Below are 161,806 nucleotides of genomic sequence, written 5' to 3' on the forward strand. Positions count from 1 at the left end.
CTCATGGACACCGGGCCCGCCATGGCCGTCTGGGGCGAGATGGTCGAGGAACTGCGCCAGGCCTGCCAGCAGTCCGGCGCGTTCGCCTCGGTCCGCGTCCACCACCTGTACGCCGACGGCTCCGGCACCCCGCTCGTAGGCACGACCGCCGGTCCCGGCCGGCGCACCCGGCTGCGCCCCGCCGACGAACTGCACGACCCCAGCGGGCGCCGGCTCACCTTCGTCATCAGCGACTGCGTCGGCCCGCTCTGGCAGAACGGCACCGTGCAGCGCCTGCTGCAGGGCTGGCCGCGCACCGCACCGCTGGCCGTGGTCCAGCCGCTGCCGCCCCGCCTGTGGGGCCGTACCGCGCTGCCCGCCGAACCCGGGATGCTGGTCCGCACCGGGGAGACCGGCGGGCGCCTCGACTTCCTGCCCGAGGACGAGCCGTGGGAGGAGGTGCCGCCCGGCACCCGGCCGGTACCCGTGCTCCAGCCCACCCCGGAGGCGTTCGAGGCGTTCGCCCGGCTCCTCGGCGGCACCGGACCGACCCGCGAACACGCCTGGGCCGGCTTCGCCCACACCGGCACGGCACCCGGGGAACCGGCCGGCTTCCCTCCGCCGCGCGGCGACGACGACCTGCTGCGCGCCTTCCGGGCCGGTGCCTCGCCCGGCGCGCTCCGGCTGGCCGTCTACCTCGCCGCCGCACCCCTCACCCTGCCCGTGATGCAGCTGGTCCAGCGGGCCATGCTGCCCGACACCGGCCCCATGGAACTGGCCGAGGTGCTGCTCGGCGGACTGCTGCGGCAGCTGCCCGGCACCGAGGACCAGCCCTGCTTCGCCTACTCGCCCCGGATGCAGGACCTGCTGCTGTCCTCCCTCGACCAGGACACCGCGGGCCTCGTCCTCAAACACTGCTCGGCCTATGTGGAGCGGCACTTCGGCAAGGGCACCCGCAACTTCGCCGCACTGGCCGCGGCCCGGCTCGCCGACCACGACCCGGCCGCCGGCGCCGGGCGGCTCGCCGAGGACGGCGGGCCGCGGGACGGCGGCAGCGTGGAGGCCGAACTGTTCGCCCGCATCCCCGCGCGCGTGCTCCGGTTCTACCTGCCGGACCTGGTCACGCCCGACCCGCTGACCGAGGCGGAACGGCTGCTCGACCGGTGGCGGCAGCTGGCCGACCCGGAGATGCTGCGCCGGGCCCGGGACCGGGCCCGCGCCGCCACGGACGGCACCGGAGGCGTCCCCGACGCCGGTCTCGCGGCCCGGGCCCGGCTGGTCCTCGGCCGTGTGCTGCGCGCGGAGGCCGGCACGGCGGGCGCGCGTACGGAGGGGCGGCGGGCCGGGCTGCTGCGAGAGGCCGTGGCCGAACTCGCCGCCGCGTACGCGACGGCTCCCGCCGACAGCCGGGAGCGGGCCGAGGCGGCGCTGGAGCTGGCCTCCTGCCGCCGCGAGGTGTGGCGGCTGACGGCGGAGCCGGACCAGCTGACGCAAGCGCTCCGCGTCCTGGACGCCGGCACACCGCCCTGGCCCCGGATCACCGCCGTGGCCCGTGCCCGGCCGGGCGCCACCGCGGCGGACGGCGACGGCCACGAGGACACGGACCCGGAACCCGCGGCCCCGCGAGAGCCACCCGGCGAGGGCGCGGCACCGCGCGCCGGGGTGTCCGGGGAGCCGACCGGTGAGGGGACCGACATGGTCGCCGCGCCGTACGGCGGTGTGCGTCGGGAGCCGCCCGCCGACGGAACCGGCGAAGGCGCAGCACCGCGCGCCGGGGTGTCCGGGGAGCCGCCTGGCGTCGAGACCGATGTGGTCGCCGCATCGTACGGCGGTGTGCGTCGGGAGCCGCCCGCCGACGGGACCGGCGAGGGCGCGGCACCGCGCGCCGGGGTGTCCGGGGAGTCGGCCGGTGGGGGGGCCGTGTCGCGGGGTGGGGTGCCCTGGGAGGTGGGCGCCCATCGGGACCGGCTGCTGCTGCGCGGGCGGATCCTGCTCGATCTGCGGCATCCCGGAGCCGCCGTACCCGAACTGCGCGAGGCCTGCGCACTGCTGGCCCGGCAGCGGGCCTCCGACGCCGTACGCGGCCCCGCGCTGCTCGACCTCGCCCGGGCGCTGCGCGGGGCCGGCGCCGAGGACAGCGAGACCCGGCACGCGCTGCACGAGGCCCGGCGGGCGGCCGGCGACGACCCGGCCCTGCTGCTGCCGTCCCTGACCGCGCTCGCCGCCTTCCACGACACCGCCGGGGAGCCCGCGGAGGCCGACGCGGCCTACGAGCGGGCCGCGCTGCTCGCCCCCGCCGACGGCCCCCTGCGCGTCCAGCTCCTCACCGCCTGGGGCGAGTCGCTGCTGCGGCGCGCCTCCACGGGCGACGGCGCCGGTGTGGTGGACCGGGCCGAGCACGTGCTGCGCGAGGCGCTGAAGTCGCTGCCCGCCCGGTCCGCCCACCGCGGCCGGCTCCAGGGCCTGGTCGGCAGCGCGCTCGCCCAGCGCTTCCGCCACCTCGGTTTCCTGCCCGACCTGTTCGAGAGCCGGCATCTGCTCGGCCAGGCGGTCCGCGCGGCGACCGACGCCGCCGTACGGGCCGAGGTGTGGCTCCAGCTCGGCCGGGTGCGGCTGGAGGGCTGGTACCACGCGGGCGCTCCGGTGCTGATGGAGGCGCTGCAGGCGTACGAGAACGCCGAGCGGGAGGCGGCGGCGGCCCACGGCGGCGACCCCGGCTCGGTGACGGCCGCCCGCGCCCGGCACGGCTGCGGGACGGTGCTGGCCCTGATGGGGCGGCCCGGCGCGGCGGCCGGCGCGTTCCGGGCGGCCCGCGAACAGTGGCAGCGGCTCGTCGGGGCGCTGCGCCAGGTCGACTGGGCCGACGTCGAGCTGACCCGGCGGGCGGAGCGGGAAGCGCCGCCCGAGGACGCCCGGTCGCTGCCGGAGCGGGCCTGGCGGGAAACGGCCCCGCCCTGGTGGCCCTGGTCCCAGGACTGGGCCGACGCGGGCGAACTTGACCGGAGTTGAACCGCCCGGGGTTTCTGCTTCCGGCCTGTCGGGAAGAAGTGGGCAGCCACTGCGGCTGCGCGGGGCGGGCGTGGGGCAGGGAGGAGCCGAGGGTGGGGGAGCCAATGACACGGGGGGCCGGCCTCGGCGAGGACGCCGGAGAGGCCGTGTTCCCACCCGGCCTCACCGACGTCGACCTGCGGACACTGCGTGCCATGGACGATCCGGCGGTGCTCGCGGCGGTCGCCGGGGTGCTCGCCGACCCGGACGGGCTGCGCCGGGTCTGGTACACCACCGGCGGCGACGACGGGATCGCGCCGGCCGGACCCGGGCATGCGTTTTCGGCCGCTGTCGCACGGCAGTCCTTACGTGGCGAGGACACCGTGGCATGACCCCGGGAGCCGTCGGACCCGCGGGGGACGTACGGCCGGCCGCCCCGGCCGCCCCCGCCCCCGGTCCGGTCCCGCCCGGGATCCTCACCGCCCTGGCCCGCACCCGCCCGCTGCCCGCGGCCACCGCCGTCCTGAACGCCGCCCTGCACGCCCGGCGGATGCTGCTGCTGAAGTCCCTCCTGGTCCGGTTCGACGCCGTGCGCGGCGCCCTGCCCACGGCGGCCCGGCGGCGCTTCGAGGACGACTGGGCGCTGCTGGAGCGGGCCGAGCGGACCGACGCCCAGGCCGTGCGCGCGGTCCTCGACTATCCGGCCACCGGAGCCTGGCTGGCCGCGGCGCTGGCCACACCCGACGGCCCGGACTTCCAGGAGGCCCTCGCCGGCCTGGGCGCGGTGGCCGTGGCCGCCGCCCTGCGCGCCGGCTGCCGGTTCACCACCACCCGCCTGCTGCCGGCCGGTACCCTGCCGCTGCCCGGCATCGGGCTGCTCCGCTGCGCCGATGGCCGGGCCCGGCTGTCCGGCCGGGCCGGAGCCGTACGGATCACCGACAGCGCGGGCCGCACCCTGCTGCTGCCCGGCCCCTCCGCCGGCCCCGCCGCCCCGGCCGTCCCCGGCACCCGCCGGCCCGCCGACGGCGCCCTCGCCTGGTCGGCACTGCACACGCTGCCCGGCGGCACCGCCGTACTCGACGACGTGGACCCCCACCGGGTGCCCGCGGGCGGTATCGGACCGACGGCGCTGCCCGCGGCCGAGCGTCCCTTCTCCGACCCCGCCGCGTGGGCCGCCCGCTGGCGGGACGCGCACGCCCTGCTGGCCGCGACCCACCCCGCCCGCGCCGCCGAGACCACCGCGCTCGTCCGCGCCGTCGTCCCGCTCGTGCCGCCGGCGGACGGCGGACCACCGCTCAGCGCCACCGTGCGCACCGCGCCCGGCGCGGTCCTGGCCCAGCTGCCGGCGGACCGGCGAGAGCTGGCCGAGCTGCTGGTGCACGAGACGCACCACACCAAGCTGGCCGTGCTGGACGAACTGGTCCCGCTGTGGCGGCCCGGCGGCGGCCTGCACCGGGTCGGCTGGCGGCGGGACCCGCGCCCGGTCTCCGGCGTGCTCCAGGGCGCCTACGCGCACCTGGCGCTGCTGGACCTGTGGTGGCGGGCCCGCACCGGACCCGCATGGGTGTGGCGGCGGCGCGCCGCCGAGCGGTTCGAGACCTGCCGGGAGCAGGTCGCCGAAGCCTTGTCCGTGCTGGCCCGGTCGGATGAACTGACCCCGTACGGAAGGGAGTTCGTCCGGCACATGGGTCACCACCACGCGCACCTCGGGGTGACCGCCCGACCGTCCGGATGACGCTCCGTAGAGGGGTTATTGCGTTACGTTGTGCATGCGACTGCCCAGGAGGCCGGCAGCCGCGGCGGGAGCAGGGAGCGGCGATGGCGGAACAGCGGCGGCCGGGCGCGAACGGCGCGGTGACACCCGAGCATGTGCTCGTGGTCTTCCCGGGGTACTACCGCTCGTGGGCGGCGTGGATCGCGCAGTGCCTGGAACGGCACGGCCATCGGACCACACTGCAGCGCTGGGACCCGCCGCGCGAGGTGGCGCTGGAGGACTCGCTCGACGATCTGCTGCTGGCCAGCGGAAGGGTGCTGCTGGTCCTCAACGACTGGTTCTTCGAGCTGGGCCCGCGCCCGCCGGGCGAGTGGAACGACGCGCTGCGCGGCTTCGTCGCCGCACACGCCGACCGGTTCGCCGCGGTCAACCTCACCAACCGGCCGCTGCTGCCCGCGACGGCCGTCCTGGAACCGGCCAGCCTGTGGGCGCTGAGCGAGGAGGCCGCCGAGCAGCGGCTGCTGCGCCGGCTGGGCCTGGAGCCGCTCGCCCGCCCGCGCGCGCTGCCGGGCCGGATCCGCTTCCCGGACGAGCGCTGCGAGATCTGGGGCGAGGTGCCGCGCCGCAACCCGCGCTTCACCGGCCGCGACGACCTGCTGGGCGAACTGCACCAGCGGCTCGCCGACGCCGAGCGCGGGGCCGCCGCCTGCACGCTCGTCGGCATGTCCGGCATCGGCAAGACACAGCTGGCCGCCGAGTACGCCCACCGGTTCAGCACCGACTACGACCTGGTGTGGTGGGTCAACAGCGACGACCGCACCATCCAGCGCGACCGCCTCGGCGAACTCGCCGTCGAACTCGGCCTGCGCATCGGCAGCGAGCCCGGCGAACGCATCCGCGCGGTCCGAAACGCCCTGCGCCGCGGCGAGCCGTACGCGAACTGGCTGCTGGTCTTCGACGGCTGGGACGACATCGAGGCCGTGTCGACCCTGCTCCCGCAGGGCACCGGGCACGTCCTGATCACCTCCCGCAACCGCGGCTGGAGCGAGCACACCGACATGCTGGACATCCCCGCCTTCCTGCGCGCGGAGTCCACCGGCTACCTGATGCGCCGCGCCCCGCACATCAGCGCACACGAGGCCGACGAGGTGGCCGCCGAGTTCGGTGACGTGCCGCTGCCGCTGGTGCAGGCCGCCTCCTGGCTCGGCGAGTCCGGCATGGAGGTGGACGAGTACCTGCGGATGGTCCGCGAGCGGCGGCTGTCCACCGTGGACGAGCCCGTCACCGGCGAGGGCTTCCCGCAGTCCTCCCTCACCTCCTGGGCCATACTGCTCAACCGGCTGCGCCGCGCCCAGCCGCAGGCCATCGACGTGCTCGGCCTGTGCACCTCCTTCGCCCCCGGCCGCATCCCGCTCGGCCTCATCCGCGCCTACCCGCGCGCCGAGCTGCCCGAGGAACTGCGCTGGATGTCCACCGACCTGCCCGCCTGGACCCGGGCCCTGGACACCCTGGTGAACTACTCGGTGCTCACCCGCGAGACCCGCGGGCCGCTCGCCGCCGAGGCCGGCCCGCACCAGGAGTCGGTGCACATGCACCGGCTGGTGCACGACATCGTCTCCAAGCTGACCAGCGACACCAGCGGCGACCTGCACCGGCGGGCGGTGCGCACCCTGCTCGCCGAGGCCGACCCGGGCAACCCCGCCGACAGCCGCAACTGGCCGCGCTACGCCGAACTGCTGCCCCACCTGGGGCCCTCCGGCGCCCTGGAGAGCCGCCAGCCACGCGTGCAGGAGCTGGTCCTGAACTGTCTGCGCTACTGCACCCGCAGCGGCGAGTACAGCGGCGGCCTGGAACTCGCGCAGCAGGTGCGCGAGCAGTGGACCCGGTTCATGGACCCGATCGACCAGCCGATGCTCGACCTGGCCACCCAGGAGGGCAACATGCTGCGCAACAGCGGCCGGTTCCGCGAGCTGTACGAGCTGCACCGGGGCGTGCTCAAGCAGCTGCGGGCCGCGCCCCGGCGCAACGAGGTCGGCGAACTGCTCAGCAAGAGCGCCATCGCCTCCGGCCTGCGCTCCCTGGGCCGCTACCAGGAGGCGTACGACCTGCAGCGCGAGGTCCTCGACGGCAACGAGCGGCTCCTCGGCGCGGACGAGCCGCCCACCCTGGTCGCCCGGCACAACCTCGCCGTCACCCTGCGCATGCTGGGCCGGTACGCCGAGGCGCTCGACCTCGACCTGGAGACCCTGGCCCGCGGCGAGAGCGTGCTGCGCGCCCGGCACATCAACACCCTGCACTCCGGCAACGCGGTCACCCACAGCCTCCGGCTGCTCGGCCGCTACCGGGAGGCTCTGGCCCGGCAGGAACCGGTCGTGCGGCTCCATGTGCAGGTGCTCGGCCCACAGCACCCGCAGACCCTGGAAGCCCGCTCCCAGCTGGCCATGTGCCGGCGACGCGAGGGCGGGCACGGGCCGGACGTCGGCCCGGCCATGTCCAGCCTGCTGGACCAGCTGATCCAGCTGCACGGCCGTGAGCACTACCGCACCCTGGCGTTCCTCACCAACTACGGCAACTTCCTGCGCGAACACGGCGACCTCAGCCAGGCCCGCGACCTCATCGACGAGTCGGAGGCGGGCTACCGCTCGCTGCTCGGCCCCGCGCACCCGGTGGCCACCGGCATGCTCTCCAACACCGGGCTGGTGATGCAGGCCGCGGGCGAGCGGGCCGAGGCGCTGGCGATGTTCGAGTCCGCGCTCGCCGGTCTCACCGCGACGCTCGGCCCGGACCACCCCTGGGTGCTGGGCTGCGCCCTCAACGCGGCCGGCGCGCGGAACTTCAACGGCCGGATCGAGGACGCGGTGGAGCTGAGCCGGGACGCCCTGCGCCGGTCCCGGCACATGCTGGGGCACGAGCATCCGCTCACCCTGTCCTGCCAGGTGGCGCTCGCCGCGGACCTCAGGGCGGCGCACGAGCAGGAGGAGGCGGGCAAGCTGGAGGAGGACGCCCTGCTGTCCCTCACCCGCACCCTGGGCGCCCAGCACCCCCACACCCTCTCGGCCCGCCAACGGGTCCGTCCCTACTGGGACTTCGAGGCATACCTGGGCTAGGGCACCCCGAAGGGGCTGCCCTCAGGGGCGCGGGGAACTGCGCGACCAGCCCCCACGCACCCGCACCCGCGCACGCCGCCGAGCCACCCCACGGACAGCCGAAGGGCCCGGCACCGAGCGCAAACTCGGCACCGGGCCCTGCTGTTCGGCGAACCGCCGGAGGCCTACGCCTCGAAGACCTCACGCATCAGCTGCTCCTGCTCCGCCTGGTGACGCTTCGCGGAGCCCACCGCCGGGGACGAACCGTGCGGACGCGAGATGCGCCGCAGCCGCTCGCCGGCCGGGATGTCGGCGCCGACCGCCAGGTCCAGGTGGTCGATCAGGTTGAGCGCGATGAACGGCCAGGCACCCTGGTTCGCCGGCTCCTCCTGCGTCCACAGGTACTTCTCGGCGTTCGGGTACTTGTTGACCTCCGCCTGGAGCTCGTCACCCGGCAGCGGGTACAGACGCTCGATGCGGATGATCGCCGTGTCCGTGACACCGCGCTTCTGCCGCTCGGCCTCCAGGTCGTAGTAGACCTTGCCGGCGCAGAAGACGACCTTGCGGACCGCGGCCGGGTCGACCGTGCTGTCGCCGATGACCGGACGGAACTGCCCGCTCGTGAACTCCTCCGCCTTCGACGCCGCGGCCTTCAGGCGCAGCATCGACTTCGGGGTGAAGACGACCAGCGGCTTGTGGTGCGGGTTGTGCACCTGCCACCGCAGGAGGTGGAAGTAGTTCGACGGCGAGGTCGGCATCGCGACCGTCATGTTGTTCTGCGCGCACAGCTGGAGGAACCGCTCCGGGCGGGCCGAGGAGTGGTCCGGGCCCTGGCCCTCGTAGCCGTGCGGCAGCAGCAGGGTGACGCCGGAGGTCTGGCCCCACTTCTGCTCGGCCGAGGAGATGAACTCGTCCACGACCGTCTGGGCGCCGTTGACGAAGTCGCCGAACTGCGCCTCCCACATCACGAGCGCGTCCGGGCGGGCCAGCGAGTAGCCGTACTCGAAGCCCATCGCCGCGTACTCGGACAGCAGGGAGTTGTAGACGGTCAGCCGTGCCTGGTCCTCGGAGAGGTACTGCAGCGGGGTGTACTCCTCGCCGGTCTCCCGGTCGATCAGCACCGCGTGGCGCTGGCCGAAGGTGCCGCGCTGGGAGTCCTGGCCCGCCAGGCGGACCGGGGTGCCCTCCAGCAGCAGGGAGCCGACGGCGAGGGTCTCGCCCATGCCCCAGTCGATCGTGCCGTCCTCGACCATCGACGCACGGCGCTGCAGCTGCGGCTGCAGACGCGGGTGGACGGTGATGTGGTCGGGCACGTTGACCTGGGACTCGGCGATCCGCTTGACGACCTCGGCGGAGATCGCCGTCGGGACCGCGACCGGGAAGCCGTCCTGCGGGGCCTGGGCGTCACCGGCGGCCGGCTGCGAGGTGGCCTCGCGGACCTCGGTGAAGACCTTCTCCAGCTGGCCCTGGTAGTCCTGCAGGGCCTGCTCGGCCTCTTCCAGGGTGATGTCGCCGCGACCGATCAGGGACTCGGTGTAGAGCTTGCGCACCGAGCGCTTCTTGTCGATCAGGTCGTACATCAGCGGCTGGGTGAAGGCCGGGTTGTCCGACTCGTTGTGACCGCGGCGGCGGTAGCAGATGAGGTCGATCACCACGTCCTTGTTGAACGCCTGGCGGAACTCGAAGGCGAGCCGCGCGACGCGCACGACGGCCTCGGGGTCGTCGCCGTTCACATGGAAGATCGGGGCCTCGATCATGCGGGCCACGTCCGTCGCGTACATGGAGGAACGCGAGGACTCGGGGGCCGCGGTGAAGCCGACCTGGTTGTTGATGACGATGTGGACCGTGCCGCCGGTGCGGTAGCCGCGCAGCTGCGACATGTTCAGGGTCTCGGCCACCACGCCCTGGCCCGCGAAGGCCGCGTCGCCGTGGATCGCCACCGGCAGGACGGTGAAGTCCGTGCCGCCCTTGTTGATGATGTCCTGCTTGGCGCGGGCGACGCCCTCCAGGACCGGGTCGACCGCCTCCAGGTGGGAGGGGTTGGCGACCAGCGAGACCTTGATCTGCTCGCCGTCCAGGCCGGTGAAGGTGCCCTCGGCGCCCAGGTGGTACTTCACGTCGCCGGAGCCGTGCATCGACTTCGGGTCGAGGTTGCCCTCGAACTCGCGGAAGATCTGCGCGTACGACTTGCCGACGATGTTGGCGAGGACGTTCAGGCGGCCGCGGTGGGCCATGCCGATGACGACCTCGTCCAGGCGGGACTCGGCCGCGGAGTCGATCACCGCGTCGAGCAGCGGGATGACGGACTCGCCGCCCTCCAGCGAGAACCGCTTCTGACCGACGTACTTGGTCTGCAGGAAGGTCTCGAAGGCCTCCGCCGCGTTCAGCCGGCGCAGGATGCGCAGCTGCTCCTCGCGCTCCGGCTTGGAGTGCGGGCGCTCCACGCGGTCCTGGATCCACTTGCGCTGCTTGGGGTCCTGGATGTGCATGAACTCGATGCCGGTGGTGCGGCAGTACGAGTCGCGCAGCACGCCGAGGATGTCGCGCAGCTTCATCATCGACTTGCCGGCGAAGCCGCCGACGGCGAACTCGCGCTCCAGGTCCCACAGGGTGAGGCCGTGCTCGACGATGTCCAGGTCGGGGTGCTTGCGCTGGCGGTACTCCAGCGGGTCGGTGTCGGCCATGACGTGGCCGCGGACCCGGTAGGAGTGGATCAGCTCGAAGACGCGGGCGGCCTTGGTGACGTCGTCGTCGTGGCTGGCGTCGATGTCCCGGAGCCAGCGGACCGGCTCGTAGGGGATGCGCAGGGCCTCGAAGATGTCGTCGTAGAAGCCGTTCTCGCCCAGCAGCAGGTTCGCGACCTGGCGCAGGAACTCGCCGGAGGCGGCGCCCTGGATGACCCGGTGGTCGTAGGTCGACGTGAGCGTCATGACCTTGGAGACGCCGAGCTTGTTCAGGGTGTCCTGGCTGGTGCCCTGGAACTCCGCCGGGTAGTCCATGGAGCCGACGCCCATGATCACGGACTGGCCGGGCATCAGACGCGGCACGGAGTGGACGGTGCCGAGGCCGCCGGGGTTGGTCAGGGAGACCGTCACGCCGGTGAAGTCGTCCATCGTCAGCTTGTTGTCGCGGGCGCGACGGACGATGTCCTCGTAGGCCTGCCAGAACTCGAAGAAGTTCAGCGTCTCGGCCTTCTTGATGGCGGCCACGACGAGCTGGCGGTCACCGTTCGGCTTGACCAGGTCGATGGCCAGGCCGAGGTTGACGTGCGGCGGCTTGACGAGGGTCGGCTTGCCGTCCTTCTCGCCGAACGAGTGGTTCATCGACGGCATGGCCTTGATGGCCTGCACCATCGCGAAGCCGATCAGGTGCGTGAAGGAGATCTTCCCGCCCCGGGCGCGCTTCAGGTGGTTGTTGATGACGATCCGGTTGTCGAACAGCAGCTTCACCGGGACCGCGCGGACCGAGGTGGCGGTCGGCAGCTCCAGCGAGGCGTTCATGTTCTTCGCGACGGCCGCGGACGGACCACGCAGCGTCACGTACTCGGGACCCTCGGGGGCCTCCTTGGCGGGGGCGGCCTTCGCCTGGGCCTGAGCGGGCGCCTGTGCGGGCGTCGCCGGCTTGGCCGGGGCGGGGGCGGCCTTCGCCGCGGAAGCGGGGGCCGGAGCCGGCGCGGGAGCCGCGGCGGGCTTCGGGGCCGCGGGAGCCGGGGCGGCGGCCTGGGGGGCCGGGGCCGCGGGCTTGGCCTGCGGAGCCGCGGTGGTGGTCTCTGCGGCCCCCGCGGCCGCAGTACCCGCCGGAGCCGGGGTGGCAGGAGCACCTGGCTTGTAATCGGCGAAGAAGTCCCACCAGGCGCGGTCTACCGAATTCGGGTCCTGGAGGTACTGCTGATAGATCTCGTCGACGAGCCACTCGTTCGGACCGAACGCGGCAGCGGGGTTCTTCCCGGCTTGGTCGTCGGTGGAGATGCTCGAGTTACTGGGGGACTGTGGCGACACGGCGGCAACCGCCCTCTTCCGCTTCACAAGGTGATGGACAGCGGGAATAAAGGCTACGCCTCCAAGACCGTGAAGGTCAGGTCGGGCCCGTTCATCGTCGCGTAAGTCACATCAGAAATCTTGTTTCAGGGCTTGATATGGCGGGAAACAAGCGTGGTTCCGCGCGTGAGAGGGTGCGTCGGCCCGGGCCCGGCGCGTCCTCGTCCGAGGTGGCGCGCGGGCCTGCCCTGATCACACGTGTCCAGCTGCGCGGAACGGCAGCGACCGTCGTGGATCTTGTGCTTCCGGATCGGACTTTACGTCAACTTGGGACTGAAGTCAGTCCCGGGAGGGTGACGATGATCCGGCAGCCCCGCTCGGATTCGGCCACACCGATCCGGCCGCCGTGCAGATCCACCGCCCATCGGGCGATGGCCAGGCCCAGCCCGGTGCCGCCGTCGCTGCCGGGGCCGTGCGGCCGGGTCACCGCCCCCCGGTTGAACCGCTCGAACACCCGGTGCCACTCCGACCGGGGAATGCCGGGGCCCTCGTCCAGGACCTCCAGCTCCAGCGACTCCGGCTGCGGCCCGCGCCGCGCCCTCAGCGTCACCCGGCCGTGCGGCGGGCTGTGCTTGACCGCGTTGTCGATCAGGTTGGCGACGACCTGGTGGATGCGCTCGGGGTCCGCGTGCGCGGTCAGCTCCGGCGGCGAGACGTCGAGGTGCAGATGGACGTCCGTGCGGGTGTGGCTGCCCGAGCCGGAGGCGATGCCCGCGCGCGCCGAGGCGACCATGTTGGCCTCCTTGAGCACGCCCGAGAGGTACGGCCACACCTCGAACCGGCGCATCTTCAGCGGCACGACGCCGTTGTCCAGGCGGGACAGGTCCAGCAGGGTCTCCACCAGGCGGCCCAGCCGCTCGGTCTGCTTCAGGGCCGTCCGCATCGTCTCCTGGTCGGGCTCGGTGACCCCGTCGACGATGTTCTCCAGCACCGCGCGCAGTCCCGCGATCGGGGTGCGCAGCTCGTGCGAGACGTTCGCCACCAGCTCCTTGCGCTGGTTGTCCTGCGCCTCCAGCTCGTCCGCCATGACGTTGATCGTCTGGGCCAGGTCGCCCAGCTCGTCCCGGCGGTTCTCCTTCACCCGGCGCGTGTAGTCGCCCTGCGAGATCGACCGGGCCACCGTGTTCATCTCGTCCAGCGGCATGGTGAGCGAATGGGCCACGAACTGCGTGATCAACAGTGTGGCGATCATCGAGAAGACCGTGATGAAGCGGAGCTCCGTCTTGGTGTGCACCGCGACGATCGACAGGCCGGTGGTGATCAGCACCGCGACGACGACCAGCACACCGAGCTTGGTCTTGATCGAGAACGGGCGTACGCCGCCCCAGGGTTCCTCGCCGAGGGTCCCGGGGCTCCTCCGTGCGGCCTGGCGCCCGCCGCCGCTCATGGAGTGGGTGTCTCCAGCGCGTAGCCCACACCGTGGACGGTGCGGATCCGCTCGGCGCCGATCTTCCGGCGCAGCGCCTTGATGTGGCTGTCGACCGTGCGGGTGCCGGAGGCGTCCGCCCAGTCCCACACCTCCGCCAGCAGCTGCTCCCGGGAGAGCACCGCGCGCGGGGTGTTCGCCAGGCACACCAGCAGGTCGAACTCGGTCGGCGTCAGGTGGACGTCCTCGGACTTGACCCGCACCCGGCGCTGCGCGTGGTCGATCTCCAGCTCGCCGAGGCGCAGGATGCCGGACCGGGGCGTCGCGGCGGCGACGGCCGCCCGCTCCACCCGGCGCAGCAGCACGTGCACGCGTGCCGCCAGCTCCCGCATCGAGAACGGCTTGGTCATGTAGTCGTCGGCGCCGACACCGAGCCCGACCAGCATGTCGGTCTCGTCGTCGCGCGCGGTGAGCATCAGCACCGGCACCGGGCGCTGGGCCTGCACACGGCGGCAGACCTCCAGCCCGTCGAAGCCGGGCAGCATGATGTCGAGGATCAGCAGATCGGGCTGCCATGCCTCGGCCGTGTCGACCGCGGCCGGACCGTCGGCCGCGGTTTGCACCAGAAATCCCTCGGCGCGGAGCCGGGCCGCGATGGCGTCGACGATCGTGGGGTCGTCCTCGACGACCAGCACCCGGCGCTGTGCGCCGGGGGTGGTCGTCGTCGCGCCGCTCTGGGAGGTGTGTGTCTGCTCCATCGCCCGCCCCTGTTGTTGCTTTCCGGAATCCGTGGGGTGATCCCATGTCTGCGTTTGACGCTTGAATGATCCGCGTCAGGGCAGCACATTACGGGGACTCACCGCGCTGTCGCTATCCAGGTCGGACGCCGAGGTGGACGACGTCGGGAACGCCCCGGGCAACGGGGACCTCTTCGGTACGCACCTGTCGGAACCCGGCATTCCACAAGGTTCCTTCAAAATCCGGAGAGGGTTGCGCCGACCACACCGCGAGCACCCCGCCGGGCCTCAACACCCGCGCGCAGGCAGCGAGTCCGGCCGGTGCGTAGAGGCTGTCGTTGTCCGCCGTGACGGTCCAGCCGGGCCCGTTGTCGATGTCGAGGCACAGGGCGTCGAACGTGTCCGATGTCTCATTGACGTAAGCCACGAGATCCGCTTCCACGATCGCGGTGCGCGGATCGGCGAGCGCGCCGGCCGACACCTCGGCCAGCGGTCCGTCCCGGTGCCACCCGATGACGGCCGGCTCCCGTTCCACCACGGTGATCCGTCCCCACCGGGGATCGGCCGCGGCGTGCGCCAGCGAGAACCCCACGCCCAGCCCGCCGATCAGCAGCTCCGGCGCCGCGCGCCCGTCCAGCGTGTCCCGGGCGGCGTCGACCAGCAGTCTCTCCGAGCGCCCGTCGGAGGTGTCCATCAGGAAACACCCGTTGGCGATGATCTGCAGCAGCACTCCGTGCCTGCGAAGCACCACCTCGCCGTACGGGCCGTCGCGTCGGTCCAGGACCACGGGGGTGTCGTACGCGGCAGTCATGGACCCATCCTGCTTGAACACGGCCTGGCGTTCACGGGAATTACGCATGACACCCACGGACGAGTGGCCCGGGCCCGGGGCCGGACGCGGGTGAGGGGCGAGAGGTTGCTGTGAATCCGCTCTCGCGTGGCGTCGGTCATAGACAGCGGCACGCCGAACACGAAGGGTGGGGCGCGACGGAAGGAGCGCCTCACCGTGGAACGGATCACGCCGGGCCCTGCGACGGACGCGTCCCCGCCCGCGCCGGGCACGCACCTTCCGGACGGTCCGGACGGCACGGACACCGTGCCGGCGCCGGTGTTCGCCGGCCTGCTGGACGGCATGCCACGCCAGCGCGGCGGCACGGCACCCGCCCCCGCACCGGCCGAGAGCCCGTCCGCACGGGCCGCCGGTCCTTCCGCACCGCTCGACGTGAGCCCGTCCGCACCGGCCGCGACGCGTCCGTCCGCGCCGGGCCCGCGGCCCTGGCGGCTGCACCCCACTCCGGCCGCAACCCCGTTCACCTTCGCCTACGCGGCCGTCCTGGCCGTCACCTCCCTGTTCGCGTCCCTGGCCGACCCCGGCCTGATGCACACGCTCTACCAGGGGTCCAGCACGGACGTCGTCCACCTGGTGAGCGCTCCCGTGCCGGTGCTGCTGGGGAGCGCGCTCTGGATCGCGGGCGGGGTCCTCTCGCCGTACGCCGTGACGTTCCTGCTGGTGCTCACCGCGCTGGAGCGGCGGATAGGCGGAGCGCGGGCCGCCTGTGTCTTCCTGGCCGGCCATGTCCTCGCCACCCTCGCCACCGAGATCCCGGTGGGCCTGGCGGTCCTGTTCGGCCACCTGCCGGCGACCTCGCTGCACCGCCTCGACTACGGCATCAGCTTCGGCGTCGCCACCAGCGTCGGCGCGCTGGCGGGCCTGCTCCGCCCCTGGCTGCGCTGGCCCGTGCTGGTGCTGATGGGCGGGGCGCTGCTGAACGACCTCTTCGCCTTCCAGGACCCGATGACCAACTGGGGCCACCTCATCGCCCTGGGCCTCGGTATCGCCGGCTGGCCCCTGGTACGGCGCTGGCGGCGGCCGGCCTGAGAGCCGCGCGGCCGTGTCCGGCGCGGCTCAGCCGCCCGGCGTGACGAGACACGGCGCGGCCACCCGCGGTGAACGCGCCCCCGGCTCGTCCCTCTTGGACCCACGTGATCGCTCACAGCGAACACCCGTCGGGGAACAATCGGCGCAGCCAGAACATTGAGTCGGCATAGCTCAAGTTGACTGCCTAAGGGGAGATCATGGCTGCTGAGTCCACGGCGTTCACGCTCGTCCTGCCCGTGCTGCCGCTCGACGACGAGGTCGTGCTGCCCGGCATGGTGGTTCCGCTGGACCTGAGCGACGCCGAGGTGCGGGCCGCGGTGGAGGCCGCACAGGCCGCCGCCCGGTCGGCGCCCGGTAAGCCCAAGGTGCTGCTGGTGCCGCGGATCGACGGCACGTACGCCAGGACCGGCGTCCTCGGTACGGTCGAGCAGGTCGGCCGGCTGGCCGACGGCGACCCCGGCGCCCTGGTCCGCGGCCGCAGCCGGGTGCGCATCGGCGCCGGCACCACCGGCCCGGGCGCCGCGCTCTGGGTCGAGGGCGCCCGCGTCGAGGAGGACGTGCCGGAGCCGCTGCCGGGCCAGGTCACCGAACTGGTCAAGGAGTACAAGGCGCTCGCCACCACCTGGCTGAAGAAGCGCGGCGCCTGGCAGGTCGTGGACCGCGTCCAGGCCATCGACGACGTCTCCGCACTCGCCGACAACTCCGGCTACTCACCGTTCCTGACCACCGAGCAGAAGGTCGAACTGCTGGAGACCGCCGACCCGGTGGCCCGCCTGAAGCTCGCCACCCAGGCGCTGCGCGACCACCTCGCGGAGCAGGACGTGGCCGAGACCATCGCCAAGGACGTCCAGGAGGGTGTCGACAAGCAGCAGCGCGAGTTCCTGCTGCGCCGTCAGCTGGAGGCCGTCCGCAAGGAGTTGCGCGAACTGAACGGCGAGCGGGACGGCGAGGAGTCCGACGACTACCGCGCCCGCGTGGAGGCCGCCGACCTGCCCGAGAAGGTCCGCGAGGCCGCTCTCAAGGAGGTCGACAAGCTGGAGCGGTCCTCCGACCAGTCGCCCGAGGGCTCCTGGATCCGCACCTGGCTGGACACCGTCCTGGAGATGCCGTGGAACGAGCGGACGGACGACAGCGCTTCCGCGCACGACATCCAGGGCGCCAGGGCCGTCCTCGACGCCGAGCACGCCGGCCTGGACGACGTGAAGGAGCGCATCACCGAGTACCTGGCGGTGCGCAAGCGGCGCAGCGCCCGGGGGCTGGGCGTCATCGGCGGCCGGCGCGGCGGCGCGGTGCTCGCGCTCGTCGGACCGCCCGGTGTCGGCAAGACCAGCCTCGGCGAGTCCGTCGCGCACGCCATGGGCCGCAAGTTCGTCCGGGTCGCCCTCGGCGGCGTCCGGGACGAGGCCGAGATCCGCGGCCACCGGCGTACGTACGTCGGTGCCCTGCCCGGCCGGATCGTGCGCGCGATCAAGGAGGCCGGGTCCATGAACCCGGTCGTCCTCCTCGACGAGATCGACAAGGTGGGCTCCGACTTCCGCGGCGACCCGGCCGCGGCGCTGCTGGAGGTCCTGGACCCGGCACAGAACCACACCTTCCGGGACCACTACCTGGAGGTCGAACTCGACCTGTCGGACGTGGTCTTCCTCGCCACCGCCAACGTCCTGGAGGCCATCCCGGAGGCGCTCGCCGACCGCATGGAGATCGTCCGCCTGGACGGCTACACCGAGGACGAGAAGGTCGTGATCGCCCGCGACCACCTGCTGCCGCGCCAGCTGGAGCGGGCCGGTCTCGACACGGACGAGGTCACCCTCGCGGAGGACGCGCTGCGCAAGCTGGCCGGCGAGTACACCCGTGAGGCGGGCGTGCGGACCCTGGAGCGGTCCATCGCGCGGCTGCTGCGCAAGGTCGCCGCCCAGCACGAACTCGGGGAGCGGAAGCTGCCGTTCACCGTCCGGGACGAGGATCTGCGCGGTCTGATCGGCCGCCCGCACCACGTGCCCGAGTCCGCCCAGGACCCGGCCGAGCGCCGTACGGCCGTGCCCGGGGTGGCGACCGGACTCGCGGTCACCGGCGCCGGCGGTGACGTGCTCTTCGTGGAGGCGTCCCTGGCCGACCCGGAGACGGGCGCGGCGGGTCTGACCCTCACCGGCCAGCTCGGAGACGTGATGAAGGAGTCGGCGCAGATCGCGCTGAGCTTCCTGCGCAGCCACGGCGCCGAACTGGAACTGCCGGTGGCCGACCTGAAGGACCGGGGCGTGCACATCCACTTCCCGGCCGGCGCGGTGCCGAAGGACGGCCCGAGCGCGGGCATCACGATGACCACGGCCCTCGCCTCGCTGCTCTCCGGCCGCCTGGTCCGCACGGACGTCGCCATGACCGGCGAGGTCTCGCTGACCGGCCGGGTGCTGCCCATCGGCGGCGTGAAGCAGAAGCTGCTCGCCGCCCACCGCGCCGGGGTGACCACCGTGATCATCCCCAAGCGCAACGAGCCCGACCTGGACGACGTCCCGGCCGAGGTGCTGGACAAGCTCGACGTCCACGCCGTGACCGACGTCCGCCAGGTCCTGGAACTGGCGCTCGCACCCGCCGCGAGCGGTGCGACGCCGGAGGTCCCCGTGGCGGCGTGACGGACGCCGCGGGACGCGTGAGGGCCCGGGCCCCGAGAGGGAGCTCCGGGCCTTCGCCGTGCGGCGGCGCGCCACGGGGGCTTCGCCGGCCCCGGGCTCTTCGTCGTGCGGCTGCGGCTTCCTCGTCGTGGCGCTACAGCCTCTTCGTCGTGCGGCTGCGGCACGACGGGCCTTCGCGGCGGCCGCGGGACGCCCCGCGTGCGCCTGCGGGGGCCTTCTCCCTGAGCCCACGGCCGGGCAGCTCGGTAGAATTCAGGCGTGAGTTGGCCCCCCGAGAGCCCCTCCGGCCTGATCGGGGCCGAGATCGCGGGCTACCGGGTGGAGCGCGAACTCGGCCGCGGCGGCATGGCCGTCGTCTACTGCGCGAAGGACCTGCGCCTCGGCCGGACGGTCGCCCTCAAGCTGCTCGCCCCCGAGTACACGCGCAACGACGCCTTCCGCCGCCGTTTCGCCCAGGAGTCCCGGGTGGCCGCCGCCATCGACCACCCCCACATCGTGCCCGTCTTCGAGGCCGGCGAGGCCGACGGGATCCTGTACATCGCCATGCGCTTCGTCTCCGGCCTCGACCTGCGCGCCCTGCTCGACCGCGAGGGCCCGCTCCCGGTGCCGGCCGCGCTGCGCATCGCCGCCCAGCTCGCCTCCGCGCTCGACGCCGCCCACGCGCGCGGTCTGGTGCACCGGGACGTCAAACCCGGCAACGTGCTGGTCGCCAAGGGGATCGACAGCGACCACCCCGAGCACGTCTACCTCGCCGACTTCGGGCTGGCGAAGAAGTCCCTGTCGCTCACCGGGTTCACGTCGGCGGGCGAGTTCGTCGGCACGCTGGACTACGTGGCGCCCGAGCGGATCACCGGGCGCCCGGTGGACGGCAGGTCCGACCAGTACAGCCTCGCCTGCGTGGTCCACGAGACCCTCGCCGGCGCTCCGCCGTTCCGGTGCGCGGACCACCTGGAGCTGCTCTGGGCCCACCAGTACGCCCCGCCGCCCGCGCTGAGCGCGGAACGGCCGGGGATCCCGGGCGAGGCCGACGAGGCCCTGCGCCGGGCGCTGGCGAAGGTCGCCGACGACCGTTACGACACGTGCCTGGACTTCGTGGGGGCGCTGCGTGACGCCGTCGCCGCGGTCGGCCTGCGCCGCCGCACCTCGACGCTGGTCGACATGCGGGTGCGGGCCGGCCGCGCGGAGCCGGGCCCGGACCGGGACGCCGGCCGGTCCGAGGTGCCCGAGCCGCCGGCCTGGGCCGGGCCCGTCCTGCGCTCGCCCCGGTAGCGGGCGCGCACACCGGCCGCGCGGCGCTTTTAACCCGGCTTCACCGGAGCCGTCAAGTCCCGACATCTCGGAACGTGCCCCGTGCCCCGCTGACTGGGCTTACTGGATGTGCGGCCCCACCGGACAGGAAATGAGGCCGCGGGGTACGGCGGAAAGAATTCCGCTCTACCTGGTGCTTCGGGTCACCGGAGTGCTTCCAGTCCCCATTCAGGAAACAGGAGCAAGGCAATGAACCGTATCTTCAAGACTTCCGAGAACCGTCCCAAGCGCCGGGGTCTCTTCCTCGCGACAGCGGCCGCGTCCGCCGCGATCGCCGGCGGAATCCTCGTTCCGGCCGCCTCCGCGGTGGCGGCCCCCGCCGCACCGATCGCACACGTCACCGGCAACCACACGTCACACGAGAAGTTCCACGGAAAGTCCCATCACAAGTGCCATCACGATTGCCACAAGGGCGGCAATACCCAGGGTGGTACTCAGGGTGGCGGTAATGGGAACACCCAGGGTGGTACTCAGGGTGGCGGTAATGGGAACACCCAGGGTGGTACTCAGGGTGGCGGCAACGGGAACACCCAGGGTGGTACTCAGGGTGGCGGCAACGGGAATACCCAGGGTGGTACTCAGGGCGGCGGCAACGGGAATACCCAGGGTGGTACTCAGGGCGGCGGTAATGGGAACACCCAGGGTGGTACTCAGGGTGGCGGTAATGGGAACACCCAGGGTGGTACTCAGGGTGGCGGCAACGGGAACACCCAGGGCGGTACCCAGGGCTGATCGATGAAGGAGCGCGGTGCCCCGTGGAGGATTCCTCCGCGGGGCACCGGCACGTCAGCGCGCGGTCAGCGACTGCTCCGCCCACACCGTCTTGCCGATCCGGTCGTGCCGGGTGCCCCACCGCTCGGCGAGCTGCGCCACCAGCAGCAGACCCCGGCCGCCCTCGTCGAAGATCCGGGCCCGGCGCATGTGCGGAGTGGTGCCGCTGGAGTCGTAGACCTCGCAGGTCAGCGTGGTGCCCTGGTGGATCAGCCGGAGCCGGATGGGCGGGCGGCCGTAGCGGATGGCGTTGGTGACCAGCTCGCTGACCATCAGCTCGGTGGTGAACGCGGCGTCGTCCAGGCCCCACGCGGCCAGCTGCTCGTCGGCGAACCGGCGGGCCAGAGCCACCACGGTGAACTCGCTGTCCAGCTCCCAGCAGGCGACCCGGTCCTCGTGCAGCGCCCGGGTACGGGCCACCAGCAGGGCGATGTCGTCGTCGGGACGGTGACTGAGCAGCTCGGTGAGGACCCGGTCGCACACCGAGTCCAGCGACTTCGCGGGACGGCCGAGCGCGGCGAACATCTTGTCCAGCGCCTCGTCGATGTCGTGGTCGCGGGCCTCGAACAGCCCGTCCGTGTACAGCGCGAGCAACGTGCCCTCGGGCAGCTCCGTCTCGACCGCCTCGAAGGGCAGCCCGCCCAGACCCAGCGGCGGCCCCGCCGGCACGTCGAGGAAGCGGACGAGCCCGTCCGGGGTCACCACGGCGGGCGGCGGATGCCCGGCCCGGGCCACCGTGCACCGGCGCGAGACCGGGTCGTAGACGGCGTACAGGCAGGTCGTGCCGATGCCGCCGGCCGTCTCGGCGGCCGGGTCCGCGCTGCCCTCGTCGGCGGCCAGCCGCAGCACCAGGTCGTCCAGGTGGGTGAGGAGCTCGTCGGCGGGCAGATCGACGTCGGCCAGCGTGCGCACCGCCGTACGCAGCCGGCCCATGGTGGCCGAGGCACGGATGCCGTGGCCCACCACGTCCCCCACGACGAGCGCCACCCGCGCACCCGACAGCGGGATCACGTCGAACCAGTCGCCGCCCACGCCGGCCCGGCTCGCGGCCGGCAGATAGCGCGTCGCGATCTCCATGGCCGCCTGGTCGGGCAGCGTGTGCGGGAGCAGGCTCCGCTGCAGGGCCATGGTGGTGGTACGGGCCAGGGCGTGGGCCCGGGCCTGCTCGATGCCGGCGGCCGCCTTGGCGGTGAACTCCTCCGCGAGCCGCAGGTCCTCCGGCCCGAACGGTTCCCGCTCCGGCTGCCGGCCGAACAGGGCCACACCGAGCGTGCTGCCCTCGGCGAGCAGCGGCACCGTCAGCAGGGAGCGCGCCCCGGACGCGCGCAGCCACGCGGCGCCCGGGTCCAGGGCCGCCCACTCGGCGACGGCCGGGTCCGCGGTGTCGTACAGCAGGGGGCGCCCCACCGCCAGGCACCGGGCGGGCGGCGAGCCGGCCGGGCACACGATGACCTCGCCGACGCCGACGCCGACGCCGACGCCGACGCCGACGCCGACGCCGACGCCGACGCCGACGCCGACGCCGGTGCCGGAGGCGGGACCGTCGCCGTCCGGGACCGCGCGCAGGGCGGCCCGGCGCAGCACGACCCGGCCCGGCGGCGGTCCGGAGGCCTGTGTGCCCATGTGCGGGGAGTCCAGCAGATCGACCGCCATGACGTCGGCCAGCCGGGGGACCGTGACCTGGCCGAGTTCCTGGGCGGCGCGGGCCTGGTCCGCCGCCGTCCCGACGCGCGAGCCGGTCTCGCGCGAGGAGCCCGGCCGGCCGGAGTCCTGGGCCGGCTGCGGCACGGACAGGCAGACGGCCCGCACCCTGCCGTCGGCGTCCTTCAGCGGGGTGAGGACGGTGGGGCGGCCGAGCTCCGGGCCGAGCCGGCCCCGCACCTCCTGCGGCCGGCCGGACTCCAGCGCCCGCCGCATCGACCGGGCGGCCTCCTCGCTCCCGGCCCCCGGCACGATGTGGCCGAGGCGCAGCCCGCGCATCGCCGCCTCCGGCAGGGCGAGGGCGTGTTCGAGCCTGCGGTTGGCCCGCACCAGGCGCAGGTCCGCGTCGAAGATGGCCAGCGGAAAGGGGGACTGGAGGAAGGTCCACTCCTCCAGGGGTTCGCCCCGCGGCGGCTGCGCCCGGACCGTCACGGCGCTCACCACCAGCCAGTCGGCGGTTCCGGTGGCCGGGGCCCGGCGGTGGGCGAGCACGCCCAGTTCCACGCACCGCCCGTCCTGGTGGCGCAGCGGCACGGCGCCGTTCCAGCGGTTCCGGCCGGTCAGCGCCCGCCGGACCACGGTGACGTCGGCCGCGAGCAGCGCGGCGGCGGGCCGTCCGACGACGGCCGAGGAGTCGTAGCCGAGCAGTCGCCGCGCGCCGTCGCTCCAGCCGGTCAGGATGCCCCGCTCATCGATGGTGGCCGTGGCCGTGTACGTCGACTGTCGCTCCATCGCCGCTCATCTCGCCCTTGCTCGGCAGGCTCTCCTGACCAGCATGATCCCGGGCGGCGCGGAGCACCAACGCAGGGACGGCCCGGGAAACCGGGCCGTCGCGGCGTGGTCGCCGGCCCCCGGCCGGCCGTCACCTCAGCCGTTGGCCAGGGCCTGCACCCGGTCCAGGGCTCCGTTGAACTTGTCGTGGTCGCCGACGGTCGGGCCGGAGGAGGTGTACTGCCACATCGTGTGGAACGACCACCCGGCCGGCAGCGTCCCCGGCGAGGAGTCGTAGCGGGCGATCCACAGCGGGTCGTTCGCCGCGAAGCCCCCGTAGTTGCCGGTGCACTGGGTCCACCAGCTGGTGGCCGTGTAGATCACGGGGTACCGGCCGGTGCGGGCCTTGTAGGTGTTGATGAAGTCGGCGATCCAGCCGACCATCTGGCTCGCGGTCCTGCCGTAGCAGGCGGCGCCGTACGGGTTCCACTCGATGTCGAGGGCGCCCGGCAGGGTCTTGCCGTCCCGGGACCAGCCGCCGCCGTGGTCGACGAAGTAGTTGGCCTGGGTGGCGCCGCTGGTGGTGTCCGGGGTGGCGAAGTGGTACGAGCCGCGGATCATGCCCACGTTGTAGGAGCCGTTGTACTGCTGGGCGAAGTACGGGTTCGTGTAGTACGTGCCTTCCGTGGCCTTCGTGTACGCCCAGCGCACCCCGCTGCCCCACAGGGTCGACCAGGCGACGTTGCCCTGGTGGCCGGAGACGTCCACCCCTTCGGTCTGTGTGACGTCACCCGTATTGGGGGTGCCGTCCCGGCCGTCGTGGGCGAGGACGCCCATGCCCATGAAGGCGGAACCACGGCTGGGGGTGGTCGCGGCCCGGGCGGAGGTGAGGGACAGCGCGAGGGAGAGCGCCGCGAGCAGGGCCGTGACGAGGACGGCGAGGGGGCGCGGGCGGAAGGAACGGGGAGAGCCGGGTCTGAGCACGGTCATGGCGTGCCTCCGGGGAGTGGGGTGGGGGGAGTGCTCTGGGGAGGTGCTGTGGGGGATCGTGGCGCTGACCGCCGGCCCACTGGCGTGGGCATGCCACTACTGGCGTGGTAAAGAAGCTACGCACGTAGATGACGGCGTGGAAGGGGGTCCGGACGACGCCGTTGGTCTACGCCTGCGAAATACTTACGGAGCTGCGGCAATGACGACGTTTGACAGAAACTTTCAGTACGGCGAAACCGATCAGGGGTGCTGACGTGCACGAGGACGAGAACGGCGGCGCACACCACGCCACCGCCCAGGTGACGCCCAGTGGTGCAGACCAGGAATTCCTGGCACTGGAGCGCGAGTTGACCGTGCTGCTCCGGCGCGCCCGGGCCAACCAGGGCGAGATGGCCCGCGAGGTCCACCCCGACCTGGAGTCCTCCGCCTACGGCCTGCTCATCCGGCTGGACGAGCAGGGCGGCCAGCGGGCCACCGAACTCGCCGGCTACATCGGCGTCGGCAAGGCCACCATGTCGCGCCAGCTGCGCGCCCTGGAGGAGCTCGGCCTGATCGCCCGCGAACCCGACCCGGCCGACGGCCGTGCCTGGCTCGTCACCCTCACCGAGGAGGGCAGCCGCCGCGTCGGCACCGTCCGGGAGGCCCGCCGCGCCCGCTACGTCCGCCAGCTGTCCCACTGGGACCGCAGCGAGGTCTCCGAACTGGCCCGGCTGCTCCACGAGCTGAACGGCGTCATGGCGAAATAGCGGTCACAGCTCCACGTACACCACCGTCGCGTCGTCGTGCGTCTTGCTCCGCCCCAGGAACGCCCGCTGCTCCCGGTCCGCCGTCTCCAGCTCCCGCACCCGCTCGACCAGCGACCGGGCGCCCTCCTTGGCGACCAGGTCGAACAGGGCCGTCCAGTCGCCCTCACGGAACTTCTCCGTCCAGCGGGTCGCGCCGTCGGTCAGCGCGGCCAGCGCCCGGACCCCGTGCCGGGGCAGGGAGCCGGTGACCGCCCGGCCGGCCACGGCGGGGTCGGCGGCGGCCGTGAAGAAGCCGCCCTCCTTGTTGCGCAGGTTCGCGTCCACGAGGGCGTCGGTGGCGAGCGCGGAGCGGGGGAGCCGGTCGAGCCGGTCGTCCAGCACGGCGGTGACGGTCCCGCCCGGCCCCCGCAGCAGCAGCGCGGAGTCGGACAGCACCAGGTACTCGAACCTGGTCGCGTCCCAGCGGGTCAGGACCACGGTCGCCTGGGGAGTTCGCGGGTGAGAAAGGTCACAGGTCTCCGTATGGGCGCCGGCGGTGCGGCCGATCGCCCGCGAAAGAATCTCCGAGAGCGTCAGATCTCGCCCGGAAACGGTCAGTTCGGTCAGCGCGCCGCCCAGCCGTGCGGTGAACCAGGGGACGGAATGCAGGCAGCCCGTCCCGCCGTCGGGCGGAGTCACCCCGTCCAGGACGATCGCGCAACCTCCCTGTCCGGAGGCGGGTAGTCCGACACCGGCGAAGTCCTCGTTGGGGCGGGACGCGTCGCCGGGTTCCGAGACGAGATCTGTGCGCATCCGGCCAGTCTGCACGAGCCCTTCACAGCGTGCGCCAAAGGCTGGCAACGGCACCGTGAATTCTCACGACCCCGCAGGTCAGGCGCCTGGTTTGGGCAAGAATGGGGCACTCCGGGAAGGCGTGGTGGCGAATACTGTCAAAGCCTGCCGCGCGCGTCCAACCGGCCCGCCGCAGGGGGGCCGCGCACACGCCGGAGGAACTTGCCCGTCAACTCCCCTCCGATGTTCACTCCTTCGGGTGGCGGGTCAGGTGATGCGCGACCACTGCCCACCGGCGCTGGGAGGGTCGGGAACCATACGAAACGGGTGCACGCACCACTTGGCACCGAATTGACGGGGTGCCACCCGGGCCCCTGAGTAGACGAGTTCAGGAATGCGAGCACCGGTGCAGAAGAAGCGGCCTCGGCGCACAGGCAGGCAGACGGCCCCCGAGGGGACCGGCCCCCAGACCCCCGTGGGCACCGGCCGCCCCACCCATGTGCGCACCCGGCTGATCGTCGCCGTCGCCGTGGTGGCCGCCGCCGTCGCCGGAGCGGGCGCGCCCGCGCTGCTCACGGCCTCCGGGGACGTCAGCGACTCCCAGGACCTGGTGACGCTCGCCACTCGCACCCAGGGCGCGCTCACGCTGGCCCACTCGCTCGCCGACGAACGCGACGAGGTCACCTCCTACATCGCGGCCGGCCGCCCCAAGTCCAAGGCGCCCTCGGAAGACCGCAGCGCCCGCGTGGACCGGCAGGTCGAGGAGCTGCGCGCCGACACCGACACCCCGGCGGGCCTGCGGGCCGACCTCGACGGCATCGACGCCGTCCGCCGCTCCGCCCTCACCGGCAAGACCACGGCCCTCCAGGCCCACCAGGCCTACTCCGAGACGATCACCGCGCTGCACCGGCTCGCCGAGCAGCTGGCCGAGCAGATGCCCCCGCGGGCCGGCTCCGGCGCCTACGCCCTCGCCGAACTGGACTCCGCCGTCCAGCAGTCCGCCGCCGCCCGCGGCCTGCTGCTGGCCGCGCTGAACATCCCGACCCGCACCGAGACGGTGATCGACCCCGTCACCGGGCTCCCCACCACGGCGGCCACCACCAGCGACGCGGACCGCGAACGGCGCGACGCGCTCACCGCCGCCGCCCAGCAGGCCCGCCTGCGCGCCGACGGGGCCCTCGCCGGCTTCCGCGAGACCGCGCCCGAGAAGGCGGCGGACTCCTACGGCTCCACGGTCACCGGCCCGGAGGTCAACTCCGCGGAGAAGTACCTGGCCACGCTCACCGATGAGCCGACCCTCGCCGACAGCGAGCTGACCACCAGCACCAAGAAGCTGGACGCGGCCCTGTCCGCCCGCGTCGACCTGATGCGCGGCGCCGAGTCCGCGCTCTACGACCACCGCACCAAGGACCTCGAAAAGCTCCGGGACGACGACGTCACCGCCCTGGAGATCCGCGTCGCCGTCCTCGGCGCGCTGCTTCTGGCCGCGATCGGCATAGCCACCGCCATGGCCCGCACCCTCACCCGCCCCCTGTCGGTGCTGCGCCGCGGCTCGGCCCGGCTGGCGGAGTCGGAGGACCCGGCGACGCAGGAACCGATCACCTTCACCGGCCGCAACGACGAGTTCGCGCAGGTGGTCCGCTCGGTCAACGCCCTCCACGCGCACGCGGCCGCCCTGCACGAGCGCGTGGCCACCCTGGAGACCGACCGCAAGCACCTGGTCGGACAGCGCCAGAAGATGGCCGACGCCCGCGAGGAGCTCCGCGCCGAGCTGGCCGAGTCCGCCGCCCAGCTGCAGCGGCTGCGCACCAGCATCGGCTCCACCTTCGTCAACCTGGCCCTGCGCACCCTGGGCCTGGTCGAGCGCCAGCTGGCGGTGATCGAGGGGATGGAGGAGCGCGAGCACGACCCCGAGCGCCTCGCCACGCTCTTCAAGCTGGACCACTTCGCCACGGTCATGCGCCGCCACAGCGAGAACCTCCTCGTGCTGGCCGGCACCGAGCACGTCCAGCAGCACCCCGGGCCGGTGCCGCTGGTCGACGTGGTCCGGGCGGCCGTCAGCGAGATCGAACGCTACGAGCGCGTCCGCATCGCGGCGCTGCCCCCGCACGCCCACATCGCGGGCTTCGCCGCCGACGACCTCTCCCATCTGCTGGCCGAACTCATGGAGAACGCCACCTCGTTCTCGCCGCCCGACCTGCCGGTGGAGGTCTCCGGCTGGCTGCTGGAGTCGGGCGAGGTCATGCTGTCGGTCCAGGACGAGGGCATCGGCGTCGCGGAGGACCGGCTGGCCCGCCTCAACGCCCGCCTCACCGAATTCGACCCCGAGTCGCTCTACGACCAGGAGGGCGAGGAGGGCCTCGGCCTCGGCCTGTACGTCGTCGCGCGTCTCGCCCACCGCCACGGCGTCCGCGTCCAGCTGCGCGAGCAGAAGCAGGGCGGCGTCGCGGCGGTGGTGGTCCTGCCGGCGTCCCTCCTCACCGAGGCCGCGCCGACGGCACTCCCGCCCCGGACGGCCCCGGGCACCACCGGCACCTTCACCCTCCCCGGCGCCGACGCGGAGGCCAACTCCAACGTCCTGCACGCCCGCACCAAGTCCGCGGACCCCCTGGTGACCCTGGCGGAACAGGCCGTACACCACGCCTCCACCACCCCACCGCCCACCCCGCCCGAGGAACCTCCGACCCCGGAGCCCCGGGCAGCGGAAGCCCTGGAGACGGAGGAGCAGGCGGCCAAGACCCCGGCTACGGAAGCCCTGACGGCGAAGATCCCGGCCAGGGAAGACCTGTCGGCGGAGACCCCGGCTGAGGAGACGCGGGCCGTGGAGGCTCGCGACGCCACCCGCTCACCCGCCACCTCGGCCGAGGCCGTCCAGGACGCCTACGCTGACCGTCCGGCCCATGAACAGGCCGACGGCGCCGACGGGAACGTGGAGACGCGTCCCAAGGCACCGCTGGAGACCTACGCCGAGACGACGATGGAGCTGCTGCTCCCGGAGGCTCCGGAGCTCCTGGCGGAACCGCCGAGGCCGGCCGCACCGACGCTGCCGACGAGGCCGGCCGCACCGACGGCGCCGGCTGCGGCCCGCCCCCACGACCCGGCGGCCGCCGACGGCGGGAACGCCGCACAGGTGCCACCGGCAGCCGACCACGAGACCCGCACGGGTGGTGCGGGTGCGAACCCGGCCGCCGAAGGCGAAGCCGAGGCGTTCGCGTCGGCCGAGGCGGAGCCCACCGCACCGGCCGAACCCGAGGAGCGGCTCACCAGCAAGGGTCTCCCCAAGCGCACACCCAAGATCACCGCACCCACCGCCCCGCCCCGCCCACGCGCCGGCGGCGTCGACGCCGAGGCCCTGCGCCGCAGGCTCGGCGGCTTCCGCAGCGGCGCCCAGGCCGGCTACCGAGACGTGGAGGCGGAGATCGCCGAACAGACGGCCGGCCACCAGCGGCCGACCCGCTACGCACACGCCGAAGAAACCACGGGGGGCACAGCCGAGGAGGCAAGCAGTTGACCGCGCCCACTACCTACGGACTGAGCAGTGAAGCCCGCAACCTGCACTGGCTGCTGACCAACCTGGTCGAGGAAGTACCCGGCATCCAGTCCGTCGCCGTGGTCTCCTCGGACGGTCTGCTGCTGCTCTCGTCCGACCCCGGTCACACCGAACTGTCCCGCCAAGCCCGCCCGGCGAAGGGCCCCCGCGGTTCGTCCGCGGACCTCGCCACCATCGTCTCCGGCATCGGCAGCCTCACCGTCGGCGCCGCCAGGCTGATGGACTCCGGAGTGGTCAAGCACACGATGGTCGCGATGGACGAGGGCAGCCTGTTCGTGATGTCGATCAGCGACGGCTCGCTGCTCGGCGTGCACGGCTCCGCCGAGTGCGACATGAGTGTCGTGGCGTACCACATGGCGCTGTTCGTGGGCCGTGCCGGGCACGTCCTGACCCCCGAACTCCGCAGCGAGCTGCGCAAGTCCCTGGAGGCCGAGTCGACCGGAGGCGCCCGATGAGCGGCACGGCCAGGAATCGCCGGCTCCCGGTCCGCGGCGGTGACCGCAAACCGGCCCGCGTGCGCCCCTACTCGCTCACCGGCGGCCGTACCCGCTTCGGCCACGTCCTCCTCGTGGAGACCTTCGTGGCGGCGCTGGAGGCCCCGGAGGAGCGCAAGGAACTGACGAACGGGACCCTCACCCACCGGATCATGCCGGAGATGCGGGCCATCGTCGAACTGTGCCGCCGTATGCGCACGGTGGCAGAGATCGCCGCGCTGCTGAAGATGCCGCTCGGCGTGGTCCGCGTGCTCCTGAGCGATCTCGCGGACCAGGGAAAGATCCGTGTGTACGGCACCGGCACCGGTCACGGCACCGGTCGCCCGGACCGCGCTCTGCTGGAAAGGGTGCTGAGTGGACTCCGCCGTCTCTGACGCCACCGGCGTCGCCCCCCTCGTCGCCGGATTCGCCGGGCCCGACGAGGACCTGAAGTCCTGGCAGACGGACCGGACGCGCGCCCCCATCGCGACGAAGATCGTGGTGGCGGGCGGCTTCGGCGTCGGCAAGACCACCCTGGTCACCTCCGTCTCGGAGATCACGCCCCTGCAGACCGAGGCGCTGATGACCGAGGCCAGCGAGGACACCGACGACCTGTCCGCCACGCCGGGCAAGCTCACCACCACCGTGGCCATGGACTTCGGCCGCATCACGCTCGACGACGACCTGGTGCTCTACCTGTTCGGCACGCCGGGCCAGCAACGGTTCTGGTTCATGTGGGACGACCTGGTGCGCGGCGCGATCGGTGCCGTCGTCCTGGCCGACACCCGCCGCCTGAAGGACTGTTTCCCGGCCCTGGACTACTTCGAGAGCTGCGGGCTGCCGTACGTCGTCGCGGTCAACCACTTCGACGGCAGCGAGCGGTTCGACCCCGAGGACGTACGGGAGGCGCTGACGATACCCGCGCACGTCCCTGTCATGATCATGGACGCGCGGCGGCGGATCTCGGCCATCGAGACCCTCCTCGCCCTGGTGGCCCACGCGCTGGACGAAACCCCCGAGTAGTCCTGCCTCCCCGTAGTCCTCACCTCGTAGGAGACACCACCCGCATGCGGAAGATACTCGTCGTCGGAGCCGGCCAGTCCGGCCTCCAGCTCGCCCTCGGCCTGCAGTCGCACGGCTACGAGGTCACCCTGATGTCGAACCGGACCGCGGACGAGATCCGCTCCGGCCGGGTCATGTCGACGCAGTGCATGTTCCACACGGCACTGCAGCACGAGCGCGATCTCCAGCTGAACTTCTGGGAGTCCCAGGCCCCGAAGATCGAAGGACTCGGCGTCTCGGTCGCCGCCCCCGGCTCGCACGACCCGGGCCCCACCCAGCGGGCGATCGACTGGGTGGGCAGGCTCGACGGGTACGCGCAGTCGGTCGACCAGCGGGTGAAGATGGCCGGCTGGATGGAGACCTTCGCGCAGCGCGGCGGCCAGCTCGTCATCCACGGCGCGGCGGTCGGCGACCTGGACTACTTCTCCCGCACCTACGACCTCGTGCTGGTCGCGGCCGGCAAGGGCGAGCTGGTGTCGATGTTCACCCGCGACCCGGAGCGCTCCCCGTACAGCGAGCCGCAGCGCGCGCTGGCGGTGGCGTACGTCCACGGTCTCGGCCCGCGCCCCGAGCACCCGGAGTTCGACGCGGTCCGCTGCAACGTTGTCCCCGGTGTCGGCGAGCTGTTCGTCATGCCGACCCTGACCACCTCCGGCCGCGCCGACATCCTGTTCTGGGAGGGCATACCCGGCGGCCCGCTCGACGCCTTCAAGGGCGTCAAGGACCCGGCGGAGCACCTCTCCCTGACCCTGGAACTCATGGAGCGGTTCACGCCCTGGGAGTACGCGCGGGCCACGAAGGCGGAACTCACCGACGCCGGCGCCACGCTGGCCGGCCGGTACGCCCCGACCGTCCGCAACCCCGTCGGCCGGCTGCCCGGCGGCGGGCTGGTGCTGGGCGTGGCCGACGTGGTCGTCGCCAACGACCCGATCACCGGACAGGGCTCCAACTCGGCGTCCAAGTGCGCGGCGGCGTACCTCGCGTCCATCCTGGAGCGGGGCGACGAGCCGTTCGACGAGGAGTGGATGCGGCAGACGTTCGACCGCTACTGGGCCACCGCCCAGCACGTCACCAAGTGGACGAACGCCATGCTGGCGCCGCCGCCGGAGCACGTGCTCAACCTCCTCGGCGCGGCCGGCCAGCTCCCCCCGGTGGCGAACCGCTTCGCCAACGCCTTCGACGACCCGTCCGACTTCGAGGACTTCTTCTACGACCCGGAGAAGACGGGCGCCTACCTGGCCTCGGTCGCGGGCGCGTGACGACCCTCTGACCGGCACTCCGACGGCACGAGAGAAGAGGCCCGGACATCGTCCGGGCCTCTCACCCGGCCGTCTCGGCACCACCGTCGAACCATTCGGTCAGCGGGAATGCCCATGCTTGTGCAGTGCTGCACCGGCACGGAACCGCAGGCGCCCGCAGCGGTCCTTCTCCTCGTCGGACGCGTCCGCCGGACAGCAGCAGTGGCCGGACAGCCAGCGCAGGTCGTCCGGGTCCAGCCACAGGGGCACTCGGCCCTCGGCGGCTTCCTCCGACGGGTCGGTTTCCTTCATGGCCGGACCTTACCGAGCTCGTCTGAGAAGACGGGCGCCTACCCGGCCTCGGTGGCAGGGGGCTGAGCGGGGGTGTCGTCGGGGCGTACGGCGCCGAGGACCGGATAGGAGGCCAGGGGCGAGATCCGTACCCGCTCGCCCGGCCTCGGTGCCTGGACGACCTGGCCGTGGCCCACGTACATCGCCACGTGCGTGGCCTCGGGGAAGTAGACGACCAGGTCGCCCGGGCGCAGCTCCTTCAGCGGGACCCGCCTCAGCCGCTGCCACTGCTCCTGGCTGGTGCGCGGGATCGAGGTGCCCGCGTGGGACCACGCCCGTGACGTCAGGCCCGAGCAGTCGTACGCGTCGGGGCCCTGCGCGCCCCACTGGTACGGCTTGCCGAGCTGCTCCATGGCGTAGTCGACCGCGCGGTCGCCCCGCGGGGTGGCCGGGCGGTCGGTGGGGAGGGCGCCCGCGGTGGTGAGGCGCTGCTGGGCCGCCGCGACCCCCTGCTGTTCCAGCCGGGCCACGGCCGCGATCTGCTCCGGGGTGAGGGCGGCCAGCAGACGTTCCACGTCGTCGAGTCCGGCCCGGACGTCGTCGCGCTGCCGTTTCTGCCGGCCGGCGAGGCCGAGCTGGGTGTCGAGGGCCTTGCGGGCCGCGCGGGCCAGCACGTCCGTGCGCTTCTCCGCGGCGCTCAGCCGGGCCACCGTCCGGGCCCGTTCCCGGGCCAGCTCGCCGATGACGTGCCCCTCGTCGAGGGCGTGCTGCGGGTCGGGCGCGAGAAGGAGGCGGACGTAGGGGCCGAGGCCGCCGCTGTTCTGGTACTGCTGCCGGGCCAGCCGGCCGGCGTCGGTCCGGCCGGACCGCAGGGTGAGCCGGGCGCGGGCCAGTTCGCCGTCCAGGCGGGCCACCTCGGCGCGCTGCCGCTTCAGCTTCTCCGTCGTGGCGTTGTAGGTCTCGGTGGCCTGTTCGGTCTGGTGGTACAGCCGCTGAAGGCCGGTCAGCAACTGGGCCACGGACGGCTGCGGTGCGGGCGCGGCCGCGGCGGGGGCGGGCGCGAGGACGGCCTGGGCCGCCACCACGGCCGTACCGGCCAGGCGCAGAAGCATTCCTGACACGTCATCACCTCCGGCGCGGGGAGGGCGGGCTCTCCGCCTCCCGTCGGATCGTGATAATCAGACATGTCAGAGAAAAATGGCACCGAATCTACGCGATTCGGTGCAACGCTGTCACCCGTTCGCGTCGTCCGGCTTGCCGGACGGCGTGGCGCCTGGCTTCGACCAGGGCCAGCGGAGCTTGCCTCCGGACGTGTCGTCCGGGTCGTACTGGTACTTCCACCCCTGGATCAGCCCGAGCCGCTTGCTGTGCCCGCGCGGCACCCGGCGGTAGACCAGCACCGTGGGCGGACCGCCGTCCGGGGCGGGGACGGGGATGCGGTACGTCTTCGGGGGGTGCCCGGTGGGGCCGACCAGTACGGGCAGCACGCGCCCGTCCATGGGGCCGCCCTCGAAGGGGGTGTCCTGGCTCTTCACGGGTTCAGTCTCGGCCATCCCCGGCGAGCGTGCCGACGAGGGCCGCGGTCTGCGCGTCGCGGCCGGCGGTGACCGTGAGCACGGCCGTGAACTGCTCCACCAGCCAGTCCCGCAGCTCCTCCACCGGGGGCTGCTTGTCCTCGTCCAGCCAGATCAGGGACGCCGCCTCCACGGCCGTGATCCACATCCGCACGGTCATGCGCAGCCGGGGGCCGGGGTCGGCGATGCCGAGGTGCTGGTAGATGTGCTCGGCGGCGGACCGGCGCACCCCGTCCACGATGGCGGTGGTGCGGGAGGTCTCCACCACGCTGCCGCCCTGGAGCAGCGCGCTGAAGCCGGTGTCGTGCTCGTCGACGAAGCTCAGGTAGCGGTCCAGGGCGCGGGACAGCCGGGGCAGCAGCGGACCCTCGCGCGGTTCGGCGAAGCACTGCCGGAGTTCCTCGGCGGCCGACCGCAGCGCGGCCTCGTACAGCTGCTGCTTGCCGCCCGGGAAGTACCGGTACACCAGCGGGCGTGACACCCCGGCCGCCTCCGCCACGTCGTCGAGGGACACGTCCTCGGGGGCGCGGTGCGCGAAGAGGGACAGGGCGGCTTCCAGCAGCTGACTTCGCCGCTCCTCGACGCTGAGCCGACGGTATGCGGGGGTGGCCGACGGGGTCATGACCGCCAGCCTAATCGCCACCGGCCCACGACAGGGCCGTCGGCCGAGACCGGTCCCCCCGCACCGACGGCCCCCTCAACCACCGGCCGAGGGGGCGGGTGTCATGCCAGCAGGCCCGAGGAGCGCCACAGGCGTCGGCCGACGCCGCGCAGGACGCCGATGTCGTCCAAGAAGTCGGTCAAGCGCTTCGCGCCGCTCTGCATGACCTCGCGGCGGTGGCCGCTCGCCTTCACCTGTGCCATCGCCTCCCGCCGGTCCAGGCCGACATTGGTGTAGACCTCGGGGTTGATGAAGGCGATCGAGAACACCCGGGCGAACTCGCCCGAGGTGACCCGGGTGAACTCCTGGGACCACTTCGGCGCGGTCACCATCTGCCGGCGCAGTTCCTCACGGGCGTACCGGACATGCCGCGCCTCCTCCACCACATGGATCCGCGTGACGCCCCGGACGAGCGGCTGGACCCGCTCGTCGGGAAACGTCAGCCGCTGCATCCAGTCCAGGACCTCCTCGCCGAGCAGCGTGGCGGTGAACGACCCGGGGGTGGTGGAGATGGTCTTGAAGAGGCGGCCGAGGTTCTGGTGGGCCCGGCTCACCGGGTACCAGGGCGTGCCGCCCTGCGAGATCAGCCGGGCGAACATCTTGGAGTGCCGGCACTCGTCCTCGATCTCGGTGAGCGCGTACCGCACGTGCGCGCTCGTCGCCGCCTTGTCGTAGATGTGCCGGACGAGCAGCTGCATCAGGATGATCTCGAACCAGATGCCGAGCGAGGCCAGCGCCGCCGCCTCGTGCTGGGAGAGCAGGATGCGCTGTTCCTCGCTCATCCGCTTCCACATCGGGGTGCCGTACAGCGAGACCAGCTCCGGCGGCCAGAACCACTTGCCCTCCTCGAAGGGCGCGTCCCAGTCCAGCTCCTTGTCCGGGTCGAAGGAGTGCTTGGCGGAAGAGACGAGCAGCCGTTCGGCCACCTGTTCCCGGTCCTTGAGCAGGCCGAGCGCGTCGCGCAGCCCGTCCAGTGCGTCCGCTTCCGTCAGGGTCGTCATGGCTCCCTCACCTCGTTACCCGGGGGTAGTCGTCCAGTCTCTTATGAGACTGCCTGTCAGCAAGGCCGTCAATCCCTTGCGCACGACTTGTTGACTCGGCGTCTACGTGTGAGCCTGCCGGGTATGCCGACCCACGACCTCTACGCCAACGACCCGGGAGGCTCCCCCTGGGAGGTGCCCGCCACCGGCGCGGCCCGCTTCAGCTGGGAGTACGACGACGGACGCGACCGCCTGCTCGCCCTGTACCAGAAGGGCAAGGACAAGCAGTGGGACGGCCGGACCCGCATCGACTGGGACCTGGAGGTCGACCCGTACGACACCCTCGGCGCCCCGGACGAGATGATGTCCCTGTACGGCACCCCGTACTGGAACAAGCTCACCGACAAGGACAAGGGCGAACTGCGCCGGCACTACGCCTCCTGGCAGTTCAGCCAGTTCCTGCACGGCGAGCAGGGCGCCATGATCTGCGCGGCGCGCATCGTGGAGTCGGTGCCCGACCTGGACGCCAAGTTCTACTCCGCGACCCAGGTCATGGACGAGGCCCGGCACGCCGAGATCTACGGCCGCTTCCTGCACGAGAAGATAGGCCTCGTCTACCCGATCAACGACAACCTCCAGTCGTTGCTCGGCGACACCCTCCGCGACAGCCGCTGGGACATGCCCTACCTCGGCATGCAGGTGCTGATCGAGGGCCTGGCGCTGGCCGCGTTCGGCATGATCCGGGACACCACGGACAAGCCCCTGCCCAAGCAGATCCTCACCTACGTCATGCAGGACGAGGCCCGGCACGTGGCCTTCGGCCGGATGGCACTGCGCGACTACTACAAGCAGCTCACCGAAGCCGAACTGCGCGAGCGCGAGGAGTTCGTCATCGAGGGCTGCTACCTCATGCGCGACCGGCTGCGCGGGGTGGAGGTGCTGGAGAACTTCGGCATCCCGAAGGCCGACGCGGAGGCGTTCAGCGAGCGGTCCGAGTACCTCCGGCTGTTCAGGAAACTGCTGTTCAGCCGCATCGTCCCGTGCGTCAAGGACATCGGCCTGTGGGGCCGGCGCCTCCAGCAGGCCTATGCGGACATGGGCGTCTTCGAGATGGGCGACTCCAGCCTGGACCTGCTGATGGCGCAGGACGAGGAGCTGGCCGAGCGGCTGGACGCCGAGCGCTTCGCCGCCGAGGAGCGGGAACGGGCCGTCGAGGTGGAGGAGGCGATCGACTCCGGGGCGGCGGAGGGCTGACCGGCCCGGGGTGCGATGCCGGGACATTCACCCGGGTGCAGTAGCGTGCTGGCGTGTCCATGCCTCCGCCGCCGTATCCGAACCAGCCGCAGCCTCCGTACGGCCAGCAGCCGCCGCAGGCCCCCGGGCCGTACGGCTCGCCGTACCCCCAGCAGCAGCCGTACCCCGCACAGCAACACCCGCCGCAGGCGCCCTACCCGCCGCAGCCGTACCCCGGCTGGGGCGGACCGCCCATGGCCCCGGCGCCGAAGAAGCGGCGGATCGGTCTGGTGCTCGGGATCGTGGGCGGTGTCGTCGCGGCCGTCGTCGCGCTGCTCATCGTCGTCGGAGTGGTGGCCGAGAGCGGCTTCCCCGAGGCCGAGAACAAGCTCACCCTCCCGCAGAAGCTCGTCGACGGCCGCTTCGAACTCGCCCAGGACCTGACCTCCGCACAGGGCCGGAAGATCGAGGACGAGGCCGAGGGCGCCTGGGACGCCAAGGACGTGGTCGGCGTCGTCGGTCAGTACGCCGTCGGGGGTGACAACACCAAGGGCGTACTGGTGCTCTCGGGCATGTACGGCCGGTTCAAGAACACCGACACCGCCCGGCGCAACATGCTGAAGGGCGCCGCCGAGGCCGACGGCGTCACGCTCGCCGTGCCCCGCAAGGACTTCACCCAGGACGGTGAGCCCACGGTCAGCTGTGAGGTGCTCACCCAGAAGAGCGCCGGCGCCACCATGACCTACCCCGTGTGCGCCTGGACCGACGGCAACACGGGCGCCGCGATCGCCTCGATGACGTCCGAGACCGCCAAGCAGGACCCGTCCGAGGTGGATCTCGCCTTCTACGCGAAGCTCACCCGCCAGATCCGCTCCGAGACCCTCAAGCCGATCGACTGAGCCACCGCCAACCCTCACGGCCACCACCTCCGGCGCGGCACCGCCACCCTCACCTCCCGAGAACCGCCCGCATCACCTGCTTGGCGATCGGTGCCGCGTCCCCGCCGCCACTGATCTCGCCCCGGTCCGCCGAGGCGTCCTCCACCACGACGGCGACCGCCACCTGCGGCTCCGGCGCGCCCTCGGACTGCGCCCAGGAGACGAACCAGGCGTACGGCACACCGGAGTTGCCGAGGCCGTGCTGGGCCGTGCCGGTCTTGCCGCCGACCAGCGCGCCCGGGATGGCCGCGTTGGTGCCGGTACCGTCCTCGACCACGCCGGCCATCAGCTCCATCAGCCGGGCCGCGGTGGCCGGCCGCATCACCTGCCGCCCCGGCCGGGCCCCGCTGCCGGAGATCGTCTCGCCGCCGTGCCGGGTGGTCCGCTCCACCAGGTACGGCGGGCGCAGCCGGCCGCCGTCCGCGACCGCCGCCGAGACCATCGCCATCTGCAGCGGCGTGGCACGGGTGTTGTACTGCCCGATCGAGGACAGCGCCAGCTGCGCCCGGTCCACATGCGTGTCGAAGGTGCTGGGCGCCACCGAGAAGGGGATGCGCAGGTCCGTGTCGTTGAACCCGAACGCCTGGGCCGTGGCCGCCATGTCCCGCACCCCCACGTCCACGCCCAGCTTGGCGAAGACCGTGTTGCAGGACCACTCGAAGGCGTCCCGCACCGAGGCGTCCACGCAGCCGTCGCCCTCGTTGGTCAGCCGGGTGGTGGTGCCGGGCAGCCGGTAGGGGTCCGGGGAGCGGGTGCGCGCGTCCAGGTCGGTGACCACTCCCGCGTCCAGCGCCGCCGCCGCGGTGACCACCTTGAACGTCGAACCCGGCGGATAGGTCTGCCGCACCGCCCGGTTGAGCATCGGCTTCTCCGGGTCGTGGTTGAGCCGGGCCCAGGCCGACGCCACCGCCTCGTTGTTGCCGGACAGCTCCGCCGGGTCGTACGACGGGCTGGTCACCAGCGCCAGGATCCGGCCCGTGGCCGGCTCGACCGCGGCCACCGCGCCCTTGCGCCCGGCGAGCCCCCGGTAAGCGGCCTCCTGCGCCCGCCCGTTCAGGGTCGTCACGACGTCACCGCCGGGGCTCCGCCCGCGCGTCACGTCGTTCCACAGCGGCAGCGGAGCGAGCATCGGATCGGCGCCGGAGAGCACCCCGTCCTCGGCGTGCTCCAGGAACGAGGTGCCGTACGTCTGCGAGGAGAAGCCGGTGACCGGCGCGTACAGCGGCCCGTTCAGATAGGCGCGTTCGTGGCGCAACTGCTCGCCGGTGTCCACCGAGCCGGTGACCGGTCCGCCGTCCACCAGGATGTTCCCGCGGGGGTGCTGATAACGGGCGATGGTGGCACGGCGGTTGGCCGGGTTGTCGTCGTACTCGCGGGACTGCACGACCTGCACCCGCATGGCGTTGGCCAGCAGGGCCGCCAGCAGCAGGGCGCAGAACGCGCAGGCGTGCCGGATGTACCTCGTCATCGGCCGTCCGTCGTCGGGGAGTCCGCCGTACTCGGTCATGAGGCCTCCCGGCCGTCGTTCTGGCTGCGGGCGGAGTCGCTGACCCGGACCAGCAGCGCCACGATCGCCCAGTTGGTGACGACCGAGGAGCCGCCCTGGGCCAGGAACGGCATCGCCATGCCGGTCAGCGGGATCAGCCCCGTGACCCCGCCCGCGATCACGAACACCTGCAGCGCCACGATCGAGGCGAGCCCGACCGCGAGGAGCCGGCCGAACGGCTCGCGCTGCGCGAGGCCCGCCCGGTAGCCGCGCTCCACCAGCAGCGCGTACAGCAGCACGATGCCCGCCAGGCCCGCGAGACCCAGCTCCTCCCCGGCCGTCGCCAGGATGAAGTCCGACTTGGTGGCGAAACCGATCAGGATGGAATGGCCGAGCCCGAGCCCGGTGCCGAGCACCCCGCCGGCCGCGAACGCGAACAGGGACTGCGAGAGCTGGTTGGGGCCCTGCCCGGCCTCGATGGTGGCGAACGGGTGCAGCCAGTCTTCGATCCGGGCGCCCACATGCGGTTCGAGACGCCCGACGGCGACGGCGCCCAGCACGGCGAGCAGCAGCCCGACCGCGATCCAGCCGGTGCGCCCGGTGGCCACGTACAGCAGCACCACGAACAGCCCGAAGAACAGCAGCGAGGTCCCGAGGTCCCGCTCCAGCACGAGGACGCCCACGCTCACCAGCCAGATCGTCAGGATCGGCCCGAGCACCCGCCCGGTCGGGAACTGCATCCGCCACAGCCGGCGGCCGGTGTACGCGAGCGCGCTGCGGTTCGCGGCCAGATAGGCGGCGAAGAACACCGCGAGCAGCACCTTCGCGAACTCGCCGGGCTGGATGGAGAACCCGGCGATCCGGATCCAGATCCGGGCGCCGTTGACCGCCGGGAACAGGATCGGCAGCACCAGCAGGACGAGCGCCGCCACCACGCAGACGTACGAGTACCGCTGGAGCACCCGGTGATCGCGCAGCACCAGGACGACACCGATGAACAGGCCCACTCCGAGCGTGGACCACACCAGTTGGGTGGGGGCCGCCCGGTCGCCCGGTGTCTCCAGGTCCAGCCGGTAGATCAGCACCAGCCCCAGCCCGTTGAGCAGCACGCCGATGGGCAGCGGCAGCGGATCGGCGTACGGCGCCCGGATCCGCACCGCCACATGGGCGAACAGGGCGAGCACGCCGAGGCCGGCACCGTAACCGGCGGCGCCGGGCGGCACGGTTCCGGTCCGCGCCAGCCCCACCGCGCAGTAGCCGTACACGGACAGCAGGACGGCCAGCACGAGCAGGGACAGCTCGACGCCCCGGCGCCGGGGAGGGCGCGCGGCGCGTGCGGGAGCGGGGGCCGCCGCCGCGGTGGTTCCGGCCTTCGTCATGCCCGGAACCTACCCAAACGGGGCGTCTTGTGGCTGTTTTCACTCGGTCGCGTCAGCGCCAGCGTGGCGTGGGGCACGGGGGAACCGCCCGGGGCCCCGGCATCCGCTCGGCGTCACTCGGCCACCGGCAGCGTCAGTGTCGCCACCGCGCCCCCGTCCACCGCGTTGGTGAACGTAAGCCGCGCCCCCAGGACCTCCGCCTGTCCCAGCGCGATGGTCAGCCCGAGCCCGTGCCCCTTGGCGCCGCCCTCGGTGCGGAACCGCTGCGGCCCGTGCGCGACGAGGTACAGCGGATATCCGCCGCCGTGATCCCGCACCGTCACCACGGCACCGTCCACCGTCACGACCACCGGAGGCGCTCCGTGCTTGTGCGCATTGGCCACCAGGTTGCCCAGCACCCGCTCCAGCCGCCGCCGGTCGGTCTCCACCCGGGCGTCCTTCAGGATCCGCACGTCCGTCTCCGTGCCCGACGCCCGCACCACCCGCCCGGCCAGAGCGCCCAGCTCCTCCGTGTCGACCTCCAGCCTCTCCCGCCCGGTGTCCAGCCGGGAGATCTCCAGCAAATCCTCGGTGAGCGTGCGCAGCGCCGCCACCCGGTCCCGCACCAGCTCCGTCGGCCGGCCCGGCGGCAGCAGCTCGGCCGCCGCGTGCAGTCCGGTGAGCGGGGTGCGCAGCTCGTGCGCCACGTCCGCGGTGAACCGCTGCTCGCTCAGCAGCTTGCCCTGCAAGGAGGAGGCCATCGAGTCCAGCGCGGCGGCCACCGCGGCGACCTCGTCCTGCGGGCGGCTCGGATCCTTCGTCCGGGGATCGTTCACCCGGGCGTCCAGGTCGCCGGCGGTGATCCGGCGCGCCACCCGTGCCGTGCCGTGCAGCCGCCGGGTCACCCGGGTCACCGCGAACACCCCGACCAGCACGGTCGCCCCGATCGCCAGCGCCGACGACCACAGGATCGACTGGTCCAGACCCGCGATGGTGCGGGACTGCTGCGAGTAGTCGACCTCCACGGCGAGCGCCCGGTGCCCGGACACCGGTCCCGCCGCCCACATGGTCGGACGCCCCCGGTAGGTGGCGACCATCGTGCCGCGCTTCCCGTTCGCCGCCAGCTCCCGCAGCGGCGCGGGCAGCCCCCCGGGATCCACGCCGGCGCCCGGCAGCAGCGTGTCCCCGGCCTCGTACGCCTGCGTGGCGTCGGCGAGCCGGGACAGCGCCAGGTCGCGGGCCTGGCCGACGGTCTGGTTGGTCACCGAGACATGCACCAGGACACCGAGCAGCGCGGCGAGCGCACAGCTCATCACCGTGATGAACGCGGCGGCCTTGACGGCGAGCGCCCCTGCCCAGGGAGGCAGCGCGAGCCTCATCGCGCGCTCGGCGAGGACGAGGCGGAGGCGGAGGGGGAGGCCGAGGCGGAGGGGGAGGCTGAGCCGGAGGAAGGGGAGACGGAGGGCGGGGCGGCGGGGGAGGCCGACGGGGACGGCGTCTTGCTGGGCCGGCCGTCGCCGACGTGCAGATACTCGTCGCGGGAGAACACCATCGCGCGCTGCCCCGGGTCCCACAGCCAGGTCGTGCGGTACTCGTACCCGGAGATGTCGGCGGGCGAGCGTTCGATCAGCGCCCGCCCGGCCAGCTCCACCCCGATGATCGCGTCGTTGTCGGCCAGCACCTGCACCAGCCGGTGCCCCTCGACGGTGTAGACGCGTACCGCCATCTGGTTGGTCGGGTACAGCCGGAAGCCGAGCGTCAGATCCGCCCGGCCGTCTCCGGTGAGGTCCCGGTAGTACGGCTTCAGCAGCGGACAGCGGGCCCGGTTCCCGCCCGGCCGGCACTCCCTCATCCGTTCCTCGGTCGCGTGATACGCCCCCTTGGGCCCGTAGTCGTCGGGGTGAGCCTTCAGCTCCGCCTCGACGACGTCCACCGGATCCGCCTTCCGGATGTCGTCACCGGGGACCGTGATGCCCTTGACGGTCTCCCGGGTCGCCACGTCGTACGGGAAGGCCGGGCTGGACGCCGGCCGGAGATCCGGCCAGAGCTTGGCGGGGCTGACGGCGGTCGGGGTCGTCCCGGCACCCTGCAGCCCTCCCGTGTCCCCGCAGGCCGTCGCCGTCGCCGACAGCAGGGCGACGGCGGCCACGGCAAGGGCGGTACGCGCGGGACGACGGGCTGGCACGGTGCTCCTGGGCGTCGGTGTCGGTGGGGCCCCGTACACCTTAATTCGTCGGTTCGTACGGAAGTGTTCTTAGATTCCGACAGAAATCCGTTTTGTGTGTTCTGCGCACCGGGGCGCGGTGCTGGGAGAGAGGCTACTCGGCCAGTTCCTCCAGCAGCCGCACGGTCGTCAGTCCCGCCCGCAGGTACTCCACGAACAGCTTGTTGTGCAGCGCCCACGCCGAGCGCCGGGCCCGGATCAGCTGGATCGCCTGGTCGGCCGTGTCACCCCGCTGGACCAGGGCATGCGCGATGACCAGCCCCGACCGGTTGTACCCGTGGTAACAGCGCACGAGCATCCGGCGGCCGCCGTCCAGCGCCTCGTTCACCGCGCGCGCCAGCCGGATCACCCCGGCCAGTTGCGTCCCGTCCAGCGGGCCGTCCGGAATCGGCCACACATGGTGCTCCACGCCCGGATCGGGCCCGTACCCCGGCAGCCGCAGCAGGGACTGCACCACATCGAACTCATCACGTACGACGGCGAGCTCCAGCCGTCCGGAACGGCCCCGAAACTCGTGTCCGCCCATCCACAGGCCGGGCACGATCTCGCTCCACGGGCTCTCCGGAACCGGTACGTCGGGCTGCTTTCCGCGGGTCCGCAACGGCGCCTCCCCAACTCCCCCTCACCGGGCCGCCATCCACGGTAACCGGTCTTGCCCCGGGAGCACCCTGCCTGTTCCCATGGTCGAGGGGTGATGGCGCATGAGCGGACTGCGCGTGGTGCCGACCTTCCGGCACGGCCGGGAGCGGCTGTACGTCTGCCGCGAGGACGGCAGCGATGTCGCCTGGTACGACCGTGAGGCAGGCCGGGTCAACCTGCTCGGCGAGGACAGCAGGGACGAGGTGCTCCACGCCCTGAAACCCTTCCTCACCGGCCCGGTGACCGTGGGCCCGCCCCCCGTCCCCACCCCGGCGGAGCTCGCCCGGCTGACCCTGCACCCCGACGACGACCTGGCCCCCAACCGCCCCGGCGAGGCCCTGCTCGTCGCCCTCGACCGTGACCCCGGCCCCGCCCGCCGGCTGCGCCCCGACCCGCGCCGGCGCGCCCTGCTCGCCGAGCAGACGGCCGGCCAGGCCCTGGACCGGCTGGAAGGCGTGGGCTGGCGCACCCTGCACTCCGTCCCACTGTCCGGCGGCGACCGCATCCACCACCTGGTGATCGGCCCCGGCGGCATGTTCGCCGTCCACGCGCTGTACGCCCGCAAGGCCCGGGTCCTGATCGCCGACCCGATGCTCACCCTGGGCCGCCACGAGGCCGAGCCGCTGCTGCGCCGGCTGCGCGCCGACGCCGACCGCGCCTCCTACGCCCTGACCGCCGAGGTCCGCCCGCTGCTGGCCCTAGTGGAGCCGGCCGAGGTGACCCTGACGGCGCAGCCACGGGGAGTGCGTGTCCTGCGGGACACCGAGCTGGCGGGCCTGGCCCGGCTGGGCGGGGTGCTCAAGCCGGCCGACGTGGAGGCCCTGCACGGGATGGCACGGGACCGGAACACGTGGGGGAGGGTTTAGCGGGGCGGAAGGGTGTGGCGGGGCGGGAGGGTAACGGCGCGTCGGGGGTGTGCCCGCATGTCGGAGGGCGCGGGCGGCATCCGGGTCGGCCGGCTGTGGTGGGGGTCGGTTCGGGCGTTCCTCGGTCCGGCGATCTGGTGATGTGGTGGTTCGGCAGTCCGGTGATGCGGTGATCGGGTGATCCGGCAGTTTGGCGGTCCGGCGGTCCGGCGGTCCGGTGATCTGGCGGTCCGGCGGTCGGTGGTCCGGCAGTCCGGCGGTCCGGCGGTCCGGTCACGGCAACGGCGCGGCCGACCCCGGGTCCAGCAGCGGCGCCAGCAGATCCCCGTGGTCCTGCAGGCGCGGCGCCACGTCGTCGGCCCGGAACTCCAGGTGCCCCGGGCTGCGGCAGTCGGCGACCTCCTCCCACGTCACCGGCGCCGAGACCAGCGGGGCCCGACGGGCACGCAGCGTGTACGGGGTGGCCGTGGTCTTGCGGGCCGCGTTCTGGCTCCAGTCGACGAACACCTTCCCCGGCCTGAGGCTCTTGGTCATCCGGTGCACCACCAGCCGGGGCATCGCCCGCTCGGCCTCCACCGCCAGCGCCTTCGCGTACTCGGACGTCCGCTCGGAGGAACTCCCGCGCACCGCCGCCAGCAGGTGCAGCCCCTTCGACCCGGCGGTCTTCGGGTACGCCTCGATACCGTCCGCCGCGAGCCGCTCACGCAGCCACAGCGCGACCTCGCAGCAGTGCACGACGTTCGCGGGCGGCCCCGGATCGAGGTCGAAGACCAGCCGGTCCGCCTCCTCGGGGCTCCGCACCAGCCACTGGTGCGTGTGGAACTCGGTGACCAGGTTCGCCGCCCAGACCAGACTCGGCAGGTCCTGCACCACCACCATCCGGGCCGGACTGTCCGCCGAGGACCGCGGTACTTCGGCGGTCGTGACCCAGTCGGGCGTACCCGGCGGGACGTTCTTGGTGAAGAAATGCTGTCCGTCCGGGCCGTCCGGATAACGCAGGAAGGACACCGCCCGGTCACGCAGATGCGGCAGCAGGGCCGTGGCCGTGGTCGCGTAGTAGTGCAGCAGTTCCCCTTTGGTGAAGCCGCTCTCCGGATACAGCACCTTCTCCAGATTGCTGAGCGCCACCCGGCGCCCCTCCACCTCTGTGATAGGCGTCATAGGATGACAATCCCAGACGAACCTGACAATTCGGGAAAGGGAGGGTGCGGCACGTGCGATCGATATGGAACGGCGCCATCTCCTTCGGCCTCGTCAGCATCCCGATCAAACTGGTGAACGCCACCGAGAGCCACGCGATCTCCTTCCGCCAGATCCACACCGAGGACAACGGCCGCATCCGCTACCGCAAGGTATGCGAACTGGAGGAGCGCGAGGTCAGCCAGGCCGAGATCGGCAAGGCGTACGAGGACGCCGACGGCACGATCATCCCGATCACCGACGAGGACCTCTCCCACCTGCCCATTCCCACCGCCCGCACCATCGAGATCGTGGCCTTCGTGCCGGCCGACCGCATCGATCCGCTCCAGATGGGCGCGGCGTACTACCTCGCGGCGAGCGGAGCCCCCGCCGCCAAGCCGTACACCCTCCTGCGCGAGGCCCTCAAGCGCAGCAACAAGGTCGCCATCGCCAAGTACGCGCTGCGCGGCCGGGAGCGCCTCGGCATGCTGCGGGTGGTCGGCGAGGCCATCGCCATGCACGGCCTGCTGTGGCCGGACGAGGTGCGGGCCCCCGAGGGCCTGGCCCCCGACACCCACGTCACCATCCGCGACAAGGAACTCGACCTCGCGGACGCCCTGATGGACACCCTCGGCGAGGTCGATCTGGAGGACCTGCACGACGAGTACCGGGAGGCGCTGGAGGAGGTCATCGCGGCGAAGGCCTCGGGCGAGGCCCCGCCCGAGACGCCGGAGCCCGCCGCCGGCGGCAAGGTGCTGGACCTGATGGCCGCGCTGGAGAGCAGCGTACGGGCGGCCCGGGAGTCGCGCGGGGCCTCCGGTGAGGAGGCCGAGGTCAGACAGTTGCCCCAAGGGCGTTCCGCGCCGAAGGAGACGGGCGGCAAGAAGTCCACGTCCGCGTCCGCCAAGAAGACGGCGGCGGCGAAGAAGACGGCGCCTGCGCGCAAGTCGACGTCCAGGGCGGCGGAGGGGGCCAAGAAGACGACGGCCGCGAAGTCGACCGCGACGAGATCGACGGCGAAGAGCGCGACGGCGAGGAGTACGGCCACGAGGAGCGGGGCGGCGAAGAGCGCGGGGACGAAGGGTGCCGAGGCGAAGGGCGCCGAGGCGAAGAAGGCGGCGGCGAAGAAGACGGCGTCACGCAAGCGGTCGGCCTGAGAACGCCGCCCCGACCTCACCCGACCCCGGCCCATCTCCCCTCGGCCCACCCCGCCTGAACGCCGGCCCAGCCCGCGTCGGCCGGCGTCGGGGCTGGGTGGTGAATCGGAGCAGGGGCTGGTGCCGGGCGCTGACCTGGCGCGGTACTGGTGCCGGGGGCGCGTGGGCCCGCGCCTGCGCCGGACGGTCACCCGAGAGGCTGCGCCGGTTCCCGCCGGCTCAGCAGCACCAGCACACCCCCGGCCACGGCCATCCCCGCCAGCGCCGTACCGAAGACCGTCGCCCCCGCCGTCAGCCCTACCGCGTCGCTCACATAGCCCGCGGTGACCGGAAGGATCCCCGCGGGAAGGTAACCCCCCACGTTCAGCGCCGCGTTGGCCTCGGCGAGCCGCCCCGCCGGCACCGTCGAGTTCAGCAGTGACAGGCCGCCCAGCTGGCCCATGCCCTGCCCGGCCCCGGCCAGCAGCGCGGCGCCGGCCAGGGCGGGCACCGAGCCGGTGTGCACGGCGGTGACGAGCGCGAGCATGCCGAGGACGGTGGCGCCGGCGCCGGCGACCAGCACTGTGCGGCGCTGCAGCCCCCGCACAGCGAACTGCACGCCGGTCGCGCAGAGGAACATCGTGAACGCCAGCGCCCCGGAGACGATCCGGCTGTCCGTGCCCAGCAGACCGGAGAGCAGTGAGGGTCCGAGCGACAGCACGAAGGACGTGGCGGTGATGCCGGGGGCGAACACGGCGACACCGAGGGCGAGCTGCCGTCCGGCACCGCGCGGCACACCCGGCACCCGTATCCAGGCGCCGGTTCCGGCACCGGCCCGGGCGGGACGCCGTACCGGCATCCGGAGCACCACCGCGACGGCCGTGACCAGCAGAACCGCCTCCACCGCGAACACCGTGACCGTGGGCCCGGGCAGCGTCTCGGACAGCACGCCGGCGAGCAGCGGCCCCACGCCCGCGCCGAACACCATCGCGCAGGAGGCGAGCAGCGCCGCGAGCCGGCGTCGGGCCGGCCCCGCCACGTCCGTCACCGCGGCCATGCCGGCCGAGACCACGGCACCGACGGCGACACCGGTGCACAGCCGGGCGACGATCAGCGCGGCCACGCCGCCGGCGGTCGCGAAGACCAGACAGGCCACGAGGGCGAGCCCCAGCGCGGGCAGCAGCACGGGCTTGCGGCCGAGCCGGTCCGAGACGACGCCGGAGACCAGCAGGGAGACGAGCAGCCCCGCGATGTAGCAGGCGAAGACCACGGTCAGGGTGCCCCTGCTGAATCCCATCTCGCGCTGCCACAGGACATAGAGCGGGGTGGCGGCGTTGGACAGCACGAACACCGCCGTCACGGGCCAGGCGGCGAGCCAGACCCAGCGGACGGGCACCTCACCGCCTCCCACGCCGTGCGCCGACCCCACGGCGCGCACCTCGGCCGTCGTCTCCGTCATGACACAGTCCTCCCCGAGACATAAGTACGACTGGACTCGTACTTGTACGTGTGGAGTCGAACTTAGCACGTAGTACGATCAGACTCGTACAGGAATCGGGAGAGGGAGCCGCAGTTGCCCGCGCAGAAGAGCGAAGAGCCCCAGCGAACCGAAGCGAGCCTTGCGGAGGCCGGCACGGGAACCGGTACGGAAACGACCGCCGGACTCGCCCCGGAAGTCACGACAGGGGCCGGAGTCACCGGGGCGACCGGAGCGGCCGGAGTCACCGGGACGACCGGAGCGGCCGAAGTCACTGGACCGGCCGGAGTCACCGGGACGACCGGCGGACGAGCCGATATCAAGATGCTGCCGGAGCCACCCGGCCTGCCCGCCCCCCTCCCCGAGCCGGCCGTCTCCGAACTACGCCTGGAGACGGTGCTGGGCGCGCTCAGCGACCCACTGCGGCTGGGGATCGTCCGCAAGCTGCTCCTGGAGGCGGAGGCGTTCGACCACACCTGCGGCTGGTTCGGCCTGGACCGCCCCAAGTCCTCGCTGACCCATCACTTCAAGGCGCTGCGCGAGGCGGGCATCACCCGGCAGCGCCAGTACGGTCTGGAACGCCGCAGCCACGTCCGGGTGGCCGACCTGAACGCCCGCTTCCCTGGCCTGCTGGACCTGGTGGCCGCGTGGACCCCACCGACCACCGACTGACCGGCCACCCACCCGGCTCCAGCCCCTGAGAACCCGAAGAAACCGTCCCACGACCTACGCCGGGCCGCACCGGACGAGAACTGACCGACACATCCCACCCCCCGGAAGCCCACCGGACGAGCCCGATCCCGAACCCACTGCCCGCACTTGCCCCGCTACCCCCGCCCCCACCGGAGGCGCCCGCCCCACCACTCCGCTGCCGTCCCCCGCGGCTACATCCCACCCCCCCCCCACGATCCACTCCGAATGCGGGCGGAGGGGCGATCCCCGATCATCGCCCTCCTGGCCATCGTCCAGTCCTTCGACCCCGCCCTCGTCCCCATGGCCACGATCTGCCTCCTGCTGATGGCGGCGGGCCTCGGCACGGCCAGCGGCTCGGTGTTCGCCCCGGTCGCCCGGGTCACCCCCAGCCCCAGGTCGGCAGCGTCACAGGCATCGTCGGCGCGATGGGAAGCCTCGGCGGCTTCGTCCCGCCCCTGGTGATGGGAGCCGTCTACAGCGCCAAGTCCTCCTACTCCATCGGCTTCATGCTGCCCTCCGACCTGGCCCTGGCGGGCTGCGTGCCTCGCAGACAACCGGCTCACCCACCCCGGACAACGACGACACCGTCCGAGACCTGACTACTGATCCCACGGGGCCCGGAGTAGCCGCAGCAGTAACACCCCCGAACGCGCCGAACCACATGCCCACCAGCGCTCCACCGCCGCGGCCGCCCACGCCAACTGAGGATTGCCGCGCTCGGGTTGCAGGGCTGACGGACCTGCTGTTCGCCTCGTACCACCCGTACGGCGACGTGAGGTGCCCTCAGTCGGCCCATTCCTTCCGCGGCCGAACCTCCTACCCCCACACAGCAGTAGATCGAGGACGGACCCAAGGGCCGAGCCCTTCTCACTGCAGAAGGGCCGCGGGGCCGCCCATCTACCGCCGTGCCAAAGAGGCAGATGATCGTGGCGCACAGCGACGAGCTGAGGATGTCGACGTGATGCAGCACAGGAACAGATTTCACCCGAGTCGCCAAGCGCACCCGCGACAGCGCTCAGATCCCGCTGACGCGCCACGCTAGGTGCCTCGACGCAGGGCACGCTCCCGCCGGCCGCGGTCGCCCGGAAATCTGTCTGCGGAATGAGCTCACTGAGCGGGGAAGGTGAGCCGCAGAACGATCTCGCCGTCGTCGATGTCCCCGGTGGGCTCGAACCCGAACTTCTGGTAGAAGGGCCACGGTTCGCCGTCACCGGGATCGTAGCTGGTCAGCAACTCGGTGGCACCGTCCGCGCGCACCAGGGCGGCGATCTGCGTGAGCGTCTCCCGGCCGATCCCTCGCCGCTGGTGCCGCTTGTCGACGAGGAGGCGCCAGATGAAGTGGCGCCCTTGGTAAGGACCAGCCGGCGGCTTCCACGACAACATGACGAAACCGACTGGCTCGTCACCCAGGTACACGGCGCGGTACCAGGGATTGGTCTCCGGTTTCCGTGCCGCCTCCTTGAGCGACTTGGACACGGAGGCGACGAACCGCTTCTGTTCACGCCGGACACGGAGGGCACGGACGGCATCCCGGTTGTCGTCGGTGATCTCCCGCAACTGCACGCCTGGGGACCGCATGCCACACCCCTTCCAGCATCGGGCGGCCACACCACCCGAACCGATGCGAAGAACCACCGCCCTCCGGCAGCCGCAGGGAAGTCAGCCCGGCCGTCTTCGCAGCGTATTCGACGCAGCGCACCCGAAACGAAGCCTCAGCGTTTCCGCTGATGACGGGGTCTTTGCGCACCTCATGCAAGGTGCTCCGGCAGGATTCAAACCTGCGCGCGCCCTGCCCCGGGACCTGGGCCCGCACTGGCTGACCTGCTTCGAGGTGGCCTGCCTGGACGACGTGCTGGACCGTCTCGCCCGCCTGCTCCAGCGCCCCCGCTGACGTCCCGGCCTCTAGATGGTGGCCAGCCGTTGAAGGTGCCGGCCGGCATGCGTACGACCGCGGGTGCACCGGCTGGCCGACTCCATCGGCAGCGGCGGCATGGGCCGGGTGGTGCGGGACGCAGGGACGTACGCCGTGGCCTCAGGAGCCGGTCCGCTTCTCGATCCGCTCCAGGGCCTGCCCCAGGTATTGGGCGAAGCGCGGGTGGTTCTCGCTCATCGGGAAGTGGCCGATCTCCTTCATCTCGATGAACTCTGCTCCGCGGATGGCCTCTGCGGTCCGGCGCCCGTCCTCGGGGGTGGTGAGGTAGTCGTACTCGCCGGTCAGCATGATCACGGGACACCGGTCGCCGTCGATGTCGTCCAACCGGTCCCTCAGATCGTGGTCGACGGAGTAGAAGTACAGGTCGCCCTTGAACGCCTCCGATCCCTGGGTGTAGTAGAACCAGGTGGCCCAGCGGTCCTGCTCCGGGGACTGCGGTGCCATGAGGTCCCACACACCGCTGGCGCACACCTGGGCGGCATTGGCGTGGGGATGCTGCCACCAGTCGAGGTAGAAGCCGGGTGAGTAGTCCGCGCCCTCGACGGGGATCACTGCTTTGAACCGGTCCGGGTGCCGCAGGGCGAGTTGCAGGGCCACGTTCCCCCCGAACGACGACCCCATGAAGATCGGGTCCTGCAGTTCGAGGGCGTCGCAGAAGGCGACGATGAACGACGTGAAGTGGTCCGCGGTGAGCCGGTACTCCTCCTTCCACCACTCCTGGTTCGACGGCGGGTCCGACTTGCCGTGCCGGGGGAGGTCGTAGGCGATCACCCGGTAGCGGCCAGTGATCTCATCGTCCTCGAGGAGGCCCCGCCACTGGTGGTTGTGGCAGCCCGCGGTGTGCTGGCACACCAGAGGCGTGCCCTGCCCGTTCTCCAGGTAGAAGACTTTGTACTGCGCGTCCTCAACGTCGATGGTGACGTAGTGGCCGGTGACCGGGGAGATCCTGCCGCTGACCATGGGGAGCTCCTATGTCTCACGAGAGGATGGGGCGGGCTCGGCCTCGTCCGCCAGCCCGAGGGGGCCCGTGACGCGCAGCAGCTCCAGCTGCCGGGTCACGCAGCGCAGGTTCTGCATGAGCACGAGCAGGTCGCCCTCCAGGCGCATGCCCCGCCGGAACGTGGCCGCCCAGATGCCGTGGCACATCGGCGGGGGCGTCTCCTGGCAGAAACCCTGCCATGTCTCCGCGTCCGCGCGGATCGCGAAGTCGTAGGCCGCCAACGGCTCGGGGTCGGTGACCAGTTCCTCCACCTTTCCCTTGTGCATCCGCACGAGGAACCGGTGGGGGGCCATGTCCAGCAGGAAGCTGCACGAGTAGTACGTGCCGTGAGCCCGCAGTTCCGGGTCGTCGTCCGTGAGCCGGCGGAACTCCTCCGCCGCGTCGGTCGTCGTCGCTGATGTCATGTGCCACCTCGAGACGTGTCGCCGCTGCCGTACACCGGGGCACCGGCACGGTGACCGGCCGGTCGCCGGACGGCGCGGCCGGCGACCGCTTCCCGGCCTCGCTCCTTCCAGCCTGGGCGTCCTGTCGGCCACCTGCAATCCGGGTGCGCGCCCGCCCCGGAGCCGTCGCATGGCGCAGTGACGACGCCGGGAATCCTCTCCTCGGGGTGAGCGGGGTCCCGGCTCACTGCCGGGGAGGCGACGGGAACGCGTACTCGGCCCGGACGGTCCTGCCCGGTCCGTCCGGGCGCGCGTGCCAGGACCAGCGGGCCGCGAGGTGCGACACCAGGAGCAGCCCGCGGCCGGCCTCCTCGGCGCCGGCGACGCCCTCCGGAAACGCGGTTCGGTGGGGAAGGCGTTCGGTGTGCGGGTGTCGGTCACCTCGGCGCGCACGACCCGGCCGCCGGGCGCGGCGTGGAGGCGGAGGTGGAAGTCCCGGCCGGGGACGTGCCCGTGCTGCACGGCGTTCGCGGTGAGCTCCGCGACGATCAGCACGATCGCGTCGTGGGGACCGGTGCCGCACGGGATGCCCCACGCGTCTAGCCGGACGGCCGCCTGGCGGCGGGCGAGACGGGCTCCGCGGGGCGTGGAGGTGAAGCACATCGCGAAGGAACGGTCCGGCTCCGGGGCGAGGGTGAGCGCGGCGCTCAACGGTGTGTCGGCCATGGCGGCCCGGCCGCCGCTCCATACGCCTGACTAGGTGTGCCGGAGGTGTGTCGCGCACACTGAGAGACAACGAGAGAGAGCAGGATCCAGTGAGACTGGTTCCCGCTCTCTCATGTCGGCATTCGTCCTGGTCAGGGCCTGATTCAGGCTGGCTGACCGGCGAGTGCCCCCGGCAGGATTCGAACCTGCGCACACGGCTCCGGAGCACAATCAGAGTTGAGCTTGCAAATGGCCTCCGACCAGCAGGTTCCTTGATCGCGGGAACCGTGCGGTGCCCTCCTGTATCGCAGATAGTGCGTATAGCCGGGAAGGGGGTTTGTAGTGGGGTCGCGGCGCCCCCTCGTGAAGGCAGAGCAGATCAGAAGTCGCCTCCGGCTCCTACGCCCATTGAGAGGTCGGCTTTGCCGACGGGCTGTACCACCTACGGGGGTGGTACAGCCGTCTGTGACCGGACAGCCCGGACACTGGCACTAAGCCTTGGCCTAAGCAGCTCGTGGGCTGGCACCATCAGGGTTCTCTTGGAACCACTTGCGAGGAGCCCCTGATGGCCTTCCAGTTCGACGGCTACATGCTGAGCATCAAGCCCGCCCGGCAAGTGCTGACGCTCATACCGGGCTGGGGTGTGCACCGCCTCACGTTTTTCTTCGAGGCTGGCGGGACGGGCGACATCCCCGAGTGGCAGGCGCACCAGCTGTCGGGTGAGCTTTGGGTGAACGACATGGGGAACGCCGGGTGGCTGGGCCCGCTGGTGCAGCGGTGGCCGATGGAAGCGCACCCCGAGGGCCGGAACATCAGCTTCGACGTTGTGTTGACCGATGCGCAGATATCGGGCCTGGAGAAGGCCCGAAGGGGCCGGGAGTTGGAGCTGCGTGTGGACCTGACCGCAGTGCAACTCGGCGCCGTCGCAGGCTGGCCTGCCCGCACGGATCAGCTGACCGTCCCGATCTCGCACGAGGAGTGGGCGAAGACTCTTGCCCAACTCGACGTGGGTGCGTTCGTTGACGTACTGGTTCCAATTACAGAGGTGGAGGGCAGGGTCACTGCCGCGCGGCGTCTACGGGAGGCCAAGAATCTGATCGGCGCGGGCAGATTCGAGGAGGCCGTTGGCAAGGCCCGGCTGGCGTTGGACGCTGTGCGGGAGGCCTGCGACACCGTGAACGTGGTGAGGAACCTGCCTTCTGCGCAGCAGCGGTCCCAGGAACAGAGGTGGGGGGTGCTGATTCAGAGCGCCTACCAGCTGTTCAGCGGGGCACAGCACGACGATTCGGGGACCACGGAGCACTTCACGTGGACTCGGGCGGACGCGATAGCGGCAGTGGCGACGGCGGCCGGGCTGCTGGCCCGTCTGGAAGACCTACCGTAGCGGGGCCGGCCCCGCGTGCTGCTTCTCCACGCGGGCGCCTCTACTTATCGTGGCGCGAGGGCATCCTCAGGGCGTCTGTTGCTGCCCCTGCCGGCCGATGAGTCGCAGATGGTTGGGCGTCACTGCACAGCTGACGGCAAAGTCGAACGCCGCGTCCGGGAAGACGGCGGGGCGGCCTGCTGGCACCCTCAGAGGCACCGTGCGTTTGGCCGCTGGTGCCGACTCGACGAGCGTAGCTGCCAACCCGTGGAGTCAACTTCTCCCCATCAGGCCGCAAATCCTGCGAACATGTAACCCGCTCTGAGGGGAGATCAGATGGTGGATCCGGCGGTCATCGGTGCGGTGGGGCGGGTAGCGGCGGCAGCGGTGCAGAGGTCGTCTGCCCCGGTTCGCGCTGAGGGCATGACTGCTAAGGAATGGGCCGAAGAGATAGACGAGAGGGGCGGTCTGCTCCTCGGCGGCCTGGCCCTCGCCGCCACGTCCTACGCCGGCGCCCCGTGGATCGTCGCGGTATGCGCCGCGGCGGGTGCCTTCATTGGTCTCCTGCCGCATGAATCCGAGCACCGACGTGACGTGTGGCGGGATTGGCTCCGTCATCGCGAGCGCGTGGCGCGTCTGCGTATCACCGCCGCACAAGCCCGGCCCCGCCCCACGAGGGCGCGGGATCATCAACACGAACGGTCCAGCCGACCGCTCTAGATGCCTGACAGCTGTCCCCCGACGGGTGACGTGCCGGGCGCAGTCAGAGGGGATGATGCCGCTGACGCCGACGGGTCAGCGGCCCGTCTTCTCTCCGATCCACCGTTCAAGCACTGCCCGCTCCACCTGAATAGACATCGTCGAATTCACGGAACCGACTCCCGGATGCGTTCCTCGATCGCAGGGTCGTCCGCGATTGGCTTCGGTAGCTGGGTTCTTTCATCGAGCAACGCCTTCGTTACCTGCGCAAGGGTCAATCCGCCGGCTGTGCGGAGATCCACTTCGTACAGAGCGGTGATGCTGAGGTTTGCCTCGAGGAGGTAGGCACGATCGAAGATCGCCCCATGAAACTCAGCCAGGGTGAGGTTGGCCTTACAAAGATAGGCCCGGGTGAAGTTCGCCTTGTCAACGATCTCGCCTCCCGGGCGCAGATACGCAGCCACCCTGGTTAGATTCGCATCCTCGAATTGAGCCCCGGTACAGTCCGCTCCGAGGAGACGGGCTCCGGTGAGATTCGCCTTGTTGAGTCTGGCGCCAGTCAGGTTCGCGCGCGTGAGGTTGGCCCCGGCGAGGATCACACCGTCGAGGTAGGCGTTAGTGAGAGTTGAGGCCGCCAGCTGAGTGTCGGTGAGATCCGCATCGTTGCAGACGATGCCAGAAAGGTCGGCCCCGGTCAGATCAGCGCCTTGGAGATGCAGACCGCTGAGGTCGATCCTCGATGGTTGGTCGACATAGCGGCGGGAGCTAGGGCGGGTCAATGCCGTGAGCGCCGCTTGGACATCCTCATCGGGACGGTTGGGGAGTGGTGCTACCACGGGGTACGGGCCGCGATCTCGGACTGGACTGCTCGCTCGGCCGGGCGCGCGATCACGGATGAAGGCGCCGAGCACTCGGGCGGCGTGCATGGCCTGCTCCGGCGCGTCATGGAGGATTTGCTCCAGGGCGAGGACGCCGCCGATACGAACGTACAGATGCTCTGAGCCGAGTCGCTCCAGAGCCTTGGTGAACCGGTCTGTGACCTGTCCTCGGTGGTTCAAGCGGTAAGTGCGGGCGGTGTACAGCAACGCAATGCCAGCACCTACGGCAGCCACCGTCTGGACTGCCGCCGTCCGGAACCCGGTGATGAGGGCGGCGGCGGCTGGGTTGATGTCGCTGCGTGGAAGGTACTTGCCGTCGAACCACCAAGGTCCTCGCCAGATGATCAGGGGAAGGCCTACGACTACTGCAAGGCATAGGACGGGCAGGAGGGCCCGGGTTGCCCACAGAGGTGCTCCACGAAGCGTCTCTCGCATGCGCATGGTTCATCACAACGTGGGGTTCGGCCGCAGTCGCGATGGCACGCGGTCCGCTCAACCACGAAGACCCGTGCAGGCTACGTCGAACAGGCACACCACGCGCGTTTTGCCCGACCCCAATCCTGGCGTCTCCGCCAAGGCGCCGATAGGAACCCACATCGGCGTGCGAGGGGACCACCTGGGCGCAGGCCGCCGCGGTCGCCAGCGCCACCGAGCCGGAGGCCTTCGGCGAGCGCATACGCCGCAAGGCCAAGCGGCTTGCCGACGAACATCGGCGGCGTACTGGCTGCGTTAATTCATTTTCGCGCCGTCTGGAAACTCCAGTCTGACTTCGCGATCTTACTGCGGACTGACTGAGAACGGGTACGGCCACGGCGTGATCACCGATTGGGGGGTGGACAAACGAAGATCGTGAGGTGGCCTGCCGGCGGGAGATGTTCGACCAGGCCATGGCCTGCTAATGCGACTTGCGGCGGGCGTCCCATGCCACGTAAGCGACATGCAACTCCTCGAAGACGCGGACTGCTTCGTCCTGGGAGGCGGGGATTAGACGCACATCGGGGTCACCCCCAGCAGCGCTAGTGCGGATTTGTTCCGTCGACACCCGAGACCCTTCTGATCGGGTGGTCTCGGCCGTGGCGAACACATGCCAGGTGCCGTAACCGTTCTCCTCGTCGTTCAAATCGTCGAACTCCGTGCCCTCCCACATGCGACCCTCGAAGCTCCTGACGTACCGGCCGATGTCGTAACCGAGGTGGTAATAGGTACCGGCCTTGAGCTGCGCAGCATCCGTGATGGGCTTTCCGGTTTTGCTCCAGAGTCGCTCCAGCGCCCGTGCGTCGCCATCGGCGGCGGCCTCACGGAGCTGCTCAACGCTTGGGCGGCTGGCTTCTGCGCGCTGGCGTGCCGCCTCTCTGCCCTCTGGAGTGGCGTGGGGGAAGGTGACCGGCAAGCCGAGCTCGTTCTCGATGCGCCCAAGTTCCTCTTGCACAAGGACCGTGATCATCAAGTCGTTCGCGGGAACCCCAGGATCGAACCGCCACGTGAACCGCGGGCCGTGGGGCCCCTTGGCGACCTGATAGGTGACGCCGCGCCCGTCCTTCAGAAGGTCGACGTGGCGGCTGAAGCCGATCAGATGACGCGGAATTGCTGATTTGGCTCCCCGTGAAGCGCCTCCCTCACGCCATTCCTTGGTCTCTTTGAGTGCGAAAGCCGGGAGGGCGAAGAAGGTAAAGAAAGCGGTGATCAGCCCCAAGAATGACGTCGTCGGGAGGAATGGGATCGGGGCGAAGAATAGGATGCCCCAGAAAGTCCACGCACTTATGAGGATCAGTGTGGTGCGGGCGAATTTCTTCACGTTCGCCTTTCTTTGCTGTGCAGCGGGCACATGCGGGGTGGCCTAGACCTCGCACCGGTCCGGCGTGGGTGTATCAAGAGACGCAGTTTCACGGTTCGAGCACGACCCCTGCAAGTCCTTCACAGGGCTGCACTCCCGCGCGTGGACGCCGTCGCCGGACGGCTGCCCGCCACTACGACTGGGGCTGGATCCACATCGGCACGTACGAACACCGCCACATGGCGCCGCCCACCTCTTCCATGAGGGCGTTCGGCACGCGACGTCGTCGGGGGCGCCCTACGTGCGAGGAGCGCGTGAGCGTGTCGGAGGTGTGTCGCGTGTATCGCAGATAGTGCGTGAACACTGAGAGATAACGAGAAAGAGCGGGAGTCAGTGAGACTGACTCCCGCTCTCTCGAGTCGGCATTCGCGCTGGTCAGAGCTTGATTTTTGCTGGCTGACTGGCGAGTGCCCCCGGCAGGATTCGAACCTGCGCACACGGCTCCGGAGGCCGTTGCTCTATCCCCTGAGCTACGGGGGCGTGTCGGGCGCTGAGCTTCTCGCTCGCGGCGACGGGTAGAACACTAGCAGGTCCGGCGGGGTGATCAGGAACGTGTTTCGCGGCTGGGGGGATGAGTGGGTTCCCGGTGCGGGATGAGCGGGACCCCGGTGCGGGGTGGGTGGGTCGCCAGCAAGGGGGGCGGCGGGTCGCCGGGGCGGGGGTGGTGGGTCGCCTGTACGGGGTGGAAGTGGGGAAAACCCGGACGCGGTGGCCGGTCCGGACCTACTCTCGAGTTGTGCCAGGCGCTTCGGGTCGGGTGCTTGTTGTGGACGACAACAAGGTCATCCGGCAGCTGATCAGGGTCAACCTCGAGCTGGAAGGGCTGGAGGTCGTGACCGCGGCCGATGGTGCCGAGTGTCTGGACGTGGTGCACCAGGTGCGCCCGGACGTCGTGACGCTCGATGTCGTCATGCCCCGGCTGGACGGGCTGCGCACCGCCGCCCGGCTTCGGGCCGACCCCCGTACCCGCCACCTGCCCCTCGCCATCATCAGCGCGTGTACGCAGTACGAGGTCGAGACCGGCCTCGATGTCGGCGTGGACGCCTTTCTCGCCAAGCCCTTCGAACCCGCCGAGCTCGTACGGCTCGTGACCCACCTCATCGAGCGGAAGAACGGGCATGGGCGGTCCGGGGTGTCAGGGGGAGACCGGCCACGGGGAGAGAGCCGTGGTGGAGAAGGGCATGGCGGAGAAGGGCCTGACGGGGACGGGCGTGGGGGAGACGGTGGCGGAGAAGGTCGGGGTGGGGGTGAGGGCGGGGATGACGAGGGCGTCGACAGCGAGGTCGGCTGGGGCGAGCGTTCACCTCGTCGCGGTGGCCTCCCCGGCCAAGGGATCCCGTCCGGTCATGAGGGTGGCTTCGGCTTCTCCGGGCACGGGCAGGGAAGCCTTCCCGGCCATGGGCACGAGAGGCATGAGAACTTCCCCGGCCGCGGGCATGAGAACCTCCCGGCTCAGGGGCATGAGAACTTCGCCGGTCACGGGTGTGAGGGTTTCCCCGGCGAGGGGCGTGAGGGATTCCCCGGTCATGGGCACGAGGGGTTTCCCGGGCACGGTCATGAGGGGTTCTCGGGCCATGGGCACGAGGCGTTCCCCGGGCACGGTCATGACGGGTTCTCCGGGCACGGTCATGACGGGTTCTCCGGGCGTGCAGGGTTTCCCGGGCACGACGACCCATCCGATCGTGACGGCGTCGCCGGCCGTGGGAGTGCGTCCGGGCTGGGGGCCGTCGAGGGGCGTGGTGGCTCTCGGGACGGTGGCTCGGGATACGGCTGTCACGGGGTTTCCTGTGAGGGCGGCGTGTCCGACGGCGTGCCGGGGGGCATGTCCTTCGGCGGGTAGGCCGGTACGTACGCCAGGTGAACAGGCATAACCGGCTCGCGTACCCACCCCCCTCCTCCCCTACGCTTGTCCCGTGACCCCCGTCGAGCTCTCCCGCACCGTGCTGTCCGCGGTGCGTCGTGCCGTCGACGACGGGGAGCTGAGCGTGACCGTGCCCGAGCGTGCCGTGGTGACCGAGCCGGGCCCCGGCGGGTGCGGGGACTTCGCCACCAGCATCGCGTTGCAGCTCGCCCGGCCGGCCGGGCAGCCGCCTCTTCGGGTCGCCGAGATCCTGCGGCCCCGCCTCGCCGGAACCGCCGGCATCCGGGACGTCGTCGTCACCGGGCCCGGGTTCCTCAACATCAGCCTCGACGCGCAGGCCGACCCCGTCACCGGGCTGGTGCGGGAGATCCGGCGGCAGGGCGCCCGGTACGGGCACGGAGACGCCCTCGCCGGACAGGTCGTGGCGCTGCGCGTGCCGTACGAGGTGCGGGCCGAGGTCGTCGCCGACGCGGTCGTACGGATCGTGGGGACCCAGGGCGGCCGGGCCACCGTCGAGCACGGCGAGCCCGTCAATCTGCGGCCCGTGCCCGCGCCGGAGGACCCCGCCCCACTCGGGCCCGACGCCGCCCAGTGGGCCCTGCTCCACCCTGCCCCGCACGACCGGCCCCGGATCACCGCCGACCACCTGGTCCAGCGCGAGGGGAATCCGTTGTTCCGGGTGCGGTACGCCCACGCCCGCGTCCGCTCCCTCAGCCGCAACGCCGCCCGCCTCGGCTTCACCGCCGAGCCCGGCCCCCTCACGGCCGCCGCCGACCCCGAGCCCCGCTTCCCTCTGGCCGCCAACGGCACTGAGGCCGCCCCCCTCGCACCCCCCGTCGGCGCCGGTCCCGCCCCCCTCACCACCGTCGACAACTCCGAGCCCCGCCCCCCTCTGGCCGCCAACGGCACCGAGCCCGCCCCCCTCGGACCCTCCGTCGGCGCCAAGCCCATCCCCCCAACGGCCGTCAACGCCCCTCACCACAACGCCCCCCACCCCACCCCGAACGGCCCAACCACCCCCCACCACCCCCACCACGGCCCCACCCCCCACCCCGGCCCTGACCCCACCCCCCTGGTCCGCGCCCTTCTCACCCCCCTCGCCGATCACCCCCGCATCCTGACCGCGGCCGCCACCCACCGTGCCCCGGACCGGGTTGCCCGGCATCTCGTCACCGTCGCGGATGCCGTGCTGCCCCTGCTGCCCTTCGTGCTTCCCGTCGGGGAGGAGAAACCCTCGGCCGCCCACCGGGCCCGGCTGGCTCTCGCCGAAGCCGCCGGGACGGTGCTGGCCGGCGGCCTGTCCCTGCTCGGCATCGACGCACCCGAACATCTCTGAGGCGCCGAGAGCAGTCGCGTCCCTAAGAGAGACAGAGAGTCTGAGAGTCACGTCATGAGCCGTTCCGCCCACCCCGCCGGGCCCCGTCACGCCGACGTCCTGCCCGAGGGGCACTACTCCGCGCCGCCCGCCGACCTCAACGCCCTGGACACCAAGGTGTGGGCCCAGACCGTCGGCCGGAACGACGACGGTGTGGTCACCGTCGGCGGGATCCCCGTCACCCGGCTCGCCGAGGAGTTCGGCACGCCCGCCTACGTCCTCGACGAGGCCGACTTCCGGGCCCGGGCGCGTGCCTGGCGCACCGCGTTCGGTCCGGACGCCGACGTCTTCTACGCCGGGAAGGCCTTCCTGTCCCGGGCCGTCGTGCGGTGGCTGGACGAGGAGGGGCTCAACCTGGACGTGTGCTCGGGCGGGGAGCTGGCCACCGCCCTGAGCGCCGGCATGCCCGCCGAGCGCATCGCCTTCCACGGCAACAACAAGTCCGTCGAGGAGATCCGCCGGGCCATAGAGGCGGGCGTCGGGCGGATCGTTCTCGACTCCTTCCAGGAGATCGTGCGGGTCGCCCACACGGCGCAGGAGCTGGGGAAGCGGCAGAAGGTCCAGATCCGGATCACCGTGGGCGTCGAGGCGCACACCCACGAGTTCATCGCCACCGCCCACGAGGACCAGAAGTTCGGCATTCCGCTCGCCGGCGGGCAGGCCGCCGAGGCCGTACGGCGGGCCCTTCAGCTCGACGGGCTCGAACTGATCGGGATCCACTCCCACATCGGGTCGCAGATCTTCGACATGTCGGGCTTCGAGGTCGCCGCCCACCGGGTGGTCGGGCTGCTCAAGGACATCCGGGACGAGCACGGGGTCGAGCTGCCCGAGATCGATCTCGGCGGCGGGCTCGGTATCGCCTACACCAGCGCCGACGACCCCAGGGAACCGCACGAGATCGCCAAGGCGCTCACCGAGATCGTCACGCGGGAGTGCGAGAGCGCGCGGCTGCGGACCCCGCGGATCTCCGTCGAGCCCGGCCGCGCCATCGTCGGCCCGACCGCCTTCACGCTCTACGAGGTCGGCACGGTGAAGCCGCTGGACGGGCTGCGGACGTACGTCTCCGTCGACGGCGGCATGTCGGACAACATCAGGACGGCGCTGTACGACGCCGAGTACAGCGTCGCGCTCGTCTCCCGCGCCTCCGACGCCGAGCCGATGCTCGCCCGGGTGGTCGGCAAGCACTGCGAGAGCGGGGACATCGTGGTGAATGACGCGTTCCTGCCGGCCGACCTGGCACCGGGTGACCTGATCGCCGTTCCGGCCACCGGTGCGTACTGCCGGTCCATGGCCAGCAACTACAACCACGTCCTGCGGCCGCCGGTCGTCGCCGTGCGGGACGGGGCGGCCCGGGTGATCGTGCGACGTGAGACGGAGGAGGACCTCCTGCGTCTCGACGTGGGGTGATGTCTCCGTCCGGCGTCGGGTGACGCCTCCGTCCCGGCGTCGGATGACACCCCGCGCCGGAACGGGAGATCCAGGGCCGGAAGATCTACGGTCTTCCGGTCCCGTACAAATGAAATAGATGTCTCACGATCCGGACGAAGGGTAGAAACTCCCGTCCGGTGAGTGAGACTGGTCCAACCGTAGACGGTAAGAGGAAACGAGGTCGGATGATGCGTACGCGTCCGCTGAAGGTGGCGCTGCTGGGCTGTGGAGTGGTCGGCTCAGAGGTGGCGCGCATCATGACGACGCACGCCGACGACCTCGCCGCCCGGATCGGGGCCCCGGTCGAGCTCGCCGGTGTGGCCGTACGGCGTACCGGCAAGGCGCGCGAGGGCATCGACCCCGCGCTGGTCACCACCGATGCCACCGCCCTCGTCAAACGCGGGGACATCGACGTCGTCGTCGAGGTCATCGGCGGGATCGAGCCGGCCCGGACGCTCATCACCGCCGCCTTCGAGCACGGCGCCTCCGTCGTCTCCGCCAACAAGGCCCTGCTCGCCCAGGACGGGGCCGCCCTGCACGCCGCCGCCGGGGAGCACGGCAAGGACCTCTACTACGAGGCCGCCGTCGCCGGCGCCATCCCGCTGATCCGGCCGCTGCGCGAATCGCTCGCCGGCGACAAGGTCAACCGGGTGCTCGGCATCGTCAACGGCACCACCAACTTCATCCTCGACAAGATGGACTCCACGGGCGCCGGGTACCAGGAGGCCCTGGACGAGGCCACCGCCCTCGGGTACGCGGAGGCCGATCCGACCGCCGACGTCGAGGGCTTCGACGCCGCCGCCAAGGCCGCCATCCTCGCCGGGATCGCCTTCCACACGCGCGTGCGCCTCGACGACGTCTACCGCGAGGGCATGACCGAGGTCACCGCCGCCGACTTCCGCTCCGCCAAGGAGATGGGCTGCACCATCAAGCTGCTCGCCATCTGCGAGCGGTCCAAGGACGGCACGTCCGTCACCGCGCGCGTGCACCCCGCGATGATTCCGCTGAGCCATCCGCTCGCCTCGGTGCGCGGCGCGTACAACGCCGTGTTCGTGGAGAGCGACGCCGCCGGACAGCTGATGTTCTACGGGCCCGGCGCCGGCGGCTCGCCCACCGCTTCCGCGGTCCTCGGCGACCTCGTCGCGGTCTGCCGCAACCGGCTGAACGGGTCCACCGGGCCGGGCGAGTCGGCGTACGCCGACCTGACCGTCTCCCCGATGGGCGAGGTCGTCACGCGCTACCACATCAGCCTGGACGTCGCGGACAAACCGGGCGTGCTCGCCCAGGTCGCGACCGTCTTCGCCGAGCACGGGGTGTCGATCGACACCGTTCGGCAGCAGGGCAAGGACGGCGAGGCCTCCCTCGTCGTCGTCACCCACCGGGCCTCCGACGCCTCCCTGTCCGGGACCGTCGAGGCACTGCGCAAGCTCGACACCGTGCGGGGTGTCGCCAGCATCATGCGGGTTGAAGGAGAGTAACCAGCAATGACCCACCAGTGGCGCGGAATCATCGAGGAGTACCGGGACCGGCTGCCGGTATCCGACACCACACCGGTCGTGACGCTCCGCGAGGGCGGCACGCCCCTCGTGCCCGCGCAGGTGCTCTCCGAGCGCACGGGCTGTGAGGTCCACCTGAAGGTGGAGGGTGCGAACCCCACCGGGTCCTTCAAGGACCGCGGCATGACCATGGCCATCAGCAAGGCCAAGGAGGAGGGGGCGAAGGCCGTCATCTGCGCCTCCACCGGCAACACCTCCGCCTCGGCCGCCGCGTACGCGGTACGGGCCGGCATGGTGTCCGCCGTGCTGGTGCCGCAGGGCAAGATCGCCCTCGGCAAGATGGGCCAGGCCCTCGTGCACGGCGCGAAGATCCTCCAGGTCGACGGCAACTTCGACGACTGCCTCACGCTCGCCCGGGCCCTGAGCGAGAACTACCCCGTGGCGCTGGTGAATTCGGTCAACCCGGTGCGCATCGAGGGCCAGAAGACGGCCGCCTTCGAGATCGTGGACATGCTCGGCGACGCACCCGACATCCACGTCCTCCCGGTCGGCAACGCGGGCAACATCACCGCCTACTGGAAGGGCTACAAGGAGTACGCCGCCGACGGCGTCGCCGCCCGGACCCCCCGGATGTGGGGCTTCCAGGCGTCCGGCAGTGCCCCGATCGTGCGCGGCGAGGTCGTCAAGGACCCGTCGACCATCGCCACCGCCATCCGCATCGGCAACCCCGCCTCCTGGAGCTACGCCCTCGCCGCCCGCGACGAGTCCGGCGGCGCCATCGACGAGGTGACGGACCGTGAGATCCTGCGCGCCTACCGCCTGTTGGCCGCGCAGGAGGGCGTCTTCGTGGAGCCCGCCTCCGCCGCCTCCGTGGCCGGCCTGCTCAAGGCCGCGGAGCAGGGCAAGGTCGACCCGGGCCAGCGCATCGTCTGCACCGTCACCGGCAACGGCCTGAAGGACCCCGACTGGGCCGTCGCCGGTGCCCCGCAGCCGGTCACCGTCCCGGTCGACGCGGCCACCGCGGCCGAGCGCCTCGGCCTCGCCTGAACGGCCCGGAATCCGGGTCGTCCCTGACACGGGGCACAGGGGGCTTACGACACGCATCGTGCGCCTCCTGTGCGCCCTATGTCGCCACAGAACCTTCCTTCGATAGGCTGTAGCGAACCCGCCTACCGCATATGCCCTCGCGTATGGCACGGCGCCGCGCCGTCTCCGCGGCCCGACGGGTCCTCGTACGTCAGTCATCGGCAGTCCACCGAATGACCATCGAATCCCTCGAGCGTCATTCGACCGTCACGCAGCTCAAGGAGAGTCTTCGAGCGATGGCCGGTCCAGCCTTCCGCGCCGCCGCCGTCCGGGTGCGCGTTCCCGCCACCAGCGCCAATCTCGGCCCGGGCTTCGACGCCCTCGGCCTCTCGCTGGGGCTCTACGACGACGTGGTCGTCCGGGTGGCCGATTCCGGGCTGCACATCGACATCGCGGGCGAGGGCGGCGAAACCCTCCCGCGCGACGAGAGCCACCTCCTCGTCCGCTCCCTGCGCACCGCCTTCGACCTGCTCGGCGGACAGCCCCGCGGCCTGGAGATCGTCTGCGCCAACCGCATCCCGCACGGCCGGGGCCTGGGCTCCTCCTCCGCCGCCATCTGCGCCGGCATCGTCGCCGCCCGCGCCGTGACCATAGGCGGTGAGGCCCGTCTGGACGACGCCGCGCTGCTGGAGCTGGCCACCGAGATCGAGGGCCACCCGGACAACGTGGCCGCCTGTCTGCTCGGCGGATTCACCCTGTCCTGGATGGAGGCCGGCAATGCCCGGGCCATCAGGATGGACCCGCACGATTCCATCGTTCCGGTGGTTTTCGTGCCCGGAAAGCCGGTACTGACCGAGACCGCGCGCGGCCTGCTCCCGCGCACCGTGCCGCACGTCGACGCCGCCACCAACGCGGGCCGGGCCGCCCTGCTCGTCGAGGCCCTGACCAGGCGCCCCGAGCTGCTGCTGCCCGCCACCGAGGACCGCCTGCACCAGGAGTACCGCGCCCCGGCCATGCCGGAGAGCGCCGCGCTGGTGGAGCGGCTGCGCGCCGACGGCATCCCGGCCGTGATCTCGGGCGCCGGTCCCACCGTCATGGCCCTCGCCGACGCCGAGAGCGCGGACAAGGTGTCCCACCTCGCGGGTGAGGGCTGGGCCGCCAACCGGCTGGACCTGGATGTCCAGGGAGCGAGCGTGCTGCCGCTTGCGCCCTGACACACGGTTGCCGGATATGAGAGGGGGAATGTTTGTTGGATCCGGTAGTGTTAACCTCAAGTCTGCACCCGACCCCACCGTGGCGAGGTGCTTTGTGTCCCCGTCCGGGACAGACATTCTTCCGGGAGTCTCCCGCGCCACTCCGTGTTCCTTGCGCCGTACCTGGGCAGTACGTCGTATGCGGGCACTGAGCGGGCCGCCGGGCACACTCCGGAATCGGTGCTCCCACGCCACGTGACACTGGATGCCACGACTCGCGGAAGCGCCATCACCGCACATTTCCTCCGCCGCTTTGGCGGACCACCGCCCCGGCACGGTTCGCAGAAGACAGGACCGTAGCCGGACAGCACAACCGGTCGCCGAGCCAGACAGGCCGACGTCCGCTCCAGGGAAGGACCCTTCGTGAGCGACACCACCGATCTGATGGGCGCACGTGTCGAGGAGACCGCTGCCGCGCCCGCCACGGACGCCTCCGCGCCTGCCACCGGTGCCGGCTCCCGGCGGCGCCGTGGTACCGGCCTCGAGGGCATGGTGCTGGCCGAGCTGCAGCAGGTTGCCTCGGGCCTCGGCATCAGGGGCACCGCGCGGATGCGCAAGAGCCAGCTGATCGAGGTCATCAAGGAGGCGCAGGCCGCCGGCGGAGGCGCCTCCTCCGGGGCGGCCGCCCCCAAGGCCGATGCCGCCACCGAGACCAAGCCGAAGCGCCGGGCCACCTCCAAGGCCCGCACCGGCGAGGACGCCGAGAAGAAGGCGGCGAAGGCGGCCGAGGCTCCCGCCGAGAAGGCCGTGGCCCAGCAGCAGATCGAGATTCCCGGCCAGCCGGCCTCCGACGACGCGCCGATCGAGCGCCGTCGCCGCCGCGCCACGGCCGAGGCGGGCAGCCCGGCCCAGGGCGGTGCCGAGACCGTCGCCGCCGAGGCGAAGGCCGAGCCCAAGGCCGAGACGCCCGCGCAGCAGCAGGGCGAGGCGAAGGGCGACGCCGGTGACGGCGAGGGCCGTGGCCGCCGTGACCGCCGCGAGCGCGGCCGGGACCGCGACCGCGACCGCCGCGGCAAGGGCGACGACCAGCAGGGCGGCGGCCGTCAGGACCGTCAGCAGCAGGGCCAGCAGCAGGGCGGCGGCCGTCAGGACCGCAACGCCGGCCCGCAGGACGACGACGACTTCGAGGGCGGCCGCCGTGGCCGTCGTGGCCGCTACCGCGACCGCCGTGGCCGTCGCGGCCGCGACGAGATCGCCGAGCCGCAGGTCGCCGAGGACGACGTCCTGATCCCGGTCGCGGGCATCCTGGACATCCTCGACAACTACGCCTTCATCCGGACCTCCGGCTACCTGCCGGGTCCGAACGACGTGTACGTCTCCCTCGCCCAGGTCCGCAAGAACGGCCTGCGCAAGGGTGACCACATCACCGGTGCGGTCCGCCAGCCGAAGGAGGGCGAGCGCCGCGAGAAGTTCAACGCGCTGGTCCGCCTGGACTCCGTCAACGGCATGGCGCCCGAACACGGCCGCGGCCGACCGGAGTTCAACAAGCTGACCCCGCTCTACCCGCAGGACCGCCTCCGCCTGGAGACGGACCCGGGCGTGCTCACCACCCGCATCATCGACCTCGTGTCGCCGATCGGTAAGGGCCAGCGCGGTCTGATCGTGGCCCCGCCGAAGACCGGCAAGACCATGATCATGCAGGCGATCGCCAACGCGATCACGCACAACAACCCCGAGTGCCACCTGATGGTCGTCCTCGTCGACGAGCGTCCGGAAGAGGTCACCGACATGCAGCGGTCGGTGAAGGGCGAGGTCATCTCCTCGACCTTCGACCGTCCGGCCGAGGACCACACCACGGTCGCGGAGCTGGCCATCGAGCGCGCCAAGCGCCTGGTGGAGCTGGGCCACGACGTGGTCGTGCTGCTCGACTCCATCACGCGTCTGGGCCGTGCCTACAACCTGGCGGCTCCGGCCTCCGGCCGCATCCTGTCCGGTGGTGTCGACTCGACCGCGCTGTACCCGCCGAAGCGCTTCTTCGGTGCGGCCCGCAACATCGAGGACGGCGGCTCGCTGACCATCCTCGCCACCGCCCTGGTGGACACCGGGTCCCGCATGGACGAGGTGATCTTCGAGGAGTTCAAGGGCACCGGCAACATGGAGCTCAAGCTCGACCGGAAGCTCGCCGACAAGCGCATCTTCCCGGCGGTGGACGTGGACGCGTCCGGCACCCGTAAGGAAGAGATCCTGCTCGGCAACGAGGAGCTGGCGGTCGTCTGGAAGCTCCGCCGCGTCCTGCACGCGCTGGACCAGCAGCAGGCGATCGAGCTGCTTCTCGACAAGATGAAGCAGACCAAGTCGAACGGCGAGTTCCTGATGCAGATCCAGAAGACGACGCCGACGCCGGGCAACGGTGACTGAGTGACAGGGCGCCGCTGAGGCGATCGCGCCCGGTCGCGTGGTTCTCCCGCGTCCCGGACGTCGAGGCCGCCCCCCGTCGGAAACGACGGGGGGCGGCCCCTTTTATGCCCCCGTGTTCATGCCCCCGTATCCGTACAAGGGCGCCGTAACGGCCATGAGCGAGATCTCTGCCACAAAGGGCGCGCGGGGCACCGGCGTCCCGGCGTACCACCGCGGGAGCCGAAGCCGCAGGTGAACGCGGTGAACTCATACCGAGCGACTACGCACGGTGTCCATCGCTGTACGCGATGGACACTGTGCGTTGTGCAACCCTTTCCCGAGTTTCTCCGTCTGATCAGGCAGAGCGACGATGGAGCGGTGACAACCGCGCCCGACCCTGAACGCAGGGGGTATCCGACCGCCGAGACCTAGGAGCGAAGTGGCCGCCGAGAGCACGCCCGAGCCCGCCATAGCCGAGCCGGGCACGATCGAACCCCGCCGCCGGGGCAGGGGGCGCCGCCGCAAGGCCCCCAGCACGGGCCGCAAGGCCATGCGCGCGACGGCCTGGACGGCCGCGGGCGTGGTCGTGCTGGGCGGGGCCGGCGCCGGGTACGTGTACTTCAAGCTCAACGGCAACATCCACAGCGTCGACATCAACCAGGCCCTCGGCACCGACCGGCCCACGAAGATCGACAACGGCTCGGAGAACATCCTGGTCCTGGGCTCGGACACCCGCTCCGGCAAGAACAAGAAGCTCGGCGGCGGCACGGACGACGGCAGCGCCCGCTCCGACACGGCGATGATCGTCCATGTGTACGAAGGCCACGAGAAGGCCAGCGTGGTCTCGATCCCGCGGGACACCCTCGTCGACCGCCCCCAGTGCACCGACACCCAGGGCACCGCGCACTCCGCCGCGTCCGGCGTGATGTTCAACGAGGCGTACTCCACCGGCGGCGCGGCCTGCGCGGTGAAGACCGTGGAGTCCATCACCGGCATCCGCATGGACCACTACCTGGAGGTCGACTTCGAGGGCTTCCAGAGGCTCATCGACGACCTCGGCGGCGTCCGGGTCACCACGACGAAGGACATCCGCGACCCGCAGAGCCACCTGGACCTCAAGGCCGGCCCGCACACCCTGACCGGCGAGCAGGCCCTCGGCCTGGTCCGCACCCGGCACGGCGTCGGCGACGGCTCCGACCTCGGCCGCATCCAGCTCCAGCAGGCCTTCATCAAGGCGCTGATCGACCAGGTCAAGCACGTCGGTGTCTTCTCGAACCCGAAGAAGCTGTACGACCTCGCCGACACCGCCACCAAGGCCGTCACCACCGACTCCGAGCTCGGCTCGGTCAACGCCCTGATGGACTTCGCGGGCGGCCTCAAGGGCATCGGCTCGTCCCACATGAAGATGGTCACGATGCCGGTGGAGTACGACCCGGCCAACCCCAACCGGGTCCTCCTGGCGAAGGCGAAGGCCCAGCTGGTGTGGAACGCCCTGAAGAACGACGGGCCGATCCCGGCGTCGGCCACCGAGGGCACGGCCACCGGCGAGGCCAAGGGCGTCGTGAGCTGACCGCTCACCCCCAGGAATAGAACAACCGCACCCCCGGTTTGGGTGGATGGGCCCAGTCCTGGCAGACTGGTACGTCGGCTCCGGTTCACGCTCCCGCATCCCGCGGCGGCGACCCGGCGCCCTCCCGGAATCTAGGAGACACCTTGAAGCGCGACATCCACCCCGCGTACGTCGAGACGCAGGTCAGCTGCACCTGTGGCGCGTCGTTCACCACCCGCAGCACCATCGAGTCCGGCACCGTCCGGGCCGAGGTCTGCTCCGAGTGCCACCCGTTCTACACGGGCAAGCAGAAGATCCTCGACACCGGTGGCCGTGTGGCCCGCTTCGAGGCCCGCTTCGGCAAGGCTGCCGGCTCCAAGAAGTAGCGAGCCCCATTTCGCCGGTCCACGGTCGCGCCCTTCACGGGGGTGTGCCCGGGACCGGCGTTTTTGGTCGCCCGTCCTTCCCTTCACCGCAGTACAGGAGCCCAAGATGTTCGAGGCCGTCGAGGAACTCGTCGCCGAGCACGCCGACCTGGAGAAGAAGCTCGCCGATCCGTCGGTCCACGCCGACCAGGCCAACGCGCGCAAGCTGAACAAGCGCTACGCCGAGCTCACCCCGATCGTCGCCACGTACCGCTCCTGGAAGCAGACCGGCGACGACATCGAGACCGCGCGCGAGTTCGCCGCCGACGACCCCGACTTCGCCGCCGAGGTCAAGGTGCTGGAGAAGCAGCGCGAGGAGCTGACCGAGAAGCTGCGCCTGCTGCTCGTCCCGCGCGACCCCAGCGACGACAAGGACGTCATCCTGGAGATCAAGGCGGGCGCGGGCGGCGACGAGTCGGCGCTGTTCGCCGGTGACCTGCTGCGCATGTACCTGCGCTACGCCGAGCGCGTCGGCTGGAAGACCGAGATCATCGACGCCACCGAGTCCGAACTGGGCGGCTACAAGGACGTCCAGGTCGCCGTGAAGACCAAGGGCGGCCAGGGGGCGACCGAGCCCGGGCAGGGCGTCTGGGCCCGGCTGAAGTACGAGGGCGGTGTGCACCGCGTGCAGCGTGTGCCGGCGACCGAGTCCCAGGGCCGTATCCACACGTCCGCGGCCGGCGTCCTGGTCACGCCCGAGGCGGAGGAGGTCGACGTCGAGATCAACCCGAACGACCTCCGCATCGACGTCTACCGGTCCTCCGGGCCGGGCGGCCAGTCCGTGAACACCACCGACTCCGCCGTGCGCATCACGCACATCCCGACCGGGGTCGTGGCCTCCTGCCAGAACGAGAAGAGCCAGCTGCAGAACAAGGAGCAGGCTCTGCGTATCCTGCGCTCCAGGCTGCTCGCCGCGGCGCAGGAGGAGGCGGAGAGGGAGGCCGCCGACGCCCGCCGCAGCCAGGTCCGCACCGTCGACCGCTCCGAGAAGATCCGCACCTACAACTTCCCGGAGAACCGCATCTCGGACCACCGAGTCGGCTTCAAGGCGTACAACCTGGACCAGGTCCTCGACGGCGACCTCGCCGCGGTGATCCAGGCCTGTGTCGACGCCGACTCGGCGGCGAAGCTCGCCGCCGCGTAACACACGTACGCACCAGTACGACACGGAGGACTCGCGTGAACCTGCTGCTCGCCGAGGTGGCCCAGGCCACCCAGCGGCTGGCCGACGCCGGCGTGCCCTCGCCGCGCACCGACGCGGAGGAGCTGGCCGCGTTCGTGCACGGCGTGAAGCGCAGCCAACTGCACTCCGTGAAGGACGCCGACTTCGACGCCCGGTACTGGGAGGTCATCGCCCGGCGCGAGCAGCGCGAGCCGCTGCAGCACATCACCGGGCGGGCCTACTTCCGGTACCTGGAACTCCAGGTCGGCCCGGGGGTGTTCGTGCCCCGGCCGGAGACCGAGTCCGTGGTCGGCTGGGCCATAGACGCGGTCCGCGCCATGGATGTCGTCGAGCCGTGCATCGTCGACCTGTGCACCGGCTCCGGCGCCATCGCGCTCGCCCTCGCCCAGGAGGTCCCGCGCTCCCGCGTGCACGCCGTGGAGCTGTCCGAGGACGCCCTCGTGTGGACGCGGAAGAACGTCGCCGGGTCGCGGGTCGACCTGCGCCAGGGTGACGCCCTCACCGCCTTCCCGGACCTCGACGGCCAGGTCGATCTCGTCATCTCCAACCCGCCGTACATCCCGCTCACCGAGTGGGAGTACGTCGCCCCCGAGGCCCGCGACTACGACCCCGAGCTGGCGCTGTTCTCCGGCGAGGACGGACTCGACCTCATCCGGGGCATCGAACGCACCGCGCACCGGCTGCTGCGTCCCGGCGGAGTCGTCGTGATCGAGCACGCCGACACCCAGGGCGGCCAGGTGCCGTGGATCTTCACCGAGGAGCGTGGCTGGGCCGACGCGGCCGACCACCCCGACCTCAACAACCGGCCACGCTTCGCCACCGCCCGCAAGGCGCTGCCGTGACCGCCCCGCAGACTTCAACCCCGCAGTACGTGTACGAGGAGGCCCGCTAGACATGGCACGGCGATACGACACCAACGACGCGACCGACCGCGTGACGGGTCTGCGCGAGGCCGCGTCCGCCGTCCGCCGGGGCGAGCTGGTGGTGCTGCCGACCGACACGGTGTACGGCATCGGCGCCGACGCGTTCTCCTCGGAGGCGGTCACCGACCTGCTCGCGGCCAAGGGCCGGGGCCGCAACATGCCCACGCCTGTCCTCATCGGCTCCCCGAACACCCTGCACGGTCTCGTCACGGACTTCTCCGAGCTGGCCTGGGAGCTGGTCGATGCGTTCTGGCCGGGCGCCCTGACGCTCGTCGCCAAGCACCAGCCGTCGCTGCAGTGGGACCTCGGCGACACCCGGGGCACGGTCGCCGTGCGCATGCCGCTGCACCCGGTCGCCATCGAGCTGCTCACCGAGGTCGGCCCGATGGCCGTCTCCTCGGCCAACCTCACCGGCCACCCGGCGCCGGAGGACTGCGACGCGGCCAAGGAGATGCTCGGCGACTCCGTCTCCGTCTACCTCGACGGCGGCCCCACCCCGGGCAACGTCCCGTCGTCCATCGTGGACGTCTCCCGCGAGGTGCCGCTGCTGCTGCGCGCGGGCGCGCTCTCCGCGGAGGAGCTGCGCAAGGTCGTACCCGACCTTGAGGTGGCGAATTGACGGCCCCTGAAGCGGGGCGTGGCATAGGCGGCGACGGGCGCTTCAGCGCGGAGGAGACGACGACGTTCGGGTTTCCCCGCGACAGCTTCCGCATCCTCCACGTCAGCACCGGCAATGTGTGCCGCTCGCCCATCACCGAGCGGCTGACCCGCCACTTCGTCGCGGAGCGGCTCGGCGTGCTCGGCGGCGGGCTGGTCGTGGAGAGCGCCGGCACGTGGGGGCACGAGGGCGCGCCCATGGAGGCCAACGCGGAGACCGTGCTGGGCGAGTTCGGCGCGGACGCCACCGGCTTCGTCGGCCGGGAGCTGCTGGACGAGCACGTGATCACGGCCGACCTGGTGCTGACCGCCACCCGCGACCACCGCGCCCAGGTCATCTCCATGGGCCATTCGGCGGGCCTGCGCACCTTCACCCTGAAGGAGTTCACCCGCCTGGTCCGGGCCATAGACCCGGCCACGCTGCCGCCGCTCGAGGACGGGGTGGTCATGCGTGCCCGGGCGCTGGTGCGCGCGGCGGCGGCGCTGCGCGGCTGGCTGCTCGCCCCGACCGCCGAGGCGGACGAGGTGTACGACCCCTACGGCGCCCCGCTGCCCTTCTTCCGGTCCATCGGCGACGAGATACGGGACGCGCTGGACCCGGTCGTCACCGCGCTGACAGGCGTACGCGCGCACACCTAGGGCCTCTCGACGGGACAGGCGGGCCAAGCGGACATCGAAGGACGTAACGGTCGCGCGTCCGCCGTAGCCCGGGCCTACATTGGGGATACGTCACCGTCGACCGCCCGGAGCCCGTCATGTCGGTCACCACCGCTCACGAGACCGATGTCCTGCGGCGGCAGGACCCGGCGATGGCCGAGATCCTGCTCGGGGAGCTGACGCGGCAGTCCACGACGCTCCAGCTGATCGCCGCCGAGAACTTCTGCTCGCCGGCCGTGCTCGCCGCGCTGGGCTCGGCGCTCGCCAACAAGTACGCCGAGGGCTACCCGGGCGCCCGGCACCACGGCGGCTGCGAGATCGTCGACGTCGCGGAACGCGCCGCCGTCGACCGGGCCAGGGCCCTCTTCGGCGCCGAGCACGCCAACGTCCAGCCGCACTCCGGCTCCTCGGCCGTCCTGGCCGCCTACGCGGCCCTGCTGCGTCCCGGCGACACCGTCCTCGCCCTCGGCCTGCCCTACGGCGGCCATCTCACGCACGGTTCACCGGCGAACTTCTCCGGCCGCTGGTTCGACTTCGTCGGCTACGGCGTCGACGCGGAGACCGGGCTGATCGACCACGACCAGGTGCGCCACCTGGCCCGGAACCACCGGCCCAAGGCCATCGTCTGCGGCTCCATCGCCTACCCCCGCCACATCGACTACGCCCTGTTCCGCGAGATCGCGGACGAGGTCGGGGCGTATCTGATCGCGGACGCGGCCCATCCGATCGGGCTGGTCGCCGGGGGAGCGGCGCCCAACCCGGTGCCGTACGCGGACATCGTGTGCGCGACCACCCATAAGGTGCTGCGCGGTCCGCGCGGCGGGATGGTCCTGTGCGGCGCCGAGCTGGCCGAGCGCGTCGACCGGGCCGTCTTCCCCTTCACCCAGGGCGGCGCCCAGATGCACACCATCGCCGCCAAGGCCGTCGCGTTCGGCGAGGCGGCGACGCCGGCCTTCACCGTGTACGCCCATCAGGTGGTCGCCAACGCGCGGGTGCTGGCCGGTCACCTGGCCGCGGAGGGGCTGGTCGTCACCACCGGCGGCACGGACACCCACCTGATCACCGCTGACCCGGCGCCGCTCGGCGTGGACGGCCGCACCGCGCGCGGCCGGCTGCTGGCGGCCGGCCTGGTGCTGGACTGCTGTGTGCTGCCGCACGGCGACGGCCGCGGGCTGCGCCTGGGCACGGCCGCGGTGACCACCCAAGGCATGGGCGAGCCGGAGATGGTGCGGATCGCGGCGCTGCTGGCGGCCGTGGTGCGGGGCGCGACGGAGCCGGCCGCGGCGCGGGAGGAGGTGCGCGCACTCACCGGCCAGTTTCCGCCGTATCCCGGTTGAGCAGGGGTAGGCGGAGTTCCGTACACCCTGATGTGTCCCGTTGTGGACCTTCACGGACCGCCGCGGAGCGGGGCACACAGCCTTGCGTGCAACCATCGTCGCTACCCGGCAGTCCTCATCCATATGCATCCGTCGCTAGGGTGTGTGGCTGTGATGGCCAGCGAGACCTGTGGGGAAGCCCGTGCGTGAATACCTGCTGACGCTCTGCATCACGGCCGCGGTGACGTATCTGCTGACAGGGCCGGTACGGAAGTTCGCGATCGTGGCCGGGGCGATGCCGGAGATCCGGGCCCGGGACGTGCACCGGGAGCCCACTCCGCGCCTCGGCGGTATCGCGATGTTCTTCGGGCTGTGCGCGGGCCTGCTGGTCGCGGACCACCTGGCCAACCTCAACGAGGTCTTCGCCAAGTCCAACGAGCCGCGGGCGCTGCTCTCGGGCGCGGCCCTGATCTGGCTGATCGGCGTCCTGGACGACAAGTTCGAGATCGACGCGCTGATCAAGCTGGGCGGTCAGATGATCGCCGCGGGCGTGATGGTCATGCAGGGTCTGACGATCCTGTGGCTGCCCGTCCCGGGCGTGGGCAACGTCGCCCTGACCCAGTGGCAGGGCACGCTGCTGACGGTGGCCCTGGTGGTCATCACGATCAACGCGGTGAACTTCGTGGACGGCCTGGACGGCCTCGCCGCCGGCATGGTGTGCATCGCGGCGGCCGCGTTCTTCCTGTACGCCTACCGCGTCTGGGTGTCGTACGGCATCGAGGCCGCCGCCCCCGCCACGCTGTTCGCGGCGATCCTGATGGGCATGTGCCTGGGCTTCCTGCCGCACAACATGCATCCCGCGCGGATCTTCATGGGCGACTCGGGCTCGATGCTGATCGGCCTGGTGCTGGCGGCCGGCGCGATCTCCATCACCGGCCAGGTGGACCCGGACGCGCTGAACCTTTACGCGGGTTCGGAGAAGGCGGCCGTGCACCAGACGGTGCCGGTCTACATCCCGCTGCTGCTCCCGCTGACGATCATCGCGGTGCCGACGGCGGACCTGGTCCTGGCGATCGTCCGGCGCACCTGGCGCGGCCAGTCCCCGTTCGCCGCGGACCGCGGGCACCTGCACCACCGGCTGCTGGAGATCGGCCACTCGCACAGCCGGGCCGTGCTGATCATGTACTTCTGGTCGGCCCTGATCGCCTTCGGGGCGCTCGCGTACTCGGTCAACTCGGCATCGATGTGGATCGTGCTGGGCATCGTCTTCCTCAGCGCGATCGGGCTGGTGCTGCTGCTGCTCCCGCGCTTCCGGCCGCGGGTGCCGGTGTGGGCGCAGCGGTTCGTGCCGCCGCGGTACCGGAGGCGGCGCCAAGCTCCCGAAACCGTCGCGGCGGAGGCCGCCGAGCCGGACGCCACGGACGCCACGGAGGCCGCGGAGACCGAGGAGCGGGCGCCGGTCACCGCCGGGGTCTCGGGCGTCAACGGGGCCACCGCGATCGGCGCTCGTTCGCGTTTCGTCGATCGTCGTTGAGACGGCCAAGGTAAGAATCTGACTAGAGCATTGCCAAGTCGTGGGGGAGCAAAGACCCCCAATACCAGACAATACGGCTCGGTTTTTGCACAGACGCGCGCTGTCACTCTCATGTGTGACAGCCAGCACACCAACCAGGTAAAGACCTCATCAAATAGTTTGTGATACGGTTCACGAGAACCCGGGGTAGAGCCGAGGACCTGAGTGCGACGGTCCGAAGGTGTGAGGTCTCGACCACTCGACCCGGGACTACGCTCGTCCATGACGACACCTGCCCCCTGTGAAAGCGGAGTTGCCGCCATGCCGTCCAATGACGCCCGGAACCTTCTGCAGATCGCTGTGCCCACAGCGGCTGCGGGTGCGATCGCCGTCGCCGTGAGCGCCGCGGTCGCGGGGGGCAAGGGTGCGCTCGGTGCGGCCGTCGGTACGGTGCTGGCCATCCTGTTCATGGGAATCGGCCTCTATGTGCTGCAGTGGACGGCAAAAACGCTCCCGCAGCTGTTCCAGGCGATGGGGCTCATGCTCTACGTCGCCCAGCTGCTGCTCCTCCTGATCTTCGTCGCTGTTTTCAAGGACACCTCCCTCTTCAACGCGAAGGCGTTCGCCGCGTCGCTCGTCGCCGCGACCGTGGTGTGGATGGCCGCGCAGGCTCGCGCGCACATGAAGGCCAAGATCTTCTACATCGACCCGGACCCCGCGAAGAGTGAGAAGCCCGAGAAGACAGGGCCGAAGCAGTGAGGGGTAGGGGCGGGATAAAGGCTTGTGAGATCTCCTGCTATCGTCCGGTGCCAACTGCGGCATCGCGGGCGCGGGCATCTGAGCTGACGCCTGCTCGATCGCGAGGCTCGATGCCCCCCAGCCGCCCCCACATCCGTAACACCAGTCCGGTGCCGATCCGCGGCCGCGTGCCGCGCCGACACAACGAGGTTGCCGTACCCATGCGTCACGCCGAAGGAGCCCGCGGTGAGTGCTGACCAGACCCAGCTCGCCTTTGACTGGAGTTGTCGGATCATGTCCGACAACGGGTGTGGCTTCCCGGCTCCGGGCCTGCACTCGTTCTTGTTCAAGCCGCTCGCCACGGTCGGCGGCTTCGAGTTCAACAAGGTGATGCTGCTCGCGCTCATCACCAGCCTCCTGGTCGTCACGTTCTTCTGGGCCGCCTTCGGCAAGGCCAAGGTGATCCCGGGCAAGCTGCAGATGGTCGGCGAGGCCGGCTACGACTTCGTGCGCCGCGGCATCGTGTACGAGACCCTCGGCAAGCGCGAGGGCGAGAAGTGGGTACCGCTCATGGTCTCCCTCTTCTTCTTCATCTGGATCATGAACATCTGGTCCGTGATCCCGCTGGCGCAGTTCCCGGTCGCCTCGGTCTTCGCGTTCCCGGTGGTCCTCGCCGCGCTCGTGTGGATCCTCTGGGTCGGCCTGACGTTCAAGCGCCACGGCTTCGTCGGCTTCTTCAAGAACGTGACGGGCTACGACAAGTCGCTCGGCGCCGTGCTGCCGCTCGTCATGGTCATCGAGTTCCTCTCGAACCTGTTCGTCCGCCCGTTCACGCACGCGGTGCGACTCTTCGCCAACATGTTCGCCGGTCACCTGATGCTCGTGATGTTCACCGTCGCGTCCTGGTACCTGATGAACAGCACCATGATCCCGGCGGCCGGCGTCTCGTTCGTGATGACCATCGTCATGATCCTCTTCGAGCTCTTCGTGCAGGCCGTCCAGGCGTACGTCTTCGTGCTCCTCGCCTGCTCCTACATTCAGGGTGCTCTGGCCGAGCACCACTGAGCCGAACCACCCGCCCCGTATCCCCCAGACGTCCGGTGGCCAACCCCCACCGGTCCATGAAAGAGAAGGAAGAACCGGCATGTCCGCTCTCCAGACCCTCGCTGCCGAGTCCGGTGTCCACGGCTCCCTCGGTTCCATCGGCTACGGCCTTGCGGCCATCGGCCCCGGCGTCGGCGTCGGCATCATCTTCGGTAACGGCACCCAGGCCCTCGCCCGCCAGCCCGAGGCTGCCGGCCTGATCCGCGCCAACCAGATTCTGGGCTTCGCCTTCTGTGAGGCGCTCGCCCTCATCGGCATCGTTATGCCGTTCGTGTTCGGTCGGTAATCAACCACCCACCGACACGTTTCGACGAAAGGCACTGATGTGATCGCCAACCTGGCACAGCTGGCGGCCGAGGAGACTGAGCAGAACCCGCTCATCCCCGCCGGTCCCGAGCTGCTCGTCGGCACCATCGCCTTCGCCATCGTGTTCTTCTTCTTCTGGAAGAAGCTGCTTCCGAACATCAACAAGGTTCTGGAGGAGCGTCGCGCGGCGATCGAAGGCGGCATCGAAGAGGCCGACGCCATGAAGGTCGAGGCCCAGAGCGTCCTTGAGCAGTACAAGGCTCAGCTCGCCGAGGCCCGGCACGAGGCCGCGCGCCTGCGCCAGGAGGCGCAGGAGCAGGGTGCCGCGCTCATCGCCGAGATGCGGGCCGAGGGCCAGCGGCAGCGCGAGGAGATCGTCGCCGCCGGTCACACCCAGATCGACGCCGACCGCAAGGCCGCCGCGTCCGCGCTGCGTCAGGACGTCGGCAAGCTCGCCACCGAACTGGCCGGCAAGCTCGTCGGCGAGTCCCTCGAGGACCACGCCCGCCAGAGCCGTGTGATCGACCGCTTCCTCGACGAGCTCGAGGAGAAGGCCGAGGCCACGCGATGAACGGAGCGAGCCGCGAGGCCCTGGCAGCCGCACGGGAGCGTCTCGACGCGCTGACGGACTCCACGTCCGTGGACGCCGCGCAGCTCGCCGACGAGCTGGCGGCCGTCACCGCGCTGCTCGACCGCGAGGCCGGCCTGCGCCGGGTCCTCACCGACCCGGCGCAGCCCGCAGAGGCCAAGGCGGAGCTGGTCCAGCGTCTGATCGGTGGCCAGGTCAACGGCGCCACCGCCGACCTGGTGTCCGGTATGGCGCGCTCCCGCTGGTCGCAGCCCCGCGACCTGGTGGACGCGCTGGAGGAACTGGCGGACATCGCCGACCTCACGGCCGCGGAGAAGACGGGCACCCTCGACGACGTCGAGGACGAGCTGTTCCGGTTCGGCCGGATCGTCTCCTCCAGCACCGAGCTGCGCGCCGCGCTCACCGACCGTGCCGCCGGCACCTCGGCCAAGTCCGAGCTGCTGAACCGGCTGCTGGGCGGGCGGGCCAAGCCGGCCACCGAGCGTCTGGTGACGCGCCTCGTGACCGCGCCGCGTGGACGTAGCCTGGAGTCGGGACTGGAGTCCCTGTCCAAGCTCGCCGCGGAGCGCCGGAACCGCATGGTCGCCGTCGTCACCTCGGCGGTGCCGTTGAGCGACGGGCAGAGGGAGCGCCTCGGTGCTGCTCTGGCCAAGCTCTACGGGCGTCGGATGCACCTGAACCTCGACGTCGACCCCGAGGTCGTCGGCGGCATCCGGGTGCAGGTCGGTGACGAGGTCATCAACGGCTCGATCGCGGACCGGCTGGACGAGGCCGCCCGCCGCATGGCGAGCTAGCAGCACCTCGATATTTCGAGAAAAGCAGTACGTACTTACGGCCCTGGTTGGGCCGTGCAGAGGATTCACCTCTTTTCAGGGGGAGTCCCCATCCCCCCAAAGTGAAACTTCGGGCCCAACAAGGAGAGCAGGGAACCCAGATGGCGGAGCTCACGATCCGGCCGGAGGAGATCCGGGACGCACTGGAGAACTTCGTCCAGTCGTACAAGCCGGACGCGGCCTCGCGCGAGGAGGTCGGTACGGTCACCCTTGCCGGCGACGGCATCGCGAAGGTCGAGGGCCTGCCCTCGGCCATGGCCAACGAACTGCTGAAGTTCGAGGACGGCACCCTCGGCCTCGCCCTCAACCTCGAGGAGCGCGAGATCGGTGCCATCGTCCTCGGTGAGTTCAGCGGCATCGAGGAGGGTCAGCCGGTCACGCGCACCGGTGAGGTCCTCTCCGTCGCGGTCGGCGAGGGCTACCTCGGCCGTGTCGTCGACCCGCTCGGCAACCCGATCGACGGCCTCGGCGAGATCGAGACGTCCGGCCGCCGTGCGCTGGAGCTGCAGGCCCCCACGGTCATGCAGCGCAAGTCGGTGCACGAGCCGATGGAGACGGGCTACAAGGCCGTCGACGCGATGACCCCGATCGGCCGTGGTCAGCGTCAGCTGATCATCGGTGACCGCCAGACCGGCAAGACCGCCCTGGCCGTCGACACGATCATCAACCAGCGCGACAACTGGCGCTCGGGCGACCCGAAGAAGCAGGTCCGCTGCATCTACGTCGCCATCGGCCAGAAGGGTTCCACCATCGCCGGCGTGCGCCGCGCGCTGGAGGAGAACGGCGCCCTGGAGTACACGACCATCGTCGCCGCCCCGGCGTCCGACCCGGCCGGCTTCAAGTACCTGGCGCCGTACACCGGTTCGGCCATCGGTCAGCAGTGGATGTACGAGGGCAAGCACGTCCTCATCATCTTCGACGACCTGTCGAAGCAGGCCGACGCCTACCGCGCCGTGTCCCTGCTGCTGCGCCGCCCGCCGGGCCGTGAGGCCTACCCGGGTGACGTCTTCTACCTGCACTCCCGTCTGCTGGAGCGCTGCGCCAAGCTCTCCGACGAGATGGGTGCCGGCTCGATGACCGGTCTGCCGATCGTCGAGACCAAGGCCAACGACGTGTCGGCGTTCATCCCGACCAACGTCATCTCCATCACCGACGGCCAGTGCTTCCTGGAGTCGGACCTGTTCAACGCCGGTCAGCGTCCCGCGCTGAACGTCGGTATCTCCGTCTCCCGAGTCGGTGGTTCCGCGCAGCACAAGGCGATGCGCCAGGTCTCCGGCCGCCTCCGTGTGGACCTCGCCCAGTTCCGTGAGCTGGAGGCGTTCGCCGCCTTCGGTTCCGACCTGGACGCGGCCTCGAAGGCGCAGCTGGAGCGCGGTTCGCGCATGGTCGAGCTGCTGAAGCAGGACCAGTACCAGCCGATGGCCACCGAGGACCAGGTCGTCTCCGTCTGGGCCGGCACCAACGGCCGTATGGACGACGTCCCGGTCGCCGACATCCGCCGCTTCGAGCGCGAGCTGCTGGACTACCTCCACCGCAAGGAGGCGGGCCTGCTCACCTCCATCCGCGAGGGCGCCAAGATGTCGAACGACACGATCCAGGCGATCGACGACGCGGTGGCGGAGTTCAAGAAGCAGTTCGAGACCTCGGACGGCAAGCTGCTCGGCGAGGACACTCCGGCCGCTGCCGCCAAGTGACGTAAGGAAGGGACCTGACTCATGGGAGCCCAGCTCCGGGTCTACAAGCGTCGCATCCGATCCGTCACCGCGACCAAGAAGATCACCAAGGCGATGGAGATGATCGCCGCCTCGCGCGTCGTCAAGGCGCAGCGCAAGGTGGCGGCCTCCACGCCGTACGCGACCGAGCTGACGCGTGCGGTCACGGCGGTCGGTACGGGTTCGAACACCAAGCACCCGCTCACCACGGAGGTGGAGAACCCGGTCCGTGCCGCGGTCCTGCTCCTCACCAGCGACCGCGGTCTGGCCGGCGCCTTCAACTCCAACGCCATCAAGGCGGCGGAGCAGCTGACCGAGCGCCTGGAGAGCGAGGGCAAGCAGGTCGACACGTACATCGTCGGCCGGCGCGGTGTCGCCCACTACAACTTCCGTGAGCGCAAAATCGCGGAGTCGTTCACGGGCTTCACCGACGAGCCGTCGTACGCGGACGCCAAGAAGGTCGCGGCGCCCCTGATCGAGGCCATCGAGAAGGACACGGCCGAGGGTGGTGTGGACGAGCTCCACATCGTCTTCACCGAGTTCGTCTCGATGATGACGCAGACGGCGCTCGACGCACGGCTGCTGCCGCTGCGCCTCGAAGAGGTCGCCGAGGAGGTGTCGCCGAAGGGCGAGATCCTCCCGCTGTACGACTTCGAGCCCTCGGCGGAGGACGTCCTCGACGCCCTGCTGCCGCGCTACGTGGAGAGCCGCATCTACAACGCGCTGCTCCAGTCGGCCGCTTCGAAGCACGCCGCCACGCGGCGCGCGATGAAGTCGGCCACCGACAACGCGGGTGAGCTGATCAACACGCTCTCCCGTCTTGCCAACGCGGCCCGCCAGGCCGAAATCACCCAGGAAATCAGCGAGATCGTCGGTGGCGCCAGCGCCCTGGCCGACGCGACCGCGGGGAGTGACCGATAATGACCACCACTGTTGAGACCGCGACGGCTACGGGCCGCGTCGCCCGGGTCATCGGCCCGGTCGTCGACGTGGAGTTCCCCGTCGACGCGATGCCGGAGATCTACAACGCCCTTCACGTCGAGGTGGCCGACCCGGCCAACGCCGGCGAGAAGAAGACGCTGACCCTGGAGGTCGCCCAGCACCTGGGTGACGGCCTGGTCCGCACCATCTCCATGCAGCCCACCGACGGTCTGGTCCGCCAGGCCGCGGTGACGGACACCGGCAATTCCATCACGGTGCCCGTCGGCGACTTCACCAAGGGCAAGGTGTTCAACACCCTCGGTGAGGTGCTGAACGTCGACGAGCAGTACACCGGTGAGCGCTGGGGCATCCACCGCAAGGCGCCGAACTTCGACGAGCTCGAGTCGAAGACCGAGATGTTCGAGACCGGCGTCAAGGTCATCGACCTGCTGACCCCGTACGTCAAGGGCGGCAAGATCGGTCTGTTCGGTGGTGCCGGTGTCGGCAAGACGGTGCTCATCCAGGAGATGATCTACCGCGTCGCCAACAACCACGACGGTGTCTCCGTGTTCGCCGGTGTCGGTGAGCGCACCCGTGAGGGCAACGACCTCATCGAGGAGATGTCGGACTCGGGCGTCATCGACAAGACCGCCCTGGTCTTCGGCCAGATGGACGAGCCCCCGGGCACCCGTCTGCGCGTCGCGCTGGCCGGCCTGACCATGGCCGAGTACTTCCGTGACGTCCAGAAGCAGGACGTGCTGTTCTTCATCGACAACATCTTCCGCTTCACGCAGGCCGGTTCCGAGGTCTCCACGCTGCTCGGCCGTATGCCGTCCGCCGTGGGTTACCAGCCGAACCTGGCCGACGAGATGGGTCTCCTCCAGGAGCGCATCACCTCGACCCGTGGTCACTCGATCACCTCGATGCAGGCGATCTACGTCCCCGCGGACGACCTGACCGACCCGGCCCCGGCCACCACCTTCGCCCACCTCGACGCGACGACGGTGCTCTCCCGTCCGATCTCCGAGAAGGGCATCTACCCGGCCGTGGACCCGCTGGACTCCACGTCCCGGATCCTGGACCCGCGCTACATCGCGGCGGATCACTACAACGCGGCCATGCGCGTGAAGACGATCCTGCAGAAGTACAAGGACCTCCAGGACATCATCGCGATCCTCGGTATCGACGAGCTGGGCGAGGAGGACAAGCTCGTCGTCCACCGTGCCCGTCGTGTGGAGCGCTTCCTGTCCCAGAACACCCACGTCGCCAAGCAGTTCACCGGCGTGGACGGCTCGGACGTGCCGCTCGACGAGTCGATCGCCGCGTTCAACGCGATCTGCGACGGCGAGTACGACCACTTCCCCGAGCAGGCGTTCTTCATGTGCGGTGGCATTGAGGACCTCAAGGCCAACGCCAAGGAGCTCGGCGTCTCCTGAACTCCCTGAGTTCGTCCGAGGGGGCGGGCGCGTCCCGCCCCCTCTCCCACGCCCTCTAGAATTGACCCCAACACCCGGCACCCCCTGCCGGGTGGTGACCCGAGGAGCCACTCTTGGCTGCTGAGCTGCACGTCGAGCTGGTCGCCGCCGACCGCCAGGTCTGGTCCGGTGAGGCCACCCTGGTCGTCGCGCGCACCACCTCCGGCGACATCGGCGTCATGCCCGGTCACCAGCCGCTGCTCGGTGTGCTGGAGTCGGGCCCGGTGACCATCCGTACGAGTGAAGGTGGAACGGTCGTCGCCGCGGTGCACGGCGGTTTCGTCTCGTTCGCGGACAACAAGCTGTCCCTGCTGGCCGAGATCGCCGAGCTTTCGGACGAGATCGATGTCCAGCGGACGGAGCGGGAGCTGGAGCGCGCGAAGGCGGAGGGCGATGCCGCCGCCGAGCGCCGCGCGGACGTCCGACTGCGCGCTGCGACGGCGCGCTGAACCAGCCGCGCGGTACGTTGACATCACTCAGCCGCGGCCGGCCCGGAGCAATCCGGTGCCGGTCGCGGCTGAGGCAGATGTGGGTGTTTTTTAGGTTTCATTACTCAGTGACGAGAGCAGCGCAGCTGCCGGGGAGACGAGGAGGTCGGTGCCGATGGTCCTCGCTCTGACTGTGTGCGGGATCGTGGTCGCGCTCGTGGTGGTGGGGCTCTTCCTGTTCGGACTGCGCCGCAGACTCATCCAGCGCTCCGGTGGGACCTTCGACTGTTCGCTGCGCTGGGACGTGGGCGAGAAGCCGGACGCGGGCGGCAAGGGCTGGAGCTACGGCGTCGCCCGTTACAACGGCGACCGCATCGAGTGGTACCGGGTCTTCTCCTACGCCGTCCGGCCCCGCCGCGTCCTGGAGCGCGCGCAGATCGAGGTGGCCGGCCGCCGGCTGCCCGAGGGCGAGGAGGAGCTGGCGCTGCTGTCCGACGCGGTGGTGCTGGCCTGTACGCACCGGGGCACGCGCCTGGAACTGGCCATGAGCGAAGACGCGCTCACCGGTTTTCTCGCGTGGCTTGAGGCAGCCCCGCCCGGACAGCGAGTGAACGTGGCGTAGCCACGTTCACCCTCCCCCAGACGAAGTCCGAGGGAGGGTGACGGCTTGGTGCTGTTCGCTCTTACAGGTTGCTGCTGATGGCGTTCACCAGTTCGCCGTTGCTGGTGTCGCCGCTGAACTCCCAGAAGAACGCGCCGCCGAGGCCCTGGTTCTTGGCCCAGGCCATCTTCGAGGCGATGGTGGCGGGGGTGTCGTACGACCACCAGTTGCTGCCGCAGTGCGCGTACGCCGTGCCGGCGACGGTGCCGGTGGCCGGGCAGGACGACTTCAGGACCTTGTAGTCCTCGATGCCCTGCTCGTAGGTGCCGGCCGCCGGGCCCGTGGCGGTGCCGCCCGGGGCGTCCTGGGTGACGCCGGTCCAGCCGCGGCCGTAGAAGCCGATGCCGATGAGCAGCTTCTTGGCGGGGACGCCGATCGCCTTGAACTTGGCCATCGCGTCGGCGGTGGTGAAGCCCGCCTTGGGGATGCCGGTGTACGAGGTGAGCGGGGAGTGCGGGGCGGTCGGGCCCTTGGCGTCCCAGGCACCGAAGAAGTCGTACGTCATCACGTTGTACCAGTCGACGTACTGGGCGGCCCCCGCGTAGTCGGCGGCCTCGATCTTGCCGCCGGCGGAGCCGTCGGCCGTGACGGCCGAGGTGACCAGGTTGCCGGAGCCGAACTTGGCGCGCAGGGCGGCCATCAGGTTCTTGTAGGCCGCGGCGCCGCTGGTGTCACAGGACAGGCCGCAGGCGTTCGGGTACTCCCAGTCGATGTCGATGCCGTCGAAGACGTCGGCCCAGCGCGGATCCTCGACCAGGTCGTAGCAGGACTGGGCGAAGGCGGCCGGGTTCTTCGCGGCATCGCCGAAGCCGCCGGACCAGGTCCAGCCGCCGAAGGACCACAGCACCTTGATGTTCGGGTACTTGGCCTTCAGCTGGCGCAGCTGGTTGAAGTTGCCGCGCAGCGGCTGGTCCCAGGTGTCGGCGGTGCCGCTGACCGACTGGTCCGCGGTGAACGCCTTGTCGTAGTCGGCGTAGGAGTCGCCGATCGCGCACTTGCCGCCGGTGACGTTGCCGAAGGCGTAGTTGATGTGCGTGATCTTGGCCGCGGAGCCGGACGTCACCAGGTTCTTGACGTTGTAGTTGCGGCCGTAGATGCCCCACTCGGTGAAGTAGCCGAGCTTGACCTTGTCGCCGGTGGGCGGGGGAGTGGTGCCGCCGCCGGTGGTGTGCACCTTGACCGCGCCGCTGACCGGTCCGGTCTGGTCGGCGGTGTCGCGGGCCTGCACGGTGTAGGAGTAGTCGGTGCCGGCGGTCAGACCGGTGTCCGTGTACGACGTGGTGGTGACCGTGGCGACCTTGGTGCCGTCGCGCAGGACGTCGTAGTTCTTGACGCCCTTGTCGTCGGTGGCCGCGCTCCAGCCGAGCTTCACCGAGGTGTCGGTGACGGAGGAGGCGGTCGGGGTGCCGGGCGCGGAGGGGGCCGCGTCACCGGGGACCGTCGTGCCGTCGCAGCTGTCGCCGTTCAGCTTGCAGTTGGACGGGGAGCCGGAGCCCGCGCCGTTGAAGCCGAAGGAGACGGAGGCACCCGGGGCGATGGTGCCGTTGTAGGACTTGTTCTTGGCGGTCCAGTGGGTGCCGGAGCCGGTGACGTCCGCGTCCCAGGCGGAGGTGACGGACGTGCCGGAGGGGAAGTCCCACTCGACGGTCCAGGAACTGATGCTGCTGGAGCCGGTGTTCTTGACGGTCCACTGGCCACCGAAACCGGTGCCCCAGTCGCTGGTCTTGGTGAAGGTGGCGGTGGCGTTCGCCGCGGCCTGGGCGGGGCTCGCGAGACCGACCAGGCCGGCCAGGGGGAGCAACAGGGTCGCGAACCCTGCCGCGGCTCTGTGTCTGAAGCGCATGCTGCGCCTCCCTCGTCATCGGGGGTGTCAGGGGCATGACTGAGCCTTCACGCCCCACGGTGCTGCGAGGGTAGAAAGGTCTGGACCACAGGTCAATAGGTCTGGACCACTTCGGGTGGTGGCTCGCTAGAGCCCCAACTCCCTGGCCAGCACGGCCGCTTGCACCCGGCTGCGCAGCTCCAGCTTGGCCAGCAACCGGCTGACGTGCGTCTTCACCGTGCCCTCCGCCATGTCCAGGCGGGCCCCGATCTCCGCGTTCGACAGCCCCTCGCCGATACGGCCCAGCACCTCCCGCTCCCGCCGGGTGAGGCTCTCCAGCACCGCCGGATCGGCCCCCGCCTCCCGGGCCGGTGCCGCCGCGAACGCGGCGATCAGCCGCCGGGTCACGGCCGGCGCGACGATCCCCTCCCCGCCCGCCACCGTCCGCACCGCGTCCAGCAGATCCCTCGCCTCGGTGTTCTTCAGCAGGAACCCGGCCGCGCCCGCCCGCAGCGCCCCGAACACGTACTCGTCGAGGTCGAAGGTGGTCAGCACGAGGACGTCGGCGAGCCGCTCGGCGACGATCCGCCGGGTCGCGGCCACACCGTCCAGGCGGGGCATCTGCACATCCATCAGGATCAGGTCGGGCCGCAGGGTCCGGGCCAGCTCGACCGCCCGCTCACCGTCCTCCGCCTCGCCGACCACCTCGATGTCCGGCGCGCTGCGCAGGATCAGGACGAGTCCGGCGCGGACGGCGGACTGGTCCTCGGCGACCAGGACACGGATCATGCGGGGTCTCCTTCGGTGAGCGGAAGCGTGGCGCGGACGGTCCACCGGGCGCCCCGGGGACCGGCCTCGAACGCGCCGCCGAGCAGAGCGGTCCGCTCCCGCATCCCGGTCAGACCGTGGCCGGCGCCGGGAGCGCGGGGGGTGTCGCCGGGCCGGTAGGGGCTGGACACCCGGATGTCCAGCGTCCCGTCCGTCTGCCGGAGCGTGACCCGGACGCACCCCGTGGAGGCGTGCTTCAGCGCGTTGGTCAGCGCCTCCTGCACGATCCGGTAGGCCGCGAGTTCGACGGGCGCCGGGACCTTGCCGTGCCCGGCGTCGAGCGTGACCTCCAGGCCGTTGGCGCGGGCGCTGTCGACCAGGGCGCCGAGACCGTCCAGCGTGGGGGACGCGGCCGGTTCCCGGTCCCCGGAACTGTCCCGCAGGATGCCGATCAGCCGGCGCATCTCGGCCAGCCCCGCCACGCTGTTCTCCCGGATCACGGACAGGGCCTCCCGGGAGGTGCCCGGATCGTCGATGGACAGCGCGGCGGTGGAGTGGATGGCGATCGCCGACAGATGGTTGGCGACCAGGTCGTGCAACTCGCGTGCCACCCGCGCCCGTTCTCCGATGACCGCCTGGGCGCGGTCCATCTCGGCCAGCAGGGCGGTCTGTTCGGCGCGCAGCCGGGCCGCCTCGGCGGCGTCGCGGTGGTCGCGCACGAGTACCCCGGTGGCGGCCGGCCCGAACGCGACCACCCCGACACCCACGCCGATGAGCAGCCCCTGCGGATCCCGCCACAGCGCCGCGGGTACGACCCCGGCGACGACCGTCAGCATCCCCGTGACCCAGGGGATGCGGCGGGCGGCGGCCGGTGTGCCGTAGAGCACGGCCGCGTACATCAGGTCGGTGTACAGCACGATCGTGACGATGCTGCCGAGCGTCACCGTGTCCAGGACCAGCGCCACCGTGCCGGTCAGCAGACCGGTGCGGGGCATGATGCGGCGCAGCGGCTCACCGGCGGCCGTCATCGCCAGCGGTACGAGCGGGGCCCAGGGCGCGTGCCACAGCACGAGGTCGTCCCCGTCGACGCGGGGGTGGATGCCCAGCGCCCACAGCAGCACCCCGCCGGCCAGCCCGCCCACGGCGATGCGCCAGTCGTCGCGGTGCGGGCGGGGGAGTGCGAGGGGCATGCCCCCATCCAACACGGCCCCCGGCCGCTGTGCCTGCGCCCGGGGGAGGGTCCCCGACTGCGACTTTCGCTTACGGCGGTTTCGTCAGCGGCGACGATGATCCGCGCGCCGGCCCACGGGAGCCTGGAAGGGTGAACGAGGGGAGCGAACCGTGGTCGTAGGACTGATCATCGCCTGTGAAGTGGCGTTCTGGGTGCTGCTGGCGGCCGGACTGGGCTTCCGGTACGCGCTGCGGATGCCGCGCACCGGCCTGGCCCTGCTGCTGTGCGAGCCGCTGCTGGAGGTCGTGCTCTTCACCGTCACCGCGATCGACCTCAAGAACGGCGCCCAGCCGGACTGGCGGCACGGCCTCGCCGCGGTCTACATCGGCTTCACCGTCGGTCTCGGCCACTCCACCGTCAAGTGGGCGGACGCCAGGGTGGCGCACCGCTTCGCCGACGGCCCGCCGCCCGTGCGGCCCCCGAAGTACGGAACGGCCCGCGCCGTCCATGAGTGGAAGGTCGCGGGCCGTTGGATCCTGGCGTCCGTGGTCGCCATGGCCCTGCTCCAGGGCGCCGTCTGGTACGTCGGCGACGACGGTGACACCGGATCCCTGCGGGCGTGGCAGACGCGCATGCTCTGGGTGATCGGCATCAACGTGCTCATCGCCGCCAGCTACACGCTGTTCCCGAAGCGGGAACCGGCCAAGCAGCGCTGACCGGCTCAGCGCTCCCCGCCCGGCACCCACAGCACGTCGCCGGTCTCCCGGTTGGCGCTGCGGGCCAGGATGAACAGCAGGTCCGAGAGCCGGTTCAGATAGGTCGCGGTGAGCGGGTTCATCGTCTCGCCGTGCACCTCCAGGGCCGACCAGGTGGAGCGCTCGGCCCGGCGTACGACCGTGCACGCCTGGTGCAGCAGGGCCGCGCCCGGGGTGCCGCCCGGGAGGATGAAGGAGCGCAGCTTCTCCAGCCGCTCGTTGAAGCGGTCGCAGTCCGCCTCCAGCCGGTCGACATAGAACTGCTCCACCCGCAGCGGCGGGAACTCCGGGTTCTCCACCACCGGCGTCGACAGATCGGCGCCCACGTCGAACAGGTCGTTCTGGACACGGGTGAGGACCGCGGCGACCTCCTCCTCCAGACCGCCCAGCGCCAGCGCGGTGCCGATCACCGCGTTGGCCTCGTTGGCGTCGGCGTAGGCGGAGATCCTGAGGTCGGTCTTGGGCACCCGGCTCATGTCGCCGAGGCTGGTGGTGCCCTGGTCGCCGGTCCTGGTGTAGATACGCGTCAGATTGACCATGTGCCCAGCGTAGTTACGCCCCGGTCGTACGGAACACCCGTGTGCCCGCCGTCACGGACAGCGCCGTGAAGCCGACGGCGGCCAGGACGCCGTAGAGCATGTGCGCGCTCGTGTACTCACCGACGTACGCGTCACGGACGGCGTCCACCAGATAGCGGAACGGGACGAAGTGCGAGAGCACGTCCAGCCAGGCGGGCGCGAGGGTCATCGGGAGCATCAGGCCGGACAGCAGCATCGACGGCATCGACACCATGTTGATCAGCGGGCCGAACTCCTGCGGGGTGCGGACCTTCATGCCGAGCGCGTACGACAGTGAGGCCAGCGAGAGCGTGAGCAGCGCGACGAAGGCGAAGCCGATCAGGACGCCGGCCAGCGGCGCGCGCAGGCCCATCACCAGCGCGGCCAGCACCAGCAGCACCGCCTGGAAGACGAACACCGTGGCGTCCCGCAGCACCCGGCCGAGCAGCAGCGCGAGCCGGCTGACCGGGGTCACCCGCATCCGCTCCACCACCCCCTGCCCCTTTTCGAGGATGACCGTGAACCCGGCGAACAGGGCCCCGAACAGGCCCAGTTGCAACAGCAGTCCGGGGACCAGCACCTGCCAGGAACTGCCCTGTCCGCCCAGCGGCAGACCGGTCAGCAGGGGGCCGAAGAAGAGCAGGTAGAGCAGGGGCGTCAGCACGCCGAAGAGCAGCGCGAAGCGGGAGCGCAGGGACTGGCGGAGATAACGGCCGTAGATCAGGGCCGTGTCGTGGAGAAGCATGTTCGCGGTCCTATACGGCGACGGGGGCGGAGTCGGCCGGGGCGGGCCCCCGGCCGGTGACGGCGAGAAACGTGTCCTGGAGCGAGGCGTCGATCGAGCCGCCGTACGTCAGCTTCAGCGCGCCCGGGGCGCCCTCGGCGGCGACCGTGCCCCGGTCGACGATCACCAGGCGGTCCGCGAGGGCGTCGGCCTCGTCCAGGTAGTGGGTGGTCAGGACGACGGTCGTACCGTGCTCGTCGCGCAGCCGGCGGACCAGGTCCCACAGGTCGGCGCGGCTGCCGGGGTCCAGGCCGGTCGTCGGCTCGTCCAGGAACAGCACCTTCGGACGGTGGGTGAGCGCCATCGCGATGTCCAGGCGGCGCCGCTGGCCTCCGGAGAGCGCGCCGGTCCTGCGGTCGAGGAGGTCGGTGAGGTCCAGTTCGCGGGCGAGTTCCCCGGCGCGCGCGACCGCCTCGGTCTTCGGCAGGCGGTACAGCCGGCCCTGGGTGACCAGCTCCTCCCGCACGGTGATCTGCGGGTCGACTCCGCCGGACTGGGCGACGTATCCGCTGGCCCGGCGCACTCCGGCCGGGTCCGCCGCCAGGTCGTGCCCGGCCACGGTGGCCGCACCGCCGGTCGGCTTCAGCAGGGTGGTGAGCATCCGCAGGGTGGTCGTCTTGCCGGCGCCGTTGGGGCCGAGGAAGCCGAGGATCTCGCCCTCGCGGACGGTGAGGTCGATGCCGCGGACGGCGTCGACGGGGCCGGCCTTGGTCTGGAAGGTGCGGGCGAGGCCCGCCGTGCTGATGACTGCTGCCATGCCTCCCAGAAAAACAGAGTCCCTGAAATTTTGCAATGACACCAAGTTTTCAGCTGGCCCAGCGAAGTTAGGATGCGGGCATGGCAGAAGGGCTCAGGGAGCGGAAGAAGCGGCAGACCCGGCAGTACATCTCGGATGTCGCCACGGGCCTGTTCCTGGAGCGCGGCTTCGAAGCGGTGACGGTCGCGGAGATCGCCGAGGCGGCGAACGTCTCCGTCAACACGGTCTACAACTACTTCCCCGCCAAGGAGGACCTCTTCCTCGACCGCTCGGCCGGCGTGGTCGACCGGCTGGCCCGCTGGGTGCGCGGCCGTCCCGAGGGGGAGTCGGCCGCCGTCGCGGTCCTGCGTGAGCTGCGCGAGGAGGTCGAGTCCGTCTCGCCCCGGGTCGGCCTGTTCGCCGGATATGCGTCCTTCATGACGGTCGTCGAGGAAGCACCCGCCCTGCGCTCCCGGTTGTGGGCGATCGCCCAGGAGGTCCAGGGCAACCTCGAACAGGTGCTGCGCGAGGAGACCGGCGCCGCGGACGGCGACGAGCTGCCGTACCTGATGGCCGGTCAGATCAGCTGGGTCCACGGCGCGGTCATGGCGGTCATCGGGCGCGAGATGGTCAAGGGGCGCAAACCGGCCGAAGTATCACGAGAGGTACTCGCCCTCCTGGACGACATCGAGGACCTGTTGAGCGAAAAGGTGCTCAACTACGCCGTCCGAGGCGTGGAATGACCCCTGCCGGTGTGATGTGCGTCGAAGGGGACGTGACGCGCGTTACTTACCGGTCACACAGCGGCGCCGGGGCGCTATGGTCCGCCGAAGAAGCAGATGTCCATAGCGTTCAGGGAGTCGGAGTGGCACGGAAGCTCGCCGTCATCGGGGCCGGTCTCATGGGTTCCGGCATCGCCCAGGTCGCCGCGCAGGCGGGTTGGGAGGTCGTCCTGCGGGACGTCACCGACGAGGCACTGAAGCGCGGCACCGACGGCATCAAGGCCAGCTACGACAAGTTCGTCGGCAAGGGCAGGCTGGCGGCCGAGGACGCCGAGGCCGCCCTCGCGCGCATCACCCCGACCACCGACCTGGACGCCGCCGCCGACGCCGACATCGTCGTCGAGGCCGTCTTCGAGAAGCTCGAGGTCAAGCACGAGATCTTCCGCGCGCTCGACAAGATCGTGCGTAAGGACGCCGTACTCGCTTCCAACACCTCCGCCATCCCGATCACCAAGATCGCGGCGGCCACCGAGCATCCCGAGCGGGTCGTCGGCGTCCACTTCTTCTCCCCGGTGCCGATGATGCAGCTCGTCGAGCTGGTCCGCGGCTACAAGACCAGCGACGAAACCCTCGCCACCGCACGGGAGTTCGCCGAGTCCGTCGGCAAGACCTGCATCGTCGTCAACCGCGACGTGGCCGGCTTCGTCACCACCCGGCTGATCTCCGCCCTGGTGGTCGAGGCCGTCAAGCTCTACGAGTCCGGCGTCGCGACCGCCGAGGACATCGACCTCGCCTGCAAGCTGGGCTTCGGCCACGCCATGGGCCCGCTGGCCACCACGGACCTCACCGGTGTGGACATCCTGCTGCACGCCGCCGGCAACATCTACACCGAGACCCAGGACGAGAAGTTCGCCCCGCCGGAGCTGATGCGCCGGATGGTGGATGCCGGTGACATCGGCCGCAAGAGCGGGCAGGGCTTCTACACGTACTGAGTCAACCCGGCCTCGCACCACCACCCCGGGAGTGTCACTCCCCGGGGTGAATTCGGTATCGGTTCGCTTACAAGCAGCAACCGTACCGTCACCCGCACAGTCAGACGTTGCACAGCACCGTCACCGAGTACGCCAACCGCACTCAACGGGGAGCGCATATGCACATCAGGGGCGACCACGCCGAGCTGGTCGTCGGGGGCCGCCTCGACGTGCGCAGCGCGGCGGACGCCCGTACGGCCCTGCACTCGGCCGTCGACACCGGAGTCGGCGACCTGGTGCTCGACCTGTCCGAACTGGACTCCTGGGACGCCACCGGGCTCGGGGTGATCATGGGTGCCCACCGGCGGGCCGGCCGCTGCGGGCGCCGTCTGGTGCTGCGGGACGTACCCCCGCAGATGCAGCGCCTGCTGGTGGCCACCCGGCTGCACCGCATCCTCGCCATCGAGGGCGGCATCGGAGTGGAGTCCCTGCCCCGGGTGTGAGGCGCACCCGCAGGTGAGCCGGGCGGCCGAAGAGACCCGGGCACACACGCCGAAGGGCACGGCGGGGGCAATCCTCACGAGACCATGACGTCTCGGACCGCACGGCACCCCGCCCTGTCGGAGACACCGAGCGAAGGTTTAGGGTGCGGTCGCCCGCCAACTCGCAACCCTCGACCGAGCGGGCCCGGACCAGAAGCGACAGCGCGGTGTGCGACAAGGCCGGGAGGGCCGCAACACGGGCACACGACGCTTTTTGGGGGCTGGAACCCATGGACCCGATCGACCCGATCGACCCGATCAACCCGGGACCCGAGGAGCACGGCCAGGCGCACAGCCGCCGCCCGCCCCGGGACCCCCTCACCTCCGACTTCGCCCCGGGCACCCCCGCGCCCGCCCGCATGGCACAGCTCGTCACCGGTGACCTCCAGCTGACCGTCAACCCGGTCGACGGCAGCGAGATAGAGCCCTGCCCGCCGGCCGAACGCCCCGGCAGGCCCCGCAAGCGCACCGCCGACGAGCGCGCCGAGGCCGAACGCGCCGCCCGCCCGCCCGTGCCGCCCGGCCCCGCCGAACCCGCGCTGTCCCTGCTGGAACGCCAGGACGAACGCGAACGCCTGACCCGCCTCCTCGCCCGCGGCCGCTCGGTCCGCCTCACCGGCCCGGCCGGCTCCGGCCGCACCGCGCTGCTCGACCTGGTCGCCGAGGACTGCCTCGACCTCGCCCCCGACGGCGTGGTCCGCCTGAGCGGCACCCACCGGTCCTCCGGCGACCTGCTGCACGACCTGTTCCACGCCGTCTACGACGCCCCCCGGTACCGCCCGGACCACGACGAACTGGTCGCCTGCGTCCAGGAGATCGGCGCGGTCGTCGTCCTGGACGACCTGGAGTTCGGCGGCGCCGCCCTGGACGAACTGCTCGACGCCACCCCCGAGTGCGCGTTCCTGTTCGCCACCACCCCCGACGTGCCCGCGCCCTCCGCCGAGTCGGACGTGGAGGAGGTCTTCCTCGCCGGCCTCGACCGCGCCGCCGGCGTGGAGATCCTGGAGCGGACCGTCGGCCGGGTACTCACCGAGGACGAGGCCAACTGGGCCGGGGACCTGTGGTTCGAGTCCGAGGGGCTGCCCCTGCGCTTCGTCCAGGCCGGCGCCCTGCTCCGGCAGCGCGACCGGCTGCGGGCCGGCGCCGGGGCGGTGGACGAGTACGGCGTCTTCGAGGACGTACGCCCGCCGGTGGACCTGCCCGTGGCCGTCGAGGACGACGTTCCGCTGCCGTCCCTCGGCGAGGCCGCGGCCCCCGCCCCGCTGCTCGCCTCCCGGCTCAGCCCCTCCGCCCGTGCCGCCCTCCGCTTCGCGGTCGCGCTCGGCGGTGAGATACCGCACCAGGCGCACCTGCCCGCCCTGGTCGGTGACACCCACGCCGACGCCGCTCTCGGCGAACTGGCGGCCTGCGGCCTGGTCTCCCCGGCCGGCTCCCGCTACCGGCTCGCGGCCGGCGTCCAGGCCCAGCTGGAGGCCGCCGGATACGCCGAGGGCGCCGCCGAGCGCGCCCTCACCGCCGCCCAGCACTACGCCTGGTGGGCCGGGCACCCCTCGGTCACCCCGGAACGGGTGAGCGTGGAGGCCGACGCGGTCCTGGCCGCGCTGGCCGCCGTCGTGCCGCAGACCTCCCCGACCGCCGAGGGCGAGGAGAACAGCGCCGTACGGCTGGCCCGCACGGCCGCGCCCGCCTTCGCCGCCGGACTGCACTGGAGCGCCTGGGGACGGGCCCTGCGGTCCGGTGCGGAAGCCTCCAGGCTGGCCGGTGAGGTACCTGAACAAGCCTATTTCCACCACGAGTTGGGCATCCTGGCGCTGTGCGTCGGGCAGCTGGACCGGGCCCGTGCCGAGCTGGAGGCCTCGGGCGGGCTGCGCGGTGCCCTCGCCGACAAGCGGGGCACGGTCGCCGGCCGCCGCGCCCTGGCACTGCTCGCCGACCGCGCCGGCCAGACGCCGGGGCTGCCCCCGCTGACCGCGGAAGAGGTGCCGGAGGTACGGCAGGAGGGGCCGGCGCCGTACGTCCCCGCGGGCGACACCCTGGTCACCCAGCAGCTCCCGCGGGCCGGGGCGCAGGGCGGCGGCATCCGGAGCATGGTCCGGCGCAACCTGGTGGCGGTCGGCTCCGGCGCGCTGCTCGCGGCCGTGCTGGGCACCGTCATCACGCTCGGCATGACGTCCGACCCGGACGGCGACGGGAACCCGGCGGGCAAGGTGGAGGACAAGCCGTCGGTGAGCCAGGACCTGGGGATCGGCGGCGTGGAGGCGGGGCCGGGCGACACCGGCGGGGACGGCGGCACCGGCTCGGCCGCCGGCCGGCCCACCTCGGCCGGGCCCGACGGCACGTACGGCACGGCGGACGATCCGGCGCCGCCGGCGGACACGGCCCGGCCCTCGGAGAGCGTCGGCCCGTCCGGCTCCGGCTCGCCCTCCGGTTCGCCGTCCAGGTCGCCCGAGCCGACGGGGCCGGGCGGTTCGTCGAGCGGTTCTTCGGGCGGTTCGTCGAGCGGCGGCACGACGGGTGGCTCGACCGGTGGCACGAGCGGCGGCGGCAACACGGCCGGCGGCGGCTCCACGGGTGGCACGACCGGTGGCGGCTCGACGGGCGGGACCACGGGCGGCACGACCACGGGCGGCACCGGCACCGGCGGCTCGACCGGCGGCACCACCGGTACGACGGGCGGCACGGGCGGCACGACGGCCGGTACGGGCGGTACCACCGGCGGCACGACCGACGGCGGCACGACGGCCGGGTCCACGGGCGGCGCGACGGGCGACACCACGGGCGGCGCCGCCGGCGGCACGACGACCGGCACGGACGGCTCCGCCGGCGGCACGTCGAGCAGCGCGTCGGCCCCGGGAGGCACCCCGAACCCGCTGATCTGACGACCGAGCCTCCGACGCGGCGGGCCCTCTTCCCCCGCCGCGCCGGCGCTCGGCGGCCATGCCGCGAACCCGGCGGTGCCGAACCGCCCCGGCCTGAGGCCTGCCGGGCACCGCCGTCCCCCGCCGCAGCGGCCCAGCGCCGTTGCGGCGGAAAGGGAAGGGGGGGCTGGGGGAAGAGGGGGTGTCCGGGGAGGGGGACATGGGCGGGGCCGGGGCGGCCGTTGGCTGGGAGCGGGGGAGGTGTTGGCCGGAATCGGGTGACGTGTCAGGTCAGAACAGGCGGAGTTTGTCGTCCTCGATGCCGCGCAGGGCGTTGTAGTCCAGAATCTGGCAGTTGATGCCGCGGTCGGTGGCGAGGACGCGGGCCTGGGGCTTGATCTCCTGGGCCGCGAACACGCCCCGGACCGGAGCCAGGTGCGGGTCGCGGTTCAACAGCTCCAGATAGCGCGTGAGTTGCTCCACGCCGTCGATCTCACCGCGCCGCTTGATCTCCACGGCGACGGTCCCGCCGTCGGCGTCCCGGCACAGGATGTCCACCGGGCCGATCGCGGTCATGTACTCGCGGCGGATGAGCGTGTAGCCCTCGCCGAGGGTCTCGATGCGGTCGGCGAGGAGTTCCTGGAGGTGTGCTTCCACGCCGTCCTTGATCAGGCCGGGGTCCACACCGAGTTCGTGCGAGGAATCGTGGAGGATCTCCTCCATCGTGATGATCAGTTTCTCGCCCGCCTTGTTGACGACGGTCCACACGCCCTCGTCCTCGCCCGTGCCCTCCTTCAGCGTGCAGGGCGGCGACATCCAGTTGAGCGGCTTGTAGGCCCTGTCGTCGGCGTGGATGGAGACGCTGCCGTCCGCCTTGACCAGGATCAGGCGGGGCGCCGAGGGCAGGTGGGCGGTGAGCCGGCCGGCGTAGTCGACCGAGCATCGGGCAATGACGAGACGCATGGTCGGCAACGCTACTCGACACCCGCGGGTTGTCGCGATCCGCCCGTCCCGCTCCCTGTGGATCGCCCCAATTGTCCCTTGAAACTCTTGTTCATCCCTGGCCGATTGTGGGCGTAACGGGACCGTTCCATATACGCATTCTGCTGGTGTGGTCACCGACCGTTGCCTACCGTAGAGAACGGGAGGTTGCGGCCCATGTACCGAGCGTGTTCGAAATCGCGAACTCCCTTATCTGTCCGGCAACCCCTGTGCTTCGGGGGTGCGAGAGGAGAACCCATGTCGCTCGACGTCTCACCGGCCCTACTCGAACAGGCCGAGCGAGGCGAGGTCGACGAAGCAGCATTCGTCGACTGCGTCCGGACCTCCCTGCCCTACGCATGGGAGATGATCAGCTCCCTGGTGGCCCAGCTGAAGGTGGACGGCGGACCCTTCGCCGACAACCAGACGCCCCCGCCGGACGAGCAGGCACGCGGTCAGCTGCTGCGTGCGCTCGCGAGTGACGCCATCCGCGGCGCGCTGCAGCGGCACTTCGGCGTGCGGCTGGCCTTCCAGAACTGCCACCGCGTGGCGGTGTTCCCGCAGGACGCCTCGGTGGACGAGACGTTGGCCCGCTTCACGTCGGTGCGCAATCAGTTGCTGAACCAGTCGCCGGAGCTTCGGGACTGCTGACGCTCGGCCGCGGTACGGGCCGGGACCGAGACGGAGAGCCGTCGGCTTGCCGCTCCGCCCGTGGGAGGTGCATTCGGCACCGGGGCGGCAAGCCCCTCGGGCGGCCTGCGCGGCGAGGGCACTCAGCGCAGCTGGGGCAGCACCTCGGTGCCGAGACGCCGCAGGTTCTCCTCGGTGGCCGCGAGATCGCCCGAGCCCTCCACCAGGAGAGCGAAGCGGGAGATGCCGGTGCGCTCCGAGGTGGCGGCGAGCCGGTCGGCGGCGAGTCGCGGGGTGCCCACCGGATGCAGGCCGCAGAGCAGCTCGGTGTAGGCGTACGGGTCGCGCATGGCGCGTGCCCGTCCGTCCACCGTCACATGGGCCGCGAGCCCCTGCCGCAGCCAGCCCGGCATGGCCTTCAGCAGCGTCTCCGCCGCATCCGTGCGGCGATCGGCGAGCTGGCAGACCCCGGCCGAGACATGGGCAGCGCCCATGATCTCCTCGGCCGGCCGCCCCGCCGCGCGGGCGCAGCGCCGCCACATGGCGACCATCTCGGCCTTCTCCTCGTCCCCGACGTGCATGCCGAGCAGCATCGGCAGCCCGCGCTCGGCGGCCAGCCGGACGCTCCCCGGTGAGGTGCAGGCGAGCACGACCTCGGGGCCGGGGGTGTCCGTCAGGGCCTCCGAAGGGCGGGGTACGACCGGCACCTCGCGGAAGGAGAAGCGCTCGCCGGAGGCCGCCACGGCCGGCTCGCTCAGCCAGCGCAGCAGCAGATCGAGTGACTCCGGGAACCCGTGTTCGTACGCCTCCAGGCCCGCGCCGAACACCTCCAGGTCCACCCACGGGCCGCCGCGCCCGACGCCCAGCGTGAACCGTCCGCCACTGGTCAGATGCAGCAGCGCGGCCTGCTCGCCGAGGGCGACCGGGTGCGCGGTGGGCAGGACGCTCACCGCCGTGCCGACCCGGATGCGGCGGGTGCGGCCGAGCAGCAGCGCGGCCAGGGTGACCGCGGACGGGCATGTGCCGTAGGGCACGAAGTGGTGCTCGGCCAGCCATACGGCATCCAGTCCGGCCTGCTCGGAGACCTCCGCCGAGCGGACCGCCCGGTGCAGCGCCTCTCCGGGGCCCTGGCCCGGGAACTGGGCGGCCAGCACAAAACTTCCTACGCGCATCGCATTTCCTGCTTCCTTGGCTCCGACCGGAGCTCCCCCACCCGGCATAACCGTCTGACACGTGCCCAGGACACGGCCTGGCGGAGAGATTTGCGGATTGTCTGCAGAATGGGTCGCCTTGCAGGGGGACTTGTACCGGTTGGTTCCGTACGCGTACCCCACGCGGCGGCGCGTAGGCTGGAAGCAGCCCGTGCTCCCTGTATAGCCCCGAGAGGTGTCCCGTGTCCCCGCGTCGCAACCGACCGAAGGCAGCCGGATCGTCGGGCCGGAGCGCCGAGGACGACCCGTCCGGCCGGTACGGCGGCTGGCAGTCCACGGAGAACTGGCAGGGCGAGGACTGGAGCGTACGGCATGTCGCCGGGGCCGGCGCGCAGGGCAAGACCTACCGCTGCCCGGGCTGCGACCAGCTGATCCCCTCCGGCGTCCCGCACGTGGTGGCCTGGCCGGAGCACTCCGGCGTCGACGACCGACGGCACTGGCACAAGGCGTGCTGGAACGCGAAGGACCGCCGCACCACGCGGGTGCAGCGGTCCCGTAACGCGCCCAGGTTCTAGGGCGCCGGCGCAGGGGCCCCGGAAGCGGTGGGCGTCACACGTCCCGGCTCCGCAGCAGCGCGTACGCGCCCGCGTACACCGCCGCCGTCAGCCCGAGAATGATCCACAGCGGGTCCCAGCCGGACGGGCCGGACTCGCTGAGCGAGTTGGAGTAGAAGACGCTGAGCTGGTTCGGGATCGAGTACTCGAACAGCCACTCGCGAACCTTGTTCAGCGACTCCGTCGCCATGAACAGCGCGAGCACCAGCGGCGCGAGCAGTACGCCGATCATGATGGTGATGGCGCCCGCGGAGTGCCGGATGACCGAGCCGATGAGCAGCGAGAGCAGGCCGAGCAGCGCCATGTAAAGGCTGATGCCGACGGTGGCCTTGAACCACTCGCCGCCGGTGGGCGTCCGGGCGCCGGTGCCCTCCAGCATGGACGCCTGGACCATGGCCACGAAGCCGGACGTGGCCAGGGTGAAGACGAAGGCGACGGCGAAGAACACGATCGACTTGGCGGCGAGCACCCGGGCCCGGCTGGGGCAGGCGGTCATCGTCGTGCGGATCATGCCCGTGCCGTACTCCGAGGCCGTGGTCAGCACGCCCAGCGTGATGACGCAGATGCTGCCGAGCAGCAGACCGAAGAAGCCGAACGACAGCGGGTTCTCGCCGGACAGGGTCTCGGAGTCGGAGTTGGCGTTGACCAGCGCGCCGGCCAGCAGGCCGATGCCGACGACGAGCACGACGAACACGCCGAGCGTCCACATCGTGGAACGCACCGACTTGATCTTCGTCCACTCGGAGGCCAGCGCGTGCCCGAGGTGGGTGCGCACGATCGGGATGGGAGAGGTGTAGCCGGGGTACGGCCCACCGGGCGCCGCCTGCCAGTCGGGCGCGGCTGCCGGGGCCTGCGGCATCGGGGGCTGGTGGGTGCTCATCGGGCGTCCTCGGGCTGGGTGGAGTCGGCGGGGGCGGGGGCGGGGGCGGCGGGCGCCGGGGGAGCCACGGGGGGCGCCGGCTGCGGCGCGGGCGCGGCGGCGGGTGCCTGCGGGGCGGCCGGGGCCGGCTTGGTCAGCGCCTGCGGCGGCGCCTGCGGCGCGGGGGCGGCCACCGGGGGCCCCGCGGGCTGCTGGGCCGGGGCGCCCGGCTGGGCGTACGGGTTGGCCGTCTGCGGAGCCGCGCCCACCGCGCCGTGCCCGCCCGCCGGGGCGCCGCCGTACGGGCCCGCGGGCGTGGCCGGCATGGTGAAGGCCTGGCCGCCCTGCTGCGGCGGCGGCGGGGCGTACCACCCGGGCTGGCCCTGGCCGGGGACCGGCATGGGCGGCTGGGCGCCGGGCGGCAGCTGCTGCTGGAGGCCCGCCTTCTGGTCGATGGTCGAGCGGTAGTCCACGGCGCCCTGCGTCATCCGCATGTACGCCTCCTCCAGCGAGGCCTGGTGCGGCGACAGCTCCCACAGCCGGACGTCCGCCTCGTGCGCGAGGTCGCTGATGCGGGGGAGCGGCAGTCCGGTCACCCGGAGCGCGCCGTCCTGCTCCGGCAGGACATGGCCACCGGCCTCGGTGAGCGCCGAGGAGAGCTTCTCGCGCAGCTGCGGTTCGGTGTCCGGGGTGCGCACGCGCGCGAAGTCCGCGGAGTTGGCCGAGATGAAGTCCCTGACGCTCATGTCGGCGAGCAGCTGCCCGCGCCCGATGACGATGAGGTGGTCGGCGGTCAGCGCCATCTCGCTCATCAGGTGGGAGGAGACGAAGACGGTACGGCCCTCGGCCGCGAGCGCCTTCATCAGGTTGCGGACCCAGAGGATGCCCTCGGGGTCGAGGCCGTTGACCGGCTCGTCGAAGAGCAGCACCTGGGGGTCGCCGAGCAGCGCGGCGGCGATGCCGAGGCGCTGGCCCATGCCGAGGGAGAAGCCCTTGGAGCGCTTTTTGGCCACATCCTGCAGGCCGACGACACCGAGCACCTCGTCCACGCGCCGGGCCGGGATGCCCGACAGCTGGGCGAGGCTCACCAGGTGGTTGCGGGCGGCCCGGCCGCCGTGCACGGCCTTGGCGTCGAGCAGTGCGCCGACCTGCCGGGGGGCGTTGGGCAGTTTGCGGTACGGGTAGCCACCGATGGTGACCGACCCGGACGTGGGGTTGTCCAGCCCGAGGATCATCCGCATCGTCGTGGACTTGCCCGAGCCGTTCGGCCCGAGGAAGCCGGTCACGGCACCTGGCCGCACCTGGAAGGAAAGGTTGTACACGGCGGTCTTGTCGCCGTAGCGCTTGGTCAGGCCGACAGCCTCGATCATGCTCCGCACCCATCGAAAGGTTCAGGACAGCGGGGCACACGCCCCCGTAAGGGTTAGGAGGATATCGGGGCGCTGACGGTTCCGGCCAAGAGAAAGTAAAGCTGGAGCACTACGCCGGGTGACCCGGGGATCTACTGGGCGTCGCGGCGTTTGAGGAGGGCGTAGCCGCCGGCCAGCGCGGCGATCACCCATAGCGCCATGATCCCGAGCCCGGTCCAGGGGCCGTAGGGCGTGTCGTCGCCGACGCGCGGCACCACCTGCATGATCCGGCTGCCCGCCTGGTCCGGCAGGAACCGGCCGATCTTCTTCGTCGCGTCCACGTTGCCGAGGATGTTGGAGATCAGGAAGAAGAACGGCATCAGGATGCCGAGGGAGAGCATCGGCGAGCGCAGCATCGCGGCGACCCCCATGGAGAACATCGCGATCAGCGTCATGTACAGCCCGCCGCCGAACACCGCGCGCAGCACGCCCGGGTCGCCGATGCCGGCCCGGTGCGAGCCGAGCATCGCCTGGCCGAGGAAGAACGCGGCGAAGCTGGTGACCATGCCGACGATCAGCGCGAGCGCCGTGGCCACCGCGACCTTCCCGAACAGGAAGGTGGCGCGCTGCGGCACGGCGGCCAGCGAGACCCGGATCATGCCGGTGCTGTACTCGTTCGAGACGACCAGCACCCCGAACACGATCATCGCGAGCTGGCCCAGCGTCATCCCCGCGAAACTGATGACCGTGGGGTCGAAGGAGAGCCGCTCCCGCAGGGGCATGTTCTCGTACTGGCTGTTCGACAGCGCGGAGATCAGCATCCCGAGGGCGACCGTGACCACCAGGGCCAGCGACAGCGTCCACACCGTGGACGCCACCGACCGGATCTTGGTCCACTCGGAGCGGACGACCTGGACCGCTGCCATGTTCAGGCCCCCTTCCAGCCGGCGCCCCAGTCCTGCGGGACGGAACCCGGCGCGGTCTGCGCGTGGTACTCCACCGCTTCCGCCGTCAGCTGCATGAACGCCTCCTCCAGCGAGGCCTGCTGCGGGCTCAGCTCGTGCAGCACGAGCCCGTACCGTGCGGCCAGCTCACCGATCTGCTCGGCCTTGCCGCCCTCCACCTCCAGCACCCCGGCGCCCGCCTCCACGACGGTGATCCCGGCCTGGTGCAGCACGTCGAGCAGCCGCTCGCGCTGCGGGCAGCGGATCCGGACGTACGACCGCGAGTTCGCCCGGATGAAGTCGGCCATGGAGGTGTCCGCGAGCAGCCGGCCCTGCCCGATGACCACCAGGTGATCGGCGGTCAGCGCCATCTCGCTCATCAGATGGCTCGACACGAACACCGTCCGGCCCTGCGCGGCCAGCGACTTCATCAGGGTCCGGATCCAGTGGATGCCCTCCGGGTCGAGCCCGTTCACCGGCTCGTCGAACATCAGGATCCGCGGGTCCCCGAGCAGCGCCCCGGCGATGCCCAGCCGCTGGCCCATGCCCAGCGAGAACCCCTTCGCCTTCTTGCGGGCCACGGCGGTCAGACCGACGGTCTGCAGCACCTGGGCCACCCGGCTCTCCGGGATCCCGTTGCTCTGCGCGAGGCACAGCAGATGGTTGTAGGCGCTCCGGCCGCCGTGCACCGCCTTGGCGTCGAGCAGGGCGCCGATGTACGTCAGCGGGTCCTTGAGCCGGTCGTAGTGCCGGCCGTCGATCCGGACGTCGCCGGCGGTGGGGTGGTCGAGCCCGAGGATCATCCGCATGGTCGTCGACTTCCCGGAGCCGTTGGGCCCGAGGAACCCCGTCACGATGCCCGGCCGGACCGAGAAGGTGAGGCCGTCGACCGCCACCGTCTCGCCGTACCGTTTGGTCAGCCCCTCCAGCTCGATCATGCGGCCACGCTAGGACGCGGCCCGGGGCCCTGCCACTCGAGCGGTCGGCCCGGCCCGGCGCGCGAGCGCTCGGGTCAGGTGCCGCGGCGGATGCGGACGGGACCGCGGGCCCGCCCGGGGTCCACGGGAGAGCCGTGCTGGGTGATCTCCACCTTCCCCTGGGCGGCGAGCCGGGCCGCGGCCCGGCGGACGGGTTCCATCAGCTCGCGCCACCCCTCGTCCGCGGACCCGTGGACCGCGCGGGCGACCTCCGAGGGGCACACCGACGCGCCCGGAGCCCGCCGGTCGAGCAGACCGAGGATGGCGTCCTCGAGGGACCGGTCGCCGACGGCCATGCGGGTCCCCTTCCCGGTCGGGCGGGACGCGGAGCCGGTCACCCCGGGATCCCGTGCTCCTGCCACGCTACGCCGGCACGCGGGCGCGCCGCGCACGCCGAAGGGGCGGCGGGACCAGGGTCCACCGCCCCTCACGGCGTCGTACGACCGTCCGGACCTGTCCGGCGGCCCGGCCTACCGGGACTGCTGCGCCGGAACGCCCCGGGAGACCGGCTCGTCGTCGGTCGACGTGCCGGCCGCGGCCACCGCGGCACCGGTCAGCGTGGCGAGCATCTCGCGGACGTTCGTCAGCTGGGCGTTGATGCTGTCGCGGCGGTTGGTGAGTGCCGCCAGCTCCCGCTCGGATTCCGAACGGATCCGGTCGGCCTTGGCGTTGGCGTCGGCCACGATGTCCTCGGCCTGGCGCTGCGCGGTCTCCACCGTCTGGCGGGCCCGGCGCTCGGCGTCGGTGCGCAGCTTCTCCGCCTCCAGGCGCAGCTGCTCGGCCCGGTGCTCGATCTCGGCGAGGCGCTTCTCGGCCTTCTGCTGACGGGAGGCCAGGTCGCGCTCGGACTGCTCGCGACGCTTGGCCAGGTTGGTCTCGAAGTCGGCGGCGGCCTGCGCGGCCTTCGCACGGGTCTCCTCGAAGAGGGCGTCCGCCTCCTCGCGCTTGGACTGCGCGTCCTTCTGCGCCTCGGAACGCAGCTGGGAGGCGTCGGCCTTGGCCTTCTCGACGATCCGGACGCCCTCGTCCTCGGCCTTGGCCTTGCGCTCCGCCGCGTACCCCTCGGCGTCGTTGCGGACCTGCTGGGCCGCCGACTCGGCGAGGTCGCGGTGCTGCTCGGCCGCCCGCCGGGCCTCCTCACGCAGCTCCTTGGCCTCTTCCTCGGCCAGGCGCAGAATCTTCTCGACCCGCGCGCCGAGACCCGCGTACGAAGGCTCGGCGTCCGTGATCTGAGCCTGGGCGTTCTGCGTTTCGAGGTGCAGCTCCTCGATGCGCTTCTCCAGGGCGGTGATGCGGGAGAGAGCGCTGTCACGGTCGGAGACGAGCTTGGAGATACGTTCGTCCACCTGAGCGCGGTCGTACCCACGCCGCACAAGCTCGAAGCCGTAGGGGGAAGTGTCGCTCATGGGGTTCCTGTCAATGAGACCGGTGAGGTGATAAGGGAATCCTAGGGGCCGAAGCGGTGTGTCATCGAGCGGATACGGTTTTGATCTGGAGAATGGCACCACTTTCGGGTGGCCGACCGGTGGACGGCTTGCCGGCGAGTGGGGCAAAGCCCCCAGAAGACACCGGAACCCTTCCCGGCCGCTAGCCCTCTGACGCCTTGCCACCCGAACGGGGTGCGCCCACCGACGCGCCCGCCTTGACTCCGCCGTCCTTGCCGGACGCCGGCGTCTCGAAGGACTCCAGCGCCTCCAGGACGTCCTGGACCCGGGAGATCTCGGCGTTGATGTCCTCGCGCCGGCGCACCAAAATCTCCAGCTCCCGCTTGCCCTCCTCGACCGTGCGCCGGGCCTCGCGGATCGCCTCCGCCTTCAGCTCCTCGGCCTCCTTGACCAGGCGGGCCTTCTTCTGCTCGGCCTCCTTGAGCAGCCCCTCCGCCTTCTTGACGGCGGCGATGCGCACCTTCCCCGCCTCGGAGTTGGCCTCCGAGACCAGCTCCTTGGCCTTCGCCTCGGCCTTCCCCAGCTGCTCCTCGGCGGCCTTGATGAGCGCGTCGCAGCGGTCGCCGGTGGACTTCATCGTCTCGGCGGCCTCGCGGCGGGCCCGCTCGTGCAGCTCCTCGATCTCGGTCGTGATGCGCTCGCGCAGCTCCTCCGCGCGCTCCCTGATCGCGGTGGCGTCCCGGCGCGCGCCGACCAGCAGCTCGTCCGCGTCCGTGCGCGACTTCTCCACCATCGAGTTGCCCTTGATGGTCGCCTCGGAGACGATCCGCTCGGCCTCGCTGCGGGCCGCGCCCACCATCGTGTCGGCCTGCGACTCGGCGTCCGCGGTGGTCTTCAGCGCCTGCTCCTGCGCCTCGCCGAGCAGCTTGTCCACCTCGGCCGTGGTCTCCGTGATGAGCGTGTCGACCTGCTCGGCCGCCTCGGAACGCCGCTTGTTGGCGTCCTTGCGGGCCTCGTCCAGGGTGCGTTCGGCATCCTCGCGGGCGGAGTTGAGGAGCCGCTCGGCCTCGGCCTCCGCGTCCGCCTTGAGCCGCTCGGCGTCCGCCCGTACCCGCTCGGCGTGCTGCTGGGCGGAGCCCACGGTCTCGGCGGCCTCGGCGCGCAGCCGTTCGGCGTCGCCGGCGGCGTCCCCGACGAGCTGCTCGGCGTGCGCCACCGCCTCCGCGCGGACCCGGTCCGCCTCGGCGAGCGCCTCGGCGCGTACCCGGTCGGCCTCGGCCACGGTCTCGGTCTGCAGCCGGTCCGCCTCGGTGAGCGCCTCGGTGCGCACCCGGTCGGCCTCCGCGACCGTCTCCGTCTGGAGCCGCTCGGCCTCGTTGCGGGCCTCGGTGATGAGGGTGTCGGCCTGGGTCGCCGCGTCCGAACGGATGCGGTTGGCGTCCTCGCGGGCATCCGCCCGGGTACGGGCAGCCGCCTGGTCGGCCTCGGCGAGCGCGTCCGACGCCTCGGTGCGCACCCGCTGGGCGTACTCGCCCGCGTCCGAGCGCAGCCGCTCGGCCTCGGCGATCGCCTCCGCCATCGTCCGCTCGGCCAGCGCCTTCGCGGCCTCCGACTCCTCGTGCGCCTCGCGCCGGACCCGGGAGGCGTCCTCGCTCGCCCGCTCCCGCTCGGCGTAGGCGTCGGCGCGGACCCGGTCCGCCTCCTCGCCGGCCTCCCGCTTCGTCCGGTCCGCCGCGTGCTCGGCGGCCGAGCGCAGCCCGGCGATCTCCTCCTGCGCCTGCTCGTGCAGCCCGGCGACGGAGTCCCGCACCTGCTGGGCGTGCTGCTCGGCGGCGGCGACCATCTCCGTGGCGCGCCGGTCGGCCTCCTCCACCAGCCGGGTCGCCTCGGCCTGAGCCTCCTCGACCCGCTTGCGGGCGGAGGCCAGCAGCTCCTCGCTCTGCTCGCGGGCCCGCTGCCGCTCCTGGCCGGCCTCCTCGCGGGCGGAGCCGAGGAGTTCCTCGGCCTCGCGGCGGCGCCGGGCGGCCTCCTCCTGCGCGGCGGCCAGCGTCTCGGACGCCTCGGCGCCCAGCCGCTCGGCGGCGGCCTGCGCCTCCGCGCGCACCCGGTCGGCGGTGTCCTGGGCCTCCGTCTTCAGCCGTTCGGCCTCGGCGGCGGCCTCGGACCGCAGCCGTACGGCGATGGCCTCGCCCTCGGCGCGGGAGGCGGACGCGTCGGACGCGGCCTCGGTGCGCAGCCGGTCGGCCTCGGTCTCGGCCTGCTGCTGGAGGGTGCGGATCCGCTCGGCCGACTCCGCGCGCAGCCGCTCGGACTCCTCGGCGGTCTCCCGGCGGATCCGTGCGGCCTCCTCGCGGGCGTCGGTCAGCGCCTGCTCGGCCGACGCCAGCCGCTCCTGCGTCTCCGTCTGAAGACGGGTCAGCTCCTCGGCGGCCTCACCGCGGCGGGCCTCGACGGCCCGCTCGGTCTCCTCGCGCAGCTCCCGCGCCGCCTTCTCGGCGTCCGACCGGGTCGTGTCGGCCTGCTCGGCGGCCTCGGCGCGCAGCCGCTCGGCCTCCTTGCGGGCGCGCTCCAGGGTCTCCTCGGCCTGCCGGCGCAGACCGGTGGCCCGCTCGATGGCCTCGGTGCGGACCTTCTCGCTGTCGGTGGTCGCGGTCTTGCGCAGCTCGTCGGCGTCCGCCTTGGCCTTGGCCAGCAGCTCCTCGGCGGACCTGGCCGCCTCCTCGATCTGCGCGACGGCCTCGCGGCGGGCCTCGGCACGGATCGACTCGCCCTCGGCGACCGCGTCGGCGCGCAGCTGCTCGGCCTCGCCGCGCAGCCGGCGGGCCTCCTCCTGCAGCTCGACCGTCTTGGCGCGGTACTCCTTGGTGTCGTCCTTCGCCGCGCCCTTGAGCTGCTCGGCGATGTCGTGCGCCTCGGCGCGCAGCCGGTCCGCCTCGGTCTCGGCCTCCGTGCGGATCCGCTCGGCCTCCTCGGCGGCGGCCCGAGTGGTCTTCTGGGCGTCCTCCGACGCCTTGTTCAGCACGTCCTCGGCGGTCTTGGCCGCCTTGGACAACTGGGAGGCCGTCTCCTCGGCGGTGACCGAGCGGGCCTTCTCACCGGCCTCGGCGACGATCTTCTCGGCCTCGGCCCGGGCGTCGGCGACCAGCTGCTCGGCCTCGGACTTGGTGTGCTCGGCCTCCTTGGTGGCCTCCTCGACCAGCCGGGCGACCTGCTCCTTCGCCGTGCGCGTGCGCGTCTCGTTGGCCGCCTCGGCGCTGGCCAGGGCCTTGGCGGCGGCCTCCTTGGCCTCCGTCTGCAGCTTCTCGGCCTCGGCCTGCGCCTTGCGCAGCGCCTCCTCGGCCGCCGTCATCCGCTCCTCGGCGGCCCGGCTCAGCTCGGCGGCCTGCCGACGGGCGGTGTCCGACTCGCCGACCGCGTCGGTGCGCAGCTGCTCGGCGTGCTCGGTGGCCTCCTGGGCCTGCGTGGAGGCGGCGTTCAGCAGGCGCTCGGCGTCCGTGCGGGCACGGCGCAGGAGCTGCTCGGCCTCCGCGCGGGCCGCCTCGGCGTCGGCCTGCAGCCGCTCCCGGGCCTCCCGGGTCAGCCGCTCGGCCTCGGCGCGGGCCGCGGTCATCGCCTGCTCGGCCTCGGCGCGGGACTCGTCCAGCAGCCTGCGGGCCTGCTGCTCGGTACGGGCGCGCAGCTGCTCGGCCCAGGCCACGTTCTCGTTGACGTGGGACTCGACCGTGGAGCGGCGCTCGGCCAGCTCCTGGTCCAGCTGCTGGCGCCGGGTCACCGCCTCCTGGTGCAGCTCGGCCTGGAGCCGGGCGGCCTGCTCGGCGTGCTCCTGCAAAATGCGCTGGGTCTGCGCGCGGGCCTGGCTCAGCTCCCGCTCGGCGTCCTGGCGCAGCTGCTCGGCCTGCATCTGGGCGTTGCGGAGCAACTGCTCGGCCTGGTAGCCGATGTCACCGCCGTCGTAGGCGGGCCGGGTCATGAGGGTGCGCCGCGCCTCGTGCAGCTTGGCACGCAGCACCTCGACCTGGTAGCCGAGGTCCTCGGCGTGCTGAATCGCCTTTTCCCGCTCGGTCCTCAGCCGCTTCATCTCGGCCTCGAACCGAGAGAGGTGGTCGACGTCAGCCGCCGGCTCTCGCTCCTGGCTCTCGTAGCCCCGCACTGCGCGGTCCCATCCGTCCCCTGGTCAGCTTCTCCAACGAGCTCCGTCCATCCGCCGGACGGGGCCCCCGGGGAATGGTGTCAGATCAACGGCGGAGCACGGGCTGCTGCCCCGACGCTCGTCCCCCGAAACCCGGACCCCGGCATGCGGTCGCCCCGGTTGAAGAGACGACCGCCCCCAACCCTACCGGCCCATATGTACGGGGGTCAGTGCTCGGGCGACTCAACAGGGGCCGAAGTGACCAGTTCTGTCAGGACTCCATGGCAATCCTTGGGGTGCAGGAAGGTGATCCGTGACCCCATGGAACCGCGTCGGGGCTCCTCGTACAGCACGCGTACGCCCTTGCCGCGGATCTCCTCGGCGTCGCCGTCCACATCCGCCGTACCGAAAGCGATGTGATGGACGCCCTCGCCGTTCTTCGCGAGCCACTTGCCGACCGCCGAGTCCTCGCGGGTCGGTTCCAGCAGCTGGAGGTAGGAGGCGCCGCCGTCGGACGTCTCGTTGATCTTGAGCATGGCCTCGCGCACGCCCTGTTCCTCGTTGACCTCGGTGTGGAACACCTCGAAGCCGTACGTGGCCCGGTAGAACTCGACGGTCGCGTCGAGGTCGTGGCAGGCGATCCCGATGTGGTCGATTCGCGTCAGCATGGAATCAGTGCAGCGCTCCCGAGGTGGTTACGCAACGTGCGCGCGATCACACCGACAGGCCGATGACGGCGTGCGCGACCGCTCAGTACATTCGAAGTAAACCCTCGTTCACTCCTCGGCTGTGTACAGCTGGAAGGGGATCGCACCTCATGTCTTCTGGAACGACCAGCTCGGTGATCGTCGCGGGCGCCCGGACGCCCATGGGGCGGCTGCTGGGCTCGCTGAAGTCCTTCTCGGGAGCCGACCTCGGCGGCTTCGCGATCAAGGCCGCCCTCGACCGTGCGGGGATCGGCGGCGACCAGGTGCAGTACGTGATCATGGGCCAGGTGCTGCAGGCCGGCGCGGGCCAGATCCCGGCCCGCCAGGCCGCGGTCAAGGCCGGCATCCCGATGAGCGTCCCGGCGCTCACCATCAACAAGGTGTGCCTCTCCGGCCTCGACGCCATCGCCCTCGCCGACCAGCTGATCCGCGCCGGCGAGTTCGACATCGTCGTGGCGGGCGGCCAGGAGTCGATGACCAACGCCCCGCACCTGCTGCCCAAGTCCCGCGACGGCTTCAAGTACGGCGCCGTCCAGATGCTCGACGCGATGGCCTACGACGGTCTGACCGACCCGTGGGAGAACATCCCGATGGGCGAGTCCACCGAGAAGCACAACACCCGCCTCGGCATCGGCCGCGCCGAGCAGGACGAGATCGCCGCCCTGTCCCACCAGCGGGCCGCCGCCGCGCAGAAGAACGGCCTGTTCGAGGCCGAGATCACCCCGGTGGAGATCCCGCAGCGCAAGGGCGACCCGGTGCTGTTCAGCAAGGACGAGGGCATCCGCGGCGACACCACCGCCGAGTCCCTGGGCAAGCTGCGCCCGGCCTTCGCCAAGGACGGCACGATCACGGCCGGCTCCGCCTCGCAGATCTCGGACGGTGCGGCGGCCGTGGTCGTGATGAGCAAGGCCAAGGCCGAGGAGCTGGGCCTGACGTGGCTCGCCGAGATCGGCGCGCACGGCAACGTGGCCGGACCGGACACCAGCCTGCAGTCCCAGCCGTCCAACGCCATCCTGCACGCCCTGAACAAGGACGGCCTGGAGGTCTCCGACCTCGACCTCATCGAGATCAACGAGGCCTTCGCCGCCGTCGCCGTGCAGTCAATGAAGGACCTCGGCGTTTCCACCGAAAAGGTGAACGTGAACGGTGGTGCGATCGCCCTGGGTCACCCGATCGGCATGTCCGGCGCCCGTCTCGTGCTCCACTTGGCGCTCGAGCTCAAGCGCCGCGGCGGCGGCGTCGGCGCGGCCGCGCTGTGCGGCGGCGGCGGCCAGGGCGACGCGCTGATCGTGCGCGTGCCGAAGGCCTGAGTTCCCCCGCACAGCCGAAGGTACGTCGCCGAAGTGAACGGAGCAGTTTGATGCAGGACGTCTCCTCTCTGGTGGCCCAGGCCAGGGACGGCCGGCCGCGGGCCGTGGCCCGGCTGATCTCCCTCGTGGAGGGGGCGTCCCCGCAGCTCCGGGAGGTCATGGCGGCGCTGGCCCCGCTGACCGGCAACGCCTACGTGGTCGGTCTGACCGGTTCGCCCGGCGTCGGCAAGTCGACCTCCACCTCGGCGCTCGTCACCGCGTACCGCAAGCAGGGCAAGCGGGTCGGCGTCCTGGCCGTCGACCCCTCGTCCCCGTTCTCCGGCGGCGCCCTGCTCGGCGACCGCGTCCGGATGTCGGACCACGCCTCCGACCCTGGCGTCTACATCCGCTCGATGGCCACCCGGGGCCATCTCGGCGGCCTGGCCTGGGCCGCTCCGCAGGCCATCCGCGTGCTCGACGCGGCGGGCTGCGACGTGGTCCTGGTCGAGACGGTCGGCGTCGGCCAGTCGGAGGTCGAGATCGCCTCCCAGGCGGACACCAGCGTGGTGCTGCTGGCCCCCGGGATGGGCGACGGCATCCAGGCGGCGAAGGCGGGCATCCTGGAGATCGGCGACGTCTACGTCGTCAACAAGGCCGACCGGGACGGCGCCGACGCCACCGCCCGCGAGCTGAACCACATGCTGGGCCTGGGCGAGGCCCGCGGCCCCGGGGACTGGCGCCCGCCCATCGTCAAGACGGTCGCGGCCCGTGCGGAGGGCGTCGACGAGGTCGTGGAGGCCCTGGAGAAGCACCGCGCGTGGATGGAGGAGCGCGGAGTGCTGGCCGAGCGCCGCCGCGCCCGCGCGGCCCGCGAGGTGGAGACCATCGCCGTCACCGCGCTGCGCGAACGCATCGGCGACCTCCACGGCGACCGCCGCCTCAGCGCCCTCGCCGAGCGGATCACCGCCGGCGAACTGGACCCGTACCGCGCGGCGGACGAGCTGGTCGAGGGGCTCACACAGGGCTGAGTCTGGCCGGCTCCCCGGCGGCGCTGCTAGCATGATCGACATGTTCCTCCTCCTGGCGTAGAGCGCACCTGGCGCGCGGGGTCCGACGACGGGCCGCCGCGCCCTCCGGTGTCCCCTCTTCCACGCCTTCCGCAGAGGAACGTTCGCGTGTCCACGCACCCTTCGCGGCCTTCGTACGCCGCTGTCCTGCGCATCCCGCATGCGCGCCGCGCCTTCATGTCCGCCCTCACGGCCCGCCTGTCCTACGGCACGGTGGCGCCGGCCCTTCTGCTGTCCGTCACCGGTGCCACCGGGTCGTACGCCGTCTCCGGCGCCGTGCTGGCCCTGTTCGGCGCCATGACCGTGTTCCTGATGCCGTACCGGGCCCTGCTGATCGACCGCCACGGCCCGCGCCGGGCCCTGCTGCCCATGTCGGCGCTGTACGGGGCCCTGCTGTGCGCCCTCGCGGCCCTCACCTGGCGGCCCGGGGCGCCGTCCGCGGCGATCGCCGGGGCGGCCGCCCTGGCCGGTGCCTGCGCACCCCCGCTGGGCCCGACCATGCGCGCGCTGTGGGCGGAACTGGCCCCGGACCGCGCTCTGTTGCAGCGCGCCTACAGTCTCGACGGCGTCGCCGAGGAACTGCTGTACGTCTCCGGTCCGGCGCTGGTCGGCGCGCTGATCGGCGTCGCCCCGCCGGCCGCCGCGATCCTGCTGAGCGCGGCGCTGGTCGTGGGCGGCACCTGCGTCTTCGTCACGTCCCCGGCGCTGCCCGGTCCGCGCCCCGGCCCCGGCGGCGGACGGCGCGGCCCGCTCCGCGGCCTGCTCGCACCGGTCGCGGTGGCCCTGGGCACGGGACTGGCCCTGAGCGGAGTGGACCTGCTGGCGCTGGCGTTCGCGTCCGAGGGGTCGTACGACACCGCGCTGGTGCCCTGGGTCCTGGGCGCGCTGTCCGCCGGCAGCGCCGTCGGCGGGCTGGTGAACGGCGCGGTGGCGTGGCGGGCGTCCGCCCGCGTCCGGCTGTGCGGGTTCGCGGTGGCCCTGGGCCTGGTGATCGCGGTGGCCGGCCTGGCCCCCGGCCTGTGGACGTTCACCGGGGCGATGGCCCTCGCGGGCGCGTTCATCGCCCCGGCCCTGACGACGGCGTACCTCCTGGCCGACGAGACGGTCCCCGAGGACAGCCGCACGCAGGCCGGCGCGTGGGTGAACATGGCGGTGAACGCGGGAAGTTCCGGCGGAGCCCTGGTGACAGGGCTGCTGATCGGCCGGTTCCCCCTGGAGCTGTGCTTCCTGGCGGCCGGTGTCACCGCCGCGACGGCCGCGGCCGTCGCGGCCGCGGCCCGGGCGGGCGCCGGGGACGCCTCACGCCGGGAGGGCCCGCGGGAGGCCGCCAGCCGGTGACCCGGACCGCCACCGCCCTGAGCCTCCCGGGAGGCTCAGGGCCGTCCCCGCTGCCCCCTGAGGTGCTCGGCGATCGGCTTGAGCGCCTTGTCCAGCTCCGTCAGCGCGTCCGGTGACAGCAGGTCGATGAAGTGCCGGCGCACCGATGCCACGTGGTGCGGCGCGACCTTCCGCATTGTCTCCATGCCGTGGTCCGTGAGGACGGCGTAGAGACCCCGCCGGTCGGTGTCGCAGTTCTCGCGGCGCACCAGGTTCGCGTTCTCCATACGCGTGATCTGGTGCGAGAGCCGGCTCTTGGACTGCAGGGTGGCGGAGGCCAGGTCGCTCATCCGCATCCGCACGTCTTCCGACTCGGACAGGTTCACCAGGATCTCGTAGTCGTTCATTGTCAGGCCGAACGGCTGCAGGTCCTTTTCGAGCTGGTACGTCAACAGCCTGTTGACCTCCAGGTGGGTGCGCCAGGCGCACTGCTCCGCATCGGTCAGCCAGCGCGTGGCCGTCTCGGTCTCCATGAATGAAGTCTACCTAAGAAGTTGAATGACGAACTACTTCGGGTGGTGTGACAGTGCGCACGCGTTCGACGTCACACTCCGCAGACTACCGCTCACAGCCCGAAGCGACGCTGGAGGTCTCCCAGCTGTCCGGGAAGGCGCGGTACGCCCGAGGATTGCGGACCGTGTCCGACCGGTGCCGTTCCGCCACCGCCGGGGACCCCCGGTTCGGACGGAACGGCCCCCGTCGCCGCCTCCGCCATGAGGGCCTCCGTCGATTGCAGCAGGACCGTCCCGGCGCCCACGAACTCGAACTGGTGCTCCTCGCCGGAGACCCCGCCGAAGCCCGTCATCGCACGTAGTCCGCCCAGTACACCCGTCATGTACCCATGGTCGTAGTGATGGCACGGGGACGGGCAGTCGGCCCACCCGACGAGCGCCTGAGGGTCGACCCGGATCGGAGGTTCCATGAACACCACCGGGCCGTTAGATGCGGCCACAAACTTTCCGGTTCCGATAAGGGTCAGAAAACCCGGCACGATCGATTGTTTCATCGCGAGACTTGGCTGAAAAGCGAGCAGATTGCCCGCGCGAATGGTCAAGTTCCCGTCGTCCAGGTCGTAGGAGTTGACGTCGAAGGCCCGGTCGGCCAGCAGCATCTTGCCGGAGCCCTCCGCCACGACCCAGTCGCTCGCGTGCAGTGGCGAATGAAACGACGTACGGACAAGTCGGTCGAGTCGGCCGTGCCCGACGCCGTTGAACTCGATCGCCCCGTAGTAGGCGATCATCTTCCCCTTCTGCAGGAACCACTGCCCGCTCTTGAGCTCGACGCAGAACGTGTACGAGTTCACGTTGTCGTCCGCGGGCAGCGTCACCGGGTCGTACACGACCGGACCGGCGCCCGGAGTCCCGTAGGTGCTCACAGCTTCTCCTCCGACGCCTGGACGTACACCGTGCCGTTGCCGCTCAGCTCCAGCTGGAAGGCCTCGCCGGAGCCGCGGCCCACCATGTCGCGCCAGCCCAGCGCGGTGGACAGCTTGTTGCGGATGTCGCCGTGATGGGCGACGTAGGCCTGGGGGTCGACATGGACGGGGCGCTGCGGGGTGACCGGGATCTCGATGACGCCGCCGTGCGCCATCACCGCCACCGCGCCCTGCCCCTGGAGGGTCGTGGTGAACAGGCCCTGCCCGGTGACCTGCCCCCGCACCAGACCCATGACCCCGCCCTGCGAACCCATGAACATCGTGCCCTGGCGCAGGGTGCCCTCGAAGGCGAGCAGCCGGTCGGCCTCGACGTGGAGCGTGTCCCCGGAGAGGGTGATCACCTGGACGTGGTGGCCGCCGTGCCCGAAGAAGACCGTGCCGCTGCCCTCCACCGTCATCAGCGGGGTCGCCTCGCCGGCCACCCGGCGCCCGAGCATGGACATCAGGCCGCCCTGGCCGCCCTGGACGTTGGGGGTGAAGGACACGTCCCCCTTGTAGGCGAGCATCGCCCCCCGCTGGCTGAACAGCCGCTGCCCCGGCAGCACGGTCGCCTCGACCATCTTGGAGTTGATCTCTCGGAAGGTCATCTCACAGGTCCCCCGCGATCGTGTTCCGCTCGCTCGGCTGCACGTACACCAGCCCGTCGCCCTCGAAACGGATCTGGAACGCCTCGCCGCCGCCCTCCCCGAGGAGCGTGCGGAACGTCACGCCGGACTGGAAGGACTGCCGGACGTTGCCCTGATGGGCCACATAGGCGCCCGGGTCGACGATCAGCGGGTACTGCGGGCTGACCCGCAGGACCACCGCCGGTCCGTCGGAGATGATCGCGGCCTGGCCGTGGCCCTCCACGGTCGTCGTGAACAGGCCGTTGCCCTGCGAGGCCCCGCGCAGCCCGGTGAACGTCGTCCCCGTCCGCAGTCCCGCGTCCGTCGCCAGCAGGTTGCCCGCCTCGACGTACAGCTTGTCCCCCTGGAGGCCCACCAGGTTGATCTCGGACGCCCGGTCCGCGAACCAGCAGGTCCCGTGTCCTTTCACCTCCATCACCGTCATCTGCTCGCCGGTGAGCCGCCGGGTCACCATCCCGCGCAGCCCCTCGCCGCCACCACTCAGCTTCTTGAAGGCCATCTGCCCGTCGTACGCGACCATCGAGCCGTTCTTCGCCTTCACGGCGTCTCCGGTCATGTCGACGGCGAGCACCTTGCTCCCTTGGAGTCGGAACATCGCCACGCTGGGAAAGTAGCGGCCGGGCGGGTGGGCGGAACAGGGCCCAGGGGTGGACACCCACCCTGAGCGGACCCCTAGGGACGCGGTTTGCCACAATGGGGGAACGCTTGTGCGTGCGTTCACAAACGATTACTCCCCCGAAGGTGACCCGTGGACATCAAGACCGCCACCGCCCTCCGCCGCCTCCGCCTGGTCTCGGCCCCGGAGGCCGTGTCCTTTCTGATCCTGCTCGTCTGCTCGGTACTGAAGCGGACCACGGACTTCGACGCGGTCCCCGTGATGGGCGCGATCCACGGCGTCCTGTTCGTCCTCTACGTGATCTTCTGGGCGGACGCCTGGAACCGCACCAAGTGGCCGCTGAAAACGGCGGCCCTCTACTTCGTCCTCTCGGTGCTGCCCACCGGCGGCTTCTTCGCCGAGCGCAAGCTGCGCCGCGAGGCCGAGGACGCCGTCATCGCCGCCCGTGCCCGCAAGGAAGGAGCGGTGAACGCGTGATCGTCGCCTTCTCCGTGACGCCCCTCGGCGTCGGCGAGGACGTGGGGGAGTACGTCGCCGACGCCGTGCGCGTGGTCCGTGAGTCGGGCCTGCCCCACCGCACCGACGCCATGTTCACCTCGGTCGAGGGTGAGTGGGACGAGGTCATGGCCGTCGTCAAGCGGGCCGTGGCCGCCGTGGAGGCGCGCGCCCCGCGCGTCTCGCTCGTCCTCAAGGCCGACATCCGCCCCGGAGTGACCGACGGCCTCACCTCCAAGGTGGAGACGATCGAACGGCACCTGGCGCGCTAGCCGCCGCATCAGCGTGAAGCCCCGGCCGTACCGGCCGGGGCTTACCCGTCTCGGCCGTTCGGGTGAACGCCGCCTCCGTCAGGGGCTCGTGCGCGATCGTGCGGCCGGGCTCGTCGAGGTCCGGCCCGTACGGGGGCGGCGGCCGGGGCCGACCAGGCGCTGCCCTCCTGCCACTTCGGACCACTTCGGCCCCATGGGCGAGCTCCTCGCCGAGGGAGTCCGCGCGGCCGACGCGCGCGACTCTGGGAGCCTCGGGCAACTGGGTCCTCGCGCGGCGGTGTTGGAGTGGCCGGGACCGTGGAGCGGCGGCGGTCCGCCGCCGTCCCGGGCGATCCGGACGTCGCTGATTGCCGGGTCAACGATTGATCCGCCAACAAGCGCAGCTCACCCGTTCGGCCTAGGCTGAGTTGCGGGGGGCGACTCTGTCGGCCCCTAACCGGAGGAGATCCGTGATGGGCAAAATCACCACCGGTGCCTTCAAGACGTACACAGCGGTGGCGAGTTTCGACCGAGCCAGGGAACTCGCCAACACCACGTCGCCGTTCACCATCGAGGTCCGCTTCCTCGGCGGACTGACGCAGACCCAGCAGAACGCCTTCGCCGCCGCCGCCGACCGCTGGTCCCGGGTCATCGTCGGCGACCTGGACACGGTGGTCGTCGGGGACGACATCATCGACGACCTGCTGGTCGAGGCGGAAGGCGTCGACATCGACGGCCCGTCGGGCATCCTCGGCATGGCCGGTCCCACCGACTTCCGCGACGGCTCCGCCCAGTTCGGGGCGCTGCTGCCCGCCAAGGGCGTCATGCGGTTCGACACCGCCGACCTGGAGGAGATGGAGGCGAACGGCACCCTCATCGACGTCATCACGCACGAGATGGGCCACGTCCTGGGCATCGGCACCCTCTGGCCGACCCTGGGCTTCCTCAAGGGCGCGGGCACCCAGAACCCCACGTTCCACGGCCCCCAGGCCATGGAGGAGTTCGCCAGACTGGTCGCGGAGAGCGTCCCGGTCCCGGTCCCGGTCGCCAACTTCGGCGGACCCGGCACCCGGGACAGCCACTGGCGCGAGGCGGTCTTCGTGAACGAACTCATGTCGCCGTTCATCGCCGGCCCCGGCAACCCGCTGAGCAAGCTGACCGCGGCCAGCCTCGGTGACCTCGGCTACCAGGTCGACCTGGCGGCCGCCGAACCGTACACGCTCCCCAACCTGATGCAGATCGCCAGGGACGGGCACCTGGTACCCCACATGGCCCCGCTGGGCGACGGCATGATGCTGCCGGTCGTACCGACCCGGCTGCCCGCGTCCACACCCTGACACCCCCACAGGCCGAGCCGCGGCCCGTCCTTCCAGGGCGGTCGCGGCTCGCCGCCGTGCGCCACCGGCGCCTCGTCCCCGGCATCGGTGAACGCCCCCCTCAGCCTCCCGACGCCAGCGCCAACCCCAGCGGTGTCCGCTCGTAGAGCACCTGGTGGCCGTAGCGCCGCGCGGTCAGCAGGCCCGCGGCGCGCAGCACCGTCAGATGGGCCGACACCGAGGACGCGGCCAGCCCCAGCCGGTGTGCCAGCGCGGAGGTCGACGCAGGCTCGTCCAGCGCGGCCAGCACCGCCGCCCGGTTCCGGCCCAGCAGCCGTACCAGCGCCTCGGGCACCCGGGCGCCGGGCTCGGTCCACAGGCCGGCGATGCCGCGGGCCGGGTAGACCACCGTGGGCTGCCACGGCGCCTCGAAGCCGGTGATCACGTCGGGCCACGAGAACACGCTCGGCATCAGCACCAGCCCCTGGCCGCCGAGGTCGCGGGCGTACTCGCCGTGCAGCGCGAGCGTCAGCGTCCGGCCGTTCCAGGACAGCCGCCCGTCCAGCTCCGGCAGCAGCCTGCCGAGCCCCACCTCGGCCAGCCGGCGCGAGTGGAAGGCCACGTCCGCCTCGAGCAGGGCCCGCAGCCGGAGCCAGTCCGGCTCGACCAGCACCCGCCAGGCCTCCTCCAGGGCGTCCGCCAGCTCCCGCACCATCCGCGCCGGATCCGCCAGCCAGGCCCGGCCGTACGCCGACTCCGTCGCGCCCGGGGTGCAGGCCAGCGCGCGGGCGGTGTCCTCGCGGGCCGCCTCGGGGTCGGACGCCCGGACAGCCGCGATCTCCTCCTCGAACGTGGCGGCCGGCCCGACCGGCGGCGGACCGAGCCAGTCCGGCGAGTGCCCCCGCCGGGGCATCAGCAGCCACAGCGGAGCGAGGTCGAGCCCGGCCGCCGCGGTACGGATCCGCCGCAGCCACGGCGCGTGATAGCCGTGCCGGTCCGGACGCTTCAGCGTCCGCACCGCCTCCTGGGTCTCCCAGAGCGGCGACACCGCGAACCGACAGCGCAGAAAGTCGTCCTCACCGAAGCGCAGAAGCGAGGGCACGTCCACCTCCCTGACGAGCCGGGGCCGGAACCGTCGGCCCGGCTGAGGCCCCATGGCGGCCCGCGCCCCCGGAACACGCGCCGGCTCCCCCACCGCCCCTTCGCGTGACGGTGAGGCCGCAGGCAGCGCCGGCACGAGCGCGCGGGCCCGGGCCACGGTCGCCCTTCGCCGGGCCCGAACCCAAGCAACATTCGGCCCAGGACGAAACTCTACGGCGGCTCGCCCTCCACCCGGCACGCTGCCCCGCATGTCCGCACCACCCCAGGCGGCCCCGGCGCGCCCCGCCGGATACGGCCGTGTCTTCGCCGTGCCCGAGTTCCGGGCCGTCTTCGCCGCGCACGTCCTGTCCATGCTCGGTGTGGTCGTCAGCGAGGTCGCCCTCTCCGTCCTCGTCTACGACCGCACCGGCTCACCCCTGCTGAGCGCGCTCACCTTCGCCCTGGGCTTCCTGCCGTACGCCCTCGGCGGCACCCTGCTCGCCCCGGTCGCGGACCGCTTCCCGGCCCGGCGGGTGCTCGTCACCTGCGATCTGGTCTGCGCGGGCTGCGTGGCCGTGATGGCGACCCCCGGCACCGGCATCGGCGTCCTGCTCGCGCTGCGCTGCTGCCTCGCCGTCGTCTCCCCGGTCTTCTCCGGGACCCGCATGGCCACCCTCGCCGACGTCCTGGGCGACGGCGACCTGTTCGTGCTCGGCCGCTCCCTGCTGCGGATCGTCGCCCAGAGCGCCCTGCTCGCCGGCTACGGCCTCGGCGGACTGCTCCTCACCGCGGTCGCCCCCCGCCACGCCCTCCTCATCACCGTCGGCACCTTCCTCGCCTCGGCCGCCCTGCTCCGCCTCGGCACCCGCCGCCGCCCCGCCCGCGCCCACCGCCGGACGGACACCCCGCCCGGCCTCCGGGCACTGCTCACCCACCCCAGGATCCGGCTGCTCCTCCTCCTCTTCTGGCTGCCGCCGGCGTTCTCCGTCGTCCCCGAGGCCCTGGCCGCTCCGTACGCCGACGCCCTCGGCAGCGGCCCGGCCGGCCTCGGCCTGCTCATGTGCGCCCTGCCCGTCGGCACGGTGGCGGGCGAGCTGTACGCCGGCGCCCGGCTGCGGCCCGCGGCCCGGGAACGCCTCGCGCTCCCTCTGCTCTGTCTGTCCCTGCTTCCGTACCTCGGCTACGCCCTGCGCCCCGGGCTCCCCGTGTCCCTGCTGCTCCTGCTGGTGTCCGGGGCCGGCTCGGCGTACACCCTGGGACTGGACCAGTGGTTCGTACGGGCGGTGCCGGACGAACTGCGCGGGCGGGCCATGACGGTGCTGAGCGCCGGGCTGATGACCGTGCAGGGCGCGGGCATGGCGCTGGCCGGGGTGGCGGCGCAGGCGGTGGGGGTGCGGGCGGCCGTGGCCGGCGCGGGCGCGCTCGGCACCCTGTGCTGCTGCGGGCTCGCCCTGGCCGTCCGGGCGGGCGGCCGGGAAGCGGAGACGGATCCGGCGGGCGACCGAAACCCGAGACAGAGCTGACCGGCATATGACCGGCCGGTAGGGTCTGATGACGTGCCGAAGCCTCTCAGCCTCCCGTTCGACCCCATCGCCCGTGCCGACGAGCTCTGGAAGCAGCGCTGGGGAACCGTGCCGTCCATGGCCGCGATCACCTCGATCATGCGGGCCCAGCAGATCCTGCTCGCCGAGGTGGACGCGGTGGTCAAGCCGTACGGGCTGACGTTCGCCCGCTACGAGGCGCTGGTGCTGCTCACCTTCTCCAAGGCCGGTGAGCTGCCGATGTCCAAGATCGGTGAGCGGCTGATGGTGCATCCCACGTCGGTGACGAACACCGTGGACCGGCTGGTGAGGTCCGGCCTGGTGGCCAAGCGCCCCAACCCCAACGACGGCCGCGGCACCCTCGCGGTGATCACCGAGAAGGGCCGCGAGGTGGTCGACGCGGCAACCCGCGACCTGATGGACATGGATTTCGGGCTCGGGGCGTACGACGCGGAGGAGTGCCAGGAGATCTTCGCGATGCTCCGTCCGCTGCGGATCTCGGCACACGACTTCGAGGAGTGACCCGGGGCAAGATCTCCCGGAACGGGTGGTTACGCTCGACTCCATGAAAAAGAGCGTGCTGACCCGCTACCGCGTGATGGCGTACCTCACCGGTGTCCTGCTGGTGCTGCTGTGCCTGGGCATGATCGCGAAGTACGGGCTGGACGTCGACGGTGCCGCCGACTTCACCCGGGTCGTCGCCATCGCCCACGGCTGGCTGTACGTCGTCTACCTGGTCTTCGCCTTCGACCTGGGCTCCAAGGCGAAGTGGCCGGTCGGCAAGCAGCTGTGGGTGCTGCTCGCGGGCACCATCCCCACGGCCGCCTTCATCGTCGAGCGGAAGATCAGCCGCGAGCTGGACGCCCGGGCCGGCGACCAGGCCCCGGCCGTCGCCAAGGCGTAACTCACACCGCCGTACGGACACCGTACGGCGGTCAGCCATCGACATTTACTAGGACGTCCTAGTAAATTCGAAGGCATGGACGCTCACGCCATCGAGGAGGGCCGCCGGCGCTGGCAGGCCCGCTACGACGCCGCGCGCAAGCGCGACGCGGACTTCACCACGCTCTCCGGCGACCCCGTGGAGCCTGTGTACGGGCCCCGACCGGGTGACACGTACGAGGGATTCGAGCGGATCGGCTGGCCCGGGGAGTACCCCTACACCCGTGGGCTCCATCCGACCGGCTACCGCGGGCGGACCTGGACGATCAGGCAGTTCGCCGGGTTCGGCAACGCCGAGCAGACCAACGAGCGGTACAAGATGATCCTCGCCGCCGGCGGCGGGGGCCTGTCCGTCGCCTTCGACATGCCGACGCTCATGGGCCGCGACTCCGACGACCCGCGCTCGCTCGGCGAGGTCGGGCACTGCGGCGTCGCCATCGACTCCGCCGCCGACATGGAGGTCCTGTTCAAGGACATCCCGCTCGGTGACGTCACGACCTCCATGACCATCAGCGGTCCCGCCGTGCCGGTCTTCTGCATGTACCTGGTCGCCGCCGAGCGCCAGGGTGTCGATCCGCGGGTGCTGAACGGCACCCTGCAGACCGACATCTTCAAGGAGTACATCGCGCAGAAGGAGTGGCTCTTCCAGCCCGAGCCGCACCTGCGCCTGATCGGCGACCTGATGGAGCACTGCGCGGCCGGCATCCCCGCCTACAAGCCGCTCTCCGTCTCCGGCTACCACATCCGCGAGGCCGGGGCCACGGCCGCGCAGGAGCTGGCCTACACGCTGGCGGACGGCTTCGGGTACGTGGAGCTGGGGCTCAGCCGCGGCCTCGACGTCGACGTCTTCGCCCCCGGTCTGTCTTTCTTCTTCGACGCCCACGTGGATTTCTTCGAGGAGATCGCCAAGTTCCGGGCGGCCCGGCGGATCTGGGCCCGCTGGATGCGGGACGTGTACGGGGCGCAGAGCGACAAGGCGCAGTGGCTGCGGTTCCACACGCAGACGGCGGGTGTGTCGCTGACCGCGCAGCAGCCCTACAACAACGTGGTGCGCACGGCCGTGGAGGCGCTGGCCGCCGTGCTCGGCGGGACCAACTCGCTGCACACCAACGCCCTGGACGAGACCCTCGCGCTGCCGAGCGAGCAGGCCGCGGAGATCGCGCTGCGCACGCAGCAGGTGCTGATGGAGGAGACCGGGGTCGCCAACGTGGCCGATCCGCTCGGCGGCTCGTGGTACATCGAGCAGCTGACGGACCGGATCGAGGCGGACGCGGAGAAGATCTTCGAGCAGATCAAGGAGCGGGGCCTGCGGGCTCACCCGGACGGGCGGCACCCGATCGGGCCGATCACCTCCGGCATCCTGCGCGGGATCGAGGACGGCTGGTTCACCGGTGAGATCGCCGAGTCGGCGTTCCGCTACCAGCAGTCCCTGGAGAAGGGTGAGAAGCGGGTCGTCGGCGTCAACGTGGCGACCGGATCCGTCACCGGGGACCTGGAGATCCTGCGGGTCAGCCACGAGGTGGAGCGGGAGCAGGTGCGCGTGCTCGCCGAGCGGAAGGCGGCGCGGGACGACAGCGCCGTACGCGCCGCACTCGACGCCATGCTGGCCGCCGCGCGGGACGGCTCCAACATGATCGGGCCCATGCTGGACGCGGTGCGCGCCGAGGCGACGCTCGGCGAGATCTGCGGGGTGCTGCGGGACGAGTGGGGCGTGTACACGGAGCCCCCGGGGTTCTGACGGCGGATGCGTGCGGGCCGGTGGAGCACTTCCGCCGGCCCGTCGTCGTCTCCGGGAGCCTGCGGGCCTCAGAACTCCTGTACGAAGTACGGCTCCACGGTCATCCAGCCGTTGCCGCGGGCGCCGTTGCGGGTGCCGTTGTCGCTGCGGGCCAGGGTGTACCAGGAGTCGACGTAGTCCGGGTCGTCGGTCCACCAGTCGTTCGGGATGGCGTCCAGGACGGCGTTCACCAGCGGGATGTAGGTGCCCTGGTCGGCGATGGTGAGCAGGACGGTGGCGATGGCCTTGGCGAGGTCGCGGTAGTTGGTGCTGCCGTCCTCCTCCATCATCACGGCGTCGGCCAGGTTGTACTTGTAGTTCGACCAGTTCACCAGGATCTGGTTCGGCCGGTACACCGTGCCGTCGTTGTCGAGGTACGGCATGTCGACCGGGTCGACGCGGACCTTGCCGTCCTGGCCGAAGCCGGTGACGAGGGTGTAGATCTCGGCGTCGCCCTTGACCCAGGGCTCCTCGTCGTCGGAGAGCTCCACCGCGGTGATCCGGGTGGTCCAGAATCCGGCGGCGGCCGACGCGGCCTGCCCGGCGGCCTTCCGGGTGCTCTGCGCGGTGGTGGGCACGGGGACCGCGGAGGCGACGCCGCGCCGCTGCAGCTCCGCCCCGAGGATCTTCAGACCGGCGGCCAGTGCCTTGGAGCCGTCGATGTCGACGACGTACACCGGGTGCGCCGGCGCCGTGCGCGCGTCGAGGGTGTGGGCCCTGCCGTGGCTGTCGTAGGCGGTGACGGTGGAGGTGTCGTCGTCTGAGGAGGCCGCGGCGACCCAGGGCGTGCGTCCTGCGGTCAGCGCGGGGCGCATGGAGTCGTCGCCGAGGCGCAGCCGGAGCAGCGGACCGACCTGGCCGTCCAGGCCCTTGGCCACGGCGATGCGGTGGTCGGCGGAGGCCAGGGCGGTTTTCAGGGCGCCGTGGGCCAGCGTGGTGACGGGCACCTGGTCGGAGGCGAGGGCGGCCGTGCGGACGCGGTCGCGCCACGCGGAGTCGGAAAGGGAGCCGGCGATGGCGCGCGCGGCCTGGTCCTGGGCCGTGGCCACCGCGGAGGCGGGCGCGGGGGAGTGGGGAGCCGCCGATGTGGCCGCGGGGAAGTGGGGAGCCGCCGTTGCGGCCGCGGCGCCGAGGGTCTGCCCGGTGCCGAGGGCGGCCAGGGCGGCCGCGAGGGTGACGACGGCGCCGTGGCGGCGGCGGTGACTGGGTCTCACGTGGATCGGTCCTCCTGGCGAGTGGGGTGACGCTGTCAGGTGGAGCGGTTGAGCGAGAGGATCTATGCGAGTAGATCCGCGACCCAGAATGACGGTGACATGACACTGTGACAAGAGGTGTGTCGGTGTCACATGAAGAACGTCGGGATCAGTCGCCGGCCGCGGCGAGCCCGTCCAGCAGGACCGCGGTGAGCCGGGTCGCCCAGTCGGTGTCGACCGGCTCGCAGGAGACCAGGGTCCGGTGCACCACGGCGCCGGCGATCACGTCGAAGATCAGGTCGATCTGCGGGCCCGGGTCGGTCGTGTCGACGGGGATCTCACCCCGGTGCTGGGCGCGACTGCGGCCCTCGACCACCAGCCGCTTCTGCCGGGCCACGATCTTCTCGCGGATCCGCTGCCGCAGGGCCTCGTCATGGGTGGCCTCGGCGACCACCGCCATCAGCGCCGTCTTGGTCGCCGGCTGTTCCAGCAGCTCGGCGAACTGCAGCACGACGTCCTCGATGTCCGCCCGCAGGCTGCCCCGGTCCGGCAGGACCAGCTGGTCGAAAAGGGTGGCGAGGGCGTCGGTCACCAGCTCGCTCTTGCCCGCCCAGCGGCGATAGACCGTCGTCTTTGCAACCCCGGCCCGTGTCGCGACGTCTCCCAAGGTGAGCCCGGACCAGCCGAGTTCGACCAGAGCCTCCCGGGTCGCGGCCAGGATCGCGGTGTCGGCGGCCGCGCTGCGCGGGCGTCCGGTACGGCTGGCGGGGGTGCGGCTCTGCATCCCATGACCATAACCGGCCGTTCACGCGGCGCCGTGAGAGAGATCACCGGTGTGTGGTGTTGCCGGGTGCCCTCATGGCATTACGCTACGGGTCGTAGCGAAAGCTCGTGAGGGACGTACACGGGCGACGACCATCAGGCGTGGGGTGGGGACCCGGCGCCGCACAGCGCTTTTTCATTCAGGCGCCGGATCGGGGGAGGATAGACGCATGCAGCCACGGAACATGTCCATGAGCGGTGTCGTCGACCTCGCCGCGGTGAAGGCCGCCCAGGAGGCCAAGGCCAAGGCCGAGCAGACGCGCGCCGAAGCCGCCAGGCAGGGCGGGACGGGGGCCGTCTCTCCGGCCGATCTCGTCATCGACGTCGATGAGGCGGGGTTCGAGCGGGACGTCCTGCAGCGCTCCGCCGAAGTACCCGTCGTCATCGACTTCTGGGCCGAGTGGTGTGAGCCCTGCAAGCAGCTCAGCCCGGTCCTGGAGCGGCTCGCCGTCGAGTACGACGGGCGCTTCCTCCTCGCCAAGATCGACGTCGACGCCAACCAGATGCTGATGCAGCAGTTCGGGGTGCAGGGCATCCCGGCCGTGTTCGCCGTCGTCGCGGGCCAGGCGCTGCCGCTCTTCCAGGGGGCGGCCGGCGAGCAGCAGATCCGCCAGACCCTGGACCAGCTGGTGACGGTCGCCGAGCAGCGTTTCGGGCTGACCGGTCTGACCGTCGACCCGGACGCCGAGCCGGGCGGTGCCGCGGCCGCGGCACCGGCCGAAGGACCGTACGACGCGGCGCTGAACGCCGCCGCGCAGGCGCTGGACGCGGGCGACCTGGCCGGGGCCGTCCGGGCGTACCAGAGCGTGCTGGCCGACGACCCGGCCCACCCGGAGGCCAAACTGGGCATGGCCCAGGCGGAGTTGCTCCAGCGGGTGCAGGACATGGACCCGCAGAAGGTGCGTCAGGAGGCCGCCGAGCGGCCGAAGGACGTCGATGCGCAGATCGCCGCCGCCGACCTGGACCTGGTGGGCGGTCATGTGGAGGACGCCTTCGGGCGGCTCATCGAGACCGTGCAGCGCACGGCGGGTGACGACCGGGACGCCGTACGGCGCCGGTTGCTGGAGCTGTTCGAGGTCGTGGGCCCGGAGGACCCGCGGGTGATCGGGGCGCGCCGGGCGCTGGCCCGGGCGTTGTTCTGACCAGTCGCTAAACGCCACGGCTTGTGATGCCGGGGTGAAAGATTCGCCGACGAGGCGTCACGGGGCCGCGCTTTACCAAATCTTGGTAATCGCGGCCTCTGTTACTCGGAGTAAATCGAAGCCGTTGGTCTGTCTGGATTCGTCCAGAGATCAACGGCTTTGCTCTGCCCATGATTGCCACCGAGTGTCGCGGACCGAGATCGGTCGGTCGTCCTCCGGTTATCCGGCCGTTACTAGCCAGTAACGAACCCCCTTGTGTCCGGGCCGAGAATGCACCACGATCGGCGACGCTCGGTCCATTCCCGTACCCCGGCATCCGGCCGGGTCGCGGGAGACTCTGGGTCCCCACCGAGCAGGCCCTGCGGCAGTGGCGCCGGGTCTAGGGCAGGGGGGTCTTCGCCGGCCGGCGAAGCCTGTCCAGCAAGGTTGTGCGTGATGTGTGTCAGGCGCGACCAGTGGTTGTCGCTCGGGGGTGATCGCCGGTGATTCGGGCGCGAACGCGCCTCCGGGTACGGGCGCTCTCCTTCCCGAGGACGTAGCACTTCTCCCATCCCTGCCTGACCGAGCCGCCGACTGGGGCGCGAGTCAGGGCCAGGAGATGTACGTCCGAGAAGGAGGAAATATGGAGTCCCAGGTGCGTGGCGGGACCAGATGGAAGCGGTTCGCTGTGGTCATGGTGCCCAGCGTCGCCGCGACGGCAGCGATAGGTGTCGCCCTCGCGCAGGGCGCCCTCGCGGCCTCGTTCAGTGTGTCGGGCCAGGAGTTCAAGGTGAGCGCCGGCAAGCTCGTCGGCCACGGCTTCACCCAGTACGGCTCGCTCGACACGGGCAAGAGCCTGGACGGCAGCGAGGACCAGGCGCACCCGGTGGCGGTCTCGGCCTTCAACACGGCCGAGATCACCAACATGTGCCAGTCCGTGGTCACGCCGATCCCGTTCCTGAACAAGAACGTCACCCTGAAGCTGACGGCCGGCGACAAGGGTAAGGACGTCGAGGCGTCGAAGCTCTACATCGACGTTGCCAACCTCAAGGCCGACGAGGCCGTGTTCAGCGAGATGGACATCGGCGTCGCGGCGGGCAGCGCCACCAAGGGCCCCAGGCCCAACAGCGAGGAGTACAGGCAGAAGCACTCCAGCCCGTACGGGTTCGCGCAGCAGGCCGACACGGCCACGCTGACCGGCGTGGAGCAGACGGCGTGGGCGACCACCGCCGGTACGTTCAAGCTGTCCAACCTGCACATGGGGCTGCAGTGGGGCAGCGGCAAGGGCATCGAGTGCTACTAGGCACTCGGTGACGGGCGGGGAAGCCGCTGGTTTCCCCGCCTAGCCTCCCTGCCCTCACCGGCCGTCCCACCCCAGCACCACTTCACAGAGCAACGCCGCACCAGGGAGCTGTTTTCCATGAGCGCCGAGACTTCTGCCGCCCCCGGCCAGTTCACCCACCGTAGGCAGCAGTTCCGCGCCTGGCGGGGCAACCGCCCGTTCTGGGCGGGTCTGTACGTCATGCTCGGTGGTTTTCCGATCATGTACTTCCCGTACGCGCACATCAAACTGGGCTCGCTGACGGTGGCGATGGCGACCACCGCGGGAGCCGGATCCCTGATCATCGGCGTGCTCCTCGTCGTCCTGGGACTGACCCTGTGGTTCCAGCAGCACGTACGGGTCTTCGCCGGCGTCGCCGCGATCCTGCTTGCGCTGGTGTCCCTCCCGGTCTCCAACTTCGGCGGCTTCATCATCGGCTTCCTGTTCGCGCTGTTCGGCGGGGCCATGGCGGTGGCCTGGGCGCCGTCGAAGCCCGGCCGCCGGAAGGCGGCCGAGACGGCCACGGAGGACGGCGACGACGCACCCGGGGACGCGCTGCCCGAGACGGACCAGCAGGTGGACGAGGCAACCGATCTGTCAGGAACGAGCCCGGCCTACGGGGCGAACGGGAGGCACAGTGCCGGCTGACGAGGTGACGCGCGGGGCCGCTGCGGACACGGCCCGTGCGAGAACCGGGCCGCGGCACGCGGCCCCGAAGAGGCCGCTGTTCACCAGGTTCCACATGCCGGCCGGCAAGGCGATAGCAAGCGTGGCGATGCCGACCGCGGTGATCGTGGGCCTCGGGTTCACGTCCTCGCTCGCTCTCGCCGACAACGGCGGCCCTTCGCCGTCGAACAGCCAGCAGGCCGAGGAGTACAAGGACTGCGTCAAGGCGCTGGGCGACGACAAGGACCCCTCCGCCTCGCCGTCACCGTCCGCCTCCGCCGACGCCGGCCAGGATGCGCAGGACGGCACGGACGGCAAGGACACCGGCGGCACCGGGGACACGGGCACGACCTCTTCGCCGGATTCAGGTTCCGGCGACAAGGCGGAGCCCTCGAAGAGCCCGTCGACCGGCACGCCCGGCTCCGGCGACACCTCCGGCTCCGGCGACACCTCCGGCACCGGTGACACCTCCGGCTCCGGCTCCGCCGGTGACACAGCGGAGCCGGCCCCGGAGAAGACCGCGGAGAAGCCCGCGGACAAGGGCGGCGACATCCTCGGCACCATCGGTGACACGCTCGGGGACATCCTCACCGGCGGCCACAAGGACACCCCGTCGGACACCCCCACGCCGGCCGACACCGCCACCCCGACGCCGTCCGCGTCGCAGTCGTCGGCCCCGGCCCCCTCGTCCAGCACCGCCCCCGCGGACACCGGCAAGACCGGCGACTCCGCGCAGGACGAGGTGAAGAAGGCGACGGACACCGTCCAGGACACGGTGAAGAAGACCGTCGGGGACAAGGCGAAGGACACCGTCGAGGACGCGGGCAAGAAGGCGGAGGACGCCGCGGACACTGCGGACGCCGGAACCGCGTCGCCGACCCCCGGCCCCTCCGCCAAGGACTGCCTGGCCGCCACGGAGGACGAGGGCGGCGTCGACAACAAGGTGATGGTGGCGGACGACCCCTGGTACCTGAACGCCAGCTCCCTGTACCTGAAGCGCGCCGACTACCAGGGCATCGTCGAGGTGCAGACGGCGAGCGGCGCCAAGAAGAAGGTGCTGAAGTACGTCATCTCCGGCGGCACCGAGATCGGGGACCTCCACCAGACGGTGAAGGACAAGCTGACGAAGAAGACGTACCACGTCCAGGCGGCCAAGGGCTCGGAGTCCACCATCACCGGCGGCGACACGGTGATGTACACCGAGAGCATCTCGGGCAACCTGTTCGGGCTGATCCCGGTGACGTTCAGCCCCGACAGCCCGCCCCCGCTGAACATCCCGTACATCTACTTCACCAACGTGAAGGTCACCCAGGCCGCCCAGTTCGGCGGCAACCTGACCATCCCCGGGATGCGTCAGTACGTCGAGGACTGAGCGCCGCCCTCGCCGAGAACCTATCCGGGAGCCGCGACCGTGCCCCGCCGGGTGTGACCCGGCGGGGCACGGTCCTTCCCGTTCGCGAGCGTGCAGCTCTCGCCTCAACCCAAGGGCGATATGTTCCTGGTGCGCGGTGGCGCGTTCACGGAGGAGCCGTTCCACATCCGGCTGGGCTTCTACCGGGAGAACTTCGGCACGCTGGCGCGCGCCATGGCGGAGGCGGCGGCGCAGGTGTGACACCGGTGAAACACCGGGGGCGCCCCCTGTCACAGGGGGCGCCCCCGGTGCCGTTCAGGGCCTCTACTTGCTCTGGCCGCCCAGGTGGTGGACGCGGAGCATGTTGGTGGTGCCGGGGACCCCGGGGGGCGAGCCGGCGGTGATGATGACGGTGTCACCCGCGTCGAACCGGCCGAGCCGGGCGATCTCCTGGTCCACCAGGTCGACCATCTCGTCGGTGGTGTTCACGAACGGCACCACGTGCGACTCCACGCCCCAGCTGAGGGTGAGCTGGTTGCGGGTGCCCTCGTCCGTGGTGAAGGCGATGATCGGCTGGGTCGCGCGATAACGGGACAGGCGGCGCGCGGTGTCACCGGACTGGGTGAAGGCGATCAGGCCCTTGCCGCCGAGGAAGTCGGCGATCTCGGCGGCCGCGCGGGCCACCGAACCGCCCTGGGTGCGCGGCTTCTTGCCCGGCACCAGCGGCTGCAGGCCCTTGGAGAGCAGCTCCTGCTCGGCCGCCGTGACGATCTTCGACATGGTCTTGACCGTCTCGACCGGGTAGGCGCCCACGCTGGACTCCGCGGACAGCATGACCGCGTCGGCACCGTCCAGGATCGCGTTGGCGACGTCGGAGGCCTCGGCGCGGGTCGGGCGCGAGTTGGTGATCATCGACTCCATCATCTGGGTCGCCACGATCACCGGCTTGGCGTTGCGCCGGCACATCTCCACCAGGCGCTTCTGCACCATCGGGACCTTCTCCAGCGGGTACTCGACGGCGAGGTCTCCGCGGGCCACCATGACGGCGTCGAACGCCGCGACGACCTCCTCCATGTTCTCGACCGCCTGCGGCTTCTCCACCTTGGCGATCACCGGGACGCGGCGGCCCTCCTCGTCCATCACGCGGTGGACGTCCTGCACGTCCTTGGCGTCACGGACGAAGGACAGCGCGACCATGTCGCAGCCCATGCGGAGGGCGAAGCGCAGGTCCTCGATGTCCTTCTCGGACAGCGCGGGCACGTTGACGGCCGCGCCGGGCAGGTTGATGCCCTTGTGGTCGGAGACGACACCGCCCTCGATGACGATCGTCCGCACCCGCGGGCCCTCGACGTCCAGGACCTTCAGCTCGACGTTTCCGTCGTTGATCAGGACCTGGTCACCGCGCGAGACGTCGCCCGGCAGCCCCTTGTACGTCGTACCGCAGATCTGCTTGTCGCCCGGCACGTCCTCGGTCGTGATGACGAACTCGTCACCGCGCTCCAGCTCGACCGGACCCTCGGCGAAGGTCTCCAGGCGGATCTTCGGGCCCTGCAGGTCGGCGAGGACGCCGATGGGGCGGCCGGTCTCCTTGGACGCGGCCCGGACGCGGTCGTACCGCGCCTGGTGCTCGGCGTGGGTGCCGTGGCTGAAGTTGAACCGGGCTACGTTCATGCCCGCCTCGATCATGGCGACGAGCATCTCGTGGGAGTCGACCGCGGGGCCGAGAGTACAGACGATTTTCGAACGGCGCATGGGGCGATCCTATCGGTTTGTTTCGCTACGGAATATTCCGTCTGGCGGAAAGTACAAATGAGTGCCACACCGCTCAGGTGCTGCTATTCAGTTGTTCTTTCCGACCAGTGCGTAGGTCTGCGTCGCGATCTCCAGTTCTTCATCCGTCGGCACCACGGCGACCGCCACCCGGGCGGACTCGGGCGAAATCAGCCGCGGCTCGTCCCCGCGCACGGCGTTGCGCTCCGGGTCGACCGCCAGACCCAGGCCCTCCAGGCCCGTGATCGCCGCCTCCCGCACCGGTGCCGCGTTCTCGCCGACACCGGCGGTGAAGGCGACCGCGTCCACCGTGCCGAGCACCGCGTAATAGGCGCCGATGTACTTCTTGAGCCGGTGAATGTAAATGTCGAAGGCGAGCGCGGCCTCCTCGTCGCCCTCGTCGATCCGGCGGCGGATCTCCCGCATGTCGTTGTCCCCGCACAGACCGAACAGACCGCTCCTCTTGTTGAGAAGAGTGTCGATCTCGTCCATGGACATATCCCCAACCCGTGCCAAATGGAAGATGACGGCCGGGTCCAGATCACCGGAGCGCGTACCCATCACGAGCCCCTCCAAAGGCGTCAGCCCCATGGAGGTGTCCACGCACCGGCCCTTCTCGACCGCGGAGGCGGAGGCCCCGTTGCCCAGGTGCAGCACGATCACGTTGACCTCGGACGGGTCCTTGCCCAGCAGCCGGGCGGTCTCCCGGGACACATACGCGTGCGAGGTGCCGTGGAAGCCGTAGCGGCGGATCCGGTGGCGGTCGGCGATCTTCGGGTCGATCGCGTAGCGCGCCGCCGACTCCGGCATCGTCGTGTGGAACGCCGTGTCGAAGACGGCGACCTGGGGCAGGTCGGGGCGCAGCGCCTGCGCGGTGCGGATGCCGGTGAGGTTGGCCGGGTTGTGCAGCGGGGCGACCGGGATCAGCCGCTCGATCTCGGTGAGCACCTCCTCGTCGATGACAGTGGGCTCGGTGAAGAACAGCCCGCCGTGCACCACCCGGTGCCCGATCGCGGCCAGTTCGGGGGAGTCCAGGCCGAGGCCGTCCCGGCTCAGTTCCCCGGCGACCGCCTTGAGGGCGGCGTCGTGGTCGGCGATCGGCCCGGTGTGCTCACGGATGTCGCCGGAGGCCAGACAGGTGTGCTTGAGCCGGGAGGTCTGCTCGCCGATGCGCTCGACCAGCCCCACCGCGAGACGGCTGCTGTCCCGCATGTCCAGCAGTTGGTACTTCAACGACGAGGAGCCGGAGTTGAGGACGAGGACACGGGTGGGGGAGGTCACTGCTGGGACGCCTTCTCGCTCGGGTTCTGGGCCTGGATGGCCGTGATGGCGACGGTGTTGACGATGTCCTGGACGAGCGCGCCCCGGGACAGGTCGTTGACCGGCTTGCGCAGACCCTGCAGGACCGGGCCGACGGCGATCGCGCCGGCCGAACGCTGCACGGCCTTGTAGGTGTTGTTGCCGGTGTTGAGGTCGGGGAAGATCAGCACGCTGGCCTGACCGGCGACCTCGGAGCCGGGCAGCTTGGTGGCGGCCACGGACGGCTCCACGGCCGCGTCGTACTGGATCGGGCCCTCGATCTTCAGGTCCGGCCGGCGCGAGCGCGCCAGCTCGGTCGCCTCGCGCACCTTGTCGACGTCGGCGCCCGACCCGGACGTACCCGTCGAGTACGACAGCATCGCGATCCGCGGCTCCACACCGAACTGCGCCGCAGTGCCCGCCGACTGGATGGCGATGTCCGCCAGCTGCTCGGCGTTCGGGTCCGGGTTGACCGCGCAGTCGCCGTAGACCAGCACCTTGTCGGCCAGGCACATGAAGAACACCGACGAGACGATCGAGGACTCCGGCTGGGTCTTGATGATCTCGAAGGCGGGCCGGATGGTGGCGGCCGTGGAGTGCACCGAACCGGACACCATGCCGTCGGCCAGGCCCTCCTGGACCATCAGGGTGCCGAAGTAGTTCACGTCCGACACGACGTCGTAGGCCAGTTCGACGGTGACGCCCTTGTGGGCGCGCAGCCCCGCGTACTTCTCCGCGAAGGCGTCGCGCAGTTCGGAGCGGGCCGGGTCGATCAGCTGGGTGTCGCCGAGGTCGATGCCGAGGTCGGCGGCCTTCTTGCGGATCTGGTCCTCGGGGCCGAGCAGCGTCAGGTCGCACACTCCCCGGCGCAGCAGCACCTCGGCCGCGTGCAGCACCCGCTCCTCGGTGCCCTCCGGGAGCACGACCCGCCGCTTGTCGGAGCGGGCCTGTTCGAGCAGCTTGTGCTCGAACATCATCGGGGTCACCCGGTCGCTGCTCGGCGCCGAGACCCGGCGGGCCAGGTCGGCGGTGTCGGCGTACCGCTCGAACAGGCCGAGCGCGGTCTCCGCCTTGCGCGGGGTGGCCGCCGTCATCTTCCCCTCCAGGGAGAAGAGCCGCTCGGCGGTGGGGAAGCTGTTGCCGGCCACGGACAGCACCGGGGTGCCCGGGGCGAGGCGCGCGGCCAGGGTGAGGATCTCGTCGCGCGGCACCTCGTTCAGGGTCAGCAGCACACCGGCTATGGGCGGGGTGCCGGCACTGTGCGCGGCCAGCGAGCCGACGACCAGGTCGGCGCGGTCGCCCGGGGTCACGACGAGGCAGCCCGGGGTCAGGGCGCCCAGCAGGTTGGGCAGCATGGCGCCGCCGAAGACGAAGTCCAGCGCGTCCCGGGCGAGACCGGAGTCGTCGCCGAGCAGCACCTTGGCGTCGAGGGCGTGGGCGATCTGGGCGACGGTCGGCGCGGACAGCGCGGGCTCGTCGGGGACGACGTAACACGGCACCGGCAGCCGGTTCGCGAGCCGCTCGGCGATCTCGTCGCGGTCCTCGCGGGCCACCCGGTTGGTGACCATGGCCAGCACGTCGCACCCGAGACCGTCGTACGCGCGGTAGGCGTTGCGGGTCTCGGCCAGCACCGACTCGGCGGCCTGCTTGCGGCCGCCGACCACCGGGATCACCGACGCGCCGAACTCGTTGGCGAGCCGGGCGTTCAGGGACAGCTCGTCCGGCAGCTGGGTGTCGGCGAAGTCGGTGCCGAGGACCAGGACGACGTCGTAGTCGCGGGCCACCAGGTGGAAGCGGTCGACGAGGGTGGAGACCAGCTCGTCGGTGCCCTGTTCGGCCTGGAGCGCGGACGCCTCGTGGTAGTCCATGCCGTAGACGGTCGCCGGGTTCTGGGAGAGGCGGTACCGCGAGCGCAGCAGCTCGAACATCCGGTCGGGCCGGTCGTGGACGAGCGGACGGAACACCCCCACCCGGTCGACCTGCCGGGTCAGGAGTTCCATGACTCCCAGCTCCACGACCTGGCGGCCGTCACCCCGGTCGATCCCGGTCACGTACACGCTGCGCGTCACGTGTCCCACTCCGTTCCTCATATCGCTCGGTCGCGTCTGTCGCGTCGTCGGCATAAAAATCGCTCACCGAGGTGAGCTGGACCCTCTTGACAATACCCCTGCTGCCGGATAAGGCGCCCGTCAGGATTTCACCGGTCCGGCGGACGTGAAAGAATCGCACTGGCTCACCGGCACCGACAGCGAGCAGGAGACACAGCACGATGCGCATCGGAGTTCTCACCGCAGGCGGCGACTGCCCCGGCCTGAACGCCGTGATCCGCTCGGTCGTGCACCGGGCCGTGGCGCAGTACGGCGACGAGGTCATCGGCTTCGAGGACGGCTACCGGGGTCTGCTCGACCGTCACTACCGCACCCTCGACCTGGACGCGGTCAGCGGCATCCTGGCCCGCGGCGGCACCATCCTCGGTTCCTCCCGGCTGGAGCGCGACCGGCTGCGGGAGGCCTGCGAGGGGGCCGCCGACATGGTCGAGGAGTTCGGCATCGACGCGCTGATCCCGATCGGCGGCGAGGGCACCCTGACCGCGGCCCGCATGCTCTCCGACGCCGGCCTCCCGGTGGTCGGCGTGCCCAAGACCATCGACAACGACATCTCCTCCACCGACCGCACCTTCGGCTTCGACACGGCCGTCGGTGTGGCCACCGAGGCGATGGACCGGCTGAAGACCACCGCCGAGTCGCACCAGCGGGTGATGGTCGTGGAGGTCATGGGCCGGCACGCCGGCTGGATCGCCCTGGAGTCCGGCATGGCCGCCGGCGCCCACGGCATCTGCCTGCCCGAGCGGCCCTTCGACCCCGCCGACCTGGTCAAGATGGTCGAGGAACGCTTCGCCCGCGGCAAGAAGTTCGCCGTCGTCTGCGTCGCCGAGGGCGCCCACCCCGCCGACGGCACCATGGACTACGGCAAGGGCGAGATCGACCAGTACGGCCACGAGCGCTTCCAGGGCATCGGCACCGCCCTCGCCTACGAACTGGAGCGGCGCCTCGGCAAGGAGGCCAAGCCGGTCATCCTCGGCCACGTCCAGCGCGGTGGCGTGCCCACCGCCTACGACCGCGTCCTCGCCACCCGCTTCGGCTGGCACGCCGTCGAGGCCGCGCACCGCGGGCAGTTCGGCCGGATGACCGCGCTGCGCGGCACCGACGTCGTGATGGTGCCGCTCGCGGAGGCCGTCACCGAGCTGAAGACGGTGCCCAAGGACCGGATGGACGAGGCCGAGTCGGTCTTCTGAGCCCTACGTCACCCGGCCGGGTGAAGGACCGGCGGTCAGCCGGTCCTGCTCTCGACGGACGTCCAGAAGTTCTCGACGATCCCGTCCAGGAAGGTCTGCCCCGACTCGCTCGCGCTCCTGCTGCCGCCGCCCCAGCTGAGGGTGGCCGCCATGTGCCCCTGGTAGTCCTGGTGCAGCTCCTGCAGGACGTGCTCCACGACGCCCTTGTCCAGCGGGGCGAGCTTCATCACCGGCCGCACATAGGCCTGCCAGCGGGTCGTCACCGCGCTGTGCAGCAGATCGGCGAGCTTCGCCTCGCGTCCGGTGACGGCGACGAAGTCGGGCAGGGCGAGGTCCAGGATCTGCGCGAGCGCGGCCGACTGGCGCTCGTTGCCCCGCCACTGCCCGCTCTCCTCCGCCCGCAGATACGCGTGCAGCTCCATGCCGACCGCGTGGGCGACGTCCTCGGGGGCGACGGCGCGGGAGATGCGATGTTCGCGCAAGGTCCGCGGCCGGCCGATGAGCTCGCCCGGCGAACACCACAACACACCCGCCAGCGCGGTGAGTTCGGGGTTGCCGGGCGCGATCGTGCCGCGTTCCCAGGCGATCACGAGATCAGGGGTGACGTACGGCAGCCCGTACGAGGCACGCATGCCGTAGGCGACGTGCTCGGGCCCCATGCCCAGCGCGGCGCGGAGCCTGCGGGCGGCCGGGGCGTTGAACGGGGGAGCCGGGTTCGGTTGGGCTGAGTGGCGCACCCGGCACAAAGTAGGGGCGCGCGGCGGCGTTGACTACGGTCGGTTCCGCCGAGATCACGGATCGTAGGAACGTACGGGGTGATCGCGCAGAGTGAGATGGCACTCGGTGTCACCGCCTGTGACCTGGTGTTACCTCGCGTCACCCCTTCACCGCCCCGCCCAGCGCGAACCCGCCGCCCAGCCGGCGTGACACCAGAACATACAAAAGGATCACCGGCGTCGAATAGATCACGGAGAACGCGGCGAGCTGCCCGTAGGCCACCATGCCCCGGTTGCCGAAGAAGTCGTTGATGCTCACCGAGGCCGGCATCCGGTCCGGGGTGAGCAGCAGCATGAACGGGACGAAGAAGTTGCCCCACATCATCACGAACGAGAACACGGTCACGACGGCGAGCCCGGGACCCATCAGCGGCAGCACGATCCGGACCAGGGACTGCAGCGGGGAGGCACCGTCGGTCCAGGCCGCCTCCTCCAGTTCCCTCGGCACCCCGTCCATGAAGTTCTTCGTCAGCCAGATGGCGAACGGGAGCTGGGAGGCGGCGAAGAAGAGGATCGTGCCCTGGAGGGTGTCGATCAGGTTCACCCGGACGAACAGCGCGTACACCGGAACCATGATCGCCGTGATGGGCAGGCTCGTCGCGAACAGGATCGTCAGCAGGAACGGCCGGTTCAGCCGGGACCGGAACCGGGACAGCGGATACGCGGCGAGGGCGGCACAGACGACGGTCAGCGCCGTGGCGCCCCCGCACAGGACCAGGCTGTTCAGCAGCGGGGTGTAGGTGATCTCCGGGGTCAGGACCGCGTCGAAGTTGTCCAGGGTGAGCCCGTCCGGGACCCGGACCCGCAGGCCGGCGTGCGGGTCCACGGCGGACAGCAGCACCCAGGCCAGCGGCAGGGCGAACGCGGCGGCCGCGGCGAGCAGCGAGACGTCGGCGGCGAGCCGCCGGGAGGCGCGCGTGCGGGGCATCAGACCTCCGTCCGCAGCAGACGCAGATGGACGAAGGAGAACAGGGCGCCGACGAGCAGCAGGAGCAGGGCGACCGCGGTGCCGTAACCGATCATGCTGTTCTGGAAGGCCTGCTCGTACATGAACAGCGGCAGCGTCTGGCTCCGGTCCCCGGGGCCGCCCCGGGTCATCACCCAGATCAGCCCGAAGACGGAGAGCGTCTGGAGGGTGTTGAGCATGAGGTTGGTGCCGATGGAGCGGCGGATCATCGGCAGCGTGATGTGCCACAGCCGCCGCCACCCGCCGGCCCCGTCCACCTCGGCGGCCTCCGTGATCTCGGCCGGGATCTCGTCGAGCGCCGCGGAGTAGACGAGCATCGAGAACGCCGTACCGCGCCAGACGTTCGCGAAGGACACGGCGAGGACCGGCAGCGTGAACAGCCAGTTCTGCCGGGGCAGGTGCAGCCAGTCCAGGATGGCGTTCAGGGTGCCCTCGCGCCGGAAGAACGCGTACAGCAGGAACCCGGCCACCACCTCCGGCAGTACCCACGCGGTGACGACGATCCCGCCGGTGAGGGTGCGGACGGGCTTCGACGCCCGTTGCATCAGCGCGGCCAGGGCGAGCCCCAGGGTGTTCTGCCCGACGAGCGAGGACAGCACCGTGAACACCACGGTCAGCCAGACGGCGTTCAGGAACGCCTCGTCGCGGAAGGCACGGCGGAAGTTGGCGAGGCCGACGAACGAGGAGTGGGCCTGACCGGTCAGCTGGAGGTCGGTGAAGGCGATGGAGACGCAGTAGGCGATCGGGCCGGCGAGGAAGAGGAGCAGGAGGACGACGGCGGGCCCGAGGGGAAGGGCTCTGGCGAGCCGGGGCAGGTGCCTCACTTCTCGACCACTCGGCCGCCGGTGACGTCCTGGAGCGTCGAGTCGTACTCGCTCGCCGCCTCCGGCACGGACCGGTCGCCGGTGGTCACGCTCTCCGTGGCCTCCTGGACGGCGGTCGACACCTTCGGGTACGCCGGGTACGCGGGCCGGTAGTGGGTGCCGGCCACCAGGCCGGTGAAGAACGAGATGCCGGGCTGGGCGCCGGCGTAGGCCGGGTCGGCGGCGACGTCCTCGCGCACGGCGATACCGGAGTTGGCGAGGTACCACTTCCGGGCGTTGTCCTTCGTCTGCATCGTCCGGATGAAGTCGAAGGCGAGGCCGGGGTTGGCCGCCTTGGCCGGGATGGACCAGGTCCAGCCGCCGGACATGCTCACCTTGCCCGGCGCCTGCCCGTGCTGGGTGGGCATGTGGGCGAGACCCAGCCGCCGGGACCAGTCCGGCCACTCGTGCCCGCTGCCCGGCAGCCACGCCTGCGGCAGCCAGGAGCCGTCGAGGTCGATGCCGAGGCGGCCCTCGGGGAGCAGCTCCCCGTTGACGGTGGTGGCGAAGTTGGGGTCGAGGGCGTCGGAGACGTCGGGGCCGAGCTTCTCCTTGTAGACGGTCTCCACGAAGGAGAGAGCGTCCCGGAAGCCCTGCCCGGCCGTGAACCACTTCTTCGTCGCGCTGTCGTAGAGCGGATCGGAGGAGCCGTCGCCCGTTCCGTACAGGAGCATCTCGAACCCCTGCATCGTGGACCGCTCACCCGCCGGCTTGCCGGTGTAGACGTTGAGCGGCGTGACCCCGGGGACCTTCTTCTTGATGGTCCGCGCGGCGGCGAGGAGGTCGTCCCAGTTCTTCGGCTGCCAGTCCATGGGCAGCCCGGCCTTTGCGAAGACCCGCTTGTCGAACCAGAGCCCGCGGGTGTCGGTCCCGTCCGGAACGCCGTACGTCTTCCCGTCCTGGCCCTTCGCGGCGGCCTTCGCGGTCTCCATGAACCGGCTCCAGTCCGGCCACTTGGCGAGGTACGCGTCGAGCGGCCTCAGGTAACCGCTGGTGATGTCGGAGTTGATGAGGAAGGTGTCCTCGTAGACCAGGTCCGGGGCGGTCCGCGGCGACCGCAGCATCTGCTGGAGCTTGGTGTAGTACTCCGAGTCCGGGGCCTTGATGGGCACGAACTCCACCTTCTTGCCGGGGTGCTTCTGCTCGAACTGCTCCTTCATGTCGGCGAGATAGGTGTCCATCACCTTGACGGAGTTGTCGGTGGACTGCTTGTAGGACACCTTGACCGTGTCCGGGCTGCTGCCGGAGCCGGTGCCGCACGCGGTGAGGGCGGTGGCGGCCAGGGCGACGGCGAGGAGGGGGGTGAGGGCGGCGGTGGGGCGCACGGGCATGACCTCCTGAGCACACGTGGGGGTGGCGCGGAGATTGCTGCCGTGAAGGTAAGAGGGGTGGTCTGGTCAGGTCAATGCGCGTGCGCCGGTTCGGACCCGGGCGGGCTGTCGAGGGGTCTGTTTCAGGCTCTCGGCGGCGGCGCGGGCCTCGGCGGGACGGTGGGCGGCCACGTGGACGTCGGCCAGCTTGTCGAGGGTCACCCCCTGGCCGTACCGGTCCTCGTGCTCCCGGAAGAGTTCCGGCGACCTGCCGTACGCCCCCATCGCCTCGTCCACGCGGCCTGTCTGCCGCAGGGCGTCGCCGATATTGCTCTCCTCCGTGGCTTCGCCGTGGGGGTCTGCGGCGACCCGGAAAAGAGTGCGGGCGGTGGTGTGAAACATGATCGCGTCGTCGGTCGTGTCGCGCTCGTCGGGTGCGAGGCGGGGGAGCAGGCGGTCCAGCTCCACCGACCGGCCGGTGAAGGCCAGGGGGCGGGTCGGCAGGGTGGCGGCGGCGCGCGGAACCGGGCCGTGGACCGCGCCCTCAACGCCCTCCGGCCTGCTTACCGATGACGGGCCCGTGGAAGGTCCCGCCGCGGAAGTCGATGTGGTCGCCCGCGTATCCCCCTTGGGGCCGCTCCTCGGAGCCGCCGGAACCCCAACCCCGTGGCCGGTACTTGTGCAGCAGCGCCACCGCGACCGCGGCGGCCTGCGCGGCCGCCCGCTCTTGCGAGCCGCCGGCGTCGGCCCTGCGCTTGTTCCGGTCGGCGCGGTCACTGATGCCCCGGACGACGAGGGCGTCCAACCGACCGCTCAAGTGGGCCGCGTTGGCGGCACCCGACCCCTCCATCTCGATGGCCCCGGCGTCGTTGTAGTGCCTCTCGATGTGCCGGGCGATGTCGGACCTGGAGTCGGCCAGCACGATGTCACCGGTCGCGATCGGCGCGAAGTGCACCCGGACCTCCGCCAGGTCGCGGGCCGCGGAACGGGCCGCCTGCTCCAGCGCGTGGGAGCCCGGCAGGGCCCGCGGCCGGACCTTGAAACCGTCGTGGGCCTGTTTGCCGCCGTGTATTTCGTAGACCTGCGTGCCGACCACGACGTCGCCGACCGCGATGTCGTCCTTCAGACTCCCCGCGACGCCCACGAAGAGGACGGCCTCGGGGTGCAGCCAGTCGATGAGCTGGGCCGTCAGCGCCGCGGCCCGCTCCGCGCCCACCCCCAGCTCGCTCATCGCCACGTGCCAGGGACTGTCCGGCAGCCGGCCGGTCTCGACGCGGGTCCCTCTGGCATGCACGAACTCCTCCCGCTCCGGGACGTGTGCCCGCACGGCGGTGTACTCCAGCGGCAGCGCGGTCAGGACCAGAACGGTGGGCTTTGTCTCCGGCACACTCATAAGGTACGCCGGGGGAAGGGGAAGTGGTGCCGGAACGAGACGTCACGGTGGGGCAGTTGCTGCTCACCGAGTACCAGACCGTCAAGGACGAGCAGAAGACCCGGATCGGGTTCCGGGACAATCTGCTGTACGTGACCCTGACCGTCGTCGCGGCCGTCATCGCCGCCGCGGCCCAGGCCAGGCAGACGGCGATGCTGCTCGCGCTGCCGCCGGTGTGTGTCGTGCTCGGCTGGACGTACCTCGTCAACGACCAGAAGATCTCGGCGATCGGGGCGTACGTGCGGCAGGAGCTGGGCCCGCGGCTGGCCGCGACCGCCAGGGCCGGGGACGGCGAGGTCTTCCGGTGGGAGACCGCCCACCGGACGGACACCCGGCGGGTGTCCCGCAAGGTCGTGCAGTGCGTCGTGGACCTGCTGGCCTTCTGCGTCGTACCGCTGAGCGCGCTCGTCGTGTACTGGGCGGGCGGTGACGTCTCGGCCGGGCTGGCGGTCGTGTCCGTGCTGGAGGCCGTCGCGGTCGTGGGGCTGGGGGTGTGCGTGGTGCAGTACGCCGTGCCGTTCGGGGCGGGGGGTGCGACCGGGTGAGCGATCACGTCGACTTCGGGGACGGGACGTTCTTCGGGCAGGTCGTCGGCAAGGCGGAGTACCGGCAGCAGGCACCGGCACCGACGGCGCTGGACGCGCTGCCGCCACGGGCGGCCGGCTTCACGGGCCGGGACGAGGAGCTGGGACGGCTGCGGACCGCGCTGGCCCCGTCGGGCTTGGGCTCCGGCGCCGAGCAGGCCGTTCTCGTCACCGCCGTCTCCGGACTCGGCGGCATCGGCAAGACGGCGCTGGCGGTACAGGCGGCGTACGCGGCGCGGGAGGCCGGATGGTTCCCGGGCGGGGTGCTGTTCGTGGACCTGCACGGGTACGACGACGTGCCCGTCAGCGCCGACCAGGCACTCCAGTCCCTGCTGCGGGCGCTGGGCGTGGAACCGGAGCACATTCCGACGACGGCGGACGAGCGGGCGGGGCTGTACCGGTCGGTGCTGGCCGAGCGGGAGGCGATGCTGATCCTCGCCGACAACGCGTCGTCACCGGACCAGGTACGGCCGCTGCTGCCGGGGGGCGGGCCGCACCGGGTACTGGTCACCTCGCGGGACCGGTTGCCCCAACTGGGGGCGCGGCTCGTTCCGTTGGGTCAGCTGACGCCCGGGGCGGCGTACGGACTCCTCGACCGGGCGCTGAGGATCGCCGACCCGGACGACGGCAGGGTCGTGGCTGAGGCCGAGGCGGCGGCACGGCTGGCGGAGCTGTGCGGGCACCTCCCGCTGGCGCTGCAGATCGCGGTGGCGTTGCTGGCGGAGGATCCCGGCAGGTCGGTCGCGGAACTCGCCGACGAGCTGGCCTCGTCGTACGACCGGCTCACCGCGCTGGACGACGGCGACCGCAGCGTGCGCGCCGCGTTCGACCTGTCGTACCGACGCCTACCGGCCGACCAGGCAAGGCTGCTGAGGCTGCTGGCCCTGGCACCGGGGCCGGAGGTGAGCGAGGAGGCGGCCACGGTGCTCGTCGGAGCGGAGGCTCCACCGACAACCGGGCTGAAAGCTCTGGCGCGTGCACATTTGCTGGAACGGGGGAGTGGTCGAGGGTGCTGGCAGATGCACGACCTGGTGCGTGCATTCGGTGTGGGTGAGCTGAGCAGGGACGTCGAGGCGGGGGAGGCCGCGCGTGAGAGGCTGCTGATCCACTACTACCTGTGCGCCGACGCGGCGGACGACCGGTTGCAGTGGCTGCCCGGCAATGCCGAACCGGACCGCTTCGCCACCCGAGCCGAAGCGCTGGCCTGGCTGGACAGGGAACACCTGGCGTTGGTGGCCGCGGCGCAGTGGGGGCGGGAGAAGCGGTACGCCCATGCCGCGGTCTCGCTGGCACTGGCCCTATGGCAGTACCTGCAATGGCGGCGGAACTTCGACGACTTGATCGCTGTCAGCCGTGCTGCCCAAGAGGCCGCCCACAGCATGGGCGACGTGGAAGGCGAGGCGATGGCGTGGAACAACCTCGGAATGGGCCTGCGCGAATCGGGTCGACCGGAGGAGGCCATCGGTGCCCACATCCGTGATCGGGACCTGAGCCGGGAACTTGCCGATCCATTGGGTGAGGCCTTGGCCTGGAACAACCTCGGGGCGGCCTTCGAGTCGGCGGGTCGGCTGAGCGAGGCGACGGACGCCTACCACCACTCCCGCGAGATGCATATCGCCATCGGTGACTGTGGAGGCGAGGCGATGGCGTGGAACAACCTGGGCAACGTCTGGCAGAACGAGGGCCGCATGGACGAAGCGATCGCTGCCTACAACCGCTCCTGTGAGCTGCTCATCTCCATCGGTGACCGCCAGCGCGAAGCGTCGGCTTGGAACAATCTGGGCAATGTGCTGGGAAAGTCCGGTCGGGCGAGTGAGGCCATGGAGGCGTATGGCAAGGCCCTGAGCATCCTGGAGGGGTTCGAGGACTGGTACGGAGTGGGGCACGCTCTCGGCAACATGGCGATTGCTCACATACGCGGCCGGCGATCGGGCGACGCTCGCTCCTGCTACCTCCAAGCCGCGGACGCCTACACCCGTGCCGACGCCTCGCACGAAGCCGCCCAGGCCCGCGCTGCCGCTGAAAGCCTCACCGCCCCTGAGGAACCCACCGGTACACCAGTTCCGGGCGGCCGACCTGGCCGTACTGGGGTTTTCGGGCGGCGCGGCCCGCGTCCACCAGGTGTTCCAGATAGCGGCGGGCGGTGATCCGGGAGATTCCCACGGCCTCGGCCACCCCCGCCGCCGTCAGACCCTCCGCCGCCTCGCGCAGCACCCCCGTCACCCGCTCCAGCGTCGGCCCGCTCAACCCCTTCGGCAGGGCCGCCGGTGACGGCGCCCGCAGGACCGCCAGGGCCCGGTCCACCTCGTCCTGGCCGCTCGCCTCGCCCACCGCCGCGTGGAACTCGGCGTACCGCACCAGCCGGTCGCGGAGCGTGGCGAACGTGAACGGCTTCAGGACGTACTGCACGACACCCAGCGAGACACCCTCCCGCACCACCGCCAGGTCCCGCGCCGAGGTCACCGCTATCACGTCCGCGTGATGCCCGGCCGCCCGCAGGGACCGCGCCAGCTGCAGCCCGTGCACATCGGGCAGATGGAGGTCCAGCAGCAGCAGGTCCACAGCCGTACGGTCCAGGACGCGCCGCGCCTCCGCGCCGGTGTGCGCCTTCCCGACCGCGACGAACCCGGGCACCCGGCCGACGTACAGCACGTGCGCGTCGGCGGCCACCGGGTCGTCCTCGACGACGAGGACGCGGATGGGCTGCTGCTCGTCCGTCATCTGCCGCCGCCCAGGGACGCGCCCAACGGCAACCGCACCTCGAACACCGCTCCGCCCTCGCCGTCCTCGCCGGACTCCACCACCGTCAACGTGCCCTCGTGGCGGGTCACCGCCTGCCGGACCAGGGCCAGCCCGAGTCCCCGTCCGCCGGGCCCGGCCGGCTTCGTGGAGAACCCCCGCTGGAATACCAGGTCGGCGTGGGCGGGGTCGACCCCGGGGCCGGTGTCGGACACGCGCAGCACCAGTTCGGCGGCCGAGGCGTACGCCGTCACCGTCACCCGCGCCCCCGCCGTCCCCTGCGCCGCGTCCACCGCGTTGTCGATCAGGTTGCCCAGGATCGTGACCAGGTCCCGCGTCGACAGCTCGGGCGGGAGCAGCCCGTCGTCCAGGCGGCTGTCCGGTGAGACCACCAGCTCCACGCCCCGCTCGTTCGCCTGGGCGGTCTTGCCCAGCAACAGGGCGGCCAGCACCGGTTCGCTCACCGCCGCCACCACCTGGTCGGTGAGGGCCTGCGCCAGCTCCAGTTCGGCCGTGGCGAACTCCACCGCCTCCTCGGCCCGGCCGAGCTCGATCAGCGACACGACGGTGTGCAGCCGGTTGGCCGCCTCGTGCGCCTGCGAGCGCAGCGCCTGGGTGAAGCCGCGCTCCGAGTCCAACTCACCCATGAGCGACTGGAGTTCGGTCACATCGCGCAGGGTGACGACCGTTCCCCGCCGCTCGCCGCCCGAGACGGGGGACGTGTTCACCACCAGCACCCGGGACGCCGTCAGGTACACCTCGTCCACCCGGGGCTCCGAGGACAGCAGGGCGCCGGTCAGCGGGGCCGGCAGGCCCAGTCCGGCCACCGAGCGGCCCACCACGTCCTGTTCCGGTCCCACCGCGAGCAGTTCCCGGCCGCCGTCGTTGATCAGCGCCACCCGGTACTGGCCGTCCAGCATCAGCAGCCCTTCCCGCACCGCGTGCAGCGCCGCCTGGTGATAGTCGTGCATCCGGCTCAGCTCGCCGGCGTTCATGCCGTGGGTGTGGCGGCGCAGGCGCGCGTTGACCACGTACGTGCCGACCGCGCCCAGCAGCAGCGTGCCCCCGGCCACCGCGAGCAGGGCCGTCACCTGGTCCTGGACCCGGGCGCTGATCGTCTCCACCTTGATGCCGGCGCTCACCAGCCCGACGATCCGGCCGTCGTCGGTGACCGGGGTCACCGCGCGGACGGAGGGGCCGAGCGTGCCGGTGTAGGTCTCGGTGAAGGTCCGGCCGTGCTGGGCGGCGCCGATGTTGCCGAGGAAGCGTTTGCCGATCTGCTTCCGGTCGGGGTGGGTCCAGCGGATGCCGGACGGGTTCATGATCGTGACGAAGTCGACGTTCGCGTCCCGGGTGACCCGGAGGGCGTACGGCTCCAGCAGGGCCGTGGGGTCCGCGGTGCGGATGGCCGTACGGACCGAGGGGGAGTCGGCGATCGAGCGGGCCACCGCCGTGGCCTGCCGGGCGGCGGAGTCCTCGGCCTGCCGCTGGTCGCCGACGTAGGTGAACAGCGCGTACCCGGCCACGACGAGCGCGATCAGCACGGCCTGCACGGCGAACAGCTGGCCGGCCAGGCTGCGGGGCCTGGGGAGGACGGGTAGGCGCATGTCAGCAGTGTGCCTCTCCGGTCAATCGTGAACTAAATGAACGGAAGGGTGACCGCCCTCACAGGCCGGGAGATAGTCACGGCATTCCCCAACAACGCCCGGACGTGAGCCGCACGCCGGTTGTTCGCCGACGAAGACGTCAAGGAGGGCAGTCGTGGCCGCCAGCAGTCCCGATACGGCACCTGCCGCACCCCGCGTGAAGCGGGACCGGACCCATTACCTGTACATCGCCGTCATCGCGGCGGTCGCGCTCGGCATCGCCGTGGGCCTGATCTGGCCCGATGCCGCGGTGGAGCTGAAGCCGCTGGGCACCGGGTTCGTGAACCTGATCAAGATGATGATCTCGCCGATCATCTTCTGCACCATCGTGCTCGGTATCGGTTCCGTACGGAAGGCCGCCAAGGTGGGGGCCGTGGGCGGTATCGCCCTCGGCTACTTCACCGTGATGTCGCTCGTCGCGCTCGCCATCGGGCTCGTGGTCGGCAACGTGCTGCACCCCGGGGACGGGCTGCACCTGACCGACGCGCTCCGGCAGACCGGGCACGCCCAGGTCGAGAGCGACGCGCTGCCGCCGGTGGACTTCGTCCTGTCGATCATCCCGACCAGCTTCGTGTCCGCGTTCACCCAGGGCCAGGTGCTCCAGACTCTGCTGGTGGCGCTGCTCGCCGGGTTCGCGCTGCAGGCCATGGGCTCCGCCGGGCAGCCGGTGCTGCGCGGTGTGGAGCACATCCAGCGGCTCGTCTTCCGCATCCTGTCCATGGTCATGTGGGCCGCGCCGATCGGTGCGTTCGGGGCGATCGCGGCCGTGACCGGCTCCGCGGGCCTCGACGCGCTCAAGAGTCTCGCCGTGCTGATGCTCGGCTTCTACGTCACCTGTTTCCTGTTCGTCTTCGTCGTCCTCGGGGCGCTGCTGCGGATCGTCGCCGGGCTGAACGTCTTCTCCCTGTTCAAGTACCTCGCCCGCGAGTTCCTGCTGATCCTGTCCACCTCGTCGTCGGAGTCCGCGCTGCCGCGGCTGATCGCGAAGATGGAGCACCTGGGCGTGAGCCGGCCGGTCGTCGGCATCACCGTGCCGACCGGCTACTCGTTCAACCTCGACGGCACGATGATCTACATGACCATGGCGTCGCTGTACATCGCGGACGCGCTGGGCACGCCGATGTCGGTCGGTGAGCAGATTCCGCTGCTGCTGTTCCTGCTGCTGGCGTCCAAGGGCGCGGCCGGCGTCAGCGGCGCGGGGCTGGCCACGCTGGCCGGCGGTCTGCAGTCGCACAAGCCGGCGCTGGTGGACGGGGTCGGGCTGATCGTCGGCATCGACCGGTTCATGAGCGAGGCGCGCGCGCTGACGAACTTCGCGGGCAACGCGGTCGCGACGGTGCTCGTGGGCACGTGGACCAAGGAGATCGACAAGGTCCGGGTCCGGCGGGTGCTCGGCGGGGAACTGCCGTTCGACGAGACCACGCTGCTGGACGAGGGCCGGTCGACGGTGAGTGAGGTTCCCGAGCCGCGGGAGGAGGGGCTGGTCAAGGCCTAGGCGGCCGCGGGACCGGGCCGGCCGGGCGGCCGCGGCTCCGTCGGGGCCCGTCGCGCAGTTCCTCCCCCGTCTCCCTGGACACGGCCGCTTCGCGCCCCGTCCCCCGCCTCCCCGGACGCGGTCGTTTCGTACCCCGTCTTCCGCCGCGTCCCCTGCTCCGGGCGTCCGGCCCCGCCTGAACCGGGGCCGGGCGTCCGGTACCGCCGCCGGGCGGCTGAGTCTCCCCCGTACCTCAGCCGCCCGGCTTCTTCGTGTGCTACGACACCTCGGCCACCAGCCGGGCGGCCAGCGCGGCGGGTACGCCTGCCGCGGTCAGGACGGCCACCGTGGCGGAGCGGCCCGCCTCCTCGGCCGCCACCAGGCCGTCGTTCACCGCCTCCATCACCGCGAACAGCATCTGCTCGTGCACGTACGCGAGGGCCGGCGCGGGCAGCGGGGAGCTGAACGCGCCCTCGTCCAGGCCGCGCTGCAGCAGGCGCACCTTGTTCTCGCGCAGCGGTGCGAGGCGTTCCCGGATGCCCTGCACGGTGACCGTGCGCTGGGCCAGGGCGATCAGCAGCCGGTACCGGTCGGCGACCGGCCACAGGGCGAGCACCGAGCGGGCCACCGCCTCCGCCGGGTCGGTGACGCCGGCGCGGGCGCGCGCGTCCGCGCCCGCCAGCGCCTCCACGGCCCCGTCCACCAGGGTGCTGATCAGCGCCTCCCGGCTGGGGAAGTGGCCGTAGACCGTCCGCCGTACGACCCCCGCGGCGCGCGCGATCTGGTCCATGGACGCGTCGGGATCGCGCAGCAGTTCCGCGAGGGCGACGTCGAGGATGCGGCGCCGGTTGGCGTCGGCGCGGCTGGTGTTGCCCGTGGTCATGGCGGTCATTGTGCCTCCCCGGACCCCTTCTGGCGCGACCTCGCTCGGCTTGCACAACCATGTGCAACGACGTACATTGCACATGGTTGTGCAATTGCACGCCATTGTGCAAGTCCCGTTGCGTATCCCGTCGCACACCCGAGGAAGGCGATCCCTGCCATGCGACTCGTCATGACCGAACCGGTCGAAAGGATGGAGCGCCCCTACGCCCGCCGCTGGTGGGCGCTGCTGGTGCTCTGCCTCAGCCTGCTGATCATCGTGATGGCGAACACCGCCCTCACGGTCGCGGCACCCGACATGACGAAGGACCTCGGCCTCTCCAGCGCCGACCTCCAATGGGTGATCGACGGCTACACCGTCCCGTACGCGGCGCTGATGCTGCTGCTCGGCGCGATCGGCGACAAGTACAGCCGCCGCGGGGCGCTCGTCCTCGGGCTCGTCGTCTTCGGCGCGGGCGCCGTGTTCGGCTACCTCGCCGACAGCGCGGCGACCGTGATCGCCGCCCGCGCGGTGATGGGCGTCGGCGCGGCGCTGATCATGCCGGCCACGCTCTCCCTGCTCGCCGCCACCTTTCCGCGCGCCGAGCGGGCCAAGGCCATCACCCTGTGGACCGCCACCGCAGGGCTCGCCATCGCCGCCGGACCGGTGGTCGCCGGCGCCCTGCTGCGCGACCACGGCTGGTCCTCGACCTTCCTGATCAACGTGCCCATCGCGGCCCTCGCGATCGTCGCCGCCTTCGTCCTCGTACCGCCGTCCCGGGCCGGCCACCACGACCGCATCGACTACGTCGGCGGCCTGCTGTCGGTGATCTGGACCGGCGCGCTCATCTACATGATCATCGAGGGCCCGCACTTCGGCTGGCACGCCAAGGCGATCGGCGCCGCGGTCATCGCGGGCGCCGGCCTGGTCGCCTTCGTCCTGTGGGAGCTGCGCCACCCGCGCCCGATCCTGGACGTGCGCCGCTTCACCGGCCGCCGGTTCGCCGGCTCCAACCTGGCCGTCGCCCTGTTCTTCCTCGCCGTCTTCGGCGCCTTCTACTACCTCACCCAGCACCTGCAGTTCGTCCTCGGCTACGACGCCCTGGACACCGGTGTGCGCATGCTGCCGCTCGCCGGCGCCGTCTTCGTCGGCTCGGCCCTGACCGGCTGGCTCACCCCGCGCGTCGGCATGAAGTGGACCGTCACCGCCGGCATGGTCGGCGGCACCACCGCCCTCGCCCTGCTCACCCGGGTGGACGGCGGCTCCGGCTACGGCGACTTCGTGGCCCCCCTGATCATCCTGGGCCTCGCCATCGGTCTCGCCCTCTCGCCCTGCACCGACGCCATCATGGGCGCGTTCCCGGAGTCCGAGCTGGGCGTCGGCGGCGCCGTCAACGACACCTCGCTGGAGCTGGGCGGCTCGCTCGGCATCGCCATCCTCGGCTCGCTGCTCGCCACCTCGTACGGCGACCACCTCTCCGACGCCACCGCCGGCAGCAGGCTTCCGGCCAGTGCCCTGGACACCGCGCAGGACTCGGTCGGCGCCGGGTACGCCGTCGCGCAGGGCATCGGCGAGAAGGCGCACCAGGCCGCCGCGCGGGCCCAGCAGGCGACCGACCCGCAGCAGGCCGCGCAGCTCAAGCAGCAGGCGGCCGAACTGGCCACTGGTGCCCGGCAGATGGCCGACGCGGTGGGCTCCGCCTTCTCCGACGCGGTCGCCCGCACCAGCCTGGTCGGCGCGGTGATCCTCGGCATCGGCACGGTCCTGGTGGCCGTCCTGCTGCCGCGCCACGGGTCCCCCGCGCCGGAAGTGAAGGAAGAGGAGAAGAAGCCGGTGGAGAGCGCAGCCGTCTGACCCTTCCCGACCCGCGTCGACTAACGTGCCGTCCCGGACAACCGGAACGGCACGTCGGTGTGTGGCGTCGTCATATGTGTCAGCACCTGCACGGAAGGCACGGGGGATGAAGATCGACTGGGACCGGCGGACCTGCGCGCGCAAGGGGCATGCGACCTACGCGCCCGACGACCCCCGGCTGCGGATCAGGCTGCACGCCCAGACCGCGCTCGGTGACGTCTGGCGCTGTCTGCGCTGCGGCGACTTCGTGCTCGGCGAGCCGCGCGGCTCGGGACCGGCGGCCGACGCGCCGCTGGTGCCGCGCGGCAAGGTGCTGCGGGACCTGTTCGTGCTGCGCTTCCTCGCCGTCGAGCGGGCCGTGCGCGGGGTGTTCATCGTGCTGGTCGCGGCCGCGGTGTGGAAGTTCAGCAACAGCCAGGACGCCGTGCGCCGCCTGTTCGACGAGTATCTGGACGTCTTCCGGCCGGTGTTCCGGCACTTCCACTACGACCTCGACCACTCACCGGTCGTCGGCTCCGTCCAGAAGGCCTTCGGCTACAAGCACTCCACCCTCCTGCTGGTCGCCGCGCTGCTGCTGGCCTACGCGCTGGTCGAGATCATCGAGGCGGTAGGCCTCTGGTACGCCAAGCGCTGGGCGGAGTATCTGACGGTGGTCGCCACGGCGGCCTTCCTGCCGCTGGAGATCTACGAACTCACCGAGCACATCAGCTGGCTGAAGATCACCACCCTGGTCCTCAACATCCTCGCCGTCCTGTACATCGCCCTGACCAAGCGGCTGTTCGGACTGCGCGGCGGGCGCCGGAAGTTCGACGAGGAACGGCACAGCGCCTCGCTGATGGAGGTCGAGGAGTCGGCGGGCGTGACGGTCTAGCGCTTTCCGCTCGGGTCAGGCCGGGCCCGGGAGCGCGGCCCGGGGCAGCCGCGCCCGTTCCCCGGCCGTCAGCCGCAGTCCGGCCGCCCCCGCCGAGTCCCGGATCGTCTCCGGCCGGCTCGCCCCGGGGATGGGGAGCACGGTCGGGGAGAGGGACAGCAGCCAGGCCAGGCAGACCTGCTGCGGGCTCACCCCGCGTTCGCGCGCCACCTCGTGGAAGGCCGCGTACCGCGCGTCGGCCGTCCGACCCGACGGCCCGTCCAGCGAGCTGCGCGAGATCCCGCCGAGCGGGCTCCAGGGCATGAACGCCAGCCCCAGCTCGGCACACAGCCGCAGTTCCGGATCGCTGTCCCGGGTCTCGGGGGAGTAGCGGTTCTGTACGGAGACCAGCCGGTCGCCGAGGATCGCGCGGGCCCGGCGGATCTGGTCCGCGTTCACGTTGGACAGGCCCGCCAGGCGGATCTTGCCCTCGTCGAGCAGTTCCCGCAGCGCGCCGACGGAGTCCTCGAACGGGACGACCGGGTCGGGTTTGTGCAGCTGGTAGAGGCCGATCGCCTCGACGCCGAGCCGCCGCAGCGAGGCCTCGGCGGCCGCCTTGAGACGGGCGGGGTCGCCCGTCACCGTCCAGCTGCCGTCGGCGGGCCGGCCCCGGCCGCCCTTGGTGGCCACCAGCACCCCGTCCGTGCCGCCGCCGTACGTCGCCAGGGCGCGGGCGAGGAGGCGTTCGTTGTGGCCCGGGTCCTCGCCCGGCACGTGGTAGGAGTCGGCGGTGTCGAGCAGGGTCACGCCCGCGTCCAGCGCCGCGTGCACGGTGGCCAGGGCCCGCGCCTCGTCGGGCCTCCCCTCGATCGACAGCGGCATGGCCCCGAGGCCGATCGCTCCGGCCGTCAGCTCTCCCAGGTGGCGCTGTCGCACGTCAGGCGTCCTTTCCCAGGGTCTCGGCGACGGCCTGTGGCAGCCACTGCCGTACGTCGCCGAAGGCGAATCCGAGCCGGACGGCCCGGGAGTTGTCCATGGCGTAGTGCCGGTGGAAGGCGAAGGGGGAGACCTCCGGGCCTTCCGTCACCTCGTACACCGGCTCGCCCGTACCGAGCCGGGCGGCCACCGCGGTGCACAGCTCCCCGACCGTGAGCTCGCCGTGGGAGGCCGCGTTGACCGGCCCGGTGAAGTCCTGGCCGGCCGCCCAGTACAGGAAGCCGGCGATCTCCTCGACGTGGATGTAGGTCGCGGGCTGCGCCACGGGCGGCACGGCGACGGGGGTGCCGGTGCGCAGGCGCTCGGCGTAGTGGGCGAGGCGGCCGGTGAAGTCGTCGGCGCCGCCGAGCACATGGGCCACCCGGACGGACGCGTACGGAAGGCCGGGGGCGGCCGCGAGGACCGCCTCCGCCTGCCGCTTGCCCTCGCCGTAGTGCTCCTCCAGGAACGCCGGGTCGTCCCAGGGCAGGGTGGTGTCCACGACGACGGCACGGGGGTCGACCGCGCTCTCCGGCACCGGCGCCGGGGAGTCCAGGTGCGCGTACACCTCCACCGTCGAGGTCATCACATAGCGTCCGGTGCGGCCCGCGAAGACCCGGCGGGCGATCTCGGCCTGGCGCGGGGTGTAGCAGACCTGGTCGACGACGACGTCGAAGGTCCGCCCGCCGAGCGCCCCGGTCAGGGCCCGCTCGTCGTTCCGGTCGGCCGTCAGGGCGATGGCTCCCGGGGGCGGGGGCGTCGACCCCCGGTTGAGGACCGTCACCCGGTCCCCGGCCGCCAGCGAGCGCGCGATCAGCCGTCTGCCGAAGTAGCGGTTGCCGCCGATGACCAGTACCTCACGTGCCTTGTTCATGATCATAATTCTCCGGATCCGACGCCACGCGCTGAAGGGGGAGACATGGCAGATACGGGCGCCCTACCGAAGGAACCGCGGCAGACTCGCGCCGTCGCCAACGAAACGTCGGTGGCCCTCGACGGGGTGGACCGGGACATCCTGCGGCTGCTGCAGACCGACGGGCGGATCAGGCTCAGCGAGCTGGGCCGGCGGGTCAGTCTGAGCCCGGCGGCCGTCGCCGAGCGGGTGCGCCGGCTGGAGGCGGCCGGGGTGGTCGAGGGATACGGCGCCCAGGTCGTGCCCGCCCGGCTCGGCTACGGCATCCAGGCCTTCATCCGGGTGAACCCGCACGGCGGCTACACCCTCAAGCACCCGCGGACCCTGGAGCTGCTGGGCCGCCCGGAGATCGTCGAGGTGCACCACGTGGTCGGCGAGGACTGCTGGATCCTCAAGGTCGCCGTCACCGGCACGGTGCACCTGGAGGAGATCCTGGAGCAGACCTCGGCGCTGGGCCGTACGACGACCTCGGTCGTCCTGTCCTCACCGGTCCGCCGTAAACCGCTGCTGCCGCCCGCGGCGCCCTGACACCGGCCCGCGCACCCATACAAAAAATCCCTCGGACAATTGCGTCCGGGGGATTTCTGTGCGTATATTCAATGGTTCGCGACTTGAATTCGTTCGATCGAATGCCCGAGTCGCGGAGAAGTTCAGTGACCACAGTATATGCGGGCGGGAGCGGAATTGTCAAACGCGGATCTGTCGAACAGTGAATTTCCGGACGATGAATTGCGGGACGAGCAGGAATTCATCGACGGACTGTACGCGCGCGTGGACGTGCTGCGCGGCGACACCGAGTCCTCCGTCGCGGACGCTCTCGCCCAGGGCGACAAGCCCATGCAGGCCCGGCTGGAGCGGGACATCCTGGTCGCCGAGCGCTCGGGGCTGCTCGCCGCGCTGAACGCCGTGGACGGCTCGCTGTGCTTCGGCCGGATCGACCTGGCCGACGGCACCAAGCACCACATCGGCCGGATCGGGCTGCGCGAGGACGACGCCGAGCACACACCGGTCCTCATCGACTGGCGGGCCGACGTCGCCCGCCCCTTCTACCTGGCCACCGGCCACACCCCGATGGGGCTGCGCCGTCGCCGGCACATCGCCACCGAGGGCCGGACCGTCGCCTCCCTGCACGACGAGATCCTGGACCTCGGCGACGCCACCCGCACCGGGCACGAGGACCACAACGGCGACGCCGTGCTGCTGGCCGCGCTGAACTCGGCCCGCACCGGCCGGATGAGCGACATCGTGCAGACCATCCAGGCCGCGCAGGACGAGATCATCCGGGCGCCCCACCGCGGCGTGCTGGTCGTCGAGGGCGGCCCCGGCACCGGCAAGACCGCCGTCGCCCTGCACCGCGCGGCCTACCTGCTGTACGAGTACCGGGAACTGCTGGCCCGCCGGGCGGTCCTCATCGTCGGCCCCAACCCCGCCTTCCTCGGCTACATCGGCGAGGTCCTGCCCTCCCTCGGCGAGACCGGGGTGCTGCTGGCCACCGTCGGCGAGCTGTTCCCGGGCGTGAGGGCCACCGCGGCCGACACCCCCGAGGCCGCCGCCGTCAAGGGCCGCGCCCAGATGGCCGACGTGCTCGCCGCCGTCGTCCGCGACCGGCAGGTCCTGCCCGACCCGGTCATCGCGATCGAGCACGACCGCGAGGTGCTGATGCTGGACGACGGCCTGGTGAGCGTCGCCCGGGAACGCACCCGCGCCGCCGAGCTACCGCACAACGCCGCCCGCGAGCACTTCGAGGGCTACATCCTCAACACCCTCACCGAGCTGTACGCCGAGCGCGTCGGCACCGACCCCTACGACGGCAGCAGCCTGCTCGACGCCTCCGACATCACCCAGATCCGCGACGAACTCGCCGAGAACCCCGAGGTGTGGGACGCCGTCGACCAGCTGTGGCCCCGGATCACCCCGCAGCGGCTGGTCGCCGACTTCCTCGCCGAGCCGGACGGCCACCTCCCGCCCGCGGACGCGGCCGCGATCCGCCGCCCGGTGACCCGCGCCTGGACCGTCGCCGACGTCCCGCTGCTGGACGAGGCGGCCGAACTCCTCGGCGAGGACGACCGGGTGGCGCGGGCGCGGGCGGAGCGTGAGCGGGAGACGCAGGTCGCCTACGCGCAGGGTGTCCTCGACGTCTCCTACGCCTCCCGCACCTACGAGTTCGAGGACAAGGAGGACGACGACCCCGAAGCCTCCGAGGTCCTGTCGGCGCACGACATCATCGACGCCGAGCGGTTCGCCGAGCGGCACGAGGAGGCCGACCACCGCAGCGCCGCCGAGCGGGCCGCCGCCGACCGCACCTGGGCCTTCGGACACATCATCGTGGACGAGGCGCAGGAGCTGTCCCCGATGGCCTGGCGGCTGCTGATGCGGCGCAGCCCGACCCGCTCGATGACCCTCGTCGGCGACCCGGCGCAGACGGCGGAGGCGGCCGGCGTCGGCTCCTGGGCGGACATCCTCGCCCCCTATGTCGAGGACCGCTGGGACCACACCCGCCTGGGCGTCAACTACCGCACCCCGTCCGAGATCATGGACCTCGCCGCGGCCGTGGTCCGGGCCGAGCACCCGGACTTCGAACCGCCCAGCTCGGTCCGCTCGACCGGGGAACGGCCCTGGGTGCGCCGGGCCGACGACGACCTGCCCGGCGCCGTCGCCAAGGCGGTCGCCGAACTCACCCCCGCCGAGGGCCGCCTGGCGGTGATCGCCCCGCGCGACCTGCACCGCTCGCTGGCCGCCCGGCTGGACGGGGTCACGGCGGGCGCCGAGCCCGACCTCACCCGGAACGTCGTCCTGCTCGACCCCCGGCAGTCCAAGGGCCTGGAGTTCGACGCCGTCCTGGTGGTGGAGCCGGCCCGCTACGGCACGAGCGACCTGTACGTCGCCCTCACCCGGGCCACCCAGCGGCTGGGGGTGCTGTACACCGGGGAGCCGCCCCGGGCGCTGGCCGGGACGACCGCGTAACCGCCGCTCCCGAGGAGGGCGCGCCGCCCCGCGGGCGGCGCGCCCCGTCTCGGCGCCTCAGGCCGGCCGCAGCCACACCGTGGCCAGCGGCGGCAGGGTCAGCCTGATGCTCGCCGGACGGCCGTGGGCGCCCTGGGGCTCCGGCTTCACCGCGTCCGGGTTGGTGACGTCGCCGCCGCCGTAGGCCGCCGCGTCCGTGTTCAGCACCTCCAGCCAGGCCGGGACGTCGTCCGGAACCCCGAGCCGGTAGTCGTGGCGGACGACCGGGGCCAGATGGGAGACCGCCAGCAGCGGGGTGCCGTCGGCGTCGAGGCGCAGGAACGCGAACACGTTGTCGTCCGCGGCGTCCCCGGTGATCCACTGGAAGCCCGACGGGTCGGTGTCCCGCTGCCACAGCGCCGGGGTCGCCCGGTACCGCACGTTCATGTCCCGGACGAGATCCCGTACGCCCCGGTGGTCGGCCTCGGCACCGTACGACGGATCCAGCAGCCACCAGTCGGGGCCGTGCGCCTCGGACCACTCGGCCCCCTGCGCGAACTCCTGTCCCATGAAAAGCAGTTTCTTGCCGGGGTGGGCCCACATCCAGGCCAGGTAGGCGCGGTGGTTCGCGCGCTGCTGCCACCAGTCGCCGGGCATCTTCGACACCAGGGACCGCTTGCCGTGGACCACCTCGTCGTGGGAGACGGGCAGGACGTAGTTCTCGCTGTAGGCGTACACCATCGAGAAGGTCATCTCCCCGTGGTGGTACCTGCGGTGCACGGGGTCGTGGCTCATGTACTGGAGCGAGTCGTGCATCCAGCCCATGTTCCACTTCAGGCCGAAGCCGAGCCCGCCGAAGCCGCTCGGGCCCTTGTGGTGGGTGGGCCGGGTCACGCCGTCCCAGGCCGTGGACTCCTCGGCGATGGTCACCACGCCCGGGCAGCGCCGGTACACGGTCGCGTTCATCTCCTGCAGGAAGGCCACCGCGTCCAGGTTCTCCCGGCCCCCGTGCTCGTTCGGCGTCCACCCGCCCGGCTCGCGCGAGTAGTCCAGGTAGAGCATCGAGGCGACCGCGTCCACGCGCAGCCCGTCGATGTGGAACTCCTCGCACCAGTACACGGCGTTCGCCACGAGGAAGTTGCGCACCTCGCGCCGGCCGAAGTCGAACTCCAGCGTGCCCCAGTCCGGATGGGCGGCCCGCAGCGGGTCCTGGTGCTCGTACAGCGGGCGCCCGTCGAACTCCGCCAGCGCCCACTCGTCCCGCGGGAAGTGGGCCGGCACCCAGTCCATCAGCACCCCGATGCCGGCCTGGTGCAGCCGGTCCACCAGGTACTTGAAGTCGTCCGGGGTGCCGAGACGGGCCGTCGGGGCGTAGAACCCGGTGACCTGGTACCCCCACGAGCCGCCGAAGGGATGCTCGGCGACCGGCATCAGCTCGACGTGCGTGAAGCCCATCTCGCTCACGTAGGCGGGCAGTTGCTCGGCGAGCGTGCGATAGGTCAGGCCCGGGCGCCAGGAGGGCAGGTGCACCTCGTAGACGGAGAACGGGGCCGCGTGGACGGGGGTGCTCCCGCGAGCGGCCAGCCATTCCGCGTCGCCCCACTCGTGGTGCGAGGCGTGGACGACCGAGGAGGTGGCGGGCGGGACCTCGGTGCGGCGGGCCAGCGGGTCGGCGCGCCGGGTGTGCGAGCCGTCCGGGCGGGTGATCTCGAACTTGTACAGCTCACCCTCGCCGATCCCCGGTACGAACAGTTCCCAGACCCCGGTGGAGCCGAGCGAGCGCATCGGGGAGCCGGAACCGTCCCAGAAGTTGAAACCGCCGGTGACCCGCACGCCCCGCGCGTTCGGCGCCCACACCGCGAACCGGGTACCGGTCACGCCCTGGCGGGTGGTGACGTGCGCACCCAGCGCCCGCCACAGCTGCTCGTGCCGGCCCTCGCCGATCAGGTGCAGGTCCAGCTCGCCGAGGGTGGGCAGGAAACGATAGGCGTCCTCGGTCTCGTGGTCCGTGCCGTCGTACGTCACGAGCAGCCGGTAGGCGGGGACCGCGGCGAGCGGGAGCAGCCCGGAGAAGAAGCCGTCGCCGTCGTCGTGCAGCTCCGCCCGCAGATCGCCGGAGACCACCGAGACCGCCTCGGCGTGCGGGCGGAAGGCGCGGAAGGCGACCCCGCCGGGCACCGGATGCGCGCCGAGGACGGAGTGCGGATCGTGGTGGGTGCCGTGCAGCAGCCGCTCACGGTCGGCGGCGTCGACGGCGGGGGAGACGGCGACCTCCAGCCCGGGTGGCGCCGGCTGCGCGGGCACCTGCGCGACCCGCGTCCGCCGGCCCTCCGGCGTCTGACTGCTCTCCCTCGTCTGACTGCTCTCCCTCGTCCTCTTCTCGGCCTCGGTCCTGCCTGACTCGTTTCCGGCCTTGTTCCCGGCCTTGTTCGCTGTCTTGTTCGCGGTCTTGTTCGCGGTCTTGTTCCTGGCGGCTGGCTTCTTGGACGTCACGAGCGAGTCTCCCGCGGGGGTCGGGTCAGTTCGGGTCGGACGCGGCGAGGCGACGGATCGCCGACAGCGGTACGGGCAGCCAGTCGGGGCGGTGCCGGGCCTCGTAGACGACCTCGTAGACCGCCTTGTCGGTCTCGTAGGCCCGCAGCAGCACCGGATCGGTGCGGGGGTCGAAGCCGGCCGCCTCCGCGTAGCCGGAGCAGTAGGCGGCCCGGCAGGCGTGTGCCCAGTCCGGGGTGGCCGGGTGCGCCGAGTGGGCCGCGTAGTCGAAGGAACGGAGCATCCCGGCGACGTCCCGCACCGGCGGCTGCGGCATGCGCCGCTCGGCCAGCGGCCGGGCCGGCTCGCCCTCGAAGTCGATCAGCGACCACTCACCCGACGGCGAGCGCAGGCACTGCCCCAGGTGCAGGTCGCCGTGGACGCGCTGGGCGGTCCAGGTGCGGCCCTCGGTGGCGAGGGAGGCCAGCGCCGTGTAGGCCGAGCGCAGCCCGTGCTCGTACGGCCGCAGCGCCGGCACCGCCTGCACGGCCGCCGCCAGCCGCTCGGTCATGCCGTCGACCAGCAGCTCCAGCTGGGCGTGCCCGAGGGTGACCGTCGGCAGGGCCCGGGCGAGGGCGGTGTGCACCTCGGCGGTGGCCCGGCCCAGCGCACGGGCCTCGGCGGCGAAGTCCTCGCCCTTGGCCAGCTCGCGCAGCGCGAGTTCCCAGCCGTCGCTCGCCCCGTTCACATAGGGCTGCAGCACGGCGAGGACGTACGGCTCCCCAGCCGGCTCCGCGCGCAGCCAGCCCGTCGGCGCGGGCACCCGGGGGCAGCCCTCCCGGGCGAGGGCCAGGGGGAGCTCCAGGTCGGGGTTGACGCCGGGCACGACCCGGCGCAGCAGCTTCAGAATGAACGTATCTCCGTAGACGACCGAGGAGTTGGACTGCTCGGCGGTCATCAGCCGGGCCACGAGGCCCGTCCGGATCTCCTGCGCGGGATCCCGTTCGAAACGCAAGTCTCCGATCCCGGCCCGGGTGCGCAGGGCCTCCAGGAGCACCTCGGCGGGCCGGGGGTCGTACAGGGCCTCGTACACGGTGCGGCCGGCGAGCGGGCCCTGCGTCACATGGCCGATCAGCGCGGGCGCCAGCCGGGGCGGCAGCGCCTCGCGCGCGCCTATGAGGAGCTGGTAGCAGTCGCCCGGGTGGGGCGGAGCGCCCGGTGCGGACGGCTGGTGGACGCGCAGGAGCAGGTGGTACAGGCCCAGTCGGCCGGTGGCGGGGAGCAGTTCGGTGACGGCCACCGGGGTGAATCCGGTGACGGGGCGGCCCTTGCCCGCGAACCAGCGCTGCCGGGGCAGCCATGTGCGCAGCAAGGGGTCGAGCGAGGCGAGGAGTGAGCTGGTGCCGAACGAGGTGACCGTTTCCGCCATGGGCGTCACGTCCTTTCCCCTGAGCGCGAGGGGGGTGTCACTTCTGCGTGCCCCGGGCGGGGCGGCGGAAACCCCGCCGCCCCGCCCGGCGGCGACTATGCGTCGCGGCGCAACCGGAACCAGTAGAAGCCGTGCCCCGCGAGGGTGAGCAGGTACGGCAGCTCGCCGATCGCCGGGAAACGGACCCCGCCGAACAGCTCGACGGGGTGCCGTCCGCCGAACCGGCTCAGGTCCAGCTCCGTGGGCTGGGCGAAACGGGAGAAGTTGTGCACGCACAGCACGAGGTCGTCCCCGCCCTCCTCGGTCAGGGGAGCCTCACGCAGGAAGGCGAGCACCGCCGGGTTCGACGACGGCAGCTCGGTGTAGGACCCCAGCCCGAAGGCAGGATTCTGCTTGCGGATCTCGATCATGCGGCGGGTCCAGTGCAGCAGCGACGAGGGCGAGGACATCGACGCCTCGACGTTGGTGACCTGGTAGCCGTAGACCGGGTCCATGATGGTCGGCAGGTACAGGCGTCCCGGGTCGCAGGACGAGAAGCCGGCGTTGCGGTCGGGGGTCCACTGCATGGGGGTGCGTACGGCGTCGCGGTCGCCGAGCCAGATGTTGTCGCCCATGCCGATCTCGT

At 71.5% G+C, this 161,806-nt stretch carries 139 protein-coding genes, 1 tRNA gene and 2 pseudogenes (1 of these 142 running past the window's edge); 77 read left to right on the forward strand and 65 right to left on the reverse strand.

Features of this window, described 5'->3' with window-relative positions; genetic code table 11:
* From FHS34_RS23545 to fxsT, 4 genes are all read left to right on the forward strand, one after another.
* A protein-coding gene (locus FHS34_RS23545) for an SAV_2336 N-terminal domain-related protein (protein ID WP_184968607.1) crosses the window boundary here: on the forward strand, positions 1 to 2,988 show its 3' portion. It extends 573 nt beyond the left edge of the window; the window shows 2,988 of its 3,561 coding nt (coding positions 574-3,561); its start codon lies beyond the left edge, outside the window; its stop codon occupies positions 2,986 to 2,988.
* Between the two features lie 104 nt (positions 2,989 to 3,092).
* The gene (locus FHS34_RS23550) at positions 3,093 to 3,359 is read left to right on the forward strand and encodes a hypothetical protein (protein ID WP_221509318.1); all 267 of its coding nucleotides are present in this window, start codon (positions 3,093 to 3,095) and stop codon (positions 3,357 to 3,359) included.
* Positions 3,356 to 4,702 (forward strand): aKG-HExxH-type peptide beta-hydroxylase, encoded by a 1,347-nt coding sequence (locus FHS34_RS23555; protein ID WP_184968610.1) that lies wholly within the window; start codon positions 3,356 to 3,358, stop codon positions 4,700 to 4,702. Before FHS34_RS23550 ends, FHS34_RS23555 begins: the two co-directional genes overlap by 4 nt.
* An 83-nt stretch (positions 4,703 to 4,785) precedes the next feature.
* Positions 4,786 to 7,788: an FxSxx-COOH system tetratricopeptide repeat protein gene (gene fxsT / locus FHS34_RS23560; RefSeq protein ID WP_184968612.1), complete on the forward strand. Its 3,003-nt coding sequence runs from the start codon at positions 4,786 to 4,788 to the stop codon at positions 7,786 to 7,788.
* A gap of 164 nt (positions 7,789 to 7,952) precedes the next feature.
* On the opposite strand, the gene FHS34_RS23565 is transcribed toward fxsT, so the two are convergent.
* From FHS34_RS23565 to FHS34_RS23580, 4 genes are all read right to left on the reverse strand, one after another.
* Positions 7,953 to 11,765 (reverse strand): multifunctional oxoglutarate decarboxylase/oxoglutarate dehydrogenase thiamine pyrophosphate-binding subunit/dihydrolipoyllysine-residue succinyltransferase subunit, encoded by a 3,813-nt coding sequence (locus FHS34_RS23565; protein WP_184968614.1) that lies wholly within the window; start codon positions 11,763 to 11,765, stop codon positions 7,953 to 7,955.
* Between the two features lie 301 nt (positions 11,766 to 12,066).
* Positions 12,067 to 13,191: a HAMP domain-containing sensor histidine kinase gene (locus FHS34_RS23570; RefSeq protein ID WP_184968616.1), complete on the reverse strand. Its 1,125-nt coding sequence runs from the start codon at positions 13,189 to 13,191 to the stop codon at positions 12,067 to 12,069.
* The gene (locus tag FHS34_RS23575) at positions 13,188 to 13,928 is read right to left on the reverse strand and encodes a response regulator transcription factor (protein ID WP_184968618.1); all 741 of its coding nucleotides are present in this window, start codon (positions 13,926 to 13,928) and stop codon (positions 13,188 to 13,190) included. The genes FHS34_RS23570 and FHS34_RS23575 overlap by 4 nt, the downstream gene beginning before the upstream one ends.
* Before the next feature lie 112 nt (positions 13,929 to 14,040).
* Entirely contained in the window at positions 14,041 to 14,718 is a 678-nt protein-coding gene (locus FHS34_RS23580) for a spermidine synthase family protein (RefSeq protein WP_184968620.1), read from the reverse strand.
* Positions 14,719 to 14,913: 195 nt separating this feature from the next.
* On the opposite strand from FHS34_RS23580, the gene FHS34_RS41995 reads away from it, so the two are divergent.
* The 4 genes from FHS34_RS41995 (at position 14,914) to FHS34_RS23600 (ending at position 20,453) form a co-directional block, all read left to right on the forward strand.
* The gene (locus tag FHS34_RS41995) at positions 14,914 to 15,786 is read left to right on the forward strand and encodes a rhomboid-like protein (RefSeq protein ID WP_225817572.1); all 873 of its coding nucleotides are present in this window, start codon (positions 14,914 to 14,916) and stop codon (positions 15,784 to 15,786) included.
* Positions 15,787 to 15,983: 197 nt separating this feature from the next.
* Positions 15,984 to 18,413 (forward strand): endopeptidase La, encoded by a 2,430-nt coding sequence (gene lon / locus FHS34_RS23590; RefSeq protein WP_184968623.1) that lies wholly within the window; start codon positions 15,984 to 15,986, stop codon positions 18,411 to 18,413.
* 258 nt (positions 18,414 to 18,671) lie between these two features.
* On the forward strand, positions 18,672 to 19,682 hold the full coding sequence (locus tag FHS34_RS23595; protein WP_225817573.1) for a serine/threonine-protein kinase: 1,011 nt from the start codon (positions 18,672 to 18,674) through the stop codon (positions 19,680 to 19,682).
* Between the two features lie 228 nt (positions 19,683 to 19,910).
* Positions 19,911 to 20,453 (forward strand): hypothetical protein, encoded by a 543-nt coding sequence (locus FHS34_RS23600; protein ID WP_184968627.1) that lies wholly within the window; start codon positions 19,911 to 19,913, stop codon positions 20,451 to 20,453.
* 54 nt (positions 20,454 to 20,507) lie between these two features.
* On the opposite strand, the gene FHS34_RS23605 is transcribed toward FHS34_RS23600, so the two are convergent.
* Together FHS34_RS23605 and FHS34_RS23610 are read right to left on the reverse strand one after the other, a co-directional pair.
* The gene (locus FHS34_RS23605; RefSeq protein WP_184968630.1) at positions 20,508 to 22,925 is read right to left on the reverse strand and encodes a SpoIIE family protein phosphatase; all 2,418 of its coding nucleotides are present in this window, start codon (positions 22,923 to 22,925) and stop codon (positions 20,508 to 20,510) included.
* A 135-nt stretch (positions 22,926 to 23,060) separates the two neighbouring features.
* Positions 23,061 to 23,894: a lysozyme gene (locus tag FHS34_RS23610; RefSeq protein ID WP_184968632.1), complete on the reverse strand. Its 834-nt coding sequence runs from the start codon at positions 23,892 to 23,894 to the stop codon at positions 23,061 to 23,063.
* 254 nt (positions 23,895 to 24,148) lie between these two features.
* Here FHS34_RS23610 and FHS34_RS23615 point away from each other — a divergent pair, with 254 nt between their 5' ends.
* On the forward strand, positions 24,149 to 24,640 hold the full coding sequence (locus FHS34_RS23615) for a MarR family winged helix-turn-helix transcriptional regulator (RefSeq protein WP_184968633.1): 492 nt from the start codon (positions 24,149 to 24,151) through the stop codon (positions 24,638 to 24,640).
* Positions 24,641 to 24,643: 3 nt separating this feature from the next.
* On the opposite strand, the gene FHS34_RS23620 is transcribed toward FHS34_RS23615, so the two are convergent.
* Complete coding sequence (locus FHS34_RS23620) at positions 24,644 to 25,432, reverse strand: protein phosphatase 2C domain-containing protein (RefSeq protein ID WP_184968635.1); 789 nt, start codon at positions 25,430 to 25,432, stop codon at positions 24,644 to 24,646.
* A 385-nt stretch (positions 25,433 to 25,817) separates the two neighbouring features.
* Between FHS34_RS23620 and FHS34_RS23625 the strand changes: the two genes are divergently transcribed.
* The 5 genes from FHS34_RS23625 to FHS34_RS23645 are packed head-to-tail and all read left to right on the forward strand — an operon-like array spanning position 25,818 to position 31,755.
* Positions 25,818 to 28,922: a sensor histidine kinase gene (locus tag FHS34_RS23625; RefSeq protein WP_184968637.1), complete on the forward strand. Its 3,105-nt coding sequence runs from the start codon at positions 25,818 to 25,820 to the stop codon at positions 28,920 to 28,922.
* Positions 28,919 to 29,416 carry a roadblock/LC7 domain-containing protein gene (locus FHS34_RS23630; RefSeq protein WP_184968639.1) on the forward strand — a complete coding sequence of 166 codons (498 nt, stop codon included), beginning with the start codon at positions 28,919 to 28,921 and terminating at the stop codon, positions 29,414 to 29,416. The genes FHS34_RS23625 and FHS34_RS23630 overlap by 4 nt, the downstream gene beginning before the upstream one ends.
* Complete coding sequence (locus tag FHS34_RS23635) at positions 29,413 to 29,829, forward strand: DUF742 domain-containing protein (RefSeq protein ID WP_184968641.1); 417 nt, start codon at positions 29,413 to 29,415, stop codon at positions 29,827 to 29,829. The genes FHS34_RS23630 and FHS34_RS23635 overlap by 4 nt, the downstream gene beginning before the upstream one ends.
* A complete protein-coding gene (locus FHS34_RS23640; protein WP_184968644.1) occupies positions 29,810 to 30,457 on the forward strand; it encodes a GTP-binding protein in 648 nt (215 codons plus the stop codon). Before FHS34_RS23635 ends, FHS34_RS23640 begins: the two co-directional genes overlap by 20 nt.
* Before the next feature lie 44 nt (positions 30,458 to 30,501).
* Positions 30,502 to 31,755 (forward strand): styrene monooxygenase/indole monooxygenase family protein, encoded by a 1,254-nt coding sequence (locus FHS34_RS23645; RefSeq protein WP_184968647.1) that lies wholly within the window; start codon positions 30,502 to 30,504, stop codon positions 31,753 to 31,755.
* 99 nt (positions 31,756 to 31,854) lie between these two features.
* Here the strand turns inward: FHS34_RS23645 and FHS34_RS23650 are convergent, their stop codons facing one another.
* The 5 genes from FHS34_RS23650 to FHS34_RS23670 all read right to left on the reverse strand — a co-directional run bounded on the left by FHS34_RS23650 (position 31,855) and on the right by FHS34_RS23670 (position 35,261).
* Complete coding sequence (locus FHS34_RS23650; protein ID WP_184968650.1) at positions 31,855 to 32,046, reverse strand: hypothetical protein; 192 nt, start codon at positions 32,044 to 32,046, stop codon at positions 31,855 to 31,857.
* 38 nt (positions 32,047 to 32,084) lie between these two features.
* On the reverse strand, positions 32,085 to 33,146 hold the full coding sequence (locus tag FHS34_RS23655) for a C40 family peptidase (RefSeq protein WP_225817574.1): 1,062 nt from the start codon (positions 33,144 to 33,146) through the stop codon (positions 32,085 to 32,087).
* A 111-nt stretch (positions 33,147 to 33,257) separates the two neighbouring features.
* On the reverse strand, positions 33,258 to 33,560 hold the full coding sequence (locus FHS34_RS23660; RefSeq protein WP_184968940.1) for a DUF8847 domain-containing protein: 303 nt from the start codon (positions 33,558 to 33,560) through the stop codon (positions 33,258 to 33,260).
* A gap of 4 nt (positions 33,561 to 33,564) precedes the next feature.
* Positions 33,565 to 34,221 carry a TetR/AcrR family transcriptional regulator gene (locus tag FHS34_RS23665; RefSeq protein ID WP_184968653.1) on the reverse strand — a complete coding sequence of 219 codons (657 nt, stop codon included), beginning with the start codon at positions 34,219 to 34,221 and terminating at the stop codon, positions 33,565 to 33,567.
* A gap of 101 nt (positions 34,222 to 34,322) precedes the next feature.
* The gene (locus FHS34_RS23670) at positions 34,323 to 35,261 is read right to left on the reverse strand and encodes an AurF N-oxygenase family protein (RefSeq protein ID WP_184968656.1); all 939 of its coding nucleotides are present in this window, start codon (positions 35,259 to 35,261) and stop codon (positions 34,323 to 34,325) included.
* Positions 35,262 to 35,384: 123 nt separating this feature from the next.
* Between FHS34_RS23670 and FHS34_RS23675 the strand changes: the two genes are divergently transcribed.
* Both FHS34_RS23675 and FHS34_RS23680 read left to right on the forward strand, forming a co-directional pair.
* Positions 35,385 to 36,494 carry a ferritin-like domain-containing protein gene (locus FHS34_RS23675; protein ID WP_184968659.1) on the forward strand — a complete coding sequence of 370 codons (1,110 nt, stop codon included), beginning with the start codon at positions 35,385 to 35,387 and terminating at the stop codon, positions 36,492 to 36,494.
* Between the two features lie 59 nt (positions 36,495 to 36,553).
* Complete coding sequence (locus tag FHS34_RS23680) at positions 36,554 to 37,372, forward strand: hypothetical protein (RefSeq protein ID WP_221509385.1); 819 nt, start codon at positions 36,554 to 36,556, stop codon at positions 37,370 to 37,372.
* Between the two features lie 49 nt (positions 37,373 to 37,421).
* Here the strand turns inward: FHS34_RS23680 and FHS34_RS23685 are convergent, their stop codons facing one another.
* From FHS34_RS23685 to FHS34_RS23705, 5 genes are all read right to left on the reverse strand, one after another.
* Complete coding sequence (locus tag FHS34_RS23685; protein WP_184968942.1) at positions 37,422 to 38,879, reverse strand: penicillin-binding transpeptidase domain-containing protein; 1,458 nt, start codon at positions 38,877 to 38,879, stop codon at positions 37,422 to 37,424.
* 35 nt (positions 38,880 to 38,914) lie between these two features.
* The gene (locus FHS34_RS23690) at positions 38,915 to 40,276 is read right to left on the reverse strand and encodes an FtsW/RodA/SpoVE family cell cycle protein (RefSeq protein WP_184968665.1); all 1,362 of its coding nucleotides are present in this window, start codon (positions 40,274 to 40,276) and stop codon (positions 38,915 to 38,917) included.
* A 113-nt stretch (positions 40,277 to 40,389) separates the two neighbouring features.
* Positions 40,390 to 41,634: an ATP-binding protein gene (locus FHS34_RS23695; protein ID WP_184968668.1), complete on the reverse strand. Its 1,245-nt coding sequence runs from the start codon at positions 41,632 to 41,634 to the stop codon at positions 40,390 to 40,392.
* Positions 41,631 to 42,440, reverse strand: coding sequence for a hypothetical protein (locus tag FHS34_RS23700; RefSeq protein ID WP_184968671.1), 810 nt, complete (start codon positions 42,438 to 42,440; stop codon positions 41,631 to 41,633). The genes FHS34_RS23695 and FHS34_RS23700 overlap by 4 nt, the downstream gene beginning before the upstream one ends.
* A 133-nt stretch (positions 42,441 to 42,573) precedes the next feature.
* A complete protein-coding gene (locus FHS34_RS23705; protein ID WP_184968674.1) occupies positions 42,574 to 43,080 on the reverse strand; it encodes a protein-tyrosine phosphatase family protein in 507 nt (168 codons plus the stop codon).
* 100 nt (positions 43,081 to 43,180) lie between these two features.
* On the opposite strand from FHS34_RS23705, the gene FHS34_RS23710 reads away from it, so the two are divergent.
* Positions 43,181 to 43,984 (forward strand): nuclease-related domain-containing protein, encoded by an 804-nt coding sequence (locus FHS34_RS23710; RefSeq protein ID WP_184968676.1) that lies wholly within the window; start codon positions 43,181 to 43,183, stop codon positions 43,982 to 43,984.
* A 273-nt stretch (positions 43,985 to 44,257) separates the two neighbouring features.
* On the opposite strand, the gene ligD is transcribed toward FHS34_RS23710, so the two are convergent.
* Positions 44,258 to 45,145 (reverse strand): non-homologous end-joining DNA ligase, encoded by an 888-nt coding sequence (gene ligD, locus FHS34_RS23715; RefSeq protein WP_184968678.1) that lies wholly within the window; start codon positions 45,143 to 45,145, stop codon positions 44,258 to 44,260.
* A 53-nt stretch (positions 45,146 to 45,198) separates the two neighbouring features.
* Between ligD and ku the strand changes: the two genes are divergently transcribed.
* The gene (ku, locus tag FHS34_RS23720) at positions 45,199 to 46,320 is read left to right on the forward strand and encodes a non-homologous end joining protein Ku (protein ID WP_184968680.1); all 1,122 of its coding nucleotides are present in this window, start codon (positions 45,199 to 45,201) and stop codon (positions 46,318 to 46,320) included.
* 187 nt (positions 46,321 to 46,507) lie between these two features.
* Here the strand turns inward: ku and FHS34_RS23725 are convergent, their stop codons facing one another.
* Positions 46,508 to 47,758: an MFS transporter gene (locus FHS34_RS23725; RefSeq protein WP_184968682.1), complete on the reverse strand. Its 1,251-nt coding sequence runs from the start codon at positions 47,756 to 47,758 to the stop codon at positions 46,508 to 46,510.
* Positions 47,759 to 48,100: 342 nt separating this feature from the next.
* On the opposite strand from FHS34_RS23725, the gene FHS34_RS23730 reads away from it, so the two are divergent.
* Positions 48,101 to 48,448, forward strand: coding sequence for an ArsR/SmtB family transcription factor (locus tag FHS34_RS23730; protein ID WP_184968684.1), 348 nt, complete (start codon positions 48,101 to 48,103; stop codon positions 48,446 to 48,448).
* A gap of 270 nt (positions 48,449 to 48,718) precedes the next feature.
* Positions 48,719 to 49,068: pseudogene (locus FHS34_RS23735) on the forward strand (hypothetical protein); the annotation flags it as partial.
* A gap of 508 nt (positions 49,069 to 49,576) precedes the next feature.
* On the opposite strand, the gene FHS34_RS23740 reads toward FHS34_RS23735, so the two are convergent.
* On the reverse strand, positions 49,577 to 50,047 hold the full coding sequence (locus tag FHS34_RS23740) for a GNAT family N-acetyltransferase (protein WP_221509322.1): 471 nt from the start codon (positions 50,045 to 50,047) through the stop codon (positions 49,577 to 49,579).
* Between the two features lie 172 nt (positions 50,048 to 50,219).
* Between FHS34_RS23740 and FHS34_RS23745 the strand changes: the two genes are divergently transcribed.
* On the forward strand, positions 50,220 to 50,360 hold the full coding sequence (locus tag FHS34_RS23745; RefSeq protein ID WP_184968686.1) for a hypothetical protein: 141 nt from the start codon (positions 50,220 to 50,222) through the stop codon (positions 50,358 to 50,360).
* Between the two features lie 141 nt (positions 50,361 to 50,501).
* Here the strand turns inward: FHS34_RS23745 and FHS34_RS23750 are convergent, their stop codons facing one another.
* Together FHS34_RS23750 and FHS34_RS23755 are read right to left on the reverse strand one after the other, a co-directional pair.
* Entirely contained in the window at positions 50,502 to 51,362 is an 861-nt protein-coding gene (locus tag FHS34_RS23750) for an alpha/beta fold hydrolase (protein WP_184968688.1), read from the reverse strand.
* A gap of 9 nt (positions 51,363 to 51,371) precedes the next feature.
* Positions 51,372 to 51,806, reverse strand: a complete 435-nt coding sequence (locus FHS34_RS23755; RefSeq protein ID WP_184968690.1) for a hypothetical protein — start codon at positions 51,804 to 51,806, stop codon at positions 51,372 to 51,374.
* A 1,249-nt stretch (positions 51,807 to 53,055) separates the two neighbouring features.
* Between FHS34_RS23755 and FHS34_RS23760 the strand changes: the two genes are divergently transcribed.
* Positions 53,056 to 53,874: a PleD family two-component system response regulator gene (locus FHS34_RS23760; RefSeq protein ID WP_184968693.1), complete on the forward strand. Its 819-nt coding sequence runs from the start codon at positions 53,056 to 53,058 to the stop codon at positions 53,872 to 53,874.
* 845 nt (positions 53,875 to 54,719) lie between these two features.
* On the opposite strand, the gene FHS34_RS23765 is transcribed toward FHS34_RS23760, so the two are convergent.
* From FHS34_RS23765 to FHS34_RS23775, 3 genes are all read right to left on the reverse strand, one after another.
* Positions 54,720 to 55,865, reverse strand: a complete 1,146-nt coding sequence (locus FHS34_RS23765; RefSeq protein ID WP_184968695.1) for a pentapeptide repeat-containing protein — start codon at positions 55,863 to 55,865, stop codon at positions 54,720 to 54,722.
* A gap of 460 nt (positions 55,866 to 56,325) precedes the next feature.
* On the reverse strand, positions 56,326 to 57,225 hold the full coding sequence (locus FHS34_RS23770; RefSeq protein WP_184968697.1) for a hypothetical protein: 900 nt from the start codon (positions 57,223 to 57,225) through the stop codon (positions 56,326 to 56,328).
* A 447-nt stretch (positions 57,226 to 57,672) separates the two neighbouring features.
* Positions 57,673 to 57,744: transfer RNA gene (locus tag FHS34_RS23775), tRNA-Arg, on the reverse strand.
* Between the two features lie 208 nt (positions 57,745 to 57,952).
* On the opposite strand from FHS34_RS23775, the pseudogene FHS34_RS23780 reads away from it, so the two are divergent.
* From FHS34_RS23780 to FHS34_RS23900, 25 genes and pseudogenes are all read left to right on the forward strand, one after another.
* A pseudogene (locus tag FHS34_RS23780) lies at positions 57,953 to 58,468 on the forward strand (response regulator); the annotation flags it as partial.
* A gap of 709 nt (positions 58,469 to 59,177) precedes the next feature.
* The gene (nrtL, locus tag FHS34_RS23785) at positions 59,178 to 60,461 is read left to right on the forward strand and encodes an ArgS-related anticodon-binding protein NrtL (protein WP_184968699.1); all 1,284 of its coding nucleotides are present in this window, start codon (positions 59,178 to 59,180) and stop codon (positions 60,459 to 60,461) included.
* Positions 60,462 to 60,515: 54 nt separating this feature from the next.
* Positions 60,516 to 61,907, forward strand: a complete 1,392-nt coding sequence (lysA, locus tag FHS34_RS23790; RefSeq protein WP_184968701.1) for a diaminopimelate decarboxylase — start codon at positions 60,516 to 60,518, stop codon at positions 61,905 to 61,907.
* A 206-nt stretch (positions 61,908 to 62,113) separates the two neighbouring features.
* Entirely contained in the window at positions 62,114 to 63,406 is a 1,293-nt protein-coding gene (locus FHS34_RS23795; protein ID WP_184968703.1) for a homoserine dehydrogenase, read from the forward strand.
* Positions 63,407 to 63,412: 6 nt separating this feature from the next.
* Positions 63,413 to 64,471, forward strand: coding sequence for a threonine synthase (gene thrC / locus FHS34_RS23800; protein ID WP_184968705.1), 1,059 nt, complete (start codon positions 63,413 to 63,415; stop codon positions 64,469 to 64,471).
* A 275-nt stretch (positions 64,472 to 64,746) separates the two neighbouring features.
* On the forward strand, positions 64,747 to 65,664 hold the full coding sequence (thrB, locus tag FHS34_RS23805; RefSeq protein ID WP_184968708.1) for a homoserine kinase: 918 nt from the start codon (positions 64,747 to 64,749) through the stop codon (positions 65,662 to 65,664).
* 402 nt (positions 65,665 to 66,066) lie between these two features.
* Entirely contained in the window at positions 66,067 to 68,061 is a 1,995-nt protein-coding gene (gene rho, locus FHS34_RS23810; RefSeq protein ID WP_184968710.1) for a transcription termination factor Rho, read from the forward strand.
* A gap of 418 nt (positions 68,062 to 68,479) precedes the next feature.
* Positions 68,480 to 69,610: an LCP family protein gene (locus FHS34_RS23815; RefSeq protein WP_184968712.1), complete on the forward strand. Its 1,131-nt coding sequence runs from the start codon at positions 68,480 to 68,482 to the stop codon at positions 69,608 to 69,610.
* 143 nt (positions 69,611 to 69,753) lie between these two features.
* Positions 69,754 to 69,975, forward strand: a complete 222-nt coding sequence (gene rpmE, locus FHS34_RS23820) for a 50S ribosomal protein L31 (protein ID WP_007499053.1) — start codon at positions 69,754 to 69,756, stop codon at positions 69,973 to 69,975.
* Positions 69,976 to 70,081: 106 nt separating this feature from the next.
* On the forward strand, positions 70,082 to 71,158 hold the full coding sequence (gene prfA, locus FHS34_RS23825; RefSeq protein ID WP_184968714.1) for a peptide chain release factor 1: 1,077 nt from the start codon (positions 70,082 to 70,084) through the stop codon (positions 71,156 to 71,158).
* A 35-nt stretch (positions 71,159 to 71,193) separates the two neighbouring features.
* Entirely contained in the window at positions 71,194 to 72,039 is an 846-nt protein-coding gene (gene prmC, locus FHS34_RS23830) for a peptide chain release factor N(5)-glutamine methyltransferase (protein WP_184968716.1), read from the forward strand.
* Between the two features lie 52 nt (positions 72,040 to 72,091).
* Positions 72,092 to 72,739: an L-threonylcarbamoyladenylate synthase gene (locus FHS34_RS23835; protein WP_184968718.1), complete on the forward strand. Its 648-nt coding sequence runs from the start codon at positions 72,092 to 72,094 to the stop codon at positions 72,737 to 72,739.
* Positions 72,736 to 73,416, forward strand: coding sequence for an arsenate reductase/protein-tyrosine-phosphatase family protein (locus FHS34_RS23840; RefSeq protein WP_184968721.1), 681 nt, complete (start codon positions 72,736 to 72,738; stop codon positions 73,414 to 73,416). Before FHS34_RS23835 ends, FHS34_RS23840 begins: the two co-directional genes overlap by 4 nt.
* Before the next feature lie 116 nt (positions 73,417 to 73,532).
* A complete protein-coding gene (gene glyA, locus FHS34_RS23845; RefSeq protein ID WP_184968722.1) occupies positions 73,533 to 74,771 on the forward strand; it encodes a serine hydroxymethyltransferase in 1,239 nt (412 codons plus the stop codon).
* A gap of 181 nt (positions 74,772 to 74,952) precedes the next feature.
* Positions 74,953 to 76,284, forward strand: coding sequence for an MraY family glycosyltransferase (locus tag FHS34_RS23850; RefSeq protein WP_184968724.1), 1,332 nt, complete (start codon positions 74,953 to 74,955; stop codon positions 76,282 to 76,284).
* A gap of 300 nt (positions 76,285 to 76,584) precedes the next feature.
* Positions 76,585 to 77,022: a Cg1360 family ATP-synthase-associated protein gene (locus FHS34_RS23855; protein WP_184968726.1), complete on the forward strand. Its 438-nt coding sequence runs from the start codon at positions 76,585 to 76,587 to the stop codon at positions 77,020 to 77,022.
* A gap of 273 nt (positions 77,023 to 77,295) precedes the next feature.
* Positions 77,296 to 78,066, forward strand: coding sequence for a F0F1 ATP synthase subunit A (gene atpB / locus FHS34_RS23860; protein WP_184968728.1), 771 nt, complete (start codon positions 77,296 to 77,298; stop codon positions 78,064 to 78,066).
* Between the two features lie 79 nt (positions 78,067 to 78,145).
* Positions 78,146 to 78,391 carry an ATP synthase subunit C-like protein gene (locus FHS34_RS23865; RefSeq protein WP_184968730.1) on the forward strand — a complete coding sequence of 82 codons (246 nt, stop codon included), beginning with the start codon at positions 78,146 to 78,148 and terminating at the stop codon, positions 78,389 to 78,391.
* Positions 78,392 to 78,430: 39 nt separating this feature from the next.
* The gene (locus tag FHS34_RS23870; protein WP_184968732.1) at positions 78,431 to 78,982 is read left to right on the forward strand and encodes a F0F1 ATP synthase subunit B; all 552 of its coding nucleotides are present in this window, start codon (positions 78,431 to 78,433) and stop codon (positions 78,980 to 78,982) included.
* Positions 78,979 to 79,794: a F0F1 ATP synthase subunit delta gene (locus tag FHS34_RS23875; RefSeq protein ID WP_184968734.1), complete on the forward strand. Its 816-nt coding sequence runs from the start codon at positions 78,979 to 78,981 to the stop codon at positions 79,792 to 79,794. The genes FHS34_RS23870 and FHS34_RS23875 overlap by 4 nt, the downstream gene beginning before the upstream one ends.
* 140 nt (positions 79,795 to 79,934) lie before the next feature.
* Complete coding sequence (gene atpA, locus FHS34_RS23880) at positions 79,935 to 81,527, forward strand: F0F1 ATP synthase subunit alpha (protein WP_184968736.1); 1,593 nt, start codon at positions 79,935 to 79,937, stop codon at positions 81,525 to 81,527.
* Between the two features lie 21 nt (positions 81,528 to 81,548).
* Complete coding sequence (locus tag FHS34_RS23885; RefSeq protein ID WP_184968738.1) at positions 81,549 to 82,466, forward strand: F0F1 ATP synthase subunit gamma; 918 nt, start codon at positions 81,549 to 81,551, stop codon at positions 82,464 to 82,466.
* Positions 82,466 to 83,902 carry a F0F1 ATP synthase subunit beta gene (atpD, locus tag FHS34_RS23890; RefSeq protein ID WP_184968740.1) on the forward strand — a complete coding sequence of 479 codons (1,437 nt, stop codon included), beginning with the start codon at positions 82,466 to 82,468 and terminating at the stop codon, positions 83,900 to 83,902. The genes FHS34_RS23885 and atpD overlap by 1 nt, the downstream gene beginning before the upstream one ends.
* A 113-nt stretch (positions 83,903 to 84,015) precedes the next feature.
* Positions 84,016 to 84,390, forward strand: a complete 375-nt coding sequence (locus FHS34_RS23895; RefSeq protein WP_161291524.1) for a F0F1 ATP synthase subunit epsilon — start codon at positions 84,016 to 84,018, stop codon at positions 84,388 to 84,390.
* 154 nt (positions 84,391 to 84,544) lie between these two features.
* On the forward strand, positions 84,545 to 84,991 hold the full coding sequence (locus FHS34_RS23900) for a DUF2550 domain-containing protein (RefSeq protein ID WP_184968743.1): 447 nt from the start codon (positions 84,545 to 84,547) through the stop codon (positions 84,989 to 84,991).
* A 61-nt stretch (positions 84,992 to 85,052) separates the two neighbouring features.
* Here the strand turns inward: FHS34_RS23900 and FHS34_RS23905 are convergent, their stop codons facing one another.
* The 3 genes from FHS34_RS23905 to FHS34_RS23915 all read right to left on the reverse strand — a co-directional run bounded on the left by FHS34_RS23905 (position 85,053) and on the right by FHS34_RS23915 (position 88,810).
* The gene (locus FHS34_RS23905; RefSeq protein WP_184968745.1) at positions 85,053 to 86,873 is read right to left on the reverse strand and encodes a glycoside hydrolase family 18 chitinase; all 1,821 of its coding nucleotides are present in this window, start codon (positions 86,871 to 86,873) and stop codon (positions 85,053 to 85,055) included.
* Positions 86,874 to 86,999: 126 nt separating this feature from the next.
* Positions 87,000 to 87,641 (reverse strand): response regulator, encoded by a 642-nt coding sequence (locus tag FHS34_RS23910; protein ID WP_184968747.1) that lies wholly within the window; start codon positions 87,639 to 87,641, stop codon positions 87,000 to 87,002.
* Entirely contained in the window at positions 87,638 to 88,810 is a 1,173-nt protein-coding gene (locus FHS34_RS23915; protein ID WP_184968749.1) for a sensor histidine kinase, read from the reverse strand. The genes FHS34_RS23910 and FHS34_RS23915 overlap by 4 nt, the downstream gene beginning before the upstream one ends.
* Positions 88,811 to 88,961: 151 nt before the next feature.
* On the opposite strand from FHS34_RS23915, the gene FHS34_RS23920 reads away from it, so the two are divergent.
* Positions 88,962 to 89,507 carry a hypothetical protein gene (locus FHS34_RS23920; protein WP_184968751.1) on the forward strand — a complete coding sequence of 182 codons (546 nt, stop codon included), beginning with the start codon at positions 88,962 to 88,964 and terminating at the stop codon, positions 89,505 to 89,507.
* Positions 89,508 to 89,512: 5 nt separating this feature from the next.
* Here the strand turns inward: FHS34_RS23920 and FHS34_RS23925 are convergent, their stop codons facing one another.
* The 3 genes from FHS34_RS23925 to FHS34_RS23935 are packed head-to-tail and all read right to left on the reverse strand — an operon-like array spanning position 89,513 to position 91,644.
* Positions 89,513 to 90,085: a cob(I)yrinic acid a,c-diamide adenosyltransferase gene (locus FHS34_RS23925; RefSeq protein ID WP_184968754.1), complete on the reverse strand. Its 573-nt coding sequence runs from the start codon at positions 90,083 to 90,085 to the stop codon at positions 89,513 to 89,515.
* Positions 90,086 to 90,098: 13 nt separating this feature from the next.
* Positions 90,099 to 90,848 (reverse strand): ABC transporter permease, encoded by a 750-nt coding sequence (locus tag FHS34_RS23930; RefSeq protein ID WP_184968756.1) that lies wholly within the window; start codon positions 90,846 to 90,848, stop codon positions 90,099 to 90,101.
* A gap of 10 nt (positions 90,849 to 90,858) precedes the next feature.
* Positions 90,859 to 91,644, reverse strand: a complete 786-nt coding sequence (locus FHS34_RS23935; protein ID WP_184968758.1) for an ABC transporter ATP-binding protein — start codon at positions 91,642 to 91,644, stop codon at positions 90,859 to 90,861.
* An 80-nt stretch (positions 91,645 to 91,724) separates the two neighbouring features.
* Here FHS34_RS23935 and FHS34_RS23940 point away from each other — a divergent pair, with 80 nt between their 5' ends.
* From FHS34_RS23940 to FHS34_RS23955, 4 genes are all read left to right on the forward strand, one after another.
* Complete coding sequence (locus FHS34_RS23940; protein WP_184968760.1) at positions 91,725 to 92,366, forward strand: TetR/AcrR family transcriptional regulator; 642 nt, start codon at positions 91,725 to 91,727, stop codon at positions 92,364 to 92,366.
* A gap of 122 nt (positions 92,367 to 92,488) precedes the next feature.
* Positions 92,489 to 93,337 (forward strand): 3-hydroxyacyl-CoA dehydrogenase family protein, encoded by an 849-nt coding sequence (locus tag FHS34_RS23945; RefSeq protein WP_184968763.1) that lies wholly within the window; start codon positions 92,489 to 92,491, stop codon positions 93,335 to 93,337.
* Between the two features lie 158 nt (positions 93,338 to 93,495).
* Positions 93,496 to 93,819 (forward strand): STAS domain-containing protein, encoded by a 324-nt coding sequence (locus tag FHS34_RS23950; RefSeq protein WP_184968946.1) that lies wholly within the window; start codon positions 93,496 to 93,498, stop codon positions 93,817 to 93,819.
* Between the two features lie 269 nt (positions 93,820 to 94,088).
* A complete protein-coding gene (locus FHS34_RS23955) occupies positions 94,089 to 96,737 on the forward strand; it encodes a P-loop NTPase family protein (protein ID WP_184968765.1) in 2,649 nt (882 codons plus the stop codon).
* A gap of 270 nt (positions 96,738 to 97,007) precedes the next feature.
* On the opposite strand, the gene nucS is transcribed toward FHS34_RS23955, so the two are convergent.
* On the reverse strand, positions 97,008 to 97,679 hold the full coding sequence (gene nucS / locus FHS34_RS23960; protein WP_030339307.1) for an endonuclease NucS: 672 nt from the start codon (positions 97,677 to 97,679) through the stop codon (positions 97,008 to 97,010).
* A gap of 276 nt (positions 97,680 to 97,955) precedes the next feature.
* Between nucS and FHS34_RS23965 the strand changes: the two genes are divergently transcribed.
* On the forward strand, positions 97,956 to 98,348 hold the full coding sequence (locus FHS34_RS23965; RefSeq protein ID WP_184968767.1) for an SCO5389 family protein: 393 nt from the start codon (positions 97,956 to 97,958) through the stop codon (positions 98,346 to 98,348).
* A gap of 122 nt (positions 98,349 to 98,470) precedes the next feature.
* On the opposite strand, the gene FHS34_RS23970 is transcribed toward FHS34_RS23965, so the two are convergent.
* Positions 98,471 to 99,499, reverse strand: coding sequence for an LLM class flavin-dependent oxidoreductase (locus tag FHS34_RS23970; protein ID WP_184968768.1), 1,029 nt, complete (start codon positions 99,497 to 99,499; stop codon positions 98,471 to 98,473).
* A gap of 221 nt (positions 99,500 to 99,720) precedes the next feature.
* On the opposite strand from FHS34_RS23970, the gene FHS34_RS23975 reads away from it, so the two are divergent.
* Complete coding sequence (locus tag FHS34_RS23975; RefSeq protein ID WP_184968770.1) at positions 99,721 to 100,053, forward strand: Rv1322 family protein; 333 nt, start codon at positions 99,721 to 99,723, stop codon at positions 100,051 to 100,053.
* 34 nt (positions 100,054 to 100,087) lie between these two features.
* Here FHS34_RS23975 and FHS34_RS23980 read toward each other — a convergent pair whose 3' ends face one another.
* The 8 genes from FHS34_RS23980 to mce form a co-directional block, all read right to left on the reverse strand.
* Positions 100,088 to 100,972 carry an ABC transporter permease gene (locus FHS34_RS23980; RefSeq protein ID WP_184968772.1) on the reverse strand — a complete coding sequence of 295 codons (885 nt, stop codon included), beginning with the start codon at positions 100,970 to 100,972 and terminating at the stop codon, positions 100,088 to 100,090.
* Positions 100,969 to 102,321 (reverse strand): ABC transporter ATP-binding protein, encoded by a 1,353-nt coding sequence (locus FHS34_RS23985; protein ID WP_184968783.1) that lies wholly within the window; start codon positions 102,319 to 102,321, stop codon positions 100,969 to 100,971. The genes FHS34_RS23980 and FHS34_RS23985 overlap by 4 nt, the downstream gene beginning before the upstream one ends.
* A 131-nt stretch (positions 102,322 to 102,452) precedes the next feature.
* Positions 102,453 to 103,226: an ABC transporter permease gene (locus FHS34_RS23990; RefSeq protein WP_184968785.1), complete on the reverse strand. Its 774-nt coding sequence runs from the start codon at positions 103,224 to 103,226 to the stop codon at positions 102,453 to 102,455.
* Positions 103,227 to 103,228: 2 nt separating this feature from the next.
* Positions 103,229 to 104,182, reverse strand: a complete 954-nt coding sequence (locus FHS34_RS23995; protein WP_184968787.1) for an ABC transporter ATP-binding protein — start codon at positions 104,180 to 104,182, stop codon at positions 103,229 to 103,231.
* 74 nt (positions 104,183 to 104,256) lie between these two features.
* Entirely contained in the window at positions 104,257 to 104,517 is a 261-nt protein-coding gene (locus FHS34_RS24000; protein ID WP_184968790.1) for a DUF3253 domain-containing protein, read from the reverse strand.
* Between the two features lie 174 nt (positions 104,518 to 104,691).
* The gene (locus FHS34_RS24005; RefSeq protein WP_184968792.1) at positions 104,692 to 105,627 is read right to left on the reverse strand and encodes a coiled-coil domain-containing protein; all 936 of its coding nucleotides are present in this window, start codon (positions 105,625 to 105,627) and stop codon (positions 104,692 to 104,694) included.
* Between the two features lie 181 nt (positions 105,628 to 105,808).
* On the reverse strand, positions 105,809 to 109,756 hold the full coding sequence (gene scy / locus FHS34_RS24010) for a polarized growth protein Scy (RefSeq protein WP_184968794.1): 3,948 nt from the start codon (positions 109,754 to 109,756) through the stop codon (positions 105,809 to 105,811).
* A 206-nt stretch (positions 109,757 to 109,962) separates the two neighbouring features.
* The gene (gene mce, locus FHS34_RS24015) at positions 109,963 to 110,403 is read right to left on the reverse strand and encodes a methylmalonyl-CoA epimerase (RefSeq protein ID WP_184968796.1); all 441 of its coding nucleotides are present in this window, start codon (positions 110,401 to 110,403) and stop codon (positions 109,963 to 109,965) included.
* A gap of 149 nt (positions 110,404 to 110,552) precedes the next feature.
* Here mce and FHS34_RS24020 point away from each other — a divergent pair, with 149 nt between their 5' ends.
* From FHS34_RS24020 to FHS34_RS24030, 3 genes are all read left to right on the forward strand, one after another.
* Positions 110,553 to 111,752 carry an acetyl-CoA C-acetyltransferase gene (locus FHS34_RS24020; protein ID WP_184968798.1) on the forward strand — a complete coding sequence of 400 codons (1,200 nt, stop codon included), beginning with the start codon at positions 110,553 to 110,555 and terminating at the stop codon, positions 111,750 to 111,752.
* Positions 111,753 to 111,802: 50 nt separating this feature from the next.
* Positions 111,803 to 112,759, forward strand: a complete 957-nt coding sequence (meaB, locus tag FHS34_RS24025; RefSeq protein ID WP_184968799.1) for a methylmalonyl Co-A mutase-associated GTPase MeaB — start codon at positions 111,803 to 111,805, stop codon at positions 112,757 to 112,759.
* 147 nt (positions 112,760 to 112,906) lie between these two features.
* The gene (locus FHS34_RS24030; RefSeq protein ID WP_184968801.1) at positions 112,907 to 114,136 is read left to right on the forward strand and encodes an MFS transporter; all 1,230 of its coding nucleotides are present in this window, start codon (positions 112,907 to 112,909) and stop codon (positions 114,134 to 114,136) included.
* Positions 114,137 to 114,171: 35 nt separating this feature from the next.
* On the opposite strand, the gene FHS34_RS24035 is transcribed toward FHS34_RS24030, so the two are convergent.
* The 4 genes from FHS34_RS24035 to FHS34_RS24050 all read right to left on the reverse strand — a co-directional run bounded on the left by FHS34_RS24035 (position 114,172) and on the right by FHS34_RS24050 (position 116,831).
* On the reverse strand, positions 114,172 to 114,648 hold the full coding sequence (locus FHS34_RS24035; protein ID WP_184968803.1) for a MarR family winged helix-turn-helix transcriptional regulator: 477 nt from the start codon (positions 114,646 to 114,648) through the stop codon (positions 114,172 to 114,174).
* Positions 114,649 to 114,740: 92 nt separating this feature from the next.
* A complete protein-coding gene (locus FHS34_RS24040) occupies positions 114,741 to 115,550 on the reverse strand; it encodes an AIM24 family protein (protein WP_184968804.1) in 810 nt (269 codons plus the stop codon).
* Entirely contained in the window at positions 115,547 to 116,197 is a 651-nt protein-coding gene (locus FHS34_RS24045; RefSeq protein WP_184968806.1) for an AIM24 family protein, read from the reverse strand. The genes FHS34_RS24040 and FHS34_RS24045 overlap by 4 nt, the downstream gene beginning before the upstream one ends.
* A 1-nt stretch (position 116,198) precedes the next feature.
* Positions 116,199 to 116,831, reverse strand: a complete 633-nt coding sequence (locus FHS34_RS24050) for an AIM24 family protein (protein WP_184968948.1) — start codon at positions 116,829 to 116,831, stop codon at positions 116,199 to 116,201.
* A gap of 153 nt (positions 116,832 to 116,984) precedes the next feature.
* On the opposite strand from FHS34_RS24050, the gene FHS34_RS24055 reads away from it, so the two are divergent.
* The 3 genes from FHS34_RS24055 to FHS34_RS24065 all read left to right on the forward strand — a co-directional run bounded on the left by FHS34_RS24055 (position 116,985) and on the right by FHS34_RS24065 (position 118,935).
* Positions 116,985 to 117,329, forward strand: a complete 345-nt coding sequence (locus tag FHS34_RS24055; protein WP_184968807.1) for a DUF3817 domain-containing protein — start codon at positions 116,985 to 116,987, stop codon at positions 117,327 to 117,329.
* Entirely contained in the window at positions 117,326 to 117,619 is a 294-nt protein-coding gene (locus tag FHS34_RS24060; protein WP_184968809.1) for an MTH1187 family thiamine-binding protein, read from the forward strand. The genes FHS34_RS24055 and FHS34_RS24060 overlap by 4 nt, the downstream gene beginning before the upstream one ends.
* A 452-nt stretch (positions 117,620 to 118,071) precedes the next feature.
* Positions 118,072 to 118,935 carry a leishmanolysin-related zinc metalloendopeptidase gene (locus FHS34_RS24065; protein ID WP_184968811.1) on the forward strand — a complete coding sequence of 288 codons (864 nt, stop codon included), beginning with the start codon at positions 118,072 to 118,074 and terminating at the stop codon, positions 118,933 to 118,935.
* Between the two features lie 100 nt (positions 118,936 to 119,035).
* On the opposite strand, the gene FHS34_RS24070 is transcribed toward FHS34_RS24065, so the two are convergent.
* Positions 119,036 to 120,016: an ArsR/SmtB family transcription factor gene (locus FHS34_RS24070; protein ID WP_184968813.1), complete on the reverse strand. Its 981-nt coding sequence runs from the start codon at positions 120,014 to 120,016 to the stop codon at positions 119,036 to 119,038.
* A gap of 247 nt (positions 120,017 to 120,263) precedes the next feature.
* On the opposite strand from FHS34_RS24070, the gene FHS34_RS24075 reads away from it, so the two are divergent.
* The 4 genes from FHS34_RS24075 to icmA all read left to right on the forward strand — a co-directional run bounded on the left by FHS34_RS24075 (position 120,264) and on the right by icmA (position 124,215).
* Positions 120,264 to 121,517 carry an MFS transporter gene (locus FHS34_RS24075; protein ID WP_184968815.1) on the forward strand — a complete coding sequence of 418 codons (1,254 nt, stop codon included), beginning with the start codon at positions 120,264 to 120,266 and terminating at the stop codon, positions 121,515 to 121,517.
* 33 nt (positions 121,518 to 121,550) lie between these two features.
* On the forward strand, positions 121,551 to 122,057 hold the full coding sequence (locus tag FHS34_RS24080; RefSeq protein ID WP_184968817.1) for a MarR family winged helix-turn-helix transcriptional regulator: 507 nt from the start codon (positions 121,551 to 121,553) through the stop codon (positions 122,055 to 122,057).
* A gap of 43 nt (positions 122,058 to 122,100) precedes the next feature.
* Positions 122,101 to 122,439, forward strand: a complete 339-nt coding sequence (locus tag FHS34_RS24085) for a DUF3817 domain-containing protein (RefSeq protein ID WP_184968819.1) — start codon at positions 122,101 to 122,103, stop codon at positions 122,437 to 122,439.
* 75 nt (positions 122,440 to 122,514) lie between these two features.
* Positions 122,515 to 124,215 carry a coenzyme B12-dependent isobutyryl-CoA mutase large subunit gene (gene icmA, locus FHS34_RS24090; RefSeq protein ID WP_184968821.1) on the forward strand — a complete coding sequence of 567 codons (1,701 nt, stop codon included), beginning with the start codon at positions 122,515 to 122,517 and terminating at the stop codon, positions 124,213 to 124,215.
* Positions 124,216 to 124,283: 68 nt separating this feature from the next.
* Here icmA and FHS34_RS24095 read toward each other — a convergent pair whose 3' ends face one another.
* Together FHS34_RS24095 and FHS34_RS24100 are read right to left on the reverse strand one after the other, a co-directional pair.
* Positions 124,284 to 125,468: a DUF3103 family protein gene (locus tag FHS34_RS24095; protein ID WP_184968823.1), complete on the reverse strand. Its 1,185-nt coding sequence runs from the start codon at positions 125,466 to 125,468 to the stop codon at positions 124,284 to 124,286.
* 148 nt (positions 125,469 to 125,616) lie between these two features.
* Positions 125,617 to 126,231, reverse strand: coding sequence for a TetR/AcrR family transcriptional regulator (locus tag FHS34_RS24100; RefSeq protein ID WP_184968825.1), 615 nt, complete (start codon positions 126,229 to 126,231; stop codon positions 125,617 to 125,619).
* 208 nt (positions 126,232 to 126,439) lie between these two features.
* Here FHS34_RS24100 and FHS34_RS24105 point away from each other — a divergent pair, with 208 nt between their 5' ends.
* The 5 genes from FHS34_RS24105 (at position 126,440) to FHS34_RS24125 (ending at position 130,989) form a co-directional block, all read left to right on the forward strand.
* Positions 126,440 to 127,411 carry a tetratricopeptide repeat protein gene (locus FHS34_RS24105; RefSeq protein ID WP_184968827.1) on the forward strand — a complete coding sequence of 324 codons (972 nt, stop codon included), beginning with the start codon at positions 126,440 to 126,442 and terminating at the stop codon, positions 127,409 to 127,411.
* 622 nt (positions 127,412 to 128,033) lie between these two features.
* Positions 128,034 to 128,693 carry a DUF6230 family protein gene (locus FHS34_RS24110; protein ID WP_184968829.1) on the forward strand — a complete coding sequence of 220 codons (660 nt, stop codon included), beginning with the start codon at positions 128,034 to 128,036 and terminating at the stop codon, positions 128,691 to 128,693.
* Between the two features lie 117 nt (positions 128,694 to 128,810).
* Entirely contained in the window at positions 128,811 to 129,359 is a 549-nt protein-coding gene (locus FHS34_RS24115) for a DUF6114 domain-containing protein (protein ID WP_184968830.1), read from the forward strand.
* On the forward strand, positions 129,349 to 130,749 hold the full coding sequence (locus FHS34_RS24120; protein WP_184968832.1) for a hypothetical protein: 1,401 nt from the start codon (positions 129,349 to 129,351) through the stop codon (positions 130,747 to 130,749). Before FHS34_RS24115 ends, FHS34_RS24120 begins: the two co-directional genes overlap by 11 nt.
* A 90-nt stretch (positions 130,750 to 130,839) precedes the next feature.
* Positions 130,840 to 130,989 carry a hypothetical protein gene (locus FHS34_RS24125; protein ID WP_184968834.1) on the forward strand — a complete coding sequence of 50 codons (150 nt, stop codon included), beginning with the start codon at positions 130,840 to 130,842 and terminating at the stop codon, positions 130,987 to 130,989.
* A 63-nt stretch (positions 130,990 to 131,052) separates the two neighbouring features.
* On the opposite strand, the gene pyk is transcribed toward FHS34_RS24125, so the two are convergent.
* The 3 genes from pyk to pta all read right to left on the reverse strand — a co-directional run bounded on the left by pyk (position 131,053) and on the right by pta (position 135,866).
* The gene (pyk, locus tag FHS34_RS24130; RefSeq protein WP_184968836.1) at positions 131,053 to 132,480 is read right to left on the reverse strand and encodes a pyruvate kinase; all 1,428 of its coding nucleotides are present in this window, start codon (positions 132,478 to 132,480) and stop codon (positions 131,053 to 131,055) included.
* A gap of 87 nt (positions 132,481 to 132,567) precedes the next feature.
* Complete coding sequence (locus FHS34_RS24135; protein WP_184968838.1) at positions 132,568 to 133,779, reverse strand: acetate kinase; 1,212 nt, start codon at positions 133,777 to 133,779, stop codon at positions 132,568 to 132,570.
* A complete protein-coding gene (gene pta, locus FHS34_RS24140) occupies positions 133,776 to 135,866 on the reverse strand; it encodes a phosphate acetyltransferase (protein ID WP_184968840.1) in 2,091 nt (696 codons plus the stop codon). The genes FHS34_RS24135 and pta overlap by 4 nt, the downstream gene beginning before the upstream one ends.
* A gap of 200 nt (positions 135,867 to 136,066) precedes the next feature.
* Between pta and FHS34_RS24145 the strand changes: the two genes are divergently transcribed.
* Entirely contained in the window at positions 136,067 to 137,092 is a 1,026-nt protein-coding gene (locus FHS34_RS24145) for an ATP-dependent 6-phosphofructokinase (protein ID WP_184968842.1), read from the forward strand.
* A gap of 35 nt (positions 137,093 to 137,127) precedes the next feature.
* On the opposite strand, the gene FHS34_RS24150 is transcribed toward FHS34_RS24145, so the two are convergent.
* From FHS34_RS24150 to FHS34_RS24175, 6 genes are all read right to left on the reverse strand, one after another.
* Positions 137,128 to 137,838, reverse strand: coding sequence for an XRE family transcriptional regulator (locus FHS34_RS24150; RefSeq protein ID WP_184968844.1), 711 nt, complete (start codon positions 137,836 to 137,838; stop codon positions 137,128 to 137,130).
* A 130-nt stretch (positions 137,839 to 137,968) separates the two neighbouring features.
* Complete coding sequence (locus FHS34_RS24155; protein WP_184968846.1) at positions 137,969 to 138,796, reverse strand: carbohydrate ABC transporter permease; 828 nt, start codon at positions 138,794 to 138,796, stop codon at positions 137,969 to 137,971.
* Entirely contained in the window at positions 138,796 to 139,659 is an 864-nt protein-coding gene (locus FHS34_RS24160; RefSeq protein WP_184968848.1) for a carbohydrate ABC transporter permease, read from the reverse strand. The genes FHS34_RS24155 and FHS34_RS24160 overlap by 1 nt, the downstream gene beginning before the upstream one ends.
* Entirely contained in the window at positions 139,656 to 141,029 is a 1,374-nt protein-coding gene (locus tag FHS34_RS24165; protein WP_184968856.1) for an extracellular solute-binding protein, read from the reverse strand. Before FHS34_RS24165 ends, FHS34_RS24160 begins: the two co-directional genes overlap by 4 nt.
* Positions 141,030 to 141,095: 66 nt before the next feature.
* The gene (locus FHS34_RS24170) at positions 141,096 to 141,476 is read right to left on the reverse strand and encodes a hypothetical protein (RefSeq protein WP_184968858.1); all 381 of its coding nucleotides are present in this window, start codon (positions 141,474 to 141,476) and stop codon (positions 141,096 to 141,098) included.
* Positions 141,477 to 141,552: 76 nt separating this feature from the next.
* Positions 141,553 to 142,401, reverse strand: coding sequence for a 5'-methylthioadenosine/S-adenosylhomocysteine nucleosidase (locus FHS34_RS24175; protein ID WP_184968860.1), 849 nt, complete (start codon positions 142,399 to 142,401; stop codon positions 141,553 to 141,555).
* Between the two features lie 26 nt (positions 142,402 to 142,427).
* On the opposite strand from FHS34_RS24175, the gene FHS34_RS24180 reads away from it, so the two are divergent.
* Complete coding sequence (locus FHS34_RS24180; protein WP_184968862.1) at positions 142,428 to 142,985, forward strand: hypothetical protein; 558 nt, start codon at positions 142,428 to 142,430, stop codon at positions 142,983 to 142,985.
* Complete coding sequence (locus FHS34_RS24185) at positions 142,982 to 145,171, forward strand: tetratricopeptide repeat protein (protein ID WP_184968863.1); 2,190 nt, start codon at positions 142,982 to 142,984, stop codon at positions 145,169 to 145,171. Before FHS34_RS24180 ends, FHS34_RS24185 begins: the two co-directional genes overlap by 4 nt.
* On the opposite strand, the gene FHS34_RS24190 is transcribed toward FHS34_RS24185, so the two are convergent.
* The gene (locus FHS34_RS24190; RefSeq protein WP_184968865.1) at positions 145,053 to 145,745 is read right to left on the reverse strand and encodes a response regulator; all 693 of its coding nucleotides are present in this window, start codon (positions 145,743 to 145,745) and stop codon (positions 145,053 to 145,055) included. The genes FHS34_RS24185 and FHS34_RS24190 overlap by 119 nt on opposite strands.
* Complete coding sequence (locus FHS34_RS24195; RefSeq protein ID WP_184968867.1) at positions 145,742 to 147,370, reverse strand: sensor histidine kinase; 1,629 nt, start codon at positions 147,368 to 147,370, stop codon at positions 145,742 to 145,744. Before FHS34_RS24195 ends, FHS34_RS24190 begins: the two co-directional genes overlap by 4 nt.
* Positions 147,371 to 147,524: 154 nt before the next feature.
* On the opposite strand from FHS34_RS24195, the gene FHS34_RS24200 reads away from it, so the two are divergent.
* Entirely contained in the window at positions 147,525 to 148,904 is a 1,380-nt protein-coding gene (locus FHS34_RS24200; RefSeq protein WP_184968869.1) for a cation:dicarboxylate symporter family transporter, read from the forward strand.
* A 256-nt stretch (positions 148,905 to 149,160) separates the two neighbouring features.
* On the opposite strand, the gene FHS34_RS24205 is transcribed toward FHS34_RS24200, so the two are convergent.
* Positions 149,161 to 149,775 carry a TetR/AcrR family transcriptional regulator gene (locus tag FHS34_RS24205; protein WP_184968871.1) on the reverse strand — a complete coding sequence of 205 codons (615 nt, stop codon included), beginning with the start codon at positions 149,773 to 149,775 and terminating at the stop codon, positions 149,161 to 149,163.
* A 150-nt stretch (positions 149,776 to 149,925) separates the two neighbouring features.
* On the opposite strand from FHS34_RS24205, the gene FHS34_RS24210 reads away from it, so the two are divergent.
* Together FHS34_RS24210 and FHS34_RS24215 are read left to right on the forward strand one after the other, a co-directional pair.
* Positions 149,926 to 151,599, forward strand: coding sequence for an MFS transporter (locus tag FHS34_RS24210; RefSeq protein ID WP_184968874.1), 1,674 nt, complete (start codon positions 149,926 to 149,928; stop codon positions 151,597 to 151,599).
* Positions 151,600 to 151,705: 106 nt separating this feature from the next.
* Entirely contained in the window at positions 151,706 to 152,470 is a 765-nt protein-coding gene (locus FHS34_RS24215; RefSeq protein WP_184968876.1) for a DUF2127 domain-containing protein, read from the forward strand.
* 15 nt (positions 152,471 to 152,485) lie between these two features.
* Here the strand turns inward: FHS34_RS24215 and FHS34_RS24220 are convergent, their stop codons facing one another.
* Together FHS34_RS24220 and FHS34_RS24225 are read right to left on the reverse strand one after the other, a co-directional pair.
* Entirely contained in the window at positions 152,486 to 153,385 is a 900-nt protein-coding gene (locus FHS34_RS24220) for an aldo/keto reductase (RefSeq protein WP_184968878.1), read from the reverse strand.
* Between the two features lies 1 nt (position 153,386).
* Complete coding sequence (locus FHS34_RS24225) at positions 153,387 to 154,298, reverse strand: NAD-dependent epimerase/dehydratase family protein (protein WP_372478592.1); 912 nt, start codon at positions 154,296 to 154,298, stop codon at positions 153,387 to 153,389.
* A gap of 111 nt (positions 154,299 to 154,409) precedes the next feature.
* On the opposite strand from FHS34_RS24225, the gene FHS34_RS24230 reads away from it, so the two are divergent.
* Positions 154,410 to 154,865: an Lrp/AsnC family transcriptional regulator gene (locus FHS34_RS24230; protein ID WP_225817581.1), complete on the forward strand. Its 456-nt coding sequence runs from the start codon at positions 154,410 to 154,412 to the stop codon at positions 154,863 to 154,865.
* A 138-nt stretch (positions 154,866 to 155,003) separates the two neighbouring features.
* A complete protein-coding gene (locus tag FHS34_RS24235) occupies positions 155,004 to 157,301 on the forward strand; it encodes a HelD family protein (protein ID WP_308288306.1) in 2,298 nt (765 codons plus the stop codon).
* A 57-nt stretch (positions 157,302 to 157,358) separates the two neighbouring features.
* On the opposite strand, the gene glgB is transcribed toward FHS34_RS24235, so the two are convergent.
* From glgB to FHS34_RS24250, 3 genes are all read right to left on the reverse strand, one after another.
* Positions 157,359 to 159,584 carry a 1,4-alpha-glucan branching enzyme gene (gene glgB, locus FHS34_RS24240; RefSeq protein WP_308288308.1) on the reverse strand — a complete coding sequence of 742 codons (2,226 nt, stop codon included), beginning with the start codon at positions 159,582 to 159,584 and terminating at the stop codon, positions 157,359 to 157,361.
* Positions 159,585 to 159,798: 214 nt separating this feature from the next.
* Positions 159,799 to 161,181 (reverse strand): maltokinase N-terminal cap-like domain-containing protein, encoded by a 1,383-nt coding sequence (locus tag FHS34_RS24245; protein WP_184968890.1) that lies wholly within the window; start codon positions 161,179 to 161,181, stop codon positions 159,799 to 159,801.
* A gap of 95 nt (positions 161,182 to 161,276) precedes the next feature.
* Positions 161,277 to 161,806 (reverse strand): alpha-glucosidase C-terminal domain-containing protein (locus tag FHS34_RS24250; RefSeq protein WP_184968892.1); only part of this gene is annotated, 530 nt, incomplete at its 5' end.

The organism is Streptomyces echinatus, from assembly GCF_014203595.1.
GTDB lineage: Bacteria > Actinomycetota > Actinomycetes > Streptomycetales > Streptomycetaceae > Streptomyces > Streptomyces echinatus.

Excerpts from the sequence above, each read along its gene's own strand:
- FHS34_RS23550 (WP_221509318.1), top strand. The coding sequence starts at position 3,093 with ATGACACGGGGGGCCGGCCTCGGCGAGGACGCCGGAGAGGCCGTGTTC.
- FHS34_RS23555 (WP_184968610.1), top strand. The coding sequence starts at position 3,356 with ATGACCCCGGGAGCCGTCGGACCCGCGGGGGACGTACGGCCGGCCGCC.
- fxsT (WP_184968612.1), top strand. The coding sequence starts at position 4,786 with ATGGCGGAACAGCGGCGGCCGGGCGCGAACGGCGCGGTGACACCCGAG.
- FHS34_RS23570 (WP_184968616.1), bottom strand. The coding sequence starts at position 13,191 with ATGAGCGGCGGCGGGCGCCAGGCCGCACGGAGGAGCCCCGGGACCCTC.
- FHS34_RS23575 (WP_184968618.1), bottom strand. The coding sequence starts at position 13,928 with ATGGAGCAGACACACACCTCCCAGAGCGGCGCGACGACGACCACCCCC.
- FHS34_RS23580 (WP_184968620.1), bottom strand. The coding sequence starts at position 14,718 with ATGACTGCCGCGTACGACACCCCCGTGGTCCTGGACCGACGCGACGGC.
- lon (WP_184968623.1), top strand. The coding sequence starts at position 15,984 with ATGGCTGCTGAGTCCACGGCGTTCACGCTCGTCCTGCCCGTGCTGCCG.
- FHS34_RS23600 (WP_184968627.1), top strand. The coding sequence starts at position 19,911 with ATGAACCGTATCTTCAAGACTTCCGAGAACCGTCCCAAGCGCCGGGGT.
- FHS34_RS23605 (WP_184968630.1), bottom strand. The coding sequence starts at position 22,925 with ATGGAGCGACAGTCGACGTACACGGCCACGGCCACCATCGATGAGCGG.
- FHS34_RS23610 (WP_184968632.1), bottom strand. The coding sequence starts at position 23,894 with ATGACCGTGCTCAGACCCGGCTCTCCCCGTTCCTTCCGCCCGCGCCCC.
- FHS34_RS23620 (WP_184968635.1), bottom strand. The coding sequence starts at position 25,432 with ATGCGCACAGATCTCGTCTCGGAACCCGGCGACGCGTCCCGCCCCAAC.
- FHS34_RS23635 (WP_184968641.1), top strand. The coding sequence starts at position 29,413 with ATGAGCGGCACGGCCAGGAATCGCCGGCTCCCGGTCCGCGGCGGTGAC.
- FHS34_RS23645 (WP_184968647.1), top strand. The coding sequence starts at position 30,502 with ATGCGGAAGATACTCGTCGTCGGAGCCGGCCAGTCCGGCCTCCAGCTC.
- FHS34_RS23650 (WP_184968650.1), bottom strand. The coding sequence starts at position 32,046 with ATGAAGGAAACCGACCCGTCGGAGGAAGCCGCCGAGGGCCGAGTGCCC.
- FHS34_RS23665 (WP_184968653.1), bottom strand. The coding sequence starts at position 34,221 with ATGACCCCGTCGGCCACCCCCGCATACCGTCGGCTCAGCGTCGAGGAG.
- FHS34_RS23670 (WP_184968656.1), bottom strand. The coding sequence starts at position 35,261 with ATGACGACCCTGACGGAAGCGGACGCACTGGACGGGCTGCGCGACGCG.
- FHS34_RS23675 (WP_184968659.1), top strand. The coding sequence starts at position 35,385 with ATGCCGACCCACGACCTCTACGCCAACGACCCGGGAGGCTCCCCCTGG.
- FHS34_RS23680 (WP_221509385.1), top strand. The coding sequence starts at position 36,554 with ATGCCTCCGCCGCCGTATCCGAACCAGCCGCAGCCTCCGTACGGCCAG.
- FHS34_RS23685 (WP_184968942.1), bottom strand. The coding sequence starts at position 38,879 with ATGACGAGGTACATCCGGCACGCCTGCGCGTTCTGCGCCCTGCTGCTG.
- FHS34_RS23690 (WP_184968665.1), bottom strand. The coding sequence starts at position 40,276 with ATGACGAAGGCCGGAACCACCGCGGCGGCGGCCCCCGCTCCCGCACGC.
- FHS34_RS23695 (WP_184968668.1), bottom strand. The coding sequence starts at position 41,634 with ATGAGGCTCGCGCTGCCTCCCTGGGCAGGGGCGCTCGCCGTCAAGGCC.
- FHS34_RS23710 (WP_184968676.1), top strand. The coding sequence starts at position 43,181 with ATGAGCGGACTGCGCGTGGTGCCGACCTTCCGGCACGGCCGGGAGCGG.
- ligD (WP_184968678.1), bottom strand. The coding sequence starts at position 45,145 with ATGACGCCTATCACAGAGGTGGAGGGGCGCCGGGTGGCGCTCAGCAAT.
- FHS34_RS23725 (WP_184968682.1), bottom strand. The coding sequence starts at position 47,758 with ATGACGGAGACGACGGCCGAGGTGCGCGCCGTGGGGTCGGCGCACGGC.
- FHS34_RS23730 (WP_184968684.1), top strand. The coding sequence starts at position 48,101 with ATGCTGCCGGAGCCACCCGGCCTGCCCGCCCCCCTCCCCGAGCCGGCC.
- FHS34_RS23740 (WP_221509322.1), bottom strand. The coding sequence starts at position 50,047 with ATGCGGTCCCCAGGCGTGCAGTTGCGGGAGATCACCGACGACAACCGG.
- FHS34_RS23745 (WP_184968686.1), top strand. The coding sequence starts at position 50,220 with ATGCAAGGTGCTCCGGCAGGATTCAAACCTGCGCGCGCCCTGCCCCGG.
- FHS34_RS23750 (WP_184968688.1), bottom strand. The coding sequence starts at position 51,362 with ATGGTCAGCGGCAGGATCTCCCCGGTCACCGGCCACTACGTCACCATC.
- FHS34_RS23755 (WP_184968690.1), bottom strand. The coding sequence starts at position 51,806 with ATGACATCAGCGACGACGACCGACGCGGCGGAGGAGTTCCGCCGGCTC.
- FHS34_RS23760 (WP_184968693.1), top strand. The coding sequence starts at position 53,056 with ATGGCCTTCCAGTTCGACGGCTACATGCTGAGCATCAAGCCCGCCCGG.
- FHS34_RS23765 (WP_184968695.1), bottom strand. The coding sequence starts at position 55,865 with ATGCGAGAGACGCTTCGTGGAGCACCTCTGTGGGCAACCCGGGCCCTC.
- lysA (WP_184968701.1), top strand. The coding sequence starts at position 60,516 with ATGAGCCGTTCCGCCCACCCCGCCGGGCCCCGTCACGCCGACGTCCTG.
- FHS34_RS23795 (WP_184968703.1), top strand. The coding sequence starts at position 62,114 with ATGATGCGTACGCGTCCGCTGAAGGTGGCGCTGCTGGGCTGTGGAGTG.
- thrC (WP_184968705.1), top strand. The coding sequence starts at position 63,413 with ATGACCCACCAGTGGCGCGGAATCATCGAGGAGTACCGGGACCGGCTG.
- thrB (WP_184968708.1), top strand. The coding sequence starts at position 64,747 with ATGGCCGGTCCAGCCTTCCGCGCCGCCGCCGTCCGGGTGCGCGTTCCC.
- prfA (WP_184968714.1), top strand. The coding sequence starts at position 70,082 with ATGTTCGAGGCCGTCGAGGAACTCGTCGCCGAGCACGCCGACCTGGAG.
- FHS34_RS23835 (WP_184968718.1), top strand. The coding sequence starts at position 72,092 with ATGGCACGGCGATACGACACCAACGACGCGACCGACCGCGTGACGGGT.
- glyA (WP_184968722.1), top strand. The coding sequence starts at position 73,533 with ATGTCGGTCACCACCGCTCACGAGACCGATGTCCTGCGGCGGCAGGAC.
- FHS34_RS23855 (WP_184968726.1), top strand. The coding sequence starts at position 76,585 with ATGCCGTCCAATGACGCCCGGAACCTTCTGCAGATCGCTGTGCCCACA.
- atpB (WP_184968728.1), top strand. The coding sequence starts at position 77,296 with ATGTCCGACAACGGGTGTGGCTTCCCGGCTCCGGGCCTGCACTCGTTC.
- FHS34_RS23865 (WP_184968730.1), top strand. The coding sequence starts at position 78,146 with ATGTCCGCTCTCCAGACCCTCGCTGCCGAGTCCGGTGTCCACGGCTCC.
- FHS34_RS23875 (WP_184968734.1), top strand. The coding sequence starts at position 78,979 with ATGAACGGAGCGAGCCGCGAGGCCCTGGCAGCCGCACGGGAGCGTCTC.
- atpA (WP_184968736.1), top strand. The coding sequence starts at position 79,935 with ATGGCGGAGCTCACGATCCGGCCGGAGGAGATCCGGGACGCACTGGAG.
- FHS34_RS23885 (WP_184968738.1), top strand. The coding sequence starts at position 81,549 with ATGGGAGCCCAGCTCCGGGTCTACAAGCGTCGCATCCGATCCGTCACC.
- atpD (WP_184968740.1), top strand. The coding sequence starts at position 82,466 with ATGACCACCACTGTTGAGACCGCGACGGCTACGGGCCGCGTCGCCCGG.
- FHS34_RS23900 (WP_184968743.1), top strand. The coding sequence starts at position 84,545 with ATGGTCCTCGCTCTGACTGTGTGCGGGATCGTGGTCGCGCTCGTGGTG.
- FHS34_RS23905 (WP_184968745.1), bottom strand. The coding sequence starts at position 86,873 with ATGCGCTTCAGACACAGAGCCGCGGCAGGGTTCGCGACCCTGTTGCTC.
- FHS34_RS23910 (WP_184968747.1), bottom strand. The coding sequence starts at position 87,641 with ATGATCCGTGTCCTGGTCGCCGAGGACCAGTCCGCCGTCCGCGCCGGA.
- FHS34_RS23915 (WP_184968749.1), bottom strand. The coding sequence starts at position 88,810 with ATGCCCCTCGCACTCCCCCGCCCGCACCGCGACGACTGGCGCATCGCC.
- FHS34_RS23925 (WP_184968754.1), bottom strand. The coding sequence starts at position 90,085 with ATGGTCAATCTGACGCGTATCTACACCAGGACCGGCGACCAGGGCACC.
- FHS34_RS23930 (WP_184968756.1), bottom strand. The coding sequence starts at position 90,848 with ATGCTTCTCCACGACACGGCCCTGATCTACGGCCGTTATCTCCGCCAG.
- FHS34_RS23935 (WP_184968758.1), bottom strand. The coding sequence starts at position 91,644 with ATGGCAGCAGTCATCAGCACGGCGGGCCTCGCCCGCACCTTCCAGACC.
- FHS34_RS23940 (WP_184968760.1), top strand. The coding sequence starts at position 91,725 with ATGGCAGAAGGGCTCAGGGAGCGGAAGAAGCGGCAGACCCGGCAGTAC.
- FHS34_RS23950 (WP_184968946.1), top strand. The coding sequence starts at position 93,496 with ATGCACATCAGGGGCGACCACGCCGAGCTGGTCGTCGGGGGCCGCCTC.
- FHS34_RS23955 (WP_184968765.1), top strand. The coding sequence starts at position 94,089 with ATGGACCCGATCGACCCGATCGACCCGATCAACCCGGGACCCGAGGAG.
- nucS (WP_030339307.1), bottom strand. The coding sequence starts at position 97,679 with ATGCGTCTCGTCATTGCCCGATGCTCGGTCGACTACGCCGGCCGGCTC.
- FHS34_RS23965 (WP_184968767.1), top strand. The coding sequence starts at position 97,956 with ATGTCGCTCGACGTCTCACCGGCCCTACTCGAACAGGCCGAGCGAGGC.
- FHS34_RS23970 (WP_184968768.1), bottom strand. The coding sequence starts at position 99,499 with ATGCGCGTAGGAAGTTTTGTGCTGGCCGCCCAGTTCCCGGGCCAGGGC.
- FHS34_RS23980 (WP_184968772.1), bottom strand. The coding sequence starts at position 100,972 with ATGAGCACCCACCAGCCCCCGATGCCGCAGGCCCCGGCAGCCGCGCCC.
- FHS34_RS23985 (WP_184968783.1), bottom strand. The coding sequence starts at position 102,321 with ATGATCGAGGCTGTCGGCCTGACCAAGCGCTACGGCGACAAGACCGCC.
- FHS34_RS23990 (WP_184968785.1), bottom strand. The coding sequence starts at position 103,226 with ATGGCAGCGGTCCAGGTCGTCCGCTCCGAGTGGACCAAGATCCGGTCG.
- FHS34_RS23995 (WP_184968787.1), bottom strand. The coding sequence starts at position 104,182 with ATGATCGAGCTGGAGGGGCTGACCAAACGGTACGGCGAGACGGTGGCG.
- FHS34_RS24000 (WP_184968790.1), bottom strand. The coding sequence starts at position 104,517 with ATGGCCGTCGGCGACCGGTCCCTCGAGGACGCCATCCTCGGTCTGCTC.
- FHS34_RS24005 (WP_184968792.1), bottom strand. The coding sequence starts at position 105,627 with ATGAGCGACACTTCCCCCTACGGCTTCGAGCTTGTGCGGCGTGGGTAC.
- mce (WP_184968796.1), bottom strand. The coding sequence starts at position 110,403 with ATGCTGACGCGAATCGACCACATCGGGATCGCCTGCCACGACCTCGAC.
- FHS34_RS24020 (WP_184968798.1), top strand. The coding sequence starts at position 110,553 with ATGTCTTCTGGAACGACCAGCTCGGTGATCGTCGCGGGCGCCCGGACG.
- meaB (WP_184968799.1), top strand. The coding sequence starts at position 111,803 with ATGCAGGACGTCTCCTCTCTGGTGGCCCAGGCCAGGGACGGCCGGCCG.
- FHS34_RS24035 (WP_184968803.1), bottom strand. The coding sequence starts at position 114,648 with ATGGAGACCGAGACGGCCACGCGCTGGCTGACCGATGCGGAGCAGTGC.
- FHS34_RS24045 (WP_184968806.1), bottom strand. The coding sequence starts at position 116,197 with ATGACCTTCCGAGAGATCAACTCCAAGATGGTCGAGGCGACCGTGCTG.
- FHS34_RS24050 (WP_184968948.1), bottom strand. The coding sequence starts at position 116,831 with ATGTTCCGACTCCAAGGGAGCAAGGTGCTCGCCGTCGACATGACCGGA.
- FHS34_RS24065 (WP_184968811.1), top strand. The coding sequence starts at position 118,072 with ATGGGCAAAATCACCACCGGTGCCTTCAAGACGTACACAGCGGTGGCG.
- FHS34_RS24075 (WP_184968815.1), top strand. The coding sequence starts at position 120,264 with ATGTCCGCACCACCCCAGGCGGCCCCGGCGCGCCCCGCCGGATACGGC.
- FHS34_RS24085 (WP_184968819.1), top strand. The coding sequence starts at position 122,101 with ATGAAAAAGAGCGTGCTGACCCGCTACCGCGTGATGGCGTACCTCACC.
- icmA (WP_184968821.1), top strand. The coding sequence starts at position 122,515 with ATGGACGCTCACGCCATCGAGGAGGGCCGCCGGCGCTGGCAGGCCCGC.
- FHS34_RS24100 (WP_184968825.1), bottom strand. The coding sequence starts at position 126,231 with ATGCAGAGCCGCACCCCCGCCAGCCGTACCGGACGCCCGCGCAGCGCG.
- FHS34_RS24105 (WP_184968827.1), top strand. The coding sequence starts at position 126,440 with ATGCAGCCACGGAACATGTCCATGAGCGGTGTCGTCGACCTCGCCGCG.
- FHS34_RS24110 (WP_184968829.1), top strand. The coding sequence starts at position 128,034 with ATGGAGTCCCAGGTGCGTGGCGGGACCAGATGGAAGCGGTTCGCTGTG.
- FHS34_RS24115 (WP_184968830.1), top strand. The coding sequence starts at position 128,811 with ATGAGCGCCGAGACTTCTGCCGCCCCCGGCCAGTTCACCCACCGTAGG.
- pyk (WP_184968836.1), bottom strand. The coding sequence starts at position 132,480 with ATGCGCCGTTCGAAAATCGTCTGTACTCTCGGCCCCGCGGTCGACTCC.
- FHS34_RS24145 (WP_184968842.1), top strand. The coding sequence starts at position 136,067 with ATGCGCATCGGAGTTCTCACCGCAGGCGGCGACTGCCCCGGCCTGAAC.
- FHS34_RS24155 (WP_184968846.1), bottom strand. The coding sequence starts at position 138,796 with ATGCCCCGCACGCGCGCCTCCCGGCGGCTCGCCGCCGACGTCTCGCTG.
- FHS34_RS24165 (WP_184968856.1), bottom strand. The coding sequence starts at position 141,029 with ATGCCCGTGCGCCCCACCGCCGCCCTCACCCCCCTCCTCGCCGTCGCC.
- FHS34_RS24175 (WP_184968860.1), bottom strand. The coding sequence starts at position 142,401 with ATGAGTGTGCCGGAGACAAAGCCCACCGTTCTGGTCCTGACCGCGCTG.
- FHS34_RS24190 (WP_184968865.1), bottom strand. The coding sequence starts at position 145,745 with ATGACGGACGAGCAGCAGCCCATCCGCGTCCTCGTCGTCGAGGACGAC.
- FHS34_RS24195 (WP_184968867.1), bottom strand. The coding sequence starts at position 147,370 with ATGCGCCTACCCGTCCTCCCCAGGCCCCGCAGCCTGGCCGGCCAGCTG.
- FHS34_RS24205 (WP_184968871.1), bottom strand. The coding sequence starts at position 149,775 with ATGACCGCCATGACCACGGGCAACACCAGCCGCGCCGACGCCAACCGG.
- FHS34_RS24210 (WP_184968874.1), top strand. The coding sequence starts at position 149,926 with ATGCGACTCGTCATGACCGAACCGGTCGAAAGGATGGAGCGCCCCTAC.
- FHS34_RS24215 (WP_184968876.1), top strand. The coding sequence starts at position 151,706 with ATGAAGATCGACTGGGACCGGCGGACCTGCGCGCGCAAGGGGCATGCG.
- FHS34_RS24225 (WP_372478592.1), bottom strand. The coding sequence starts at position 154,298 with ATGAACAAGGCACGTGAGGTACTGGTCATCGGCGGCAACCGCTACTTC.
- FHS34_RS24235 (WP_308288306.1), top strand. The coding sequence starts at position 155,004 with ATGCGGGCGGGAGCGGAATTGTCAAACGCGGATCTGTCGAACAGTGAA.
- FHS34_RS24245 (WP_184968890.1), bottom strand. The coding sequence starts at position 161,181 with ATGGCGGAAACGGTCACCTCGTTCGGCACCAGCTCACTCCTCGCCTCG.